The sequence below is a fragment of the Pontibacter sp. CAU 1760 genome, assembly GCF_054482735.1.
Genome location: NZ_JBTLRL010000004.1, coordinates 57,672 through 240,249, shown reverse-complemented (window position 1 = coordinate 240,249; position 182,578 = coordinate 57,672). Strand labels below are relative to the sequence as shown.

Annotated in this window: 165 protein-coding genes, 2 tRNA genes and 1 other RNA gene (1 of these 168 running past the window's edge); 85 read left to right on the top strand and 83 right to left on the bottom strand. The window is 50.3% G+C overall.

Features of this window, described 5'->3' with window-relative positions:
- On the bottom strand, positions 1 to 1,880 hold a 1,880-nt coding region (locus tag ACXYMU_RS07645), incomplete at its 3' end, for an MBG domain-containing protein (protein WP_458985775.1).
- Between the two features lie 535 nt (positions 1,881 to 2,415).
- On the opposite strand from ACXYMU_RS07645, the gene ACXYMU_RS07640 reads away from it, so the two are divergent.
- Positions 2,416 to 3,276, top strand: a complete 861-nt coding sequence (locus tag ACXYMU_RS07640; RefSeq protein ID WP_458985774.1) for a DUF2911 domain-containing protein — start codon at positions 2,416 to 2,418, stop codon at positions 3,274 to 3,276.
- A gap of 74 nt (positions 3,277 to 3,350) precedes the next feature.
- Here the strand turns inward: ACXYMU_RS07640 and ACXYMU_RS07635 are convergent, their stop codons facing one another.
- The 5 genes from ACXYMU_RS07635 to mnmA form a co-directional block, all read right to left on the bottom strand.
- Positions 3,351 to 5,786 (bottom strand): TonB-dependent receptor, encoded by a 2,436-nt coding sequence (locus ACXYMU_RS07635; protein ID WP_458985773.1) that lies wholly within the window; start codon positions 5,784 to 5,786, stop codon positions 3,351 to 3,353.
- Positions 5,787 to 5,795: 9 nt separating this feature from the next.
- Entirely contained in the window at positions 5,796 to 6,452 is a 657-nt protein-coding gene (rpe, locus tag ACXYMU_RS07630) for a ribulose-phosphate 3-epimerase (protein ID WP_458985772.1), read from the bottom strand.
- Between the two features lie 64 nt (positions 6,453 to 6,516).
- The gene (locus ACXYMU_RS07625; protein ID WP_458985771.1) at positions 6,517 to 8,178 is read right to left on the bottom strand and encodes a S8 family serine peptidase; all 1,662 of its coding nucleotides are present in this window, start codon (positions 8,176 to 8,178) and stop codon (positions 6,517 to 6,519) included.
- 3 nt (positions 8,179 to 8,181) lie between these two features.
- Positions 8,182 to 8,931: a hypothetical protein gene (locus tag ACXYMU_RS07620; protein ID WP_458985770.1), complete on the bottom strand. Its 750-nt coding sequence runs from the start codon at positions 8,929 to 8,931 to the stop codon at positions 8,182 to 8,184.
- A complete protein-coding gene (mnmA, locus tag ACXYMU_RS07615) occupies positions 8,928 to 10,061 on the bottom strand; it encodes a tRNA 2-thiouridine(34) synthase MnmA (RefSeq protein WP_458985769.1) in 1,134 nt (377 codons plus the stop codon). The genes ACXYMU_RS07620 and mnmA overlap by 4 nt, the downstream gene beginning before the upstream one ends.
- A gap of 248 nt (positions 10,062 to 10,309) precedes the next feature.
- Here mnmA and trpF point away from each other — a divergent pair, with 248 nt between their 5' ends.
- Both trpF and ACXYMU_RS07605 read left to right on the top strand, forming a co-directional pair.
- Entirely contained in the window at positions 10,310 to 10,933 is a 624-nt protein-coding gene (trpF, locus tag ACXYMU_RS07610) for a phosphoribosylanthranilate isomerase (protein ID WP_458985768.1), read from the top strand.
- Positions 10,934 to 11,007: 74 nt separating this feature from the next.
- Positions 11,008 to 11,958 carry an alpha/beta hydrolase gene (locus tag ACXYMU_RS07605; protein WP_458985767.1) on the top strand — a complete coding sequence of 317 codons (951 nt, stop codon included), beginning with the start codon at positions 11,008 to 11,010 and terminating at the stop codon, positions 11,956 to 11,958.
- A 71-nt stretch (positions 11,959 to 12,029) separates the two neighbouring features.
- Here the strand turns inward: ACXYMU_RS07605 and trmB are convergent, their stop codons facing one another.
- From trmB to holA, 9 genes are all read right to left on the bottom strand, one after another.
- Positions 12,030 to 12,692, bottom strand: a complete 663-nt coding sequence (trmB, locus tag ACXYMU_RS07600; RefSeq protein WP_458985766.1) for a tRNA (guanosine(46)-N7)-methyltransferase TrmB — start codon at positions 12,690 to 12,692, stop codon at positions 12,030 to 12,032.
- Between the two features lie 6 nt (positions 12,693 to 12,698).
- A complete protein-coding gene (locus ACXYMU_RS07595) occupies positions 12,699 to 13,991 on the bottom strand; it encodes a bifunctional folylpolyglutamate synthase/dihydrofolate synthase (RefSeq protein WP_458985765.1) in 1,293 nt (430 codons plus the stop codon).
- 30 nt (positions 13,992 to 14,021) lie between these two features.
- Positions 14,022 to 14,948, bottom strand: coding sequence for a hypothetical protein (locus ACXYMU_RS07590; RefSeq protein WP_458985764.1), 927 nt, complete (start codon positions 14,946 to 14,948; stop codon positions 14,022 to 14,024).
- A gap of 10 nt (positions 14,949 to 14,958) precedes the next feature.
- Positions 14,959 to 15,354 carry an ExbD/TolR family protein gene (locus tag ACXYMU_RS07585; RefSeq protein WP_458985763.1) on the bottom strand — a complete coding sequence of 132 codons (396 nt, stop codon included), beginning with the start codon at positions 15,352 to 15,354 and terminating at the stop codon, positions 14,959 to 14,961.
- Between the two features lie 2 nt (positions 15,355 to 15,356).
- Complete coding sequence (locus ACXYMU_RS07580) at positions 15,357 to 16,061, bottom strand: MotA/TolQ/ExbB proton channel family protein (RefSeq protein WP_458985762.1); 705 nt, start codon at positions 16,059 to 16,061, stop codon at positions 15,357 to 15,359.
- 1 nt (position 16,062) lies between these two features.
- Positions 16,063 to 17,235 (bottom strand): HU domain-containing protein, encoded by a 1,173-nt coding sequence (locus ACXYMU_RS07575; RefSeq protein ID WP_458985761.1) that lies wholly within the window; start codon positions 17,233 to 17,235, stop codon positions 16,063 to 16,065.
- A gap of 4 nt (positions 17,236 to 17,239) precedes the next feature.
- Positions 17,240 to 18,934 carry a TonB-dependent receptor gene (locus ACXYMU_RS07570; RefSeq protein ID WP_458985760.1) on the bottom strand — a complete coding sequence of 565 codons (1,695 nt, stop codon included), beginning with the start codon at positions 18,932 to 18,934 and terminating at the stop codon, positions 17,240 to 17,242.
- A gap of 48 nt (positions 18,935 to 18,982) precedes the next feature.
- A complete protein-coding gene (locus ACXYMU_RS07565) occupies positions 18,983 to 22,117 on the bottom strand; it encodes a tetratricopeptide repeat protein (protein WP_458985759.1) in 3,135 nt (1,044 codons plus the stop codon).
- 241 nt (positions 22,118 to 22,358) lie between these two features.
- Positions 22,359 to 23,405: a DNA polymerase III subunit delta gene (holA, locus tag ACXYMU_RS07560; protein WP_458985758.1), complete on the bottom strand. Its 1,047-nt coding sequence runs from the start codon at positions 23,403 to 23,405 to the stop codon at positions 22,359 to 22,361.
- 218 nt (positions 23,406 to 23,623) lie between these two features.
- Between holA and tyrS the strand changes: the two genes are divergently transcribed.
- Positions 23,624 to 24,928: a tyrosine--tRNA ligase gene (gene tyrS / locus ACXYMU_RS07555; RefSeq protein ID WP_458985757.1), complete on the top strand. Its 1,305-nt coding sequence runs from the start codon at positions 23,624 to 23,626 to the stop codon at positions 24,926 to 24,928.
- A 78-nt stretch (positions 24,929 to 25,006) separates the two neighbouring features.
- On the opposite strand, the gene ACXYMU_RS07550 is transcribed toward tyrS, so the two are convergent.
- The gene (locus tag ACXYMU_RS07550; RefSeq protein ID WP_458985756.1) at positions 25,007 to 25,198 is read right to left on the bottom strand and encodes a histone H1; all 192 of its coding nucleotides are present in this window, start codon (positions 25,196 to 25,198) and stop codon (positions 25,007 to 25,009) included.
- Positions 25,199 to 25,303: 105 nt separating this feature from the next.
- Positions 25,304 to 26,542 (bottom strand): aminotransferase class I/II-fold pyridoxal phosphate-dependent enzyme, encoded by a 1,239-nt coding sequence (locus tag ACXYMU_RS07545; RefSeq protein WP_458985755.1) that lies wholly within the window; start codon positions 26,540 to 26,542, stop codon positions 25,304 to 25,306.
- Positions 26,543 to 26,760: 218 nt separating this feature from the next.
- On the opposite strand from ACXYMU_RS07545, the gene accC reads away from it, so the two are divergent.
- Entirely contained in the window at positions 26,761 to 28,260 is a 1,500-nt protein-coding gene (gene accC / locus ACXYMU_RS07540; protein WP_458985754.1) for an acetyl-CoA carboxylase biotin carboxylase subunit, read from the top strand.
- Positions 28,261 to 28,333: 73 nt separating this feature from the next.
- Here the strand turns inward: accC and bshB1 are convergent, their stop codons facing one another.
- From bshB1 to ACXYMU_RS07500, 8 genes are all read right to left on the bottom strand, one after another.
- Complete coding sequence (gene bshB1, locus ACXYMU_RS07535) at positions 28,334 to 29,053, bottom strand: bacillithiol biosynthesis deacetylase BshB1 (RefSeq protein WP_458985753.1); 720 nt, start codon at positions 29,051 to 29,053, stop codon at positions 28,334 to 28,336.
- Between the two features lie 13 nt (positions 29,054 to 29,066).
- Positions 29,067 to 30,113: a peptidoglycan DD-metalloendopeptidase family protein gene (locus tag ACXYMU_RS07530; protein ID WP_458985752.1), complete on the bottom strand. Its 1,047-nt coding sequence runs from the start codon at positions 30,111 to 30,113 to the stop codon at positions 29,067 to 29,069.
- Between the two features lie 134 nt (positions 30,114 to 30,247).
- Positions 30,248 to 31,186 (bottom strand): thioredoxin-disulfide reductase, encoded by a 939-nt coding sequence (gene trxB, locus ACXYMU_RS07525; RefSeq protein WP_458985751.1) that lies wholly within the window; start codon positions 31,184 to 31,186, stop codon positions 30,248 to 30,250.
- 148 nt (positions 31,187 to 31,334) lie between these two features.
- Positions 31,335 to 32,198 (bottom strand): sigma-70 family RNA polymerase sigma factor, encoded by an 864-nt coding sequence (locus tag ACXYMU_RS07520; protein WP_241639034.1) that lies wholly within the window; start codon positions 32,196 to 32,198, stop codon positions 31,335 to 31,337.
- 196 nt (positions 32,199 to 32,394) lie between these two features.
- Positions 32,395 to 34,533: a polyribonucleotide nucleotidyltransferase gene (pnp, locus tag ACXYMU_RS07515; RefSeq protein ID WP_458985750.1), complete on the bottom strand. Its 2,139-nt coding sequence runs from the start codon at positions 34,531 to 34,533 to the stop codon at positions 32,395 to 32,397.
- Positions 34,534 to 34,671: 138 nt separating this feature from the next.
- Positions 34,672 to 34,947 carry a 30S ribosomal protein S15 gene (gene rpsO / locus ACXYMU_RS07510; protein ID WP_458985749.1) on the bottom strand — a complete coding sequence of 92 codons (276 nt, stop codon included), beginning with the start codon at positions 34,945 to 34,947 and terminating at the stop codon, positions 34,672 to 34,674.
- Positions 34,948 to 35,060: 113 nt separating this feature from the next.
- Positions 35,061 to 36,482, bottom strand: a complete 1,422-nt coding sequence (locus tag ACXYMU_RS07505; RefSeq protein ID WP_458985748.1) for an LptF/LptG family permease — start codon at positions 36,480 to 36,482, stop codon at positions 35,061 to 35,063.
- A gap of 99 nt (positions 36,483 to 36,581) precedes the next feature.
- On the bottom strand, positions 36,582 to 36,986 hold the full coding sequence (locus ACXYMU_RS07500) for an START-like domain-containing protein (protein ID WP_458985747.1): 405 nt from the start codon (positions 36,984 to 36,986) through the stop codon (positions 36,582 to 36,584).
- A 133-nt stretch (positions 36,987 to 37,119) separates the two neighbouring features.
- Between ACXYMU_RS07500 and ACXYMU_RS07495 the strand changes: the two genes are divergently transcribed.
- From ACXYMU_RS07495 to treZ, 3 genes are all read left to right on the top strand, one after another.
- Positions 37,120 to 37,193, top strand: a tRNA-Met gene (locus ACXYMU_RS07495).
- An 876-nt stretch (positions 37,194 to 38,069) separates the two neighbouring features.
- The gene (locus tag ACXYMU_RS07490) at positions 38,070 to 39,677 is read left to right on the top strand and encodes an alpha-amylase family glycosyl hydrolase (protein ID WP_458985746.1); all 1,608 of its coding nucleotides are present in this window, start codon (positions 38,070 to 38,072) and stop codon (positions 39,675 to 39,677) included.
- A gap of 67 nt (positions 39,678 to 39,744) precedes the next feature.
- Positions 39,745 to 41,595 (top strand): malto-oligosyltrehalose trehalohydrolase, encoded by a 1,851-nt coding sequence (gene treZ, locus ACXYMU_RS07485; protein ID WP_458985745.1) that lies wholly within the window; start codon positions 39,745 to 39,747, stop codon positions 41,593 to 41,595.
- A gap of 75 nt (positions 41,596 to 41,670) precedes the next feature.
- Here the strand turns inward: treZ and abc-f are convergent, their stop codons facing one another.
- Complete coding sequence (abc-f, locus tag ACXYMU_RS07480; RefSeq protein ID WP_458985744.1) at positions 41,671 to 43,611, bottom strand: ribosomal protection-like ABC-F family protein; 1,941 nt, start codon at positions 43,609 to 43,611, stop codon at positions 41,671 to 41,673.
- Positions 43,612 to 43,968: 357 nt separating this feature from the next.
- On the opposite strand from abc-f, the gene ACXYMU_RS07475 reads away from it, so the two are divergent.
- Positions 43,969 to 44,520, top strand: coding sequence for a 2'-5' RNA ligase family protein (locus ACXYMU_RS07475; protein ID WP_458985743.1), 552 nt, complete (start codon positions 43,969 to 43,971; stop codon positions 44,518 to 44,520).
- A 77-nt stretch (positions 44,521 to 44,597) separates the two neighbouring features.
- Here ACXYMU_RS07475 and ACXYMU_RS07470 read toward each other — a convergent pair whose 3' ends face one another.
- Positions 44,598 to 45,569, bottom strand: a complete 972-nt coding sequence (locus tag ACXYMU_RS07470) for a deoxyhypusine synthase family protein (protein ID WP_458985742.1) — start codon at positions 45,567 to 45,569, stop codon at positions 44,598 to 44,600.
- Positions 45,570 to 45,745: 176 nt separating this feature from the next.
- The gene (gene hslV / locus ACXYMU_RS07465; protein WP_241643393.1) at positions 45,746 to 46,288 is read right to left on the bottom strand and encodes an ATP-dependent protease subunit HslV; all 543 of its coding nucleotides are present in this window, start codon (positions 46,286 to 46,288) and stop codon (positions 45,746 to 45,748) included.
- 340 nt (positions 46,289 to 46,628) lie between these two features.
- Here hslV and ACXYMU_RS07460 point away from each other — a divergent pair, with 340 nt between their 5' ends.
- Positions 46,629 to 47,384, top strand: a complete 756-nt coding sequence (locus ACXYMU_RS07460) for a hypothetical protein (protein WP_458985741.1) — start codon at positions 46,629 to 46,631, stop codon at positions 47,382 to 47,384.
- Between the two features lie 123 nt (positions 47,385 to 47,507).
- Here ACXYMU_RS07460 and ACXYMU_RS07455 read toward each other — a convergent pair whose 3' ends face one another.
- Together ACXYMU_RS07455 and ACXYMU_RS07450 are read right to left on the bottom strand one after the other, a co-directional pair.
- A complete protein-coding gene (locus tag ACXYMU_RS07455) occupies positions 47,508 to 49,202 on the bottom strand; it encodes a pyruvate dehydrogenase complex dihydrolipoamide acetyltransferase (RefSeq protein ID WP_458985740.1) in 1,695 nt (564 codons plus the stop codon).
- Between the two features lie 128 nt (positions 49,203 to 49,330).
- Positions 49,331 to 49,951: a histidine phosphatase family protein gene (locus tag ACXYMU_RS07450; RefSeq protein ID WP_458985739.1), complete on the bottom strand. Its 621-nt coding sequence runs from the start codon at positions 49,949 to 49,951 to the stop codon at positions 49,331 to 49,333.
- 112 nt (positions 49,952 to 50,063) lie between these two features.
- On the opposite strand from ACXYMU_RS07450, the gene ACXYMU_RS07445 reads away from it, so the two are divergent.
- The 7 genes from ACXYMU_RS07445 (at position 50,064) to ACXYMU_RS07415 (ending at position 56,811) form a co-directional block, all read left to right on the top strand.
- A complete protein-coding gene (locus tag ACXYMU_RS07445) occupies positions 50,064 to 50,429 on the top strand; it encodes a hotdog fold thioesterase (protein WP_458985738.1) in 366 nt (121 codons plus the stop codon).
- A 2-nt stretch (positions 50,430 to 50,431) separates the two neighbouring features.
- Complete coding sequence (locus ACXYMU_RS07440; RefSeq protein WP_458985737.1) at positions 50,432 to 51,658, top strand: isochorismate synthase; 1,227 nt, start codon at positions 50,432 to 50,434, stop codon at positions 51,656 to 51,658.
- 95 nt (positions 51,659 to 51,753) lie between these two features.
- The gene (menD, locus tag ACXYMU_RS07435; RefSeq protein ID WP_458985736.1) at positions 51,754 to 53,460 is read left to right on the top strand and encodes a 2-succinyl-5-enolpyruvyl-6-hydroxy-3-cyclohexene-1-carboxylic-acid synthase; all 1,707 of its coding nucleotides are present in this window, start codon (positions 51,754 to 51,756) and stop codon (positions 53,458 to 53,460) included.
- A 354-nt stretch (positions 53,461 to 53,814) separates the two neighbouring features.
- Positions 53,815 to 54,270: a DoxX family protein gene (locus ACXYMU_RS07430; protein ID WP_458985735.1), complete on the top strand. Its 456-nt coding sequence runs from the start codon at positions 53,815 to 53,817 to the stop codon at positions 54,268 to 54,270.
- 276 nt (positions 54,271 to 54,546) lie between these two features.
- A complete protein-coding gene (locus tag ACXYMU_RS07425) occupies positions 54,547 to 55,659 on the top strand; it encodes an AMP-binding protein (RefSeq protein WP_458985734.1) in 1,113 nt (370 codons plus the stop codon).
- An 85-nt stretch (positions 55,660 to 55,744) separates the two neighbouring features.
- Positions 55,745 to 56,164 (top strand): hypothetical protein, encoded by a 420-nt coding sequence (locus tag ACXYMU_RS07420; protein ID WP_458985733.1) that lies wholly within the window; start codon positions 55,745 to 55,747, stop codon positions 56,162 to 56,164.
- A gap of 20 nt (positions 56,165 to 56,184) precedes the next feature.
- Entirely contained in the window at positions 56,185 to 56,811 is a 627-nt protein-coding gene (locus ACXYMU_RS07415) for a class I SAM-dependent methyltransferase (RefSeq protein ID WP_458985732.1), read from the top strand.
- 96 nt (positions 56,812 to 56,907) lie between these two features.
- Here ACXYMU_RS07415 and ACXYMU_RS07410 read toward each other — a convergent pair whose 3' ends face one another.
- The 15 genes from ACXYMU_RS07410 to ACXYMU_RS07340 all read right to left on the bottom strand — a co-directional run bounded on the left by ACXYMU_RS07410 (position 56,908) and on the right by ACXYMU_RS07340 (position 72,087).
- A complete protein-coding gene (locus tag ACXYMU_RS07410) occupies positions 56,908 to 57,852 on the bottom strand; it encodes a sugar phosphate isomerase/epimerase family protein (protein ID WP_458985731.1) in 945 nt (314 codons plus the stop codon).
- A gap of 41 nt (positions 57,853 to 57,893) precedes the next feature.
- Positions 57,894 to 58,781, bottom strand: a complete 888-nt coding sequence (locus tag ACXYMU_RS07405) for a hydroxypyruvate isomerase family protein (protein ID WP_458985730.1) — start codon at positions 58,779 to 58,781, stop codon at positions 57,894 to 57,896.
- Positions 58,782 to 58,806: 25 nt separating this feature from the next.
- The gene (locus tag ACXYMU_RS07400) at positions 58,807 to 60,066 is read right to left on the bottom strand and encodes a nucleoside permease (protein WP_458985729.1); all 1,260 of its coding nucleotides are present in this window, start codon (positions 60,064 to 60,066) and stop codon (positions 58,807 to 58,809) included.
- Between the two features lie 11 nt (positions 60,067 to 60,077).
- Positions 60,078 to 60,737 (bottom strand): 3-keto-disaccharide hydrolase, encoded by a 660-nt coding sequence (locus tag ACXYMU_RS07395; protein ID WP_458985728.1) that lies wholly within the window; start codon positions 60,735 to 60,737, stop codon positions 60,078 to 60,080.
- Positions 60,738 to 60,824: 87 nt separating this feature from the next.
- Positions 60,825 to 61,289, bottom strand: a complete 465-nt coding sequence (locus ACXYMU_RS07390) for a c-type cytochrome (RefSeq protein WP_458985727.1) — start codon at positions 61,287 to 61,289, stop codon at positions 60,825 to 60,827.
- A gap of 24 nt (positions 61,290 to 61,313) precedes the next feature.
- Positions 61,314 to 62,366 carry a sugar phosphate isomerase/epimerase family protein gene (locus ACXYMU_RS07385; protein WP_458985726.1) on the bottom strand — a complete coding sequence of 351 codons (1,053 nt, stop codon included), beginning with the start codon at positions 62,364 to 62,366 and terminating at the stop codon, positions 61,314 to 61,316.
- An 8-nt stretch (positions 62,367 to 62,374) separates the two neighbouring features.
- On the bottom strand, positions 62,375 to 63,532 hold the full coding sequence (locus ACXYMU_RS07380) for a Gfo/Idh/MocA family protein (RefSeq protein ID WP_458985725.1): 1,158 nt from the start codon (positions 63,530 to 63,532) through the stop codon (positions 62,375 to 62,377).
- Positions 63,533 to 63,651: 119 nt separating this feature from the next.
- Complete coding sequence (locus tag ACXYMU_RS07375) at positions 63,652 to 64,218, bottom strand: gluconate 2-dehydrogenase subunit 3 family protein (protein ID WP_458985724.1); 567 nt, start codon at positions 64,216 to 64,218, stop codon at positions 63,652 to 63,654.
- A 66-nt stretch (positions 64,219 to 64,284) separates the two neighbouring features.
- Complete coding sequence (locus ACXYMU_RS07370; RefSeq protein WP_458985723.1) at positions 64,285 to 65,751, bottom strand: Gfo/Idh/MocA family protein; 1,467 nt, start codon at positions 65,749 to 65,751, stop codon at positions 64,285 to 64,287.
- 93 nt (positions 65,752 to 65,844) lie between these two features.
- The gene (locus ACXYMU_RS07365; protein ID WP_458985722.1) at positions 65,845 to 67,524 is read right to left on the bottom strand and encodes a GMC oxidoreductase; all 1,680 of its coding nucleotides are present in this window, start codon (positions 67,522 to 67,524) and stop codon (positions 65,845 to 65,847) included.
- 465 nt (positions 67,525 to 67,989) lie between these two features.
- Complete coding sequence (locus tag ACXYMU_RS07360; protein WP_458985721.1) at positions 67,990 to 68,304, bottom strand: pirin-like C-terminal cupin domain-containing protein; 315 nt, start codon at positions 68,302 to 68,304, stop codon at positions 67,990 to 67,992.
- 2 nt (positions 68,305 to 68,306) lie between these two features.
- The gene (locus tag ACXYMU_RS07355) at positions 68,307 to 68,846 is read right to left on the bottom strand and encodes a pirin family protein (protein WP_458985720.1); all 540 of its coding nucleotides are present in this window, start codon (positions 68,844 to 68,846) and stop codon (positions 68,307 to 68,309) included.
- A 12-nt stretch (positions 68,847 to 68,858) separates the two neighbouring features.
- Complete coding sequence (cysM, locus tag ACXYMU_RS07350; RefSeq protein WP_458985719.1) at positions 68,859 to 69,740, bottom strand: cysteine synthase CysM; 882 nt, start codon at positions 69,738 to 69,740, stop codon at positions 68,859 to 68,861.
- Positions 69,741 to 69,895: 155 nt separating this feature from the next.
- Complete coding sequence (locus tag ACXYMU_RS07345) at positions 69,896 to 70,576, bottom strand: type 1 glutamine amidotransferase domain-containing protein (RefSeq protein ID WP_458985718.1); 681 nt, start codon at positions 70,574 to 70,576, stop codon at positions 69,896 to 69,898.
- 209 nt (positions 70,577 to 70,785) lie between these two features.
- On the bottom strand, positions 70,786 to 72,087 hold the full coding sequence (locus ACXYMU_RS07340) for a PQQ-dependent sugar dehydrogenase (protein WP_458985717.1): 1,302 nt from the start codon (positions 72,085 to 72,087) through the stop codon (positions 70,786 to 70,788).
- Between the two features lie 122 nt (positions 72,088 to 72,209).
- On the opposite strand from ACXYMU_RS07340, the gene dinB reads away from it, so the two are divergent.
- Positions 72,210 to 73,289 (top strand): DNA polymerase IV, encoded by a 1,080-nt coding sequence (dinB, locus tag ACXYMU_RS07335; protein WP_458985716.1) that lies wholly within the window; start codon positions 72,210 to 72,212, stop codon positions 73,287 to 73,289.
- 81 nt (positions 73,290 to 73,370) lie between these two features.
- On the opposite strand, the gene ACXYMU_RS07330 is transcribed toward dinB, so the two are convergent.
- Positions 73,371 to 74,114, bottom strand: coding sequence for a porin family protein (locus ACXYMU_RS07330; RefSeq protein ID WP_458985715.1), 744 nt, complete (start codon positions 74,112 to 74,114; stop codon positions 73,371 to 73,373).
- Between the two features lie 491 nt (positions 74,115 to 74,605).
- Positions 74,606 to 75,427, bottom strand: a complete 822-nt coding sequence (locus ACXYMU_RS07325) for a hypothetical protein (RefSeq protein ID WP_458985714.1) — start codon at positions 75,425 to 75,427, stop codon at positions 74,606 to 74,608.
- Positions 75,428 to 75,703: 276 nt separating this feature from the next.
- Between ACXYMU_RS07325 and ACXYMU_RS07320 the strand changes: the two genes are divergently transcribed.
- The 6 genes from ACXYMU_RS07320 to ACXYMU_RS07295 all read left to right on the top strand — a co-directional run bounded on the left by ACXYMU_RS07320 (position 75,704) and on the right by ACXYMU_RS07295 (position 81,873).
- Positions 75,704 to 77,317 (top strand): CTP synthase, encoded by a 1,614-nt coding sequence (locus ACXYMU_RS07320; RefSeq protein WP_458985713.1) that lies wholly within the window; start codon positions 75,704 to 75,706, stop codon positions 77,315 to 77,317.
- A gap of 28 nt (positions 77,318 to 77,345) precedes the next feature.
- Entirely contained in the window at positions 77,346 to 79,178 is a 1,833-nt protein-coding gene (gene yidC, locus ACXYMU_RS07315; RefSeq protein WP_458985712.1) for a membrane protein insertase YidC, read from the top strand.
- A gap of 93 nt (positions 79,179 to 79,271) precedes the next feature.
- Positions 79,272 to 79,868, top strand: a complete 597-nt coding sequence (locus ACXYMU_RS07310) for a hypothetical protein (RefSeq protein ID WP_458985711.1) — start codon at positions 79,272 to 79,274, stop codon at positions 79,866 to 79,868.
- On the top strand, positions 79,855 to 80,370 hold the full coding sequence (locus ACXYMU_RS07305; RefSeq protein WP_458985710.1) for a DUF6438 domain-containing protein: 516 nt from the start codon (positions 79,855 to 79,857) through the stop codon (positions 80,368 to 80,370). Before ACXYMU_RS07310 ends, ACXYMU_RS07305 begins: the two co-directional genes overlap by 14 nt.
- A 153-nt stretch (positions 80,371 to 80,523) precedes the next feature.
- A complete protein-coding gene (locus tag ACXYMU_RS07300; RefSeq protein ID WP_458985709.1) occupies positions 80,524 to 81,033 on the top strand; it encodes a YsnF/AvaK domain-containing protein in 510 nt (169 codons plus the stop codon).
- Positions 81,034 to 81,078: 45 nt separating this feature from the next.
- Complete coding sequence (locus tag ACXYMU_RS07295) at positions 81,079 to 81,873, top strand: YsnF/AvaK domain-containing protein (RefSeq protein ID WP_458985708.1); 795 nt, start codon at positions 81,079 to 81,081, stop codon at positions 81,871 to 81,873.
- A 64-nt stretch (positions 81,874 to 81,937) separates the two neighbouring features.
- On the opposite strand, the gene ACXYMU_RS07290 is transcribed toward ACXYMU_RS07295, so the two are convergent.
- Positions 81,938 to 83,500 (bottom strand): ABC transporter substrate-binding protein, encoded by a 1,563-nt coding sequence (locus ACXYMU_RS07290; RefSeq protein WP_458985707.1) that lies wholly within the window; start codon positions 83,498 to 83,500, stop codon positions 81,938 to 81,940.
- Between the two features lie 177 nt (positions 83,501 to 83,677).
- On the opposite strand from ACXYMU_RS07290, the gene ACXYMU_RS07285 reads away from it, so the two are divergent.
- The 8 genes from ACXYMU_RS07285 to ACXYMU_RS07250 all read left to right on the top strand — a co-directional run bounded on the left by ACXYMU_RS07285 (position 83,678) and on the right by ACXYMU_RS07250 (position 91,370).
- Positions 83,678 to 84,358, top strand: coding sequence for a metal-dependent hydrolase (locus tag ACXYMU_RS07285; protein ID WP_458985706.1), 681 nt, complete (start codon positions 83,678 to 83,680; stop codon positions 84,356 to 84,358).
- Between the two features lie 6 nt (positions 84,359 to 84,364).
- The gene (locus ACXYMU_RS07280) at positions 84,365 to 85,147 is read left to right on the top strand and encodes a ParA family protein (protein ID WP_458985705.1); all 783 of its coding nucleotides are present in this window, start codon (positions 84,365 to 84,367) and stop codon (positions 85,145 to 85,147) included.
- 13 nt (positions 85,148 to 85,160) lie between these two features.
- Positions 85,161 to 86,075, top strand: coding sequence for a ParB/RepB/Spo0J family partition protein (locus ACXYMU_RS07275; protein WP_458985704.1), 915 nt, complete (start codon positions 85,161 to 85,163; stop codon positions 86,073 to 86,075).
- 8 nt (positions 86,076 to 86,083) lie between these two features.
- Entirely contained in the window at positions 86,084 to 86,761 is a 678-nt protein-coding gene (locus ACXYMU_RS07270) for a DUF5683 domain-containing protein (RefSeq protein ID WP_458985703.1), read from the top strand.
- Positions 86,758 to 87,474, top strand: a complete 717-nt coding sequence (gene dapB, locus ACXYMU_RS07265) for a 4-hydroxy-tetrahydrodipicolinate reductase (RefSeq protein ID WP_458985702.1) — start codon at positions 86,758 to 86,760, stop codon at positions 87,472 to 87,474. Before ACXYMU_RS07270 ends, dapB begins: the two co-directional genes overlap by 4 nt.
- Positions 87,475 to 87,489: 15 nt before the next feature.
- The gene (lepB, locus tag ACXYMU_RS07260) at positions 87,490 to 88,596 is read left to right on the top strand and encodes a signal peptidase I (protein ID WP_458985701.1); all 1,107 of its coding nucleotides are present in this window, start codon (positions 87,490 to 87,492) and stop codon (positions 88,594 to 88,596) included.
- Positions 88,597 to 88,743: 147 nt separating this feature from the next.
- The gene (locus ACXYMU_RS07255; RefSeq protein ID WP_458985700.1) at positions 88,744 to 89,097 is read left to right on the top strand and encodes a DUF1622 domain-containing protein; all 354 of its coding nucleotides are present in this window, start codon (positions 88,744 to 88,746) and stop codon (positions 89,095 to 89,097) included.
- A 155-nt stretch (positions 89,098 to 89,252) separates the two neighbouring features.
- Positions 89,253 to 91,370 (top strand): ABC transporter substrate-binding protein, encoded by a 2,118-nt coding sequence (locus ACXYMU_RS07250; RefSeq protein WP_458985699.1) that lies wholly within the window; start codon positions 89,253 to 89,255, stop codon positions 91,368 to 91,370.
- Here the strand turns inward: ACXYMU_RS07250 and arsC are convergent.
- Complete coding sequence (gene arsC / locus ACXYMU_RS07245) at positions 91,367 to 91,705, bottom strand: arsenate reductase (glutaredoxin) (RefSeq protein ID WP_458985907.1); 339 nt, start codon at positions 91,703 to 91,705, stop codon at positions 91,367 to 91,369. The genes ACXYMU_RS07250 and arsC overlap by 4 nt on opposite strands.
- Positions 91,706 to 91,754: 49 nt before the next feature.
- Positions 91,755 to 92,417, bottom strand: coding sequence for a uracil-DNA glycosylase (ung, locus tag ACXYMU_RS07240; RefSeq protein ID WP_458985698.1), 663 nt, complete (start codon positions 92,415 to 92,417; stop codon positions 91,755 to 91,757).
- Between the two features lie 93 nt (positions 92,418 to 92,510).
- On the opposite strand from ung, the gene apaG reads away from it, so the two are divergent.
- Together apaG and ACXYMU_RS07230 are read left to right on the top strand one after the other, a co-directional pair.
- Positions 92,511 to 92,897 (top strand): Co2+/Mg2+ efflux protein ApaG, encoded by a 387-nt coding sequence (apaG, locus tag ACXYMU_RS07235; protein WP_458985697.1) that lies wholly within the window; start codon positions 92,511 to 92,513, stop codon positions 92,895 to 92,897.
- Between the two features lie 65 nt (positions 92,898 to 92,962).
- The gene (locus ACXYMU_RS07230) at positions 92,963 to 93,748 is read left to right on the top strand and encodes an O-methyltransferase (protein WP_458985696.1); all 786 of its coding nucleotides are present in this window, start codon (positions 92,963 to 92,965) and stop codon (positions 93,746 to 93,748) included.
- A gap of 62 nt (positions 93,749 to 93,810) precedes the next feature.
- Here the strand turns inward: ACXYMU_RS07230 and kdsA are convergent, their stop codons facing one another.
- On the bottom strand, positions 93,811 to 94,620 hold the full coding sequence (kdsA, locus tag ACXYMU_RS07225) for a 3-deoxy-8-phosphooctulonate synthase (protein ID WP_458985695.1): 810 nt from the start codon (positions 94,618 to 94,620) through the stop codon (positions 93,811 to 93,813).
- A gap of 125 nt (positions 94,621 to 94,745) precedes the next feature.
- Entirely contained in the window at positions 94,746 to 95,351 is a 606-nt protein-coding gene (locus ACXYMU_RS07220; RefSeq protein ID WP_458985694.1) for a methyltransferase domain-containing protein, read from the bottom strand.
- A 113-nt stretch (positions 95,352 to 95,464) separates the two neighbouring features.
- Here ACXYMU_RS07220 and ACXYMU_RS07215 point away from each other — a divergent pair, with 113 nt between their 5' ends.
- Positions 95,465 to 96,406, top strand: coding sequence for a hypothetical protein (locus ACXYMU_RS07215; protein ID WP_458985693.1), 942 nt, complete (start codon positions 95,465 to 95,467; stop codon positions 96,404 to 96,406).
- 77 nt (positions 96,407 to 96,483) lie between these two features.
- Here ACXYMU_RS07215 and cphA read toward each other — a convergent pair whose 3' ends face one another.
- The 8 genes from cphA to ACXYMU_RS07175 all read right to left on the bottom strand — a co-directional run bounded on the left by cphA (position 96,484) and on the right by ACXYMU_RS07175 (position 103,514).
- Positions 96,484 to 99,111 (bottom strand): cyanophycin synthetase, encoded by a 2,628-nt coding sequence (gene cphA, locus ACXYMU_RS07210; protein ID WP_458985692.1) that lies wholly within the window; start codon positions 99,109 to 99,111, stop codon positions 96,484 to 96,486.
- Positions 99,112 to 99,425: 314 nt separating this feature from the next.
- Positions 99,426 to 99,499, bottom strand: a tRNA-Cys gene (locus tag ACXYMU_RS07205).
- Positions 99,500 to 99,786: 287 nt separating this feature from the next.
- Positions 99,787 to 100,425 carry a class I SAM-dependent DNA methyltransferase gene (locus tag ACXYMU_RS07200; protein WP_458985691.1) on the bottom strand — a complete coding sequence of 213 codons (639 nt, stop codon included), beginning with the start codon at positions 100,423 to 100,425 and terminating at the stop codon, positions 99,787 to 99,789.
- Positions 100,426 to 100,527: 102 nt separating this feature from the next.
- Positions 100,528 to 100,839 (bottom strand): helix-turn-helix domain-containing protein, encoded by a 312-nt coding sequence (locus tag ACXYMU_RS07195; RefSeq protein WP_458985690.1) that lies wholly within the window; start codon positions 100,837 to 100,839, stop codon positions 100,528 to 100,530.
- Positions 100,823 to 101,113, bottom strand: a complete 291-nt coding sequence (locus ACXYMU_RS07190; RefSeq protein ID WP_458985689.1) for a type II toxin-antitoxin system RelE/ParE family toxin — start codon at positions 101,111 to 101,113, stop codon at positions 100,823 to 100,825. The genes ACXYMU_RS07195 and ACXYMU_RS07190 overlap by 17 nt, the downstream gene beginning before the upstream one ends.
- Before the next feature lie 184 nt (positions 101,114 to 101,297).
- Positions 101,298 to 101,897 (bottom strand): porin family protein, encoded by a 600-nt coding sequence (locus ACXYMU_RS07185; RefSeq protein WP_458985688.1) that lies wholly within the window; start codon positions 101,895 to 101,897, stop codon positions 101,298 to 101,300.
- A 166-nt stretch (positions 101,898 to 102,063) separates the two neighbouring features.
- Complete coding sequence (locus tag ACXYMU_RS07180; protein ID WP_458985687.1) at positions 102,064 to 102,732, bottom strand: tyrosine-type recombinase/integrase; 669 nt, start codon at positions 102,730 to 102,732, stop codon at positions 102,064 to 102,066.
- A 41-nt stretch (positions 102,733 to 102,773) separates the two neighbouring features.
- Entirely contained in the window at positions 102,774 to 103,514 is a 741-nt protein-coding gene (locus ACXYMU_RS07175; RefSeq protein ID WP_458985686.1) for a hypothetical protein, read from the bottom strand.
- A gap of 117 nt (positions 103,515 to 103,631) precedes the next feature.
- On the opposite strand from ACXYMU_RS07175, the gene ACXYMU_RS07170 reads away from it, so the two are divergent.
- Entirely contained in the window at positions 103,632 to 104,033 is a 402-nt protein-coding gene (locus ACXYMU_RS07170; protein WP_458985685.1) for a hypothetical protein, read from the top strand.
- Between the two features lie 51 nt (positions 104,034 to 104,084).
- Here ACXYMU_RS07170 and rpsA read toward each other — a convergent pair whose 3' ends face one another.
- From rpsA to tsaD, 6 genes are all read right to left on the bottom strand, one after another.
- Positions 104,085 to 105,968: a 30S ribosomal protein S1 gene (gene rpsA / locus ACXYMU_RS07165; RefSeq protein ID WP_458985684.1), complete on the bottom strand. Its 1,884-nt coding sequence runs from the start codon at positions 105,966 to 105,968 to the stop codon at positions 104,085 to 104,087.
- 338 nt (positions 105,969 to 106,306) lie between these two features.
- Positions 106,307 to 106,813 carry an HNH endonuclease gene (locus tag ACXYMU_RS07160; RefSeq protein WP_458985683.1) on the bottom strand — a complete coding sequence of 169 codons (507 nt, stop codon included), beginning with the start codon at positions 106,811 to 106,813 and terminating at the stop codon, positions 106,307 to 106,309.
- 80 nt (positions 106,814 to 106,893) lie between these two features.
- The gene (locus ACXYMU_RS07155) at positions 106,894 to 107,670 is read right to left on the bottom strand and encodes a C40 family peptidase (RefSeq protein ID WP_458985682.1); all 777 of its coding nucleotides are present in this window, start codon (positions 107,668 to 107,670) and stop codon (positions 106,894 to 106,896) included.
- A 277-nt stretch (positions 107,671 to 107,947) separates the two neighbouring features.
- The gene (gene smpB, locus ACXYMU_RS07150) at positions 107,948 to 108,415 is read right to left on the bottom strand and encodes an SsrA-binding protein SmpB (RefSeq protein WP_458985681.1); all 468 of its coding nucleotides are present in this window, start codon (positions 108,413 to 108,415) and stop codon (positions 107,948 to 107,950) included.
- The gene (locus tag ACXYMU_RS07145) at positions 108,416 to 108,802 is read right to left on the bottom strand and encodes a thioesterase family protein (protein WP_458985680.1); all 387 of its coding nucleotides are present in this window, start codon (positions 108,800 to 108,802) and stop codon (positions 108,416 to 108,418) included. It abuts the gene before it with no gap.
- A gap of 80 nt (positions 108,803 to 108,882) precedes the next feature.
- Positions 108,883 to 109,890 carry a tRNA (adenosine(37)-N6)-threonylcarbamoyltransferase complex transferase subunit TsaD gene (gene tsaD, locus ACXYMU_RS07140; RefSeq protein ID WP_458985679.1) on the bottom strand — a complete coding sequence of 336 codons (1,008 nt, stop codon included), beginning with the start codon at positions 109,888 to 109,890 and terminating at the stop codon, positions 108,883 to 108,885.
- Between the two features lie 74 nt (positions 109,891 to 109,964).
- Between tsaD and ACXYMU_RS07135 the strand changes: the two genes are divergently transcribed.
- The 10 genes from ACXYMU_RS07135 (at position 109,965) to ACXYMU_RS07090 (ending at position 123,426) form a co-directional block, all read left to right on the top strand.
- Positions 109,965 to 114,443 (top strand): translocation/assembly module TamB domain-containing protein, encoded by a 4,479-nt coding sequence (locus ACXYMU_RS07135; protein ID WP_458985678.1) that lies wholly within the window; start codon positions 109,965 to 109,967, stop codon positions 114,441 to 114,443.
- 103 nt (positions 114,444 to 114,546) lie between these two features.
- Complete coding sequence (locus ACXYMU_RS07130) at positions 114,547 to 115,443, top strand: cell division protein FtsX (protein WP_458985677.1); 897 nt, start codon at positions 114,547 to 114,549, stop codon at positions 115,441 to 115,443.
- 2 nt (positions 115,444 to 115,445) lie between these two features.
- Complete coding sequence (locus tag ACXYMU_RS07125) at positions 115,446 to 115,664, top strand: DUF3098 domain-containing protein (protein ID WP_458985676.1); 219 nt, start codon at positions 115,446 to 115,448, stop codon at positions 115,662 to 115,664.
- The gene (locus ACXYMU_RS07120; protein WP_458985675.1) at positions 115,665 to 116,498 is read left to right on the top strand and encodes an undecaprenyl-diphosphate phosphatase; all 834 of its coding nucleotides are present in this window, start codon (positions 115,665 to 115,667) and stop codon (positions 116,496 to 116,498) included.
- Positions 116,499 to 116,500: 2 nt separating this feature from the next.
- Entirely contained in the window at positions 116,501 to 117,199 is a 699-nt protein-coding gene (truB, locus tag ACXYMU_RS07115; RefSeq protein ID WP_458985674.1) for a tRNA pseudouridine(55) synthase TruB, read from the top strand.
- Positions 117,183 to 118,118, top strand: coding sequence for a bifunctional riboflavin kinase/FAD synthetase (locus ACXYMU_RS07110; RefSeq protein WP_458985673.1), 936 nt, complete (start codon positions 117,183 to 117,185; stop codon positions 118,116 to 118,118). Before truB ends, ACXYMU_RS07110 begins: the two co-directional genes overlap by 17 nt.
- A gap of 220 nt (positions 118,119 to 118,338) precedes the next feature.
- On the top strand, positions 118,339 to 120,216 hold the full coding sequence (locus ACXYMU_RS07105; RefSeq protein WP_458985672.1) for a TIGR00341 family protein: 1,878 nt from the start codon (positions 118,339 to 118,341) through the stop codon (positions 120,214 to 120,216).
- 131 nt (positions 120,217 to 120,347) lie between these two features.
- Entirely contained in the window at positions 120,348 to 121,046 is a 699-nt protein-coding gene (locus ACXYMU_RS07100) for a CoA transferase subunit A (RefSeq protein WP_458985671.1), read from the top strand.
- A 14-nt stretch (positions 121,047 to 121,060) separates the two neighbouring features.
- On the top strand, positions 121,061 to 121,717 hold the full coding sequence (locus tag ACXYMU_RS07095) for a 3-oxoacid CoA-transferase subunit B (protein ID WP_458985670.1): 657 nt from the start codon (positions 121,061 to 121,063) through the stop codon (positions 121,715 to 121,717).
- A 158-nt stretch (positions 121,718 to 121,875) separates the two neighbouring features.
- Complete coding sequence (locus ACXYMU_RS07090; protein WP_458985669.1) at positions 121,876 to 123,426, top strand: GNAT family N-acetyltransferase; 1,551 nt, start codon at positions 121,876 to 121,878, stop codon at positions 123,424 to 123,426.
- 88 nt (positions 123,427 to 123,514) lie between these two features.
- Here ACXYMU_RS07090 and ACXYMU_RS07085 read toward each other — a convergent pair whose 3' ends face one another.
- Positions 123,515 to 124,420 carry a chain length determinant protein gene (locus ACXYMU_RS07085; RefSeq protein WP_458985668.1) on the bottom strand — a complete coding sequence of 302 codons (906 nt, stop codon included), beginning with the start codon at positions 124,418 to 124,420 and terminating at the stop codon, positions 123,515 to 123,517.
- Between the two features lie 258 nt (positions 124,421 to 124,678).
- Between ACXYMU_RS07085 and ACXYMU_RS07080 the strand changes: the two genes are divergently transcribed.
- From ACXYMU_RS07080 to ACXYMU_RS07010, 15 genes are all read left to right on the top strand, one after another.
- A complete protein-coding gene (locus tag ACXYMU_RS07080) occupies positions 124,679 to 125,581 on the top strand; it encodes an FkbM family methyltransferase (RefSeq protein WP_458985667.1) in 903 nt (300 codons plus the stop codon).
- A 73-nt stretch (positions 125,582 to 125,654) separates the two neighbouring features.
- Positions 125,655 to 126,980 carry a flippase gene (locus ACXYMU_RS07075; protein ID WP_458985666.1) on the top strand — a complete coding sequence of 442 codons (1,326 nt, stop codon included), beginning with the start codon at positions 125,655 to 125,657 and terminating at the stop codon, positions 126,978 to 126,980.
- Complete coding sequence (locus ACXYMU_RS07070; protein WP_458985665.1) at positions 126,980 to 127,861, top strand: glycosyltransferase family 2 protein; 882 nt, start codon at positions 126,980 to 126,982, stop codon at positions 127,859 to 127,861. Before ACXYMU_RS07075 ends, ACXYMU_RS07070 begins: the two co-directional genes overlap by 1 nt.
- A complete protein-coding gene (locus ACXYMU_RS07065; protein WP_458985664.1) occupies positions 127,842 to 128,840 on the top strand; it encodes a glycosyltransferase family 2 protein in 999 nt (332 codons plus the stop codon). The genes ACXYMU_RS07070 and ACXYMU_RS07065 overlap by 20 nt, the downstream gene beginning before the upstream one ends.
- The gene (locus ACXYMU_RS07060) at positions 128,840 to 130,150 is read left to right on the top strand and encodes an O-antigen ligase family protein (RefSeq protein WP_458985663.1); all 1,311 of its coding nucleotides are present in this window, start codon (positions 128,840 to 128,842) and stop codon (positions 130,148 to 130,150) included. The genes ACXYMU_RS07065 and ACXYMU_RS07060 overlap by 1 nt, the downstream gene beginning before the upstream one ends.
- Positions 130,125 to 131,249: a glycosyltransferase family 4 protein gene (locus ACXYMU_RS07055; RefSeq protein ID WP_458985662.1), complete on the top strand. Its 1,125-nt coding sequence runs from the start codon at positions 130,125 to 130,127 to the stop codon at positions 131,247 to 131,249. Before ACXYMU_RS07060 ends, ACXYMU_RS07055 begins: the two co-directional genes overlap by 26 nt.
- 109 nt (positions 131,250 to 131,358) lie before the next feature.
- A complete protein-coding gene (locus ACXYMU_RS07050) occupies positions 131,359 to 132,489 on the top strand; it encodes a glycosyltransferase family 4 protein (protein ID WP_458985661.1) in 1,131 nt (376 codons plus the stop codon).
- Complete coding sequence (locus ACXYMU_RS07045; RefSeq protein WP_458985660.1) at positions 132,489 to 133,748, top strand: O-antigen ligase family protein; 1,260 nt, start codon at positions 132,489 to 132,491, stop codon at positions 133,746 to 133,748. Before ACXYMU_RS07050 ends, ACXYMU_RS07045 begins: the two co-directional genes overlap by 1 nt.
- A gap of 39 nt (positions 133,749 to 133,787) precedes the next feature.
- Entirely contained in the window at positions 133,788 to 135,155 is a 1,368-nt protein-coding gene (locus ACXYMU_RS07040) for an undecaprenyl-phosphate glucose phosphotransferase (RefSeq protein WP_458985659.1), read from the top strand.
- A 27-nt stretch (positions 135,156 to 135,182) separates the two neighbouring features.
- Positions 135,183 to 136,094 (top strand): glycosyltransferase, encoded by a 912-nt coding sequence (locus ACXYMU_RS07035; RefSeq protein WP_458985658.1) that lies wholly within the window; start codon positions 135,183 to 135,185, stop codon positions 136,092 to 136,094.
- Between the two features lie 48 nt (positions 136,095 to 136,142).
- Entirely contained in the window at positions 136,143 to 137,537 is a 1,395-nt protein-coding gene (hisS, locus tag ACXYMU_RS07030; protein WP_458985657.1) for a histidine--tRNA ligase, read from the top strand.
- Positions 137,538 to 137,540: 3 nt separating this feature from the next.
- The gene (gene hutH / locus ACXYMU_RS07025) at positions 137,541 to 139,040 is read left to right on the top strand and encodes a histidine ammonia-lyase (RefSeq protein WP_458985656.1); all 1,500 of its coding nucleotides are present in this window, start codon (positions 137,541 to 137,543) and stop codon (positions 139,038 to 139,040) included.
- Between the two features lie 71 nt (positions 139,041 to 139,111).
- A complete protein-coding gene (locus ACXYMU_RS07020) occupies positions 139,112 to 141,040 on the top strand; it encodes a T9SS type B sorting domain-containing protein (RefSeq protein WP_458985655.1) in 1,929 nt (642 codons plus the stop codon).
- Between the two features lie 122 nt (positions 141,041 to 141,162).
- Positions 141,163 to 141,498, top strand: coding sequence for a YbaB/EbfC family nucleoid-associated protein (locus ACXYMU_RS07015; protein WP_458985654.1), 336 nt, complete (start codon positions 141,163 to 141,165; stop codon positions 141,496 to 141,498).
- Complete coding sequence (locus tag ACXYMU_RS07010) at positions 141,488 to 142,510, top strand: glycosyltransferase family 2 protein (protein ID WP_458985653.1); 1,023 nt, start codon at positions 141,488 to 141,490, stop codon at positions 142,508 to 142,510. Before ACXYMU_RS07015 ends, ACXYMU_RS07010 begins: the two co-directional genes overlap by 11 nt.
- Here the strand turns inward: ACXYMU_RS07010 and ACXYMU_RS07005 are convergent.
- Positions 142,505 to 142,723 carry a PspC domain-containing protein gene (locus ACXYMU_RS07005; protein WP_458985652.1) on the bottom strand — a complete coding sequence of 73 codons (219 nt, stop codon included), beginning with the start codon at positions 142,721 to 142,723 and terminating at the stop codon, positions 142,505 to 142,507. The two genes, ACXYMU_RS07010 and ACXYMU_RS07005, sit on opposite strands and share 6 nt — an antisense overlap.
- A 136-nt stretch (positions 142,724 to 142,859) precedes the next feature.
- Here ACXYMU_RS07005 and ACXYMU_RS07000 point away from each other — a divergent pair, with 136 nt between their 5' ends.
- The 3 genes from ACXYMU_RS07000 (at position 142,860) to ACXYMU_RS06990 (ending at position 146,149) form a co-directional block, all read left to right on the top strand.
- Positions 142,860 to 144,641, top strand: coding sequence for a tetratricopeptide repeat protein (locus ACXYMU_RS07000; protein WP_458985651.1), 1,782 nt, complete (start codon positions 142,860 to 142,862; stop codon positions 144,639 to 144,641).
- A gap of 89 nt (positions 144,642 to 144,730) precedes the next feature.
- A complete protein-coding gene (locus ACXYMU_RS06995) occupies positions 144,731 to 145,717 on the top strand; it encodes a pyruvate dehydrogenase complex E1 component subunit beta (protein ID WP_458985650.1) in 987 nt (328 codons plus the stop codon).
- Positions 145,718 to 145,801: 84 nt separating this feature from the next.
- On the top strand, positions 145,802 to 146,149 hold the full coding sequence (locus tag ACXYMU_RS06990; RefSeq protein WP_458985649.1) for a hypothetical protein: 348 nt from the start codon (positions 145,802 to 145,804) through the stop codon (positions 146,147 to 146,149).
- 77 nt (positions 146,150 to 146,226) lie between these two features.
- Here ACXYMU_RS06990 and ACXYMU_RS06985 read toward each other — a convergent pair whose 3' ends face one another.
- From ACXYMU_RS06985 to ACXYMU_RS06975, 3 genes are all read right to left on the bottom strand, one after another.
- Positions 146,227 to 147,135 (bottom strand): YihY/virulence factor BrkB family protein, encoded by a 909-nt coding sequence (locus tag ACXYMU_RS06985; protein WP_458985648.1) that lies wholly within the window; start codon positions 147,133 to 147,135, stop codon positions 146,227 to 146,229.
- A gap of 113 nt (positions 147,136 to 147,248) precedes the next feature.
- Positions 147,249 to 147,932 carry a nitroreductase family protein gene (locus tag ACXYMU_RS06980; RefSeq protein ID WP_458985647.1) on the bottom strand — a complete coding sequence of 228 codons (684 nt, stop codon included), beginning with the start codon at positions 147,930 to 147,932 and terminating at the stop codon, positions 147,249 to 147,251.
- Positions 147,933 to 147,953: 21 nt separating this feature from the next.
- Complete coding sequence (locus ACXYMU_RS06975; protein ID WP_458985646.1) at positions 147,954 to 148,670, bottom strand: class I SAM-dependent methyltransferase; 717 nt, start codon at positions 148,668 to 148,670, stop codon at positions 147,954 to 147,956.
- A 237-nt stretch (positions 148,671 to 148,907) separates the two neighbouring features.
- Here ACXYMU_RS06975 and ACXYMU_RS06970 point away from each other — a divergent pair, with 237 nt between their 5' ends.
- From ACXYMU_RS06970 to ACXYMU_RS06960, 3 genes are all read left to right on the top strand, one after another.
- Positions 148,908 to 149,441 carry a DinB family protein gene (locus ACXYMU_RS06970; RefSeq protein WP_458985645.1) on the top strand — a complete coding sequence of 178 codons (534 nt, stop codon included), beginning with the start codon at positions 148,908 to 148,910 and terminating at the stop codon, positions 149,439 to 149,441.
- A 107-nt stretch (positions 149,442 to 149,548) separates the two neighbouring features.
- Entirely contained in the window at positions 149,549 to 150,499 is a 951-nt protein-coding gene (locus ACXYMU_RS06965) for a polysaccharide deacetylase family protein (protein WP_458985644.1), read from the top strand.
- Between the two features lie 43 nt (positions 150,500 to 150,542).
- A complete protein-coding gene (locus tag ACXYMU_RS06960) occupies positions 150,543 to 151,145 on the top strand; it encodes a hypothetical protein (protein ID WP_458985643.1) in 603 nt (200 codons plus the stop codon).
- Here ACXYMU_RS06960 and ACXYMU_RS06955 read toward each other — a convergent pair.
- A complete protein-coding gene (locus ACXYMU_RS06955) occupies positions 151,142 to 151,747 on the bottom strand; it encodes a hypothetical protein (RefSeq protein ID WP_458985642.1) in 606 nt (201 codons plus the stop codon). The genes ACXYMU_RS06960 and ACXYMU_RS06955 overlap by 4 nt on opposite strands.
- A gap of 438 nt (positions 151,748 to 152,185) precedes the next feature.
- On the opposite strand from ACXYMU_RS06955, the gene ACXYMU_RS06950 reads away from it, so the two are divergent.
- Positions 152,186 to 152,659 carry a nucleoside deaminase gene (locus tag ACXYMU_RS06950; RefSeq protein WP_458985641.1) on the top strand — a complete coding sequence of 158 codons (474 nt, stop codon included), beginning with the start codon at positions 152,186 to 152,188 and terminating at the stop codon, positions 152,657 to 152,659.
- Between the two features lie 84 nt (positions 152,660 to 152,743).
- Here the strand turns inward: ACXYMU_RS06950 and ffh are convergent, their stop codons facing one another.
- Entirely contained in the window at positions 152,744 to 154,081 is a 1,338-nt protein-coding gene (ffh, locus tag ACXYMU_RS06945) for a signal recognition particle protein (protein ID WP_458985640.1), read from the bottom strand.
- A 205-nt stretch (positions 154,082 to 154,286) separates the two neighbouring features.
- Between ffh and ACXYMU_RS06940 the strand changes: the two genes are divergently transcribed.
- From ACXYMU_RS06940 to ACXYMU_RS06900, 9 genes are all read left to right on the top strand, one after another.
- Positions 154,287 to 155,615 carry a glycosyltransferase family 4 protein gene (locus ACXYMU_RS06940; RefSeq protein ID WP_458985639.1) on the top strand — a complete coding sequence of 443 codons (1,329 nt, stop codon included), beginning with the start codon at positions 154,287 to 154,289 and terminating at the stop codon, positions 155,613 to 155,615.
- A 103-nt stretch (positions 155,616 to 155,718) separates the two neighbouring features.
- Entirely contained in the window at positions 155,719 to 156,738 is a 1,020-nt protein-coding gene (gene pseB / locus ACXYMU_RS06935; protein ID WP_458985638.1) for a UDP-N-acetylglucosamine 4,6-dehydratase (inverting), read from the top strand.
- 116 nt (positions 156,739 to 156,854) lie between these two features.
- Positions 156,855 to 158,063 carry a UDP-4-amino-4,6-dideoxy-N-acetyl-beta-L-altrosamine transaminase gene (gene pseC / locus ACXYMU_RS06930; RefSeq protein ID WP_458985637.1) on the top strand — a complete coding sequence of 403 codons (1,209 nt, stop codon included), beginning with the start codon at positions 156,855 to 156,857 and terminating at the stop codon, positions 158,061 to 158,063.
- On the top strand, positions 158,060 to 158,764 hold the full coding sequence (gene pseF / locus ACXYMU_RS06925; protein ID WP_458985636.1) for a pseudaminic acid cytidylyltransferase: 705 nt from the start codon (positions 158,060 to 158,062) through the stop codon (positions 158,762 to 158,764). The genes pseC and pseF overlap by 4 nt, the downstream gene beginning before the upstream one ends.
- Positions 158,757 to 160,253 (top strand): UDP-2,4-diacetamido-2,4,6-trideoxy-beta-L-altropyranose hydrolase, encoded by a 1,497-nt coding sequence (gene pseG / locus ACXYMU_RS06920; RefSeq protein WP_458985635.1) that lies wholly within the window; start codon positions 158,757 to 158,759, stop codon positions 160,251 to 160,253. The genes pseF and pseG overlap by 8 nt, the downstream gene beginning before the upstream one ends.
- Before the next feature lie 5 nt (positions 160,254 to 160,258).
- On the top strand, positions 160,259 to 161,302 hold the full coding sequence (pseI, locus tag ACXYMU_RS06915; RefSeq protein ID WP_458985634.1) for a pseudaminic acid synthase: 1,044 nt from the start codon (positions 160,259 to 160,261) through the stop codon (positions 161,300 to 161,302).
- Positions 161,303 to 161,305: 3 nt separating this feature from the next.
- On the top strand, positions 161,306 to 162,589 hold the full coding sequence (locus ACXYMU_RS06910) for a hypothetical protein (RefSeq protein ID WP_458985633.1): 1,284 nt from the start codon (positions 161,306 to 161,308) through the stop codon (positions 162,587 to 162,589).
- A gap of 13 nt (positions 162,590 to 162,602) precedes the next feature.
- Complete coding sequence (locus ACXYMU_RS06905; protein WP_458985632.1) at positions 162,603 to 163,982, top strand: DUF7033 domain-containing protein; 1,380 nt, start codon at positions 162,603 to 162,605, stop codon at positions 163,980 to 163,982.
- Between the two features lie 77 nt (positions 163,983 to 164,059).
- On the top strand, positions 164,060 to 165,544 hold the full coding sequence (locus tag ACXYMU_RS06900) for a lipopolysaccharide biosynthesis protein (RefSeq protein WP_458985631.1): 1,485 nt from the start codon (positions 164,060 to 164,062) through the stop codon (positions 165,542 to 165,544).
- Here the strand turns inward: ACXYMU_RS06900 and ACXYMU_RS06895 are convergent.
- Positions 165,533 to 166,609 (bottom strand): Gfo/Idh/MocA family protein, encoded by a 1,077-nt coding sequence (locus ACXYMU_RS06895; RefSeq protein WP_458985630.1) that lies wholly within the window; start codon positions 166,607 to 166,609, stop codon positions 165,533 to 165,535. The two genes, ACXYMU_RS06900 and ACXYMU_RS06895, sit on opposite strands and share 12 nt — an antisense overlap.
- A complete protein-coding gene (locus ACXYMU_RS06890) occupies positions 166,602 to 167,738 on the bottom strand; it encodes a DegT/DnrJ/EryC1/StrS family aminotransferase (RefSeq protein WP_458985629.1) in 1,137 nt (378 codons plus the stop codon). The genes ACXYMU_RS06895 and ACXYMU_RS06890 overlap by 8 nt, the downstream gene beginning before the upstream one ends.
- A gap of 145 nt (positions 167,739 to 167,883) precedes the next feature.
- On the opposite strand from ACXYMU_RS06890, the gene ACXYMU_RS06885 reads away from it, so the two are divergent.
- Positions 167,884 to 168,546 carry a hypothetical protein gene (locus ACXYMU_RS06885; protein ID WP_458985628.1) on the top strand — a complete coding sequence of 221 codons (663 nt, stop codon included), beginning with the start codon at positions 167,884 to 167,886 and terminating at the stop codon, positions 168,544 to 168,546.
- 7 nt (positions 168,547 to 168,553) lie between these two features.
- Here ACXYMU_RS06885 and ACXYMU_RS06880 read toward each other — a convergent pair whose 3' ends face one another.
- The 5 genes from ACXYMU_RS06880 to ffs form a co-directional block, all read right to left on the bottom strand.
- On the bottom strand, positions 168,554 to 169,447 hold the full coding sequence (locus ACXYMU_RS06880) for a glycosyltransferase family 2 protein (protein ID WP_458985627.1): 894 nt from the start codon (positions 169,445 to 169,447) through the stop codon (positions 168,554 to 168,556).
- Positions 169,437 to 170,147: a cell division ATP-binding protein FtsE gene (locus tag ACXYMU_RS06875; RefSeq protein ID WP_458985626.1), complete on the bottom strand. Its 711-nt coding sequence runs from the start codon at positions 170,145 to 170,147 to the stop codon at positions 169,437 to 169,439. The genes ACXYMU_RS06880 and ACXYMU_RS06875 overlap by 11 nt, the downstream gene beginning before the upstream one ends.
- 5 nt (positions 170,148 to 170,152) lie before the next feature.
- Complete coding sequence (locus tag ACXYMU_RS06870) at positions 170,153 to 170,356, bottom strand: fructose-6-phosphate aldolase (protein WP_458985625.1); 204 nt, start codon at positions 170,354 to 170,356, stop codon at positions 170,153 to 170,155.
- A gap of 119 nt (positions 170,357 to 170,475) precedes the next feature.
- On the bottom strand, positions 170,476 to 171,132 hold the full coding sequence (gene fsa / locus ACXYMU_RS06865; RefSeq protein ID WP_458985624.1) for a fructose-6-phosphate aldolase: 657 nt from the start codon (positions 171,130 to 171,132) through the stop codon (positions 170,476 to 170,478).
- 112 nt (positions 171,133 to 171,244) lie between these two features.
- Positions 171,245 to 171,344, bottom strand: an RNA gene (gene ffs, locus ACXYMU_RS06860) — signal recognition particle sRNA small type.
- Positions 171,345 to 171,623: 279 nt separating this feature from the next.
- On the opposite strand from ffs, the gene guaA reads away from it, so the two are divergent.
- The 6 genes from guaA to ACXYMU_RS06830 all read left to right on the top strand — a co-directional run bounded on the left by guaA (position 171,624) and on the right by ACXYMU_RS06830 (position 178,207).
- Complete coding sequence (guaA, locus tag ACXYMU_RS06855; protein ID WP_458985623.1) at positions 171,624 to 173,153, top strand: glutamine-hydrolyzing GMP synthase; 1,530 nt, start codon at positions 171,624 to 171,626, stop codon at positions 173,151 to 173,153.
- Positions 173,154 to 173,247: 94 nt separating this feature from the next.
- Positions 173,248 to 174,945, top strand: a complete 1,698-nt coding sequence (locus ACXYMU_RS06850) for an ABC transporter substrate-binding protein (protein WP_458985622.1) — start codon at positions 173,248 to 173,250, stop codon at positions 174,943 to 174,945.
- Between the two features lie 29 nt (positions 174,946 to 174,974).
- On the top strand, positions 174,975 to 176,273 hold the full coding sequence (gene hemL / locus ACXYMU_RS06845) for a glutamate-1-semialdehyde 2,1-aminomutase (RefSeq protein WP_458985621.1): 1,299 nt from the start codon (positions 174,975 to 174,977) through the stop codon (positions 176,271 to 176,273).
- A 134-nt stretch (positions 176,274 to 176,407) separates the two neighbouring features.
- Positions 176,408 to 176,944 carry a dCTP deaminase gene (gene dcd / locus ACXYMU_RS06840; protein WP_458985620.1) on the top strand — a complete coding sequence of 179 codons (537 nt, stop codon included), beginning with the start codon at positions 176,408 to 176,410 and terminating at the stop codon, positions 176,942 to 176,944.
- 188 nt (positions 176,945 to 177,132) lie between these two features.
- Positions 177,133 to 177,564 (top strand): hypothetical protein, encoded by a 432-nt coding sequence (locus ACXYMU_RS06835; protein WP_458985619.1) that lies wholly within the window; start codon positions 177,133 to 177,135, stop codon positions 177,562 to 177,564.
- A 184-nt stretch (positions 177,565 to 177,748) separates the two neighbouring features.
- On the top strand, positions 177,749 to 178,207 hold the full coding sequence (locus ACXYMU_RS06830) for a hypothetical protein (protein ID WP_458985618.1): 459 nt from the start codon (positions 177,749 to 177,751) through the stop codon (positions 178,205 to 178,207).
- Between the two features lie 72 nt (positions 178,208 to 178,279).
- Here ACXYMU_RS06830 and gldC read toward each other — a convergent pair whose 3' ends face one another.
- Positions 178,280 to 178,618, bottom strand: coding sequence for a gliding motility protein GldC (gene gldC, locus ACXYMU_RS06825; protein ID WP_458985617.1), 339 nt, complete (start codon positions 178,616 to 178,618; stop codon positions 178,280 to 178,282).
- Positions 178,619 to 178,694: 76 nt separating this feature from the next.
- On the opposite strand from gldC, the gene ACXYMU_RS06820 reads away from it, so the two are divergent.
- The gene (locus tag ACXYMU_RS06820) at positions 178,695 to 179,741 is read left to right on the top strand and encodes an endonuclease/exonuclease/phosphatase family protein (protein WP_458985616.1); all 1,047 of its coding nucleotides are present in this window, start codon (positions 178,695 to 178,697) and stop codon (positions 179,739 to 179,741) included.
- 112 nt (positions 179,742 to 179,853) lie between these two features.
- On the opposite strand, the gene dnaN is transcribed toward ACXYMU_RS06820, so the two are convergent.
- Both dnaN and gldG read right to left on the bottom strand, forming a co-directional pair.
- Positions 179,854 to 180,978: a DNA polymerase III subunit beta gene (gene dnaN, locus ACXYMU_RS06815; protein WP_458985615.1), complete on the bottom strand. Its 1,125-nt coding sequence runs from the start codon at positions 180,976 to 180,978 to the stop codon at positions 179,854 to 179,856.
- A gap of 106 nt (positions 180,979 to 181,084) precedes the next feature.
- Positions 181,085 to 182,578, bottom strand: the 3' portion of a protein-coding gene (gene gldG, locus ACXYMU_RS06810) for a gliding motility-associated ABC transporter substrate-binding protein GldG (RefSeq protein WP_458985614.1). 192 nt of this gene lie beyond the right edge of the window; the window shows 1,494 of its 1,686 coding nt (coding positions 193-1,686); the start codon falls outside the window, past its right edge; its stop codon occupies positions 181,085 to 181,087.

Genomic DNA, 182,578 nt, shown 5'->3' with positions numbered 1-182,578 from the left:
CCGCTGTAGCTGTATGTCACTGCGCCAGTTGAGCCAGTCTTAGTAACTGCTGCCGGACCTTGCGCTGATGTATTGTAAGTGAAAGTGTCATCTCCCGTTACAGCTACAGTAGAAGCAGCCTTGTTCACCTTCAGGCTTACAGTTTTGGTTGCTTCGTTGTAGTTGTCAGTGGCAGCTGCAGTTACCGATAGAGTATGATCACCTGCGTTCAGCACGTCGCCGACAGCTTTGTTGTAGCCAAGAGCACCAGCGGCAGAACCACCAGCTACACCAGCCACGGAAGCATTCAGCTGCGTGGCGGAAAGAGCGGCTCCATACGTGATGGCTGCTGGAGTAGCCCAAGTGATGGTCTGATTGGCTTTGTCGATAGTCAAAGTGCCTGTCGCGTTTGAAGCTGCATAATTGCTATTATTTAGGACTGCAATAACAGCATAAGTGTCGGCTTTAGTCGGTAAAGTATTGGACCCATTATAAGTAACATTGACTGGTAGGTTAGCCGGAGAGGTAGTAATAGTAGCTCCTTGCGCGCTACCGGTATAGGTCTTAGACAAATCTGATAGCATTATGGTGGCTAGTGCTGGTGTAACCGATAAGGTGCCATTGCTATAAGTTACATTGTAGTTACTCAGATTTGTGTTAGCACCAGCAATAGCCGCGCTCGGTACGATGCTGTATGTGGCAACATCAGCATTAACTGTTGCCCCTGCACTATTTAACGTAACTGCTCCAATACTCTGGCCAGAAACCATAGGTGTAGATGCATCAATAGAAAAAGCTGTAGTACCTAAAGTCAAAGCATTGCCATAAACTTTGGTATTGTTATTAGCTTTTACCGTAACAGGCCGGGCAATTACCGTTAAGTTCTGTGCCACATTTCCTGCGGCACTGTAAGTATTATTACCAGGCTGTGAGGCTATGATTTCTGTCATACCAGCGCCTACAATGGTTACGGTACTGCCAGAAACAGTAGCCACATTAGGATTACTGCTAGTGTAGGAAACCGCAAGGCCTGAATTAGAAGTTGCACTTAGAGAGAAAGTTGCATCACCAAAGGTTTTCTGTGCAAGCTGAGAAAAAACTATTATTTGATTCGCTTTAATTGTTGTGAAAGGTTGCGCGGAGATTTCAAAAGCACCCCCACCATAACTTCGATTGCCAAAACCCGTTGTGGTCCAAGTATAGCTTCCAGCTGTACCGGGGTTGGCAGTAGTAACAGTAAAGGTTAACTCTTCTTGATTTTTAAGTTCATCACTCGATCCATAAGCTTTCATGCTAATCAATCTAGTTGTAGCGTTATATCCATCGCTAATCCATGTTTTATTTCCAGAATTTGGCGCACTTACTACTGGTGATGAAAACCCGTTAGGAAGTAAAACTCTAAAAGAACCTAAAGCTCCAGTTGTATTTTGTGTATTAGTGTTTTTAATGACTATGGTATATGTGGCAGTTGAACTGGTTGAGGAACTTCCTTCTGTAAGAGATAAATTAGGTGTTATTTGTAAAGCATCAGTAAACACTGCAGTAGCAACTTTAGCACTCTGTTTGCCCACAGCAGTAACAGTAAATGTCACACCTAAATGCCGTGTCTCGACATCGTACCTGATAACCCAATTACCTTCTTCATTCACTTCAACATCATAAACGTGATAATCTGGGTAATCAGGTTCTTCTTTGAATTCTACATGAACCATTTGATCCCCTGTCCAACCTGAACCGGTAATGATGGCTACCTCTCCAGGCGCATAATCATCCTTGTCAGATGTGACCGTTTGCGCGTGTGCTCCAAAAGCGCTGAGCAGGAGCATGACTATCACCAGCACCCCCTGCTGGACATAGTGGTGCTGCCTGCAGAAATTCTGCAGTAAAATTTTTGAACTCATCTTATAATTTGTTTTAATTGTTTGGTATGGGTGAACAAAAACACAGCAATAGCCTTCACCAAAACACAGTGCTGTGGCATAAATCGCAAGCCTATTTGCATCAAGCCTACCTAGAGGCTTTTTTGAGCGAATTTTTAGCTATTTAGAAGGTGTTAACCAATAAGATTGTAGGGATAATTATTCTTTAATCAACTAAACCAACTTGCAGCATTTTACAAGTTTCAATAAACATATTACAATTATACGCAAAATAAGTTTCATATTATACAACACATAATTTGAATGTTTATACTACAATCTTCTTTAAGTTCTTAGTAAAATAATTTTGCAATACTATATATTTAAATTTTGTATTGCTTTAGTTATATTTGCAACATTGGTACAATTAAAAGCTGTAGTAGCAGCAAGGCTTTTTTAGTAGATTTGCAGGATATTAAGGTTCAACTCAACACTTAATGAGCGATAGCAGTTGTTTGGCATAATTTTTATATTATAATCATACTTTAGCTATATATTAAATATTCTGAGCTTCAACATGCGTAAAATATTTTTTTCAATTGCCCTGTTTTTTTTCATGACGGTCCTATCGGCACAGGCGCAGGTGGTGTTTCCGCAGGCAAGTCCGGCAGCTTCCGTTAGCCAAACCATTGGCTTAACCAACATAAAAGTTGCTTACCATACCCCCAGTGTGAAGGGCCGAAAGATATTCGGAGACCTGGTACCTTATGGCTCTTTGTGGCGGGCGGGTGCAAACGAGGCCACGCTCATCACGTTTGAGGATGAACTTTTCCTGAACCATGAACGTGTGCCGGCCGGTACTTATTCTTTCTTCGTTTTCCCTCAAAGCGACTCGCTATGGCAGGTCGTGCTTAACCGCGATACTGGTTTGTGGGGTCTGGAAGGGTATAATGAACTGAACGATGTGGCGTATCTGGAGGTGAAACCAGTGAAAAGCAGCTTCCAGGAAACGATGCAATTTTCGTTTTCTGACATTAATGAGAACAAAGGAAAGCTTAACCTAGCCTGGGAAAACCTGAAGATCAGCCTGCTTATTGAAACAGAAGTAGAGAAAAAGGCCCTGGCTAACATTAACAAGGCACTTGCCAACGCTAAGCCAGACGACTGGTATATTTGGGCACAGGCTGCTGAGTATATGCTCCCGCGCAAAGAACACCATCAAAAAGCCCTGCAATGGATCAACAAGTCTATTGCCATCAAGGACAATTTCTTCAATAACTGGATCAAGGCAAAGCTTTATGCCTATAACAACGAGTACCAGATGGCTTCTACGTTCACGGCAAAGGCAATGAAGCTGGGTACTGCGGAGCCAGATAGCTACAAAGAATATGCCCGCCAAATTGAAAGTGCTTACGAAGACTGGAAGCGCCGCAGGTAATTGCAGTCCATGTTGCATCAAAAGCGGAGCCTCTTAACCGGGGGCTCCGCTTTTGTTTTAAAGGCTAGCTGAGCTTAAAATTTAGCTATAAACCGTAGATTGAGGCGGCGGCCCGTTAGAAAATTCGGTACGGCATAGGTCAGCCCGTTTACATCGCTCACATAGGTATAGGAAATCCTGTTATTGGCATCAATCAGGTTCAGCACCTCTAGCCCGATCCAAAGGCTTTCCAACGACACGGTCTTGCGGGAAGTCAGGTCACTTTCCAGCAAAATTAGCTTCGAGAAGCCCAGGTCCACCCGCTTATAGGATTTGCCATCAAAGCCATTCCGATACTCCGGCTGGCGGGGCGGACCAAACGGCAAGCCGCTGCCATACACCAGGTTCAGATACATCCGCACCGTCGGGTTGTCCGGGAGATGGTCCTGGAAAAATACGCCAATGTTCAGCAACTGATCTGATGGTCGCCGGATATAGCCCTTCTCCATTTTCCCGGTCTGCTCCCCCCTTCCATTAAACACAAACGACGAATCGCCCTGCACATCTTCTTTCGTGGTCAACAATCCAAGGCTTAGCCATGATTCTGCACCCGGTATAAACTCCCCGTTCACCCGTACATCAAAGCCAGCGGCATAGGCTTTCGCGTTGTTTTGCGCATAATAGCGCAGCCGCACATTGTCGATGTCATAAGGGATTACATTCGTGAGCCATTTATAATAGGCTTCTGCAGTCAGTTTAAAGTTTCGGCCCCAGGCTGTGAACAGATAATCGCTCCCTAAAATGGCGTGAACGGCACGTTGCGCTCTTAAATCAGGGTTAAGCTTGCCTTCAAAATCCCGAAGCTCGCGGTAAAAAGGGGGTTGGTAATATAGCCCTAAAGCTGCTTTAAAGGAAAGGTCGGGGTTTTGGCGTGTAATAAAAGAATACTGCACACGGGGTGAAATGTTAAGTTCTTTGTTAAAGCCCCAGTAAGTGGCACGCAGGCCGTAGGTTATGGTTTTAAGGGAGTCTATTTCATAGGTATGCTGCACATAGCCGCTATAGCGCTGTGTGCTTAAGTCGAGTGCAGACCGGAGGAAATAGGTGGGAGACACAAAATCGGCAGAATCGGCAAAACCGTATTCCGATAATTCATCTGAAATATTCTCCTGGCTCGTCTTTGCCCCGAACTGTACCTGGCTCCGGGCGTTCATGCGCCAACTGTTCCGAAGCTCAACTGTACCGATCCTGGCGCGCAGCGTATTGCGGGCATGGTCGTACTGCGAGCCAAAACCAAGCTCCTGCTGGCACTCCCCAACGTTGTTTCCGACCGTGCTCACATCGCACAAGCGGTAGTAAGCCTCAACTTCCCGAAACTCCCGTTCCCAGGAGTTCACAGCCGACAGCACCACTTCTGATGTAAAATTATCCGTGAACCGGTGCGTCAGGTTAGCGCCGGCCTGATAGGTGTTGTACTTCATCAGTTCCTGTCCCTCAAAACCAATGGTCAGGCGCAGCGGGGCCTGGCGCGTACCAAAGGTGGTCACCTGCGTTTCGGGCTCCACAGCAAAATCGTTTTGGGCGAAGCTTCCCAGTATACCAAGCGTTGTGCGGCCTGGCTGGCTCGGATTACGGCTCAGGTCGAAGTGAACATAGGCCTGGGCATCAGAGAAAATGGGGTTATACCTGCCATCTACGGGTAAGCCCCTTAACATGTATTGCCCGTTTTTATGCCGTGCGCCAAAGAGGTACGACACTTTTTTGTTTTTCGAAGCAGATTCAAGGTGCAAGGTGCCGCCCGTCAGGCCGCCGCTCACAGAGCCTGCAAACGCAGTGGGTTCTTTGTATTGGATGTTCAGCACAGACGAAAGCTTGTCGCCATACCTGGGCTGCCAGCCCCCGGACGAGAAGGCAATGTCTTCCACCAGGTCAGGGTTCACGAAGCTGAGTCCCTCTTGCTGGGCACCCGTGATCAGAAATGGCCGGTAAATCTCGATGTTGTTCACGTACACCAGGTTCTCATCGAAGTTACCCCCCCGAACCGAATAGGTGCTTGATAGCTCGTTGTTGCTACTTACGCCAGGCAGCGTAACCAGCACCTTGTTAAAGTCGCCGTAGGCAGAAGGAAGGGTTTTGATATCGCGGGCATCCAGCTTCACCACACTTACCTGCTCACGGGTATCCTGCTCGTTCTTGCCCCGCACATCGACCGTGCGCAGCTGCTGATCATTTGACTGTAGCACCAGTTGCAGGCGCAAAGTTTCACCGGGTTTTAGCAGCAGTTTTTTCTCCAGCTCCTGATAGCCCAGGTATCGGACAAGCAAAACCAGTTCCTGCCCGGAAGGCACTGGCAGGCTAAAAGAACCTGTAGCATCTGTCTGCGTGGCCAGTTGCGTGCCTTTGATGGCTATAGTAGCCAATTCTAAGGGTTGGCGTTGGGTGTTGAGCACGTTGCCCTGCAGGAGCGCCTGCTGTGCTGATACGGCAAGCGGAAATAGCAGCAAGAGGCACACCGAAAGATATTTCAGCATGCGAGACACTTAGTTAGAAGCGGCTTTGAGTTGCGCAATGGTATGGAGCGGGTCAGCAGCCGAGAAAACAAAGCTTCCTGCCACCAGCACATCCGCCCCCTGCTCCAATAGCTTAGGGGCATTCTCTTGGTTCACGCCTCCATCAATTTCAATCAGGGCGGTTGAGTTGCGGGAGATGATCAGATTTTTCAACGTTTCTATCCGGCGGTACGTGTTCTCGATGAACTTCTGGCCGCCAAACCCTGGGTTCACCGACATGATCAAGACCAGGTCCGCATCGGCCACGATATCCTCCAGCAACTGCACGGGGGTATGCGGGTTCAGGGCAATGCCTGCCTTGGCACCGGTGTCCTTTATTTGCTGCACCGTGCGGTGCAGGTGCGTACAGGCCTCGTAGTGTACCGTGATATACTCAGCCCCGGCAGTTCTGAAGCGCTCGATGTAGCGTTCCGGCTCCTCGATCATCAGGTGCACGTCCATCGGCTTTTGGGCATGGCGCTGTATCGCCTCCATTACCGGAAAGCCAAAGGAAATATTCGGCACAAAGCGGCCGTCCATGATATCAATGTGCAGCCAGTCGGCCTGACTTTTGTTAAGCATCTCTACTTCTGATTGCAGATTGGCAAAGTCAGAGGCGAGAACAGAGGGTGCAATTAATGGGCTCATAGTACAGATTAGTGCTTTTGCCAAGATAAGCAATATTTTGGAGGGGCTGGCTCCCGATGCCGTTTTATGTCTTTACAAACTTAAGCGTCACGACTTTTTTGCCTGAGCGCAACTGGCACAGGTATAAGCCCGCCTGCAGCTGGCGCGGTTCCAGCTGTAGTTGTTGCTCTTTCTTCGGGTTGTTCAGCAACTGGGTATACACCTGCTTACCGGCCACATTCGTGATGCTGATTTGCATTGGCTGTGTCCACCATTCTTCGCCTAAGGTGAGGACCAGTGGCTGCGCCTGCACGGGGTTGGTGAGGTATGCATAACTCTTTAGCGGGAGATGGGGCAAGGCCGTCAGTGTGCGGCTATAAGACGGAACGCCATACCCCACGCTGTTGTCGGGGGCGGCTGCCTGATTGCTGCTTTGCCGCAGCAACTGTATCATCTGTAGGTTAGTCTTGCTGTAATTAGCCTGCCACAGACTGGTGACAAACCCCGCCATGATCGGCCCCGAGAAGGAGGTGCCGTTAGCCCGCACAACCTGGCCGGTTGTGGACAGTACGTAAGCATTTGCACCCAGTGCCACTACGTCTGGCTTGATCTGTCCGTCAGACGTCGGGCCGAAGGAACTGAAGCTAGCTTTTACCCCTACTGAGTCAATCGCGCCAACGGCCAATACAGAATCTGCATCAGCCGGTGAACCCATGTACTTCCAGGTTTTATTGCCTTCGTTGCCGGCGCTAACCACCACCAGCATGCCTGTTGCCGCAGCAATGTCCGCTGCTTTAGCCACCAAGGTGGTGTTGCCATTCAGGTCGGCGTAGGTATAACTGACAGAAGGGTTATCGAACGTGGTATAGCCCAGTGACGAGTTGATGACATCCGCCCCGGCACTGTCGGCATATTCGGCGGCCAGGAGCCAGTTAATTTCTTCGATGTGGTGCTCGGAGGCAACATCCTCGGTGCGCAGCAACAGGTAATTGGCCTCATAGGCCGTCCCGATAATCTTACCAGGTGCAAAAGCGGCCATGGTTGAGAGTACCAGGGTGCCGTGCGCGTTTGAGCTGTAAACCTGCTCCTGCTTGTCCACAAAGTCGTAAGTGCCAAGAATCCTGGAGTTCTGGAACAGATGCGCGAACGGCTCTAACGTGTTGACTTGCGGGAATCCTGCATCAAAAACAGCAATGGTAAGGCCCTTGCCCGTATAACCGGCTTCATGCAGGTTTGTTGCCCCTAACATATTGGCTTGGTGGAAAGAAAGGCCATAGGTTGCCTGATCGAGCGCCTGCTGCGCAACAGCTTCGGAAACCTGCTCCTCCACTGTCAGCTTTGTTCTCAGAATTTTATTTTCGGGAGGTATGGCAACTCTATTCAGCGTTCTTGTCTGCTTTACAAATGGAAGCCCCTTTATTTGCTGCAGTTGTTCGTCTGAGCACTGCACTACGGCAGCATTAAACCAGCGCGAACTATACCACACAGCCACGCCTAAATCCTTTAATGCGGAAACATAAGCGGGTGAAACAGGCAGATCGCGGGGGGTGATGGGAATTTGCTGCCGTTGCCTTCGCGACAGCGCCTTAGGAGATAGAAAAGCCTCGGGACGGTTTAATGAAAATGGCGTGCCTTGTTTGTCGTTAAAGTATACGAGGCGTTTCTGCGCTTCGCCCGATGCCTGGCCAAAAGCAACATGGGCTAATAAAAACCAGGAAAGCGTTAGGAGAAGCCAGGTAGAACGCATGCGTTACATTTTTCCGTGAGAAATTAACTCCTCGTGGCGCTCGTGCCCATCCAACTTATAATTCTCCCCGAATTTGCAATTATCCGGGGCACAATCCGCGATAACTACCCGGTTGAAGACTCTATACACCAGGCCCACATTTTCGGCATATACCTCGTACCGTTTATCAAGTCTGACTGGGTAACTGTTTGGGCCGTTTTGAACCACCGTGATCGTATTCGGGAAAATCTGCGTGGCTATACTATAAGGAGACCCTACGTTTTCGTAAGTATACAACTCCTTTTCGTCACGGATCTTGGTGCCGCGTACAGGCACCACGCTGTCATTATACAAGTGGTCGTTGTAAGCATCGCCTACAAACTCAAGGCCCTCCCTCACCGGGAAAACAAGCTTTACATACTTGGTGTTGTCTTTGGTGAGCAGCACCATGCCGTCCAGCTTGGCCACCACCATGACAGAATCGTCTTCCCAGGTCGCATTTTGGTCTTTACGTATGGAGCGGACGATTTTATAATGGAGCGTTTGGGTTTGATCGTAAAAAGAAGTGTCTACCCGTTCCCGCATCTGAAAGCGCGTAGTGTCACCGACATTAAACTTAAATTTAATGTCGGTGACACTGTAGATGCGATAGTCGCCAACAGCTAAAGGATAATAGCCGTACCCCATGGCATCAGGACCCACGTCTTTGTACTTGTCCTCGCAACCGGTTACAAAACCAGTCAGCAATGCCAGGAGCAACAGCGCTTTTCTCATGATTGCAGCACGTCGAGTTTAATGTAATCCAGGTTGTAGTTCGACTCAATCCATCCGCCGCCCACAACATCATCGCCTTCGTAAAACACAGCGGCCTGCCCAGGGGCGATTGCATGTACGCCGGAAAGGAAATGCACTTTCATTTTGTCGCCCACCTGCTCAATAATAGCTTCCGTGCCTGAGTCGTTGTAACGGACTTTCGTAACTGTCGGGATTGGTCTGTCAATCAGGTCCTCGTATTTAGACATGCTTAGCTTGCCAACCGTCATGGCGTTTTTGGCCAGCTCCTCGAAGTTGCCCAACACCACCTGGTTCTTGTCTTTGTCGATGCGCGTAACATAGGCCGGGAATCCTAAAGCCACCCCCAAGCCCTTGCGCTGCCCGATGGTATAGAAAGGATAGCCCTCGTGCTTGCCGATCACAGTGCCGTCCTCCAGCACAAACTCACCGCCTGCAACCTTCTCCTCAAGCCCCTCTACACGGCGCTTGAGGAAGCTGCGGTAGTCGTTATCCGGTATAAAGCATATTTCATAAGACTCCGGCTTGTTCACCAACTCGGTAAAACCACGGTCTAGTGCCATCTGCCGGATTTCTGACTTATGCAGCTTTCCTAACGGGAAAATCGTGCGGCTTAGACTTTTCTGTGAGATCCCCCACAGGGCGTACGACTGGTCTTTGTTTTCGTCCAGGCCCTTCGAGATCACATACCGGCCATTCTCCTCGCGAATGTTCGCATAATGCCCGGTGGCAATGAAATCGCAGCCTAATTGGTCGGCACGGCGCAGCAAGGCATCCCATTTGATATGGGTATTGCAAAGCACACAGGGATTTGGCGTCCGCCCAGCAAGGTATTCGTCCGTAAAATGGTTGATAACGAAGTCCCCGAACTCATCGCGTATATCTATTATATAGTGCGGGAAACCTAGTTGTACTGCGATGTTACGGGCATCGTTGATGGAATCGAGACTGCAGCACCCGGTCTCTTTCTTGCTAGCACCGCTAGAAGCATAATCCCAGGTCTTCATCGTCATCCCCACCACTTCGTAGCCTTGCTCATGCAGGAGTACAGCTGCCACCGAACTGTCGATGCCGCCGCTCATGGCCACTAATACCCTTCCTTTGTTACTCATCTATCGTAATAAAAAAACTTCAGCTAAAAAATTCGTTATAATTGCAAATATAGCAACAACAATACAGTTATAAAGTTTCAGGAATCTAAAAATGCTTTCGCTGCACCTTATATACCTCATGGCACAGGGGTATGCAAGGGAGAAAAAAAGCATAAAATAGTGGCATGGTTCATGAAATGCGTTTTACTTTGAACCACAATTCGAAAATTATAATTTAAAACGGCTTAAATCTTAAACACAATATATCTATGGGCTTACGTACTTCAGTGATCGTGAATGGCATAAACAATTTAAGCGATGCGCGCTACTGTGCTGGTATGGGGGTTGATATCATCGGCTTTAACCTGAAACTAGACGATCCGGAGCGTGTGCAGCCAGATACACTGAAAGAAATCACGGGTTGGGTATCGGGTGTAAAAGTGGCTGGGGAGTTTACGAGAGCCCGCCCGGAAATGATCAATGACATGGCCGATGAGTTTGGCCTGGATTATATACAACTGGATACGCCATACCTCATTGACGAGATTGAGGAAATCAATCGCCCGGTAATCCAAAAGATCTTCATCAACAAGGACACCGTTGAAAGTGAACTGCTGGAGATGATGGAGCTCTATAGCCCGGTAGTGCATGCATTCATTATTTACTCGGATGACTTCCTGACCGTGGACGAAACCAACCTGAAATTCTTGAAAAGCATCTCAAGGGAATATAAAGTATACATTGGTTTCGGCATAGACAAAACCAACATCAACAACACGTTAAGCAAAATCAAACCTGCCGGGATTGGTTTGCACGGAGGCCACGAGATTAAACCTGGCCTGAAGGACTTTGATGAGTTGCAGGATATTTTTGAGGAGATAGAAGAACACTAGGCAAAAACTGGTATAAAGGCGAGCCCGTGACGGAATAGAACAATCAACTGTAGAATCTCAATTAAAAGAATAGCATGCTGAAAACTAAACTCTCCAGGTATACATCTTGCTGTTGCTTTGTTGCACTGGTACTCACAGCCACTTTCTCATGGCATAAGGGGTTTGCCCAGAAAAGTGAAACAGAGATTCCGCTGTACCGATCCGCTATCCCCAATGAAATTCCAGGTCCTGATGAGGAATCCGTTAGCAACGAAGGCGGGAAAATCAGGATAAGTAAGGTCAGGAAGCCAACCTTGTCGGTTTTCCTTCCGCCAAAAGGCAAAGCCACCGGTACTGCCGTATTGATTTGCCCTGGCGGCGGCTACAGCATCCTGGCTTCCGGCCATGAAGGTTACGATGTGGCCAGAGAATTTAGCAAGCGGGGGATCGCAGCGTTTGTTCTGAAGTACAGGTTACCAAACCCTGCAACATCCTCCCATCCGGAGTTGGCCCCGCTCCAGGATGCCCAGCGCGCCATGCAACTTATCCATGAAAACGCAGAAGAGTGGCAAATCAAACCAGATAAAATAGGCATTATGGGTTTTTCTGCCGGAGGGCACCTGGCATCGACCGTAGGCACGCACTTCGATAAGACCTATGTTGAAGATGCTGAATTGGTTAACATGCGCCCTGATTTTATGATCCTGGCCTACCCTGTCATCAGCAACGACACAGCGATTTGGCATAAAGGCTCCTTTGAAAAGCTCCTTGGCACCAACCCCACAGCAGAGCTGAGTTTTGAGTTTTCGAATGAGAAACAAGTGACGGCGCAGACCCCTGCAACGTTTCTGATGCATGCCAAAGACGATCAGGCAGTGCCCATAGCAAACTCGCGGGCCTTTTATGATACGCTGATTAAAAACCGCGTTTCAGCAGAGATATTTACTTACCCGAAAGGCGGACATGGCTTCGGCCTTCATAACCCCACATCCGGGAACGCCTGGTTTGAACATGCCTTGAACTGGATGAAGCGAAATAAGTTTTAAACGATATACATCATTATAAACAAACAGCGCCTGCTTTATGAATTAAAGCAGGCGCTGTTTGTTTAGGCATTTTAGTTAAACTGAAACTGCAGGTATTTAATTGCTACTCCCTCAGCGATGTACCGCTTCTCGTAAGTGGTATAAATGCCCATCGTGTGCTCCTGCAAATCCGAGTTATACAAATCATGGGTATAAACCAGGTTCCTGATCTGCGAGGCACGTTCCTGTAATACCTCCAGGGTATAGTCGAACAAACCAAGGTTATCTGTTTTAAGATGCAGGATACCATCCGGTTTCAGGATTTTCTTATACAGTTCCAGAAAACGCGGCGAAGTCAGCCTGCGCTTGATGTCCCGGTCACGGGGGCGAGGGTCTGGAAAAGTGATCCAGATTTCATCAACCTCGTGGGCATCAAAGTTATCCTCGATCTGTTCGATAAAAGTGCGCAGAAAGGCCACGTTCTCTAGTTCTCCTTCCTGAGCCAGCGTGCTTCCTTTCCAGAGGCGTGCGCCCTTGATATCACTTCCGATAAAATTCTTATCCGGGAACAGCTGAGCCATCCCCACGGTATACTCTCCCCTGCCGCAACCAACTTCCAGCACCACCGGGTTCTCATTCTCAAAAAACTCCTGGCGCCACTTTCCTTTTAACTGCCCATAGTGCTCATTACCCGGCTCAATCACATTTTCACGCTCCGCAATGGCAGCAAATTTGGCTAATTTCGATCTTCCCATTTTATATTATAAATCCTCTATCTCAGCAACTACAAAGGTACTGCCCCCAATAAAAATAACCTCATCTGGGGCAGCATTTGCTTTGGCTGCAGCAATAGCCGCTGCCACGGTGTCATACCCTTCCCCACTCAAACCGGTTTCCTGCGCTTTTGCGAGTAATTCGGTAACTGGCAGGGCACGGGGGATGCTGGCCTGGCAAAAGTAATAGCAATAGGTTGGTGGCAATAGTTGGAGGATATCTGTGATGTCTTTATCGTTGACAGCGCCAAACACCATATGCACCTGCCTCGGGGCCAAACTATCCAACTGCTTAAGTATTTGCTTAATGCCGTCTTGGTTATGCCCTGTGTCGCAAATGGTTAAAGGTGATCTATCTACTACTTGCCAACGCCCCTTCAAGCCTGTTAATCTCCTTGCCTGGGCCAAACCGCTTCGCACCGAGGTATGTGAGATGCTATAACCCTGCTCATGCAATAACACCAAGGCCTGTAATACACCCGGCACATTGTATTTTTGGTAGTTGCCCGCAAGGTCTATTTCCAAACCTGGCAAAAATGATTTCTCCTGATGGTATACCTGCATCACCTGCCGCTCGAGTGTTGCCTCTGTTACTTCTATCCGGAAATGATCTGGGGCAAAATAGATGGGGGCTTCCACCTCCTGTGCTTTGGCCTCAAAAACCTCCTGAGCCTCAAGTTGTCGCGTACTAATCACTACAGGTATACCTGTCTTGATTATACCGGCTTTCTCAGAGGCGATGGCGCTGATCGTGGACCCAAGCAAGGCCTGGTGGTCATACCCAATATTAGTGATAAGGCAAAGCTCGGGATGAATGATGTTAGTAGAGTCCAGGCGGCCACCCAGGCCTACCTCAATTACGGCAATGTCAACCTGCTCATCCGCAAAATAAGCGAAAGCGAGCGCCACCGTCATCTCGAAAAAAGAAGGCTGTACGCGCTCGAAAAGGGTCTTATGCTGCTCTACAAAATCAATCAGGTAGTCTTCCGGCAGTTCTAACCCATTCACGCGTACCCGCTCTGTGAATGATTTCAGGTGAGGCGAGGTGTAGAGCCCCGTTTTATAACCGGACTCCTGCAGCACTGCCGCCAGCATGTGCGAGCTGCTGCCTTTACCATTTGTTCCGGCAACATGGATGGATTTGAATTTGTGCTGCGGGTTGCCTAGCGCATCGCACAGGGCAATAATGTTATCTAGGCTCTTCTTAAAAGCAGCATTGCCGATGCGTTGGTACATCGGCAATTGCTGGTATAGATAATCAAGGCACTCTTGATAAGTCATAAAAATTCAATCTGGTACAAGCCCTCGCTGTTAGCGAGAGGTAATTCTAAATACAACCACGCCAGAGGCACCATCGCCTGAAGAACCGGAGCCCGTGCGGCTAAAGGTGGTTTTCTGTAACTGCTCTTTATACCACGCCACTACCTGGGGCGACACATTGCTTTCCAATACAGTCACACCGGTCAGGTTTCCGTCACCATCGATGCGGATAGAGAATTTCACAAGGCCGGTTTCGTTGCTGTAGGGGTCTTTGCGCGGCTCAATATCATAACGCCATCCTGGCATGTTAAGGGAACCGCCCGCTCCTCCTCCGGCCTTGCCGTAAAGGGACTTTGCATCCACTTTGCCCTTGGGATCCCCTTTGTCACCCACAGCGCCGTCATCGTCGCCGTTGTTATTGCCGGTAGGGTTGTCAGAAGAGCCGTTCTTGCCTGTTCCGGTGCTGTTGGTAGGCTTGCCCGGGTAAAGCGACTTGGGCTTCTCAGGCTCTTTTTTCACTACTTCCTCTTTCGGCTCAGCTTTAGGCTGCGGCTTCATCTCCTCTTTAGTAGGTTGAGGTTTTGGCTGTGGCTTCACCACTTCTTTCACCGAAACAGGCGCATCGGCGGTTGTCGTCGTCACCTTCGGTGTTTCGACGGGCTGAGGGGGCGATGGCGGTGTAGGCTTGGCTACAGGCTGTGGATCGGGAAGCGGGTCGGGTTGCGTGGGTGCGGGTTTGCTGTCTTCTGTGTTTTTAGAGACATTAGGGCTAGCCTGCGTCTGCACCTCACCGCTCCCGACAGCATCCATACCAAAATTGAGTTCTATACCATACTCTGGTGCCGGAGGGTCAGGGGCGCGCCAGGCCAGCATATAGATCAGAAAGAGCACAAGCAGCACGTGCATCCCGATGCTAACACCAGCTGCAACACGCTTGTTCTTTTCTTCTTCCTGAGAATGAGCTTGGGCAATTGCCATAATTCAGATCTTATTCAGTTGGCACCGTGGCCAGCGTTACACTTGCATTCAGGTTCTTGGCGATGCCGGCTACTTTCACCAGGTGCTCTACCGGTACGCTCTTGTCTACATGTAACACCACGGCTCCTTCTTCTGTTCCTCGCAACAAAGCCGTCAGTTGTGGCTCGATGTCTTCCAGCGCCACCGGCTTATCGTTCAAGTAATACTGTAAGTCCTCTGTAATCGTCACGCTGATCTTCTGCATCACAATATCAGAGGTCTTGCTACTCGGTAAGCTCACCGGCAAACCCGATGGCGTCACGAAGTTAGAGGTAAGCATGAAGAATATCAGCAACAGGAAGATGATGTCCGTCATGGAAGACATGCTGAACTCGGCATTGGTCCTGTTTTTAGAGCGAAGATTCATTGTTAAAGTTGTGGTTCTTGTAAGAGATCAAGGAACTCGATCGAAGAATATTCCATGGCATGCACGATGCTGTCGATCTTAGACACCAGGTAATTATACCCTACATAGGCTGGCAAACCAATAATCAGACCTGTGGCCGTCGTAACCATGGCCTCGTAAATACCGCTCGACAGCAACTTCGGGCTAACAGAGCCTTCTGCCTGCGCAATCGCGATGAAGGCACCGATCATACCTGTTACCGTACCAAGGAAACCGAGCATGGGGGCCGCACCGGCAATTGTTGCTAAGGCAGAAAGGTTTTTCTCCAGGCGGCTGATCTCGATTTTACCCACGTTTTCGATAGACGTCTCAATGTTTTTAAGAGGGTTACCGATACGTGTCAGGCCTTTCTCCAGCATATGCGACACAGGGGTGTTTGTCTGGGCGCAAAGCATTTTGGCTCCGTTAATATCACCGGCAAGTACCATCTTCTTGATGCGCTCGTTAAAGCCCTCCGGGTTTTTAGCGGCTTTCTTCAGGGTAAGGAACCTCTCTACGAAAATGTAGATCGCGGCAAGCGACAACAGCGCCAATGGTATCATCGCCCAGCCACCAGCAAGGGCCAGATCAATAAGCCGTACAGACTCTTGTGAGGCTTCGGCACCCTCAGCTAAAGTAGCAGTTGTGTCAACTGCGGTAGTGGTGATTTGTAATAAGAGTGAGGTCATGTTAATTATTAAAAACCCAAATTGTTTCTCCGAATGATTTACTGTAATTTTTGAGTGCTGCTTTTGCTTCCTCCGGTGTATTGAAGTCGGCTACTGATACCCGGTATAGCTTGCTATTTGGGCCAGGTAGCAGCACTTTAGCCTGATGGCCTTCCTGCCGCACTGCATCCCGGCGCGACTCAGCATTTTGCGTCGTGGAGTACCCCCCGATAATGATATAAGAACGTCCGGTTTTGTCGTTGATTGTAGTAGCAGGCTGCTCAATTTCTTTTACAGGCTCAGCTTTTTTTACCGCCGCAACCTTGGTAGGCGCTGTTATAGTCTCTTGCTCAACAATCAGTTCCGCCGCGTTAGCTAAAGGAACACGGGCACTATCAACAGCAATTTCCTCTTTCAAAAGTTCCGGTTCATCCATACTAGCTTCTTCCACTTCAATTGGTGCAACTGGCAGAATAGCAGCATAGCTTTCCTGGCGCTGATCTGCCGTAAACGGCACATAGTCTGAGGCATAGCGGCTGTAAGTTGGAGTTCCACTAACGGTATAAGTAGCGTTGATGAATGAAACAGGGTTCAAGCTACTGATGTCATAATCTCTCTGCAAAGACAGAAAATAGAGCGCTGTACCTGCCAGGCCCACTAGGGCTAAACTTGCCGCCAAATTATAGGCACGCTTCAAGCGTTTCTTGAACGGTTGCTTCTGTGCGGCATGCTCCTGCTGGCGTTCCTTGATCAGGGTACGCAGCACAGCAGGTTCCTCCACACGCGCTGGGCGCGCGGTTAACTCAGGTAACCCGAAGCTAGCATCCAGCAAATTATCCTCTTCTACATATTCAAACTCTAGCCGTCGCTCAGGGCTATACCGGAACAAACCGATCCCCTGCAGTTCAAAGCGATTATGCTCATTCAGGCTGTGTCTTGCCTGGTGCACAAAGGAGGCAACCAACTGCTGCGCTTCTTCCCTTGTAATGTTGTTATGGTAAGCAATCGTGCTGATCAGCAACCCATCGTTCAAAACCAGCTTCTCGTTGAAAGCAACTTTTTTAGAGGGTGGAGCAAAAGCATGCTTCACCGGGTTGATCTTAGCCGACACATAACGCGTGATCAGGCCCCCGAAATCGGGGATAATGACACAGTCATGGTCATAGAGCAAAGTCTTGATGTGCTTCTCTACCATACGCTTAGAATGAATATGTTACTCCTCCAATCAGGTTAAGGCTCTTGCCTGGGTAGTTCACGAACCTTTCGTACTTCTGCCCAAACAGGTTGTTGGCCATCAAAAATACTGTGAAATTGTTTGTAAAGCGATAGTCCGCCTTAATATTCAAGTCCACTATGTTATCTGTCTCACGCAGCACGGTGGTTCCGTCCTGTTGCGTGATCCGGCCAAATGAACTTACAATATAGTAAAGTTCTGAATTAAAGAGAATCTTGTCGTAGAAGTTGTAGGTGCCGTAAACACTCGCCATCAGCTCAGGGCGATGGAAGGGCTGCTCTAAGGAAGCTGTGTTATAGCGGTTATAATCAGCCTTTACACCGAGCCGTATCTCATCCGAGTAATTGAAGGAAGCTTCGGTATAAAAATTCAAAACATTGGTTACCCCATCATCATAAACAAGGTCGAACTTGGCCGGGTCACTTATTGAGTTGTTATAAAAGTAAAGGTTGCGGTAATTCTGGTATGCCACACGGGCATTTAACTGCACGTAATTGGCTATGTTCGCCTGCATGCCCCCGTATACCTCTAAGCCTTTGTTTATATCAGCCACTCGTGCGTTTGGGGCCAGCCAAGGGTTCTCCTGTGTAAGCTGGTATAAAGTAACTCTTTCCAGATCACCCCCTAAACCTGCGTATAACAACAAGTTACCCTTAATTGGCTCAACCCCCACTCGAACCATCGGGTAGATGTTAAAGTTGCGGGCATCATTCACGGTATCGCCGGTATAGGCCAGCTTCGCCCCCAAGGTAAGTCGGATAGCATTGATCTGACGCTCGTAAGCGGCATCCACTTTCACAAAGCCACGATTCGTAGAGAGCGAGTCTTTATGTGACAAGAAGGAAAGGTCGCTGTTGACGCGGAATGCCGAAGTTTCATCAATGCCATACTGGCTACGCAGGCGCACCGCCAGGTTATTCTCACTCAAGTCGTACCGATCGTTCAGGAAACGGTACTGTACATCGGCTTTGTACTGGAGCGGTGCGTTGGTGCTGTGGTTATGCAGAAAACCGGTCGCAGAGACGCGATTGAACACCTGTTTGATAGAATCCCTCTCTACCTGCTGGTTCCCTTCCAAGGCGGGTTCATACCCATAGAAAAAGTACTTATCGCGGCCGTACTCCAGGTTGCCGCCAACCGTCAGGTCTTTGAGATAACGCTCGCCGTGCAGGTTGATAGCGGAATTGGCTACCGCAGAATTGCTCTTGTCCACGGGGCCGCGGGCAGAACCGATGTGGCTCACGGAGGCCCCATAGTCAGCAGTTTCGCTGCGCTTGTTATGGAAGTATCCCTTTAAGTAAAGTGTCGCGTAATTCCCCACTCCGGCTTTCAGGTAATTGCCGTACAGCTTGGTCAGCTCGTCTTGCTTGATGGTAAGCACCTTCATCTGCAGGCTGATATCTTGTTCCGGCAACCGATAGTCTACAAAACGGTAGCGCACATTACGGTCTTCTGACACAGGGGGCTTGATGCGGAACTTCTCAAAATTCCGGGCAGCTTGCGGCAACTCAATCACACGGTTCTTTTCTACCACAACCTCTGCGTCCTCTAGCCTGGCACCCTCGCCCCAGCCCTGAGTTTGTGCTTGCGCTGTGTTCAGGTAGCTATACCCGACACTCATGACAATGGCTAAAGAGGCTAGTTTTAATTTATTTTTCATGATACGAATGATCCTGTTCTAAACAAATGGCTGATTGATGTCTACTTTCTATTCCTGACCTGTTGAATCAGCTGGTAAAGGTGTATTTAAGGAGTCGCTGGCTGGCGCGGCATTCCCTGTATTTGGCGCCAACTGTTGCTTCTGCGTCTGTTGCTGCGCAGGGACTGTGGCTGGCTTCTTGCCTTCAAACTGCGCCAGCTTTTGCTTGGCCTCCTGTACAATTTCCGGGATGGTCGCATTTTCAATGATGGAGTTGAGCGTTGCCTTAGCCTGGAACATCTCGTTCTGGGCTGCATAGTTATCAGCGATCAACAAGAATGTTCGGCCAAGCCACAAGTCGTAGCTCGAGTACTTCTTGTTGAAATCAAAAGCAACCTCCAGTGACTCCTTGTATTTCTTCTGATTGTAAAGCGTTTGGGCAACCAGGTATTGTGCTTCCGCTCCATTCACATCTGCCGCAGATTCTACCGTTTCGCGCAGCTCCTTCATTGCCTGCTCCATGTTGCCCTGCGCCAGCGTGGACTTGGCTCTGAAAAGAAGGGCGATATTATATGAATTCAGTGAGGCATTACCCTGGCTGATCAATTCGTTCGCCGCACGTTTCGAAGAGGTATAATCGTTGGTTAAGAAATAGCTCTGCATCAACCCGATCAGGGCCGTCTGCTGCTCTTTGCGGTTCGAGGCCAAGTCGCGCAAGCGACCGAAGTACTTGATCGCCTCGGGGTAGTTCTTCGCTTCAAACTCAAGATCCGCCACACGCTGTATGGCACGGTTCACGTATTCTGAGCGGTTTTCAGTGATGACTTGCTTCATGCGCGGCAATCCCTCCTGCATGTTGCGCTGGCGGAGGTATGAATCTGCCAGGAAGTAGCGGGCATCCGCGGTGAACTTGGAGTTAGGATACCCTTTCAGGTACGATTCAAACTTAGGAATTGCCTGTTCGTATTTCTGGCTGAAATACAGGGTCTTGGCTGCTTCGTATTCAATGCTTTCAAGAGCACTACTCTCCGGGTTAGCAGACTTAAACTTATCCAGGTAGGGATCAAACTCACTGCTTCTGTTCTCAGTGCCTAGCACCTCCTGCAGGCTATAAAGCGCACCACTGGCCACTTTGGCGGAAGGGTACTCCTCCAAAACCCGCTTCTGGTCTGCAATGGCCAGGTCATTCTTGCGCAGGTTTGCATAGGCCGTACCACGCTTTTGCAGGGCGTTCGGAATAAGCTTGCTTTCCGGCATCGTGTTGATCAGTGTGGTGAACCCGGACACAGCGGCATTGTAATTACCGGCCTCATAATCAATCACTGCCAGCTGGTAGTAAGCATCATCCAGGTAGCGCGACTTCGGGAACTTGTTGACCAACTCCTGCAGCGCCTCTTTCGCTTTGTCATTTCGGTTGTTGATGCTCAGCACCACCCCTTTCTGAAACAGCGCATAATCACGGTCCGGGGAACTGGTAGAAATTACTCTTTCGTAAAGCTTCAGCGCCTCCGCGTAGTTTTTGCTTACATAGTATGTATCTGCCAAGCGTACGGTCGCATCGTTGTAATTTGGGTTGCTCGGCTCAATGGCGCTCAGATAGGCTTTGAAATGCGTGAGTGCTTTGTCATACTCTTTGGTGTTGAAATAGGCATAGCCTATACCGTAACGCGATTTAGTATAATAGTCCTCTTTGGCATTAGGGGCTGTCCTGAATACCGCAGCGTAGCTGTTGATCGCATCAGGGTAGCGTTGCCCGATGGAGTAAGCCTCCCCCTTTACAAAATGACTGGCCGAAGTCACTTCCTTGTCATAAGGATACTGCAGCGACTTGTCCAGCATTTGCACCGCCTGCGGGAATTTAGCGTCATTAAACAGGTTAACCGCATGGTAGTAAGTCACGCGCTGGTATGTTTGCAGGATGCGCCAGCTTTTGGTCGGCAGACTTTCGATATGGCGAATCGCATCTGCATAATTGTTAGAGCCGAAGTAAGCTTCACTCATCAATTTGTCAGCTTCCTCGCCCTGCTCCGAGTTCGGGTACTTGTCGTTAAACTCAGCCAACGCGTTGATTACCTCCCGGAAGTTGCCGAGCTCATAGCTCACCTGCGCATACTTCAGCGTGGCGGCCTCTGTCACGTCTTTATCCTTGTCGTTCTTTCTGGCTTGGTCAAAAGCTGTTAAGGCAAACTGCTTGTTGTCATCCTTTAGGTAACTCAGGCCAAGGTAATAGGCTGCGCTTTGCCCTAACGCGTCTTTCTTAAGCGCGATCTCCTTGAAATTGGCAATCGCGTTTTTATAGTTGTTATTCTTGTAATCCGTGAAGGCAATTTTATACTGCACAGTCGGCTCTAGCGAGCGCTTTCCCTCGGCATACTGGTTAAAATACTTCTCTGCTGTTTTGTAATCGGCCTTCTGGTAGTAAGCGTCGCCTACTAACAAGGCAATCTCCTCACGTTGCTGCACATCCGGCTTTCGGGCCAAAGCGGCTTCTCCGTAACGGATCACTTCGTATATGTCATTCTCCTTGTAGAGGATCTCCGTGACCATGTAAGGCACAATGCTCGCGTACGCCTCGTTCTTCTCCGCGATCTTCAGATCCGTTTTGGCAGCAGCGTAATCCCCTTTGCGGTACGAGATGTAACCGGCATAATAGTTAGAGGCATACGCGAAGCGATGCTCGTCTTCACGGAAGCCCGTAGTCTTGTTCTTGTCGAAATATACTTTGGCGTTGTCAAAATCCTTCGTGGCAAAATATGAGTAGCCCAGCTTGAACTCGAGTTCTTTATTCTGTTTGATGCCAAGCAGATGTGTCGGCGCTACCTTAAGTAATTCAATGGCCTTTTTATAATCCTTTTGCTCAAAGTAATAGAGGCCGAGCTCATAGTTGGCCAGGGCTGTTTTAGGGTGCGACGGGTACTTGTGCGCAAAATTGAGGATCAGCTGCTCTGCGTCAGGGTGCATGAGGTAGAGGCCGCTAAGCGCGTAATAGTATTGCGCGTCAGCGGTCTTGGCATCGTTGTCCTTCACCTCGATGTATTTGCGGAACGCCTCCTGCGCAGCGCCATACTTAGCCCGATCAAACAGTTCCATACCCTCATGGTAGAACCTTTCTTCGTTTTTAAAAACCTGCGTGTGCTGTGCAACCACCACATGGGAGCCTCCGACCAGTACCGATGCAAGTGCTAATTTGTACGCTATCTTCATATATATTCCAATTGCCTTGAAAGGCTTTCAAATAATTTGATTCTACAGAAAAAACAGGCTTCTCTATGTCTTTGTGGCGCTTGCCGGTTAGCAAAGCCGCCTCATTCAAAGTTAACAAAATTTGCTTAGCAGCAGCCCAGAAAATGAATTTCTTCGCCCTCTGGTTTCACAAATATTATGCAGCTCCTATATAATGCCGAAAGCCTTAGTAATATTGTGTGCATTAGAAAAAATCATTGATTTATGAAGCCAGCCTGCGCGGCACCGGATGCAAGATTTTGAACACGAGTTCGCGCAGAATGGCCGCATCGGACATATCGCCCCCCGTTATGCCCTTTACCTGCAGGTCTGCTACCCGTACATAGTGAATAATGTCTACACAGCGGGTTAAGGGAAACACGCGAAGCGCCTGCATATACTCCTTCACCAAAAACCCCCTGTTGCCCAGGCTTTTGCGCATCCCTGCCTCCGACTTGTCGGCAGCGGTATGGAGACTTAGCAGTTTGGTGAAGAAGGAGAAAAGCAGGGTCAGGTTCGGGATGAGCGGGTTGTTTTTGGGGTTAGCCTCAAAGTAGTGTATAATGCGATGCGCTTTCAGGCTGTCGCGGGTAATCAGGGCCGATTGCAGCTCGAAGATATTGTACTCCTTGCTGATGCCGACATTCTCCTGCACGGCCTGCTCATCCAGGGTGGCACCCGGCTTCAGGTTAAGCAACAGCTTATCAATTTCGTTGGAGAGCCGGGAAAGGTCGGCACCGATGTACTCGCTTAGCAGCACTACTGCCTGAGGCGATGACTTTACCTTTTTCTGCTTCAGGTAATTCGTGACCCAGGCACCTATTTGGTTATCATAAAGCTTTTTGGTGGTCATTACCACTGCCTGCTTTCCGATAGCCTTGGCCAGGCTCTTGCGCCCATCCAGGGTTTTGTGCTTGTAGCAGAACACCAGTATGGTTGAAGGCAAGGGGTGGTTTAGGTAAGCCTCTAACTGCTTCATCCCTTCCTCCTTCTCTATATCTTGGATGCTTTGCGCTTCTTTCACGATGACCACCGAGCGCTCAGACATCATCGGGAAGCGCTTCGCCTGGAGCAAAACGGTCGCTATATCTACATCCTTCCCATAAATCACCATCTGGTTGAAACCCTTTTCATGTTCCTGCAAGGCATTCGTTTCAATGTAATCCGAGATCAGATCGATGTAATAGGGTTCTTCGCCCTGCAAAAAATATACAGGGGCAAACTGCCTGTTTTTAAGTTGCTCGAGGATGCCTTCGGGAGTATGTGACATGAACCAGGGGTGTTAGCTTAGGGTAGATGGATATGCAAGGAACTACAAATTTAAAGCTATGCCATCAAAAAAGAAGAGAAGCCGGCACTAATTCCATCCCCTAGTTAAATTACCAAGGCACGTAACAGGCTATAAATTCACGCGCGGTTCCTGCGTGTTTCCGGTAAGCTTGTGCCAACTCTTTTATATATTTGCCTTAAACAGACGAATAAGCATACATGAACCTTATTGATGAGTTAAAATGGAGGGGCATGCTCCATGATTTCATGCCAGGTACCGACGAATTATTGACCACTGAGATGGTTTCCGGGTATATCGGGTTCGACCCAACAGCGAAGTCATTGCACATTGGCAACCTGGCTACTATTATGCTTTTGGTTCACCTGCAGCGGGCGGGCCATAAGCCGTTTGCCCTGATTGGCGGTGCAACCGGTATGATTGGTGACCCATCGGGTAAATCTGCCGAGCGCAACCTGCTTTCGGAGGATGTGCTGCGGGAAAACCAGGAAGGCATCAGAGCGCAATTAGAGAAATTCCTGGACTTTGACTGTGGCGCCAATGCTGCCGAGATGGTCAACAATTACGATTGGTTCAAGGACTTTAACTTCCTGGACTTTCTGCGTGAGGTGGGCAAGCACATCACCGTAAATTATATGATGAGCAAGGACTCGGTGAAAAAGCGCATCAGCGCCGACGAGGAAGGCGAACGTGCCGAGGGTCTCTCCTACACGGAGTTTGCTTACCAGCTCATCCAGGGCTACGACTTTTACCATCTGTATAAAAACAAAGGGCTGAAGCTTCAGATGGGTGCATCGGACCAGTGGGGTAACATTACCACGGGTACTGAGCTGATCCGACGTATGGAAGGTGGCAAGGCTTATGCCCTGGTTGGCAAACTGGTTACAAAAGCAGACGGCACGAAATTCGGAAAATCGGAAGGCGGCAACGTGTGGCTCGACCCGAACATGACCTCGCCGTATAAATTCTACCAGTTCTGGTTGAACTTGGCTGATGAGGAGGCAGAAAAGCTAATCAAAGTATACACTTTACTGCCGCAGCAAGAGATTGCACAGCTGGTAGAAGAGCATCAGCAGGCACCGCACCAGCGCGCCTTGCAAAAAGCCCTGGCTAAAGATGTTACAATTAGGGTGCACTCCGAAGAGGACTACCTGGCAGCTGTCGAAGCCTCTGAAATTTTATTTGGAAAAGGCGATTTAGAGACGCTAAAGGGCCTTCGGGAGGATATGTTGCTATCAGTATTCGAGGGAGTGCCGCACATCGAGGTTACCCGGCAGCAATACCAGGAAGCTGCCACTGTTTCAGATTTGTTGTCTGAGGTAAGCGGAGGCCAGATTTTTGAGTCGAAGGGCGAGGCGAAGCGAATGATTAAGAACGGAGGGGTGAGCATCAACCGCCAGAAAGTAGCGAGTACCGAGGAAGCTTTGAGTTATGAATTGCTTCAGCAAAAGTACCTGGTAGTGCAGAAGGGAAAGAAGAATTACTTCCTGATTAGCGTTAACTAACTGTTAATCAGTTACATATCATAAAAAAAGGTGGCTATATGGCCACCTTTTTTTATGATAACTCTGCTTGAGTTTGAATTACTTAGTGCTTTCAGCGCTGTTTTTCATGTCCTGAACTTCCTTACGGATGTCCTGAGCCATATTTTTCAGATCCTGCATGCCTTTACGTACGCGAGTACCTGCAGCTGAATTTCCCTTATCGTAGAACTTTTCGAAGTCGCCTTCAAGCGACATTACTAGGTCCTTTAGTTTGCTGAAGTTGTTGTTCATTTGAGCTATTGATTATGTGAAACATTTGATTTGATAGCTCTAATATACACATTTAATGAAAACAAGCAAAAATTAAGAAATTTTAATATAAGCCTTTACAGCCCTTTAAGCGGTAACTGCAGGGCTTGAATACAAACCTTTGTCTAGCTTTTGTGCAATTTTCTCAAATGCAGCGATTGTTTCCGCAACATCTTCCAATGAGTGAGCCGCAGTCGGAATCAAGCGCAGCATGATCACATCCTTAGGAACCACCGGGTAAACCACGATAGAGCAGAAAATGCTGTAGTTCTCACGCAGGTCCAGTGTCAGTTGGGTTGCGTCCGGAATCTGACCATTCAGGAACACAGGCGTTACCGGAGACTGTGTAGTGCCGATGTTAAAGCCTTTCTCGCGAAGGCCTGTCTGCAGGGCATTTACTACCTCCCATAACTTGTCCTTGAGCTCAGGATTTTTGCGGAGTAACTCTAAACGCTTAAGGGCACCTACTGTAATGGGCATCGGAAGCGACTTCGCGAAAATCTGGGAACGCATGTTGTAGCGCAGGTACTCTACTACTTGCTCGTTAGATGCCACAAAGGCACCGATACTGGCCATAGACTTGGCGAACGTAGAGAAGTATACATCTATACCATCCTGGCAGTTGAGGTACTCTCCAGTTCCAGCGCCTGTAGTACCCATCGTTCCGAAACCGTGCGCATCGTCTACAAACAGGCGGAAATTGAATTTCTCTTTCAGGTCAACTACTTCTTTCAGGCTACCCAGGTTACCAGACATACCAAACACACCTTCCGTAATCACCAAAATGGCACCACCTGTGTTTTCAGTCCAGCGTGTGGCACGCTCCAACTGCTTCTCCAGGCTCTCCATATCGTTGTGGGCATACACAAACCGCTTGCCCTGATGCAATCTAACGCCGTCGATGATACAGGCGTGTGACTCCGCATCGTAAACGATCACGTCGTGGCGGTCAACCAAGGCATCTATAATCGATACTACTCCCTGATAACCGAAGTTGAGCAACATGGCATCGGGCTTCTGAACAAACTCAGCCAGTTCAGACTCCAACTGCTCATGCAAGCTGGAGTTGCCAGACATAATGCGGGCACCCATTGGATAGGCCATACCCCACTCTGCTGCTGCGTCTGCGTCAGCCTTCCGAACCTCAGGATGGTTAGCCAGTCCCAGGTAGTTGTTAAGGCTCCAGGTAAGCACCTCTTTGCCTCTGAACGTCATGCGAGGCGCAATCTCACCCTCCAGCTTTGGAAACGTGAAATAGCCGTGTGCATAATGTGAGTGGCTGCCTAATGGACCTCTGTTGGTCAACAACTTTTCAAATAAATCCACTTGTATAATAATTTGGTTATCGAGATTATTTCAATTGCAACACAAGCATTACCCATTCAGAAACTATCAATAATGCGCAATGCAAGGACGAACAAAGTTAGGGTTTATTAGATTCATATACAATTACTATATTTTTACTGCCAAGCTTTTTACATGCCGTATTTTTTAGTTTCGGCCGAATAGCTTTTCTTTGAAGTAAAACAAAATGTAGCTGCTGCATGAGAGAAATAAAAAAGATATTGGTTGCCAACAGAGGTGAAATTGCCTTGCGTGTGATGCGCACTGCTAAGGAAATGGGTATCAGCACGGTTGCTGTGTACAGCGAGGCCGATCGGAATGCCCTGCATGTGCGGTTTGCAGATGAGGCCGTATGTGTGGGTGGCCCAAAGTCCAGCGAGTCTTACCTTCGGGGCGATGTAATCATTGACGTTTGTAAGCGACTGAATATTGATGCCATTCACCCGGGGTATGGCTTTTTATCTGAAAACGCCAAGTTTGCGCAACAGGCGACTGATGCCGGTATCATTTTTATAGGCCCCTCTCCCGAAGCCATTGAGCTGATGGGCAGTAAACTGGCGGCTAAAGCAGCAGTAGCCAAGTATAACATCCCTATGGTGCCGGGCACCGAAGAAGCTATCACGAATGTGGAGGCAGCCAAGCAGATCGCCTCTGAGGTCGGCTTCCCTATCCTCATCAAGGCGAGTGCTGGCGGCGGCGGGAAAGGAATGCGCGTGGTGGAAAGCGTGGATGTGTTTGAGCAGCAAATGAAGATGGCGGTGAGCGAAGCGACTTCGGCCTTCGGTGACGGTTCTGTTTTCATTGAGAAGTACATTGGCTCGCCACGCCACATCGAGATTCAGGTGCTGGGCGATAAACACGGGAACATTGTGCACCTTTTTGAAAGAGAATGCTCCATTCAGCGCCGGCACCAAAAAGTAATCGAGGAGGCCCCTTCCGCTGTCCTCACTCCTGCTCTTCGGGCCGAAATGGGGCAGTGCGCCGTGAACGTGGCCAAAGCCTGCGACTACGTGGGAGCCGGAACGGTAGAGTTTCTGTTGGATGAAAACCTGAACTTTTATTTCCTGGAAATGAACACGCGCCTGCAGGTAGAGCACCCGGTAACCGAGCAGATCACGGGCCTGGACCTGGTAAAGGAGCAGATCAAAATAGCTGCGGGCCAGCCGCTCAGTTTTGCGCAGGAAGACCTGACAATAAACGGCCATGCGCTAGAGCTACGGGTTTATGCAGAAGACCCGGCTAACAACTTTCTGCCAGACATTGGTCGCCTCGAAACCTACAAACGCCCACAAGGCCTAGGGGTACGGGTAGATGACGGGTTTGAGCAAGGTATGGAAATTCCGATCTATTACGACCCGATGATTGCAAAGCTGGTGACATTTGGCAAAGATCGCCGGGAAGCTATTGATAAAATGCTGCGTGCCATCGCAGAATACCAGATCACAGGCATCGAAACCACATTACCCTTTGGCACTTATGTATTACAGCATGAGGCCTTTGTGAGTGGCAACTTCGACACCAAGTTCATAGATCGGTATTTCACTCCGGATATGCTGCAGCATAAAGCCACGGAAGCCGAAGAGGAAATAGCAGTAGCTTTAGCTGGTATGCTAATGCAAAGCAAGAAGGCCACATTAGTAGAGGCGCCGGGCCAAAGCCAAGCAAAGAAGGCTACCAACTGGCGCATAAACCGAACCTGAAAGCCATCTATTTAAACAGAAAAGGCGCTGATGTATCAGCGCCTTTTCTGTTAATAGTGGTGTTCCTGAATGTTTAAATCATATCAAACATACTGCGCACTCCTACCATACGGTCGGCCGTAAAGCCTTCGCCATACTTTACTCCAATGGCGTGACCCAGTTCACGTGCCCTGGCATCCACAAAGTCCAGAAATTCTGGCGAGGAGATATAGGTGTTTGGAGAGGTGTCGTCCGGATTGTGAAACTGAGACTTAAAAGCACGGATGGTTTCCATTTTCTGCTCCCAGAAAGGTGTGACATCCACTACAAAGCTTGGTGTGATCAAACGGTCCTGAATGTAATGATATACTGCCTTCGGTCGCCAAGGCTCCTGGGTTAGCCCATGCTGGTCGATCGACTCAATCATCCTCAGTCCCGCTTTAAAGCAAGCCTCCGTTACAAGTTCGGACCCGCGCCCATGATCCGGGTGTCGGTCATGTAAGGCATTGGCAAGCACAATCTCCGGGCGATACTTTCGGATCATCTCAATCACGAGCAACTGGTGTGCTTGGTCGTTCTTAAAATAACCATCTGCCATGCCCAGGTTCTCGCGCACAAGGGCACCCATTACCTTCGCCGCAGCATCCGCTTCCTGCAAACGCACCTCAGCTGTACCGCGGGTGCCAAGCTCTCCTTTCGTCAGGTCTATGATCCCGACGGTCTTTCCTGCGGCTATGTGGCTAATCAAAGTTCCTGCACAACCGAGCTCAATGTCATCGGGGTGTGAGGCAAAAGCCAATATGTCTAATTTCATTTTATGCTACTATTTACCTGATGCGAAGCGATTTTCCAACTCTAAGCGTGCTGCGTGTGCTCATGCCATTGAGTTTAGCCAGTTGACTCACCGGAACGCCATACTTCTTGGAGATGCCGGATAAGGTGTCTCCGCTTCTGATTTTGTGATAGGTGGCGCGTCTGCCAGCTGTTGTGCCGATTCTGGAACGGTTTGAATAATTGAATAAGGCGGAAGTGATCTGAAAATTATCTCCCTTGAGCAAGTAGTCCGGAAAGTCATAAATGTTTTCCGGGTCAAGTGGGTTTCCCTGATAGCGCACCTCATAATGCAAGTGTGGACCAGAGCTGCGCCCTGTGCTACCACCTAGCCCTATAAGCTCACCAGCTTTTACATATTGCCCTGGTTCGGCAATCGTTTTGCTCATGTGCCCGTAAAGGGTTTCTAGACCATTATAATGGCGCACCACAATGTAATTGCCATAACCGCCGCCATCCCATTTATTTATACGCACGACGCCGTCGAAAGCAGCCACAATAGGGTCGCCTGTGTCCAGATCGATGTCTGTACCATAGTGCCAACGAGAGCCACGCGCACCAAAGTGACTCGTGATGGGTGTCTTCTCCAAAGGCATATCATACTTCCGGTTGCTTTTCAGATCGTATAGCTTAATATCAACCGTGTCTTTCAACTGTCGGCTATCCATCCGGTATGGATTAAGGTTATGGGTATCCCAGATAGAGTAATAGCCCGCTATCTTGATCCAGCTTGAGTCAACCAGGACCTCTTCAGACATTTCTACGATGTGCTGCTCGCCCAAGTCAAGCTCCGACGTATCCTCACTTACAATAGAAAGCTCTTTTTTCGGGTTGAAGAAGATAGAAGCATCTGCATCAGAGCCCTCATCAGGAAAATCCTCGTACTTGATGAGAATCGTTGTGTCCGGGCGCACAAAATCTATCTTCGGCGTCTTCACCTTAAACAGATCCTTAGACTTGCCCTGTGCCACTCCCTCCTTGCTGATGCCAAGCACAGCGCAGGAAAAGAGTACAATTGAGAAAAGGGCTTTTAACTTATACATTCGGTTGATTTGCGTGGCTCAGTATATTTTTAGCATTGAATTTCCATTCAAACTGCTAATGAGCCAATTTATTATAATGTGCTGCAAGCAAAGTCGCTTAGACTCAATTCATGAAGCATTCAAGGTCCAAAAAATCAGTGCAAATTTTGGGCCGCTAAATAACGCTCAGCATCCAAAGCTGCCATGCAGCCCGACCCAGCAGCAGTTACGGCCTGCCGATAGGTGAAATCCTGCACATCGCCACAAGCAAAAACCCCATCCACATTAGTCTTTGAAGAGCCTGGGATGGTGCGGATATAACCGTTTTCATCCATGTTCAGGTAATCCGTGAAAATGTCTGAATTAGGCTTGTGTCCAATCGCCACAAAGAAACCGGATACTGCAATCTCACAATTTTCGCCCGTCACTACGTTCTTCACCCGGACGCCTTCCACAGCATGCTGCCCTAATATCTCATCCGTCACAGAATTCCAGAGAATCTCGATATTCGGCGTGTTCTTTACACGTTCCTGCATGATGGTAGAGGCGCGCATTTCTTCACGGCGCACAATCATGTATACTTTCTTGCAAAGGTTTGCCAGGTAAGTCGCCTCCTCAGCTGCCGTATCACCGGCGCCAACAATAGCTACCTCCTGCCCGCGGTAGAAAAAGCCGTCACAAACTGCACAGGCAGAAACCCCGCTGCCATTCAGTCGGGCCTCCGACTCTAATCCAAGCCATTTTGCTGAGGCGCCTGTCGAGATAATTACGGTATGGGCCTCTATTACCTTCTGGTCATCAATCGTCACTTTGTGTGGTTTTGATGAAAAATCAACGGCCGTGGCAATTCCGTAACGTACATCCGTTCCGAAACGCTCCGCCTGGGCCTTAAAGTCCTCCATCATCTGCGGTCCGTTAATACCCTGAGGATAACCGGGATAGTTCTCTACATCGTTAGTGATGGTTAACTGGCCACCGGGTTGCAAACCCTGGTATAATACAGGGGTAAGACCGGCTCTGGATGCATAAATTGCCGCCGTGTACCCAGCAGGACCAGAACCAATGATAAGGCATTTGACTTTTTCTATTTCCATTACTAGTGTGTTTCAATAAAATCAGGTTGCAAACATACAAAATTTCTAAGCGGATGCCTGCATTGGCAGCGCAAAATGCGTCTAAAGTGGTATTACAAAAGAAAAGCCCCGGCTGTTTGGCCGGGGCTATAATTCTATTAAATGGCGCTTAACCCAGGTAAGGCTTCAGAGCCTTGCTTCTGGAGGTATGGCGAAGTCTTCTGATCGCTTTTTCCTTAATCTGGCGCACACGCTCACGTGTCAGGTTAAACTTCTCCCCAATTTCCTCAAGGGTCAAAGAATGCTCACCGTTCAAACCAAAATAGAGGGTAATTACGTCGGCTTCGCGCTTCGTTAACGTAGAAAGCGCACGCTGTACCTCTTTGCGGAGGGAATCGTTCATCAATCCCATGTCCGGCGACTCTTCGTCGTCGTTCTCAAGTACGTCTAATAAACGGTTTTCCTCGCCCTGCACAAACGGAGCATCTACAGACACGTGGCGGCCAGAGATTTTAAGCGTATCCACTACCTCGGCAGTAGTTAGCTCTAACACCTCGGCAATTTCTTCCGGAGAAGGCTCACGCTCAAACTTCTGCTCAAGCTCTGAGAACGATTTTGATATTTTATTAAGTGATCCGACACGGTTCAGGGGAAGACGCACAATACGCGACTGTTCTGCCAAAGCCTGAAGAATTGACTGACGGATCCACCATACTGCATATGAGATGAACTTGAAACCCCTTGTTTCGTCGAAACGCTTCGCGGCTTTGATCAAACCAAGATTACCCTCGTTAATCAAGTCTCCAAGCGAAAGGCCCTGGTTCTGGTACTGCTTCGCTACAGACACCACAAATCGAAGGTTGGCTTTGGTTAACTTCTCAAGTGCAAACTGATCTCCCTCTTTAATTCTCTGTGCCAGCGACACCTCTTCATCTGGAGTAAGCAAATCGACTTTACCAATCTCTTGTAAATACTTGTCAAGCGACTGGCTTTCGCGGTTTGTGATCTGTTTGCTTATCTTGAGTTGTCTCATCAGAGTATTTTGTTATTACAAAAAAATATAAATTATTAAAAATTGACCTGGTGCCCTAACATCAGAAAATCACACAAAGTTCTGACAACTTAATATTAGAAGCAAGCTGCCTGAATGGTGTGACCAAAGAAACTCTTGACACCAAGCTAATAACCAAAGCAAGGCATCAAGAGTTCTATTCTCTGATTAGATACTACTAAATTTGTTCAGGAGCACCTGGCTTTGGTAGGATAGCCTTGCGAGACAGCTTGAACTTACCTGTCTTTTTGTCAACGTCAATCAGCTTCACTTTCACTTCTTCGCCAATCTCCAGCACGCCGTCCATTGTCTCCAATCGCTCGTGCTTGATCTCTGAAATGTGCAACAAGCCATCTTTACCTGCCATAAACTCAACGAAGGCACCATAAGGCTGGATAGACTTCACCTTACCGATGTAAACCTCGCCAACTTCCGGCATGGCCACAATAGCCCGGATCTTAGAAACCGCGCTGTCCATGGCATCCTGGTTGTTTGCGAAGATATTTACATGGCCCTTCTCATTCTTCTCCTCAATGATGATCGTGGCTCCTGTATCCTTCTGGATCTGCTGGATTACCTTACCGCCTGGTCCGATTACCGCACCAATAAACTCCTTGTCGATCACGATGTTGAACGAGCGAGGGGTATGCGGCTTGTAGTCAGCGTTAGGGGCTTCGATGGTTTTCGCCATCTCGTTCAGGATGTGCAGTCGCCCTGCATTTGCCTGCGCTAAGGCCTGGCTCAGTACTTCATGCGACAAACCTTGCACTTTGATGTCCATCTGGCAGGCTGTGATACCGGCTTTTGTTCCGGCCACCTTGAAGTCCATATCTCCCAAGTGGTCTTCATCACCCAGGATGTCAGAAAGAACGGCGAACTTGCCAGACTTCTCATCCGTGATCAGACCCATCGCGATACCTGAAACGGCACCTTTCACCGGTATACCGGCATCCATCAGGGCAAGGCTGCCGGCACATACCGTCGCCATAGAAGAAGAGCCGTTTGATTCGAGTATATCAGAAACGATACGGATGGTATATGGATTCTGGTCTTCAGCAGGAAGCACCTTCTTCAGCGCACGAAGCGCCAGGTTACCGTGTCCTACCTCACGTCGGCCTGGGCCTCTGTTTGGTCTTACCTCGCCGGTAGAGAAGGCCGGGAAGTTATAGTGTAATAAGAATTTGCTAGTGCCAGAAACCATCGCGCTGTCGATCATTTGCTCGTCCAGCTTGGTACCTAAGGTAACCGTAGTCAGTGACTGAGTTTCACCACGGGTAAAGACAGCAGAACCGTGTGTTGCAGGCAGGTAGTTTACTTCAGACCAGATCGGACGGATTTCGTCCAGTTGACGGCCATCCAGACGAACACGGTCATTCAGGATCATGTTACGAACGGCCTCTTTCTCTACATCGTGGAAGTAAGTCTTGATCAGCCCCATGTCGTAGGCATGATCTTCCGGCAACGAAGAAACAAACTCTGCCAGCACAGAAGCGAAACCTTCTTTGCGATCTGATTTGTTTGCGCTACCACGCTTGGCAACTTCGTAAGTCTTCTCGTAAGTAGCTTCAAATACACGCTGACGAAGTTCATCATCATGTGTCTCGTGCGAGTACTCGCGCTTCACGGTTTTGCCAACCATCTCAGCTAACTCCAACTGCGCCTGGCACTGCACTTTGATAGCGTCGTGGGCATACTGGATAGCTTCCAGCATCTCCTCTTCCGACACTTCGTTCATTTCGCCTTCCACCATCGCCACGCTGTCGATAGAGGCACCTACCATCAGGTCGATGTCAGCGCGCTTCAAGTCAGAAACGTTAGGGTTGATCACCAATTTTCCATCGATACGTGCAACACGCACCTCAGAGATTGGGCCATTGAAAGGGATATCAGATACAGCCAAAGCTGCAGAAGCCGCCAATGCAGCAAGTGCATCCGGCATGATCTCTGTGTCAGCAGAGATCAGGTTGATCGTCATTTGGGTCTCAGAATGGTAGTCAGACGGGAAGATCGGACGCAAAATACGGTCTACAAGGCGAGACACGAGTACTTCATAGTCAGAAAGTCTGGCTTCTCTGCGCAGGAATCCTCCAGGGATTTTTCCTGAGGAAGCAAACTTCTCCTGGTAGTCCACAGAAAGTGGCAGGAAGTCTACTCCTTCGCGGGCTTCTTTGTTTGAAACAACGGCAGCAAGCAGCATGGTGTTTCCCATCTTCACTACTACAGATCCGTCGGCCTGCTTGGCAAGTTTTCCGGTTTCAATTGTTATCTCCCGGCCATCCGGAAGCAAAATGGTTTTGTTGATCGCGTTGTAAGGCATCTTCAGTTTTTCTTTAACATCAAAAAGACAGGGCTACCCATTGTGGCCACTGTCGGTACTTGCAATAGAGGAAGGAAGGGGGGGCTTAAAAAAGATTAGGGAATTTCCGTTTGTAGAAATTCCCTAATACTCTAAAGCTTATTTACGGATACCTAGCTCGGCAATAATTGCTCTGTATCTTTCAATATCGTTTTTCATGAGGTAGTTCAGAAGTCTTCTTCTCTTACCTACTAATTTCAACAGGCCAAGGCGTGTGCTGAAATCCTTCTTATGGATTTTCAGGTGCTCTGTAAGGTCTGCGATGCGCGTTGTGAAAAGCGCAATCTGAGACTCGGCCGAACCCGTATCAGTCTTAGACTTGCTAAAGCCATGCTTTTCGAAAATTTCTTGTTTCGCTTCAGTGTTTAATCTCATTGCGTAAATATATCAATCTGTTTTATCTTGCAAAGACTACTATACAAGCCACAAAGGTATATAATTAACTTATACAAAAAAACCTTTTGGCTAATCTTTATATATTAAACGCTCTATAATTTGTTGCGGCGCAAGCGTGCCATCAGCTTGCGCCAGAAGTCAACCTCCAATAAACTAGAGTCGTTCCGGGCCTGGTGCAGGAAGAAAAGCCCGATAGGCAACAAGATCATATTCCCTCCCCAGAGGCCCAATCCTACATCCACCAGGCCCTCGCGCGCCCATTTCTCCCCTAATATCGACATGACGTACATCGAAATAAAGAAGATAATGGATATAAGCACGGGTACCCCCAGCCCCCCCTTTTTAATGATTGCACCGAGCGGGGCGCCAATCAGGAACATGATCAGGATAGCGGCCGACTGGGTATACTTCTTCCAGATCTCAATCTCGTAGTTGTTTGCCTCCCGCATGGTGTTCTTGATGCGCTCGAGGTAACTGTTGGTAAAGCTTTTGACATTCCGGGCTTTGTTTGTAGCCAGCGTCATGATCTCCGCATCTGGCGACGGAAGCTCTTTTTTCACGTCCAGTTTGGCCAGGTCGCTCAACCGCCTGCCGTTCTTCACCTGGCCCGTATCCGCTTTAAAATAATTGTAAAAAGGATCGACGTTCGGGGCATAGAACTGTATCTCTCGCTGGCGGAAGCGACGCAGCGAGTCCGTGACAACTTTTAACTCCGAGACATCCTTCATCATCTTGTTGTCGGAGAAAAGCTCTTCCCGTGTCCTGTCCAGGTTAAAGGAGGCCATACTTAGCACAATCTTGCTCTGGTCAAAGTTTTGCCTCACAAACTGGTCGTTGGAGCTCTGGAAGGTTTCGGCCCCCTGCTCTACATAAGTGTTCCCGCGGAATAAATTCAGGATAAGGTACATGTCATCATGCGCCATATACATCTCGCCTGAATCGGCTAGTATGACTGTTGTATTGGAGCCGCCCTTGGAGTGATCGTAGATCATCACATCGCCTAAGGTTTGCCCGTCGTTCAGCTTTTTATTGACCTTGATGCTATACCCAGGGATACCGTTGTAAAAAGCCCCTTCCTTAAAGTTCATGGCGGGTTTCTTTTGGCGGATATCCCACAGCAGGCTATAGGCCTTCAGGTTGGCCTTCGGAACGATGTTGTTGTTGAAATAGAATGCCCCGATTGTCAACAAAGCCACTGCGATGAATACAGGACGCAGGATGCGGGTGAGGGTGATGCCGGAGGTCTTGATAGCCGTGAGCTCATTGTGCTCGCCCAGGGTGCCAAAGGTCATCAGAGAGGATAACAGGACGGCTAGCGGCAACGCCACCGGTGCCATGTTAATGCTGAAGTAGAATAACAGTTCGCCAAAAACCTCGGCCCCGAGGTCCTTGCCCACCAGTTCATCAAGGTACTTGAGCATGTATTGCGTGAGGAGAATAAACTCCACTACCGCAAACGTGAGGATGAAAGGCCCGAAAAAGGCTTTAAGTATAAGCTTGTCTAATTTTTTCATGCGCAACAGAGGGCCTACAGGCTGCTAACTCACAGCCCATACCTTGGTGTAAGGCTCTCAAATATCATGCAAAGATACGCAGTGGTTCGCGCAAACCTGCTATCCTCCCACTATTTCGCGCAGATTGAGCATGAGATTGTCCCAAAGCTCCTCCAGTTCTACAATGTCTTCCTCGCTGGTGTAGTCCATGACTTTCAGGAACTGCTCCTGCGTCAGTTCGCTCGATTCTATCGAAAACTCAATGAAAGCAGAGTCTGCCACATGCTTTTTCTCCTCATTCAAAAACAGGAAACGCACAGAGCGGTTGGTCCGGTAGCTGGTCAGTTCAGCGAAATGATTGCGGCCATCCCAAAGGAAATTATAAATCTTATTGCCGTCTACCGTCACGTCGTCGCAAAACCACTGTGTAAGCCCGCTTGCCGTAGAAAGATAAGGGTATAGAAGCCTGGCGGAAGCATTGATCGGATACTCACGAACAAATTTAGTCTTCGTAGCTTTCGTCATAATGTGTTGTGTATGTGTATTAGTAAGTATAAGGCTTATTTCCGATTGTTTGTATATCTGAAAAATAAAATATTTTTTTTTGGCCACCACTTGCTTGTTTCAAAAAACATCCCTTATATTTGCACCACAATTCGGCGGGGTAGCTCAGATGGTTAGAGCGCAGGATTCATAACCCTGAGGTCGGCAGTTCGATTCTGCTCCCCGCTACAGCTAAAACCGCACTGTCTTTTGATGGTGCGGTTTTTTATTTTGCCTCCCTCCCGTTTCTGATAGATGCCATCCCATTATAGGGCAGCAGGCAGATGATCAAACAATCCCCGGTTAAAACAAACGTCGCAAGGTAAACCGACGGATTGCTATTCAACCTCATCAGTTTCTCTTGCGACGTCTCGATACCCAGAGAGCCCCTATCTGAATGCCTAATAAAGGGCAAGCTAACCTTATTAAGCCGCTAGCCACTTATGAGGTTTTTAACGGCTGGTTTTTTCGGTAGCGAATGTGTTTTGCTTTTTGGCAGCTTTGATGTTGGAACCAGAATATGCCGGGCATATATACTGATTGCAAGAGGATAAAAGGGTAACTGCTGCAAAAAAGAAGAATAGTTTTGATAGAGATTTTTTCATAAAGGCACTGTTGGCTAAAGTTGTGTTTGATTAAAAAAGGGTTGTGTTTGATTAAAAATGTTGGTGCCCGGTCAGGTTGATCAATGGAAAACCGAATGGGGTAGTCAGGAGCGAATCAAATTCTATAAGTACTATTATATAAAATTATGCAAATATACTGATCCCTTAATTATACGTTGCATTTTTTTGATTATTTATTTGCACTTGTGCAGCTATTGCATCGAAAATCCCCTTTTCAATGCTATTGGCACTATTATTAGTATCCCAGCCAGCTTGCGCGCTTCAAAAAACATGTTTTATACCTACACTAAACTAAACATGAACACAAGCAGCACCTTAAATTTCTGTCACCCAACCTTCAACTCATTTGCGCCTTCTGTAAATCCCTGAATCTCGTTTCAGGGGTATCTCTCCTTGAGCTGTTCCGTACAAACACTTTAATAAAATTAGCAGACTATATATGGCGGAACTATCAAACCAGGAATATCTGTGGTGGCACAAAGGCATCATCTATCAAATTTACCCACGCTCCTTCCAGGACAGTAACAGCGATGGCATTGGCGACCTGAAAGGCATCATCAAGCGGTTGGATTACCTGAAGTGGCTCGGCGTGACAGCCATCTGGATCTCGCCCATCTACCCCTCCCCGATGGCCGATTACGGGTATGACATCTCAGACTACGAGGCAATCCACCCGCTTTTCGGGAGCATGGAGGATTTCGACGAACTGTTGGAGGCGATCCATGCCCAGGACATGAAACTGATCCTGGACCTGGTGCCCAACCATACCTCTAACGAGCATCGCTGGTTCCAGGAGTCGCGCTCCTCTAAAGACAACCCCAAACGTGATTGGTATATATGGGAAGACGCAAAAGAAGATGGCAGTGAGCCAAACAACTGGCTGAGTGTATTTGGCGGCAGTGGCTGGGAATGGGACGAGCAGACGCAGCAGTACTACTACCACGCTTTCCTAAAAGAGCAACCTGACCTAAACTGGCGAAACCCAGAGGTGCAGGAGGCCATGTTTGACGTGATGCGCTTCTGGCTAGACAAGGGCGTGGATGGGTTCCGGGTAGATGTGATGTGGCACATGGTTAAAGACAAGCACTTGCGCGACAACCCACCGAACCCGGATTATCAGGAGCACATGGCCACGTATGAGAAGCTGGTACCTGCTTTTTCTACGGATCAGCCTGAGATACACGACATCGTGGCTAAAATGCGCCACGTACTCGACGCATACCCGGAGCGCATGATGATCGGGGAAATATACCTGCCCGTGCACAGGCTGGTCACCTACTACGGCAGCGACAACAACGGGGCACACCTGCCCTTTAACTTCATGCTGATAGGCCAGGATTGGGATGCGCGCACGCTCTCGCTGCACATCGACGAATACGAAGGAGCCCTGCCTCCGGGCGGCTGGCCAAACTGGGTGATCGGCAACCACGACCAGCCACGCATTACGAGCCGGGTAGGTTACTCACAGGCCAAAGTAGCGGCCATGCTGCTGCTGACCCTGCGCGGCACCCCTACCCTCTATTACGGCGATGAGATTGGCATGCGCGATGTACCGATACCACCCGACGAAGTACAGGACCCACAAGGACTGAACATGCCCGACAAAGACCTGAGCCGCGACCCGGCCCGAACGCCGATGCAGTGGGACGACAGTGAATATGCCGGCTTCTCAGACGCTAAGCCATGGTTGCGTTTGCCAGATAATTTCCGGCGCGTAAACGTAGAGGCCGAGCGCAACGACGACTACTCGATGCTGCATTTTTACCGGCGGTTGATCGAGATGAGACAGCAGGAGCCTGCCTTGCACATCGGCGATTACCTGCCGGTGCTTTCAAAAGGCAGTTTGCTCTCGTTCAAGCGGCAGCACGGCGACAAATGCTACCTCGTGCTGCTTAACCTTAGCCATAAGCCCTGTCATTTCCGGGCAGAACATGACACCTATACCGGGAAGGTAGTGCTAGCCACTGATCCGGAGCGCGAAGGAAAACAGGTGACAGGCAATATCAGCATGTCTGGGGATGAAGGCATTCTGGTGCTGCTGGAATAAATGCGCGGGCATCAACCTTTCAAGCGGTTCTGAAGTAAACCTTCTCTGAATTCAAATTTAAAGCTACATGAAAAAGGCTGGTTCAGCGTACAAGGGGAACGGGAAATGTTTGTTTACGGTATGGGCTCCTGAAAAGGAAAGCATGCTGCTGCACATAGTGCACCCTACTGATAGTGTGATGGAGATGACGTGTGATGAGGAGGGTTACTTTACCGCTGAACTGGAAGGTATTGCCCCGGGCACACGCTATTATTATATGCCGGACGGGAAAGACGACTTTCCTGATCCGGCATCTTTTTTCCAACCTGAGGGTGTGCATGGCCCCTCAGAGGTAGTGGACCATGCCTCCTATGACTGGCAGGACCATGGTTGGAAAAACCTACCCATGCAGGAACTGGTGCTCTACGAACTGCACGTTGGCACGTTTACTCCGGAAGGAACCTTCGAAGCCATCATCCCTAAATTAGCTGATTTAGCGGAAACAGGAATCAACGCCATCGAGCTAATGCCCATTGCTCAGTTTCCGGGTGAACGAAACTGGGGGTATGACGGGGTTTTTCCATACGCCGTGCAAAACACTTATGGCGGCCCCACCGGGTTAAAGAAACTGGTGGATGCTTGCCATGCCCAAGGTATTGCCATTTACCTGGATGTGGTGTATAATCATATTGGCCCGGAAGGTAATTACTTCGGAAAGTTCGGGTCTTACTTTACCGAGTGTTATACCACCCCTTGGGGCGATGCCATTAATTTCGACGGGCCTTATTCGGATGGGGTGCGAGAGTATTTCTCCAATAACCCGCTTTATTGGCTGGAACACTTCCACTTGGATGGGCTACGCCTAGACGCCATCCATACCATTTACGACAACAATGCGGTGCATTTCTGGGAACTTGTATATGACAAGCTCCAGAATGCCACCGAAGAGGCCGGAAAGCCCTTCCATATGATTGCGGAAAGTGACCTAAACGACCCGAAGGTGATTCGAAACCCTGAAACCGGGGGGTATGGCTTCCAGGCGCAATGGCTCGATGATTTTCATCATGCGCTTTATGTGGTGCTGGACCGCGAAGGGAAAAAGTTCTACGAAGACTTTGGTAAGATGGAACAGCTATGCAAGGCTTATACCGATGGCTTTGTGCACAGCGGTGAGTACGTAAAGTTCCGCAAAAAGTCATTTGGCAGAAGTTCGGCGCATGTGCCTGGATTTCAATTCGTCAACTTCATCCAGAACCACGACCAGGTTGGCAATCGGGTGCAGGGCGAGCGGCTTTCTTTGTTGATAAACTTTGAACGTTTAAAGCTGGCTGCCGCTTCTGTGCTTCTTGCTCCCTACATCCCGATGTTGTTCATGGGCGAAGAATATGGGGAAAGAACTCCTTTCAAATATTTTGTAAGTCACTCAGACAAAGAGCTGATTGAGGCGGTGCAGGAAGGGCGAAAGAGCGAGTTTGCGGATTTTCATTTTGAAGGTAAAGTCCCGGACCCGCAGGCACCCGAAACTTTTGAGGAATCGAAATTGCAATGGCATAGACGGCAAGAGGGCCAGCATAAGCAATTGCTGGAGTGGCACAAAGAACTTATCAGACTTCGGAAAAACTCTGCTGCGCTACAAAATTTTGATAAGGCCAGTGTTCGAGCAGAGCATATTGGGCAGGATGGTTTAGTGTTGCATCGCCAAAGCGATAATGGATCACAGCACTACCTCTGCTGCTTCAACTTTTCTGAGAAGGCAATCAAAGTGGGTGTGCCCGCTTTGGATACAGCTGCACAGTGGGAACTTATCTTAAACTCGAAAGAGAGAAGGTGGGTGCTGGAGGAAAACGATGTTGCGGATGTACCCCTTACAATTTCAGCACAAGAGCAAGTCGCTGTGCCTCCGCTGGCTGTAATGGTTTTTCAAAACACTTCTGCGTAACTCAAAAAGCAGCAAAAGCTCCAAGCTAAAAATGCTTGGGGCTTTTGCTGCTTTTCTTATAGCTATCAAGCAGTGCTATTCGGCAATCTTAGCCTCTAGCTCCTCGATTTCAAGCATCAGTTCTTCCCACTTTTCCTGGGCAGTGTCTATTTTTTTCTGAACGGCCTCGAACTTTTGCGTTACCTCTTGCAGTGTCTCTATATTCCCGAAAACCTTAGGGTCGGCCAATTCTTGCTCGAAGGCTGCACGCTGGACCTCTAGGCGCTGTACTTCATTTTCTGTGTCTTGTAGTCGCTTGTTTACCTGCTTCAGCGTGTTTGTCAGCTGCGCAAAATCACTTTTCTCACGAGGAGCCTTCAGCTTCACCTCTTCCTGTATCTGCTCCTGCACAGTAGCGGCTGCGCTCTTCTTTCCCTCCTTGTCGCGCTTTTCCATCCAGGCATCATACTCGTGGTACGTGCCGGGGTACTCTTTTAGCTCATAATCCTCTATATACCAGATCTTAGTGGCCACGTTCTCCACAAAAAAGCGGTCGTGTGAGATGATCACGAAAGTACCCTCGTACTGCTCCAGCGCCTGGATCAGGATATTTACCGACTGCATGTCCAGGTGGTTGGTCGGTTCATCGAGCATCAGGAAGTTAGCTTCCGAGATCAGTGTTTTGGCCAACGCCACCCTGCTCTTCTCCCCTCCCGACAATACCTTGATTTTCTTGAAAACAGAATCGCCCGTGAACAAAAAGGACCCCAACAGCGTGCGCAGTTCCATCTCTGTCTTTTTCGAGCCTGCCTGTTGCATTTCCTGGAGAATCTCGTTGTCTACATTCAACGACTCCAACTGGTGCTGCGCATAAAAGGACATGATGACGTTATGGCCCAGTTCACGCTTTCCCCTGATCGGCTCTGTACCGGCAATTATGCGCAGCAACGTGGATTTACCTTTACCGTTGGCACCCACCAGCGCGATCTTGTCACCACGCTCGATGTGCACGTTGGTATTCTTGAAAATCACCTTGTCGCCAAAGCTTTTGCTCATATGCTCCAACCGCAAGATATGGCGGCCAGGCTGGGTGTTGAACTTAAAGCTGAAGTTTACCTTTGCAGCATCCGGGGCCACCTCTTCGATGCGGTCCATGCGTTCCAGTTGCTTCATGCGGCTTTGGGCCTGCTTGGCCTTGGTCGCCTTGGCCTTGAAACGCTCGATAAAACGCTCTGCCTGTTTGATCTGGGCTTGCTGGTTTTCATAAGCGCCCTGCTGGATCTCGTTCCGAAGCACCTTCTCCTCCATATAGAAGCTGTAGTTGCCGGGGTATAAATTCAGCTTACTATTGGATACCTCCACCGTAATGTTAGTGGTGCGGTCCAGGAACTCACGGTCATGCGACACGATCACCACTGCACCCTCAAAACGCTCAAGGTATGTTTCAAGCCATTTGATGGAAGGAAGGTCCAGGTGGTTAGTCGGCTCATCCAGCAAGAGCAACGATGGCTTCTGCAACAGGATCTTGGCCAGCATCACGCGCATGCGCCATCCTCCTGAGAAAGTGGCAAGCGGCTGCTGCAATTCCTGCGTACTAAAGCCCAGTCCTTCTAGGATCGCTTCGGCGCTGGCTTGCATGGTATAGCCACCCAAAGCCTCAAAACGCTCTTGCAGGTTTGCCAGCCTGTCCACCAGGTCATCGTGGAAGTTGTTTTCGAACTCCACCAGCACCTTGTCAATTTCCTGCTGCAACTGTATCGCCTCTTCAAACGCCTGCATGGCTACGGTCAGGATGCTCTCATGCGTTTCATAGCTCAGCAAATCCTGGTTCAGGAAACCGATGGTGGTCTCCTTGCTCATCTGGATGCTTCCACCGTCGGGCTTATACTCCCCCACAATAATACGCAGCAACGTGGACTTGCCCGTGCCATTCAGCCCGATCAGGCCAATCTTATCCTTGGGTTTGATGTGCAGGTTGGCATCCTCATACATGGGGCGGCTGCCAAAATGGAAATTCAAGTTGTTAATGGAAATCATAAGCTTGCTTCTGCTGAAACCACAAAGGTACTTAAAATTGGGCTTCTCTAGAAAATACCTGCACAAAGGCTCATAAATAATACCTTATAGTCGGTAACGAAGGATGGGAATAATCTTAAAAATGGACGTTGCAGGGTATGAATTTTGGAGCATAATGAATAAATTAGAGTAGAGAACGAATCGTGCTGTATGCAGTAACAGGATGCATAAAGTATATTTGCATGTACTGTTTGCTCTATCATACCAGGCCAATGGATTTGAGGAGAAAACAATACCTAAACATGCACGTTTCAATGCATCTGTACTCACAGCAAATCATGTTGCCTCAAGGCAAGTGAGACGTTAAAAACCTAACCTATGATCGCGATTGCTTCGCTTTTAGACAAAACCTCCACTGCTCGTGTATCCGACCTCACCAACCAGCTCGAAAGCAAATTCGGGTTAAGCGGGGTAAAGATCACGCCATACCCCCACCTTACCGCGCTCACTGCCGAGACGCCAGATATGGAGGAACTGAAGGAGTACCTGGAGCAGACGTGCCTCGAGACAAGAAAAATAACCGTGCGCACTACCGGGTTGGGGATATTCCCGGGGCCGAACCCCGTGATATTCATACCTGTTTTGCGCACTCCAGCTCTAAACGACCTGCACGGCCGGTTACACCGTGATATTTCTGAGATGAGCACCGAGATGGGCGTATACTATAACCCGAACTTATGGCTACCCCACATCAGCCTCGCCTTAGGTGATACCACTCAGGAAATACTGGGCCCTGTGCTTTCTTACCTTTGTGATTTTAACTTTAACTGGGAGATTACCCTGAATAACCTGACGATCATGCAGAAATGCGGCGATTACTTTCTGAAAGATGATACCTACCTGTTCGGCAGAAGAGAATTAGTCAGCTAAATCACATGCCTCTATAAAAAGAGAAGGGTGACGCAGTAGCTGCGTCACCCTTCTCTTTTATAACGCTATGCGTGAAATTACATATCCAGCACAATCGCAAAAATCAACGGAGCCACAATCGTCGCATCCGATTCAATGATATACTTCGGTGTGTCTTTCCCTAACTTACCCCATGTAATCTTTTCGTTTGGCACTGCGCCTGAATAAGAGCCATAGCTTGTGGTAGAGTCCGATATCTGGGCAAAGTAACCCCAAAGCGGCACGTTGGTGCGCTGCAGGTCCTGGTGCAGCATCGGTACAACACAGATCGGGAAATCACCGGCTATACCTCCGCCAATCTGGAAGAAACCGATCTTGGATTCTTCAGTAGCCGTTTGGGTATAAAAATCAGCCAGCTCAATCATGTACTGGATACCCGTTTTCATGGTATGCACATTTTTGATGTCGCCTGAAATAACGTGGCCAGCATAAATGTTGCCTAGCGTAGAATCCTCCCAGCCTGGGCAAATAATCGGCAAGTTCTTCTTGGCCGCTTCCAGCATCCAGCTGTCCTTCGGATCGATCTGGTAGTACTGCTCCAGTTCGCCGCTCAGTAGAATCTGATAGAAGAACTCGTGCGGGAAGTAAGACTCACCGGCTTTGTCTGCCTTCTCCCAGAACTTCAGGACAACGTGCTCCAAACGGCGCATCGCCTCTTCTTCCGGTATGCAGGTGTCGGTAACACGGTTCAGGTGGCGGCTCAAAAGTTCTTCCTCATCCTCCGCAGACAATTCGCGGTAATTCGGAACTCGCTCATAAAAGTCGTGCGCTACCAGGTTAAAGATATCCTCTTCGAGGTTGGCACCCGTGCAGGAGATCGCATGCACTTTGTCCTGCCGGATCATCTCCGCCAGAATGATGCCCATCTCGGCAGTAGACATGGCACCTGCCAAAGTCACCAACATCTTGCCACCCTCATTCAGGTGAGTCTTGTATCCTTCTGCCGCATCGATCAGGGCCGCGGCATTAAAATGCTTGTAATGTCTCTTTAAAAAATTTGATACTTGCATAGTTGATTGTTTTGTTCAGTCCACATTGCCGCATCAGGCTGTGTGGGGCGGCAAGTTAAATAAAATACCTTTTGAATGTTTCTTATTCGTACGATGGTGCAGGAATGTTCTGCCAGCGCAATAAGGTGCCATCTCATGCCGCTACAAGATCATGCCTGTTATACCCCAAGTGGAATTTAAGAAGCAGGTTTCTCGATGATCAGGTTGTGATTGGTATAGATACAGATATCTGCCGCGATATTGAGTGCCTCGCGCACCATCTCTTCTGCCGAGAGGTGTGGTGCGTGTTTCTTTAAGGCTAAGGCTGCCGCGTGGGCATACATACTCCCTGACCCGATAGCTGCGATCTGGTTATCCGGCTCCAGCACATCGCCTGTACCAGAAATAATCAAAAGCTCATCCTTGTTGGCAACCACCATCATGGCCTCCAGTTTGCGCAGGTACTGGTCCTTGCGCCAATCCTTAGCCAATTCAATCGCTGCACGCTTCATGTTGCTCTGGTAAGCGCCAAGCTTCTCCTCGAAGCGCTCCAACAGTGTAAAGGCGTCGGCCGTAGATCCGGCAAAACCCGTCACGATTTTACCGTCCAGCAGCTTCCGGATCTTCTTCACATTGCTCTTGGCAATATGCTTGTCCATGGTGGCCTGTCCGTCGGCCCCCAATGCTACCTCGCCATTATGGTATATGCCGCACACCGTGGTTGATCTTATTTTCGTCATTTTCAAGTTTTATATCCAGTGAAACATAGACGGTGTTAGTTAACCCGTCTTTTGATTGTAAAGCTAAAGCTTCTTCAAACGAAAAGCCAAGCTGTGGTGATGTGTCAAATTGGCTGAAAAATAATGGGCGATAGAAGATTTCTCTAATCTGTTCATTAGCAATTGCTTATATTATGTAGCAACATTAAAGCCCGCTATAACAATATTTATTCATTGAAAACGAACTAATTCCAGAACTAAAGAATTACAATACCGTAAATGAGGAATTAAAAAAATTATTGGTATTATATTATTATAAACAAATCGTCAACAAATTATTAATGAAATCTCAAATCTCTGTATGGAAGAAGGTATACACTTTAGCCTGAATGCTGAAAAAGCAAAATGGATGCTCTTTGGATTATTTGCATTCGAGCTACTACTGACACTGTTCTTTGTAGCAAGTGCAGTCTTTCCCATCCCTGAAAACATCAATCGTCTCTTTGACCTGGATGGCGAAGGAACTATACCGGCCTGGTTTTCTGCTATACAGCTTTTTACCGTGGGGTTAGTGTTTCTCTCTTCTTCCCAGTGGACTAAGATCAGCCTTATAACAAATAGCTGGTTCCTGAATTTGGCGGGTTTGGGGTTTATCTTTTTATCAATGGATGAATCTGCTGGTATACATGAACGCATAACAGGCTTACTCGAAGACGAGCACTGGGCTCCTAAATTTGAAGGCGAATACGGCACGTGGATCTATGTATATGCATTGATCGCTGTCATGCTCGTGGGGCTCGGTATCCGCACCATCCTTTCATTTTTCAAAGCCTATCCAACGCAGAGTTTGATCCTGGCCTTAGGGATGACTATGTTTTTAGCGGGTGGGGTCGGATTAGAAATAATCAGCTATTGGTACCTGCGGGGTACAGAGTCAGTGCTTTATTATAAAATTGAGGTAGCACTGGAGGAATTGCTGGAAATGGCTGGTATCACTGTTGTGCTTTTTGGCGGCATTCACTGCGCACTCACTAAAATTAAGGTGGGCTTATTAGCAGATGACATATTGAAAAGCACTCATGTTAACGACAACCTCAATCTACTAAAAAAAGAGTAAAGCCTTTGGTTTAAGCTGAACCAAGGCCCTCACAAGCAGGAATGAAATAAAATAAAGCATATAAACCAAAAGCGCCTCTCCATTTCTGGAGAGGCGCTTTTGGTTTATGATGACATGTATAGCTTACACTAACATTCTCACCGGGTTCTCTAAGAGGTTCTTGAACGTCTGTAGAAAAGATGAGCCAACCGCGCCGTCTACCACGCGGTGGTCGCATGACAGTGTCACTTTCATCACGTTGCCAATCTTAATTTCGCCGTTCTGCACGACTGGAACCTGCTTGATACCCCCGACAGCCATAATACAGGCATCCGGCGGATTGATGATGGCAGTAAATTCTTCGATGCCAAACATACCCAGGTTAGAAATAGTAAACGTGCTTCCCTCCCAGTCTGATGGCTGAAGCTTCTTGCTCTTCGCTTTGCCCCCTAAATCCTTCACCTCCGCAGAGATAGAAGAAAGCGATTTGAAGTCGGCGTTGCGAACCACCGGAACCAACAAGCCATCCTCAACAGCCACAGCCACACCGATGTTGATGTGCTTGTTGTAGCGGATCTTATCGCCTAGCCAGGATGAGTTTACAGCCGGATGCTGACGCAGGGCCGCAGCGGCAGCTTTGATCACCATATCATTGAAAGACACCTTGACAGGGGAAACCTCGTTCATGCTGCCTCTCGCTTCAATAGCCTTGTCCATGTTGATTTCCATGGTCAGGTAGAAGTGCGGCGCAGTGAATAAGCTTTCAGACAGGCGACGTGCAATCACTTTGCGCATCTGCGATACATTCACCTCTTCGTAAGCCTCGGAAGGCAGACCCGGGATGCTTGCTACCTGCGGTGCAGCAGTTTTAGCAGCAGTTTGCGGTTGCGGCGCAGCAGATGGGGTATAGTTTTCAATATCGCGTAGCACGATACGTCCGCCTTCGCCTGAACCTTTAATTTGAGATAAGTTGAAGCCTTTGTCCTGGGCAACCTTCTTGGCAAGCGGTGAGGCTTTGATACGGCCATTGTCAGTTGATGAAGACGCTTCAGAACCTTGGGCTGCATCAGGACCCGGAACCGTGGTAGCTTCCACTTTTTCTGAAGTCACTTCGTCAGTGCCTGCTTCCACGCTTTCTTCTGTAGTACTGGTTTCCTTCTCAGACGAGGTGTTTGCGTTAGCTGCATCGAGTAAGGCCTTGTAGTTAGCGCCTTCCTCTCCTATAATGGCGATGATAGCATCTACTGCCACGGAGTCGCCTTCTTTTACGCCCAGGTATAACAGTGTGCCGTCTTCGTAAGACTCCAGTTCCATGGTTGCTTTGTCAGTTTCCACTTCAGCCAGGATGTCGCCAGACTTCACCTTGTCGCCTTGTTTCTTTTGCCAGCTTACCAGCACACCCTCCGTCATGGTGTCGCTCATCTTTGGCATCCGGATGATGTTTGCCTTGATGCTGCTCACATCCACCGATGGTTTGGCAGGGGCTTCCTCTTTGGCGGGTGCCGGCTTTGCTTCTTCTTTCTTCTCCTCTTTCGGCTCTTCTTTGGCTGCTGGCTGGCCACCGCCCTCCAACTCCTGCAAAAGCTCCTTGATGTCTTCGCCCTCTTTACCCAGGATCGCTATCACCGCATCCACAGGCACAGAGTCGCCCTTTTTGGGGCCTATATATAAAAGCGTGCCATCCTCGTAAGATTCCAGCTCCATCGTCGCTTTATCGGTCTCTACTTCGGCCAGGATGTCGCCGGAGCTCACCTTATCGCCTTCTTTCTTAAGCCAAGATGCAATCACCCCCTCAGTCATCGTGTCGCTCATCTTGGGCATTCTTATAACTTCAGCCATAAATTTTTCTTATTTTATATCGCCCAATTGGTCTTCGTGTTGTCAGCCCAAATTTAGATTTAAAAATATTTTATTCAAACTATATGCTTTGAATTTGTTAAAGCCAGTTTTATTAAAAATTTGTTAAATTATAAGTTCCTCAGATGGTTTACATCACAATACCGCTTTACGTTGAACATGCTACCGGTATAATCGAGTTGGTAAAGGCAGGTATTCTGGTGTTCGAAATCATCCATGCACCGGAGCGGATACCCCAGCATTTCGCACAAAATGATGCGCATGGCACGCCCATGCATGCAAATCAACACGGTTTCCTCTTCCGGGCGACTTAGCATCAGCTCAATAAACGGCCTTTGGCGCGCAGCCACTACCTTGGGGCTCTCGCCTCCCTCTATGCTTTCATTACAATGCCCGTTGCGCCAGGTCTGCAACATGTCGTGGTAATACTGGTCCTCCTCCGGCGTCATGCGGGTGCCTTCCCTTATACCCCAATGGATCTCATTCAGGCCGGCATGTTGTTCGTGCGGCAGCCCCAGGTCCAGAAAGCCCTGCACTGTCTGGACAGTGCGCTGCAAGGCGGAGGTATATACCTTATCGAAAGGGATATGCTTGTAGTGCTCGAAAAACAACTGGGCCTGCCGCTGTCCGGTTTCATTCAGCGATGAATCGATGCCGCTGCCCTGCACAATGCTCTGCAGGTTATAATCGGTTTGGCCGTGGCGGATAAGGTATACTTTCTTAATACTCAAAATTCTTCTACTTTTGCCTTTTTACTTTAATTCTTGCCAAAAATAGGCATCTATGTCTGTACAGAAAAATATTAGTACGTTAGAACAGGTAAAACAATGGTGCCAAAACACGATGATGTCTTATTTAGGCATTGAGATTACGGAAGTTGGCGACAACTATGTATGCGGCAAGATGCCTGTAGACCACCGCACGCACCAGCCCATGGGCCTGTTGCATGGCGGCGCCTCTGTGGTGTTAGCAGAGTCTTTGGCCAGTATGGGGGCTGCCCTGCAAGTTGATTTAACAAAGAAGGCTTGTGTTGGTTTAGAGATAAACGCCAACCATATCCGGGGGGTGCGCGATGGGTGGGTTTACGCAAGAGCCACAGGTGTTCACCTTGGCCGTACTACGCAGGTATGGGAAACACACATTACCACCGAAAGTGGCGAGCTCGTGTGTATCAGCCGCATGACGGTGGCTGTAATAGACAAGAAATAATCATGCAAACACTAGAGGAGAGCCTCACCCCTATATCCCCAACTACTGAGATCCAGGAAATTTCGCTTGAACAACTGTTCAGGGCCGCCGTCTCGCAGCATTGCGCCATAGCTGTCTGGCGGCTTCCGAACTCCGATGCGGTTGAGGCCTGCCTGTCTTTTCATCCGGAAAAGAAACTGCAGCAGCCCGTGCTGGAAGATAGCCCGTTTGGCTTTATGTTTAGCCCTTTCGAAGTGCAGGCCCAGCATCCTATATTTTTTATTGAGGCTGATATTTATTATTCAAGCGCTACAGGCAAGCTAACCCCAGCGGCTTCGGTACGCGAGGCCAAATTGAATGCCTTTTTAAGTTGCCCGCAAAAGCCGCAAACCGCGCAGCCTCACTGGCATGTATCGGCACCCGCCACACAGCATTCTTTCCAGCAAGAGGAGTGCTTTAAAAAAGCAGTAACGGAAGCTGTGGAAGTTATCCGGGACGGTGAGATGGAAAAAGTGGTGATGTCGCGCAACTCTCTGGAGCATTTGCAGGCTGGCTTTAACCCCGTGGAAGCATTTAGCACCATGGAGCAGGAATACCCCCGAGCGTTTGTGTCATTGGTTTCAATACCGGGGGCAGGCACCTGGATGGGGGCATCGCCAGAAATTTTGGTGAGCGTGAACACAAACCAGGAGTTTCATACTGTGGCGTTGGCAGGAACGCAGCCAGCTGATGACACTACCTCTGTGGCCAATGCGATCTGGCGCCAAAAAGAGATTGAGGAGCAGGCAATGGTGGAACGGTATATCCTGAATTGCTTTAAAACGTTACGCCTGCGGGATTATACTGAAATTGGCCCGCGCACGGTGGTGGCAGGCAACCTGATGCATTTGCGCACAGATTTCAGAGTGGATTTGAAAGAAGTAGACTTCCCTACTTTGGCCACAGACATGCTTCAGTTGCTGCACCCTACCTCGGCGGTATGCGGATTGCCGAAAGCACCCGCGCTTCACTTTATCAAAGCAAAGGAAAGGTATAACCGCAGTTACTACAGTGGGTATCTTGGCCCGGTTAACAGTCCGTCTGGAACACATTTGCATGTTAACCTCCGCTGCATGGAGCTGCTAAAAAACCAAGCCATCCTATACGCCGGAGCGGGTATAACCGCTGAATCAAATCCGGATAAAGAATGGCAGGAAACGCAGCATAAGATGCAGACGATGCGTTTGTTACTGAACCTGCACGAGAAATAACCTGAACCAAGATCAGGAGATTTGTACATTCTGTTACCAGCAAACACCCGGAATCATCCTTCTTAGATTCCGACATTGATAAAAAAACGCTTGCTATGGTCATTCAACCAGTTGTAAATATTGCGGAGATCTGTGCCCAGAAAGGGGTGGAGCAGGTAGTCCTGTCTCCGGGGTCGCGCTGTGCACCGCTTACCCTGGCCTTTGCGCGCCACCCACAACTACATGTCCGGACGGTTAGCGATGAACGAGCGGCGGCTTTTATAGCACTGGGCATGGCTACCATGTCGGGCAAGCCAACGGTTTTGGTTTGCACCTCTGGCACAGCTGCTCTAAATTATGCCCCTGCGGTAGCAGAAGCCTATTATCAGCAAATTCCGTTACTCATCCTAACCGCTGACAGACCCCCAGAATGGATTGATCAGCAAGACGGACAAACCATTCGGCAACAGTACATTTACGGCCAGCATATTAAGCAGAGCTTTAACTTCCCTGTCGATTTCACCCAACCTGATGCCGTATGGCACAGTGAGCGAATGGTATCTGAAGCGTTGAACTCCTCGGTTGCATTCCCGGCGGGTCCCGTGCACATTAACATCCCGCTGCGGGAGCCCTTCTATCCCACCCCGGATGAGACGATTACCTATAGCCAAAATATTAAAGTAATTCAGGAGGAATCGCCAGCATACCATTTATCAGACACCCAGTTATCGCATCTAAAAGAAGAATTAAAGGCTTATAACCGTGTGCTGATAGTAGCAGGCCAAACCCCACATGACACTGTGCTGGTAGCGGGTTTGGAAGCCTTTAGCCAAAGTCATCCAGCGGTGTTGGTTGGAGACATCATAAGTAATGTGCAGCAGCTTAGGCAGGCCGTACGTTTTCAGGATGTGGTGCTCGCAAACAAGCAGGCGCAACAAAATGCATCCTTACAGCCGGATTTGCTGATCACGTTTGGCAAGTCAGTTATCTCTAAAAGCCTGAAGCAATACCTACGGCAGCACAAGCCAAAAGCGCACTGGCACCTCCAACCTGCCGGACAGGTTGCAGACACGTTCCAGACACTCACCAAGATTATCCGCTGCGATCCCTCCCGTTTTTTCCTGAGCCTGTCTTCGGGACCGGACGCAGACACAGTTGCGAGCTTCACGCAGGCATGGAGAGATGCAGATACTAAAGCGGAGCAATTTCTGGAAGCGTATGCGGCACAACCAATATACAGCGAACTGCATCTTGTGAGCAGGGTATTGCGCCAGTTGCCTCAGCAAAGTTTTCTGCACCTTGCCAATAGTATGGCGGTTCGATATGCTAACATCATTGCCCTTCGGCCCGAGCAAGAGGTAGAGGTATTCGCCAATAGAGGCACGAGCGGCATAGATGGCAGCACCAGCACCGCAGTTGGCTGTGCCCTTTCGGCTTCAGGCATCCATACCCTGCTGACCGGAGACCTGGCCTTCTTTTACGACCGGAATGGCTTGTGGCATAATTACCTGCCACCTAACCTGCGTATCGTGCTGCTCAACAACCACGCAGGCGGCATATTCCGGCTGATAGATGGCCCCAAGCAACAGCCCGAACTAGCACCTTTTTTCGAGACGAAGCAAAGCCTCGATGCACAAAACACCGCCCGCGACTTCAACCTGAAGTATATCGCCATTCATAGCTTAGAAGCGTTAGATGCAGCTTTACCAGCGTTTTTCTCCTCTGAAACAGGTGCCAGTTTGTTAGAAATCTTCACAGACAGTCCGGCCAATGCAGAAGCGTTTGAAGCCTATCGCAAGGCTGTACAGCAAATCTTATTTTAAACAAGCCACATTAAATTAACACACTAACAGTTAGTATTTATTTTACTGAAGGTTAAATACTTGTGACTCATACATACCTAATGAAGTTGCGCACTAACCTGCAACATTAATGAGAATAAATATCGCTGTATACTCTAAGTTATCAATAGAACTTCTTCACTTCCTCAACACCTGTCTAACTCCTTTTGCATTCATATAGCCCAACCTTCACATGAAAGGAGTCACACATATACAGGTATAGAATGCCCAAATACCAGCACTACAGATATTGTTTTGGGGCACAAGCATGATCAAAAATTTATGCAATTCGTTTAAAATAGCATATAACTTATTGCTAACTAAAACTTTACGACCATGAACCTGACACAAAATATGCACCACATAGAGCGTTGGGCCGACTCGCATCACCCCTTTTGGATTGATATCATTCGGGTAGGTTTGGGCGTTTTCTTGTTCATCAAAGGGGTTATGTTTATCCAGGACACCAGCGCTTTGATGGCTATCATGCAGAAGAGCGAATTTCCGTGGGTTTCGGCTGGTCTGGCTCATTATGTGGCAATGGCACATTTGGCTGGCGGCGTCATGATCGCGATCGGTCTTAAAACCCGGATCGCAGTGCTGTTTCAATTGCCTATTTTGTTAGGGGCCGTGCTTTTCATCAATCCCGACCGAGGATTCTACTCGCAGAATACTGAGCTTTGGTCTTCTATAATCGTGCTGCTACTACTTATATTCTTCCTGATATTTGGCTCGGGGCGTTACTCCGCGGACTATGCAATGGAAGAACGGAAAGACCGGTCAACGGATTAAGCACTTCAATGTTACTAACGCCATATCTTATTAAATACTTTCACATTGAAGATGCATACCTCAAGTTTTTGATTATCTTTTTAGATAATAGATAATCCTGTAGTCCTATCTTTTTTCTAAGAACTTATACCATCCAGCAACAGCCAGGCAAGAGAAATATTGCCTGGCTGTTGCTGGATTTATTTTGGGCTGTGGTCAAAATTTAATCCAGGCAGGTGCAGTGAAGTAATTGCATATCTTGTTATATTTCAGATTCTCATTCATAATTTTGATTGCATGGCTGAAAAGTATCTTCTTCTGAATGGCAAAAAGTTTTTTTACGACGAGATTTCAAATTACTCATTCCGCAATAGCATCCCGCTAAACGGGTATGAAACCAAGACCTTGGAGTTCTGCCGCAATTGGCTGAACGGCATCCAAGAGTTCCCAATGCACACGTCGGGTTCTACGGGGGTTCCTAAAATGATCAACCTGACGCGCTCCCAGATGCAAGCCAGTGCCCGGCGCACCATCAAATTACTGAAGCTGAAAGCCGGTGACCGCGCCTTCGTTTGCCTCAACACGGATTACATAGCCGGTATGATGATGTTGGTAAGGGGCTTTATGGGAGACCTCCAAATGACGATTGTAGAACCGCTGCGTAACCCATTGGAAAACATGGAACCAGAGCAACAGTATGATTTTGCTTCGTTTGTACCCATGCAGCTGCTCACGATCTTGCATGAAACCCCGGAGGTGTTGCCAGTATTAAACAAAATGAAAGGGATATTGGTAGGCGGAGCGCCCGTATCATTGCCCTTGCATCGTAACCTGCAACGCATCCTGACCCCTATCTACCTGACCTATGGTATGACCGAAACCGCCTCGCACATTGCGGTGCGCCGGCTGAACGGGCCAGAAGCAACGGACTATTATGAAGTGCTGGATAATATTAGCCTCGGCATTGATAAACGCGGCTGCCTGACTGTACGCGGCGACATCACAAACGGCGAGGTGCTCATCACAAACGATATTGTTGAATTCCTGACGCCTACCCGCTTCCGCTGGATTGGCCGTGCGGACAATATCATCAACACGGGTGGCGTGAAAGTGCAGGTTGAGAAAGTGGAAGTGGCTGTTGCCACTGCACTCGCGGACCAGGATCCTACTCCCCGCTTTATGGTGGCTTCGCAGCCGGATGTTGTATTGGGCGAAAAGGTGGTGCTGCTATTGGAATCTCCTGACTATACACCCGAGCAGGAGCAATCTCTGCTGTCGAGTTTACAAGCGACGTTGAAGAAGTTCGAGCTTCCCAAGGATATTTACTATCTCCCTGCCTTTGCCGAGACTTCCACAGGCAAAATATCGCGTTTGCTCACGCTCCGGCAAGTAGGCCTGCAAACACAATAGCGATCCCGCAGCCAAATTTTATACATCTGCTAAATCTGGCCCCATATCTGCATACTTCATACCATCACTCACTTATTTCTCAGCTATGAAGTTAAAACCACAACTTGTGCTTGCGTTGATTTTGGGCTTCGCAAGCAGCAGTGCACTCACCAAACCGGCTATGGGGCAGCAAAATTTTACCCAATTACCGCACCAGCAAAAGCAGCACGTGCTGGTGAACGTGCACGCCAATAGCAGCAACCATATCGAAACGCTGTCCGGCATTCATTTATACCCTGCTGAAAAAGGGACTTACAGGCTTCGGTTTGAGCAGGACCTAAAGGAGAATGGCGTGTTGGAAATCTCAAACACCGCCGGAAGCCAAGTGTATGTGAAGCCCGTGAGTATCAGCTCGAACAAAAAAGTCTGGTCTTACAACCTTGGCAAACTCAGGCCCGACACCTATTTAATTGAAATAAAGACAAGCGACACTACTTACTGGACGAAGTTTAAAGTTGGTAAATAAACTTATCCCGCTCTACTAACATGCATGTACCCCTGCGCCTGAATCAATTGGCTGACTTGCTGCAAAACCAGGATATTTACCTCTTGGACCAGATTCTGAAAGGCAGGATCAGAGAAGGCATGGCGGTGCTGGACGCGGGGTGTGGTGATGGCCGCAACAGCAAATACCTGATGCAAGCAGGCATAGAGGTATATGGCGCTGACATATCAGCAGAGTCAATTCTTAGATTACAGGCGATGGCCTCGGCTGTGGCTCCACACCTGCCAGCCGCAAATTTTATTACTTCGGATTTGGATGCGCTTTCATTTGCAACGGATGCATTCGACGTAGTTATTTGTAGCGCGGTATTACATTTTGCCAGAGATGAGGCGCACTTTAGAGCCATACTCTCAGAACTGTGGCGTGTTCTGAAACCAGGTGGGATGTTCTTTTGCCGCCTGAGTACGACTATTGGTCAGCCCTCGCAGATAAAGCAGGTACAGGGCTACCACTACCTGATGCCGCATGGGCAGGTATGGTTTCTGGCTGATGAAAAATTGCTAAGGGAAACAACGGCAACACTCCGGGCCGTTTGGCTGGAGCCATTAAAATCTGTTTTGGTGGAGCAAGAACGCTCTATGACAACCTGGGTCCTGCAAAAGGCATAGCACCAATATCCGGGTTCTAATTTATGCAATACGCCAACATAAAAGAGCCACCCATTAAATGATGGGTGGCTCTTTTAATTATATGAATACAAGCCGTTAGGCCTTCATCAACGTATTTGTAATATAATCATAGCTTTGGCGGATGCTCTTGAAAGGGTCCATCCCTTCTGAGAAATTCTCCTGCTCCACATAAATGTGCTTAGCCTCGGCCTGCACTTTAGAGAAGAGCGTTTTATAGTCTATACTGCCGCTTCCGATTTCTGTGTTTTTGGTTCGGTCAGCTTTATCCATGTCCTTCACGTGCCACATTACAAAACGACCGGGGTGCTCCTGCATCATCGCGATAGGGTCTTTCTCGGCACGGTATGCCCAGTATAAATCAAGCTCCATTTTCACTAACTCTGGGTTCGTTTCCTGTAACAGAATCTGGTAACCGGTGGTATCCCCAAACTGCTGGAATTCAAAGTCGTGGTTGTGGTAAGCCAGTTTCAAGCCAGCCTTCTGGCACTCTTCAGCAGCCTGGTTAATACGCTGCGCCAATTTCTTGTAATCATCAGCGCTTTTACGCAGCGAGTCGCCTAGGTAAGGAATCACGATATACTCTTGTCCGATGGCTTTCGCGGCCTCAATATAAGTTTGCAGCAACCCCGGATTTTCCCCGGACAGGTAAGGGTCCATTCCATAGTGGCCACTTGGTGACACCAGATTATGCTCTTTCAGCAATTGGTCAAAAGCAGCGGCATCCAGTCCCCAGAAACCGTTTTCTTTGCTATAGCCATAGGTTTCCACCTTTTTATAGCCTGCCTCTGCCACTTTCGCGATCACGCCCTTCACATCTTGCTGGATCTGGTCGCGCAGCGAGTAAAGCTGAATTCCGATAGCTACATCAGTAGCAGCAGTGGCAGTTGCCCCCTCTGTCGCTGCTGCTTCAGTTGTTTCAGTGGTTTCAGTGTTAGAATTACATGAGATGATGGCAGGAGTCATGAATACACCAGCGGACAATAACCCGGCCTGTCTGAGGAAAGATCGTCTTTTGTTCATTAGTTTTATATAGAGATGAAAAAATGAGACACAATATTTAGTTAAACATCGCAGATACGCACTGCCTCTTTAAGCGAAGCTAATTTGTCCGGCTGAACAGGTATAAATTCCTGGGCAACATAGCCTTTGAAACCAGTTTTCTGGATGGCACGCATGATGGCCGGATAATACAGCTCCTGTTCTTCGGTAATCTCGTGCCGCCCGGGCACTCCTGCCGTATGGTAATGCGCTATGTAAGGATGGCTTTCATTGATGGTCCGGATCACATCGCCCTCATCGATCTGCATATGATAGATGTCGTAAAGCAACTTAAAGTTCTCGGACCCGATGCGTTTTGCCAGCTCTACGCCCCAGGCGGTATGGTCGCACTGGTAGTCCTTGTGGTCGATTTTGCTGTTCAGCAGTTCCATCACCAACACTACTTTGTGCTTTTCGGCAAGCGGCATAAGCTGCTTCAGGCCTTCGGCACAGTTTTTTAGCCCAGTTTCATCATCCATCCCATTTCGGTTTCCGCTGAAGCAAATCAGGTTAGTATAACCTGCCTTGCTAACCTTCGGGATCATTTCTGAATAATTTTTGATTAGTTGGGCGTGGTGCTTGGTGTGGTTCCACCCTTCCGTCAGGCTAATCTCCGCGCCATTGCACATGGTAGAATGCAGGCCATGCTTCTGCAACACCGGCCACTCTTTCGGGCCCACCAAGTCTATACCCCTTATACCCATTTGTTTGGCTGCCACGCACAGCTCATCCAGTGTCAGGTCGTTAAAGCACCAGCGGCATACGGCGTGGTTGATGTTCCCTTTTAGTTTCATGTTCTTAAGGGTTTCAGCGCACGCACCAACTGGAGCAAGTAGCCCTGTTGCGGCAACAGTGGCGGTGCTGGCTAGCACGCTTTTGATGGCAGATCGGCGATTGGTTAATGAAGACATAAGTTGATTAAAAGGGTTTAATGATTTACTTAAGATGCGTATTGGATTCGGCCTCCGCGGAAACCCCAGAAAGCTGTGTAGCTGGCGCGGGCACATTTCTATCCTTGAAAAGAAGCAAAAACAAGAGCAGCACGAGCCCGGCGATACCTGCCGGTACAAGCCAAATAGACTGCCAGTCGTATTGTCCGTTGGCCAATTGGAAACCATCTACAATAATTCCCGAAAGCAAAGAGCCCATTAACATTCCCACCCCGTAGGTTGCCAGCGTAATCATACCCTGTGCAGCACTTTTAAAGCGCTCTCCGGCAAGGTTGTCGGTGTAAATCTGGCCTGTCACAAAAAAGAAGTCGTAACAGATACCGTGAATTACAATGCCACCGATGAGCATCCAGTAGTTGGCGTCAACATCTCCAAAAGCGAAAAAGACATAGCGCAATACCCAGGCAAACATCCCGATGGCCAGCATTTTCTTGACTCCCAGCCGCACAAAGAACAGTGGCATCAGGAGCATGAAGAGCAATTCAGACATCTGCCCCATTGCTTGCTTACCGGCCGCGGAGTCCATCCCTGCCTGGTTCAGGAAAGGATTGGTGAAGTTATAGTAAAAGGCCAGCGGAATACAAATCGCCACAGAAGCGAGAAAGAACGTCAGGTAAGACCTGTTCTTCAGCAAGCCGATGGCTTCCAAACCCAATAAATCACCAACGGCCACGCTGCCTGAGGCTTTAACAGGCGGTGTATTCGGTAAGGTAAAGCTAAAAACACCTAGTATAGCGGAGGCGATTGCTGCCATTCTGAAGGTGAGTTCCAGGCTGTTGCGCTGCTCCCATTGCAACCAGCCAATGGTTAAGCCAGCAATGATCCACCCCAATGTTCCCAATACCCTGATTGTGGGAAACTCTTTACTCGGGTTTTGCATCTGGCGGAAAGAGACAGAATTGACGAGGGCAAGTGTTGGCATATACAGAATCATATACACCAATATGATGAAGTAGAAATTATCGAAATCAGTGGCTATGGATGCATACCATAGCAAGATTGCTCCCAAAAGGTGCAGCACGCCCAAAATGCGCTGGGCCGGAAAAAAGCGGTCGGCGATGAGGCCAATAATGAAAGGAGCCACGATAGCCCCTATAGATTGTGTAAGGAAAGCAACCCCCACCTGTGTGGCGGAGGTTGACAATTCCATTAACAAGTAAGTGCCCAGTGTTACAAACCATGCTCCCCAGATAAAAAACTCTAGGAACATCATAATCGAAAGCTTCACGCGGGTCACTAGATTCATAAATAATTCTGCTAGAGCTCCTTGATCATGATATTCTTATACCATACCCCGTCACCGTGATCCTGCAACGCGATTTTACCCGATTTGAAAGAGCCCCAGTCTGACATATCGGCAAACTTACTGCCTGCTATCATGGCTTTCCAGTTATCGTCCCAAAGGGTGGTTTCCACTACTTTTTCACCGTTCTGGAACAACTGCAGGTTACCGTCCTGGCTGATGATTTCGACGTGGTTCCACTCTCCTGCCGATTTTACCGTTTCAGGGCTGCTGGCTACCAGGTCGTACAAATCACCGGCACGGTGCTTGTTTATCTTGGCGTCAGGATGACCCTCATTGTCAAGCACCTGCATTTCCAGGCCTGTATTGTAAGTATTGGCGTATTTAGCGGGATCATCCTTCACATAAAAGATAATCCCGCTATTGCCATTTTTCGCAACTTTCCAGTCCAGCTTTAGGTGAAAGTCGCTATACTCCTTATTTGTAACTAAATCACCGCCAGCCATACCGTTTTTCTTAGCCGAAGGATCGAGGTACAAAGCGCTATCCGATACTGTCCAGGCTTTCCCTACACTATCGGTACCATAGGAGTGCCAGTTTTGTATGGTTTGGCCATCAAACAGCATGGTCCACTCCTCGTTCGTGGCGATGGGCTCAGTTGTTTCCTCGGTCATAGTCGATTGGTTTTCAGATGTTTCTGATTGGCAAGAGGCAAAAGCTGCCAATGCGCAAAAGGCGATGATGTTACGATTCATGCAGTATTATTTTTTAAGTGAAAGAACGTACTTAGCCATTTCCTGGGCATTCTCCTGGCTCAGGTCCGGGTGCGGCGTCATCGGGATCTGGCCCCAATTGCCTGCGCCACCGTTGATGATCTTACCCGCCAACATATTTACATTCTCGTCATTAAACGCATACTTCGCAGCCACCTCCTGGTAGCTGGGCCCCACAAGCTTCTTGTCAACCTGGTGGCACGAAAGGCAATCAGAGGTCGCGATCAGGTTTTTGCCCTTTTCATACGAGTCAGTGGCGGCAGGTACCGTGGCTGTTCTGTCCGTTCCAATATCGTTGATACTGGTGTCCACTTCCGACTGGCGCGTAGCGGCACTCAACTCATTTTCGGAGGTAGAGTTGCTGTAATACTCCTCGCCTTCTTGCTCTGATTCAGAGCTGCTGCAAGCCGCCATAAAAGCGATGCACCCAAACATTACTAAAATCTTTTTCATAATATGAGATTGTGTATAGTATTATTATAAACCCAATATAGTACGATTTTTTTCGTCATCGATGCCTGTGGCCGCAAAATCGTCAAAGGCTTTCTCTGTTACTCTGATTATGTGGTCCTTGATGAAAGTCGCTCCTTCGCGAGCCCCATCCTCCGGGTGCTTCAAGGCGCACTCCCACTCCAGCACTGCCCAGCCCTTGTAGTCGTGCGCTGTCAGTTTGCTGAACACGGATTTGAAATCGACCTGCCCGTCGCCCAGGGAGCGGAAACGGCCAGCCCGGTTCACCCAGTTCTGGTAGCCGCCATACACACCTTGCCTGCCAGACGGGTTGAACTCCGCGTCTTTAACATGGAACATGCGGATGCGCTCATGGTAAATGTCGATATACTCGAGGTAATCGAGGCACTGCAACACGAAGTGGGATGGGTCATAAAGCAGGCAGGCTCTTGCGTGGTTATTCACCTCATCCAGAAACATCTCATACGTGATACCGTCGTGCAGGTCTTCTCCTGGATGTATTTCGTAGCAAAGGTCCACACCTGCCTCATCAAAAGCGTTCAGGATAGGGGTCCAGCGCTTGCCAAGCTCTTTGAAACCCGCTTCTACCAATCCCGCAGGGCGTTGAGGCCAAGGGTATACCGTGTGCCAGAGTAAAGCTCCGCTAAAAGTGGCATGTGCGTTCAGGCCCAGGTTCTGTGAGGCTTTGGCAGCATTCTTAAGCTGCTGTACCGCCCACTCCGTGCGAGCCTTGGGATTGTTGTGCACCTCCTTCGGCGCGAAACCATCGAACAAGGTATCGTAGGCGGGGTTCACGGCGACCAGTTGCCCGTGCAAATGGCTGGAGAGTTCCGTGATCTGGAGTCCCTGTCCTTCTACTATCCCTTTAATCTCATCGGCGTAAGTCTTGCTTTCTGCCGCTTTTTGTACGTCAAAATACTTGCTGTCCCACGTCGGGATCTGTACCCCCTCATATCCCAGGCCTTTCGCCCAACGGCATATATTTTCAAGGGTATCAAACGGTGCCTGGTCTCCTAAAAACTGTGCTAAAAATATTGCAGGTCCTTGTATCGTCGTCATAATTTATCTTAGATAGTGAAGTCAATCCATTTCTGATCTGATTTTCCGGAGGCGATTACATGCTCAATAAAAGCCATCCCGCGCACACCGTCTTCTATACCCGGAAAATCCTGCCATTCAGGCTGTGGTGTTTCACCGTTGTTTCGGGCTCTTACACTCAGTGCAAAGTTGCGGTATAGGTTAGCAAAAGCCTCCAGGTACCCTTCCGGGTGCCCACCGGGTGTACGGCTGTTGTGCTGGGCATGCGAGCTGAGGTAGCCACTGCCCGTGCGGTATAGCTGCGTTGGCTGGTCAAGCCATTTCACTTTCAGTGTATTAGCATCCTCCTGCTGCCATTCCAGACCGCCTTTCTCGCCATATACCCTGATCTTCACGTTGTTTTCTTCGCCAGCGGCAATCTGCGTGGCAAATAACACACCGCTTGCCCCGTTGTCAAATTTAAGCAGGGCCGCACCGTCATCATCCAACTGGCGTCCTTCTACCACTACATTAATATCCGCGTTTATTTTAGTTACTGCCAAGCCACTTACATACTCGGCCAGGTTAAAGGCATGAGTGCCGATGTCACCCATTGCGCCGGCTATACCGCTTTGCTTCGGATCGGTGCGCCAGGAGGCCTGCTTGTTGTCGCTGCCTTCCTCAAAGGTGCTGAGCCATCCCTGCGGGTACTCCACGTATACTTTCCTGATCTTTCCCAGTTTGCCAGAGGCAACAAACTGTTTCGCCTCCTTCACCATTGGGTACCCTGTATAGGTGTGCGTCAGGCAGAACAGCCGTCCTGTGCGCTCCACGACTTCTTTCAACTGCAGTGCCTCTTCCAGCGAAAAGGTCATGGGCTTATCCAGAATAACGTCGAAGCCGCTTTCCAAAGCTAGCTTCGCTGGCTCGAAGTGCACGTGGTTTGGCGTGACAATACTGATTACCTGCACGCGCTCGCTTTCAGGGAGCTGTTGTTCCTTCTCGAACAGCTCCTGGTAAGAGTCATACACGCGCTCAGAAGAAAGCCCCAGCAATCCACCGCTTGCCTTAGACTTATCCGGGTTGCTGCTAAAAGCGCCACAAACCAAATCATACTCATTGTCTAACTGAGCTGCAATGCGGTGAACAGCGCCAATAAAAGCCCCTTTTCCGCCGCCAATCATTCCTAATCTAAGTTTTTGATGCATCAATCGTAATCTTGAGTTTTAAAATAGCTTTATCTTGAAATGAATGCACCGCTTGCGCTATTAACACTAAAAGGTTATAGCACAAGCAGTGGTAAGTATAGAAAGTAGCCGGTTATGAATTAAGTTGCCCAGGCTCTGTCTCCTTTTTTGTATGGCATGCAGCCGTCATACCTGCCAGGCACGGCTTCATAGCGCAATGCCTGTGTGGCACCCACCTCCGAAGAGAAATACCCTAACAAGGCCAGTTCCTTCATCATTCTGAAATAATGGTTGGGATCCTCCGGCGCCTTGCTTCGCATATGGTCTTTTTGCTCTTTGTCCAAGGCAACCAGCATCTCGGTGCGCTGCTTCGGGTCTAAAGCCATGAAGTCCTTGCCAAACTTATCGTCACTGGCTTTATTCAACTTGTCAAAACCCTCCATGAAAACTTTCTGGTCCTCTGGGGTATAACAGTCACGAACCATTACGGCCATAAACTCCCCCACGTTGGCAGCCTTAGCGCCCGGAGAGCTACTGGTGGTTGGCAAAATAGTGTCTGCCACCTCGTTCATAAATGAAATTTGCTCTGGCTTGAACAAGTCACTGACATCCTTTGATTTGGTTGTGCACGAGACCAGCAGGTCGGCACTGATCAAAGTTCCGCCCATCAACCAGGCTACCGCTGATATTGCTTCTCTTCTATTCATAAAAAATTGATAACAACGCTAAAAAATGATTCAATCTACTCAAGCAGCCACATCAACACTGCTGACCTATACCCCTAGATTCCAGCCACTTCTGTAGTCGCGCTTCACAAATTGGTTTACCTCATCGAGGTTCGTGACAAGCATGTTCTGGTTGTCCCATAACAACTTAATAGAGCGTCCGGGGTAGTCATACCCTTCTCCGGAAGCCTTGGGTTTGCGAATGTCATACCCCCTGATCGCAAGATTTGCCATGAGTAAGGCTTCCGTCAGCGGACCAGATATTTCGAAAGGGGCACTGAGTTCTTTCTTTCCGTAACCAGCCAGACAGGCTTCCACCCACTGGGCATAATGCCCGCTGGAGCTGCCCGGCACACGGGCATACTTTTGCGGAACGCTGACCTCTGCAGTGCGGGAAGTTGGCAATAGGCGCGGGTTCTCCGCATAGGTGCTGGCCATCATTTTTCCTTTCGAGCCGACGAACAGAATACCATTGCCGCCATCGCCAAACACCTCATTCGGGCCAAGTTCTTCCGGACGCTCCGGCTGTATGCCGCCATCCATCCAATGTACCTTCACGGGGTTTTTCATTCGGCCTGTTTTCGGAAAATTCAAAATGGCATGGCTTGAAGGCGGACAGCTCTCCGGGAAATATCCGCGCTTGAACTCATCCACATAAACGCTACCCACGCTAGCCTGCACATCGGCGGCATGCTGTAGTCCAAGCACGCTGAAAGGAGCCTCAATCAGATGGCAACCCATATCCCCTAATGCCCCGGTGCCATAGTCCCACCAGCCACGCCAGTTAAAGGGCACCAGTTTCTCCACGTACTCCCGGTACGGGGCGGTACCAAGCCAAAGGTCCCAATCCAAGCCTTGCGGCACTTCTGCTTTACCAGTCGGCCAGGAAATGCCTTGCGGCCAAACAGGGCGGTCAGTCCAACAGTAAACTGTCTCCACATCTCCAATCACTCCGGCATCATACCATTCGCGCAACTGGCGTACCCCGTCTCCGGAGGCACCCTGGTTGCCCATTTGCGTCACTACCTTATAGCGCTTGGCTGCATTTGTGAGGGCGCGTGCTTCGTAAATATCGTGGGTAAGCGGCTTCTGCACGTATACGTGCTTGCCTAACTGCATAGCCGCCATGGCCTGCACTGCGTGGTTATGGTCTGGGGTGGAAACCGAGACAGCGTCAATGTGCCTGGCATGCTTGTCAAGCATTTCGCGGTAATCCCGGTAATACTTTGCTTTGGGAAAGCTCGTGATGGATGCAGCAGCACGGCGGTCGTCCACGTCACATAAATAGGCGATCTCGGCTTTACCGCTTGTATGGAAACTAGCCAAATCGCTGGCACCCTTCCCTCCCACTCCAATTCCGGCAATCACCAGCCTGTCGCTTGGCGCCAGAAAGCCCGGCCCGCCTAGTACATGGCGCGGAACAATGAGGAAGCTGGCCGCCGCGACAGCACCGGTTTTAAGAAAATTTCTGCGTGTATTGCTTGCCGTTGAACGCTTTGACTCTTTTTCAGACATCTTAACAAGTTTAAAATAAGAACTTATTTATCTCCCCACAGAAATTAATCGGGCAAAACACATGTAAGCATTATGCCCGATAAACCTGTGCTATCAAATGTTCTGGCGTTTCATCTCACCTACTGCATGGTCTACTGCGCGGGCTGTAAGGGCCATGTATGTTAAAGATGGGTTCTGGCAAGCTGCTGACGTCATACAGGCGCCGTCTGTGATGTACACATTTTGCGCATCCCATACCTGATTGTTGCCATTCAGCACGGATGATTTAGGGTCTCTTCCCATACGGGCTGTACCCATCTCATGAATGCCCTGGCCCAGGCCGTAGTCCGCATCGTAGGTGTTTACGTTTTTCAGACCCGCGATCTCGAGCATCTCCTTGGCATCGTTCATCATGTCTTTGCGCATGGCACGCTCATTTGCTTTGATTTCGGCATCGATGGCCAGTACCGGTAACCCCCACTTATCTTTTACGCTATGGTCCAGCTTAATATGGTTTTCGTGGTACGGAAGCGTTTCCCCGAAACCGTTGATGCCCATTGTCCAGCTACCCGGCTCTGTCAGCGCATCCTTGAAGTCCCCTCCAATGCTCATCTCAGCAATCTCGCGGCTCCAGCCTTCACGCCCAGCACTGCCCTGGTACCCGAATCCGCGGATGTAGTCACGCTTATCATCCCCGATGTTGCGGAAACGCGGGATATAAATACCATTCGGGCGTCGGCCGTAATAATACTTGTCTTCATATCCTTCCACGGTACCAGAGGCTCCCACTTTAAAGTGATGGTCCATGAGGTTGTGTCCTAGTTCACCGCTGCTGCTGCCCAGTCCTTCCGGCCATACATCGGTGGCGGAATTCATCAGTACCCAGGTAGAGTTCAGCGCCGAGGCATTCAGGAACACTACTTTGGCAAAATACTCATAGGTCTGGTTTGTCTCGGCATCCAGCACCTCTACGCCTTTGGCCTTTTTGGTATCCTTGTCATAAATGATTTTGGTTACAATAGAGAACGGGCGAAGCGTCAGGTTGCCTGTTGCCATGGCAGCAGGAAGCGTGGAAGACTGCGTGCTGAAGTATGCGCCAAACTGGCAGCCGAGCCAGCATTTGTTCCGGTATTGGCAATTGGCACGATCATGGTGCGCCTGCGTGAGGTTAGCCACACGGCCAATGATCATGTGGCGGTTGTTGTTGTAGTGCTTCTTGATACGAGCCGCAACATCCTTCTCCACGCAGTTCATCTCCATGGGAGGCATAAACTCGCCGTTCGGTAAGTGCGGGATGTTTTCTTGTGAGCCGCTGATACCTGCAAATTTCTCGACATAGCTATACCAGGGAGCAACGTCTTTGTAACGGATAGGCCAGTCTACAGCGATACCGTCTTTTGCATTAGCCTCAAAGTCCAGGTCGCTCAGGCGATAGCTTTGGCGCCCCCACATCAGCGAACGGCCGCCTACTTGATAGCCCCGGTACCAGTCGAAGCGCTTTTTCTCTACATAGGGGTTGTCCTTGTCGTTTGCCCAAAAGTCGTAGTTACGCTCGTTCAGCACATAATCGCGCTTCAACACAGGGTTATTTTTGATCATCTCCTGCGTACGGCCTCCGGCATGTGGAAACTCCCAGGGGTGCTTGTTTGCGTTGGTGTAGTCCTTTATGTGCTCGACGTTTCGGCCACGCTCCAGCATGATTGTCTTAAGCCCTTTTTCGGTTAACTCTTTGGCAGCCCAGCCGCCAGAGATACCGGAACCTACTACAATCGCGTCATATACATTATCAGCCATGATTCAGGGTGAATGAGTTTTTTGAAGTTTAAAGTAACATGCTGCTCCTAGGAGCAGGGGCATTAGATAAAGCACTCACATAACAGAGTGAACAAAAATGATCGAATAAGTATAAAGCATAAATGGAATATATGCAAGCGATAACTGCAATAATCGCAAAATATAGCTGAGTACTCACTAAGATTGATTCTCAATATACAGGTATTTTTGATACATATACAACTGTGTCTAAACTTTAAGCTTGTTTTTATTGCGGCTACGCGTTGAGAAGGGGTTTCTGAATTAATTTGGAAGCTATGCGACATGTTTCCCAAGGCACATACCAGCAGCCTAAACAGCCCTATAAAAATGAGTATACACTCACCTATCCTGCCAGTCAAGTATCAAATGGTAATGGGTTAAAGCACAAAGGCCTCGCAGGAACAAACTCCTGCGAGGCCTTACTAGCGAGTAGGTATTTAATCCTTACCACTTCCCCATTTTACCTGATTGGTAGTCCTGGAAAGCCTGCTGAATTTCCTGCTCCGTATTCATGACAAAGGGGCCATGCGACACAACAGGCTCATTGAAAGGCAATGCATGCCCAAACAAAAGGTAAGCATCCTCCAACGCCTCCACCTGTACCAAACGGTGATCATGTTCAAACTCAACGAGGTGCAATTTGCTCACTTCCTGTCCATTTACTTTTACCTTGCCCCGCACCACATAAAAGAAAATGTTATGCGCTTCAGGCACTTCCGCTTCCCATTTACCAGTGGCGGTCAGTTCTATGCTACTCATCGCTATTCCGCCAAGGGAAGCGATGAGTAGCATAGAACTGACCGCCACTCTCCTGCTATCACGTTCACTTTCACCTTCCCATTGTCGTTTGAGGCAACAGGTATTTCATGCTGCTGCAAGCCCGTATAATGAGGCTTTACCATTTTATATTTCGCAGGCAAGTTCAACCACAACTGTAAAATCTCCAGCGGGCCGCCTTCCCGTTTAAACTTATCGGAAGAAATCTCTGCATGAATCAAGCCTGACCCGGCTGTCATCCACTGCACCCCGCCTTTTTCGATCACACTCTGACCGCCGCCAGTGTCCTGGTGCATGATATCGCCCTCTAAAATGAAGGTGAGCGTTTCGAAACCACGATGCGGGTGTGGCCCAAAAGGCAGGCCAGTGTTGTTTGGTGCGTACACCTGTGGGCCATGGTGGTTCAGAAACAGGAACGGATCTATATACTCAACTTCGCGGGTGGGCAACGCCCTGTAAGTAACCAGATTGCCAATCGGTGCGCTAACTGCTTTGTGAGTGCTTTTTATACCTCTAAATGCCATATCAGTTTTTGATTATCCAAACAGGTTAGATGATAAATACCGGTCGCCGCGGTCGCAGATAATGCAAACCACTACTCCCTCTTCCAGTTCCTCTATCAGCTTGGTAGCGGCATAAACGGCTCCGCCGCTGCTCATACCCGCAAACACGCCTTCTTCCCTAGCCAGGCGGCGTGTCATGGCCGTGGCATCTTCCTGCGACACGTCTATGGTCTGATCGACACGCTCCTTTTCAAATATCTTAGGCAAATACTCTTGTGGCCAGCGGCGTATGCCCGGTATCTGCGAGCCTTCCAGGGGTTGCGTGCCAACAATTTGCACGGCAGGGTTCTGTTCTTTCAAGTAACGGGACACTCCCATAATGGTACCGGTTGTGCCCATTGCAGAGACAAAATGTGTCACCTGCCCTTCTGTATCGCGCCAAATCTCAGGGCCTGTGCTGCGGTAGTGCGCCTCGTAATTATCGGGATTGGCAAACTGGTTCAATGACAGATAACCTCCGCCCGCCACCTTCTCATTTACAAAGTCAATGGCGCCCTCCATCGAATTTTCAGAGGGCGTCAGCGTAACCGTGGCACCATAGGCTTCCATGGTCAGCACACGCTCGCGGGTGGCGTTATCTGGCATCACCAGTTCGATCTCCACACCGAACAATCGCGCAATCATTGCCAGCGCGATACCGGTGTTGCCGCTGGTTGCCTCAATCAACTTCATCCCTCTCTTCAGTTCGCCCCGCTCCAGGGCGCCTTTTATCATGCCGTACGCTGCACGGTCTTTCACGCTGCCGCCGGGGTTATTGCCTTCCAGCTTGGCGTAAAGCCTAACACCGGGCTTAACATTGATGTGGGTTAATTCAACTAATGGGGTATTCCCAATAAAATCAAGTAAAGAAGCCATGTTCTGCTTATCGTTTTAATCTGATGCTGTTAACCGCAAATTAAGGTTTATGTTGTGAAACAACTAAACAAAGTCTCTGAGCCTTTCATAAAAACAAAGCCCCGATAAACCTAAGAAGCTTGTCGGGGCTTTATAAAACTCAAACGCTGAATGGCTTATTTTTTCAAAAGTTTTAAAAGCTCTTTCGCTGCTCCTTCGGAAGATGCCGGGTTCTGCCCGGTAATCAGCAGCCCATCCCGAACTACATGGGGTTGCCAGTCCCCTTCTTTCGAATAGTGCCCACCCAGTTCTTTCAATTTATCTTCCACTAAAAACGGAACCACATCAGTTAAATTTACCGCCTCCTCTTCGGTGTTGGTGAAACCGGTAACATTCTTGCCTTTTACGAACGGCGCGCCATTCTCATTTTTCACATCCGCAAATACAGCGGGCGCATGGCATACAGCGGCAATCGGCTTCTCTTGTTTAGCGAAGGCCTCAATGAGCTTTACTGAATCCTGGCTCGAGGCCAGGTCCCAGAGCGGCCCATGCCCCCCCGGATAGAAAACAGCATCATACTCCTCGGCTTTCACCTCTGCTAGTTTTACTGTCTTTGATAGTTTATGCTGCAAGCTTTCGTCCTTGTAGTAGCGTTCTGTGGCTTCGGTTTGCGCATCCGGTGCTTCGCTGCTAGGGTCAATCGGCGGCATACCCCCTTTGGGTGATGCCAAAGTGATGTCTACGCCGGCATCGGCCAAAACATAGTATGGGGCGGCAAATTCCTCTACCCAAAACCCTGTTTTATGGCCGGTGTCGCCTAACTTATCATGTGATGTCAATACAAATAATACTTTCATAGCTTTCGTTTAAGAGATAAAGTCAATTCAACTTCTCCTATTGAACGCAAAACCAAGGCATGGGATTTACCTTTGCGTGCACATTGCAGCTGTACGAAACATATTTCATGCGTTAATGCGCTATGCTTTGCCCCTAATGGGCTAAAAAAAGAAACCCGTTGAGCAATGCCGAACGGGTTTCAATCTAAATATTCACTGTTTGATATTCTTTATTTTGTGGCCATGACTTTCCAGATTATACCGCCCTCGTCATCAGCCACCAACAAGGCTCCATCAGGGCTAACCTCTACCCCAACCGGGCGACCGTAAACTTCGCTTTTATCTTCGTTGGCTATGAAACCCGTCAAAAAGTCCTCAGGGGCGCCTGCAGGCTTGCCGCCCTGAAAAGGCACGAACACCACTTTATAGCCCACAAAGTTAGTGCGGTTCCACGAGCCGTGCTGCCCAACAAAGGCACCTCCCTTGTACCTGGCCGGAAAAGTACTACCGGTATAAAACGCTAAGCCTAACGATGCGGTGTGCGCCCCCAAAGGCACTTCTGGCACCAATGCCTGCTGCACCAAATCAGGGCGTTCTCCCTTCCGGCGAGGATCCACGTTCTGACCAAAGTATGAATAAGGCCATCCATAAAATCCACCGGCTTTCACACTGGTCAGGTAATCGGGGACCAGTTCGTCACCGAGCTGGTCACGTTCGTTCACTGCTGTCCAGAGCATTTTGTTACTGGGCTCCCAGTCCATACCTACGGGGTTTCGCAGACCGCTGGCGTATACCCTTTCCCCCGTTCCATCCGGGTTGATCTCGAGGATATTGGCACGGCGCTCTTCTTCTTTCATACCATACTCGCCCACGTTACTCGCCGAGCCTACCGATACGTAGATTTTACGACCGTCCGGACTGGCGATGATGTTGCGCGTCCAATGGTGGTTATACCCCCCTGCTGGCAAGTCTAATATTTTCTCGGGCTGCGCCGTGATGCTTGTCTGGCCTGCCTGGTATGGGTAACGCACCAGCTTGTCAACCAGCGCCACATAAAAATAGTTGTTCAAAATCAGCATCCCGTATGGCTGCTGCACGCCTTTCAAAAAAACCTCCTGTACCTCTGGCAAGCCGTCGTTGTTCGTGTCGCGTAACAGCGTTATCTGGTTTGCGCTCTTCTTTTCGTCATCAGACTCTGCCACAAAAACATCCTTGTTTGGAGCAATGTAGATGCGGCGCGGGTGCTTGAGGTTCGTTGCATAACGCGATACTGTAAAGCCCGCCGGAGCCGTTGGTGTTTTTCCCGCTGGCCAGCCAATTGTTTTGCTAAATTTCTTCGCCCGATGGGTCGTGTCGGGCGCTGGCAACACAAGGGTGGCATTTGTCATGGTGGTAACAGTATCCGCGTCAGGATTGTAGGTTACAGATGCATCAGTACCCTGCTGCTCGGAAGTCTGTTCTGTACCAGTGCAGCCATACACGAGGGAACTAGCCAACAGAATACTAAATGCCTTTGTGAGGTTTGTCTTCATCTAAAAAAATAATTAAGTGGATAATCAAACCGTAGTATACGTGCACTTTCGCCAGAAAGAGGAAAGCAAAGAGGTTTACGGAAGTGCTCATACTTTTATAAATTGCAGGAAACTTGCACACTTTGGAAAACCCTATCCGGAAAATAATCCATGTGGACATGGATGCCTTCTTTGCTTCGGTGGAGCAACGCGACAATCCGGAACTGCGTGGCAAGCCAGTGGCTGTGGGCGGCTCGCGCGAGCGGGGTGTGGTGGCGGCGGCCAGTTACGAAGCCCGTAAGTTCGGCGTGCATTCGGCGTTGGCCTCCAAAATAGCTGCGCAACGCTGCCCGCACCTGATTTTTGTGAAGCCGCGCTTTGAGGCGTATAGTGCTGTTTCGCGGCAGATCCGGGAGATATTCCTGTCTTACACCGACCTGGTGGAGCCACTCTCACTGGACGAGGCTTATCTGGACGTGACCGAAAACAAGTTAGGCATGCCCTCTGCCAGCATCATCGCCCATCAGATAAAAGCCCGCATTCTGGAAGAGACCGGGTTAACGGCTTCCGCCGGAGTGTCCTATAATAAATTCCTGGCTAAAATAGCCTCTGATATGGACAAGCCGAATGGCTTTACGCTCATTACGCCAGATAAAGCGCTGGAGGTGGTCGGCGACCTGGCTATAGAGAAGTTTCATGGCATCGGTAAAGTCACGGCTCTAAAGATGCAGCAAATGGGCATCTACTCTGGGTACGATCTGCGCCAGAAAACAGAACAGGAATTAACCCGCAACTTCGGAAAAACAGGAAGATACTACTATCATATTGCCAGGGCGCAGGACAACCGGGAAGTGCAGCCACACCGCATCAGAAAATCCATCGGCTCAGAGCGAACGTTCGACACGGATATTTCAGAAGAGCATGAGATGCTGGAAAAATTGCAGTTTTTGGCCACTGAAGTAGCCCAGGACATGGCCCGCCTGCAGGCGACAGCCAAAACACTCACGCTTAAGATCAAGTATTTCGATTTCACGCTGAATACGCGCAGCAAAACATACCTCAGTGAGTTCAGTTCTGCGAATGCCATGTATTCCATTGCGAAAGAACTACTGCACACGCCTGCGCTTCCCCTCTACCCTGTGCGCCTGCTTGGCATTAGTGTATCGAGTTTGCTCTATCAGCACGACAAGCTGGAAGGCTATCAACTGACGCTCGATCTTTAGGTTTTAATGCAGCCTGTTATAATTGCAAAGCAGCATGCGCTATACCCACTTAATGAAATTTACATGCAGCACTAAAGTCTGCTAAGGCCTAATAAATACCGGCACACGCTTAACGGGTTTTAATTGGTAGAAAAACTTAACCGAGGCTGTTGCGAAGTGGTCATTTTCGCCTAAGATACCTGGTTCCCAGGCCCTGCTGTCCAGATAATCCGTTGAGGAAAAAATTAAGCTTAATTCGGGCGCAATGCAGAAATTATTGTGCACATAAAACCGGAGCCCACCGCCTATTGGTAAAAGCGCCATCATTCCGGTAGACGCCGCGCTGTTATCTAAGTTGTTTGCATCTCCATTTTTATCGTTTGAATAGGACGAAGAGGTATAAAACCCCGTCCCCACCCCGGCCTTGATGTATGGCACAACAAATCTGCGATGACGATAACGCCCAACCCCTGCATAGGGATTAATCAGGTTGACGAGTAGTGACGCCTCTAGCCGCAGCGCTTTTGAATTATAAGTAACATCGTCCTTGGAATACTCAGCGTCCTCATCGCCTTTAAATGTATTATACCCTAGATTTCCCAGTATACCGATGTATGGATTGAAATTATAAAGCGCACCAGCATCCAGGTGAAGGCCATACCCATTGTTGCGTATGGGGCGCAAACCGTTATCTCTGAATGGCCGGCTTTCGTTGTCACTGTTCATGATGGCCACCCCAATGCCTCCCGTCAACTCAAAGCCTTTGTTAAGGTAGCGCTTGTAGTGATGGTCCCACATACTAGCATCCTCGGAGTTGAATTTGACTGTAGTAGTCTGTGCTAGCAAAGCGTTGCAGGTCAAAAATAAACTACAGAGCACCAGAACATTAAGAACAATTCTATAAGAAAAATACATAAAAAAGGAAAACTGAACCAAGCTTAGGACTTGGAAATAAAATACATCAACACCGCCTTAACTAATCCAAATGAACCAGTAGTATGAAAAGGCTGATAATGCAAATGTATAGTCTTTCTAGGTTTAATTATACATACCTGGAAAACTAATTTCTAAAAAGGCCTCTCATTCGGATAAAATAGTATCCTAAAAGTCGAAGTAAAGCTGCTCAATAAATTGCTTGCTTTCGTTATATACCTCACCAAAAAACGTGACCAGTTGCAGGTGAAAGGCCAGGCACTTACACAGCTGTTAACGCAGGTTATAATTAGCTGTGTAAGTGCCTGGCCGCGATGATGCTGTATGTATACCTGCAAAAAAGAATGGCCTCAAAAACCGGATTATACCAACTCTTGAGGCCATTCTTCCTGTATTTTTTATTTCTATTGAACTTCAAAGGCAGGGGCCTTTTTAGTATGCTTGATTTTATAGAATATTTTCACGGAGGCGTTCAGGAAATGGTCGTTTTTACCTAAAAACCCGACCTCGTTTTTCCTGTTATCCGAATGATCCGTCGAAGAGAAATTCATGGTAATTTCCGGTGCGATACTCATGGCATCACTGACATTGAACTTGAAACCAGCTCCAATGGGGAATACTGCAGCCACCGCCGGATAGTCTGTTTGAGCGGCATGGTATACCCTCCCGCCACTCTGATCTGAAGTATAAGAAGAGGCTTTGTGTCTCGCCAGACCAATACCCGCTTTTACATAAGGGACTACAAATGTCAGGTGGCGGTTACCTCCGGTGCCCGTATACTGGTCTGCGAAGTTAAACAGAACAGATCCGGTTAGTTGAGCGATACTGGAATTGAAAGTAACATCGTCAGGATGGGCCAAATGCTTTGTTTTGTCCTCCTCTCCTTTAAATTTGCTATAGTCAAAACTGGCTAAGGCGCTCAATCTTTGGTTGAAATTATAGAGACCACCAAGACTGAGGTACTGCCCGATGCCGTTGTTGGCAATTGGCCTTAAACCGTTTTCCCCAAACTGGTGCCCCCGATTATCGCTGTTCATTATCCCAAAACCCACGCCGCCGGTAATTTCAAACCCACTGGATTCTGAGCCTCTGAAACCTCTCGGGGCAGAAAAGGCATCCTCCGAATTAAATTTATTCCTATTGAACTGCGCTTCGGCATTGTATGAAAATAATGAAAAAACAGCACTAAGGGCAATGAAGCTTATTGGCTTGTAAAAAGAGCACATGATAATCGGCTTTATAAAATTGAAAATATAACTATTTTGTAGCGTATTGACTGATAAGGGCTATATAAGGATTTAATATATAAAGGTTTCGCTACGGCCTATTTTTGCCGAACATTACAAGTCATTCTTCAGATAATTTAAAATATAGGGAGGCGGACTTTTTTTATGCTAATTATGCTTGAATTAGAAGAAAGTTATCCTATGAGTTAGCGGGTAAACTCTGGAAAATCGAATAATAAACTTAACTTTGCAGCCCATAAGGCTTAACCCAAACTTATGGCTACTAAATATATTTTCGTTACTGGCGGTGTGACATCCTCCCTCGGCAAAGGAATCATCTCTGCCTCTCTTGCAAAGTTGCTCCAGGCGAGAGGTTTTTCTGTTACAATCCAGAAGTTCGACCCATACATCAATATCGACCCAGGCACCCTGAACCCTTATGAGCACGGCGAGTGCTTCGTAACGGAAGACGGCGCCGAGACAGACCTTGACCTGGGCCACTATGAGCGCTTCCTCAACACACCAACATCACAGGCAAACAACGTTACGACCGGCCGCATCTACAACCACGTGATCACGAGAGAGCGTGAAGGCGCTTATTTAGGAAAAACGGTGCAGGTTATCCCCCATATCACCGACGAGATCAAGCGCCGCATGTTGCTCTTGGGCCAGAGCGGTGACTATGATATCGTGATCACTGAGATTGGTGGCTGCGTGGGAGATATCGAATCGCTCCCGTTTATAGAGGCTTTGCGCCAGTTGCGCTGGGAACTCGGCGTGCACGAAACCTGCGTGATTCACCTGACCCTGGTGCCTTACCTGCGTGCTGCCGGTGAGTTGAAAACAAAGCCGACCCAACACTCTGTAAGGGCCCTTTCGGAGGCAGGCGTACAGCCCGATATTCTGGTATGCCGTTCGGAGCACTCCATACCTGCCGAGATGCGCAAAAAGATCGCCTTGTTCTGCAATGTGAAGACGAACTCCGTGATCGAGTCCTTGGATGCGGAAACCATCTACGATGTGCCTTTGCTGATGCGCAAGGAGAAATTGGATGAGCGTGTGATCAGCAAGCTGAAGCTGCCGCATAGGCTGGACCCAAACCTAGACAGCTGGAAAGAGTTTCTGGGCCGATTGAAGAACCCTACCGCAGAAGTAAACATCGCGCTGGTAGGCAAGTACGTGGAGTTACCGGATGCTTACAAGTCGATCATTGAATCGTTTGTGCATGCCGGTTCTGCTAATGAGTGCAAGGTGAACCTGAAGACCTTCCAGTCGGAGAACATCAACAGCGATAACGTGGCAAGCCTGCTGCAGCACATGAACGGTGTATTGGTAGCGCCGGGCTTCGGTGAACGCGGGTATGCCGGTAAACTGGAGGCTATACGGTTTGTGCGGGAGAACAACATCCCATTCCTGGGCATCTGCCTGGGCATGCAGTGTGCCGCAGTGGAGTTTGCGCGCAACGTGCTGAAACTGGAAGGAGCCGCTTCTACAGAGATGGACCCGAATACGCCTCATCCGGTGATCGGTATGATGGAGGACCAAAAACAAGTGACCCAAATGGGTGGAACTATGCGTTTGGGTTCCTATACTTGTGAACTAAAACGAGGGTCGAAGGCTTATTCAATATATGGAAAGGCTAAAATATCGGAGCGTCACAGACATCGTTATGAGTTCAACAACAAGTACTTAGCTGATTTTGAGCAGGCAGGTATGATCGCTTCCGGCATCAACCCCGACACAGGATTGGTAGAAGTGATCGAGTTGCAGGACCATAACTGGTTTGTCGCCGCACAGTATCACCCTGAATTAAAGAGCACTGCATTGAACCCGCACCCGCTTTTTGTTAAATTTGTGAAAGCGGCCATCAACTTCGCTAAATCTAAATAAGCATATTACATTCTTCAAATTATATTAAATGGACAGAAATCAAGCAATTGGCTTTGGATTGATTGCCGTGCTGTTGCTGGCTTACTCGTTTTTCTTTTCAGCACCCGACGAGCAGGCTAAACAACTGGCAGTACAGGAAACAGCCAAAGTGGAGCAGGTACAGCAAGCGGCTCCGGTAGTAGACGACTCACTCGCACAGGTTCGCAGAGCTAGCGCTCTCGGCGCTTTTGGCGCTGCCGCTAACGGCGAGGAAACCACTACTACCCTGGAGAATGAGCACATGCGCGTTACCTTCAGCTCAAAAGGCGGCCAGGTAAAGGAAGTGTTGCTGAAAAATTATGAGACGTATCAAAACGAGCCGCTGGTTCTGTTCGACAGCAAAAGCAGCAATACCGATGTTAGCTTCACTACCGCTGATGGCAAGACAGTGCAGCTCTCTGACCTGTACTTTACGGCGGCGGATGTAAAAAACGTGGCAGCTACCGACAAGAATGCCGCTGGCAAAACCATCGCCTTCCGCGCTGAGCTGGGTAACGGCCAGTTTATTGAGCAGGCCTATACCCTCTACGACGAAAGCTTCTTGCTGGGGTATAACCTAAACTTCGAGAACCTGGCGCAGCAAATCAGCGGGAACACCATCACGTTTACGTGGAGCGACCGCCTGAAGCAACTGGAGCGTGACCTGAAACAGAATCGTGCCAAGTCGACCATTAACTACTATACTGCTGCCGAGGATTTCGACTACCTCTCGCTTTCTGAGTCTACAGAGACTGAAACTGTTGAACAGCCGCTGAAATGGGTAGCCAACAAGCAGAACTTCTTCACGGCGGGTATCATTGCAGGCAACCAATTTGCCGGCGCTAAAATGGAAGCCTCTGTGGACCCTGCCGACTCCCTGGTGGTAAAGACGCTTTCATCACAAATCTTGATCCCGACGCAGGATGTTCTGACGGGCAAGGGAGACTTCATGTTTTACTTCGGCCCGAACGACTACAAGATCCTGAATAAAATCGGGTATGACTTCGATAAGAACCTCGACCTGGGCTGGGGCATCTTCTCCTACGTGAACAAGTGGATTATTATCCCGGCGTTTGACTTCCTGGAGAATTACATCGGCAACTATGGCCTGATCATCATCCTGTTGGTGCTGTACATCAAAACCATCCTCTTCCCGCTCACTTACAAGTCGTATGTGTCGATGGCCAAGATGAAGGTGCTGAAGCCTGAGATTGACGCGATTAAGGAGCGCAACGATGGCGACATGCAGAAAACGCAGATGGAAACCATGAAGCTCTACTCCGAGATGGGCGTGAACCCGGTGAGTGGTTGTATTCCGATGCTGCTCCAGATTCCGATCCTGTTCGCGATGTTCAACTTCTTCCCGAACTCCATTGAGCTGCGCCAGGAAGCCTTCCTGTGGGCAACGGACTTGTCTACGTACGACATCTTCGCGAAACTGCCCTTCACGATCCCCTTCTATGGCGACCACGTGAGTATGTTTACGCTCCTGATGACGGCTTCTACCATCCTGTACACGTGGTCTAACAACCAGGTAAACACCATGCAGGGGCCAATGAAGTTCTACAGCTACCTGATGCCGCTTATCTTTATGTTCGTGCTGAACTCATACCCGGCAGGTCTTTCGTTCTACTACTTCATGTCAAACATTGTAACGTTCGGCCAGCAGGCCGCTATCCGCAAGTTTGTAGACGAAGGAAAAATCAGAGCAAGGCTGGAGGAGAACAAGCACAAGATAAAAGAGAAGAAAAAATCTGGCGGTCCGTCTTTCACGGAGCGTATGCAGGAGGCTATGCGGCAGGCGGCTGACAAAGAGCAGCAAAAGCGCAAAGCCAAAAAATAATCATAGCTATAAGCTACCAAGCACTAAAAGGCTCTCCTATCACGGGAGGGCCTTTTTTTATGCCTTTACCTGTTGGCATGCGTATGTATAGCTATGCACAAGAAACCAACGCTTTACTTACTCGCTGGCATGCTGACTGTGGTATTCGGCAGCTGCCAGCAACAAACGGATGAGGAGGGCTCCATTGCCAGCACGCATCCTAAGCTAGAAGAACAGCTAGCAAACCGTGGCATTGAAACACCCATATCCGACAACACCAATCCTGAGATTTATAACCGGTATCGTGTAACCATGGCGCAGTATCAGCAGAATAACCAGTTTAGGGTATCAGCGGTATACAGCGGTCAGCTTGCATCACTAAAACCCAGCAGCGACAGCCATGCAGGCAGGTATAAATCCGAAATAGTCAAGGCGATGGAGCAGGGTATAAACTTCGCCGGGAAATATACTATTGCCACGGTGTCCTGCGGTGAAAACTGTCAGGAGCATTTTGTAATCAACCGCATTTCAGGAAAGATAGTAGAATCAATCAAAGGCAATACCGGCACAGTATACAACCCAGACAGCCGGCTTCTCATCTTAAACCCACCTGACTCCACCATTGACTATGATGCATGCAAGGCCTGCCACCCGCAGGTTTATGAGTTTGTGGATGATACATTCAGAAAGCTGCCGCATGATGCATTTTAGTTTCCCTTGCTTAGCTCCCAAACTGGTTAGCGCTGTAGTGCTGGTGTTGTTTACTGCGCTGGTTGGCGCGTGTGCAAAACCTGCAGCACAAACAATAACAGCCCAGGATGCAGCAATCTCTCCGCTGCTGCTTTTTCAGAAAACCCCCTGCCTGGGGCTTTGCCCGGCTTACAACGCCACAATCTATCAGGATGGCAGGGTCGTGTACGTTCCATTCAAAAACGCACTGGCACAAGACACGCTGCTGATGCAGATGGGCCGAGCAGAGATGGATTCCCTTACCAAGAGAATTGAAAAGCTAGATTACCATGCCTTAGACAACACTTACCTTTCCGGTTGGTCTGATATCTCATCTACCTATACCACCTTTTACCAGGATGGACAGGCAGCCAAGCGCATTAAGCACCAGGAAGGCGGGCCAGAACAGCTCTTGCAATTTCAGAATTGGGTACACCAGTTACTTGAAAGGCAGGTAAAAACGGCACTTTCACCTGCCTATTAGTATAGGAAATCCACTTTCACTGGATGAGACGTCTCTACCGCTGATTCGGGATTCTTCATAACCATGCGCCTGGTGTTCCGTAGAAAATTATAGGCGCTTACTTAAACAACGACTTGGTAAAGCTATATTTTAACAGGCTAATACTTGCTGAAAATGAATGACAATAAAGACAAAATACAATCTGAGTTTGAGGAAAAACTTAGAGAGAGTGAGCTTGCCAAAAGTTCTTTACCTTCCAATAGCACCTTGTCAACTGAAGCGCAGAATCTCACACAACCGCTGACTATTCCGGTAATTGAGGAGCAGGTGAAAGTCGATAAGCATGTTATTGCAACCGGAAGCGTGCATGTATCGAAAGATGTACATGAAGAGAACGTGATCATAGACGAACCAATGGTGCATGAAGAGGCCGACGTTGAACGTGTCACAATCAACCAGTATATTGACGAGGCTCCTCCCGCCATTCGTAAAGAAGGCGATGTTACCATCATACCTGTGTTACAGGAGGAGGTAGTCGTTATGAAGCGGCTGAAACTGGTCGAGGAAATACGCATTACGAAGCGTAAAATTGAATCGCATCAGCCGCAGCAAATGACGCTTCGAAAAGAAGAAGTCATTGTAAAGCGGTCTGGCCACGAAGGCTTAGACCAACCTGAGTCCTGAGAATCGGGATTCAAAGATTATTATTAAATTAAATACAACCACACTATGAAACCACAAACTGTAATAGGGATTTTTGATTATGGAGTTGATGCACAAATGGCTGCACAACAATTGATGAACAACGGCATTTCTGAAAATAACATTGATGTTGCCGTGCGTGGTGCCACTGACAGAACAGGGGCCCCTGCCAATGCAAATGAGAACCGTACCACCGACAATAAAGACAAAGGATTTTTCGACTCGCTGTTCGATAACCGCGATGACTCTGGCAAGTACTCTGAAGTAGCCCAGCATGGCTCCGTCGTGGCAGTACACACACAATCAGAAACTGAAGCGAAGAAAGCAGCCGAGCTGCTCGATAAGTTTGGCGCTATAGATGTAGAAGACCGTGCAGAGAAGTATAAGGCCATGCCTCGAGACAAGCGCCAAGGCTGGATACAGTCCTCTATACCAGTAGTTCAAGAAGAACTGAAGGTAGGAAAGCGTGAAGTGGAAACCGGTGGCTTACATGTAAAGAGCCGCATTATCGAGAAGCCCGTGGAGGAACATTTACGCCTGCGTGAAGAGCATGTGCGTGTAGAGCGTCAGCCGGTGAACAGGCTTGCCAACGAGAAAGACATGGCTACCTTCAAGAAAGGTGAAACCAAAGTAATTGAGCACGCTGAGGTGCCTCAGGTGAGCAAAGAAGCCCACGTGGTGGAGGAAGTTAAACTCGGAAAAGAAGTGACCTCACGCGAAGAGACCATCAAAGACACCCTGCGCAAGAAAGATGTTGAGATCGATGACATCCGCAACGACAAATTGAACAGGGATAATCTGAGAGGCCCAGACACGAAGTAATTAGTTGGGTCTGCTAAACCAGCCCAAAGCGGCAGCTGTTCAGACAGCTGCCGCTTTTTTTCGTCTACTGCTTACGCACATGATCCAGGTTCAGGGCGTTCATCGGGTTCGCCGTTAAGCCCTTGATGTTATTTTGGGTTAAGCGTACCACCTCATCGTAATACAGAACGATTACGGGAGCCTCCTCAACAATAATGCGATCCATTTGCCGGTATAGTTCCCACCGCTGTTGCACGTCCTGCTCCCGCTTGGCCTGTTCATACAGGTGGTCGAACTGCAAGTTCCTGAAGTGTGTTTTATTGGGCCCAGCCGGCGAGAAGTTCTTGCTGTAGAAGAGTGCCAGGTAGTTCTCCGCGTCTGGGTAATCCCCTAACCAGGATTTCATAAAAAAAGGCGCACGGCCATTGTCCACGGTTTCCTGGTGGGCAGGAGCCTGGTTAATGTCTATCTGCACATCTGCACCAACTTCGGCCCACTTCTTCTGCATGTATTCCGCCAACTCTTTATGTTCCTGCACCGTGCTTAGCCTAAGCCGCAGCGGTTTTTGGGCATTATAGCCTGCCGCACGCAAAAGTGCCAAGGCTTTTTTCTGATCATACCGATAACCAGGAACAGCTGCTTCGCTGTAGGAGGGCAAGGAAGGCGGTACCATGCCCGCATGGCCAGGTATACCGATATTGTTCCGGAAGTAAGCGATCATCTCCGGTTTATTCAGCGCATAGTTAAGCGCCTGCCGTACTCGCTTGTCTTGCAGTGCTGGATTGGGGTCTTTCAAGTTGGTTTCGTCCAGTTGAAACCCAATGTACTCGGTGTTGAGGTAAGGCACCTTCTGCACCTGAAACTTGTCACGGAAATCCTCCTGCACCGTACCGTCGTTGTGCAGTACCATATCCCGGGACCCCTCCTTGATACCTGACAGGAAGTCGAGTTTGCCTTGCAGAAAGGTTAAGAATTCTGATTTCTTATCCGTGATAAAAGTGATCTGCACGGCATCGAGGTAAGGCAAGCGGGTACCCGCTAAGTCGCGTTTCCAGTAGGCTGGGTTACGGAGCATCACGATGGCACTCCCCTCCTCCCAGAGCTTAAACCGAAAGGGCCCTGTGCCCACGGGGTTAGCCCGAAAGTCTTTGCCGTAACGCTCCACTGCCTCATGTGGCACCACGTAGGCGTAAGGCATCGTCAGGATCTCCAGGAAGGCAATGAAGGGCTGATTCAGATAAACCCGAAAGGTGCTGTCATTCAGCGCGACGAAAGCGGTATCGGAGATAGCGCCCGCCTTATCCTGAAGCACCTTGTCATTGAACACCCAGGCTCCCGTGCTAGCTGTGGCAGGATCCACGATGCGCTTAAAGCTATACTCAAAGTCATGGGCAGTAACTCTGCGCCCCTTACCACCTTCAAACACCCTGTTATCGTGAAAAAACACGTCATCACGGAGATGAAAGGTATAGCTGGTACCGTCTGGAGATATTTCCCAGGCCTTCGCTATGGCTGGCCCTGTCTTGAGTTCCTGGTCAAGCTCCACCAGACCGTTGTAAAGCTGCGTAGTTGCCCAGATGTTGGCCTGGTTTCTGGCAAAGGCGGGGTCTAGAGAGGTAAGCGCCTCAGGCTGATTATACCGAAACACTTTTTTGTCCGTTTCACTTTCAGAGGGTTGCGAACAGGAGCTTAAAAGCGCCAGAAATGTGCATAAAAATATAGCTGCTGATCTAACTTGCATCCGCCTATATGGGTAAAAAAATGTATATTTGTGCAAGTCTTTGGAAACTTGCAAGGACTATTTGACGACTAAAATAGCAACATTATGAATATAACATACTACGGTCAGTCTTGCTTCTTATTCGAGATCGGAGCGCATCGGGTATTGTTCGATCCCTTCATCTCCCCTAACGAGCTTGCCTCCAAGATAGACGTGGATGCCATCAAAGCAGACTTCATCCTACTCTCGCACGGCCACCAGGACCATGTGCAGGACGCGGAGCAAATCGCCCGTAACAACAACGCCACGATCGTTGCCATTCATGAGATTGCAAGCTGGTACAGCGGAAAAGGAATCGAGAAAACACACCCCATGAACATTGGCGGAAAAGTAACGCTGCCTTTCGGAACAGTGAAGATGGTGACAGCTGTTCACTCCAGCACACTGCCCGATGGCTCGAACGGTGGCGTGGCAGCAGGATATGTGGTAGAAACAGAAAACAAGACTTTTTACTTTGCCGGCGACACTGCCCTGACTTACGACATGAAGCTGATACCAGAGCAGTATGACCTGGATTTCGCCTTGCTACCCATTGGCGATAACTTCACGATGGATATCCACGATGCCGTACGTGCCGCAGATTTTGTGGAGGTAGACAAAGTGATTGGCATGCATTACGACACCTTCCCATACATCGAGATCGACCATGAAGAGGTGAAGGATGTAGCCAAACTGGCCGACAAGGAGCTTATATTGATGGAGATAGGGCAGACGATTAACCTATAAACTTAGATGGGAAAAATAATTGCGGTTGCAAACCAGAAAGGCGGTGTCGGTAAAACGACCACAGCAATAAACCTGGCCGCCAGTTTAGCAGCCTTAGAGTTCAAGACCCTGCTTGTGGACGCTGATCCGCAGGCAAACGCTACCTCTGGCCTGGGCTTTGACCCGGCCACCATCACCAGCAGCATCTACGAGTGCATGGTGGAAGACGTGAAGGCTGAAGAAATCATCCTACAGTCTTCCAACATCGAGTTCCTGGACCTCATCCCCTCTCACATCGACTTAGTGGGTGCTGAGGTAGAAATGATCAATGTGCCGAACCGCGAAGAAAAGATGCGTGTGGCCCTTCAGGACTTAAAGAAGCACTACGACTTCATTATCATAGATTGCTCTCCTTCGCTGGGTTTAATCACAGTGAACTCTCTCACAGCAGCCGATTCAGTCGTGATTCCGGTACAGTGCGAGTACTTTGCCTTGGAGGGCTTGGGCAAGCTTCTGAATACGATCAAGATCATCCAGTCGCGGTTAAATACGGACCTGGCCATAGAGGGGATCCTGCTGACGATGTATGATGTGCGCCTGCGCCTAAGCAACCAGGTGGTAGAGGAAGTGAAAACGCACTTCCAGCAAATGGTTTTCGATACCATCATCCCGCGCAACGTGAAGTTAAGCGAATCCCCTAGTTTTGGTATACCAGCCCTATTGCACGACGCAGAAAGCAAAGGTGCTATGAGTTACCTGAACCTGGCCCGTGAAATTGCGGAGAAAAACAGCGTAGTGCTGGCAAAATAATTTTTTAGATTACATGTCTGACAACAAAAATTCAGCAGCTAAACGCAAAGGAGGCCTCGGCAGAGGCTTAGGCTCTCTCCTGGAGGGTAACAAGTATACCGGCAAAACCGAATCATCCACTCTTAACGAAGTCAATACCATCGCAGATATAGCTATTGAGCAGATCCAGACGAACCCATACCAGCCCCGCACCCATTTTGACCAGGCTGCGCTGGAAGAACTGGCGGAGTCAATCAAGGTGCAGGGCATTATTCAACCGATCACGGTTCGTCAGTTAGATCAGAACACTTTCCAGCTTATTGCGGGTGAGCGCCGCTTCCAGGCGTCCAAGATTGCGGGCCTGAAAGTGATTCCTGCTTTTATCCGCAAAGCGGATGATCAGCAGATGCTGGAAATGGCCCTGATTGAGAACATCCAGCGCGAAAACCTGAATGCCATTGAGATTGCCCTCTCCTACCAGCGCCTCTTATCTGAGTGCAGCTTGAAGCAGGAGGAACTGGGTGACCGGGTAGGAAAGAAGCGTACGACTGTAACCAATTACCTGCGTCTGTTAAAGTTGCCCCCAGATATTCAGATTGCGCTGCGCGACAACATTATCAGCATGGGCCATGCCCGTGCTTTGATCAACATCGATACAGTAGAAAAGCAACTGGACGTATTCAAAGAAGTTGTAGCCAAAGAGTTATCGGTAAGAAAGGTAGAGGAATTGGTGCGCAACCTACAGAACGCCAAGAAGAAGCCAGACAATCAGCAGCAGCTTAACTTCAATAAATACGACGAGGAGTTGAAGTCCGTGGAAACAAAACTGTCTTCGCAATTCGGCACCAAAATCCACGTGAAGGCTAACAACGATGGAAAGGGCGAGATCAAAATCCCCTTCCTGACGGTGGAAGAGTTGAACAGGATTCTGGAAATATTAAATTACTAATCGAACGCATGAGGCTAAAGGCTGGCTTTGCATGTTTACTGATCGGTATGATGGCTTACTTCGCTCCTGCTATTGGGCAGGCGCAGGTCATCACGGCGGGGCCAGACTCAGTGCGTATAGACGTGCCTGAGGTAAAGGATGAAAAGGAAGGCTTCTTTCTTTCCAACCTCAATCTCAAAGACCTGGACAAGCCTGCGAAAGCGGCACTTTGGGCTGCCGCGATTCCGGGAGCCGGCCAGATGTATAACAGAGCTTACTGGAAAGTGCCTTTGGTGTATGCGGCAGGTGGCGTGCTCGGGTACTACCTGGTTTACAACAACCAGCAATACCAAAGCTACCGGGTAGCCTTGATAGAACGGACGGACGGCAAGCCAGAAACCGTGGACGAGTATGCCGACCACGAGATTTTAGGCGTGCAGAACGGCACCGACCCAGGTTCTTACGCTGTCCGAAACCTTAAATTCCGCCGGGATGGCTATCGCCGTAACCGTGACCTCACAGTGCTGCTCTCCATTGGTGCCTACGCCCTGCAAATTGCGGAAGCATACGTACATGCGCACCTGAAGGAGTTTGATGTGAGCGACGAACTGACCCTGCGTGTACACCCTAACATTATACCTGCTGCAGCTAGCCCTATCCAAGTGGCTCCTGCGCTAACATTCACCTTACACACTCGATCTAAATGAAGATTCTTTTGATTGGCTATGGCAAAATGGGTAAAACCATTGAGCAAGTGGCTATGGCCAAAGGCCATGAAATTGTTGGCAAAATAGACCACGAAAATGCCGAGGAGTTAAAAAACTTCACCGGCGAAAACACCGATGTGGCCATTGAGTTCACTCACCCAGAATCAGCGTTTGGCAATGTAAGCTACTGCCTGGTACACGGCATCCCTGTGGTTTCCGGGTCTACGGGATGGCTTGATAAGTTTGAGGAAGCCGTTGACCTCTGCCTGAAGAAGAAAGGCTCGTTTTTTTATGCCTCCAACTATAGCGTGGGGGTAAACCTGTTTTTCCATTTCAACGAGTACATTGCCAGCAAAATGAAGGACTACAGTAGGTATGAGGTATCTATCAAAGAGATCCACCATCTTCAGAAAGTGGACAAACCCAGTGGTACCGGTATTACCGCAGCGGAGGGCATCTTGTCCAGCTATCCAAATTTAGAAGGCTGGGTGGCCGACAATCCGGAAGAAAAAACTAAATTAAACATCATTTCTGAGCGCGAGCCGGATGTGGTGGGTACGCACATCGTTACCTACAGCTCTGAGATCGATCAGATTGAACTGGGCCACATAGCCCACAGCCGCACCGGCTTTGCCGAGGGTGCCGTGATGGCAGCCGCCTGGCTAATCAGCCGGGAAGGTGTGTATGGCATGAAAGACATGCTAAACCTGTAATTATAGCTATCGCAGATGAATGTGAAATTTTGGGAGAAAGCACCTCAAACCAAAGCACCTAAGAAAAAGAAAAGTTTTGCCCGTGAGTGGGGCGATGCCATCCTGTTTGCCGTTGTAGCTGCCAGCCTTATCCGCTGGGCAACGTTCGAGGCCTATACCATCCCGACACCCTCCATGGAAAAGTCGCTGCTGGTAGGGGACTTTCTGTTTGTGAGCAAGCTCCACTATGGCCCGCGCACCCCCATGACGCCGCTGCAGGTCCCGCTGACGCACCAAACCATTTGGGGGACTAACATCCCCTCTTACTCCGATGCCATCCAACTGACGCCGCACCGTTTACCGGGTTTCTCTGAAGTGAAGCACAATGATGTCGTGGTATTCAATTACCCGCCAGAAGAGCAGCATCCGGCCGACTTACGCACCAACTATATCAAGCGTGCCATCGGTTTGCCTGGCGACTCGCTGGAGGTGCGCGACATGCAGGTATACCTGAACGGCAAAGCCGTCAGCAACCCTGCAGGCCTACAATACAAGTACCTTCTAGTGCCAAATACGCAGCTTTCTGAGAAGTTTTTCCAGGACCGCAACATCAACTTGAATGATGTCATCCCTTATGAGAACGGTTATGTAGTAGATGCCTCTCCGGAGTTGGCAGCCGAGATCGGAAAACTGAGTCTCATTAAAGAGGTGATCCTGCTGAAAGACCTGGCTGGCAAATCTGACCCGGAGGTTTTTCCGCATGTGCCCAGCAAGTATGAGTGGAACAAAGACAACTATGGCCCGCTTTACATACCAAAAGAGGGTGCCACGGTAGCCATTACTGCTGAGAGCCTGCCTTTCTATGAGAAGGCAATCCTGACGTATGAGCATAACGAAAACGCAGAGGTGCGCGACGGAAAATTGTTCATTGACGGCAAGGAAGTTACTCAGTATACGTTTAAGCAGAACTATTACTTCATGATGGGCGATAACCGCCACAACTCCCTCGATTCACGCTATTGGGGCTATGTGCCGGAAGACCATATCGTGGGCAAAGCGGTGATGATCTGGATGTCCACAGACCCTGAAGGTGGCTTCTTTGATCGTATCCGCTGGGACCGACTGTTCAAGACGATAGAATAGCCTCACAGAAATAAATCCAAGCAAGGCCCGCAGGTATAATTCCAGCGGGCCTTTTTTTTGGCTCTACTAAATGCTGTTAATAACCACAGGTGCAGTGCTTTCGTTTAGGCCAACAACAGCTTACAACAGGATTTAGCCGTTATTAACATGGAAGAAGCCAGATACTATATCGAAGTGATCGCGCGCGCCATTGAGGTACTTGGAGTTGTGATTATAGCAATTGGCGCAGCGGTAGCACTCGTGAAGTTTGTCTTCCTGAAAATTAAGGACCAACCCGACTCCTATAAAAAGCTGCGGCAGGATTTGGGGAAGGCCATCTTGCTTGGCCTGGAAATTCTGGTAGCGGCCGACATTATTGCGACCGTGGTGACGGAACCCACCTTGGATCGTGTTTTTACCCTTGCCCTCATTGTATTAATCCGGACTTTCCTGAGTATATCGCTACAGGTGGAGTTAGAAGGCAAATTTCCGTGGCAATCCCACAGAACATACTCCGAGTAGCAGAGAATTATAATTTGACGCATCCTGGGGCAACATATAATTCAAACTCAAGCCCCGGATATTTAACTGCATATCAGAACGTTGCGTAGCCCCGTATAGGTATTATACCAACGACGGGTCGATTCTGCCCATACAGTGCCGTTGGCTAACAAGCTATGCTACTCAAAAAAAAGGCCATGATCCAGGTTGCGCTGCTGCTCGTCGGCGGGTTGGTGATTAGCTTCATACTTTACCGTCACTTTTACTTTCGGCAAGCGCTCAAGGGCTACTATACCATAGGGGTGATTTATAACAGCACCGAGATGACGCCAGCGGATATGCGCGTGATGAAAACGATCATCAAGCTGAAGCTAAATCAGATAAATGAGCGGCAGGGTGTAGGCGGCAAGGTGTTGCGGGTAGTTTACCTCGACGACGAAGGCAGCCCGGAAGTGGCCAGACGGGTAGTAGCCGAAACCATAGACGATCCGCTGATGATTGGCTATGTGGGTTGCTGGAGCTCTACGAGGTCTAAAGCCATTGCGGAGGTGGTGGGGCCAGCCCGTATCCCCTTTATTGGTGGCTATGCGTTAACGCCGCTGTTCAGGCAGTATCCCACCATGTATACTGCCGAACAAAGCATTCTGGATGTTGGGGCTCGCTTCAGGCTCCTGCTGAAAGAAAAATCCACTCGCCCCGCATTTATCGGCAGAGCAGGTGATCTTTACTCCCAGGCTTTGCTTGAGGTGATGCACCGCTTGGCAGAAGACAGTCCTGGCATTGAGGTCGTGATGGAGAAATGGCTGCCGCTTGGTTATGAGTTCTCCCCCACCGAAATCGATTCTATTGCCAGCCAGCTTTCCCGAGAACAGTCTGATCTATTGGTGCTGTCGTTTGGCGGAAGTGTCTCCGCTGTTGCCATCGCCCAACTACGCGAAGCAGGCGTGACTATACCTATTTTCACGGCCCTCGGTGATTTAGGGCATATTATCCAGCTGTCTGAAAAGGGCGACTTAGGCGAACTCTACGACCTGAATGTGGCAAGCATACCGGGCACATTCAACCTGCGCCTGCATGAGCAGGTGTCCGCATTCACCGATATCATGGGCGTGGACGACCTGATGGAGTTTAGCCTTAGCTTTGGCGCCCGTTTTGCCGATAGCATCGGGATGTTGGCTGCGGCCGGGAATGACCGGCAAAACGATTCCGATCAAACCATTCAGGAAAAAATCAATGAGGGGATGAAAGCATACATCGGTGGCAAGAAGATATACCGTGGGTGGTATGCCGATTGGTTTTTTACGGACGAACAAGCCATAGCGGGCGATGTGCTGCTGGCCTGGAAGCCTAAAAGGCTGTTTCGGCAAATCCTTGCTCCGCGGCAGTTTATGCGCATCAACGACACGCTGCAACAGGTACCCGTTTTGTTCACCCACGTAGACATGGTACAGATCAACCAGGTGAGCGATACGGAAGGGAGCTTTTATGCTACCTTCTACCTTGAGATCACAGCTACCGACGCCGTGGATATTGAGCAGATTGATTTCTCGAATGCCGCCCGCAGCGAAATGAGCCACGCGTATTTGCTGGATGTCAAGCAGGTCAGTTACAAATACACACCCGGCAAAATGCCGCACTACAATTATATGTTCAAGGTATCTGGCAAGTTCCTCTATGAGCCAGACCTGCAGAATTACCCTTTCGACGAGCAGAAATTTGCCATCCAACTGCAGCCTGTCAACGCGATCAACCCTTTCCTGATCCAACCATCCACCGCCACCCTGAATGATTCTGTATTTGATGCAAGCGGTTGGAAGTACCGGGGCCAATTTGTGGGCTACGACCATGACATCATCAGCTACATTAACTCCTTTGATGATGCACAGCGAACGCTGCCGTTCTATAAGTTCAGTTATACCTATGTGATGGCCCGGGCAAAAGCCGACTTTTTCCTGAAAGTGCTCACGCCGCTGCTGGTTATTCTAATGGTCACCTATTTTTCGGTTTTTATACCTCTCAGCCGCTTCGAAACACTGGAGGCGATTCAGGTCACCTCGCTGTTGGCCTCCATTGCGCTTTATTTCTCCACCTACAAACCCGAGATGGAGTATGCCACTGTATCAGACAAAATCTTCATTTTCACCTATATCATGATCACTTCCCTTATCGGCACATCCATCCTGCAATATGTAAACCGGAAACGCTTTAACACTGACAGCAAAATCGCCAGGATATACCAGCACTACCTTTACCCGTTTGTTATCGTTATCATGACGATATTTGTGGTTGCCTAAAGCAGCTCCTTTACGTTCTCGGGTGGCCTGCCAAGCACAGCCTTATCGCCTTGCACCACAATGGGCCGTTCGATCAGCACAGGGTTTTGGACCATCACCTGTATCCATTCGTCATCAGACAGTTCCTGGCCCTTGTAAATTTCTTTGTAGAGCTTTTCGCCTTTGCGTAGCAGTTGCTCGGGTTTCAGCTGAAGCTTTTGCAGCACGGCTTTTAATTCCTCCGCAGTAGGGGGTGTCTGCAGGTAAGGTATAACTTCTACTTCCTTGCCAGCTTGTTGGAGTAAATCCAGGGTCTGGCGGCTTTTACTACAGCGCGGGTTATGGTATATCTTCATCATGCTGGTTCAAGTGTGGAGGTAATAACAGGGTAAAAAAAAGAGCTGGCTACCAATCGATCTCTTTCATCCCGTGCTCTTTTAAATACCGGTTGGCTTTACTGAAATGATGGGTGCCGAAAAAGCCACGATCAGCGGCAAACGGCGATGGGTGGGCCGCCTTTAGCACCAGGTGCTTGCGCGTGTCAATAAATGCGCCTTTCTTTTGGGCATAGGCTCCCCAAAGCATAAACACCACATGCTCCTTCAAATCGTTTACTTTTTGCACCACAGCGTCGGTAAATTCCTCCCAGCCCTTTTTCTGGTGCGACCCGGCATTAGCTGCCCGTACGGTAAGGGTAGCATTTAGCAGGAGTACCCCCTGCCCGGCCCAACGCTCCAGGTTACCAGTGGCAGGCATGTCCTTGCCCAGATCATTTTTTATCTCCTTAAAGATGTTGAGCAACGAGGGAGGTATACGCACTTGGTCGCTCACCGAAAAAGCTAGCCCATTCGCCTGGTTAGGCCCGTGGTAAGGGTCCTGCCCCAGAATCACCACCTTCACCTCGTTGAAGGGGCATCTTTCAAACGCATGGAAGATCTGGCTGCCGGCCGGATAAACTTTTTGGGAAGTGTATTCGTCTTTAACAAAAGACACAAGGTTTTTGAAATAAGGCTTTTCAAATTCGTCTTGCAATACATTTTGCCAGCTTTCTTCTATCTTTACGTTCATGCTTTGTCAGGATTATTTTTGGTGATGCATTTAGTTGCTACAGAAACAAGCCGCGGCCCCTGTAGTTACTAAGTATACAAAAAACTTTTGAACATGGATACAAAAACAACTGAAGGTGTAAAAGTAACGGTAACGGCCAATTACCTGCCCGACTACTCGAGCCCGGTGCAGCAGCACTTTGTTTTTGCTTACAAGATAAAAATAGAAAACCACAGCGAGTTCACCGTTAAGCTGTTGCGCCGCCACTGGCACATCCACGATGCGACAGGGGTCGTTCGTGAAGTGGAGGGCGAAGGGGTTGTGGGCCAGCAGCCGGTGCTGGAACCAGAGGAAATGCACGAGTATGTATCGGGCTGCAACCTAAAGACCGGGATCGGGAAAATGCGCGGCACCTACCTGATGGAGCGCATGATAGACGGACGCCAATTCCATGTTACCATACCGGAGTTTACGCTGGTGGTTCCTTACAAACTCAATTAAAAGCCGTTAACGCCCACCCGACTGCCATAGCCGACAACAACTTATCGGTCTCTTAAAGCCTGCTTGTGTCTCTCTTCCGTTTAGCTGCTGACTACCTGCTCTACCGCGCCCATGCCTTTAAACTGCATGGGGTGCATTCTCCCTTTGTTTTTGACTTGTATCACCACGTGATGCAGCATACCGGTTATTTTCCGGCTTATAGCCGCGTCGAGACACTCCGCAACAAGCTTTTGAAAGATAACCGCACGATAAAGGTCACGGATTTAGGTGCCGGCTCCGCAGTGCTGCCTACAAAAGAGCGAAAGGTGAAGGATATTGCCCATACGTCAGCCAAACCACTCAAATACGGGCAACTGCTATTCCGGCTGGCCAACCACTTTCAGCCGTCAACGGTGTTTGAGTTGGGAACCTCGCTGGGTATTACCACAGCATACCTGGCTGAGGCACGCCATACTGCCCGTATCCATACCTTTGAGGGTTGCCCGAACATTGCAAGGGCAGCCAAACAGAATTTCAGGTACCTGGGGCTTAAAAACATCGAACTTGTACAGGGAAACCTGGACCAGACACTTCAGGAAGCAATTCTAAAAGTAAAGCAACTGGACTTCGTTTTTTTTGACGGGAACCACCGCTATACCCCCACCATGACCTATTTTGAGCAGTGCCTCACAAAGCACCACGAGCATAGCGTATTTGTGATGGATGATATCTATTGGTCGTCTGAAATGAAACGAGCGTGGCGGGATATCAAAAATCACCCTCAGGTGATGCAGACAATAGATTTGTTTTTTATAGGGCTCGTGTTTTTTCGCACTACGCAGCCAAAGGAGCACTTTACCCTCCACTTTTAAAAAAAAGGCAGCAAAAGGATAGTAAGACCCGTTGCTGCCTGTATGCTTCGTGTTCGTTGAGGCTATCGAATAGCCTGTCGGATACGGATCAGTTTTTTCAACAAACCTTCCAGTTGGTCGAGTGGCAGCATGTTAGCCCCGTCAGACTTAGCTACACCCGGATTCGGGTGCGTTTCGATAAACAAGCCGTCGGCGCCCACAGCAATGGCTGCCTTGGCAATCGTTTCGATCAGGGCAGGCTTGCCGCCCGTTACACCTGAGCTTTGGTTAGGCTGCTGCAGAGAGTGCGTCACATCCATCACCACCGGTGCGCCGGTCGCCTGCATTTCAGGCAGGTTCCGAAAATCCACGACCATGTCGGAGTAGCCAAATGAGTTGCCCCGGTCCGTCAGGATCACTTTTTTATTACCTGATTCGTTCACCTTTTCTACGGCAAAGCGCATAGCCGCACCAGACAAGAACTGTCCTTTTTTGATGTTCACCACTTTGCCCGTTTCGGCGGCGGCTACCAGTAAGTCTGTTTGCCGGCACAGGAAAGCCGGAATCTGCAACACATCCACATAGGCAGCAGCCATAGCCGCCTCAGTTGTTTCATGTATATCCGTCACGGTCGGCACACCGAAGGTCTCACTCACCTTCTGGAGGATACGCAGGGCCTTTTCATCGCCGATACCCGTGAAAGAGTCCAGGCGCGAGCGGTTTGCCTTGCGGTAAGAGCCTTTGAAAATCAAGGGCACCTGCAAACTGTCAGAGAGGGTTTTGAGGCGCTCGGCAATCTGCATGGCCATCTCCTCACCTTCTATGGCGCAGGGGCCTGCCATCAGGAAAAAGTTTCCGCTATCGGTATGGCTAAGTTTTGGTATTTCAAACATGACAATTCAATTTAGTTGGCGCAGTAACTGCCCCGTAAAGGTAAGCTTTCAATCAGGAATTAAGAATGCCTGTCGCTGAATATTAGCGAATCGGTACATGCAGGGGTACCCTAACGCTACAAAATTTATACCTGGTCAATCCGTTCCTTTTTCTGCAGTAAGATAAACAGTTCGCTCCCTTGCCGTGGCTTGATAGAGTTATAGGCTTGCTCATAATGTATAAACTTGAAGTATGGCGCAAAATAGGTACGATACTCTGCATTACTCCCCCCGAAGGGCGGCCCTTCATGCGCAAAGGTAGTGTCGAACAACAAGCCTACCAATTTTCCCCCAGGCTTTAGCAAAGCGGCACACTGACGGGCATAGGCTGGTCGCAGCGTAGGGTCCAGCGCACAGAAAAATGTCTGCTCCACGATAAGGTCATACTCCCCTTGCAGCTGAAAGAAGTCCTGCTGCAGCAACTGGCTTTTCGGAAAGTCCGGCACACGCTGTGCGAATTCCTGCAGGGGCGCTTCTGCTACATCAGCTACATACACCTTTTGGAACCCGGCTTTGTAGAGGTACTCTGCTTCATAAGCCCGGCCACAACCCGGCACCAGAATGCGCAGATCTTTTAGAGCCAGTTGGTCAAAATAAGTTTTTAGTGGCGGCGTTATCTCACCAGTGTCCCAACCGGTTTGCCCGCTCTGGTAGCGTTTTTGCCAATAGGCGGCATTAATTTGTTCTTGCATCTCTCTAGTAAAATAAGCGAAAAGCATTATATTTGATACTAATGCTTGCCTTTTTTGGCATTTATCAGATTCAAAACCCTTAATAATTAAACGACAAAAACCAGAACACGCATATGTCAGCTAACACCCCTGAGAAACGAAGCAACAAAAAGCTTTTGATTGGAGGCCTTCTTGTCGTCCTGATCAGCATCAACGGCATCCTGATTTACATGAACTATCAGAAGAAGGAAAAAACCGAGGAGCAAGCCGAGATCATCCGAGTGAAAAACACGGAGCTAGAAGACCAGATTAAGGTATACGAAGCCTTGAAGGCTGATTTCGAGCGCCAAAGCCAGGAACTGCAAGCCATGGGTCTAGAGAACGACTCCCTCGACAGCCAACTGGCCGCCATCTCAGCAGACCTGAACGAGCTGAAGGGTTTCAGGAAGAGCAGCTATAGCCTGAGCGACCAGCGCCGCTTCCGCGACAGGGCCTCTGCCTTTGAGCAACAGCTTAAGCAAAAAGACCAGGAAATCGCTCAATTGAAAGCCGACAACGAGGTGCTCTTCACAGAGAACACGACGCTGAAGAACACGCAAAACCAGTTGGCCGATAGCCTCACCACCTTCAAGAGCACGAACCAGAACCTGAACGAAAAGGTAAAACTGGCCTCGCGCCTGGAAGCGCAGAACCTGAACGTGAACATTGTAAACCAGCGTGGCAAGGAAAAAGAGGATGACGACAATGAGTTCAGGGCAAAGCGCGTAGAGAAGATCCGGGTAGAGTTCAAACTTGCCAAGAACGACGTAGCCGAAAAAGAGCCTAAAACCGTTTACATGCGCTTGATCGAGCCAGACGGCGCAGCAGTGTATAACCTGGCAACAGGCTCTGGTAATTTCCAGATCGACGGCGAGAACATGTATTACACTGCTAAGCGCGACTTTGTGTTTGACAATTCGGGGCAGCAGCTGAGTTTCACTTATAACAAAAATGCCGCCTACAAAAAAGGGCAGCATATTGTGGAGCTTTACGCCGATGGCTTCATGATCGGTAAAACAACTTTCCTGTTGAAATAGCGCTTGTAAAAGCAACAATAAGAAGGGCCTCTGCATAAGTGCAGAGGCCCTTCTTATTTTATAGCATGTGCAATGGCTTATTCTACAAACGCTCTGCGGTCCTGGATCACTTTAAAGCTTTCAACCATCTTCACCGACTCCTGCACATCTTCAGTGAAAATGGCGACCAGCGAGCCGTGCTCTGCATGCTCCAGGGCATAAGCTATGGCGCGCATTTCTTCCGGAATCATTTTAATGACCGTTTGCGGGGAAGCATCCTCAATGCCCAGCATTAACGGGCCTGTGATCTCATCAGCGGTTTTGCCGCGCAAGTCAGCATCCAGGCGCACGATCACCTCATCAAACACCTCGCCAGCTACCTGGCCCAGCGCATAGATATCTTCCGGGCGCCTGTCTCCTACACCCGCCACAATGCCTACCTTTTTGGTAACCCCCAGGCTCTGTATATACTCCCCGACTGCCTTTAAGCCTGCCTGGTTATGCGCATAATCTATGAGCACTTCAAAATCCGGGAATTTGAACAGGTTCATGCGGCCCGGCGTTTTTGCCGGTGAGGGCAGGAAAGTGCGCAGCGCTGTTTTGATATTCTCTACTTCTATGTGCGACAGGTAACCCGCCAGGGTGGCTGCCAAAATATTCTCTATGTTAAACCTGGCCTTTCCTCCAAAAGACAGCGGAATGTCTGCCACGCGATCTATTCTGATTTTGTAGCTGTTTTTGAAAATAGAGATATAGCCGTTCTCCAGCACGGCTGCCAAACCTCCCTGCGCAATGTGCTTCAGGATACGCGGGTTCTGTTCGTCCATGCTGAAGAAAGCAACTTTACAGTTCACTTTCTTGGCCATGTCATAAACCAGGTCGTCATCGGCGTTCAGGATGGCATACCCGTCTTTACTCACGCTTCTGGGTATAACAGCCTTTACTTCAGCCAACTCTTCAAGGGTATGGATGTCCTTCAAGCCCAGGTGGTCCGCGCTCACGTTAGTCACGATACCGATATCGCACTGCTGGAAGCCAAGGCCTGAACGCAGCAAGCCACCGCGGGCGCATTCCAGCACGGCAAAATTCACAGTAGGGTCTTTCAACACAAACTCCGAACTGTAAGAACCTGTGGTATCCCCTTTCTCCAGCATCTTATCCTGTATGTAAATGCCGTCGGTAGTAGTATAGCCCACCTGGTAGCCATCAGACTTTACCATATGCGCCACCAACCGTGTGGTAGTTGTTTTACCGTTGGTGCCTGTTACGGCTATAATCGGAATGCGGAAAGGTTTGTCGCGCGGGAAAAGCATGTCTACAACCGGCTCGGCGACATTGCGCGGCAAGCCGTAAGTTGGCGACACGTGCATCCGGAAGCCAGGGGCAGCGTTCACTTCCAGCACAGCGCCACGGGTTTCATTCAGCGGAATGGCAATATCGCTGGTCATCACGTCGATGCCGCAGATATCCAAGCCAATAATACCGGCAATGCGCTCCGCCATCAGGATGTTATAAGGATCCACCAAATCGGTTACATCGGTGGCGGTGCCGCCGGTGCTTATGTTCGCGGTATCCTTGAGGTATACCACCTCGCCTGCCGCTACTACCGTATCCAGGCCCAGCCCTTTCTTTTCGAGCAGGTTGAGAGTGGTTTTCTCTACGTCTATTTTGGTAAGCGATTTTTCGTGGCCAATGCCGCGTCGGGGATCCTCGTTCTCCTTCTCAATCAACTGTCGGATGCTGGATACGCCATCGCCGGTTACCATAGCAGGGGTGCGTTTGGCAGCGGCTACAAACTTGCCATTTACTACCAGTATGCGGAAATCAAACCCTTCTATAAACTGCTCTACCAGCACGCCTTCCGAATAAGCCTGGGCTATTTCCAGGCCTTCCAACGCGTCCTGCATGTTATTGATGTTAATGGAGGCTCCCTTACCGTGGTTACCATCCAAGGGCTTTATCACCAGCGGGTAGCCAAGCCAGTTGACGGCTTTCTTCAATTCATCCTGGGTATACACTGTTCTGCCTTTGGGCACAGGTATTCCAGCATCCTGCAGCATGTCCTTTGTGGCCTTTTTATCACAGGCTATCTCCACTGCAAAAAAAGCAGTTCGGCAGGTCAACGTGGCCTGAATGCGTTTCTGGTACTTGCCATACCCTAGTTGTATGAGAGAATTCCGGTCGAGCCGAATGTAGGGAATACCACGGCTAACGGCCTCTGAAATGATAGCGTAAGTGCTTGGCCCGAAATACTCATCCTCCCGGATCTGGTGCAGCTTGTCAATATCCTGTGTAAGGTCATACGCCTTGCCCTCAGCCAGGGCAGCGGTCAGGCGTACAGCAGCATAAGCGGCATATTCACCGGCCCGCTCCTCCTGGTAAGAGAAGACCACCATCATATGTTCTTCCTCACGGGCAGGGTAGCAGCGGCCATAGCCACTTTCCATACCTGCCATCGTTTGCAGCTCAAGTGCCACATGTTGCACCACATGGGCAAGCGTGGTGCCCTCCTGCACGGTATTAAAAAAACCGCCTTCCACCCCTTCGGTTGAGCGGTGCTGGTGTAAACCGGGCAAGGTTTCCTTGAGAAGCGGCAAAAGAGATGGCAGGTCGCTGGTGAGTTTGTGTGCGTACGCTTCAAGCGCAAGTTTCAGCACAATAATTTTAGGGTGTTTTACTGACCAATAATTTGGTCCGCGCATGACGCGCAAGTCTGTAATCTTCATGGTTCTTCAGCCCAGTAAGCTAGTATTAGGTTTAAGCATAGGCTAAGGGAGCAATCAGGCAGCATTCATGCGATAACATGGGCACATGCTGCGTCAATTATTGTACTATATATACAAACTACTGGCTTTTGTGTGTTGCCTGACGTTCCCTTCCGCCGTTACTTTTGCGTACGGATTTAGATACAAAAAGATGGTCCCACAAAAAGCACTTGTAGCGTGTAGGCCAACTATTAGAGGTCTTCTGGAGAAAGCAGGTATGATCGGTAGGTGGCTGTAGGGTATAAAAAAAGACCCAGCTCTGATGAACTGGGTCTTGGAGGTAACGAGCGGATTCGAACCGCTGTAGCAGCTTTTGCAGAGCTGAGCCTAGCCACTCGGCCACGTTACCGTGTTAATCGATTGGAGTGCAAATATAAGTACTTCTATACGTTCAACAAACTTTCAGCCCGATTTTTATTCATCTACAAGGCATGCGAAGTATAAAGCCCTCTTGTACAGGCTACTTTTTTTAGGTGATGAATGGTTATTTATTCGATTCCATCGCTCATCACCTATTAAATCGCATACCGGGAACAGATGCAGGGATAAGTGAGCTTTGGGAGCATCAAACATGACACAGTCTACGGTACCACAAGTCACAGCTTCAACTCCTGCCCAACATCAGAGCAATCCGCCTTACAGGTCGCTTAGCTTTTTGGCAATGAGTATGGTATGCATTTCAAAACCAGTTTCGGAGGTTTTATACCTGACAGTGAAGGTTTCTATTTCGCTAAATCTGTTCTTGCTAAGTTGTGCTTTTAGGCCATCCAAGTCATGGTAGTAAAAGTACACTCTCCCACCACTGCCTTCTTTGAAACCAGATGTGTTTGGGTCGCCTTCAACAAAACTTATATAGAGCAGCCCGTTGCCATTTAGCAAGTTGTAAGTATTGGTAATTAGTGTTGCGCTTTCTGATTGTGATAAGTACGGCAGACAAAACCCACAGATAATACCGTCGTAGGTTGCGCCAAGCTTTGCTATTTGCCGGCTATCCATCACAGCAAAATGGGCCGCCGGGTTATTTAACCTGGCAAGCTCTACCATATTGGGTGCCATGTCGATTCCAAAAATATCAAAGTCGGGCCTTTTGGATAAGAGGTACTTCGTGATATTTCCGGGCCCGCAACCGATGTCCAGTAGTTTCGCATTTGGCTTGGCAATGGCATTGCAGATATAGTCGTAAGTGCCATCATACAAGCTTAAGTTCATGAACTTGGCCTGATAAAGCGAAGCAATGTTATTCCAAGTAGCAAAAGTTTCCAGATATCTGTCCATAAGTTAGTCTTATAAAAGACCCTAACGTTACTCGTGCAGCCGAAGCCCTAAGCCTAGCAATGGGTTACGGCTGCACCGGGTAACGGGGTAGTAATTCTTCTTTCAAAGCTCAATAGAGATTTTAACTTTTCCACCCAATCCCTTTTCAACAATATCAAATAAGGTTTTAAGTGTCAGATTACTCCCGTCATTTTCCACTCTGGATATGTAAGTTCTTTTCTTGTCAATGATTTCCCCTAACTCCTGTTGGGTAAGGTGTCGTGCTTCACGAGCTTTTTTCAGTTCTAGCCCAATTCTAAACGACTCAAACTCCCTGTCAAGGTTATTACGTCTCTCTGTGCCTTTCACTCCGTATACTCTATTCTTGATGTCTGCCCAAGAACTAACTTCTCTTTCTTTATCTTTTCCCTTCATAATATTCAGCCATTAATTGTAGTGCCTTATCAATCTCTTTCTTTGGTGTCTTTTGTGTTTTTTTCTGAAAGCCGTTCAGCAAGATAACCAGCTTGCCTTCGTCGAAAAAACAGAACACCCGCCAAATGTTAGAAGCAAGTTGTACGCGTGCTTCATATAGTCCCTCTGTGCCTGTCAAATGCTTCAGGTAATTCTGAGGCACTCGCTCAAGAGTTTCTATCGCTTCCAAAATCTTGAATATCTTGTCCTGCACCTTAATCGGTTGCTCTTTCAAGAAATCTTCAATGTAGTTTTTGTAAGCAATGATTCCCTGATTTTCCCCATCTGCTGTATTTTCAACAGTAAATGTAACTTAAAAGTTACTATAACTTGCAAAAAAATATTCCTTTATACTTCCTTATTTCCCATAACGGTTTTGCTATGGTGCGTTTATGCACTATAGGTTGGGTTAGCAACTTTTATTTTAATCTGTAACCGACAGAAAACTGATAGGATTGGTTCTGGAAATCTACTTTCCCATTTATTGGCAGTTGAGATTTGTCAGTATCGATTACTGATGTTAAACCATAGCTATATCTAAAACTAATATAGATTTTTTCACCAGCATAAAAATTGGTGCCTAAGGCATACCCAACGTCAAATTTATTGTACTGTTCCTTATTGTACTGCACCCCTGCATTGAGTAGGTATCCAAACTCAGGTCCGAGAACCAAATCCATGCTATTGAACAATTTAATACCTGCCATGACTGGTAAATTCAAATAGTTTAAGTGGCTGTAAGCATTGGGACCTTCAGAAGTTCTGTCATAGCTATAGCCCTTGTTTGAGAAAAGTAGTTCTGGATTGACAGAGAATCTTTCGCTTAGGTTGTGCTTGCCGTATAGCCCAAAGTGAAAGGCAGGTTTGTAGTTATAACCCCATTTTTCATAAAATGAGTCTTCTGAATTAACATTAAGCCTTACCCAATTTACCCCACCCTTGATTCCATAGCTTGTCTGAGTAAATGCTTGATGAGAAAGTACTATGAAGCTTACCAATGCAAAAGTTCTTTTTATCATTTTCATATTTGTTATTGTTGCTAACTACCTCGAAAGCGTGAACATACGGTTATTGGCACTATGTGCGAAGGTGTTTGCGTTGTTTTCAGACACCTCCTGAGTACTATCCTCCTTATGAATCCCGATTCTCATTCGATATATTATTTACATCTAATATAGTACACTTTTACAAGCAATCCAGCGGGCTCGTGATTTTATCTATCGCGTAGCTCGTAACATGCGTGTAGATCTCGGTTGTTCTGCTCGAACGGTGCCCCAACAGCGTCTGGATATAGCGCAGGTCCGTGCCCTGCTCCAGCAAGTGGGTCGCAAAAGAGTGCCGCAGCGTATGCGGCGTGGCCTTTGTCTGCACGCCGGCCTTCTCCTTACTGGCCCTGAAAACACTCCGGTTGCTCTCCACGGTATACTGCCCGCCAGTCTGCCCTTCAAACAGCCATACTTTGGGTTTATACTGCTTGTAGTAAGCCCGCAGGTTCTCCAAAAGCTTCTGCGAGAGCAGCGTGGTGCGGTCTTTCTTGCCTTTGCCTCCGCGTATGAAAAGTAGGTTCCGCTCCGAGCGAACATCCGTAATCCTGAGGTTTATCACCTCGCTGATGCGCAGGCCGCCCGCATAAAGCAGCTGCAGCATGCACCGGTGCTTCAGGTTCACCGTTGCCGTCAGGATACGCAGCACCTCCTGCTTGCTGAGCACTTGTGGCAGGCGGCTTGGCTTCTCCGGGCGCTCCACGTCCTCGGGCCTGACGCTATGGCGGCCCAGCACGCGCTGGTAGTAGAACTTGACGGCATTGATGCTCTGGCTCACCGTGGAGTGGGAGTACTTCTGGCTCTGCACCATGCCCCGGTGGTAGGAGTTAATTTCCTCTGCCGTAAAGCCGTTTAGCTGTTCCAGCCCGACTCCCTGTTCCCGTTAAGGAAGCGCAGCAGCAGCGCGTGGTAAGTCCGTATCGTGTTCAGGGAGTAATTGAGCAGGAAAAGTTTCTCCACAAAAGCCAGGGGGCAGGGAATGTAGTTGGCCGCTTTCACATAGCTCTGCTCCCACAGCCTGGCCTGCAGCGGCAGGTCCCTGATATGGAGCGTCTGCGAGAGCCATACCTGCGCCACCCCTTCCAAAGCATCCAGCAACTCATGTAAGTACTTGCTTTCGGTCTCCATGGCAAAGCATCTTAGGTCACGCATCCACTTGCAGCCTTTATAGCGCCACAGGCAGATGTAGATTTCCTTGCTGTACTGGAATGAAAGCTGGATGAGCGTTTTGCCCCCGTGCTCCAAAGGCTGCAGGCGCACCACAGGCAGCGCAGCAACTTTATCCAGGGGGTCAGAGGCGTGGCCCGTGGCCAACACCGTCGCTCCCTCTGCCGGACGAAGCCTTTTCGGGCGGTCAAGGTAGCGCGAGTCCACCCTAGCTAAGCCCTCAAAGTGACGATGCAGCAATTCGATGCACTGGTCAGCCCTCTGCATCACAAAGCACTTGTACGTTTTGCTGTACTTCACCCAAGTTGCCTCTTTCAGGCGCTTTGTAATGAAGGGGTTTGCCTTGAACCAGAGACGGATAAAGCGCTTCCCCTCGTGCTCCAGGGTATTGAGGAAGACTGCGGGCTGTTTGTTGGTGTAAGACATGGGGCAACAGGCTATATCAAAACCCTAAATACGTGCTTTGAAAGCTTGTAAGCGCAAACTATGCGCATAGATGCGTTTATAAACGTATAAAGCGCAATCATACGTTTACAGACGCTTATGGCTCCAGAACCTATGCAAGCAAGCAAAAGAGCATGTGCCCAGTGCAAACAGGATATAATCGGCAGGGCCGACAAGCAGTACTGCTCCAGCCAGTGCCGCGCCGCGGCCAGCAACAGCCGCAAGGCAGAAGACGCGGGCGAGCGGCTGATGAGGGAGATTAACAACACGTTGCGCCACAACCGCCAGGTGCTGCACCGAGCCAGCCCCGAGGGCAAAACCACCCTGCGCCGGGATGTGCTGCAACAGCAGGGCTTCGACTTTCGGCATTTTACCCACCTCTACCGCACCAAGAACGGCAACACCTACCACTTCTGCTACGACTACGGCTACCTGCTGCTCGAAGAGGAAAAAGTGCTCATCGTCAACTGGCAGCCCTATATGGAGAGGCAACAGGTATAAAAAAAAGGCCCCGGATTTCTCCAGGGCCTTCCTTATGAAACAAGCTTAGTACTAAGCGTTGTTCTCTTCTACAGAAGTTTCGCCTTCGCCATCAGAGTCTTTTGCTTTTTTAGCAGCAGCAGCCTCTAATTTCTTCACGCCAGCTTCTTTCTCATTTTCCAGCATTTGCTCTTTCAGGGCAGAAAGTGCATCCAGGTCACCTAAAGTAGACTTGTCAGCCTCTTTCTGTACTTTTGGAGCTTTCTCTTTCTTCTCGCTAGCAGGGGCAGCTTTTTTAGTAGCTCTTGCGGCTCTAGAAGACTCAACCTCTGAGTGTGAGGCCGTGTGCGACAGGATGATCTTACGGTCGTCCTTAGAGAACTCAGTTACTCTGAAGTCAAGGCTCTCACCTGCTTCTACCTGAGAACCGTCTTCTTTGGCAAGTCCTTTCGGGAACGCGAAACCTTCGATGCCGTATGGCAGCTCCAGTGTAGCGCCTCTGTCTGACTTCTCAAGAACGGTTGCCTTGTGCACAGATCCGATGTTGAACACAGACTCAAACGTATCCCAAGGGTTCTCCTCCAGTTGCTTGTGGCCTAGGGCAAGTCTTCTGTTCGGAACATCAAGCTCCAACACAACTACGTCCAGGTTCTCACCAACTTTCACAAACTCAGATGGGTGCTTGATCTTCTTCGTCCAAGACAGGTCAGAAACGTGTACCAGACCGTCAACGCCTTCTTCCAGCTCCAGGAACAGACCGAAGTTTGTCAGGTTACGAACGATGCCAGTGTGCTTTGTGCCTACTGCATACTTCGTTAACACATCTTCTTTCGTCCATGGGTCTTCGGTAAGCTGCTTAATGCCCAGAGACATCTTACGCTCTTCACGGTCCAATGTCAATACAACTGCCTCAACCTCGTCGCCTTGCTTGATGAAATCCTGTGGGTTGCGCAGGTGCTGTGACCAGCTCATTTCTGAAACGTGGATCAGACCTTCTACGCCTGGCATCAGCTCAAGGAACGCACCGTAGTCAGCTACGTTTACGATCTTGCCTTTCACTTTAGAGCCAACCTCAATTTCAGCTGGCAATGCATCCCAAGGGTGTGGCGTCAACTGCTTCATGCCCAGAGAGATACGCTTCTTGTCTTCGTCGAAGTCAAGAACAACCACGTTCACTTTCTGGTCAAGGTTCAATACTTCCTCTGGGTGGTTAATACGTCCCCAAGAGATATCTGTAATGTGCAACAGACCGTCTACGCCACCAAGGTCGATGAACACACCGAAGTTTGTCATGTTCTTGATTACGCCTTCCAGTACCTGGCCTTTCTCCAGGTTGTTCAGGATGGCTGCACGCTGCTGCTCCAGGTCTTTCTCGATAAGTACCTTGTGCGATACAACTACGTTGTCGAAAGCGGCGTTGATTTTCACAACTTTCACTTCCATTTTCTTACCAACAAACACGTCGAAGTCACGGATTGGCTTCACGTCGATTTGCGAACCTGGCAAGAAGGCCTCCACACCATGGATATCCATGATCAGACCACCTTTTGTTCTGCGCTTCACAACGCCATCCAGAATGTTGTCATTCTCAAGTGCGTCGTAGATACGAGCCCAGGCGCTAACGATCTTCGCCTTCTTGCGAGACAAGATCAGCTGACCGTTCGGGTCTTCCTGGTCTTCGATGAACACTTCAACCTCATCACCTACTTTTAGGTCAGGAAGGTCTCTGAATTCTGAAACGGCAACCAAGCCATCTGATTTGAAACCGATGTTCAGAATCACGTCACGATCAGTGATCCCTACCACAGTTCCTTTAACAACCTCCTGCTCCTGTACAGTCGTCAGGGTGTCGTCATACATTTTTTCCATTTCGGCTTTCTCGTCCTTGCTGTAGCCGGCGCCGAAACCTTGAGACTCAAACTTGTCCCAATCAAAATTTTCTGGAGAATTACTCATAATGTTTTGCTGCTCTGGAGTAGCCACCAGCGTAGAGCAATCTGCTGGTTTGGTTTGGTTATACATACCCAGGCAACAGGCCCGGGCCCACTCATCCGAGTGAAGCGCAAAAGTAATAAAAAATACAAAGAATAGCTACTTCAGCCCGCGTTGTTAATTCCTTTTACTGAGGATCTTAGTAAGCCCGGAGGTATACTTCGTGAAATATTTAGAAAATTAAGTAGTTAGCGGCAGGTATGGCATGGCTAGCGTGTTGCTTTTGCACCCCTCTCCTATACTACTAGCTAATGGTAAAGCAATGAGGCCCTTACTGGGTTTAATTTGAGAAACTAAAAGGCCTATGACTTCTTCACCTCCAAATACATACGCCAGTCTTCATTAGAGGTGTTGAGATGGAGTTGCAGGAAGGTAAGCAGTGAAGGTCGGCTAGGCTGGCGCTTTAGCTTGAGGCCAGCCTCCTCCGGGGTGCGGTCGCCTTTGCGTGAATTACAGCGCGAACAGGCCGTAACCAGGTTCTGCCAGGCAGTAGCCCCACCCCGCGAGCGCGGCATCAGGTGGTCCAGGGTCAGGTTTTTGGCAGCGCCGCAGTACTGGCAACTGTAACTGTCGCGGCGCATGACGTTATGGCGGCTCAGGGAAATGCCGTAGTAAGGCACGCGCACGTAATGCTGCAACCTGATGACAGAAGGTATGGGATAAGTCGCGGTGATGGAGCGCAGAAAAGCATTTTCGGCTTTGGTGATCATCTCCGCCTTCTCGAGGTATACCAGCAGAAAGGCCTTGTGCACATCACATACCGCAATGGCACTAAAATCTTGGTTCAGGATAAGGACTTTGTCTTTCATAACCGCACTAATTGGCTAACGCTCAGCTTGTACGGTATAAACTACTTAAATATTCCGGATGTTCAAAATTTGCGGATTGCTTAGTGCAAAATACGCTTGATGAGGCGCAACTGGTGGGTATAGCGATGCAAGGCCGCATTATGGATGCCCACATGGTCCAGGGTGTCTACCCGCACCTCGCCATGGGCATGGATGATTTTCTGGTCTTCCAGTACCATCCCCACATGCACAATGCGCCCTTCCGGGTTAGAGAAAAAGGCCATATCGCCGGGCAGGGCCTGCTCCACAAAGTGAACTTCCTCGCCACAGGCCACCTGCTGCGAGGCGTCGCGGGGCAGCTGAAAGCCACAAATGCCAAACACCTGCTGCATTAGCCCAGAGCAGTCGATGCCAAAGATGGATTTGCCGCCCCACAGGTAGGGTGCCTTCATAAACTGGCGCGCCACGGCCATGAGCTGCGCCTGCGTAGGGAGCACGTCGGTACTGGAGGCGCTACCGGTATAGGCCAGCTTTTGGCCGTCTACCAGAATATGCTTCCCATCGAAGAAAGGCAGGTAGCTGCCAATACCCACCGGAATCTGGGTATACCCGTTCTGGATCACCTGCAGGAGATCGGTCACGCGCTGATGCGACTGCCTGCGCCAGTTCTTAAAATACTCCGCCGAGACAGGGGTATGCTGCTTCACATCGATCCAGCCCCGGTAATGGTCGGTGGCCAGCTCCAGTTGCAGCCAGTTGCCCTCCTGATTCACCACTTCATAGCACTCCCCAAAGAGCAGCTGGGTAACCAGCTCCGCCTTATCTGCCGTCTCAGCGCGCATAGGCGCAAAACTCAACATCCCGATTCCGTAGTCCATCTCTTTTAATTTTGAATGACTGAATTTTGAATGAGTGAATAGAATGGATTGACCATAAACCTGTTTAGAGTTTTAAAGAAATCAATGGATGATGCCTTTGCTGCGTGTTTTCACGAGCAAGAACTTGCTTTTGATAGTATAGTTGTCGGTGAAAACACCAACAACAGCAGGTTTTGATCCTAAGATTGAACTTCTAAACAACTACCATGTACAAACCGAAGCTGCTGGTTGATTTAATGGAAGACGCAAGCAATCAGTCCATCAGCACTCAACATTATCAGTACCCTGATCTGTCCATTTCGCGCTTTACGTCTTTCTCCTTTATGTCCTGCCGCTTGTCATACAGCTTCTTACCGCGCGACAGCGCAATCTCTACTTTAGCAAATCCGCGGTCGGAGATAAAGACCCTGTATGGAATAATGGTTACGCCTTGCTCCTCTGCACCGCTTTGAAGTTTGCGCAACTCCCGTTTGGTCAGCAGCAACTTGCGGGCGCGTGTTGGTTCGTGGTTATAGTGCGTCCCCTCGGTATAGGTGGCAATATGCACGTTGTGCATCCAAAGTTCATCGCGCTGAAACACACAATACCCATCCTGCAGGTTCACCTTCCCCTCCCGGATCGACTTTATCTCGGTGCCCTTCAGCATGACGCCTGCCGTATACTTCTCCAGGAACTGGTATTCAAAGGAGGCCTTGCGGTTAACGATATTGACGTGTTTCTTAATTCTTTCTTTGTCTTTTGCCATTTATGCTTTTCTGGGAGCCAATATGTTGGCCAGTTTGTCTTTTTTTAAAATCTTCTGCCCTGTTTCTCCCCTGGCTATCACCCGATCGGCCACCTGGGCGGAAAAACTGCAGTGCACAGCATTGCCTTCCTGAGCGACGAGCGTTGCCGTGATGTGAAGGGTCTCCCCTTCAAAAGCAGGGCTTAAATGCCTGATGTTGATGTAGGTGCCTATCCCCTCCTCATCTTCGGCTTTTAGCTCGAGCACAAACAAGCGCCCGGCCCACTCCGCCGCCTGCGCCAACGCAAAGGTAGAGCAAACCGCATGCACCAGGCCATCCTCAAAACGGGCAAAATCGGCTTGGGTTATTCGCTTATCGTAAGTTCTGGTATCGCCAGGCTGTATCATGGTTGTTCGCGCTTCTCTGTGCTGTAAGATAGCAAAACCTACATACACTCTCTAAAAATCGACGCATGCGAGACAAATAATCAGATCTTCAGCCGCGGGTCAGGGCTTACGTACTGTGTGGCGAAATCACCTTTCAAGTACTGAAAATGCGCGGCGGCGGCAATCATCCCGGCGTTGTCGGTACAGTACTGGAAAGCGGGGATGTATACATTCCAACGGTGCTTTCTGGCTACGTCCTGCAGCGTCTGCCGCAATCCGGTATTCGCAGAGACGCCCCCGGCAATGGCCACCTCCTTAATCTCCAGGTCTTTGGCGGCCTGCACGAGCTTCTTCAGCAGGGTTTTGATCAGGGTTTGCTGCACGCTGGCGCAAATATCCGCCATGTTCTCCTCTACAAAGTTCGGGTTCTCCTTTACTTTGTCGCGCAGGAAGTATAATACGGACGTTTTAATGCCGCTAAAAGAGAAGTCATAGTTGGGCATGTTGCCAACCGGGAACTGGAAAGCCTCGGGGTTCCCCTTGGCCGCTGTCTTGTCGAGCATGGGACCACCGGGGTATGGCAGGCCGAGCATCTTGGCTATTTTGTCAAAGGCCTCCCCCACAGCGTCATCGGTGGTATGGCCCAGCACCTCCATGTCAAGGTGATCTTTTACGAGCACGATTTGTGTATGGCCACCACTTACAGTAAGGCAAAGGAATGGGAATGAGGGCTTTGGATCGTCGATAAAATGCGCCAGGATATGCGCCTGCATGTGGTTCACCTCGATGATCGGGATACCCAGGCCCAGCGCAAATGACTTGGCAAACGAGCAACCGACTAGCAGGGCGCCTAAAAGTCCGGGCCCCCGGGTAAAGGCCACCGCATTTAGCTCAGTTTTTGCTACATTTGCTTTCATTAATGCCTGTGTCACCACGGGTATGATATGCTGCTGGTGTGCTCTCGAGGCGAGCTCCGGGACCACGCCGCCGTACAGTTCGTGCACTGCCTGCGTAGCCACGATATTCGACAGCACTTTTCCTCCGCGTATAACAGAGGCAGAAGTTTCATCGCAGGAAGATTCGATCGCTAAAATTGTAGGTTCAGTCATCTTTGGAAAAGGAACAGTCAGTAAATTACTTCAAAGTTATAGTAAAAGCTCTTCTTAAAATAGCTTTGGGGCTTTTGCTGTTCCTTTTGCTGCTGTTTGCCGCCGTTTTTGTGGCGATCCGCCTGCCTGGCGTGCAGACGAAGGTGGCCCAGAAGGCGGCTGCATACCTCTCCGAGAAACTCGAGCATCAGGTAACCATCGGGCGTGTGGACATCCAGTTTTTCAGCGATGTGGTACTGGAGCAGGTACGCGTGCTCGATTTTCGAGAGGAGGAGCTCTTTTACATCGGAAAAGCCACGGCCGAGATCGGCACCTTCTCTATCTTCGACCCGAACACGCTGCACATCAGTTCCCTGACGCTGGAAGACCCCAAGGCCCAACTCGCTTATTATGAAGGCGCTGACACCCTTAACCTCAACACCTTCCTGAAGGCAGTCGGCGACCTCTTTACCAAAGACACCACCCAACCTGCCAGCGAGCCATTCAACTTTTCACTGGGTGAGCTGGTGGTGAAGAACGGCTCCTTCAGCTATAACGACTTTAATAAGCCGCGCACCGACTTCGGGATGGACTACTCCCATTTGTCATTTCAAAACGTTTCGGGCCGGTTCTCTGAGCTGCAGTTAGAGGATACGCTAAAAGTTCAGGTAGCAAACCTCAGCGCTGTGGAGACTTACTCCAACACGCGCCTGCACAACCTGGACACCCGCATGACCTATGCCGACACGTTTTGGGAATGGGATGCCCTGGACCTGCAAATCAACCAAAGCAACCTGCAGCATTACGTGCGCTTTGATTACAACCGCATCGGTAACTTTGCCAGTTTCATCGACAGCGTGACCATGACCGGCAACCTGGCTGACTCTAAAATCTATTCGAAGGACATCGCCGTGTTTGCGCCTCCCTTGCGCGATTATGATGAGAACTTGCAGGTTAACTCCCTCCAATTAAAGGGAAAGGTAAAGAAGTTTGCCGCAACGGACGTGGACTTACAGTATGGCAATCACACCCACATCGTCGGTAAGATCAACGCGGACGGCCTGCCTAATTTCGAGGAGACCTTTGCCAACCTGCGGCTACAGCCCTCCTCCATCGATGCCCGCGACCTGAAGCAGTTCCTGCCGCAGGAGACGTATGAGACCGTGGCCCGCCTGGGAACCGTGAAGCTGGAAGGGCGCTTTCTGGGCTTTTACAATGACTTTGTGGCAAACGGTTCCTTCCAAACCGCACTGGGTAACCTGAAATCAGACATCAACCTGAAGATAGACGATAACACGCGCTCATCTTCCTACAAAGGCTTCGTGACAACCAGCGGCTTCCAGTTAGGCAAACTGTTGGGCACAGAAGAACAGGTGAAGCGCATTTCGATGAGCGGCAGAGTGGAGGGCTCCGGCTTCACCCTGAAAGACGCCAACCTCAAACTCGACGCCACCATTAACGAACTGGACCTGCTGGACTATAATTACAAAAACATAAAAGCAGAGGGCAGGCTCCAGAAGCAGGTCTTTGTAGGAAAAATCGCGATCAAGGACCCGAACCTGAATTTTAACGCAACCGGCGAAGTGAACCTGGCCGAAGGCAGGCGCGCCTTCAACCTGGTGGCCAACCTGGAGCACATCGACCTGCAAGCCCTCCAGCTATCCTCGAAACCTTTTGTGCTGAGTGCCAATGCCAGTTTCAACTTTCAGGGGCTCCGCCTGGACACCTTTGAGGGCACAGCCAGTTTTGATAGTGCCTTGATCGCCTACAACGGCAACCAACTGTTCCTCGATACACTGCTGCTGCAGTCGCAGATAGAGCCCGGTAACCGCAGTCTGCTCCTTAACTCTGACCTGCTGGCGCTGCGGGCCAACGGCGACTTTAACTATACCACCCTCATCGCAGACCTCCAAACGCTTGTGGAAGAGTACACGCTCAACTTTGAAAGCAATAAAGATAAAACAGCGGCCTATTATAGCCGAAAGTCCGGCGGCGTGGAGCATGAGTATGCCGTTACCTATACCATGCAACTCAAGCAGGCAAACCCTTTAATTGCGCTGTTTCTGCCAGAGCTGCAAATCTCTGACGATGTCGCTGTTCAGGGCTCTTTCAGGCACGGCTCTACCGTGATGCTGGACTTACTGGCCGAGATAGACACGATACAATATAGCGGCAATACGCTGCTTCAAAATACCCTGGAGCTAAACACCTCGAAGCTACAGAACAACGCCGATGTGTTGGCGGCCGCCCAGTTCACCTCAGCCCGGCAGCTCCTGGAAACCGCTGGTGAGACGCAGGATTTCTATGCGGAAGGCATCTGGAGCGAGCGTACCATCAATTTTGCCACAGCTGCCAGGCAACCCGAACTCAACAACAAGGCCGTGATTACCGGCGACCTCAACTTCCTGCAGGACCAGATCCAGATCATTTTCGACCAGTCCAACATCACGCTACAGGAAACCCCCTGGGCCTTTATACCTGGCAACACCCTATACATTAGCGATTCCGGCCGCCGCTTAGTCTTCGAGAACTTTGCCCTCACAAACCAGAACCAGGTGGTGCGAGCCGAGGGTACTGTTTCAGGGGACCCTGACAGCAAGCTGGTGCTCAGCGTCCAGAACTTTGAGCTGGATAACCTGAACCCGCTAATCTCGATGCAGATTGCCGGCACCGTGACAGCCGAGGTAGTGGCGCAGGATGTATACAACCAGGCAAAACTCGCCGCTGCCATGCGGGTAGACTCATTTTACCTCGACCAGGTATATATCGGTAACATTGTCGGGAAATCAGACTGGAACAACACCAGCAAAGCCGCTGATGTGGATGTCGGGATAGAGCGCGAAGGCAAGAAGGTGCTGACGGTGTCGGGTAATTACTACCCTGACTCGGAGGATGAACAGCTAGACCTCCTGGCGGTGATGGACCAGGCCAACATTAAACTGGTAGAGCCAGTGCTGAAGACGTTGTTCTCTGACCTGGAAGGACAGATGGAAGGGCGTATTCGAATACTTGGCCGGTTAGATTACCCGGTCCTCAAGGGTTCCGTGATGGTGAACAACGGGCAGTTTACCTTTAATTACCTCAACACAACTTACAAGTTCTCAGACCGGATATATTTCGGGGCAAACAGCATCAACTTTCGGAACGCGCAGTTAAAGGACCTCTTCGGGAACACCGCGTTTGTGACCGGTGGTATCGCCCACGACGGCTTTAATGACATGGTGATAGACATTGATGCGCGCTACCGCAATTTCATGGTGCTCAACACCACGGAGGCACAGAATGAGCTGTTCTACGGGACGGCGTTTGCCACCGGCACGGCCAGTGTGCTGGGGCCTGTCGAGAACCTGGATATAAACGTGAATGCGCGCAGCGAGGAAAATACCCGCATCGTGCTGCCCCTGGACTATGAGACGGAGCTGGCACGCAAGGACTTCATCAAGTTCGTGAACCATAACCCCGGCGATTCAGCTATCGTGGCTGTTGCTGCCGAGGACCGTGTGGACCTCTCGGGCATCAACATGAACTTCGACCTGGACGTAACGGACGACGCTTACTTTGAGATCATCATCGACCGCACCACCGGCGACGTGATCCGCGGCTCGGGCAACGGCGACATCCGCATGACCATTGACACGCGCGGGGACTTTAACATGTATGGCACCTTCGAGATCAAGCAGGGGGCTTATAACCTGAACCTGTTAGAGGGCTTAGTTACCCGCGAGTTTGACGTGGTGCCGGGGGGCACGATCTCCTGGAACGGTGACCCGGTAAACGGACAGATGAACCTCACGGCTACCTATACCCAAATGGCCTCGCTGGAAACATTGATCCAGTCCACCGCGGCCAGCCAGCGTCGCTACCCGGTTACAGCCGTGATCGGCCTGACAGGTTCTATCCTGTCGCCGGAGGTAGACCTGATGCTTCGCCTGCAGGAACAGGGCATCTCGTCCAGCTCGCAGGAAATAGAAAGCCAGATTGCGCTCATCAACAACGACGAAAGTGAGTTGAACCGGCAGGTGTTCAGCTTGCTGGTGTTACAACGCCTCTCACCTACCGGCTCGCTGGCTTTTGACAGCCGTGTAGGTGCCAGCGCCGTGGGCGGTAGCTTGGGCAGCCTTCTGTCCAGCCAGTTAAACAACTTGTTCAGCTCCATCGATAGCAATCTGGAGATTGATATAGGCCTGGATGGCATCGGGCAGCAGCAGCTGGCCTCCTTGCAGTTGCGTCTTTCCTACTCGTTTTTTAACGGCAGGCTGCGGCTGACGAATGAAACAGGCTTTGGCGGCGTGAACGATGAGGCCAACAGCGGCTCGGCCTATATCGGCGACTGGACCCTGGATTACTACATCTCGCAAAGTGGCGAGCTGCGTGCCCGTTTACAGTACAGCACCACGCCGGATATTTATACCGGCCGCATCCGCAAAAGCCAGAGCGTGAGCTTGCTGCATACCAAGCGGTTCGACTCTTTCCGAGAGCTCTTCATCAGTAACCGCAGGATGCGCAGGCAGCGGGAGCGGGAGCTGGAGCGCGACCGCATCATCCTGGACTCAGACCCCCGGCTGGAACTTTAATCCACTGCCACGCAAAATTTAAGCTCCCTGCAGCGGGGATATGCCCGCCCTGGAACTGCATATATCAAATATATTCCTAATTTTGTGACCGAAGGCTACAGTTATGGCAACAAAGGTAAAGCACATCAAAAAGAAAAAACTGGGGAATTACCCGCACACCATGGTGGTGTTCAGCATCTCGCTCGCCCTCTTCGTGATCGGCTTGTTTGGACTGTTGCTCATACATGCCGGGAAGCTGTCGGAGAAGGTGAAAGAGAGTATTGAGATGCAGGTATACCTTGACCGAAACCTCACGGAAGTACAGCTAGTGCGCTTGCAGAAGGTTTTCGCCGCCAAAGAATACATCGCCTATCAGAACGAGGAGCCCCAGGTGCGATACATTTCCAAAGAGGAGGGCGCAGCGGTGTTCCTGGAGGAGACCGGGGAGGACTTTACAGAATTCTTGGGCGATAACCCCCTCCGCGATGCATACGTGCTGCGCATCGACGCAGACCACTCCAGCTCTCCTGAACTCAAAAGCATTAAACTCGACTTAGAGGAAGTCGATGGCGTTTACGAGGTGCAGTATGTCGCCAGCCTGATCGAGTCTATCAATAGCAATATCCAGAAGATAAGCCTGGTACTGCTTGCGTTTGCCGCTATTCTGGTGCTCGTGGTCATCATCCTGATCAACAACACCATTAAACTGGCGCTATACTCGCAGCGGTTCCTGATCCGGAGCATGCAGCTGGTGGGGGCTACCTCCGTGTTCATACAACGCCCTTTCCTGAACCGTGCCGCCTGGCAAGGCGTGGTCAGCGGTATGATTGCCTCTGCCCTTTTGTATGCGCTGATGCTCTACGCATACCATGAGGTTGCGGAACTGCAACTGCTCCGCAACGACGAGCAAACCTATATCCTGATGGGCTCTTTGGTGGTGATCGGCTTGATCATCGGGTTTATGAGCTCTTACAGGGCTGTCCGGAAATACCTGGGCCTCTCTCTTGACGAACTTTACTAACAATGGAAGAAAATAAACCAAACCTTGCCTTCGGCAAAAAGAACTATGTCCTGATGCTGACCGGCATGGTAGTGCTGGCCCTGGGATTCATTATCATGACGATGGACCAGGAACAGTATGGCCTTGGCTTTTTGGGCATCACCCTCGGGCCTCTTGTTGTATTGGCTGGATTTGTAATCGAATTGTTTGCCATCCTGGCAAAGGACAAAACACAGAAATAAATGAGCATCCTACAGGCTATTATATTAGCCATCGTGGAAGGCCTGACTGAGTTTTTGCCGGTATCCTCTACCGGCCACATGATCATTGCCTCCAGCCTGATGGGCATCAACGAGCTTCCTATCACCAAGATTTTTGAGGTCAACATTCAATTCGGGGCTATCCTGTCGGTGGTGGTGCTGTACTGGCGCCGTTTTCTACAGAGCTTCGCCTTCTACCAGAAACTGCTTCTAGCGTTTATACCTGCCGCCGTTATCGGCTTTGCCCTGAACGATCTAATCGATGCCATGCTGGAGAGTGTGTTCATCACGGCCATCATGCTGGTGCTGGGCGGCATCGTGCTACTTTACGTGGACAAGTGGTTTAAAAATGCCAACGGGGATACCGTGACGTATAAAAGCGCGCTGGTGATCGGCTTTTTCCAGTGCATCGCCATGATCCCGGGGGTTTCCCGCTCTGCCGCTTCCATTATCGGGGGTATGACACAGGGCGTGAACCGCAAAACGGCCGCTGAATTCTCGTTTTTCCTGGCCGTACCCACCATGCTGGCTGCCGGCCTCTACAAGTTTGTGACCGACCTGCTGAAACTCGAATTATCTGACCTGTTTAAATTTGACCTCGTAAAGATTCAGAACAGTTTTGAGGTGATACAGCCGAACGACGTCAAGCTATTGTTGATCGGCAATTTTGTAGCCTTCGTGGTGGCCATGTTGGCGATACAGTTCTTCATCAGTTTCCTGACCAAGTATGGCTTCAAGATGTTTGGCTATTACCGCATTGCCCTGGGCATCACGCTACTGATGCTGATGGCCATGGGTTTCGACTTAAAAGTATAATTATGGAATACGATTTTGCCGCTGGCGAGATACTGCTGATAGACAAGCCACTCGACTGGACCTCGTTTGACGTGGTGAAAAAGGTGCGCAACACCATTCGCGTGAAAAAGGTAGGCCACGCCGGCACGCTGGACCCACTGGCCTCCGGGCTGCTGATTCTGTGCACAGGCAAATATACCAAGCGCATTGATGAGATCCAGGGGCAGGAGAAAGAGTATACCGGCACCATCCGGCTGGGGGAGATCACCCCATCCTACGACCGCGAAACAGAGGTAACCGCCACCTGCGACATCAGCCACCTCTCCGCCGAACAAATCAACCAGGCAGCCCAGACCTTTGTAGGCACCATCGAGCAGGTGCCGCCCATCTATTCGGCGGTAATGGTAGACGGCAAACGAGCCTACGACCTGGCCCGCAAAGGAAAATCAGCTGAACTGAAGCCTCGCACCATCACCATCAAGGCATTCGACATCACGGCAATCGAAGGGGCTGAGGTGCACTTTAAGGTAATCTGCACCAAAGGCACCTATATCCGGAGCCTGGCGCACGATTTGGGGCAGGTATTAGGTTGCGGCGCACACCTCTCCTCTTTGGTGCGCACCCGTATCGGCGACTACAAACTAAGTGATGCCCTGACCATAGCAGACATTCAGGAGATCAGAAGAAAGCAAACAGAAGCTGCGAATGGAAGTAATCCGTGATATACAAGATTTCCCGAAGCTAAGCTACCCTGTCGTGACCAGCGGTACCTTCGATGGGGTGCATGTTGGTCATCAACGGATTTTGAGCAGGGTAAAGGAAAGAGCCCGCAGCAGCAACGGCCAGAGCGTGGTGATCACCTACTGGCCACACCCGCGCCTGGTGCTCTTCCCTGAGGACAATGACTTAAAGCTGCTTTCTACCATCGAGGAACGCATTGAGCAGTTGCGCAGTTTCGGCATCGACTACCTGCTGATCATCCCCTTCACCAAGCAGTTTTCCAGAACCAGTTCCCGTAGCTTTATCACGGATGTGCTGGTGCGCAGCATAGGCACCAAAGTGCTTGTGATTGGGTATGACCACCGCTTCGGGAAGAACCGCGAAGGCAGCTTTGACAACCTGAAAGCCCGCTCCACGCAATATGGGTTCGAGGTGGAGGAAATTCCCCGCCAGGATGTAGACGAGGTAGGTGTGAGCTCCACTAAAATAAGAAGAGCACTTGAAGAAGGGGACGTTGACACAGCGCACCGTTACCTGGGCCGCCTTTATACCCTCACTTCCCGGGTGGTGGAAGGAGACAAGATTGGCCGCACCATCGGCTACCCCACCGCCAACCTGGCGCTACCGGAAAGCCACAAGTTGGTGCCAGCCAACGGGGTGTATGCCGTATGGGTGAAACACGACCAGCAGTGCTGGCCAGGTATGATGAACATTGGCACACGGCCAACTGTTGGCGGGCAGCAACTACGGCTGGAAGTGCACCTGCTAGGCTTTGAAGGGGACCTGTATGGCCAGACACTTACCGTGGAATTTGTAAGCATGCTGCGGCAGGAACAAAAGTTCGAAGGCTTGGAAGACCTGAAAGCGCAACTGGCCCTGGACAAGGTGCAGGCGCATGAAGCGCTGCAAACTGAGGAATAACCTTCCGAAGGTAGCTGCAAATCAGTCAGCATAGAGTAGCAAATACATAAGAAAGCGAGAGTGAGCCTCCAGGTGTTCATTCCCGCTTTCTTTTTTTAGTTAAAACCAGCAACTACACCCTTCCATCTCCCTTGCTTGCCGTATAGAAAGTGTTTTTAGTCTGCACTACGGCTAGGCATGGCTAAAAGCAACCATACCCTAAACATACGCTTACGACTGCATGGAGCCAATCTTACTCCTTTACGACCCCCAACAACAGCAAACAATAGACGAAAAAATCCTGCCTTTTTTCACGTCCATTAATTTGGTGCCAACCCCCTATGCCCCGGATATGGCAGTGTTTCCGGCAGAAACCCGGTTAATGTTATACCTTGGGGATGTGGCGCTAACGGAGATTATTGCGGGTCTGATGGGCAGAAACTGCACCCTCTCGTTTCTTCCCCACCCCGATATGAAAGAAGCGCGGGAAGGCTTTGGCGTGGCAGAGAACCTGGAAGAGGCCATTCAGCATCTGCTGGAGGGCCCTAAAATTGTGGAGGCAGACGCCTTGCTTTGCAACGAGCGACTCGTCTTTAACAAGGTGATCGTTGGCAACGGCCTCAGCATGATGTCGGGGAGTGTGGCCAAAGGCTTTTTTAGTTCAGCTGCCGAAAAGTTCAAGAGAACGCTCAGCGACCCGAGTGCCCTGGTCCCGCGCGAGTTCACGATCGTAACCGAAGACAAGCCACCTGTGCGTACCGCCGCTATTGGTATCATCGGGGTACTGCACGGGCGCAGCTCGCTCATCTCGCGCAAACTGATCAGCAGGTCGTTCCTGAACGATGGCAGGATGCACGTCCTGATATTAGCCCCCCGGAGCGTGGTGCAGTTAGTGCGTTCGTATGGCAAATCACTTTTTGAAACCGGCACCAGCCGAAAGCTGCCTTCATTTATCGGGCACATCAAGGCCCGTTACATCAGAATTGAAAGTCCCGAACCCATTAACTTCTCTCAGGACGGCAACCTGCTGAGTGCAAAGTCCATTGAGCTGAAGGTGGTGGAAAATGCCTTCAAGATCATTCCGGGGCAGTACCTGGTTAGCGATGGGCAAACAAGCGAGCCGACAGAGATGTACCGCATCAACAAGCTGCCCAGTGGGGATGAATACCTCCGGGAGATTGTCGCCAAGCCGCTCTCGCTGATCTACCATGCCTCTACCGACGAGTTTAAGAACCTGTTCATGATGCTGCGTGAAAGCGCAAAGGTCAGCAGCCCGTTCCTCACCCTTATGGTGCTTTCCACGATGCTGGCGACCTTTGGCCTCTTTTCCAACTCCTCCCCCGTTATCATTGGCGCCATGATCCTGGCTCCGCTGATGGCTCCCATCATTTCACTCTCCATGGGGGTGCTGCGCCAGGAAAAGCAATTGATGATGAGCAGCCTGAAAACGATCGGGCTGGGGCTCTTGCTTAGTTACCTGGCAGCCATCCTGCTCACCCTCGTGACCCCGCTCCACACCCTCAACAACGAAATCATGGCCCGCATTCGGCCAAACCTGCTGGACCTGGGTGTAGCCATTATCTCAGGTATAGCCGGCGCCTACGCCCATGCCCGCGAAGAGGTGGCTAAAACGCTGGCCGGGGTTGCCATTGCAGTTGCCCTGGTGCCGCCGCTGGCCGTGTCCGGCATAGGGATTGGCTGGGCGGAGTGGCAGGTGTTTTACGGTGCCCTGTTGCTCTTCCTGACCAACCTGGCAGGGATCGTGCTGGCTGGGTCTTTCACATTTATGCTGTTGGGTTTCAGCCCCTTTCACCTGGCCCGTAAAGGCTTGCTCACCTCGTTGTTACTGGTGGTGATGATTAGTATTCCTTTAGGGATCGGGTTTACCGACATGGTGCGCGAGCGCTACATTGCCCGCACCCTGGATGGGTATAAAGTCGGGGAAATTGTGTTGAAGGACGTGATGGTGGTGCCCGGTAACTCCCCTACTCTCATCAGCCTGAAACTCGTTACGAAAGGCACTGTCACCAACGACGAACTGGCCAGGATCAAAAAAGAAATACAGTCTAAGCTCCGCCAGCCGGTACAGTTAGAGATACTGGTAAGCGTGCGGCGCTAACCTCCGTCGAGTAAAGTCAACCCGTAACCTAAAGTACCAAGTTGGGGTAACGTGCAGGAATAAAAGCCCTAAGTTTTCGATATGGCGATATTTCTATATAAATTACCTACAAGAACCACTGCTCACAAACTATGATAAATAAAAAGGTAAACAATGCACAAGCGGCCCTGCAGGGCGTGCAGGATGGCATGACGCTAATGCTGGGAGGCTTCGGCCTTTGCGGCATCCCAGAAAAATCCATCGAGGAGCTACTGCGGCTGGGGGTTAAGAATTTGACCTGCATCTCCAACAATGCCGGCGTCGATGATTTCGGGATTGGCTTGCTGCTGCAAAAGCGACAAGTCAAAAAAATGATCTCCAGCTATGTTGGCGAGAATGCTGAGTTTGAACGTCAGTTGCTTTCCGGTGAACTTGACGTGGATTTGATCCCGCAAGGCACCCTGGCCGAACGCATCCGGGCGGGCGGTGCGGGCATTCCTGCCTTTTATACCCCCGCCGGGTATGGCACCGAGGTAGGCGAAGGCAAAGAGACGCGCGAGTTCGATGGCAAGATGTACCTGCTGGAAAGCTGGCTGAAGGCGGACTTCGCCTTCGTGAAAGCCTGGAAAGGCGATACGGCCGGCAACCTGATTTATAAAGGCACGGCCCGTAATTTCAACCCCATGATGGCTATGGCAGGTAAGGTTACTGTGGCCGAAGTAGAGGAGTTGGTGCCGGCCGGCGAGCTGGACCCGAACATGATCCATACCCCCGGTATCTTTGTACAGCGCATCTTCCAGGGGGAAGGCTACGAAAAGCGCATCGAAAAACGGACGGTTAGAACCGCTTAACTCAAATCAAGACAATGGCTTTAGATAAACACGGAATAGCGAAACGTATCGCCAAGGAAGTTAAAAACGGCATGTACGTGAATTTGGGCATCGGCATACCGACGCTTGTGGCCAACTACATACCCCAGGGCATTGAGGTAGTGCTGCAATCCGAGAACGGCTTGCTGGGTATGGGACCGTTCCCGACCGATGAGGAAGTAGACGCCGACCTTATCAATGCTGGCAAGCAAACCATCACGACCCTGCCTGGCTCCTCTATTTTCAGCTCTGCAGATAGCTTTGCCATGATTCGCGGTGAGCATGTGGACCTCACCATCCTGGGGGCCATGGAGGTGTCTGAACAGGGCGACATTGCCAACTGGAAGATTCCCGGCAAAATGGTGAAAGGTATGGGTGGGGCCATGGACCTGGTGGCCTCGGCTAAGAATATCATCGTGGCCATGCAGCACACAGCCCGCGACGGCTCTTCTAAACTGCTGAAGGAATGCACCCTGCCTATTACGGGCGTAAAGTGCGTGAAAAAGATCGTAACGGACTTGGCTGTGCTGGAAGTAGTGGACGCTGGCTTTAAACTGCTGGAACGTGCCCCTGGGGTTAGCGTGGAGGAGATTGTAGCGGCCACCGCCGGGAAACTGCTGATAGAGGGCGATATCCCTGAAATACAAGTTTAATTCCAAACACCAGGAAAACGGTTTTGTCAAGGCTTAAGGCTTTGATAAAGGGGCAGCGCAGCGATGGTATTTTGCTGTGCTGCTTTTATACTATACCACATCGGGGCGGACTGCACGTATATAAGTCCGGTAATAACCGAAGACACATTTACACACACATGAGCGAAAAGATCGAAACTAATTTTGAACATAGATTACTGCTCCGCCAATTGGAGCTGAAGGATTACAAAGAAGTAAAAGACATCATGAATCTGGTGTACCGCAACATAGACGGTGCCTGGACCAGAAAAGAATTCTCGAACCTACTCAAGAAATTCCCAGAGGGGCAGATTTGTATAGAGGATAACGGCACGGTCGTGGCTGCGGCCCTCAGCTTGGTCATCAGCTACGACAAGTACGGCGACAAACACACCTACGAGCAGATCATTGACAACGGCACCTTCAAATCGCACGACCCGGAAGGCGAGACACTGTATGGCATTGATGTGTTTGTGCACCCCGAATACCGCAACATGCGCCTGGGCCGCCGACTATACGATGCCCGGAAGGAGATTTGCGAGAACCTGAACCTGCGCGGCATTATTGCCGGGGGACGCATACCGGGGTATAAAGACTACTCTGATAAGCTGACGCCCGCCAAGTACATTGAGATGGTGCGCAACAAAGAGCTGTCTGACCCGGTACTCTCCTTCCAGCTCAGCAACGGCTTCCACGTCCGTAAAATACTGAAAAACTACCTGCCCGACGATAAGGAGTCCCGCTCTTACGCCACACTGCTGGAGTGGATCAATGTGTATTATGAGGAGAAAGAGGAAATTATCGGTGGCCGTAAAACCGTGGTGCGTATTGGCATTGTGCAGTGGCAGATGCGCGCCGTGAAAGACCTCGAGGACTTTATGCAGCAAGTGGAGTTCTTTGTGGATACCGTGAGTTCCTACAAATCGGACATCGTGGTGTTCCCTGAGTTCTTTAATGCCCCGCTGATGGCCCTGACCAACGAGGAGTCCCCGTCCGAGGCGATCCGAAGCATGGCGGAGTATACCGAAGAGATCCGGGAGCGCATGGTACAGCTGGCCCTGTCTTACAACATCAACATCATTGCAGGCAGCATGCCGGAGTATTACGACAACAAGCTGTACAACGTGAGCTACCTCTGCCGCCGCGACGGAACGTATGACGCCCAGTATAAGCTGCACGTCACCCCGGACGAATCGCATTACTGGGGTATGCGCGGGGGCCACAAGCTGAAGATTTTTGATACAGACATCGGCAAGATCGGTATCCTGATCTGCTACGACGTGGAGTTCCCTGAACTGGCGCGTATGCTCTCCGACATGGATATGAAGATTCTTTTCGTGCCTTTCTGGACGGACACCAAGAACGCATATCTGCGTGTGCGCCTGTGCTCACAGGCCAGGGCCGTAGAGAACGAGTGCTATGTAGCGATTACTGGCAGCGTGGGCAACTTGCCAAAGGTTGAGAACATGGACATCCAGTACTCACAGTCCGCCGTTTTCTCCCCTTCTGACTTTGCTTTCCCGCATGATGCCGTGGTAGCTGAAGCGACACCAAATACCGAGATGACGCTGATCGCCGACCTGGACCTGGACCTGCTGAAGGACCTGAATGCCGCTGGTAGCGTGCGTAACCTCAAAGATCGCCGCAAGGACCTGTATAACCTGAGTTGGGTGCCGCGCAAAGAAGAATAGGAATCGTATACCATCCATTAAAACACAGAAGAGCCGCTGCAATCAAACGCAGCGGCTCTTCTGTGTTTTATAGCTCCTTCAATCCGAACTACCTGGAACGGTTCTTACTTTCCAGGGTCAGGCCAGTAACCAGGCCGATGATTCCCGCGAAAAACACGCTTATCACCAGAAACTTCAGCAGGCTGGGCCCCGTGGGCTTGGCGTGCGGCGCGAAGCCGTTTACTACCTGAATGTTATCCAGCCGGTCCAGTTCAGCTTCTAACTCAACCTGCTGCTCATACATGTCGAGTCCCTGGCGGTACAAGGTGGTTGGGTCCAGGGGGGCGCCGTATACAAAGCCGCCTACAGGGCCTCTTGGAGCCACTACAGCAGTCTTGATGCTGTCGATAGAGGAAATGTCCTGCTTCAGCTTCACCAGCAGGCTTTCAATCTCACGCTGCCTGATATTCTTTTGCTTGGAAAAATATCGGTTGTTTTCGAGGTAGTTCACCAGGGCTGGCTCCAGGCTTTCGAAAAGCTGGTTGCTGTAAAGCGACAATTCGATCCTGAAAGGAGAGCCTGTCAGCACACTGTCCTCCGACACGCGGTCCGCATCCAGGTTGTAGAAGTCCATTTCCTTTAACTGTGCCGCCGACGCCTCCTGTAAGTCAAGGCGTTCCGCCAGAGCGGCGTAGTTCTGCTCTTTGATCATCGACGACAGGTCGTTGAGTTGGTTCTCCACGAAGTCGTTGCGGATCTCAGCCAACACCAGGGTCATGGAAGAGGTGTAGTAAGGCTTCATAAGGTTGAACAGGCCATACCCTACGCCCAGTCCTGCCACCACAAAGCCAAGGAGCAGCAGGGCCCGCTTTCGCATCACAAAGAAAATGTACCCTATCTTGCGGAAAAGCGCCTTGAAACCACCGCCGATTTTTTTGAACACATACCGCAGGTCCACTTCATCCATTTGCTGGTTATACTTGCTTGGGCTATCTTCGGGATAGTTTTTATACATAGATGCAGGCTATATTTGTGCGAATATTCAAAATCCGCCGGGAATATGGGCAATTTGGGCTGCAAATTAACACAAATCAAAAAATCAGCAGCTCCTTTTAATGCATATTTGCAGGAAATGTATATAATTTTGTCCGGCAATACGTTGAATCGTTCATATCAGGAGCAGCTACAATTGTAACGCGTAGCCTGCATGAGTATACCCCGTTCAAAACTGCCAGCAAAATACGCACCCTTACGATAACACTATGAAAGCACGATGCAACTGATCAAAAAAGTCTACCAGACCCTTTTGCCCTATGACCTGCGCTGGAAGCTCCGGATTTACCGAGAGCGAAGCTCCGGCACCGGCCAACTCCGCAAGGACATCCTGCAGCATTACGCCACCCTTCCGGAAGCTGAGAAGCCTGCGGATGTAAAGGCCGTGCTGCGTTTCATTCAGCAGTATGGTGTGATCACTTTCCCATACCCTTTCGCATTCGACCAGAACCCCGACCAGGTGCACGTGTACCGCGATGCGAAACTTGGCTTGCCCTATGTGCTGCTGGACGGGAAACGACTGTACTACAAGCGTACCTGGAGTGAGAAGGAAATACAGGAAAGCTTTAACTTTCTGACTATTGAGCAGCATCCTAATTCTCCCCATCGTTACCTTACCTCAGGCTTCAAGGTAAATAAGGATGATGTGGTGGTGGATATCGGTGCGGCCGAAGGCAACTTCTCGTTGGGTATAGTAGAGCAGGCAGCCAAGGTCTACATTTTTGAGGCTGACCAGGAATGGATGGAGGCACTGGAGGCGACCTTTGCTCCCTGGCGCGAAAAAGTTGAGATCATTCACCAGTATGTGTCCGATACCGACACCGCCAGCACTATTCAACTGGATACTTTTCTGCAGGGTAAAGGCAAGGCGGATTTCCTGAAGATTGATGTGGAGGGTGCGGAATCGCAGATTTTGCGCGGTGCGCGGCAGAGTCTTCTCCAAACCAACGGTATGAAAGTCGCGATCTGCACCTACCATCGGCAAAAAGACGCCGTGGAGCTGGGGCAGGCTCTAAAAGAGCACGCCTTCAATATCACGTACTCTGATGGGTATATGCTCTTCCTGGAAGACGAGCAATCGCCGCCTTACCTCCGCAAAGGCTTGATCCGCGCCACTAAGTAGCGCCCGATTTACAGCGTTTGGTTGTTATACCGGAGGCAGCACACCGATTCATTCATTTCAAGGTTATACCTGATTGAGAAAAATCAAATCCATTTACACCAAGGCAGGCAACCTGGCAAGCGGGCGGCATCGGCCCCTTTTGTCTAATTTCATGTCGCTGGGCATCACGCAGGGTGCTAATTTCCTGCTCTCCGTCTTCACCTTCCCCTATCTGGTGCGGGTGCTTGGGGTTGAGAGGTTTGGCCTGATTGTGCTGCTGCAAACGGTAATGCTCTATTTTACGGTGCTGACCGACTACGGCTTTAACCTGACGGCCACACAGGATGTGTCGGTGAACAGGAAAGACAAGCGGGCAGTTTCCGATACCTTCTCGGAGGTGCTCAGCGCGAAGGTTTTTCTGCTGGCGGTATCCCTGCTGCTGTTGCTCACCTTGCTCTGGCTTATACCTGCCTTCCAGGATTATCGGATGATCGCTTTGCTAAGCTTCCCCATTGTGGTTGGGCAAGTGCTGCAACCCGCCTGGTTTTTCCAGGGAATCGAGCAGATGAAATACATCACATACATCAACATCCTGGTACGAGGGCTCTACGCTATCTCGGTCTTTACCTTCATCCACGGCCCCGACGATTATTTGCTCGTGAACCTGCTGAACGGCCTCAGCCTGATTATAGGGGGGATTGTGAGTTTGGCTTTAGTTTTCCGCCAGTTCAGTATCTCCTTCAGGCTTCCGGCAATGGGGCATGTGAAAGCACAGCTCGTAAAGAGCTGGAGCATCTTTTTCTCGACGCTTACCGTGTTTATAGCCAACAACAGCAACCTGCTCATCCTGGGTTTGTTTGCCTCGCCATTGGTGCTTGGGTATTATAGCATCGCCGAGAAAACCTTCCAGATCACCCGAACATTTGCCGTGATCCTACACCAGGTGGTTTACCCGCGGGTATGCCTGCTAGCCCAGGAATCGGTAGATGAGCTGAAGCTTTTCCTGAAAAACATCACCAAGCTGATTTTAGCGACCTTTGTACCGCTCTCGCTCCTGGTATTTGTACTAGCCGATTTCATTGTGCTGCTCATTTCCGGCAAGCCGCTGCCCGAAGCCGCTCTGGTGCTGCGCATCGTGAGTTTCGGCCCGACCATGGCCGCCCTGAACATTCCGGCCGCCCAAACCATGCTGGCCTATCATTTCACCAAAAGTTATACCCTGGTGGTGGGCATTGGCGCAGTCGTAAACGTTGCCCTGAACTTTGTGCTGGCCTATTACTTTCAGGCAACAGGCACGGCCATCAGCATCATGGTCACCGAGGCGCTCATAACGTTCCTGCTGTATGCCCGGCTGCATAGATCGCACCCCGCGTTTTCATTTTTCACCCCGTCACGCACCTCTGTGCAAGCCCCTGCCTGATGCCTGCCACTTTACATACCGACCCGAAGGATGCTGTTGCCGGCGTGGTGGTGCTTTACAAACCCGCAGCAACCGTACTGGCTAGTATAACCTCTTACCATACCAGTTTAGCCAAGCTGTTCATCATCGATAACTCCCCGGAAGCCAATCTATGGCTGGTCGAACAGCTAAGGCAGACAGGCATACCGGTTGAATATACCCACCTGCCCGCCAACGCAGGTATCGCCCAAGCCCTGAACTTGGGAGCCGAGAATGCCGTGCAGCAGCGGTACGACTGGCTCCTGACCATGGACCAGGACAGCCTGGCCCCTCCCGGCATGGTACAGCAACTGTTGGCAACTGCCAGGGCGAATCCGGAAGCGGGCATCGTGGCGCCAAGATACCTGCAACAGACCGACACCGATGATACAGCGCCAGTGAACCTTATCGAGGAAACCGAAGTGGTAATTACTTCCGGCAACCTGCTCAACCTAAATGCTTTTAAGCAGGCGGGGCCATTCCGCGAGGATTTCTTTATCGATTACGTGGACCATGAATACTGCCTCCGGCTAAAACGGAAGGGGTATAAAATACTGCTGCACCATGGCATTTTGCTGCGCCACGAATTAGGCGACTCCCAGAACCACACGCTCGGGTTACGGCCTGTCGTGTCGTCGCACCACAACTACCTGCGGCGCTATTATATTACCCGGAACAGGCTGGCCGTGTTGGCGATGTATAAAACCGACTTCCCGGCGTATTACCGGTTTCAGCAAACGTTGAACTGGAAAGAGACCCTGAAACTGCTGTTCCTGGAGCAGGATAAGCTTCGGAAACTGCGCAGTGTGCTGCGTGGCTACCTGGATTTTAAGCGGAACCGATTTGGAAAATATCCCTACTAAAGGCGCACACATGCCCAAGGTTTATACCATCCTGCTCAATTACAAGGGATGGCAGGACACCGTGGAGTGCCTTGAGAGCTTACTGGCTTCAGATTACCCCAATAACCAGGTGCTGGTGGTGGACAATAATTCACCAAACGACTCCCTGCCCCAGCTCCGCCAATGGGCTAAAAGCTACACCGCAAACCATTCCTGTACTTTTGCTGAGATAAGCGGGCAAGATGCTCTGCACAGATGCCCCAAAGCAGATGTGACCTTGATCAAGGCTAGCTGCAACGGTGGGTTTGCCGCCGGGAACAACATCGCCATTCGCCACGCCTTGCGCCTGAACGACTTCGACTTCCTCTGGCTGCTCAACAATGATACAACCGTGGCCCCGAATGCCTTGTCGGAATTGGTAAAGGCCGCTACCAGGGCACAAGCAGCTGGTAATAAAATTGGCATCTGGGGTGCCAAGCTTCTGTTCTACCACCAGCCTGGCACACTTCAGGCCATTGGCGGGCGGCTCAACGCTTATACCTTTACCACGCGCCATATAGCGGAAAATGAACTGGAAACAGCCGTTTTGGATACTGCCCGTGTGCCGCAGGATTATGTGGTGGGTGCTTCTATGTTCGTATCGAGCGCGTTTGTGCGGGAAGTGGGCTTGCTGAATGAGGACTATTTCCTGTATTTTGAGGAAATAGACTGGGCTATCCGGGCCAGGCGAAGAGGGTTTGACTTAGGGTATGTTCCGAGCTGCAGGGTCTACCACAAGGAAGGGAAAACCATAGGCTCCAGTTCGGCCGGGGCACGGAAAAGCATCCTGGCAGACTACCACGGGGTGCGCAGCAAGATCCGCTTCGTGCAGAAATTTTATCCGGCCAGGCTCCCGCTGCTGTATGCGCTGTTGTTGGGGTCAGTGTTCTTGCGTCTCAAACGGTTGCAGTTCAAAAGAGCTTTCCGGGTAGTCAGGCTCATGTTAAACCCAAAACGCTGATGCGGTTTTCTACAAGGATCTCTCTTTCAGCGGTACTGGTTAAACTGCTGGTGGCGGTGCTGCTATTCAATGGCTTCATCACCAACTTCCTGTCTTTTTCGGCCACCAACCTGGGCACCGTCTTTATCGACCTGCTCCTGATTCTGTTGCTGCTGCACTTGCTGCTTTATCTGCGCTACGGTGTCGAAAGCGCCCTCCACCTGGACCGCACTTATTGTTACCTGCTCCTTGGGTGGCTTGTACTGTTTGCTGCCACGGCGTTTAAACTTATTCTCCTGGACCATAACCCGTGGCCGGAACGAATACTCGGGCTACGGAACAACGTGGTATACATCGCCCCGTTTTTATACCTGCCGCTGTTATTCAACAAAGAAGAGGCCCTTCAGAAGGTAATCCGGGTACTGCTTGGCCTGGGCATGCTGCTGGTGGTCTTTTCGCTGATTCAGTTTGCCTTTTCCGATCAGCTGCCGCGCGAACTCTTGGTGCTGCGGGGCGAGGGGCGGTTTGGCTTTTTCGGGACAGACATCGTGCGGCCTACCGCCCTGCTGGGCAACACCATCATTTACGCCAGCTTCACGCTGATCCTATTCTCGTTTTTCCTGGCCAAACACCTCTACCAACCCCGCAAAACTTACCTTGTATTCATGTTGCTAACCGCCACGGCCAACCTCCTGACATTTACGCGGGCGGCTTTGGTTGGCTTGATTATGGTGCTGCTGGTTTCCCTGTTTTTGCGATACGCCCGTTTTACCTTGAATTTTGTGCTTAGGATTATGGGATTCCTGCTGCTGATTTCAGGTATGGCGCTCACCGGGTTATACCTGTATCAGGATTCCTTTCTGGTGCGCCGCATGACGGGCCGCGACGCCAGCACCCAGGGATCCACCAGCGACCATTACCAGCAGATACTCGATGCGGTGGCTTACCTAACGCAACACCCCTGGTTAGGCTCAGGCATCGGCAGCCAGGGGCCCAGCGGAAATCCGGCGACTAAAATCATTACCGACGGGTACTGGTTTCAGCTATACCTCGAGAATGGCATAGTAGCAGGAAGCCTGTTTGTGCTGTTCTACCTGAGTTGTGTCCTGATTGCGGTTCGTATCTTTTACATAGCAAAGGGAGTATTTTTAAAACAGCTCAGCATGGCATTCATAGCCTTCAGCGTGTATTTTTATGCCGCCAGCTTCCTGAACTCTGCCTATACCGGCAAAACGAACTTTATCCTGTACTGGCTGCTGTTCGGTAGTGTGGTAGCCCAGTACCTCATCCAGAAAAGAGCGCAATATGCCTACCTTAGTAGTAGACGCTAGAATGATCCATGCATCGGGCATTGGAGTATACCTGAGAAACATCCTGCCTTTCCTGGCCGAAAAGTATGACACAACGCTCCTTGGGTGCCCACAGGAATTAGCCAAATTCAAATGGCCTGCGAACACCCGCATTCTATCAGCTGGTGCTCCCATCTACTCCCTGAAAGAGCAGTGGCAGCTATTCAGAAAGGTTCCCGCCTGCGACATCTTCTGGTCGCCGCATTACAATGTGCCCGTGCTCCCGTTGCCGGCGCGCAAGCGGGTCGTTACCATCCACGATACCTATCACCTGGCTTACCAGCATACCCTGTCCCACTTCAAGAAGGCGTATGCAAGGTATTTTTTGAGGACGGCTGCCCTGAGATCCAACGCGGTGATTACCGTATCGCAGTTTTCCAAAGCGGAGCTGATGAGGTATACCGGCGTCTCGCCTGCAGCTGTTTCTGTTATATACAATGGCATTCAGGCGGCTACGTTCAATAAATCCAGCACAGCATCGGCACAGGAAAATTTGCAGGGGCGGCATCCGAACTTGCCAAAGCAGCCCTTTCTCTTGTTTGTGGGCAACGTGAAGCCACATAAAAACCTGCTGACCTTGCTTAGGGCGTATGCCCAGGTCATCAAAAGCCAGGACATACCCCACCACCTTTTGATTGTGGGCCAGCAGGATGGCTTCATCACCGGAGACCAAGCCGTCGGGGCCTACCTGCGTGAGCATCCTACGCTTCAGGAGCGCGTTCATTTTACAGGGTATGTTGATGATCAGGACCTGCCCCTGTTGTACAATGCGGCCAGTTTATTTGTGTTTCCGTCGTTGTATGAGGGCTTCGGGTTGCCGCCACTGGAGGCGATGGCCTGTGGCTGTCCGGTCATTGCCTCCAATGCGGCCAGTATGCCGGAAGTGTGTGGCCAGGCGGCTTTATACTTTGATCCATTGGATGTTCCGGTGCTTGCAGGGCTGCTGCTGCGGGTGCTCCGGGAGAAAGACCTGAGAGAAGAGCTCCAAAAACTGGGATTTAAGCAGGCAATGCAGTATAATTGGCAGGTGGCTGCTGCCCGACACCTCGATGTTTTCGAGAGGGTGCTGCAAGAAACGTAAGGACCGTGACAGATACGCCTGCTTTTTACAAGGGCATACGGTTCAACGCGCATGCACGCGCAACCGCCCTTCCGTCACCATACTTTTACATGAACTCAAACGATATATTTTGAAAATTGCGATCATACATGAGTGGTTTGTAGACTATTCCGGCTCAGAGCGGGTAGTGGAGCAACTGCTCACTGTTTTCCCGGAGGCCGATCTCTTTGCCGTGATTGACTTTATGCCCGAACACCTGCGGCAGCACATCCAGCACAAGAAAGTTACAACCACCTTCATCCAGAAGCTGCCTTTTGTCCGCAAGCACTACCGCAATTACCTGGCCCTGATGCCCCTGGCCATAGAGCAGCTGGACGTATCGGGGTATGACCTGGTGCTGAGCAGTAGCCATGCCGTTGCCAAAGGCGTGCTTACGCACAGCAGCCAACTACACATCTGCTATTGCCACTCTCCTATCCGGTATGCCTGGGACCTGTACCACCAGTACATCCGCGAGGCGGGCTTGTCGAAAGGCTTAAGGGGTATGATCGCGAGGACCATGCTGCACTACGTCAGGATGTGGGATTACACCACGGCTAACCGGGCGGACCACTTCATCGCCAATTCAGCGTACATCGGGCGCCGGATCCGGAAAGTGTATAACCGCGAGTCCACCGTCATTTACCCACCCGTAGACGTGGACAGCTTTACACTGATGCCCCAGAAAGATGATTTTTACCTGGCTGCCTCCCGGTTGGTAGCCTATAAGAAAACAGACATTATAGTAGAAGCCTTCGCCCGCATGCCCGACAAAAAGCTGATCGTGATTGGCGAAGGGCCTGACATGGCCAGACTTAAAGCGAAGGCGACCCCTAACGTCACCCTGCTTGGTTACCAGCCTTTTGCCGTGCTGAAAGACCACATGCAGCGGGCTAAAGCCCTGGTTTTTGCGGCAGAAGAGGACTTTGGGATTATACCGGTTGAAGCCCAGGCCTGCGGTACCCCCGTTATCGCCTATGGCAAGGGCGGCGCAACCGAAACGGTGCTGAATGGCGAGACTGGCATTCTCTTTCAGAAGCAGACAGCTTCAGCGATCCAGCAGGCCGTGCGCCGGTTTGAGCAGGTTGCCCCTAACTTTTCAGCCCAAACCATCCGGCAAAATGCGGAACGGTTTAGTCAGGAGATATTTCGGGAGCAGATCAAATCCTTCATCGCCGCCAAGGCGCCTGAGCTATTCCCTAACCCTTCGGTTTTACACTAATGCTTGATACCCCACACCTCGACCGGCGTAAACTGCTGCTGTTGGCATTGTATGGGTTCGTGTTGAGTATGCCCTTCGCCATCAACATCAATTCCATTTTCCTGATCCTGGCAGCATTAATTTGGATAAGCCGCATGCAGGTATGGCAGGACATCAAAGCCACGCTTAGCCATAACGCGCACCGGCTGCTTTTTTTGCTCTACCTGCTGTACGGGATAAGTGTATGGTGGAGCTCAAACAAAAGCGCGGCCCTGTCTGAGCTCGAACTCAAAAGTTCTTTCCTGCTCTTGCCGCTCCTCCTCACTTCGCTTGCGCCCACAAAGCACGAGCGGCATCGCTACCTGCAGGCTTTTGTGGCGGCTGTCACCTTGGCTGCGGTGATTAGTTTGGTGCTCTTGCTGCACAAAGTATTTTTCCTGAACCTATACCGGCAGCCGGAAGCATTTTTGGGAATGGATTGGGTATACTTTTCCTATCACTTACCCAAGCAATTGCCCTTCCACGCACCCTATTTCAGTATGTATAGCATGCTGGGGGTCATCATACTGTTGTTCATGGTCATCTCGAACCCAAACAAGCAACGGTCCCGCCTGCTCAGGCTGATCCAGGTCCTGACGGCTGTGTTTTTGTTTGCTTTCACGGTGGTGCTGGCTTCGCGGACGGCATTGGCGAGTGGGGTGTTTGTACTGGTAGCTGGCTGGCTGATCTATGCCATCCGACGCAAAAGGTACGCGCTGGCGCTGGTTATGGTGTTATTGGCGGCAGTTGGTGGGTGGGCAGCCTATACCCAGATCCCTTACCTGAAGCGCAAGGTAGAAAACCAGTATGGCATCTCGCAGCGGCAGCAGCTCTGGCAGGCTAGCCTATCGCTTGGGTCACAGCACCTGTTAGCGGGGGTTGGGTCCGGTGATGTGAAGCAGGAACTGACAGATGAGAAGAACAGGCTCTTTCCTGAAAATGCCTCCCCTGAGCTAACGGACCCACATAATCAGTACCTGCACCTGCTGTTGAGCTTGGGTGTACCTGGGCTTGGGGTATACCTGCTTTACATGGGTTATGCCCTCTACCTGTCCTGGAAAAACAAAGTACCCCTGCTAGCTGCCTTTGCGGTATTTTTCATGCTGTGTAGTCTCACCGAAAGCAACCTCCAGACGCAGAAAGGGGTCATCTTATTTTCGTTTCTGTCGGCGCTGCTGCTGGGTTCAGCTACAAGCAGTACCAAGGAACCTAGCCGTCATTTGACTTCAACTGGTTGCTAGCATCATAATCGTTTTGCAAATTGGCGAATCATCTGCCCTATGCCCGGATACTACTCTAAATACATTAAGCTGGTTCATGTGCTCGGCGACCTGGTTGCGGTGGCAGCCGCACTATGCGCAGCCTTCTGGCTGGCTTTCTGGTACCTTGCGTTCTCACCCGCATTGCTACTATATGCCCTGCTCATCTGGTTAACCTGCGCCACCTTAGCGGGTACCTACAAGCTTTACCGCATCAACAGAACCAGGCAAGTGCTTTTGAACGCGCTCAAGGTGCTGTTGCTGTACGTGCTGCTGGTAGAGGCGACCCTGAACATCAGCGGCATCCAGGACTATCCGCTTCAGCTCCGGTTTTTCCATTATGCCGCCCTTGCATTCGGGGTGATGCTTTGGCGCCTGATCGTGCTATCCGTTGTCCGGACGCTTCGCCGTCGCGGCTTTAACTCCAGGAAGGTGATCATTGCGGGTTACGGCAACAGTGGCCAGGAACTGGCGCGGTTTCTACAGAGCCACCCGGAGTATGGCTACAACTTTCTTGGCTTTTTTGATGACCACGAAACTAGCTCCCCGCATATTCTGGGGCGCATGAATGCGTTGGAGCGCTTTGTGCTGGAGCACGAGGTGAACGAAATATATTGCTGTGCTTTTGAGCTTAACAAGTCACAGGTGCAGCAGTTACTCGATTTTGTAGACGAGCACCTCGTCCGGATGAAATTTTTGCCCGAACCAGGTGCCATGCCCATCCGCAACCTCAAGGTGGATTTTTACGACATGCTGCCAGTGCTCATCCTGCGGTCAATCCCCCTCGATGATGCGTTGAACAAACTGCTAAAAAGGAGCTTCGATGTGGTGTTCTCGCTAATCGTGATTGTAGGGGTACTTTCCTGGCTTCTGCCACTGCTGGCCATCCTCATTAAGATGGACTCCAGAGGACCGGTGTTTTTCGGTCAGGAGCGTGCCGGGATCAACAACACGACATTCCGTTGCTGGAAACTGCGCTCGATGTATGTGAACACAGCTGCCAACTCTTTGCTGGCCAGCCGCGGAGATAACCGCATCACTCCTATCGGGGCCTTTATCCGCAAGACCAGCCTGGACGAGCTCCCCCAGTTTTTTAACGTATTTTTAGGCCAGATGTCGGTTGTAGGTCCGCGGCCACACATGCTGAAGGCCAACAGAGAGTACGCCTTGGTGGCCCACAAGTACATGGTGCGCCACCTGATCAAGCCGGGTATAACCGGGCTCTCGCAGGTACGCGGTTACCGTGGCGACACTACCGAAGATTACCAGGTGCGTGGCCGGGTGCGCCTGGATTTGTTTTACCTGGAAAACTGGACCTTCATACTGGATCTGAAGATTATTTATTTCACCATTACGAACATGTTCAGCGGCGACGAACACGCATTTTAGCAGAACGCGCCACACAATTAAGCAGTCATGCCACCTAAGCACACGAACCATAATGCCGAAGATGATAATCACTTGGATGTGGTCGGCTCTATCGTGGCTTACAAATCCGATGCTGCCTTGCTCAACAAGGCTATTGCCAGCTTTTTAGACACACCGCTGCGGGTACACCTCTACCTGATCGACAACGCCCCGACAGATGCACTGCGTACCCAAATCCCGCATGACACCCGCATTACGTACCAACTCAGCCCCCGGAACCTAGGATTCGGAAGCGGGCACAATGTCAGTATGCACCTGGGCCTGCACCGCTGCACGTATTTTCTGGTGCTTAACCCGGATGTATATTTTGACCCGAAGGTAGTGACAGCACTTTTCCTGAAGATGGAAGCACGGCAGCAGGTGGTGGTGTCGGCGCCGCAGGTCCTTTACCCCGACGCATCGCATCAGGGCTCCAGGCGACTGCTGCCATCGCCCCAGGACTTGTTTTTACGCAGGGTGCCGCTGCTGCACCGGTTTTTCCGGAAGCGGCTGCAGTCGCACCAGTACGAGGGTGTGCCAGAAGATGCCCTGGTGGAAGTTCCTTTTCTGTTAGGGTGCTTCCTGATGATCCGCTCGCAGACCTTGCGCGAAACCGGGCCATTTGACGAGCGCTTTTTCCTATATCTCGAAGACGTAGACCTGTGTCGGCGCCTGTCCAGAAGGGGGGTACTATTATACGATGGGTCGTTGCGGATTTATCATGTCTACCAGCGGGCATCGGCTAAAACCCTGCGCCTGTTCATGCATCACTTGGTTTCCTCTGTCAAATACTTCAATAAATGGGGCTGGTGGCAAGACGCTGAACGTGACCGCATCAACCGTAAAGCCTTGCAAAACAAGCATAACCTACAGCAGTTCAAATCAGCTGCTTCCGCATGCTTACCACACCACGCTAAATAAGCGGCCAATTCCTCAGCTTTTACTAACTTCGCAGGCAAAGTCAAAAGCATGAGCAAAGAAAAACCATCTATCCCAAAAGGCACCCGCGACTTTAGTCCTGCAGTCGTCGTGAAGCGTAACTATATATTCGGCGTCATCAAGCGCACCTTCGAGAAATTCGGTTATCTGCCCCTCGAAACCCCGGCTATGGAGCAACTGTCTGTCCTGACGGGCAAGTATGGCGATGAGGGCGACCAGCTGATCTTCAAGGTTCTGAACTCAGGCGACTTTTTGTCTAAAACAAAGCCGGAGGATATTGCCGAGGGCTCTAAGCACCTGACACGCAAAATCTCTGAGAAGGCCCTGCGCTATGACCTGACGGTGCCGTTTGCCCGCTACGTGGTCATGAACCGAAACGAGATCACCTTTCCATTCAAGCGGTACCAGATCCAGCCGGTATGGCGCGCCGACCGACCACAGAAAGGCCGCTACCGCGAGTTCTACCAGTGCGATGCCGACGTAGTGGGCACCAATTCCCTGCTCTGCGAAGCCGAGATCGTCCAGATGATCAACGAGGTATTGACAGCCTTGGGGCTCACCGACTTCACCATCAAGATCAACCACCGGGGTATACTGGCAGGAATTGCGGAGGCCATTGGGGAAAAAGGACGCGAAGGCGACATCTGCGTGGCTATCGACAAACTGGATAAAATAGGCCAGGATGGTGTGCGCAGGGAGCTGTTGGAGCGTGGCATTTCGGAGGGCGCTGTGGATAAACTGGAGCCGCTTTATACCCTGGAAGGCAGCAACGAGCAACTGCTGGAGCAACTCCAGGCCATACTCGGCAACACCCAGGAAGGGCAGCGCGGCCTGAAAGACCTGCGTGACGTATGGGATTACCTGAGCGGCCTTAATAGCCAGGCTCTCAGCGCATCTAACGCGTCTCAGCACCCACGGCTATTGCTGGATGTAACACTGGCCCGTGGCCTCTCCTATTATACCGGCTGTATCTTTGAGGTTAAGGTGAATAACGTGAGCATGGGCAGCATCAGCGGCGGTGGCCGCTACGACAACCTGACGGGTATGTTTGGCTTGCCGGGCGTGTCTGGCGTGGGCTTCTCGTTCGGCGTGGACCGCATCTATGACGTGCTGGAAGAACTTCAACTGTTTCCGGCAAGCAGCCAGGCGGGCACCAAGGTGCTGTTAGTTCAATTCGACAAGGCGTCCGAGTTGTATGGCTTGCCGGTGCTGCAGCAACTCCGGGATGCGGGTATCGCGGCGGAGCTATACCCCGAGCCGGCTAAACTGAAAAAGCAAATGGGCTACGCAGACCAGAAAAACATTCCGTTCGTTGTACTGATAGGATCAGAGGAAATGGCAACGGGCAAGCTAAAGCTGCGCAACATGCTGCAAGGCGAGCAGCAGGACCTGACCCTCGACCAAATCATCACGCAACTTCGCTAACTTATGCCACAAGAGCATTTTATAACAGGTGATCACCTGAGCCTGGAAACCATTGACAAGATACTGCAGGAAAAGCAGACGCTAGCTTTGTCGGAAACTGCCGAGCAGCGCATTGTGCAGTGCCATGATTATCTGCAGCAGAAAATAAGCGATACGCCGAAAAGCATTTATGGCATTAATACCGGCTTTGGTGCCCTCTGCAACAAGCGCATCTCACAGCCTAACCTGGAGCAACTGCAGCGCAACCTGATGATGTCGCATGCCTGCGGCACAGGCCCGGAAGTGCCGGAGGAAATTGTAAAGCTCATGCTCCTGCTCAAAATCCAGTCGCTGGCTTACGGGCATAGCGGGGTACAGTTACTCACCGTAAAGCGCTTGATTGATTTCTACAACCGCGATGTATACCCGGTGGTGTATGAGCAGGGCTCTTTGGGTGCCAGCGGCGACTTGTCTCCCCTGGCCCACCTATGCCTCCCGCTGCTGGGTATGGGCGAGGTATACTTCCAGGGGTATAAACTGGCCAGCAAGCATGTGCTGGAGATGTTTAGCTGGGAGCCCGTGACGCTAAAAGCCAAGGAAGGACTGGCGCTTTTAAACGGTACCCAGTTTATGGCGGCTTATGGCGTACAGGCTTTGCTCCACGCCAGGCGACTTGCCAAGCAGGCCGACATGATCGGGGCCCTGTCCCTGGATGCCTTTGACGGGCTGCTTGAGCCTTTCGATGCGCGCATCCACCAGTTGCGGCCACACAAAGGCCAGCAGGAAACTGCCGCCACAGTGCGCGAACTACTGGAAGGCAGTGAGCTGATCCGGCAGGAGAAACCACATGTGCAGGACCCTTACTCCTTCCGCTGCATGCCGCAGGTGCATGGCGCAACCAAAGACGCGCTGGCATACGCCGAGAAGGTTTTCGTGACCGAGATAAATTCGGTGACGGATAACCCCAACGTGTTTCCGGAAGAGGATGCTATCTTGTCTGGCGGGAATTTCCATGGGCAGCCTTTGGCTTTAGCGCTGGATTTTATGGCCATCGCGATGGCTGAACTCGGTAACATCTCGGAGCGTCGTACCTATCAGCTGATCTCTGGTTTGCGCGGGTTGCCTGAGTTTCTGGTAGCGGAGTCCGGCCTCAACTCCGGTTTCATGATCACGCAGTATACGGCCGCTTCCATCGTGAGCCAGAACAAACAGCTTTGCACGCCTTCGTCTATTGACTCGATCACGTCGTCCAATAACCAGGAGGACCATGTCAGCATGGGTGCCAATGCCGCGACAAAGCTTTACCGTGTCATCCATAATATGGAGCGCGTGTTAGCCATCGAGTTAATACACGCAGCGCAGGCGCTTGATTTCCGCCGGCCGCTTAGAACGTCTCCAAAACTGGAAGAAGTAGTAGCCGCATTCCGGGAGAAAGTACCGTTTATGGCGACAGACCGTATATTACACGACGACATCATGGCGAGTATAGCCTTTCTGCGAAACGAAAAAACGGGTAACCTGTAGGAAAATTTAGGATTGCCAATACATCAAAAATTGTATATTTTACGCTCCCGTTCTCTACCAAACTTATATTATTGAAACTACTTCTTTACATAGGCCTACTGTGGGCAGCACTCCCAACAAGGGCAGCCGAAAAATGCTTTGAGGCATTCGACCAGCAAAACCAGAAGGCTACGGTGCTCTGTGTGGGACGGCCCTATACGTTTCAGGACTGTGGCAATGAAGTACCGGATGAGAATGAGTACTATATATTTAACTACAAAAAAGGCACGCCCATCACCAATGCCTCAGACGACCAGACACATACCTATACCGCCCCCGGCACTTACCGGGTTTTGCAGGTAGCCAATTACGGCAGTAACACCCTCACCGATACGGTATCGGTTGTATATGAGGTAAAAGCCACCCCAGCACCTGATTTTAATGTCAGCACCTGTGCCAATGGGAAAGTGGCCGTTGACATCAGGGACACCAACTATACCTTTTATATGATAGAGTATGGCGATGGGCAGCGCGATACCAATGTGCAGCCAGGCAGCAGTAGCGTTGAGCATACATATGCCACGGCTGGCACTTATAGGGTTAAGGTAACCGGTGCCTATGAGCCAGGAGCCTGTACCGGTAGTGCCGAGAAGCAAGTTACGGCCTATTATGCCACACAGCTTCCATTACTTAGCAGGCTTACTGTCCAAAAACAGGGAACAAGCGAACGCGTGCAGCTTGAATTGCGGCAATTACAGCCCGGCAGCATTTACCTGGTGCAGCAATGGCAGCAAAACGCCGCTAGGTTCGCCACCATCGATACCATCAGAACCTTACAGGACGCAACCCTGACGAATGCCCTGACACACTTGCTGACGAATATAAATACGACAAATGCCGTGCATTACAGGATTCAGCCCGTTGATGCTTGTGGCAGTGCGTCACCCGGCTCCACTCCTGTTAGCCTAATCACGCTAGAGGCCACCTCCGGAAATGAGTTAGTGACGCTGAAGTGGAAAAACATGCCTTTTGCGAGCTCCTTCAGGGTATATCGCAATGGGGTAAAAATTAAGACATTAACCAGTTCAGCCAGTCAGTACGCAGACCAAGAAGTTACATGCAACATGCCCTATCAGTATGTTATTCAGGGCATTGCGGCGGATAGCAGCGTGTCTGTGTCAGCGGTGGCAGAGGTACTGGTAACTTCCACCGCTACCCCATCAGCACCCGCTGTGGCCTCTACGTACAACCCGGAGAACCAGGTAGTGCTGACCATCAGCAGAGAAAACAAAGTGACAGCAGGTGACGGTAATTTCGCGATAGAGCGTAGCCAGGGGCAGAACGGGAAGTATCAGCCGCTGGCCAATGTACAGGAACTTACGTATATTGATGCTTTAAGCGCACCGGGGCCTTATTGCTTTCGAACCACCTATACCAATGCCTGTGCCAACAGCTCGGATTATGGCAACGTAACCTGCCCTGTATTCCTACAGGCAGAACAGTTGCGTACTGAAACAGCTATCCAACTTGACTGGAGCGCTTACAAGGGACCATCTGACGCTTCCGTTGTATACAGCCTGGAGATGTTGGATGCCAACGGCAATGTATTGAAAGCTTTTCCTACTACCGGCACTACGTACAAGGACATCAACCTGAATGATAACCAGCAACAGCGCTGGTACAGAACCAAGGGCACTTTGCGTGACGGCAGCGTGACGTACTCCAACACAGTTTTAATTGAGCTGGCAGGGCAGCTATTCATACCCAGCGCCTTTACGCCCAACAATGACGGCCTGAACGATACTTTTGTCATTAAAGGGCGTTTTTTTACCGGCTACCAGTTAAAAGTATATAACCGCGGGGGCAACCTGATCTACCAAGGCACAGATGCCGACCTGGGCTGGGACGGCACCTTTCAAGGCAAGCTTTTACCGGCGGGCGTTTACGCATATGAAGTTACCGTTACCGAGAACAAAGGTACTGAAAAGCGCCATACGGGCACTGTTTCGCTCTTACGGTAAAATTCTTACCGGTGTATTGCCTTACACATTCCGGAAAGGTAACAAGGGCTCGTATGGTTATATTTGCAATCGCCGGCCAGGCAAAGCCGGCACTTTACATGTACACCTAAAAGAAGAAAACTATGTTTGATATGTTCGGCATGATGGGCAAGATGAAAGAAGTCCAGGCCAAAATGAAGGAAGCACAGGATAAACTGAAAGATATCACCGTAACGGCGGATTCAGGTGCCGGATTGGTGAAAGCCACGGTGAACGGGCAGCGCCAGTTGCTTAAGATTGAGATTGATGAAACCATCATGAACGTAAGCGACCGCGAGATGGTAAACGACCTGGTGGTGGCCGCTGTGAACAACGCGATGTTAACGGCAGGCGAGCGTGCGCAGGAAGAGATGAAGAAGAGCACGGAGGGTTTGCTCCCAAACATACCCGGATTAGACCTAGGAAGCTTTGGCCTATAGTACGCCCCACGTTGCTGTTGTTATACTCAACTGGAATGGTATTAGGTTTCTTCGGGAGTTTCTACCCGGTGTTATAGCAAACAGCGGAGGCTGCGAAGTGATTGTAGCAGACAATGCGTCTACTGACGGATCTGTTAAATTTTTACAGGTACAGTTCCCGCAGGTGCGTTTGATCCTGCTGGAGCAGAACTTTGGCTTTTGCGCGGGGTATAACCAAGCCCTGAAGCAGGTGGATGCCGACTACTACGTGCTGCTGAACTCCGATGTGGCGGTGCCTCCTGGTTGGGTAGAGCCGCTTGTAGCTTTACTGGATTCTGATAGCAGCGTGGCGGTTTGCCAGCCTAAAATCAACTCTCAGCAGCACCCCGACTTTTTTGAGTATGCAGGCGCCGGGGGCGGTTTGCTCGACGCCCTAGGCTACCCCTACTGCCGCGGCCGCCTGTTCGAAACGCTGGAAGAAGATAAAGGCCAGTACGACGATGTGCAGGAGATTTTCTGGGCAACGGGCGCCTGTATGGTCGTTCGGGCAACGGTGTTCCATGGCTTGGGCAGGCTGGAGCCTGCTTTTTTTGCCCACATGGAAGAAATTGATTTTTGTTGGCGCGCGAAGAACGCAGGGTATAAAGTGCTTTATAACGGCCACAGCCAGGTGTTTCATGTAGGCGGCGGTACGCTTCACAAGTCCAATCCCCGAAAAACCTACCTCAACTTCCGGAACGGGCTGGCGCTGTTAGTTAAAAACCTGCCCACCAGCGAGATAATCCCAACACTGGTTATACGGGTGCTGCTGGATTGGCTGGCTGCCTTCAGGATGGTACTGGCCAAGCAGCACAAGGATGCACAGGCCGTGCTAAAAGCGCACTGGAACGTTCTCAGAAATATAGGCTACTGGCAAAAACAGCGCAAGGCGCAACACCAAAGAGGCAAGTTCCCGGACATGACCGGGGTTTACAGAGGAAGTATCGTGTGGAAGTATTTTGTGCGGCAGCGAAGAACGGTGCAGGATCTATAGATCCCAGATCGTGCTGCGTTCGCGGCGAAGGCTTTTCTGCACATTCATCCAGAAGGCGAGCATCAGGTAAAGCAGCACCGGAGAGCCCATCGTCAGAAAAGATAGGTAGATAAAAGAGAGGCGGATGCTGGAGGTAGCAATGCCAAGTTTTTCACCCAGCATCGTACATACCCCAAATGCCTGAGATTCGATATAGTACTGTAGACGCTTCATTTTTCTGAAATTTAGATGACTAAATTACGTTCTGTTCGTTAAAAGTCAAAATCAAACCTTTACGATAAGGTGCAAACAGAACTTGCCTGTACACGGTATAACTGTTACTTTTTACGATCTAGCTTAACAATAGGATATGCAACAGTACAAAAAAAACCATTCCCTGCTCCTGGTCCTTACCCTTTCCGTTGGATTGACTGCCCCTTCCTGCACACTGCAGCGAATGGTGCGCACAGCCGAAAAGGGTCAGTCCGTTACAGTATCACCTAACCCGCTGGAAGCCAACGGCCAATCAGTTAACTTCGAACTGAAGGCACAAGTTCCGGAGAAGTTGGTGAGGGAGGAGCAGACCTATAAGCTGGATGTGTATTATGAGTATGGGATGAAGCGCGAAGAGGTGGCCACTTACAGCTTTAAGTTCGGTGAGTATGTGTATGAAAACGATCAGCCCACCGTAACCCGCCAACTAGCTTTTCCCTATGCCCCCGAGAAGAACCCGGGCCGCCTGATGGTGCAAGGACGGGCAATGGATAATAAAGAAGGCAATGTGCGCTATACCAAGCCCAGGCAGGTAGCCGCTGGCCTGGTGACCACTCCCCTGCTGTTGGTGCAGAAAAACGATTTCAGTTACCTGCTGACCGACAGTTTCCAGGTCCAGATGATGCAGCCGGGAACTGTGTCCTTCTTATTCCCAAAGAACAAAGCTACCCTAGAAACCGGCGTAGGCCCTGATGCCCAGGTATTGGAACAATACGTGTTAGACAATGTCAATACGCAGGAAATAACCATCAAAGCCTCGCAGGCACCGGATGAACCGACGCCAAACCTGGCAACCAAGCGCGCTCAGGCCTTGGAGAAACTATACCGTCAAAAGCTCCAAACGCTGGACTATAGCGGCAAGCGCGTCAACATTAAAATTCAGCCTGCCACTGAAGGCCTGCATTTGTTAGAGCAGAAAATCAGCAGTTCGGCCATGGTGCCCCAGGAAAAACAGCAGGCGCTCAGCATTATGAAGAGTAGCCAGAGCCGCGAGGAAAAGCTAAAAGCCCTGGAGCAACTGCCTGCTGCCGATTACATCAAAAAATTCATCTATCCCAACATGCGTTCGGCAGAGCTGGTAGTGAACTACAACAAAGACCGTAAACCGGATTACGAGTTGTATGTATTGGCGCAGAAAATCGCAAACGGGCAGGCTTCAGCCAGTGAGCTATCAGAGGCTGAGCTGCAATATGCCGCTACCTTAACGCCCTTGCTGCAGGACAAGCGCAAATTTTATGAGGCCGCCGTGAAGTCCACTGACAAATGGCCGGCATACTACAACCTGGGAGTGGTGTATAACGAACTCGCGCGAAAAGAATACCGAACGAAAGTAAAGCAGGACTTGTTGGCGCAGGCTATCCATAACCTCTCATATGCCGGTTTCAGAAACCCGACGGCTCCTGTGTATTATAGCCTGGCCAGTGCCTACCATTTGCGTGGCGACAGGGAAGAAGCGCTGGAATATTATAACTACGCCATTAAGTTGGGTGGCGAGGAGGCCATGTTACAGCAAATTTTTGCCGACAAGGCTGCCCTGGAGATGGAAATGGGCCTGTATGACGAAGCCATCAGCACGCTGCGCTACGCGGGAGACAGCTACCAGACTAACATGAACCTGGGGCTTAGCTACCTGCTGAAGGAAAACTACGAGGGAGCAGCGCAGTTTTATACCCAGGCCCTGGAGCAAAAGCCCAACGACGCGCTGGCCTATTACAGCCTTGCCTTGCTTGGAGCCCGCACGCAAAATGAACAGCAGCTGGAGCAGAACCTACGCAGGGCGATTCAGGCGGACAGAAGCTATACCCAAAAAGCCATCACTGACCCCGAATTTGAGAGCTACCGCGAAAAGAACTCCTTTAAAGATGCCCTGCTACACTGAAAGCAGCGACAGAAAACAAACAAGTACATTGGAAATTCATAGAGTTCTCTTAATTTTACCATCAGAACAGAAGAATTAAAACATCATATATGCGAAGTATACAGTTTAGAGAAGCCTTGCGCGAAGCTTTAACGGAGGAAATGCGCCGTGATGAGCGCGTGTTTCTGATGGGCGAGGAAGTAGCCGAATACAATGGTGCTTACAAAGTAAGCCAGGGCATGCTGGACGAATTTGGCCCGGAGCGCGTGATTGACACGCCTATTGCCGAGTTGGGTTTTGCCGGTATCGGTGTTGGGGCTGCCATGAACGGCCTGCGCCCTGTGATTGAATTCATGACCTTTAACTTCTCGTTGGTGGCAATCGACCAAGTGATCAACTCTGCCGCGAAGGTTATGTCGATGTCTGGTGGGCAGTACAGTGCGCCGATGGTTTTCCGTGGCCCTACGGGCAGCGCTGGCATGCTTTCTTCACAGCACTCGCAGAACTTCGAGAACTGGTTTGCCAACACACCAGGTCTGAAGGTAATTGTGCCTTCTAATCCATACGATGCCAAAGGCTTATTGAAATCTGCCATCCGCGACAACGACCCGGTTATTTTCATGGAGTCTGAGCAGATGTACGGTGATAAGGGCGAGGTACCTGAAGAAGAATACACCCTTCCAATCGGTGTAGCCGATATCAAGCGCGAAGGTTCTGATGTCACCATCGTTTCTTTTGGTAAAATGATGAAAGTCGCCCTAGCTGCTGCGGAAGAACTGGCCAAAGACGGCATCGAGGCGGAAGTCATTGACCTGCGCACCGTGCGTCCGATCGATTACAAGACCCTGATCGAGTCTGTTAAGAAGACAAACCGCATGGTGGTGGTGGAAGAAGCATGGCCATTGGCGTCTATCTCTTCTGAGCTGGCGTACCATATACAGAGCAATGCCTTTGATTATATGGATGCCCCGGTGAAGCGCGTGACATGCCGCGACGTGCCGCTTCCTTACGCTCCTACCCTGATCGAGGCTTCGTTGCCAAACATTGAGCGTACCATTGATGCCGTTAAAAAGGTAATGTATAAAACAGAGGCTTAATTCTATAGGCGTCTGATAAATATAAAAGCGAAGGCCCTTACAGGTCTTCGCTTTTTTTTTGGCTAATTGAGTGTGAGTTAAATTATGGATTCTAAAGAGTATAAGAGACTCACAAAACAAAAGAGCGTACTTGGTTTAGGTGTACTTAAGGCTACCCTTGTAGAAGTAAAACGACATGGAATGGCAAAGATAGCAGCAGAGATAGAAAGAATATTGACAGATAATGTAATTGAAAAACCTGCGCTTCACAATGATTCAACTGTTACTTCCAATAGCTATTACTGGATAGATTTAGACAAAGAATCTATAGATGAAATAGTAGAACTCATGTTGGATTTGGAAACCACAACTGTAGGAGAAAAGGGTGAAACAACATCTGAAGCTTCCTTCTACGCTCCTTTACTTGACAAATGGTATAATCTCTTAAGATAAAAGGAACAATAGAAAACATTTGCTCAACAACACCTTGACAGAAGGTGCGCTACCGCAAAGCCCAGTACATTATACTATCAGTTTTCAGATTCAACCTCTTTTGTTCGAATCCGCACGGCATTATCCTTGGGTTTGATGCCTCGGTCATGCACCCGCGAATAGACTTGGGTGAACTCTGCCCCGAACAGGAAAATGATAGAGGCATAGTATACCCAAACCAGGATCAGGACCAGTGAACCGGCCGCGCCATAAGTGTCTGCCAGCGGGTCGTGCTGAAAGTAGATGTTGAGGATATACTTGCCTACAACAAAGAGCACAGACGTGACCGTAGCGCCCACCCATACATTGCGCCACTTGATCTTTGCATCAGGCAGCACCTTGAAGATCGTGGCGAAAATAAGTATACTGATAAATATTGACACAGCTATGTTCGCAGCCGTCATGAGGTATACGGCCACCCCTGTCAGTTCCTTCACCAGGTAGTCGTTCACTACGCCCATCACAATCTCTACTGATAGAGAAACCAATAACAAAAAGCCCAAACTCACCACGAGGGCCAGAGAAAGTATCCGGTCAATGATGAGTTTCCACCATCCTTTCTCGGGCTTGGCCTTTACCTCCCACATGGCATTGATGGAGTCTTGGAGGGCCACGAACACGGTGGTAGCGGTAAATACCATGGTCGCGATGCCGATGATGGTGCCCACTGTGCTAGCCTCGGATTGGCTGGCGTTTTCAATGATGCTTTGGATTTGGGTGGCACTGTTCCGGCCGATGATGCCCCCGATTTGCTTAACGACTTCGCCGCGCACCGCCTCCTGCCCAAAAGCCGACCCGGCGATCCGGATGACGATGATGAGCACCGCGGGCATCGAGAAGATGGTATAAAACCCGATGATCGCGGCGTAATCAAGCGGTTTGTCGTTCGCAAAATCCTTAAAAGTCTGTTTGGTAATTTCCCAGTTGGTCTTGAATGTTGGTCTCATATGTTGTGTTAGATCAGACATCATAGCCCTGCGGGGCAGGTATACTGTCTTCTCTTACGGCACATGAACCAGGAGAGTAACATCAAAACCTGGAAATCCTCCGAAAAGGGCGGCTACGGTTTCGGCTCGTACCAGACAGAAATCTCCTCTAAAGGCTTCCGTTGCAGGTTGGGAACCATGGCTCCCCGGGCTGCATAACCTACTGGCAATAAAAGGTAAGGGCGCTCATTATCGGGTCGGCCCAGGAGTTTTGCCAGGAAGTTCATCGGGCTCGGGGTATGCGTTAAGGTCACAAGCCCTGCCCGATGTATGGCCGTGATTAGCATGCCACAGGCAATCCCCACCGACTCGGAAACATAATAATTATTGCGCTTGGTGCCATCCGCCCTGTACTCAAAGGCCTTTTTAAAAACCACGATCAGGTAGGGTGCCGTTTCCAGGAAAGGCTCTTGCCAATCGGTGCCCAAAGGAGCTAAATCCTCCAGCCATTCTGGTGTCATGCGGCCATTGTAAGAGGCAAACTCCTCCTTTTCGGCGGCCTCGCGTATCTGTTTCTTGAGCGCAGGGTCCGACACCACACAGAAGACCCAGGGTTGCTTGTGGGCACCAGACGGGGCTGTAGAAGCAGCCAGTACCAAATGCTCGATCACCTCCCTGGCCACGGGTATATCAGAGAACTCACGCACCGACCTGCGCTGTTCGAGGTGGGAATAAAAATCCTGCGCCTGTTGCAAAACCTCCTGCGGTGAAGGATTTGCAGCATGATAGGGTATGAATGGATGGGCTGGATGTTCCATGGGATAGTATGGCTTGGATGATTAGGCAGGTAATGGCAGGCTTAAACGGGCCAGGTAATTGCCATGCTCTCCCTCAAAAAGCACTTCAAATGCAAATCCCTGCGCTTTGGCGTGGTCCTCCAGAATAGCCCCAGCGATAAATAACCATTTAAACCAGCCGCTCTCCTGGTCTTTATAGCGCATGTTGTACTTCACCTCCCCGTAATAGCCAGCATTCAGGTCCAGCACCACCGAACCATCTTCCTCTTCGAACATGTACAGGATATCCGACGACTCCAACAGTATCTGGCCCCCCGGCCTCAACAAGGTTTTGGCGTGGTGCAAAAACCGATCGAGCCCCCGCAAGGTACCTGTAATGCCAATCCCGTTCATCAGTAAAAGTAGCGTGTCGAACTGCTCGCTTTTGAGGTCCATCACATCCTGGTGCAAAATTTTCCTTACACCGCGCTGCTGCATTACTTCGGCAGCTCCCAGGGACACATCGATGGCTGTCACGTCTCTGCCTTGCTGTTGCAGCACCAGGGTGTGGCTTCCTGCCCCCGCCCCAACATCCAGCACCTTGCCGTGGCAGGCTGCCAGGGCCGCCAACTCCAAGTCTGGCATCTCCCCCTCTGTCCGGAACAGGTAATGCGCCGGAATCACATCTTCTTCAGTCAGGTCGCTTGCAACAACCACCTGCGCGTCTTTTTCGCCAGCCAGGAAGTCTTTCATGGCCCCACCCATCGGATCGTTCTTCATCTCGTTATTTCTTGTGCAGGAGGTAAGTTCGGCACATTTCCACTAGCGTAAAAATAATAAAGCCTTAAATTCCAGCAATAGCCTGCGCAGGCGTATGCCAGTCATTAAAGTTTATTTAATATATAATTTTCGTTATATATTAAATAATCCTATATTACAATAATTGTCCGTTTGATTTACGTTATAGATTCCGCACAGCCCATGGCTATTTTAAATGTCCCAAGCACAGTAAACTATATGAACCTAACCCTAGAAGCAAAATACCTGCGCATGGAGACATCGCGCAACAGGCTGCTGGACGAGCTGGAGAGCTTGGAGACTGAGCTGCTGAAAACTGCACCCGAAGAAGGGAAGTGGTCCATCATGCAGCATCTGGGCCATCTGGTACTGGTTGACAAGTACACGCTGGGCTACGTGCAGCGTAAGCTGGAGCAACCCGAGAAGCTGCGGGATGTTCAGATTTCTGGGATATTCAAATCTGCGCTTCTGAAGCTTGCCCTGCTGTCGGGACGCAAGTACAAAGCGCCATCGGTTGTAGCTACTATGCCTGACTATGACTCCCTCGTGGGGCTGCGGCAGCAGTGGGATGACCTGCGCTTTACCATGGAAGACGTGCTCTCAGCCATCCCGGAAGATCTGCTGCACAAAGCCCTGTTCAAGCACCCAAGAACCGGCTACATGAACATTTCTCAAACGCTCAAGTTCCTGCAAGCACACTTCGACCATCACCTGCGCATTGTGCATCAGCTTAAAAAGCGGCTGATCAGCTAAAGCAGCATCCAACGTAAAGACTTCAAAATAAATCATCACCGAGGCAAAATAGCAGCAGTAGCAGCGCATAAATTTTGTAACTTAAGGGTGTAAACTCTCCCAATATTATGCTTGCTTTTTACCGTTACTTACAGCTGCTTTCAATTTGTGGCACATTGCTCATTGCGTCCTGCCAAGAAAGTACAGTCGAGCAGGCTGAAACACCCGACTCCTCCACAATTGCTACTTCCCCAGCGATAGACTCGACCCTAACGGTTGATGCTAGCGCTGCAACGGAACTACCCTCCCTGGAGGAAGCATCTGCAGAAACCATCCTGAGCCGACCGCAGGTGCCGATTTTGTGTTACCACCAGATTCGTGACTGGCGCTCTACCGACTCCAGGCAGGCCAAAGACTACATCGTGCCCGAGGCGCGCTTCAGGGAACAGATAAAGCTGCTGGCCGACAGCGGTTACCATACCGTGCTGCCCGATCAGTTACGCGCTTACCTGACCCACGGGGCTCCCCTGCCGGCCAAACCCATCATGCTGACATTTGACGACACTAACCTGGACCAGTACACCGTGGCAGCTCCGGAACTAGAAAAGCATGGCTTTAAAGGCGTATTCTTCGTGATGACCGTGGCCATCGGTAAGCCAAGGTATATGAGCCGGGAGCAACTTAAAGAGCTGTCGGACCGGGGCCATGCCATCGGGAGCCACACCTGGGACCACCAGAACGTAAAAAAGATATCCGGGGAGCAGTGGCATACCCAGGTCGAGAAGCCCAAGCAGGTGCTGGAGGAAATCACAGGCAAGCCTGTAACATATTTTGCCTACCCGTTTGGCCTCTGGAACAAAGAAGTTATACCGGAACTAAAGAGCCGGGGTATGGAAGCCGCTTTCCAGCTTTCCACTAACCAGGACGACGAAGAGCCGCTGTATACCATTCGCCGGCACATTGCCAGCGGTTACTGGGACGCCCCTACCCTGCACAAGCGCATGGTAGCCAGTTTCAAGTTGCAACCATCCCATACCCCTTCCACCCAATTAGTGCAGCAGCGCTCTCAAAAGCAGTAGGGCGTAGTATAGACAAAGTAAGTCCGGATTAAAACTTGATGGTATGGAACAAACAGGGCATCACCACATCGGCATTGATTATGGCTCCCAGTTGGCGGGAACTACCGCTGTCGCAAAGCTCATGCAGGGCAGGCTAAAGGTATGGCAAAGCCCCAAGTCAAAAAATGCGGATGAGTGGTTGCAGGACTTGGTAGAGGAACTGGAGGCGAAAGTGATTTACCTGGATGCCCCTCTGACCTTACCCGCCGTCTATACCATGCCACCAGGTGCCGGGGCCGGAGACTATTTCTACCGCCAGGCTGACCGCGAGCTGCAGGCGATGTCGCCGATGTTTATTGGCGGCCTTACCGCACGCGCCATGCGACTGCGCGCCATCTGGGCAGAGGCAGGCATCGCAACCCTCGAGACGTACCCGGCTGCGCTCAACCGTTTGCTGCTTCCCCAGCTTGAGGGGTATAAAAAAAGCCTTGCAAGCCTGCCGGATTATGTGGCAGCCTTGCAAGGCAAATTATCCTTTGAGATTGCGGAAGAGCCCCAGAACTGGCACCAGTTCGATGCGATCCTGGCATGGCTGAGTGGCTATCGGCACCAAACAGGCCAATCCGTCCTGTATGGTCAGGCGCAGGAAGGCCGCGTCATCGTTTAGTTGGTCACGTCAGCCGCGGTTTCCAGGGTGCGGAACTCCATTTGCAGCGCCTTTATCTTTATCTGCGAGTCCGTATCTATGTCTCCTGTCAGTTGCTCTCTGCGCTCGTCTAATTGCTGCATGATCAATTTGGCCATTTCCCAATCCGTGTTCGTCCAGTTCTGCTTCATCGAACGCACGTTTTCCATATAGGTAATGTATGCCTCCCGGACATTCGCTTCATTGATGGTGGACATATCAGCCCATTGGCCCAAAAGTTTACGTTGCCACTCCACTATGCGGGTCTGGCTTTGCCGTTGCTGAAATTGCTTGTCCGAATCGTTGAAGCGCTGCTTCAGGTCTTTGTACTCCGCTTTCACCTCATCGGTGAAATTATCCTGTTTCTGATCTAGCTCCTGGGTACGCATGCTAAAGTCCTGCTTTGCTTGTTTCCAGTCTTCTTCGGTGGCGTTGGCAATATTGGAGGTCGTGCGGCTTACCCAGTTCCTGAATTCCCCCAACTCATCTTCTACTTCCTGCTCACGGGTAGTCGTGCAGCTGCTCATCGCAGCGATGCTTAGCAGGCACATGACAAAAAATCCGATATGTGATTTTAACTTCATGATTTTACAATTAAGTGGTATAATGTCCACATTTCCTACGCATATCATTCGGGTTTGGATATTTTGGGCTTTGTGTAGGGGAAATTACACCTATTTCAAGTAGCATGTCACTTTAGACCGAGAACCAACCTCCTGCTATTACCCTCGTATGAGTATAGCATGTTTACACATTCACCCAAGTCATGCCTTCGGGTAAAGAATGGGATAGCTTACACGGCGAGTATGCGATAGTTTAGCACAAGTGCCGGGTAAGCTATTTTTTTGACATCGTATCAAGTCCATCCATAAGCTTTTTTATTCAATCCGAAAAATGAATCAGCTTGATATAAACCTCTTCGAAATTAACTTTAGGTGTGATTTCCCCCAATTTAACCTATGTTCCTGCTCCGTTTTAAGTAGTAGCTATATCGTGTGCCACTAATACCACTTTTAATATCTATGTCTGAAAAAAGCACATTTATGCGGGAGGCTATACGCCTGTCTGTCGATAAGATGAAACAAGGGAATGGTGGGCCTTTCGGTGCCGTGGTGGTCCAAAACGGTGAAATCATCGCCCGTGGGTATAACAATGTGCTGTCATCGAACGACCCGACAGCCCATGCCGAGGTAGACGCCATCCGGAAAGCATCGCAGGCACTTGGCCGGTTCGACCTGTCTGACTGTGAGCTTTATACCAGCTGCGAGCCCTGCCCGATGTGCCTGGGCGCCATTTACTGGGCGCGGCTCAGGAAAGTATATTACGGAAACACCCGCGACGATGCGGCACGCATCGGTTTCGATGACGCGTTGATTTATGAGGAGATTACAAAACCATTAGAAGAACGGATAATACCGATGGAGCCACTCCTCTCAGAGGAGGCAAAAGCCGGGTTCGATGCCTGGGAAGCAAACGAAACCAAGACGAATTATTAGGAGCGACTAAACCACCAATAAAAGAGAGCGGGGCTGCACTTATGAAAGTACAGCCCCGCTCTCTTTTATTAGTAGGCTAAAAAATTAGCGCTGCTTCATCATATTAGCCAGGTTGCCTAAGCCACCGCGCTTGCCAGCCATCTTGTTCATCGAGCGCATCATCTTGCGCATGTCGTTGAACTGCTTCATGAGGTTATTTACCTGTTGCAGGTCGGTGCCGCTACCTTTGGCGATACGGGCACGACGGCTTCCGCTGATCATATCCGGGTTCTCGCGCTCAGCTGGCGTCATGGATTTGATGATCGCCTCAATTGGCTTGAACGCATTCTCATCGATCTCCACATCCTTCAAAGCCTTGCCAACCCCCGGTATCATACCTACCAGGTCTTTGATGTCACCCATCTTCTTGATCTGCTCTAACTGCGTCAGGAAGTCATCGAAGTTGAACTGGTTCTTGCGGATCTTCTTGTTAATGCGCTTGGCTTCGTCCTCATCAAAAGCCTGCTGCGCACGCTCTACCAACGAGATCACGTCACCCATACCCAGGATTCGCTGGGCCATACGGTCTGGGTAGAACAGGTCGAGCGCCTCCATCTTCTCACCGGTAGAGATAAACTTGATCGGCTTCTCCACTACGGCGCGAATCGAAAGGGCAGCACCACCACGTGAGTCACCATCAAGCTTCGTCAGTACCACGCCGTCAAAGTTGATGCGGTCGTTAAAGGTCTTGGCTGTGTTTACCGCATCCTGACCGGTCATGGAATCCACCACGAACAGTGTCTCAGTCGGCTTCACGGCCTTCTTGATCTCGGCAATCTCGTTCATCATCGCCTCGTCCACGGCCAAACGACCGGCGGTATCGATGATTACGACCTTTTTATTTGTCTTCTTAGCGTGCTCAATGGCGTTGAGGGCAATCTGAACCGGGTTTTTGTTCTCCAGTTCGGTATAGGCCTCTACGCCCACCTGCTCGGCCAGCACCTGTAGCTGGTTAATCGCAGCCGGGCGGTACACGTCGCAGGCAGCCACCAGCACGTTGCGCCCCTGGCGCTTGATATGGTTTGCCAGCTTGCCCGTAAAGGTCGTCTTACCAGAACCTTGCAGACCCGCGATCAGGATAATGGCCGGATCACCTTTCAGGTTGATGTCTTGTTTCTCGCCACCCATCAGCTCGGTCAGCTCCTCGTGCACGATCTTCACCATGAGTTGCCCCGGCGAAACGGAGATCAACACATCGCGCCCCATGGCCTCTTCCTTGATCTTGTCGGTGACGGTTTTGGCAACTTTATAGTTTACGTCGGCATCCACCAGGGCACGGCGCACCTCCTTGATGGTTTGGGCCACGTTGATCTCGGTAATGCTTCCCTGGCCTTTCAGCGTTTTGAAGGCCCGATCTAATTTGTTACTTAAATTATCAAACATCTCTCTCTGGGTTTATCTACAAAAATAAGCATTATACTTTTGATTTACGAATACAGCGTGCTAGAATTAGCGCAGCTGCATATTTACGTTAAAATTTCGCTATTTTTAAACCTTTACGCGCTCCTTCCCTGATAGTATAAACGGCTGAGGCGGATGTGCGTACTATAATCATCCTATTTGCAACACAGGTAAGCTGATAACCGACTTGAAACAGACCGACATTACAAACCTAATTTACATATCTTACTATTGGCCGCCTTCTGGTGGCCCTGGGGTGCAGCGAGGGCTTAAGTTCTGTAAATATTTTCCGCAGTTCGGTGTACAGCCCACGGTGCTCACCGTCGATGAAAAGCAGGCCTCTTACCCCTTGCTCGACCCAACCTTCGAGAAGGAAGTGCCCAATGGCTTGCCCCTGCACCGCACCGACACCACCGAGCCATTCGAATACTATAAGAAGCTATCCGGCAAGAAAGAAATTCCCTTTAGCGGCTTTGCCAACCAAAAGGGTAAAGACACGGTGGTGGACAAGCTTTTTAAGTTTGTCCGCGGCAACCTGTTTATACCCGATGCCCGTGTAGGCTGGAACAGGCATGCCATCAAAAAAGCAGCCGAGTTGCTGCAGCAGGGCAACTTCCAGGCAATCATCACCACAAGTCCGCCGCATTCTACGCAATTGATCGGCCTGAAGCTTAAAAAGAAGTATAACCTGCCCTGGATCGCCGATCTGCGCGACCCCTGGACCAATATCCATTATTACGACCAACTGCACCATACCGCTCTGGCCAAGCGCCTTGATGAGAAGTATGAGCGGCAAGTGCTGGAGCAGGCCGATGCCATTATTGTTACGAGCGAGGATACGAAACGCCTTTTCCTGAACAAGCCCATCAGCATCAACCGCAAAAAGATACACGTGATCCCGAACGGGTATGATGAGGATGACTTTACGTTCCCTTCGCAGCCGCCCAAAAACGAACTGCTGATCACGTATACCGGTACCATCACCGAGACCTATAACATCGATGTTTTCCTGAAAGCGCTGGCCCACGTCATGTCGGTGCATGATGAGATTAATTACAAGCTACGGTTTGTGGGGCAGGTTTCGGAGGGCGTCAAAAAGCGGATCGGGCAGGCAGGTGTGGAAGGCATCACGGAGTACATCCCTTACGTGCCACACGACAAGGCCATACAATACCTCATGCAGAGCACTGTGTTGCTGCTAGCCATTGCCGATGTGGACGCGGTGTACGCCAATGTGCCCGGCAAGTTGTTTGAGTACTTGGCCGCCAACAAACCAATTATCTGCCTGGGGCCCGTGCATTCCGACACTGACCGAATTATTGATGAGTGCGGCGCCGGACGCTTGTTCCACTATACCGCCTACGAACTGATGCTGGACCACTTAACGCAGTTAAGCAAGTCCTGGAAGCTGAACCCAAACCTGGATTTGCCGCAGATCAACCATGCCCGCTACTCCCGCCGGGCCTTAACGGAGGAGTTAGCCAGGGTTGTGCGGAAATTAATGGTCAACAAATAATATAGGTGGCCAGCCTACGGCATTCACCTTGTCCTGAAAAACCAGTATCTTGCAGCCCACGGGTGCAGCAGAAACACCCGCTGATGAAACCTTTTATACAAGCATGGCATTAGACCTCAACCATAAGTCTATACTAGTGACCGGCGGTACCGGCTCTTTCGGAAAAAAATTCGTGGAGATGGTGTACGCGCGTTTCCCGGACGTGAAGCGCCTCGTGATCTACTCCCGCGACGAGCTCAAGCAGTTCGAGATGTCGCAGATCTTCCCGCACAGCAAGTACCCCTCTATCCGTTATTTCATAGGGGATGTGCGCGACGGCGAACGCTTCAAGCGCGCCTGCGAGGGCATCGACATCATCGTGCACGCCGCCGCCATGAAGCAGGTGCCTGCCGCGGAGTACAACCCGATGGAGTGCATCAAAACCAACGTGCTCGGCGCCGAGAACATCATCAATGCCGCACTCGATGCCGGTGTGAAGGAGGTAGTGGCGCTTTCCACGGACAAGGCCGCAGCCCCGATCAACCTTTACGGGGCCACCAAGCTGTGCTCCGACAAGCTGTTTGTGGCCGCCAATAACATGAAAGGCAAGCGCGACATCCGCTTCTCGGTGGTGCGTTACGGCAACGTAATCGGTTCACGTGGCTCTGTGGTGCCGTTCTTCCTGAAAAAACGGGAGGAAGGCGTTTTGCCGATCACCCACCCGGAGATGACGCGCTTCAACATTTCCTTGGAGGAGGGCGTGGAGCTGGTGTTCCATGTCCTGGAGCACCATTGGGGCGGCGAGATCTTCGTGCCGAAGATTCCCTCCTACGTCATCACGGATATGGCCGAGGCGATTGGCCCCGACTGCGAGCAGCAGGTGGTGGGCATTCGCCCGGGCGAAAAGCTGCATGAGGAGATGATCACGGAGACTGACTCGCTCAACACCGTGGAGCTCGACAAGTACTACGTGATTCTGCCGTCTACCCCTACCTGGGCAACAACCGACTTCTTGAAAGCCCATAAGGGTAGTATGGTGGAGATGGGCTTTAAGTACAACTCCGGCACGAACACCGAGTGGCTGAGTGTGGAACAGCTGCGCGAGGAGATCCGGCAGCACGTGGACCCGGAATTTAGTGTGTAAAGCAGCGATTGAGTGTCTGAGTGAGTAAACATCAGGTTTTTACAACCAAACACAAAAACCTCAATTTAAGCACTTTATAGTATAACGATTGAACTATCACCTTAAATATTAAAACTGTGTCAGACGCCACGCACGCGCACCCGCAGCATCGTATTATACCCTACGGACGGCAGCACATCACAGAGGCTGACATTGCCGCTGTGGTGGAGACTTTGCAGTCGGACTTCCTGACGCAGGGCCCTAAAGTGGAGGCCTTTGAGCAGGCCTTTGCCTCCTATGTTGGTGCGAAGTACGCTGTGGCGGTGTCAAATGGCACAGCGGCCCTGCATTTATGCGCGTTGGCACTCGGGTTAAACGAACAAAGCCGGGTCATCACCACGCCCATTACGTTTGTGGCCTCGGCCAACTGCATCCGCTATTGCGGCGGCGCCGTGGAGTTTGCCGACATCGACCCAGCCACGGCGTTGCTGGATATTGACAAGGTTAGGCAGCTGCTCGAAGGTAAGCCCAGGGGCTACTACAGCGGCATCATCCCGGTGGACTTCGCCGGGAACCCGGTGGATATGGAGGCCTTCCGAAAACTGGCAGACGAATACGGGCTCTGGCTGATCGAGGACGCTGCGCATGCCCCCGGCGGCTTCTTCCACGACAGCAAGGGAGAAAAGCAGCTGTGTGGAAACGGTGCCTACGCGGACCTGGCTATCTTCTCGTTCCACCCGGTAAAGCACATTGCGACGGGCGAGGGCGGCATGGTGACCACCAACGACGAGCAGCTCTACAAACGGCTGCTGCAGCTGCGCACCCACGGCATCACCCGCGACCCAGACCTGATGGAGGAAAACCATGGTGGCTGGTACATGGAGATGCAGGAACTGGGGTATAACTACCGGATTCCGGACATGCTCTGCGCCCTGGGCCTCTCCCAACTGCAACGCGCCGAAGCAGGCTTGGCCCGCCGAAAAGGAATTGCCACCATCTACGATGAGGCGTTTGAGTCCATGCCAGGAATTGAACTGGTGTCGGCGAATCAGGTGGCTTTGCACGAAGAAAGAGAGACCGGCCACGCGTACCATTTATACATCATCCGGGTACAGGACCGCAAGGGGCTGTATGATTTTTTGCGGGAGCACGGGATCTACGCGCAGGTACATTACATCCCGGCGCACACCATGCCCTACTACCGCAAGCAGGGGTATAAAAAAAGCGACTTCCCGGAGGCGGAGCATTATTACGACGCGTGTCTGAGCCTACCCATGTACCCTTCGCTCACGCATGATGAGCAGCAGTTGGTGATTGACAAGGTAAAGGAGTTTGTGCAGCAGTGAAAAGAATTGCCATCATACCGGCCAGGGGCGGCAGCAAGCGCATCCCCCGCAAAAACATTCGTGATTTCCTGGGCAAGCCCATCATCGCCTACTCCATCGAGGCAGCCCTGAGGAGTCGCTTGTTTGAGGAGGTCATGGTGTCTACGGAAGATGAGGAGATCGCAGCCATTGCCAGGCTATATGGCGCACAGGTGCCCTTTTTGCGCAACCAGAAAAACGCGGATGACTTTGCTACCACCGCTGAAGTTCTGCTTGAAGTACTGGACGCTTACGAGTCTCATGGTCAAACCTTTGACTACGCTTGCTGCGTTTACCCAACGGCTCCTTTGCTGCAACCAGGTTCCCTAACGGAGGCGTATGACTTATTAACCGCTACACCATACGACACTGTTTTTCCGGTACTGCGCTTTAGCTATCCCATCTGGCGCAGTCTGAAGCTGGAACATGGAAGCGTTCGCATGAATTGGCCTGAGCACCAGCAGAGCCGCTCCCAAGACCTGCCCCCCGCCTACCACGACGCCGGACAGTTTTATTGGTTTCAGGTGGAGCCGTTCCGACAGAAGTGCAGCCTCATTACAGACAAAAGCGGTGGGCTGGAGCTGAGCGAGCTGGAGGTGCAGGACATTGATAACTTAACGGACTGGAAGCTGGCAGAGCTGAAGTATACCCTGCTGGCTGAAGGCAACCTGGCAAATGAATAACAGACAGCGGATCATCTTCAGGGCAGACGGCAATAGCCAGATTGGGCTGGGGCACGTGGTGCGCTCCCTGGCTTTGGCAGCCATGCTGCGCCAGGACTTTGAATGCGTTTTTGCCATTCAGGCTCCCTCCAACGAGCTACAGGAGCAGATTATGGCCGTGTGCCACGGCATGATCACTTTACCGGTCTGCCCACCTGCCGAGGCCCGCTTCAACCATGAGTTAAAAGCGTATACCTCCTCTGAGGAGATCGTTGTACTGGACGGCTATCATTTTGATACTGCCTACCAGCAACGCATAAAAGCAAGCGGTGCCGTGTTGGTCTGCATCGACGACATACCCCTATTCCCTTTTGCGGCTGATGCCGTTATCAACCAGGCCGGTGGAGTTCAGGCACACACTTACCGAACAGCACCCTATACCAAATTACACCTTGGTCCTGCTTATGCCCTGTTGCGCCCCCCATTCCTCGCGGCCGCAAGCAAACCCCGGCACCTGCCCGAGGGAAATTCTCGCTTTCTGCTAAACCTGGGCGGAGCAGACCCCAAAAACCATACCCTCCAAATAGCCCGGGCTTTGCTTGAGCGCGTGCCTGATACTCCCTTGGAGATTGTGATTGGCAATGCCTATCGTTACCAGGTAGAGTTGGAAGGATGGTTGCAGCAACAGCCATTCGTTACCTTGCACCGCAACCTGAGCGACGCGGAGATGTGCCAGCTCATGCAGCAATGCACTGTAGCCGTTACGTCGGCCAGCGGGGTGGCTTACGAGTATGCCAGTGTGGGCGGAATGCTTTTCGTGCTTCAGACAGCCGACAACCAGCAGGCGTTTTATACTTTCCTGACCTCCTCGGGAGTAGCAAAGCCTTACGAGGCACTCAGCAGTTTACTTACGCTAAAGAGCATAGAAAAAAGCTTCAAGCAACAGGTAACGGTGCAGCGCCATCATTTTGACGGTAACAGCGGCGATAGGCTGCATCAGGTATTTAAACAGCTTAGCAACATGGCACTCCTGACCTTCAGGCAGGTACGCGAAGATGACATTAACCTGCTGTTCGACTGGGCCAATGACCCCGAAGTCCGAAAGCATTCCTTTAACCCTGCTCCCATCGCTTTCGAAAACCACAGTCAGTGGTTCCGTCATATTTTTCAGGACGAACAAACAGAGCTGTACATTGCCATGATACAAGGCGCACCGGCTGCACAACTGCGTTTTAGGATTATAGAGTGCGCAGCTACAATCAGCTACCTGATCTCACCTGAATTCCGGGGGAAAGGGCTTGGCCATGTGGTACTTCAAAAAGGCGTAGCTCATTTAAAATTAAGACGGGCAGACGTACAGACAGTAGAAGGCCTGGTGCAGCAAGCAAACGTGGCTTCAGTCAGAGCCTTCGAAAAAGCTGGTTTCAGGAAGATCTCCCCTTCAGCGGAACATCCGGAAGCCCTACGGTTTAGGCTGCAACTACAGCAGCCGCCTTCCCAACAACTTTAGACTTTATGATACAAGAGATATGCATTGCCGGCCGCAGGATTGGCCCTGAGCACAGGCCCTTTATTATTGCCGAGATGTCCGGCAACCACAATCACTCCTTGGAGCGGGCACTTGCCATTGTGGACGCCGCCGCCGCTGCCGGGGCCGATGCCATCAAGCTGCAGACTTACACCGCCGACACCATGACCCTGCCGGGTGCCTTTACCATTGAAGATGAGAACTCTCTCTGGAAAGGTCGCGAACTGTATGACCTCTACCAGGAAGCCTATACCCCCTGGGAGTGGCACAAGCCTATTTTCGACCGGGCAAAAGCACAGGGCATACTGGCGTTCTCATCGCCTTTTGATGAAACGGCCGTAGACTTTCTGGAGGAACTGGGCGCACCTGCCTACAAGATCGCCTCCTTTGAAAACACAGACCACCCGCTCATCCGAAAGGTGGCCGCCACAGGCAAACCGGTCATCATCAGTACCGGGGCCGCTACGGTATCGGAACTGGACGAGGCAGTGCGCGTGCTGCGTGAGGCCGGTTGTGAGCAGTTTGTGATGTTAAAGTGCACCAGCACCTACCCATCTACCCCGCAAAATACCAACCTGGTCACCATTCCGCACATGCGCGAGCTGTTTGGTGTGCAGGTGGGCCTCTCGGACCATACCATGGGCGTGGGGGCCGCTGTGGCAGCCGTGGCCCTGGGGGCCACGGTCATCGAAAAGCATTTTACCCTTAGCCGGGCTGATGGGGGCGTGGACTCCGCTTTCTCCCTGGAACCGGCTGAACTGCAGTCGCTGGTGGTGGAAACGGAGCGTGCCTGGCATGCTTTGGGGCATGTGCAGTACGGCGTGCAGCGGGCCGAGGAGAAGAGTCGCCTTTTCAAGCGCTCCGTGTATGCCGCGAAAGACATACAAGCCGGCGATACCCTGACCAAAGAAAACATTAGGGTTATACGCCCTGGTCTGGGCCTGGCGCCAAAACATTATGAGGAATTGCTGGGCAAACCGGCGAAGCAGGACATCAAAGCCGGTACTCCGCTGAACTGGGACCTGGTATAGCCCATGAAGAAATGGTACTACCTGTATAAACAGCTTCTCTACCTGCACTTTTCGAAAGGGTTCCTGAACCTGCCTGCCAGTGCCAAGAATGCCGCCTCGCCGCAGGCGTTGTGGAAACGTTTCGGGCGCGTGGTTGGCCATACCCTGCTGCGCCTCTTTGGCAATTTGCTGAAACAGGTGGAGCACCCCGACCAGCTACAGGGCAAGGTATGGCTATACGCCGTGAGCCAGAATAACGTGGACAGCCTTCGGTTTGTGGAGCAGGGGATACCAGAAGCTGTTTTTGTGGCTGGTCAGGGCAAGGATATCGGGAAGTACCACCATTCCATCGCGCGTCTCTCGCTCCGCCGCAAACTGCTGTATTATTATAAACTGCCGTATCTCCTGTTCCAGTTCCTGAAACACAACAGGGCCAGCACACTCCGTTTCTTCGATCTGCTCTACGACGCAGTTGGCTTTTATGAGGTTTACAGTCGAAAGCTGCAGCAATACCGGCCTATAGCTGTGGTGTTCGCAAACGACCACAATGCCGATGCCCGCGCCATGCTACTGGCAGCCAAGCATGCCGGTATTAAAACCATTTACCTGCAGCACGCCAGCGTTAGCGCCCTTTTCCCGCCGCTGGCCTACGACCTGAACCTGCTGGAAGGACAGGATTCGCTGGACAAATACCACTTGTGTGGCCAGGTACACGGTAAGGTGGAGTTGGTGGGGATGCCTAAAGCTGACCCTTTTGTGCCGTTACGTAACAAGCGCCAGGAAATCAAAACCGTGGGTATTGGCTGTAACCTCATGGACAACCTGCAAGAGGTAGAAGCCCTTCTGAAAAAATTGGCGACGTTTCTGCCAGGCATCCAGTTGATCGTGCGGCCTCACCCGCGTGACAGCCGTAGCTTCTTTTTCCTTCATGCCCTGGGCCCGCAGTTTCAGTTGTCTGATGGTAAAAAGGAGTCGACCTTTGAGTATCTACAACGGCTCGATGTGCAGATCAGCGGCAACTCCGGCATCCACCTGGAGGCGGTTCTGCTGAATGTCTGGTCTGTCTACTACAACTTTAACCACCAGGAGCAACTGCATGACTATTATGGCTTTATAAAACACGGATTGATTGATGAAGCGACCTCTGCTGAATCACTTTGCCAAACTTTGCAAGCACATCTGACAAGCAAGCCAACGGTGTACCTGCGTGCACACTATTTTAACGCGACTGTCGGGACAGACCATGACGGGAACAGCAGTGGCTTAGCCTTGCAACATATTCGAGGCTTCCTTCAATCAGAAAACTAGACTACCCACCTAAATGGAGCATCGGCTTGCCTATATTTTGCAGCATTTCTACATGGCTTATCCGCAGGCGCGTCATTTAAAAATCGCCTATGGCACTGACGCGTCAGCCACAGAGGCGAAGGTCACTGTCACAGCGTATAGCGGTGATTTTTTCAACGCGAGGCAAGCACACCCCAAGCATGTCATATGGAAAAACTCTCAAGGCGTCAGCCTTCCCTTTTTTTTCGATACTGATTCAGCTGAGGAGCTGGTGACTTTCCACACAGATGGCCGTACCCGGATCAACTACGACATCATTGCCAGTGCCTTTTACCTGCTAAGTGGGTGGCAGGAATACCATAGCCCCCGGCGCGATGCCTTTGGACGGTACCCCTACGCCGACAGCACGCAACATAGATATGGCATGGCAGAAGTGCCTGTGGTGAATTATTATTTCGAGCTGCTGCGCGAGACATTGGAACATGCCTATGGTGTGCAGTTGCAGGCTAAACGCTGGGGCAGTCATACCTTCGCCACATGCCTGACCTGTGATGTAGACCGCCTGCAAAGCGCCTGGAAAGTTGCCGGTTTACAAGCGCTTAAAAAGGGGCGCATCGCATCGACTGCATCGCTACTGGTAAAAAAAATGTTCCGCCAGGATGCTTGGGACAACCTGAACCAGGTGGCAGACACGGCTTCCCGGTTCGGGGCCAGACTCAGTTTCTTCTTTTTGCCTGTACGCCAAAAGGTGCACCGGCACCCCAACGCAGATTATTCGATCAAAAGCCCTGCTGTACAGGCCAAGATAAAGCATCTAGCGGCAAAAGGACACGAGATAGGCCTGCACAGCAGCTTCGGCACCGCCCTGGATTCCGACCAACTGCAGCGCGAGCAGAAGATGCTTCCGGTGCAAGTAAGCGGGAATCGCTTCCATTACCTTTGCCATAATCCTGAAATCACTCCCGAAGTTCTGGAAAAATGCCTGCTGGCTTATGACACCACCCTGGGGTTCGCTGAGCACATAGGGTTTCGGAACTCCTATTGCCTCCCCTTCTACCCTTTCGACTTCGGGAACAACAAGCCTTATACCTACCTTGAACTTCCGCTGCTGCTGATGGACACCACCCTGTATAATCCGAACTACATGCACCTAAGGCCATCGGAGGTAATGGAGAGGCTACAGCCCATGGTGCAGGAGGTGGCCAGGTTTAAAGGCATATGCACGCTGCTCTGGCACAATGAGAATTTCTCCAAGTACTCCGCCATACCCACCCCAGCCGGCGAGCCCATGTGGTGCGAGGTGCTTGCCCAACTACTGCGCTACCTCAAACAGCAAAGCACCGTGTTCTTAACATGCTCTGAGGCACTCGCACAGTTTCAAGAAGCGGTAATCAAGGACAAAAACTGTGGCTGATGCCTAGGACCTCGTACATATATTCTTCCTTTGATATGCTTAGAATAAGCTACATTTGCAGGTCTGAGCTATAGACCATGAGCAAACTACAGCGCGAAGGAATCTGGAATACCGTCATCTCGTATGCCGGCATCGTGATCGGTTACGTCAACACCATCCTGCTTTTCCCGAATTTCCTGGATGAGGCGGAAGTTGGCTTGACACGCCTGTTGCTGACTATTTCTGTGATGTTCTCGCAGTTTTCGGCGTTGGGCTTCGTGAACATGAGTGCGCGTTATTTCCCGTACTTCCGCGACAAGGAAAAGCAGCACAATGGTTTCCTGGCCTTGCTGCTGGCAGTACCCATGCTCGGCTTTGTGGTAGCTACAGGTGTATACCTCCTGCTAAAGCCCACCGTTATTGACTACTATGCGGCTAAGTCGCCGCTGTTCCTAGAGTACTTCTACTACATCATCCCGTTTGCCTTTTTTACGCTGCTCTACAACATGTTCACGGCGTATCTGCGCTCGCTGTACAAAACGATTATTTCCTCCTTTGTCCAGGATTTCCTGCTGCGCATCCTCACCACGCTGCTCATCACCGTGTACGCCTTGGGGTTGCTGGATTTCAAGCAGTTCATCCTGCTTTATATCGTCATCAACTCCCTCGGAACGCTGGTGCTGATCCTGTACACCATGTGGCTGAAGCAGTTTTTCCTGAAACCAAGCCTGGCCAGCCTCAGCATCATACCTGTGCGGGAACTGGTATATTATGGGTTCTTCACTTTTCTGGGCAACATCTCCACCACCATCATCACCACCATCGACCAGGTGATGATCAGTTCCTATAGCCTAAGTGCCAATGGTATCTATACCACGGCGTTCTTCATGACGAGTGCCATACTGGTGCCTGCCAAATCCATATTGAAGATAGCGTACCCGCAAGTGGCTGATTTCTGGAAAGACAATGACTTAGGGCGTATGGCTGCGCTGTATCAGAACGTGACGATGGTGAACCTGATCGTGGGCTTGCTGCTTTTCATCGGGCTTTGGGCTAACATCGACAATATTTACGCGTTCATGCCCGAAACTTACCGTGCGGGCAAGTACGTGGTGCTGTTCCTGTCTTTCGCCCGTATCGTGGACCTGGCCACTAGTTTGAACGGGGTGATTTTAGCGACTTCCGAGAAATACCGTTGGGATCTGGGCTTTAACATCGTTCTGGCGATCCTCACCATCTGGACCAACTGGTATTTTATACCACGCTACGGTATAAACGGGGCTGCTTTCGCCTCCATGCTGTCGTATACCCTAATGAATTTCGCCAGGCTCTTTTTTGTGCAGTGGGTCTATAAAATTCAGCCTTTCACGTGGGCTGCCGCAAAGCTACTGCTGATTGCTACCTCAGCTTTGGGAGCAGCATACCTCCTGCCATATCTCGGCAATGTATACCTCGACATTGCCGTGCGCTCCCTCCTGTTGGTAACCCTCTACGTGGGCTTAACCATGGGGCTTCATATTTACCCAGCCCTTAACGACTGGGCACGCAAAATGCTTGTTAAGTTCACGGGCCTACGCTTTTAGGGCTTTGCTTGTAGCGGGCTTTGTCAATTTATTGATTTCCCTGCCTGCATAAAACCTCTCTATTATCTCTACAACCTTCAAGCCATCGTGTGCGGATGTATCAGGTGTTTCCCGTAGCTGAAGCGTCCTGATCACGTTATCAAATACATACTGATGATTGGAGGCGCTGCCGGTATAAACACCATAATGGTTGGCAGGCAGGCTTGGCCTTAACGCCGGCATCTCATAGCCTTTGAGATGGCAGTGCTCCACCCGGTCCATGTACTGCCCGCCTACTTTGATGCTCCCGTGCTCGGCGATAATGATCATGCTGCTTTCCAGGTTCAGGGCATAAACGGCAGTGCTGAAGTTTAAGGTGCCTGTACCGCCATGTCTGAATTCGAACTGCAGAAAACCGCTGTCCTCAAACTCAGTAAGCTGTTGCTTCCTGAAATCCCTGAAGTGCCCCTGAATACCTGTCACATCGCCAAAAAGCCAGTGTAAGAGGTCCACGAAATGGCTGAACTGCGTGAACAGCGTGCCGCCATCCTGCTGCAGCTTACCACGCCAACTATCCCCGGTATAGTAGCGTTCGTCGCGGTTCCAGAAACAGTTCACCTGCACATGGAAAACCTGCCCCAGTAAGCCTTCGGTAATAATCCCTTTAAGCCACTGTGCCGGCGGACTGTAACGGTTCTGCATCACGCAGAAAATCTGCCGGTCGTGCTGCTCCGCTGTAGCGATCATTTCCAGGGCATGGGCAGAGCTTAAAGCCATCGGTTTCTCGCACACAACATGTAACCCGTGCTGCAAACCCAAAAGCGTATGCGGGTGATGCAGGAAATTGGGCGTGCATACGCATAACACATCGGCTGCCATGCCCGCGCTCAAAAATTCTTGGAGCGATGCAAAACGCCGGACACCCGGAAAGTCTGGAGCAGTATCATCCAGGAATCCGTCTTTGTTATCGATGAGGGCGACTAACGCCGCGTCTGTGCGCTGGGAAATGAGTGCGGCATGCCGTGATCCGATACGCCCTACCCCAATCACAGCAAACCGAACCGGCGTAGTTAGAGTATCAGGCATGCTGCTGAACATAATATATCACATGCTGACAAATGTATTCGAGTTGGTCATCCTTCAGCTCCGAATGCATCGGCAAAGACAGTACCTGCCGGCTAAGCGCCTCCGCTACCGGAAAGTCGCCTGCCTTGTAGCCAAGGTAAGCATAGGCAGCCTGTAAATGCAGGGGCTGCGGATAGTATACCATGCTCGGAATATGATGCTCCCGAAGGTACTCCTGCAAGCCATTCCGCATAGCACCTGGCACTTGAATGGTATACTGATGATAAACATGCGAGCTGTAGTCAGCCACAAGCGGCGTGTCTACTCCTGCAATGCCTGCCAAAGCTGCATCATATTTCGAAGCAATAACTTGGCGTGCGCTATTGTAAGCATCAATGTAGTTGATCTTAACCTCCAGCATGGCCGCCTGCAGCGTGTCCAGTCGGGAGTTAACCCCTACGCGCTCGTAGGTGTATTTTTCGGATTGCCCATGGTTGGTAATCTGGCGAATTCGGGAAGCCAACGCATCATCTTCGGTAAAAAGTGCGCCCCCGTCTCCCATACCGCCAAGTGGCTTGGAGGGGAAAAAAGACGTTGTGCCAATGTGCCCCAGGCTTCCGGCCCGCTGCTCTTCCCCGCTGCCGAACCTATAACTTGCGCCTAAAGACTGGGCATTATCCTCAATCACCGACAGCTGATGGGCCTGCGCCAGGTCAAGCAACTCCTGCATCGGAGCGCATTGCCCAAAAAGATGCACCGGCAAAATAGCCGCCGTAGCCTGCGTCAGGGCTTGCAGCACTGACGCAGGGTCTAAATTAAATGTATCCGGCAGCACATCTGCAAAAACTGGCTTTAAACCCAACAAGGCAACCACCTCTGCTGCAGACACATAATTAAAAGCAGGTACGATTACCTCAGCGCCTACAGGAAGGTCAAGTGCCATGAGGGCTATCTGTAAGGCATCCGTGCCGTTCGCACACGGGATTGCGTGCTTCACCTGCACATAAGCGGCTAATTTAGCTGCAAAACTCTCCACCTGCGGCCCGTTTACGAAGGCCATATTTTCCATTACAGCACTAAAAGCGGCATCTAACTCAGGCTTCAGTTTAGCATACTGCGCCTTCAGATCCACCATTTTTATGTCTTCCATTCTCTCTCCTGGTTACTGGGCTAAAGCAAATATAAGAAAAGGGATGCAATGTCTGCAGTGCCATCATTAGGACAGAAACAACCCTGCATGAAAACCCGGCATTTGGCTGCACCGTTAAAATTGCTGTATCCATACGAAATTTAAAATGCTACGAAAAACGACTTATACGCTATTGGCACTGGCAATGCCCCTCCTGTTCGCCTGCAACACCGACAGCAGCCAGGAAACGGAGCAACCGGACGCTGCCTATACCTCCTACCAGGAAATGGTAACCGATTTCCTGAACGATGATTCACTTTCTGAGACCCGCTACAGGGCCATGACCGGCTCAGACCTGGACAGCGCGGAGTGGGCAAAGCTCAAAGCAGCGCGTGAGCAGGAGTATCAACTGAAAAGCGAGCAGGTGCGAAAAAACCTGAGCCAGTACACCCCTGCCCAACAACAGGAGTTTGAAACCATGGAAAGCCGGTATAAACAGGAAGTAGCGAGCCAGGACAAGGCTTACGCTGAAGCCAGCCACCGGTATAAACTCCGCGAAAGGCTCCTGGGCCTGGAAATCAAACAAGATGATATGAGTACCATCGCAGCGGGTGAATTAGCCAACACTTACAAACGCTTCGTGGATGGCGTAGCCGGTAGCGCCGAGCAGTTTGAAACCCGCGACTGGAATTTAGTGGAGGGGTGGTGGAGTGCGTTGGGAAGCCGTTTTAACAGCTTAGAGGCAGACCTGACCGCACAGGCCAAGCGCGAGGTGGCACAGGCGCAACAACGTTATCAGCAAATCAGGAAACAGTACGCGGTACAGTGATTCGCTACTAGCGATTCTGCAGCTTCGTGAAGAGGTATAAACGGTACAGGTCGAAGCAAAGCAGGCTTGGATACGCAGACGAGAGGTTCTGCAGCACAAGCGGCTCTAGCCTAGAGAAAAATGCGGTGTAGATTCGGTTGACTTTGGCACTTTGCATCACCTGAAAGGTCTGGATGAGCTTGAGTTGGCGCAGTTCCTCTCCCGCTGCATACAATTGCACCAGGTTCTGTACGGCCTCCTGCGTTTTCTCAAGCAGCACCTCTGACTGCTCCAGCCCTATATGTAAAACGGGGTTTTCGATGTGTTTCACCGGAACCTGGCACGCCTGAAGCTCCTGGGCAAAAACGGTATCCTCATGGCCATACCCCGTTAAACTGGCTCGTAACGGGAATCTCAGAAACAGCTCTTTTTGGATCAGCGCATTGCAGAGGTAGATGTCCTTGTAAGGTGTTTGCTGCCGTTCTGCAGCGGAACGGGCGCCGCGCTGGCGGCCATATTTCCAGTGCAATCGGAAAGCGCGTTTGGGGGTGGCTGAGATGTAAGTTATCCCCCCCAGTACTACATCATGGGTCCCGGCTGCTTTCAGGTAATTGGCCAGGAAGTCATTTGAAACTGGCAGGCAATCATTATCCAACAGCAACAGGAAGTCATACCTGGCATCTTGCGCTAATGCGTTTCGTATGGCAGCACGGCCAATGTTAGAGGGGAGTTCATGATAGACAACGTCCGGGTGGTCCGCCAAGGCCTGGTTTAGCTTCTGAATATTGGGTTGGGAGGCATCGTCATACAATCTGATCTCATACTGCAGCGGCAGTTGCTGACACTGCGCCTGCAATTGCTTCACCAGGGCTGTTACATCCCGGTTGTAGACAGGTATGAGTATTGAGAGACTAGAAACCATTCATGAGCGTGAATTCCTGCACCCGCGAATCCAGCACTTTGCCTTGCGCGCACTTCAGAACGCGCTTTGGATAGCGGTTAATGATCTCGTAATTATGGGTCGCCATGAGCACGGCGGTACCGCTGTTGTTAATTTCCAGGAACAGGTTCATGATTTCGTCTGCCACCATCGGGTCGAGGTTACCGGTAGGCTCATCCGCAAAAAGTATGACAGGCTCGTTTAGCAAAGCCCGCGCAATAACCACGCGCTGTTGCTCCCCGCCAGACAGTTGGTGAGGCATTTTTGTGGCTGCCGAGTCCAGTCCCACGCGCATCAGCACCTCAGACAGGCGCTGCTTGATCTTGGATTTGTCTTTCCAGCCTGTTGCCCGCAGCACAAACTTTAGGTTATCGGACACGCTGCGGTCTATTAGTAACTGAAAATCCTGAAAGATTATACCAATTTTTCGCCGCAGGTAGGGCACCTGCTTACGGGGCAGCTTCGTCAGTTTAAAGTCTGCTATGCTGGCGTTTCCCGTCAGGAGCGGCAGGTCGGCGTACAGCGTTTTCAGCAGCGAGCTTTTGCCGCTGCCGGTTCTGCCCACCAGATACACAAATTCCCCTTTGTCAATATCAAAATTGACATTACTCAATATCGTGTTCACATCCTGGTAGATGGCCACTTCGCGCAGCGACACCACAGGGCTTGAGGAAAAATTCATGTTACCTATACTTCTAATTTTTGGAGCTTCCCAAACTCAAGGGAGTTGATGACCGCAGCCAGGGCATCCTCCTTCCCCTCCAATCCATAGCGATCGAGGTTCTTGAGTGGACGGTCGGCTCTGAAATAAGCGATTAAAACAAAGTTATCGTCGCGCAGCTGAATATAATCCGGGATCTTAGCCTTACCTTTTACTTTGATTATATACATTTTAAAAAATTACGAATTATAAATTATGAATTACGAATTAGGCCAGCTGCTCAAGAGGTATACCCCCGTGAACGGCATTGTGCCGTATATAATTCGTAACTCATAATTCGTAATTAATTTTATTTGTTGCCTTTGGCGTGGTCAGCTAGGAAGGTAGCCAATCCGCTGTCAGTCAGTGGGTGCTTCAACAGGCCAGTGATCACAGACAATGGGCAGGTAACAACATCGGCTCCGATCTCGGCACACTGCACCAGGTGCATTACGTGGCGCACAGAAGCTGCCAATACTTCGGTCTCATAACCGTAGTTGTCATAAATCTGAACAATCTGCTCGATCAAAGAAAGTCCGTTTGTGGAAACGTCGTCCAAGCGGCCAACAAATGGCGAAACGTACGTAGCACCAGCTTTAGCAGCCAACAAGGCCTGTCCGGCAGAGAATACCAGCGTACAGTTTGTTTTGATGCCTTTCTCGCTGAAATAGCGGATGGCCTTGATGCCCTCGCGGATCATCGGAACTTTCACGACGATATTTGGGTGCAGGTCAGCAAGGGCCTCACCTTCGCGCACTATTTCATCAAAAGTCGTCGCGATCACTTCTGCGCTGATGTCGCCATCCACAATCTCACAGATCTTTTTATAATGAGCCATTACATTGTCATGGCCGAAGATGCCCTCTTTTGCCATCAGGGACGGATTAGTGGTCACACCATCTAAGACTCCCAGGTCATGTGCTTCCTGAATATCGTTCAGGTTAGCTGTGTCAATAAAGAATTTCATAATTAATGAGATTAGATTAGTTCACAAATCTAACGCATTAATCGAGAATCAGGAAAGTAAAAGAGGGAAATTTGGGTGCAGGCAAGGCTGCTTTGGATTTGGATAGGGCAAAAAAAGTGGCAAACCGAACATCGCGCCGCTCTACCACCTACCCTTGCTACCTTCCGGTCCTGGGGGAGTTCAGCAGGAGCTGGCCGTGCCGATTTGCCGTTACAAAGGTACAAAAGAATCTATTCCACGCAAACATACCGCTGCAAAAAAAGTATCCTGAGGCAACTACAGCGCTTATCTCACAAGATATCAGCCTGTTAATTTTCTATAAAATTTCACCCCTGCTCGGTTATATGGTTGGCTTATCTACCCTTGCCTCTTTGGTGGTACGCGTGTGCGATAATTCGCACTTATTGCAGGGATGCGGCGGAAAACAGAATTTTGATGCGCCTTATACCCCGGAAAATTGGCAAAACTGTAAAAGCGGCTTAACTTTGCGCATGCCAGAAAAAATTCTCATCCTCGATTTCGGATCGCAGTACACCCAACTAATTGCCAGAAGGGTGCGCGAGCTAAACGTATATTGCGAAATATACCCCTACAATAATGTGCCAGCTCTGGAAGATGACGTGAAAGGCGTTATCTTTTCAGGTAGCCCCTGCTCTGTGCGGGACGCAGAGCACCCTGTCATCGACCTAAACCAGTATCTTGGCAAGCTGCCCGTATTAGGTGTGTGCTACGGCGCCCAGCTGATTGCCCAGGAAATGGGTGGTGAGGTGACACCCTCTACCATCCGGGAGTATGGCCGTGCCCGCCTAAGCGAGCTGCACAACGCCGACCGCCTGCTGAAAGAACTCACCCTGGGTTCTGTGGTATGGATGTCGCATGGCGATACCATTAAAGAAATTCCTGATAATATAGAAGTAATTGCCAGCACGGAGAGCGTGCGCGTAGCGGCCTATAAACTGCGTGACCAGGATACCTACGGAATCCAGTTTCACCCGGAGGTGACGCATTCGGATGAAGGAAAGACCTTGCTACGCAACTTCGTGGTGCAGATATGTGGCTGTCACCAGGACTGGACCTCCGAGCAATTTGTAGATAGCACCGTAGCCGCCCTGAAAGAGCAGATCGGCAATGACAAGGTAGTACTTGGCCTGTCGGGCGGTGTAGATTCCAGTGTGGCTGCCATGCTGATCCACCATGCCATCGGCAAAAACCTGTACTGCATCTTCGTAGATAACGGCCTGTTGCGCAAAGACGAGTTCGAAACCGTGCTCGATTCTTACAAGCACATGGGACTGAACGTGAAAGGCGTCAATTCAAAAGACAAATTCTATACTGCCTTGCAAGGATTGACTGACCCTGAGCTGAAGCGCAAAGCCATTGGCCGCGTGTTCATCGAGGTGTTTGACGATGAGGCGCACCAGATCGAAGACGTGAAATGGCTTGCCCAGGGCACCATATACCCAGACGTGATCGAGTCACTTAGCGTAAAAGGCCCTTCTGCCACCATCAAGTCGCACCATAACGTAGGCGGCCTTCCGGACTTCATGAAACTGCAGGTTGTAGAGCCCTTGAAGACGCTCTTTAAAGACGAGGTGCGTTTGGTCGGCAAGACCTTGAAGATAGACGACACGATTCTCGGCCGCCACCCTTTCCCGGGTCCGGGTCTGGCCATCCGTATCCTAAGCGACGTCACCCCGGAGAAAGTAAACATCTTGCAGCAGGTAGACCATATTTTCATCAGCAACCTGAAAAAGACAGGCTTGTACGATGATGTATGGCAGGCAGGCGCTATCCTTACACCGGTACAATCCGTAGGCGTTATGGGAGATGAGCGCACATACGAAAACGTGGTCGCTTTGCGCGCGGTAACAAGTGTGGATGGCATGACAGCCGACTGGAGCCGTCTGCCGTACGAATTCCTGGCAGATGTATCCAATGAGATCATCAACAAAGTTAAAGGGGTGAACCGCGTGGTGTACGACATCAGCTCGAAGCCCCCGGCTACGATTGAGTGGGAATAAGCATGATACTTGTATGACATGGGGGCAGGAGGGTTGAATCGGGAAGATCAGTTACTCCTGCCCTGATGTTTCAGATTAACAGACACAGAATGGTATGATTCCACGCTACTGGAAGATGAAAGCGGCAGGCTTGCTCCTGCTCGGTGCGCTGACGCTGCCTGCCCAGGCACAAGACGAAGCCACACGCTATAGTAACGGCAAGATACTGGTACAGCAACAGCGCTACGACCTGGCCATGGCTGAACTGCTTCCCCTCACAGATGCTAGCAGCCCTTATGCGCCGGAAGCGTCTTATTTCTATGCCTTAGCAGCACTTCGCAACAAGCAGCCGGACGTTGCTAACCAAATGCTTCAGCAATTGCAGAACCAGCACCCTAAATGGGAGGGCATGGCTGATGCCGACTACCTGCAGGCGAACGTGCTTTTTGAGCAAGAGGATTATGCACGCGCACTGAGCAGACTACAGGAGCTAAAGGGCAGCAACCTCGAAAAGGATGCAGAGGCCCTGAAGTATACGTACCTGCGCAACTTGAACAGCCGCCCTACATTTGAGCGCCTATTAAAGGAGCATCCATCGGACAAAGCAGTTGGGCGGATTTTTGCGGATAAACTGGTAGGCGGATGGTATCGGCTGCAGGACCGCCAGTTGCTCGAGGACCTCGTTTCGCGCTTTAACCTCGACCGTAACCGCTACTTAAGCAAGCAGGCCTTGAGTGGCAAAACACACCGGGTAGCGCTGCTCCTCCCCTTTCAACTGAGTCAAAACCTGTCGCAGACGGCCCGAAAGAACCAGTTTGTAACCGATATGTATGCCGGTATGAAACTGGCCCAGGACTCGCTAAAGCAACAGGGTATAAACGTCGAGTTATTTGCCTATGACACAGGCGCTGACACCTCCAGCGTGAAACGGGTGCTTGAACTGCCCGAGATGAAGCAAATGAGTCTTCTGATCGGCCCGGTGTTTAAATCCACTGCCAAAGTGGCTTCAAAGTTCGCTAACGAGCAAAACATCACCATCATTAACCCCTTGTCGCAAGACCTGGAAATGGTGCAGGGCCGAGACCATGTCTTTTTGTTTGAGTCGGCTGTTGCCACGCAGGCTCGGCAGGCCGCCACGTATGCCTACCAGAACTTTTCGCCTAAAACCGCGGCTATCTTGTTTGAGAACACAAAAGACGATACCACTTTTGCCTATCATTACAGGAAGCAGTTTCAAAAGCTAGGCGGCAAAGTTAAAGTGTACCGCAAGGTCAGTTCCCAGAATACAACAGCTACTGCCACCGCATTTAAAGGCATAAACCTGCAGGATATAGGCCATATGGCTGTATTCTCAGATAAAATGACAGCTGCCGTCAACGCCACTAGCTTGCTACAAAGCAAGGCTCCGAAAATGCCTTTGATTACCTATGATAAATGGCTGGACATCGGGCAGATTTCCCTGCGCCAATTGGACAACCTGGAAGTATACTTTATCAGTCCAAAGTACATCGACCAGCAGAACCCGGCTTACAAGTCGTTCCGGAAGGCGTACCTGAAGCAGTATAACCTCCCGCCCTCTATCTATGCGTATGCCGGCTTCGAGATGCTTTACTACTTCTCGACGATGCTGCAGCAGTACGGGCCACAGTTTGATCAGCAGATGATGCAGCTTGGCAATAAGCCGGGCGTATTATATGCTGGTTTTGGGTATGCTGCCCCAGACAAGCAGCAGCCTACAGCCAAAGACAATCAGTATGTTCCTATCCTTAAACTAGAAAACCTGCAACTACAAGTTGTAAACCCGGTTCTCTAGTTAACCACCTGAAGCATAAACAGCAACACATGAAGCAAGTACCAGTTAGCAACGAACTATTTCAGCGGGCACAAAACAGTATACCGGGCGGAGTGAACTCCCCTGTAAGAGCTTTCAGAGCCGTTGGTGGGAATCCGCGGTTTATGGTTTCGGCCAAGGGCCCTTATATGTATGACGAAGACGGCAACCGCTACCTTGACCTGATCAACTCGTGGGGGCCCATGATTCTGGGCCATGCGGCGGAAGTGGTAAACGAAGCTGTACTAAAGGCCCTACCCAATTCTCTTTCGTTCGGGGCTCCTACCAGAAAAGAGATCGAGATTGCCGAACTGATCGTGAGCATGGTGCCTGGCATCGAGAAGGTGCGCATGGTGAACTCCGGTACAGAGGCCACCATGTCGGCTATCCGCGTGGCGCGTGGCTACACCGGTCGTGACAAGATCATTAAATTTGAGGGTTGCTACCACGGCCACGGCGACTCCTTCCTGATCTCGGCCGGTAGTGGCGCGATTACGCTGGGCGTTCCGGACAGCCCGGGCGTCACGAAAGGTACCGCGCAGGATACGCTGACGGCACCTTACAATAACCTGAATGCAGTGCGCATGCTGGTGCAAGCCAATAAAGAACAAATTGCTGCCATCATACTGGAGCCAGTGGCCGGAAACATGGGACTGGTGCTGCCGCAAGAAGACTTTCTCCAGGGACTCCGCGACATCTGCGACCAAGAGGGCATTGTGCTTATTTTTGATGAGGTGATGACTGGCTTTAGGCTAGCGCCTGGCGGTGCCCAGCAATTGTTTGGCGTAACGCCGGATATGACGACCCTAGGTAAGATCATTGGCGGCGGTATGCCCGTGGGAGCTTACGGCGGCAAACGCGAGCTGATGGACTACGTATCCCCGGCTGGCCCGGTTTACCAGGCAGGCACTCTGTCCGGCAACCCCATCGCTATGTCGGCAGGTATGGCTATGCTGACTTACCTGAAAGAGCACCCGGAAACTTACCAGCAGCTGGATGCCATTACCGAAAAGATGGTTGCCGGAATGAAACATAACATGCAGGAGCTTGGCTTAGACTTTACGATCAACCGCGTGGGTTCTATGTTCAGCATTTTCTTTACAAAGGAAGCGGTCACGGATTTCGATTCGGCAAAAACATCCGACACAGTTATGTTTGGGCGTTATTTCAACAGCATGCTGCAACAGGGTATCTACCTGGCCCCGTCGCAATACGAAGCCCTCTTTGTGTCAACCGCGGTGAGTGAAACGTTGGTGGAGGAATATGTGCAGGCTAACAGGAAGGCCCTGCAGGCAGCTTTGCAGGCTTAAGCAAAAGCACTATAACTAATTGGGGCAGCAACTGATGCAGGTGCTGCCCCTTGTTTTTTAGTTTGCAGGAGCCATTCAAAATTTATCAATTCACACCATATTTAGTTACTTTTGCAGTCTACAATCGCCACACCATGATTTTAACTGACAAGCAAATATTAGAGGAAATTGAAAAGGGCGCTATCCTGGTAGAGCCTTTTAACCGCAGCTGCCTCGGCACAAACTCTTACGACGTACACCTTGGCCGTTACCTGGCGACCTACCGGGACGAAGTACTGGATGCCCGCAAGCACAACGAGATTGACACCTTTGATATACCAGAGGAAGGGTTCGTGCTGCAACCCGGCACGCTTTACCTGGGTGTTACGCTGGAGTATACCGAAACGCATGCCCATGTGCCTTTCTTGGAGGGCAAATCAAGTGTTGGGCGACTAGGCATTGACATCCATGCGACAGCGGGAAAAGGCGATGTGGGCTTCTGCAACACCTGGACCCTAGAGATATCGGTTTCGCAGCCGGTGCGCGTGTACTATGGCATGCCTATCGGTCAGCTGATTTATTTTGAGGTGAAAGGCGGCATCGAGAATTATTATAACACCAAAGCCGATGCTAAATACAGCAACCGTACCATCACACCAGTAGAGTCTATGATGTGGAAGAACAAATGGTAAGGTAGTAGCAGTATCATAAATCCATCCCTTGAAAAGCCTGTTTATACTGCATAGACAGGCTTTTTGGCATAATATGTGCACTATATTAGCCGTAATACAAATCCAGCTGCCTCCGGAATTTTTTGCTCAGGAGGCACGTTGTCAATTCACAAGCAAAAACAAACGAAAAAGAAACGAAGGGATAAAGCATGAAAAAGATACTGATTATTACTGGCTTATTATTCGGATGTGCATACGGTGCCTCGGCTCAGGATAACCTGGCTGTTATAGCGCAGGCACGTGCCACAAACCTGTCACACACCATGATCCGTGAGTTAGGCCTTAACAATTACCAATCTAGGAAAGTAAACGAAATCAATCTGGATGTCGCTAAGAAAATGCTGCGCATTGAGGAGCAATATGCAGATAACAAAGCCAAGATGCAGGAGCTTTGCAATGGCGTTTGCGCCACGCGCGACCAGCTCTTAGAAAATGTGCTAAGCACGGTACAGTACAATGAGTACTTTGGAGACCGTAAAAACTTAGTGGCTATGGACCAAAAGTTTATGACTGATGGCGCTTATCGTACGGATACGAGGGTAGCCTCTGCTGCAACCGCTACTTCTGTTAGCGTAAACTAAGTCAGATAAGTCAGTACCGTTATTTATTCCGGGCGGGAGGATTTTTGAAAAATTCTCCCGCTTTTTTTCACCCATTAAATATTCTCATTCATATCCAGTTGCTGGATTCATAACTTCTAAGCCACTGAATTACGTATAAGAGAATAGATTAGAGTTTGAACAGATAAACGAAGGGATATACCAAATGAGAAAAGTATTTGTAATGCTTTGCATGATGTTTGGATCTGCGTTTGCCAGCAAGGCCAGCGGAACCAAATTTGTGAAGGCAACTGAAAATAAACCGAAAAGCACCGCCATGGCCACCGAAAAAGCCAAAGCTTGCTCCGATAAAATGATTACCAGCCTGCAACTGAATAACTACCAGTCGAGAAAAGTGCAGGAGATCAACATGAACATCTCGGAGCAGGTGATGAAACTGGAAAAACAGTTTGGCAATAACCCGGCAGAAATGGCAAATCGTGTACAGCAGTTACATGCCGAACGTGACCGTTTGCTTGAGAATGTACTAAGTACAGTCCAGTACAACGACTACTTCGGCCACCGCAGTGATTTTAAGGTGGTTGATGAGCAGCAGATTGCAGCGAATACCGGCACAGCCGACACAGACAGTAAATTACCGGATAATGCCACCGCGATTAATTAACGGACAAAGTTTAGATAAAACAATAAAAGCCGCCCTAAAAGGCGGCTTTTATTGTTTTATAAGGGGTTATGCTTAGCCGTTTTGCTGGCGCTCATTTTCTACGTGCTTGGTTAGCTCCTCGCACAAATCACGCATTTTCTTGGCCATCACCTGGTCGCTGGTAGCGGTGGCTATGCTCTGGGCCATGGCACCCATGGTATCGATGTAGAAAAACTTCATCTCATCAATCGGCATGTCTTTGGTCCACAGGTCTATTTTCATGGTGCCTGCCTCGTCTCTGTCCCAAAGCGAAATGTTGATGGCTTTAGCGAAATGAATCTTCTCACCGGCATCGGTTGCGCGCCAGCTGATCGCCTCCGGGATACGGTTATCGTCCAGAGCAATGCTAAAATATATTTCAGACTTTTTCATTTGATCGAATTTTAAACTTTATAGTATAGAGATCTCGTAATATCCATTCAAAGACACAAGAGTACAAAGTTACACGATGCACCACGGAATTAAAACCATCTGCCTTTTTTTTACCCTCGGCATGCTGCTAGGCTGTTCAAAAGTCCCATTAACCTCTGGCGCTGCCAAAACCTATGCGGTGGCTTTTTACAACACAGAGAATTTCTATGACCCAGACGATGCCCCTTCGCAACAAGGCGATGACGCCTATACCCCTACCGGCGCCTATCAATGGGACAAACAGCGGTATGGCCAAAAAGTAAAACAGCTGGCTAAGGTTATCGGAGGCATAGGTGGCAACAACGGTCCTGCCGTTATAGGGCTCAGTGAGATAGAGAACAGGAAAGTATTGGAGGACTTAGTGAATGCCGCCCCCCTCCGAAAGGCGAAATACAACATTGTTTACCCGGAGGCTCCTGCACCTAACGGCTTAGACCTTGCCATGCTTTATCAGCCAAAGCATTTCAAGCCTACGGCAGTAGAGCGCATTGCCCTTATGGATAAAACGCTCAAAGGCACATCTCCGCCGGCTATACTGCAGGTAAAAGGTGAGTTTAGAGGTGAGTTGATTACCCTATATGTGGTGCAATGGCCACTTCTGGTCAAAGGCAACCGGGCAGCGCAGCAAGAGCAGCGCAAGGCAGCTACTACCCTTCGGAAACAGATTGAAGCCCAACAAGCCGCCGACAAGTCCTCAAAAATTATTGTGTTAGGCGATTTCGGAACGGAGCCAGATAATGCTACTTTGGAAAAGACCCTGCAGGCAACAGGCCGCCCGAACCCGGTACACCAAGGGGAGCTTTTCAACACGCATTACCTCCTGTCGGTCAGTAGCAAAGGCAGCTATGCCCCCCGCACTAATTTGCAAATGACAGACCAGATTTTGATTTCAAAATCCTTCCTGGATGATACAAGCGGGCTACAATACGTACGTGGTTCGGCTGGGGTATATGACCCAAATTATACCAAGTACCTGTTTGGCAAGTACAAAGACACGCCAATCCGTACATTTTCCGGTAATGTATACATAGGTGGGTATAGCGACCATTTCCCAGTATTCATCAAACTAAAGAAAAAGAAATAATACAGGGCCAATTCCTGACTCAAACCGCGTTAAATCAATTAGGTATAAAATCAAATCGCCTCATTCCGATCTGGAATGAGGCGATTTGATTTTATGTTACGATATACGGAAATTATACGTAGTTATTAAGCATAACAGGCATCACCAGCATCAGCACGTTTTCGCTGTCCTCGTTCACGATTGGCATCAGCAAACCGGCTCTGTTTGGTGTGGAAAGCTCAAACGTGATTTCATCCGAATCCAGGTTGTTCAGCATCTCCATCAGGAACTTGGCATTAAAGCCGATTTCCATATCCTCTCCTTCGTACTGGCAGGCAAGGCGCTCATTGGCCTCGTTAGAGAAGTCCAGGTCCTCTGCGGATACCTGCAACTCCGAACCGTTCAGTTTCAGGCGGATTTGGTGCGTAGTTTTGTTCGAGTAGATCGAGATACGCTTAACTGAACTGAGCAAATCCTGGCGGTCAATTACCAGCTTGTTCGGGTTCTGCACCGGGATCACATTTTCATAATCCGGGTAACGCTCATCAATCAGGCGGCAGATCATGCGGATATTGTCGAATGTAAAGAAAGCATTCGACTGGTTGAACTCCATGCGCACCGCAGTGGCTTCCGAAGGCAAGGTAGATTTCAGGAGCGTAAAGGCTTTGCGAGGGATGATCAACGAAGCTTCCTGCCCTGTGCCTACATCCGTGCGGCGGTAACGCAGCAGGCGGTGCCCGTCTGTAGCCACAAACGTTACGTTATCGCTGCGCAACTGCACATAGATCCCCGTCATGGCTGGGCGAAGCTCATCGTTGCTCACGGCAAAGATGGTTTTGTTGATGGCGCGGGCCAGCACATTCGATGGGATCTCGATGGCATTGGCTCCCTGTACCAAAGGCAAACGAGGGAAATCAGTGGCATTCTCACCAGACAGCTTGTAGCGTCCGTTCGAAGAGCTGATCTCGATGGTATAGGTCTCTTCATCAATCGTGAAGGTTACCGGCTGATCCGGCAGGTTCTTCAGCGTCTCGAGTAATATCTTGGCAGGAGCAGCGATACGGCCGTTCTCCCTTGCTTCCACAGGCAACTCCGTGATCATGGATGTCTCCAGGTCACTGGCGGTGATGGTAAGCGTGCTGTTGTCGATTTCAAACAGGAAATTCTCAAGAATCGGGACCACAGGATTGTTGGTCACCACCCCGTTTATGCTGGAAAGCTGCTTCAGAAGAGCAGAAGAAGAGACGATAAATTTCATTATTCTACCTATAATGTTATTCTGACAAAGTTATAAATATTTCGCATTTCTCCTAGGCCTTTCCCTGCCCCTTTTTGCTGTTTACCTGGCATTGAGGAGGATAATTTTAAAACCGCTCGTATTTACGCTTCCGCATGTAGTAGCGAGCTACCCCAAACAGCCCGAGCACCAGCACAGGGGCGATCAGGTTCAGCAATTGCCAGTAGCTTTTCTCTTCCCGCACCTTTACTTTATCCAATGGCCGCAACTCGATCACCTTGCTCCGCACGTTGATCAGCCCCCCAGAGTCGAGCAGATAATGAATGGTGTTCATAGCCAACTCCCGATTCGCAAACGTGATGTTGTTGTACCGGTCGAAGCCCAGCTCATAGGCCTGTCCGGTGCGGGCATTGATTTCGTTGCGCACCAGGTCGCCATCCGAGAATACCGCAAGCTTGGTCTCCACACCCTGCTCCAGTACTTTGCCAGCCTGCACGCCTTGCGGCACCTTCCTGTTGCGGAACAAGGATGTAAACTTACCTTCCAGCAGGTAGCCCACCGGTTGCGGGCCAGCATTGTATTGCTCCGGGTTTACCTCCATGCGGGCTTCCTCCAGCGTGATAGGAACAGGCGGCTGTAGGATTCTGGAATAAGGCGAAGTATAAACCAAGGGCAGTTTTCGCACTCCCTCCGCTTTTACGGTATCAATCGTGCCGATGAACTTGGTATAAACAGCATCCAGGTTGCGGGTGATGGGGTGCTTGCTGAAATTATTGAGCAGCGGATAAAAGCGCCAGTTGGTCATTTCGGTCTGTGGCCGGTCTCCCAGGTAACCCGTCACCATCGGTATAAACCCGGAGTTAAGGTCCATCACCAGCGTAGGGTTCAGGCGCACACCGTAACGAAACAACATATCGTCCAGGTTCAGGTTATACGGCATCGCAAACATCCCCCCTGCTCCCACACTGTCCATGTTGGCGTTCAGGGCATCTACAAAAAACACTGCTTTGCCGCCCTTCATAATGAACTGGTCGATCTTAAACTTGTCTGCCTCCGTGAACGCGGAAGTTGGTTTGGCAACAATGATGAGATCGAGGCCTTCTAATGTTGGGATTTCAGAAAGCTCTCCGCGGGCTACCCGGTAATATTCCTGCAACGAGCCCAGCAAGTCTGTCACATGATTCATTTCCAGCTCGCCCTGTCCGGTAATGTACCCGATGACCTTGTCCCCCTGCAAAGCGACTTTACGAATGGCTGTACCCAGTTCGTACTCCACACCCTCCACCGACTGATTCAGGCGCTCGGCCGGGGAAGCCGCCAGATTACCTTTGAGCAACGAAACAGCCGTTTCTTTACTGCCATACCGCACCACGGCTCCCGGAAATACTAGCCTCTCTACTTGCTTGCCGTCTTCAGTGGCTTTTAGGTTAGTTGGGGTGATGCCTTTTTTAGCCAGACTCAAAATAAACTCGTTGCGCTGCTTCTCATCGGTAATATCATTCGGGTTTATAAAGTTATAGCGCAGGTTCCCCCCTGAATAGATCCGGAATTCATCCAGCGTCTCGCGCACAGACTGCTGTAACCGCTTAAAACCCGCCGGGAAGTCGCCTTCCAGGTATAC

What these genes read in the sequence shown, in the direction of transcription:
- kdsA (WP_458985695.1), bottom strand. Translation starts at nt 94,620, where the DNA reads ATGTTTGAAATACCAAAACTTAGCCATACCGATAGCGGAAACTTTTTC.
- ACXYMU_RS07415 (WP_458985732.1), top strand. Translation starts at nt 56,185, where the DNA reads ATGCATGTACCCCTGCGCCTGAATCAATTGGCTGACTTGCTGCAAAAC.
- ACXYMU_RS07595 (WP_458985765.1), bottom strand. Translation starts at nt 13,991, where the DNA reads ATGACTTATCAAGAGTGCCTTGATTATCTATACCAGCAATTGCCGATG.
- ACXYMU_RS07460 (WP_458985741.1), top strand. Translation starts at nt 46,629, where the DNA reads ATGGAAGAAGGTATACACTTTAGCCTGAATGCTGAAAAAGCAAAATGG.
- ACXYMU_RS07320 (WP_458985713.1), top strand. Translation starts at nt 75,704, where the DNA reads ATGGCTACTAAATATATTTTCGTTACTGGCGGTGTGACATCCTCCCTC.
- ACXYMU_RS07620 (WP_458985770.1), bottom strand. Translation starts at nt 8,931, where the DNA reads ATGAGAAAAGCGCTGTTGCTCCTGGCATTGCTGACTGGTTTTGTAACC.
- ACXYMU_RS07375 (WP_458985724.1), bottom strand. Translation starts at nt 64,218, where the DNA reads ATGAATAGAAGAGAAGCAATATCAGCGGTAGCCTGGTTGATGGGCGGA.
- ACXYMU_RS07300 (WP_458985709.1), top strand. Translation starts at nt 80,524, where the DNA reads ATGAATGACAATAAAGACAAAATACAATCTGAGTTTGAGGAAAAACTT.
- ACXYMU_RS07440 (WP_458985737.1), top strand. Translation starts at nt 50,432, where the DNA reads ATGCAAACACTAGAGGAGAGCCTCACCCCTATATCCCCAACTACTGAG.
- ACXYMU_RS06970 (WP_458985645.1), top strand. Translation starts at nt 148,908, where the DNA reads ATGAACCTAACCCTAGAAGCAAAATACCTGCGCATGGAGACATCGCGC.
- tsaD (WP_458985679.1), bottom strand. Translation starts at nt 109,890, where the DNA reads ATGACTGAACCTACAATTTTAGCGATCGAATCTTCCTGCGATGAAACT.
- ACXYMU_RS06890 (WP_458985629.1), bottom strand. Translation starts at nt 167,738, where the DNA reads ATGGAAGACATAAAAATGGTGGATCTGAAGGCGCAGTATGCTAAACTG.
- ACXYMU_RS06975 (WP_458985646.1), bottom strand. Translation starts at nt 148,670, where the DNA reads ATGAAGAACGATCCGATGGGTGGGGCCATGAAAGACTTCCTGGCTGGC.
- smpB (WP_458985681.1), bottom strand. Translation starts at nt 108,415, where the DNA reads ATGGCAAAAGACAAAGAAAGAATTAAGAAACACGTCAATATCGTTAAC.
- rpe (WP_458985772.1), bottom strand. Translation starts at nt 6,452, where the DNA reads ATGAGCCCATTAATTGCACCCTCTGTTCTCGCCTCTGACTTTGCCAAT.
- ACXYMU_RS07470 (WP_458985742.1), bottom strand. Translation starts at nt 45,569, where the DNA reads ATGCAAGTATCAAATTTTTTAAAGAGACATTACAAGCATTTTAATGCC.
- ACXYMU_RS06820 (WP_458985616.1), top strand. Translation starts at nt 178,695, where the DNA reads ATGCACCACGGAATTAAAACCATCTGCCTTTTTTTTACCCTCGGCATG.
- ACXYMU_RS07625 (WP_458985771.1), bottom strand. Translation starts at nt 8,178, where the DNA reads ATGCGTTCTACCTGGCTTCTCCTAACGCTTTCCTGGTTTTTATTAGCC.
- ACXYMU_RS07070 (WP_458985665.1), top strand. Translation starts at nt 126,980, where the DNA reads ATGCCTGCCACTTTACATACCGACCCGAAGGATGCTGTTGCCGGCGTG.
- ACXYMU_RS07445 (WP_458985738.1), top strand. Translation starts at nt 50,064, where the DNA reads ATGATGTCTTATTTAGGCATTGAGATTACGGAAGTTGGCGACAACTAT.
- dapB (WP_458985702.1), top strand. Translation starts at nt 86,758, where the DNA reads ATGAAGATTCTTTTGATTGGCTATGGCAAAATGGGTAAAACCATTGAG.
- ACXYMU_RS07000 (WP_458985651.1), top strand. Translation starts at nt 142,860, where the DNA reads ATGCAACAGTACAAAAAAAACCATTCCCTGCTCCTGGTCCTTACCCTT.
- fsa (WP_458985624.1), bottom strand. Translation starts at nt 171,132, where the DNA reads ATGAAATTCTTTATTGACACAGCTAACCTGAACGATATTCAGGAAGCA.
- yidC (WP_458985712.1), top strand. Translation starts at nt 77,346, where the DNA reads ATGGACAGAAATCAAGCAATTGGCTTTGGATTGATTGCCGTGCTGTTG.
- ACXYMU_RS06895 (WP_458985630.1), bottom strand. Translation starts at nt 166,609, where the DNA reads ATGCCTGATACTCTAACTACGCCGGTTCGGTTTGCTGTGATTGGGGTA.
- ACXYMU_RS07305 (WP_458985710.1), top strand. Translation starts at nt 79,855, where the DNA reads ATGATGCATTTTAGTTTCCCTTGCTTAGCTCCCAAACTGGTTAGCGCT.
- trxB (WP_458985751.1), bottom strand. Translation starts at nt 31,186, where the DNA reads ATGGAAATAGAAAAAGTCAAATGCCTTATCATTGGTTCTGGTCCTGCT.
- pseB (WP_458985638.1), top strand. Translation starts at nt 155,719, where the DNA reads ATGGCATTAGACCTCAACCATAAGTCTATACTAGTGACCGGCGGTACC.
- pseG (WP_458985635.1), top strand. Translation starts at nt 158,757, where the DNA reads ATGAATAACAGACAGCGGATCATCTTCAGGGCAGACGGCAATAGCCAG.
- truB (WP_458985674.1), top strand. Translation starts at nt 116,501, where the DNA reads ATGGAATACGATTTTGCCGCTGGCGAGATACTGCTGATAGACAAGCCA.
- ACXYMU_RS06995 (WP_458985650.1), top strand. Translation starts at nt 144,731, where the DNA reads ATGCGAAGTATACAGTTTAGAGAAGCCTTGCGCGAAGCTTTAACGGAG.
- ACXYMU_RS06835 (WP_458985619.1), top strand. Translation starts at nt 177,133, where the DNA reads ATGAAAAAGATACTGATTATTACTGGCTTATTATTCGGATGTGCATAC.
- rpsO (WP_458985749.1), bottom strand. Translation starts at nt 34,947, where the DNA reads ATGAGATTAAACACTGAAGCGAAACAAGAAATTTTCGAAAAGCATGGC.
- ACXYMU_RS07170 (WP_458985685.1), top strand. Translation starts at nt 103,632, where the DNA reads ATGGCTCCAGAACCTATGCAAGCAAGCAAAAGAGCATGTGCCCAGTGC.
- hisS (WP_458985657.1), top strand. Translation starts at nt 136,143, where the DNA reads ATGAGCAAAGAAAAACCATCTATCCCAAAAGGCACCCGCGACTTTAGT.
- gldC (WP_458985617.1), bottom strand. Translation starts at nt 178,618, where the DNA reads ATGAAAAAGTCTGAAATATATTTTAGCATTGCTCTGGACGATAACCGT.
- ACXYMU_RS07160 (WP_458985683.1), bottom strand. Translation starts at nt 106,813, where the DNA reads ATGAAAGACAAAGTCCTTATCCTGAACCAAGATTTTAGTGCCATTGCG.
- ACXYMU_RS07100 (WP_458985671.1), top strand. Translation starts at nt 120,348, where the DNA reads ATGATAAATAAAAAGGTAAACAATGCACAAGCGGCCCTGCAGGGCGTG.
- ACXYMU_RS07475 (WP_458985743.1), top strand. Translation starts at nt 43,969, where the DNA reads ATGATCGCGATTGCTTCGCTTTTAGACAAAACCTCCACTGCTCGTGTA.
- ACXYMU_RS07565 (WP_458985759.1), bottom strand. Translation starts at nt 22,117, where the DNA reads ATGAAGATAGCGTACAAATTAGCACTTGCATCGGTACTGGTCGGAGGC.
- ACXYMU_RS06880 (WP_458985627.1), bottom strand. Translation starts at nt 169,447, where the DNA reads ATGGTTTCTAGTCTCTCAATACTCATACCTGTCTACAACCGGGATGTA.
- ACXYMU_RS07250 (WP_458985699.1), top strand. Translation starts at nt 89,253, where the DNA reads ATGCTACTCAAAAAAAAGGCCATGATCCAGGTTGCGCTGCTGCTCGTC.
- ACXYMU_RS07420 (WP_458985733.1), top strand. Translation starts at nt 55,745, where the DNA reads ATGAAGTTAAAACCACAACTTGTGCTTGCGTTGATTTTGGGCTTCGCA.
- ACXYMU_RS06985 (WP_458985648.1), bottom strand. Translation starts at nt 147,135, where the DNA reads ATGAGACCAACATTCAAGACCAACTGGGAAATTACCAAACAGACTTTT.
- ACXYMU_RS07340 (WP_458985717.1), bottom strand. Translation starts at nt 72,087, where the DNA reads ATGAAGACAAACCTCACAAAGGCATTTAGTATTCTGTTGGCTAGTTCC.
- ACXYMU_RS07155 (WP_458985682.1), bottom strand. Translation starts at nt 107,670, where the DNA reads ATGGACTACGGAATCGGGATGTTGAGTTTTGCGCCTATGCGCGCTGAG.
- ACXYMU_RS06900 (WP_458985631.1), top strand. Translation starts at nt 164,060, where the DNA reads ATGAGCAAACTACAGCGCGAAGGAATCTGGAATACCGTCATCTCGTAT.
- ACXYMU_RS07045 (WP_458985660.1), top strand. Translation starts at nt 132,489, where the DNA reads ATGCTTGATACCCCACACCTCGACCGGCGTAAACTGCTGCTGTTGGCA.
- ACXYMU_RS07355 (WP_458985720.1), bottom strand. Translation starts at nt 68,846, where the DNA reads ATGGCATTTAGAGGTATAAAAAGCACTCACAAAGCAGTTAGCGCACCG.
- ACXYMU_RS07430 (WP_458985735.1), top strand. Translation starts at nt 53,815, where the DNA reads ATGAACCTGACACAAAATATGCACCACATAGAGCGTTGGGCCGACTCG.
- ACXYMU_RS07360 (WP_458985721.1), bottom strand. Translation starts at nt 68,304, where the DNA reads ATGAGTAGCATAGAACTGACCGCCACTGGTAAATGGGAAGCGGAAGTG.
- tyrS (WP_458985757.1), top strand. Translation starts at nt 23,624, where the DNA reads ATGAACCTTATTGATGAGTTAAAATGGAGGGGCATGCTCCATGATTTC.
- guaA (WP_458985623.1), top strand. Translation starts at nt 171,624, where the DNA reads ATGCCAGAAAAAATTCTCATCCTCGATTTCGGATCGCAGTACACCCAA.
- ACXYMU_RS07110 (WP_458985673.1), top strand. Translation starts at nt 117,183, where the DNA reads ATGGAAGTAATCCGTGATATACAAGATTTCCCGAAGCTAAGCTACCCT.
- ACXYMU_RS07640 (WP_458985774.1), top strand. Translation starts at nt 2,416, where the DNA reads ATGCGTAAAATATTTTTTTCAATTGCCCTGTTTTTTTTCATGACGGTC.
- ACXYMU_RS07380 (WP_458985725.1), bottom strand. Translation starts at nt 63,532, where the DNA reads ATGCATCAAAAACTTAGATTAGGAATGATTGGCGGCGGAAAAGGGGCT.
- ACXYMU_RS06870 (WP_458985625.1), bottom strand. Translation starts at nt 170,356, where the DNA reads ATGTATATAATCAAAGTAAAAGGTAAGGCTAAGATCCCGGATTATATT.
- ACXYMU_RS07125 (WP_458985676.1), top strand. Translation starts at nt 115,446, where the DNA reads ATGGAAGAAAATAAACCAAACCTTGCCTTCGGCAAAAAGAACTATGTC.
- ACXYMU_RS07585 (WP_458985763.1), bottom strand. Translation starts at nt 15,354, where the DNA reads ATGAATCTTCGCTCTAAAAACAGGACCAATGCCGAGTTCAGCATGTCT.
- apaG (WP_458985697.1), top strand. Translation starts at nt 92,511, where the DNA reads ATGGATACAAAAACAACTGAAGGTGTAAAAGTAACGGTAACGGCCAAT.
- ACXYMU_RS07035 (WP_458985658.1), top strand. Translation starts at nt 135,183, where the DNA reads ATGCCACCTAAGCACACGAACCATAATGCCGAAGATGATAATCACTTG.
- trpF (WP_458985768.1), top strand. Translation starts at nt 10,310, where the DNA reads ATGGGCTTACGTACTTCAGTGATCGTGAATGGCATAAACAATTTAAGC.
- ACXYMU_RS07530 (WP_458985752.1), bottom strand. Translation starts at nt 30,113, where the DNA reads ATGTATAAGTTAAAAGCCCTTTTCTCAATTGTACTCTTTTCCTGCGCT.
- ACXYMU_RS07090 (WP_458985669.1), top strand. Translation starts at nt 121,876, where the DNA reads ATGAGCGAAAAGATCGAAACTAATTTTGAACATAGATTACTGCTCCGC.
- bshB1 (WP_458985753.1), bottom strand. Translation starts at nt 29,053, where the DNA reads ATGAAATTAGACATATTGGCTTTTGCCTCACACCCCGATGACATTGAG.
- ACXYMU_RS06875 (WP_458985626.1), bottom strand. Translation starts at nt 170,147, where the DNA reads ATGAATTTTTCCTCAAGCCCTGTGGTGTCGCTGCGCGAAGTGGCCATC.
- treZ (WP_458985745.1), top strand. Translation starts at nt 39,745, where the DNA reads ATGAAAAAGGCTGGTTCAGCGTACAAGGGGAACGGGAAATGTTTGTTT.
- mnmA (WP_458985769.1), bottom strand. Translation starts at nt 10,061, where the DNA reads ATGAGTAACAAAGGAAGGGTATTAGTGGCCATGAGCGGCGGCATCGAC.
- cysM (WP_458985719.1), bottom strand. Translation starts at nt 69,740, where the DNA reads ATGGCTTCTTTACTTGATTTTATTGGGAATACCCCATTAGTTGAATTA.
- arsC (WP_458985907.1), bottom strand. Translation starts at nt 91,705, where the DNA reads ATGAAGATATACCATAACCCGCGCTGTAGTAAAAGCCGCCAGACCCTG.
- ACXYMU_RS06960 (WP_458985643.1), top strand. Translation starts at nt 150,543, where the DNA reads ATGGAACAAACAGGGCATCACCACATCGGCATTGATTATGGCTCCCAG.
- ACXYMU_RS07345 (WP_458985718.1), bottom strand. Translation starts at nt 70,576, where the DNA reads ATGAAAGTATTATTTGTATTGACATCACATGATAAGTTAGGCGACACC.
- ACXYMU_RS07325 (WP_458985714.1), bottom strand. Translation starts at nt 75,427, where the DNA reads ATGTGCTCTTTTTACAAGCCAATAAGCTTCATTGCCCTTAGTGCTGTT.
- ung (WP_458985698.1), bottom strand. Translation starts at nt 92,417, where the DNA reads ATGAACGTAAAGATAGAAGAAAGCTGGCAAAATGTATTGCAAGACGAA.
- ACXYMU_RS07270 (WP_458985703.1), top strand. Translation starts at nt 86,084, where the DNA reads ATGAGGCTAAAGGCTGGCTTTGCATGTTTACTGATCGGTATGATGGCT.
- ACXYMU_RS07220 (WP_458985694.1), bottom strand. Translation starts at nt 95,351, where the DNA reads ATGCAAGAACAAATTAATGCCGCCTATTGGCAAAAACGCTACCAGAGC.
- ACXYMU_RS07505 (WP_458985748.1), bottom strand. Translation starts at nt 36,482, where the DNA reads ATGAAAAAATTAGACAAGCTTATACTTAAAGCCTTTTTCGGGCCTTTC.
- ACXYMU_RS07060 (WP_458985663.1), top strand. Translation starts at nt 128,840, where the DNA reads ATGCGGTTTTCTACAAGGATCTCTCTTTCAGCGGTACTGGTTAAACTG.
- ACXYMU_RS07175 (WP_458985686.1), bottom strand. Translation starts at nt 103,514, where the DNA reads ATGTCTTACACCAACAAACAGCCCGCAGTCTTCCTCAATACCCTGGAG.
- trmB (WP_458985766.1), bottom strand. Translation starts at nt 12,692, where the DNA reads ATGGGAAGATCGAAATTAGCCAAATTTGCTGCCATTGCGGAGCGTGAA.
- ACXYMU_RS07405 (WP_458985730.1), bottom strand. Translation starts at nt 58,781, where the DNA reads ATGTCTTCATTAACCAATCGCCGATCTGCCATCAAAAGCGTGCTAGCC.
- ACXYMU_RS07580 (WP_458985762.1), bottom strand. Translation starts at nt 16,061, where the DNA reads ATGACCTCACTCTTATTACAAATCACCACTACCGCAGTTGACACAACT.
- ACXYMU_RS07105 (WP_458985672.1), top strand. Translation starts at nt 118,339, where the DNA reads ATGGAGCCAATCTTACTCCTTTACGACCCCCAACAACAGCAAACAATA.
- dnaN (WP_458985615.1), bottom strand. Translation starts at nt 180,978, where the DNA reads ATGAAATTTATCGTCTCTTCTTCTGCTCTTCTGAAGCAGCTTTCCAGC.
- ACXYMU_RS07520 (WP_241639034.1), bottom strand. Translation starts at nt 32,198, where the DNA reads ATGAGACAACTCAAGATAAGCAAACAGATCACAAACCGCGAAAGCCAG.
- ACXYMU_RS07575 (WP_458985761.1), bottom strand. Translation starts at nt 17,235, where the DNA reads ATGGTAGAGAAGCACATCAAGACTTTGCTCTATGACCATGACTGTGTC.
- pseI (WP_458985634.1), top strand. Translation starts at nt 160,259, where the DNA reads ATGATACAAGAGATATGCATTGCCGGCCGCAGGATTGGCCCTGAGCAC.
- hslV (WP_241643393.1), bottom strand. Translation starts at nt 46,288, where the DNA reads ATGACGAAAATAAGATCAACCACGGTGTGCGGCATATACCATAATGGC.
- lepB (WP_458985701.1), top strand. Translation starts at nt 87,490, where the DNA reads ATGAATGTGAAATTTTGGGAGAAAGCACCTCAAACCAAAGCACCTAAG.
- rpsA (WP_458985684.1), bottom strand. Translation starts at nt 105,968, where the DNA reads ATGAGTAATTCTCCAGAAAATTTTGATTGGGACAAGTTTGAGTCTCAA.
- ACXYMU_RS07285 (WP_458985706.1), top strand. Translation starts at nt 83,678, where the DNA reads ATGAATATAACATACTACGGTCAGTCTTGCTTCTTATTCGAGATCGGA.
- ACXYMU_RS07425 (WP_458985734.1), top strand. Translation starts at nt 54,547, where the DNA reads ATGGCTGAAAAGTATCTTCTTCTGAATGGCAAAAAGTTTTTTTACGAC.
- ACXYMU_RS07550 (WP_458985756.1), bottom strand. Translation starts at nt 25,198, where the DNA reads ATGAACAACAACTTCAGCAAACTAAAGGACCTAGTAATGTCGCTTGAA.
- ACXYMU_RS07015 (WP_458985654.1), top strand. Translation starts at nt 141,163, where the DNA reads ATGTTTGATATGTTCGGCATGATGGGCAAGATGAAAGAAGTCCAGGCC.
- ACXYMU_RS07200 (WP_458985691.1), bottom strand. Translation starts at nt 100,425, where the DNA reads ATGGACAGATATCTGGAAACTTTTGCTACTTGGAATAACATTGCTTCG.
- ACXYMU_RS07370 (WP_458985723.1), bottom strand. Translation starts at nt 65,751, where the DNA reads ATGTCTGAAAAAGAGTCAAAGCGTTCAACGGCAAGCAATACACGCAGA.
- ACXYMU_RS07145 (WP_458985680.1), bottom strand. Translation starts at nt 108,802, where the DNA reads ATGATACAGCCTGGCGATACCAGAACTTACGATAAGCGAATAACCCAA.
- ACXYMU_RS06965 (WP_458985644.1), top strand. Translation starts at nt 149,549, where the DNA reads ATGCTTGCTTTTTACCGTTACTTACAGCTGCTTTCAATTTGTGGCACA.
- ACXYMU_RS07635 (WP_458985773.1), bottom strand. Translation starts at nt 5,786, where the DNA reads ATGCTGAAATATCTTTCGGTGTGCCTCTTGCTGCTATTTCCGCTTGCC.
- hutH (WP_458985656.1), top strand. Translation starts at nt 137,541, where the DNA reads ATGCCACAAGAGCATTTTATAACAGGTGATCACCTGAGCCTGGAAACC.
- ACXYMU_RS07130 (WP_458985677.1), top strand. Translation starts at nt 114,547, where the DNA reads ATGGCAACAAAGGTAAAGCACATCAAAAAGAAAAAACTGGGGAATTAC.
- dcd (WP_458985620.1), top strand. Translation starts at nt 176,408, where the DNA reads ATGATTTTAACTGACAAGCAAATATTAGAGGAAATTGAAAAGGGCGCT.
- ACXYMU_RS07500 (WP_458985747.1), bottom strand. Translation starts at nt 36,986, where the DNA reads ATGACGAAAGCTACGAAGACTAAATTTGTTCGTGAGTATCCGATCAAT.
- ACXYMU_RS07040 (WP_458985659.1), top strand. Translation starts at nt 133,788, where the DNA reads ATGCCCGGATACTACTCTAAATACATTAAGCTGGTTCATGTGCTCGGC.
- ACXYMU_RS06830 (WP_458985618.1), top strand. Translation starts at nt 177,749, where the DNA reads ATGAGAAAAGTATTTGTAATGCTTTGCATGATGTTTGGATCTGCGTTT.
- ACXYMU_RS07195 (WP_458985690.1), bottom strand. Translation starts at nt 100,839, where the DNA reads ATGAAGGGAAAAGATAAAGAAAGAGAAGTTAGTTCTTGGGCAGACATC.
- ACXYMU_RS06980 (WP_458985647.1), bottom strand. Translation starts at nt 147,932, where the DNA reads ATGGAACATCCAGCCCATCCATTCATACCCTATCATGCTGCAAATCCT.
- ACXYMU_RS06950 (WP_458985641.1), top strand. Translation starts at nt 152,186, where the DNA reads ATGTCTGAAAAAAGCACATTTATGCGGGAGGCTATACGCCTGTCTGTC.
- ACXYMU_RS07080 (WP_458985667.1), top strand. Translation starts at nt 124,679, where the DNA reads ATGCAACTGATCAAAAAAGTCTACCAGACCCTTTTGCCCTATGACCTG.
- ACXYMU_RS07455 (WP_458985740.1), bottom strand. Translation starts at nt 49,202, where the DNA reads ATGGCTGAAGTTATAAGAATGCCCAAGATGAGCGACACGATGACTGAG.
- ACXYMU_RS07085 (WP_458985668.1), bottom strand. Translation starts at nt 124,420, where the DNA reads ATGTATAAAAACTATCCCGAAGATAGCCCAAGCAAGTATAACCAGCAA.
- ACXYMU_RS07310 (WP_458985711.1), top strand. Translation starts at nt 79,272, where the DNA reads ATGCACAAGAAACCAACGCTTTACTTACTCGCTGGCATGCTGACTGTG.
- ACXYMU_RS07400 (WP_458985729.1), bottom strand. Translation starts at nt 60,066, where the DNA reads ATGAATCTAGTGACCCGCGTGAAGCTTTCGATTATGATGTTCCTAGAG.
- hemL (WP_458985621.1), top strand. Translation starts at nt 174,975, where the DNA reads ATGAAGCAAGTACCAGTTAGCAACGAACTATTTCAGCGGGCACAAAAC.
- ACXYMU_RS07120 (WP_458985675.1), top strand. Translation starts at nt 115,665, where the DNA reads ATGAGCATCCTACAGGCTATTATATTAGCCATCGTGGAAGGCCTGACT.
- ACXYMU_RS06905 (WP_458985632.1), top strand. Translation starts at nt 162,603, where the DNA reads ATGGAGCATCGGCTTGCCTATATTTTGCAGCATTTCTACATGGCTTAT.
- ACXYMU_RS07280 (WP_458985705.1), top strand. Translation starts at nt 84,365, where the DNA reads ATGGGAAAAATAATTGCGGTTGCAAACCAGAAAGGCGGTGTCGGTAAA.
- ACXYMU_RS07275 (WP_458985704.1), top strand. Translation starts at nt 85,161, where the DNA reads ATGTCTGACAACAAAAATTCAGCAGCTAAACGCAAAGGAGGCCTCGGC.
- ACXYMU_RS07410 (WP_458985731.1), bottom strand. Translation starts at nt 57,852, where the DNA reads ATGAACAAAAGACGATCTTTCCTCAGACAGGCCGGGTTATTGTCCGCT.
- ACXYMU_RS07185 (WP_458985688.1), bottom strand. Translation starts at nt 101,897, where the DNA reads ATGATAAAAAGAACTTTTGCATTGGTAAGCTTCATAGTACTTTCTCAT.
- ACXYMU_RS06885 (WP_458985628.1), top strand. Translation starts at nt 167,884, where the DNA reads ATGCTACGAAAAACGACTTATACGCTATTGGCACTGGCAATGCCCCTC.
- ACXYMU_RS07255 (WP_458985700.1), top strand. Translation starts at nt 88,744, where the DNA reads ATGGAAGAAGCCAGATACTATATCGAAGTGATCGCGCGCGCCATTGAG.
- ACXYMU_RS07605 (WP_458985767.1), top strand. Translation starts at nt 11,008, where the DNA reads ATGCTGAAAACTAAACTCTCCAGGTATACATCTTGCTGTTGCTTTGTT.
- ACXYMU_RS07390 (WP_458985727.1), bottom strand. Translation starts at nt 61,289, where the DNA reads ATGAAAAAGATTTTAGTAATGTTTGGGTGCATCGCTTTTATGGCGGCT.
- ACXYMU_RS07180 (WP_458985687.1), bottom strand. Translation starts at nt 102,732, where the DNA reads ATGGTGCAGAGCCAGAAGTACTCCCACTCCACGGTGAGCCAGAGCATC.
- ACXYMU_RS06910 (WP_458985633.1), top strand. Translation starts at nt 161,306, where the DNA reads ATGAAGAAATGGTACTACCTGTATAAACAGCTTCTCTACCTGCACTTT.
- accC (WP_458985754.1), top strand. Translation starts at nt 26,761, where the DNA reads ATGAGAGAAATAAAAAAGATATTGGTTGCCAACAGAGGTGAAATTGCC.
- ACXYMU_RS06850 (WP_458985622.1), top strand. Translation starts at nt 173,248, where the DNA reads ATGATTCCACGCTACTGGAAGATGAAAGCGGCAGGCTTGCTCCTGCTC.
- pnp (WP_458985750.1), bottom strand. Translation starts at nt 34,533, where the DNA reads ATGCCTTACAACGCGATCAACAAAACCATTTTGCTTCCGGATGGCCGG.
- ACXYMU_RS07295 (WP_458985708.1), top strand. Translation starts at nt 81,079, where the DNA reads ATGAAACCACAAACTGTAATAGGGATTTTTGATTATGGAGTTGATGCA.
- ACXYMU_RS07215 (WP_458985693.1), top strand. Translation starts at nt 95,465, where the DNA reads ATGTCAGCTAACACCCCTGAGAAACGAAGCAACAAAAAGCTTTTGATT.
- cphA (WP_458985692.1), bottom strand. Translation starts at nt 99,111, where the DNA reads ATGAAGATTACAGACTTGCGCGTCATGCGCGGACCAAATTATTGGTCA.
- ACXYMU_RS07005 (WP_458985652.1), bottom strand. Translation starts at nt 142,723, where the DNA reads ATGAAGCGTCTACAGTACTATATCGAATCTCAGGCATTTGGGGTATGT.
- ACXYMU_RS07570 (WP_458985760.1), bottom strand. Translation starts at nt 18,934, where the DNA reads ATGAAAAATAAATTAAAACTAGCCTCTTTAGCCATTGTCATGAGTGTC.
- ACXYMU_RS07365 (WP_458985722.1), bottom strand. Translation starts at nt 67,524, where the DNA reads ATGGCTGATAATGTATATGACGCGATTGTAGTAGGTTCCGGTATCTCT.
- ffh (WP_458985640.1), bottom strand. Translation starts at nt 154,081, where the DNA reads ATGTTTGATAATTTAAGTAACAAATTAGATCGGGCCTTCAAAACGCTG.
- ACXYMU_RS07490 (WP_458985746.1), top strand. Translation starts at nt 38,070, where the DNA reads ATGGCGGAACTATCAAACCAGGAATATCTGTGGTGGCACAAAGGCATC.
- ACXYMU_RS07590 (WP_458985764.1), bottom strand. Translation starts at nt 14,948, where the DNA reads ATGGCAATTGCCCAAGCTCATTCTCAGGAAGAAGAAAAGAACAAGCGT.
- abc-f (WP_458985744.1), bottom strand. Translation starts at nt 43,611, where the DNA reads ATGATTTCCATTAACAACTTGAATTTCCATTTTGGCAGCCGCCCCATG.
- ACXYMU_RS06955 (WP_458985642.1), bottom strand. Translation starts at nt 151,747, where the DNA reads ATGAAGTTAAAATCACATATCGGATTTTTTGTCATGTGCCTGCTAAGC.
- ACXYMU_RS06990 (WP_458985649.1), top strand. Translation starts at nt 145,802, where the DNA reads ATGGATTCTAAAGAGTATAAGAGACTCACAAAACAAAAGAGCGTACTT.
- holA (WP_458985758.1), bottom strand. Translation starts at nt 23,405, where the DNA reads ATGTCACATACTCCCGAAGGCATCCTCGAGCAACTTAAAAACAGGCAG.
- ACXYMU_RS07385 (WP_458985726.1), bottom strand. Translation starts at nt 62,366, where the DNA reads ATGACGACGATACAAGGACCTGCAATATTTTTAGCACAGTTTTTAGGA.
- ACXYMU_RS07055 (WP_458985662.1), top strand. Translation starts at nt 130,125, where the DNA reads ATGCCTACCTTAGTAGTAGACGCTAGAATGATCCATGCATCGGGCATT.
- ACXYMU_RS07395 (WP_458985728.1), bottom strand. Translation starts at nt 60,737, where the DNA reads ATGACCGAGGAAACAACTGAGCCCATCGCCACGAACGAGGAGTGGACC.
- ACXYMU_RS07095 (WP_458985670.1), top strand. Translation starts at nt 121,061, where the DNA reads ATGGCTTTAGATAAACACGGAATAGCGAAACGTATCGCCAAGGAAGTT.
- menD (WP_458985736.1), top strand. Translation starts at nt 51,754, where the DNA reads ATGGTCATTCAACCAGTTGTAAATATTGCGGAGATCTGTGCCCAGAAA.